At 67.7% G+C, this 224980-nt stretch carries 203 protein-coding genes, 2 tRNA genes, 4 pseudogenes and 1 riboswitch (2 of these 210 only partly in view); of the genes and pseudogenes, 114 read left to right on the top strand and 95 right to left on the bottom strand.

Annotated elements, in window-relative coordinates:
* Positions 1–849 carry the 3' portion of a lipopolysaccharide biosynthesis protein gene (locus QFZ47_RS07195; protein ID WP_307654990.1) on the top strand. It extends 381 nt beyond the left edge of the window, so the window shows 849 of its 1230 coding nt (coding positions 382–1230); the start codon falls outside the window, past its left edge; it ends in the stop codon at positions 847–849.
* A 130-nt stretch (positions 850–979) separates the two neighbouring features.
* Here QFZ47_RS07195 and QFZ47_RS07190 read toward each other — a convergent pair whose 3' ends face one another.
* From QFZ47_RS07190 to QFZ47_RS07180, 3 genes are all read right to left on the bottom strand, one after another.
* A complete protein-coding gene (locus QFZ47_RS07190) occupies positions 980–4051 on the bottom strand; it encodes a YjbH domain-containing protein (protein WP_307654989.1) in 3072 nt (1023 codons plus the stop codon).
* Positions 4048–4668: a YjbF family lipoprotein gene (locus QFZ47_RS07185; RefSeq protein WP_307654988.1), complete on the bottom strand. Its 621-nt coding sequence runs from the start codon at positions 4666–4668 to the stop codon at positions 4048–4050. Before QFZ47_RS07185 ends, QFZ47_RS07190 begins: the two co-directional genes overlap by 4 nt.
* A 134-nt stretch (positions 4669–4802) precedes the next feature.
* Positions 4803–5096 carry a hypothetical protein gene (locus QFZ47_RS07180; protein WP_307654987.1) on the bottom strand — a complete coding sequence of 98 codons (294 nt, stop codon included), beginning with the start codon at positions 5094–5096 and terminating at the stop codon, positions 4803–4805.
* Positions 5097–5379: 283 nt separating this feature from the next.
* On the opposite strand from QFZ47_RS07180, the gene petA reads away from it, so the two are divergent.
* The 6 genes from petA to QFZ47_RS07150 all read left to right on the top strand — a co-directional run bounded on the left by petA (position 5380) and on the right by QFZ47_RS07150 (position 9698).
* Entirely contained in the window at positions 5380–5997 is a 618-nt protein-coding gene (gene petA, locus QFZ47_RS07175; RefSeq protein WP_307654986.1) for a ubiquinol-cytochrome c reductase iron-sulfur subunit, read from the top strand.
* Positions 5998–6011: 14 nt separating this feature from the next.
* The gene (locus QFZ47_RS07170) at positions 6012–7448 is read left to right on the top strand and encodes a cytochrome b (protein ID WP_307654985.1); all 1437 of its coding nucleotides are present in this window, start codon (positions 6012–6014) and stop codon (positions 7446–7448) included.
* A gap of 29 nt (positions 7449–7477) precedes the next feature.
* A complete protein-coding gene (locus tag QFZ47_RS07165) occupies positions 7478–8251 on the top strand; it encodes a cytochrome c1 (protein ID WP_307654984.1) in 774 nt (257 codons plus the stop codon).
* Positions 8252–8346: 95 nt separating this feature from the next.
* Positions 8347–8958 (top strand): glutathione S-transferase N-terminal domain-containing protein, encoded by a 612-nt coding sequence (locus QFZ47_RS07160; RefSeq protein WP_012746352.1) that lies wholly within the window; start codon positions 8347–8349, stop codon positions 8956–8958.
* A gap of 30 nt (positions 8959–8988) precedes the next feature.
* Complete coding sequence (locus QFZ47_RS07155; RefSeq protein ID WP_307654983.1) at positions 8989–9579, top strand: ClpXP protease specificity-enhancing factor; 591 nt, start codon at positions 8989–8991, stop codon at positions 9577–9579.
* 43 nt (positions 9580–9622) lie between these two features.
* A tRNA-Thr gene (locus tag QFZ47_RS07150) sits at positions 9623–9698 on the top strand.
* Between the two features lie 86 nt (positions 9699–9784).
* Here the strand turns inward: QFZ47_RS07150 and QFZ47_RS07145 are convergent.
* Complete coding sequence (locus QFZ47_RS07145) at positions 9785–10186, bottom strand: hypothetical protein (protein WP_307654982.1); 402 nt, start codon at positions 10184–10186, stop codon at positions 9785–9787.
* 156 nt (positions 10187–10342) lie between these two features.
* Here QFZ47_RS07145 and QFZ47_RS07140 point away from each other — a divergent pair, with 156 nt between their 5' ends.
* On the top strand, positions 10343–11131 hold the full coding sequence (locus QFZ47_RS07140) for a YoaK family protein (RefSeq protein WP_307654981.1): 789 nt from the start codon (positions 10343–10345) through the stop codon (positions 11129–11131).
* On the opposite strand, the gene QFZ47_RS07135 is transcribed toward QFZ47_RS07140, so the two are convergent.
* From QFZ47_RS07135 to QFZ47_RS07125, 3 genes are all read right to left on the bottom strand, one after another.
* Positions 11106–12119, bottom strand: coding sequence for an SDR family oxidoreductase (locus tag QFZ47_RS07135; RefSeq protein ID WP_307654980.1), 1014 nt, complete (start codon positions 12117–12119; stop codon positions 11106–11108). The two genes, QFZ47_RS07140 and QFZ47_RS07135, sit on opposite strands and share 26 nt — an antisense overlap.
* A 215-nt stretch (positions 12120–12334) precedes the next feature.
* Positions 12335–14056 carry a single-stranded-DNA-specific exonuclease RecJ gene (recJ, locus tag QFZ47_RS07130; RefSeq protein WP_307654979.1) on the bottom strand — a complete coding sequence of 574 codons (1722 nt, stop codon included), beginning with the start codon at positions 14054–14056 and terminating at the stop codon, positions 12335–12337.
* Complete coding sequence (locus tag QFZ47_RS07125; RefSeq protein WP_307654978.1) at positions 14053–15021, bottom strand: hypothetical protein; 969 nt, start codon at positions 15019–15021, stop codon at positions 14053–14055. The genes recJ and QFZ47_RS07125 overlap by 4 nt, the downstream gene beginning before the upstream one ends.
* 74 nt (positions 15022–15095) lie before the next feature.
* Between QFZ47_RS07125 and QFZ47_RS07120 the strand changes: the two genes are divergently transcribed.
* The 3 genes from QFZ47_RS07120 (at position 15096) to QFZ47_RS07110 (ending at position 17743) form a co-directional block, all read left to right on the top strand.
* Complete coding sequence (locus QFZ47_RS07120) at positions 15096–16352, top strand: lipoprotein-releasing ABC transporter permease subunit (RefSeq protein ID WP_307654977.1); 1257 nt, start codon at positions 15096–15098, stop codon at positions 16350–16352.
* Positions 16345–17052, top strand: coding sequence for a lipoprotein-releasing ABC transporter ATP-binding protein LolD (lolD, locus tag QFZ47_RS07115; protein WP_307654976.1), 708 nt, complete (start codon positions 16345–16347; stop codon positions 17050–17052). Before QFZ47_RS07120 ends, lolD begins: the two co-directional genes overlap by 8 nt.
* Before the next feature lie 94 nt (positions 17053–17146).
* Positions 17147–17743 (top strand): ATP-dependent Clp protease proteolytic subunit, encoded by a 597-nt coding sequence (locus QFZ47_RS07110; RefSeq protein WP_307654975.1) that lies wholly within the window; start codon positions 17147–17149, stop codon positions 17741–17743.
* On the opposite strand, the gene QFZ47_RS07105 is transcribed toward QFZ47_RS07110, so the two are convergent.
* Positions 17744–18133 carry a RidA family protein gene (locus QFZ47_RS07105; RefSeq protein WP_209499883.1) on the bottom strand — a complete coding sequence of 130 codons (390 nt, stop codon included), beginning with the start codon at positions 18131–18133 and terminating at the stop codon, positions 17744–17746.
* 182 nt (positions 18134–18315) lie between these two features.
* Between QFZ47_RS07105 and QFZ47_RS07100 the strand changes: the two genes are divergently transcribed.
* From QFZ47_RS07100 to QFZ47_RS07060, 9 genes are all read left to right on the top strand, one after another.
* The gene (locus QFZ47_RS07100; RefSeq protein WP_307654974.1) at positions 18316–19893 is read left to right on the top strand and encodes an ABC transporter substrate-binding protein; all 1578 of its coding nucleotides are present in this window, start codon (positions 18316–18318) and stop codon (positions 19891–19893) included.
* Between the two features lie 28 nt (positions 19894–19921).
* Positions 19922–20863, top strand: a complete 942-nt coding sequence (locus tag QFZ47_RS07095) for an ABC transporter permease (protein WP_307654973.1) — start codon at positions 19922–19924, stop codon at positions 20861–20863.
* Positions 20864–20873: 10 nt separating this feature from the next.
* A complete protein-coding gene (locus QFZ47_RS07090) occupies positions 20874–21713 on the top strand; it encodes an ABC transporter permease (RefSeq protein WP_307654972.1) in 840 nt (279 codons plus the stop codon).
* Entirely contained in the window at positions 21713–22747 is a 1035-nt protein-coding gene (locus QFZ47_RS07085; RefSeq protein ID WP_307654971.1) for an ABC transporter ATP-binding protein, read from the top strand. Before QFZ47_RS07090 ends, QFZ47_RS07085 begins: the two co-directional genes overlap by 1 nt.
* Before the next feature lie 145 nt (positions 22748–22892).
* Positions 22893–23876 carry an ABC transporter ATP-binding protein gene (locus QFZ47_RS07080; protein ID WP_307654970.1) on the top strand — a complete coding sequence of 328 codons (984 nt, stop codon included), beginning with the start codon at positions 22893–22895 and terminating at the stop codon, positions 23874–23876.
* Positions 23873–25177: an amino acid deaminase gene (locus QFZ47_RS07075; RefSeq protein WP_307654969.1), complete on the top strand. Its 1305-nt coding sequence runs from the start codon at positions 23873–23875 to the stop codon at positions 25175–25177. The genes QFZ47_RS07080 and QFZ47_RS07075 overlap by 4 nt, the downstream gene beginning before the upstream one ends.
* Before the next feature lie 10 nt (positions 25178–25187).
* Positions 25188–26099: a MurR/RpiR family transcriptional regulator gene (locus QFZ47_RS07070; protein WP_307654968.1), complete on the top strand. Its 912-nt coding sequence runs from the start codon at positions 25188–25190 to the stop codon at positions 26097–26099.
* On the top strand, positions 26096–27568 hold the full coding sequence (locus tag QFZ47_RS07065; RefSeq protein WP_307654967.1) for an N-acyl-D-amino-acid deacylase family protein: 1473 nt from the start codon (positions 26096–26098) through the stop codon (positions 27566–27568). Before QFZ47_RS07070 ends, QFZ47_RS07065 begins: the two co-directional genes overlap by 4 nt.
* A gap of 320 nt (positions 27569–27888) precedes the next feature.
* A complete protein-coding gene (locus QFZ47_RS07060; protein WP_307654966.1) occupies positions 27889–28497 on the top strand; it encodes a flavin reductase family protein in 609 nt (202 codons plus the stop codon).
* Between the two features lie 31 nt (positions 28498–28528).
* Here QFZ47_RS07060 and QFZ47_RS07055 read toward each other — a convergent pair whose 3' ends face one another.
* The 16 genes and pseudogenes from QFZ47_RS07055 to QFZ47_RS06980 form a co-directional block, all read right to left on the bottom strand.
* Positions 28529–29332, bottom strand: coding sequence for a CPBP family intramembrane glutamic endopeptidase (locus QFZ47_RS07055; RefSeq protein WP_307654965.1), 804 nt, complete (start codon positions 29330–29332; stop codon positions 28529–28531).
* Positions 29333–29361: 29 nt separating this feature from the next.
* Positions 29362–29922 (bottom strand): methyltransferase family protein, encoded by a 561-nt coding sequence (locus tag QFZ47_RS07050; protein WP_307654964.1) that lies wholly within the window; start codon positions 29920–29922, stop codon positions 29362–29364.
* A gap of 30 nt (positions 29923–29952) precedes the next feature.
* Complete coding sequence (locus tag QFZ47_RS07045; RefSeq protein WP_307654963.1) at positions 29953–30711, bottom strand: SDR family NAD(P)-dependent oxidoreductase; 759 nt, start codon at positions 30709–30711, stop codon at positions 29953–29955.
* Positions 30711–32762, bottom strand: a complete 2052-nt coding sequence (paaZ, locus tag QFZ47_RS07040; protein ID WP_307654962.1) for a phenylacetic acid degradation bifunctional protein PaaZ — start codon at positions 32760–32762, stop codon at positions 30711–30713. Before paaZ ends, QFZ47_RS07045 begins: the two co-directional genes overlap by 1 nt.
* Positions 32763–32776: 14 nt before the next feature.
* Entirely contained in the window at positions 32777–33529 is a 753-nt protein-coding gene (locus QFZ47_RS07035; protein ID WP_307654961.1) for an ABC transporter ATP-binding protein, read from the bottom strand.
* A complete protein-coding gene (locus QFZ47_RS07030) occupies positions 33526–35424 on the bottom strand; it encodes a branched-chain amino acid ABC transporter ATP-binding protein/permease (RefSeq protein WP_307654960.1) in 1899 nt (632 codons plus the stop codon). The genes QFZ47_RS07035 and QFZ47_RS07030 overlap by 4 nt, the downstream gene beginning before the upstream one ends.
* Entirely contained in the window at positions 35421–36449 is a 1029-nt protein-coding gene (locus tag QFZ47_RS07025; RefSeq protein WP_307654959.1) for a branched-chain amino acid ABC transporter permease, read from the bottom strand. Before QFZ47_RS07025 ends, QFZ47_RS07030 begins: the two co-directional genes overlap by 4 nt.
* Before the next feature lie 96 nt (positions 36450–36545).
* Positions 36546–37694, bottom strand: coding sequence for an ABC transporter substrate-binding protein (locus QFZ47_RS07020; protein ID WP_307654958.1), 1149 nt, complete (start codon positions 37692–37694; stop codon positions 36546–36548).
* A gap of 37 nt (positions 37695–37731) precedes the next feature.
* Positions 37732–38817, bottom strand: coding sequence for a 1,2-phenylacetyl-CoA epoxidase subunit PaaE (paaE, locus tag QFZ47_RS07015; protein ID WP_307654957.1), 1086 nt, complete (start codon positions 38815–38817; stop codon positions 37732–37734).
* A 3-nt stretch (positions 38818–38820) separates the two neighbouring features.
* The gene (paaD, locus tag QFZ47_RS07010; RefSeq protein WP_307654956.1) at positions 38821–39351 is read right to left on the bottom strand and encodes a 1,2-phenylacetyl-CoA epoxidase subunit PaaD; all 531 of its coding nucleotides are present in this window, start codon (positions 39349–39351) and stop codon (positions 38821–38823) included.
* Positions 39348–40127, bottom strand: coding sequence for a 1,2-phenylacetyl-CoA epoxidase subunit PaaC (gene paaC, locus QFZ47_RS07005; RefSeq protein ID WP_307654955.1), 780 nt, complete (start codon positions 40125–40127; stop codon positions 39348–39350). The genes paaD and paaC overlap by 4 nt, the downstream gene beginning before the upstream one ends.
* A gap of 351 nt (positions 40128–40478) precedes the next feature.
* A complete protein-coding gene (gene paaB / locus QFZ47_RS07000; RefSeq protein WP_307654954.1) occupies positions 40479–40775 on the bottom strand; it encodes a 1,2-phenylacetyl-CoA epoxidase subunit PaaB in 297 nt (98 codons plus the stop codon).
* Entirely contained in the window at positions 40772–41782 is a 1011-nt protein-coding gene (paaA, locus tag QFZ47_RS06995; RefSeq protein WP_307654953.1) for a 1,2-phenylacetyl-CoA epoxidase subunit PaaA, read from the bottom strand. The genes paaB and paaA overlap by 4 nt, the downstream gene beginning before the upstream one ends.
* A 42-nt stretch (positions 41783–41824) precedes the next feature.
* Positions 41825–43142, bottom strand: a pseudogene (gene paaK / locus QFZ47_RS06990) (phenylacetate--CoA ligase PaaK).
* Positions 43143–43156: 14 nt separating this feature from the next.
* Complete coding sequence (paaI, locus tag QFZ47_RS06985; protein ID WP_307654952.1) at positions 43157–43600, bottom strand: hydroxyphenylacetyl-CoA thioesterase PaaI; 444 nt, start codon at positions 43598–43600, stop codon at positions 43157–43159.
* A gap of 381 nt (positions 43601–43981) precedes the next feature.
* Positions 43982–44785: an enoyl-CoA hydratase-related protein gene (locus QFZ47_RS06980; RefSeq protein ID WP_307654951.1), complete on the bottom strand. Its 804-nt coding sequence runs from the start codon at positions 44783–44785 to the stop codon at positions 43982–43984.
* Positions 44786–44911: 126 nt separating this feature from the next.
* Between QFZ47_RS06980 and QFZ47_RS06975 the strand changes: the two are divergent.
* Both QFZ47_RS06975 and QFZ47_RS06970 read left to right on the top strand, forming a co-directional pair.
* Positions 44912–45516 (top strand): annotated as a pseudogene (locus tag QFZ47_RS06975) (phenylacetic acid degradation protein PaaY).
* A gap of 62 nt (positions 45517–45578) precedes the next feature.
* Positions 45579–46223: a TetR/AcrR family transcriptional regulator gene (locus tag QFZ47_RS06970; protein WP_307654950.1), complete on the top strand. Its 645-nt coding sequence runs from the start codon at positions 45579–45581 to the stop codon at positions 46221–46223.
* Here the strand turns inward: QFZ47_RS06970 and QFZ47_RS06965 are convergent.
* Genes QFZ47_RS06965 through QFZ47_RS06950 form a run of 4 tightly spaced genes read right to left on the bottom strand, consistent with a single transcriptional unit; the run spans position 46207 to position 50295 of the window.
* Positions 46207–47244: a VWA domain-containing protein gene (locus QFZ47_RS06965; RefSeq protein ID WP_307654949.1), complete on the bottom strand. Its 1038-nt coding sequence runs from the start codon at positions 47242–47244 to the stop codon at positions 46207–46209. The two genes, QFZ47_RS06970 and QFZ47_RS06965, sit on opposite strands and share 17 nt — an antisense overlap.
* Positions 47241–48230 (bottom strand): DUF58 domain-containing protein, encoded by a 990-nt coding sequence (locus tag QFZ47_RS06960; protein WP_307654948.1) that lies wholly within the window; start codon positions 48228–48230, stop codon positions 47241–47243. The genes QFZ47_RS06965 and QFZ47_RS06960 overlap by 4 nt, the downstream gene beginning before the upstream one ends.
* The gene (locus tag QFZ47_RS06955; protein WP_307654947.1) at positions 48211–49224 is read right to left on the bottom strand and encodes an AAA family ATPase; all 1014 of its coding nucleotides are present in this window, start codon (positions 49222–49224) and stop codon (positions 48211–48213) included. The genes QFZ47_RS06960 and QFZ47_RS06955 overlap by 20 nt, the downstream gene beginning before the upstream one ends.
* A 57-nt stretch (positions 49225–49281) precedes the next feature.
* Positions 49282–50295 (bottom strand): S1C family serine protease, encoded by a 1014-nt coding sequence (locus QFZ47_RS06950; RefSeq protein WP_307654946.1) that lies wholly within the window; start codon positions 50293–50295, stop codon positions 49282–49284.
* A gap of 91 nt (positions 50296–50386) precedes the next feature.
* Between QFZ47_RS06950 and QFZ47_RS06945 the strand changes: the two genes are divergently transcribed.
* From QFZ47_RS06945 to QFZ47_RS06915, 7 genes are all read left to right on the top strand, one after another.
* A complete protein-coding gene (locus QFZ47_RS06945) occupies positions 50387–51247 on the top strand; it encodes a TatD family hydrolase (protein ID WP_307654945.1) in 861 nt (286 codons plus the stop codon).
* A gap of 130 nt (positions 51248–51377) precedes the next feature.
* The gene (locus tag QFZ47_RS06940; RefSeq protein ID WP_307654944.1) at positions 51378–51791 is read left to right on the top strand and encodes a hypothetical protein; all 414 of its coding nucleotides are present in this window, start codon (positions 51378–51380) and stop codon (positions 51789–51791) included.
* A gap of 83 nt (positions 51792–51874) precedes the next feature.
* Positions 51875–52399, top strand: coding sequence for a DNA-deoxyinosine glycosylase (locus QFZ47_RS06935; RefSeq protein ID WP_307654943.1), 525 nt, complete (start codon positions 51875–51877; stop codon positions 52397–52399).
* Positions 52399–53160, top strand: a complete 762-nt coding sequence (locus QFZ47_RS06930; RefSeq protein ID WP_307654942.1) for a spermine/spermidine synthase domain-containing protein — start codon at positions 52399–52401, stop codon at positions 53158–53160. The genes QFZ47_RS06935 and QFZ47_RS06930 overlap by 1 nt, the downstream gene beginning before the upstream one ends.
* Before the next feature lie 28 nt (positions 53161–53188).
* Entirely contained in the window at positions 53189–54985 is a 1797-nt protein-coding gene (gene tfpB / locus QFZ47_RS06925) for a type IV pilus assembly ATPase TfpB (protein ID WP_307654941.1), read from the top strand.
* Between the two features lie 122 nt (positions 54986–55107).
* Positions 55108–55596 carry a tripartite tricarboxylate transporter TctB family protein gene (locus QFZ47_RS06920; RefSeq protein WP_307654940.1) on the top strand — a complete coding sequence of 163 codons (489 nt, stop codon included), beginning with the start codon at positions 55108–55110 and terminating at the stop codon, positions 55594–55596.
* A 15-nt stretch (positions 55597–55611) separates the two neighbouring features.
* On the top strand, positions 55612–57126 hold the full coding sequence (locus QFZ47_RS06915; RefSeq protein WP_307654939.1) for a tripartite tricarboxylate transporter permease: 1515 nt from the start codon (positions 55612–55614) through the stop codon (positions 57124–57126).
* A 51-nt stretch (positions 57127–57177) separates the two neighbouring features.
* On the opposite strand, the gene QFZ47_RS06910 is transcribed toward QFZ47_RS06915, so the two are convergent.
* Positions 57178–58104 (bottom strand): LysR family transcriptional regulator, encoded by a 927-nt coding sequence (locus tag QFZ47_RS06910; protein WP_307654938.1) that lies wholly within the window; start codon positions 58102–58104, stop codon positions 57178–57180.
* A gap of 97 nt (positions 58105–58201) precedes the next feature.
* On the opposite strand from QFZ47_RS06910, the gene QFZ47_RS06905 reads away from it, so the two are divergent.
* Genes QFZ47_RS06905 through QFZ47_RS06890 form a run of 4 tightly spaced genes read left to right on the top strand, consistent with a single transcriptional unit; the run spans position 58202 to position 62592 of the window.
* The gene (locus tag QFZ47_RS06905; protein WP_307654937.1) at positions 58202–59176 is read left to right on the top strand and encodes a Bug family tripartite tricarboxylate transporter substrate binding protein; all 975 of its coding nucleotides are present in this window, start codon (positions 58202–58204) and stop codon (positions 59174–59176) included.
* A 13-nt stretch (positions 59177–59189) separates the two neighbouring features.
* Complete coding sequence (locus QFZ47_RS06900; protein ID WP_307654936.1) at positions 59190–60803, top strand: gamma-glutamyltransferase family protein; 1614 nt, start codon at positions 59190–59192, stop codon at positions 60801–60803.
* Between the two features lie 21 nt (positions 60804–60824).
* The gene (locus QFZ47_RS06895; protein WP_307654935.1) at positions 60825–61775 is read left to right on the top strand and encodes a DMT family transporter; all 951 of its coding nucleotides are present in this window, start codon (positions 60825–60827) and stop codon (positions 61773–61775) included.
* Between the two features lie 25 nt (positions 61776–61800).
* The gene (locus tag QFZ47_RS06890; protein ID WP_307654934.1) at positions 61801–62592 is read left to right on the top strand and encodes an SDR family oxidoreductase; all 792 of its coding nucleotides are present in this window, start codon (positions 61801–61803) and stop codon (positions 62590–62592) included.
* 114 nt (positions 62593–62706) lie between these two features.
* On the opposite strand, the gene QFZ47_RS06885 is transcribed toward QFZ47_RS06890, so the two are convergent.
* On the bottom strand, positions 62707–63612 hold the full coding sequence (locus QFZ47_RS06885) for a DMT family transporter (RefSeq protein WP_307654933.1): 906 nt from the start codon (positions 63610–63612) through the stop codon (positions 62707–62709).
* Positions 63613–63713: 101 nt separating this feature from the next.
* On the opposite strand from QFZ47_RS06885, the gene QFZ47_RS06880 reads away from it, so the two are divergent.
* Together QFZ47_RS06880 and QFZ47_RS06875 are read left to right on the top strand one after the other, a co-directional pair.
* Positions 63714–64697, top strand: coding sequence for a quinone oxidoreductase family protein (locus QFZ47_RS06880; RefSeq protein ID WP_307658895.1), 984 nt, complete (start codon positions 63714–63716; stop codon positions 64695–64697).
* A 125-nt stretch (positions 64698–64822) separates the two neighbouring features.
* Positions 64823–65233, top strand: a complete 411-nt coding sequence (locus QFZ47_RS06875; RefSeq protein ID WP_307654932.1) for a response regulator — start codon at positions 64823–64825, stop codon at positions 65231–65233.
* A 22-nt stretch (positions 65234–65255) separates the two neighbouring features.
* On the opposite strand, the gene QFZ47_RS06870 is transcribed toward QFZ47_RS06875, so the two are convergent.
* From QFZ47_RS06870 to QFZ47_RS06825, 10 genes are all read right to left on the bottom strand, one after another.
* Entirely contained in the window at positions 65256–66917 is a 1662-nt protein-coding gene (locus tag QFZ47_RS06870; protein ID WP_307654931.1) for a Na/Pi cotransporter family protein, read from the bottom strand.
* Between the two features lie 64 nt (positions 66918–66981).
* Entirely contained in the window at positions 66982–67842 is an 861-nt protein-coding gene (locus QFZ47_RS06865; RefSeq protein WP_307654930.1) for a phosphodiesterase, read from the bottom strand.
* Positions 67839–68900 carry an ABC transporter ATP-binding protein gene (locus QFZ47_RS06860; RefSeq protein WP_307654929.1) on the bottom strand — a complete coding sequence of 354 codons (1062 nt, stop codon included), beginning with the start codon at positions 68898–68900 and terminating at the stop codon, positions 67839–67841. Before QFZ47_RS06860 ends, QFZ47_RS06865 begins: the two co-directional genes overlap by 4 nt.
* The gene (locus QFZ47_RS06855; protein ID WP_307654928.1) at positions 68890–69690 is read right to left on the bottom strand and encodes an ABC transporter permease; all 801 of its coding nucleotides are present in this window, start codon (positions 69688–69690) and stop codon (positions 68890–68892) included. Before QFZ47_RS06855 ends, QFZ47_RS06860 begins: the two co-directional genes overlap by 11 nt.
* Before the next feature lie 16 nt (positions 69691–69706).
* Positions 69707–70528: an ABC transporter permease gene (locus QFZ47_RS06850; RefSeq protein ID WP_307654927.1), complete on the bottom strand. Its 822-nt coding sequence runs from the start codon at positions 70526–70528 to the stop codon at positions 69707–69709.
* Between the two features lie 157 nt (positions 70529–70685).
* On the bottom strand, positions 70686–71681 hold the full coding sequence (locus tag QFZ47_RS06845) for an ABC transporter substrate-binding protein (protein ID WP_307658894.1): 996 nt from the start codon (positions 71679–71681) through the stop codon (positions 70686–70688).
* Between the two features lie 71 nt (positions 71682–71752).
* Complete coding sequence (locus QFZ47_RS06840; RefSeq protein WP_307654926.1) at positions 71753–72766, bottom strand: LacI family DNA-binding transcriptional regulator; 1014 nt, start codon at positions 72764–72766, stop codon at positions 71753–71755.
* Between the two features lie 227 nt (positions 72767–72993).
* Complete coding sequence (gene lspA / locus QFZ47_RS06835; protein ID WP_307654925.1) at positions 72994–73506, bottom strand: signal peptidase II; 513 nt, start codon at positions 73504–73506, stop codon at positions 72994–72996.
* Positions 73506–76355, bottom strand: a complete 2850-nt coding sequence (gene ileS, locus QFZ47_RS06830) for an isoleucine--tRNA ligase (protein ID WP_307654924.1) — start codon at positions 76353–76355, stop codon at positions 73506–73508. Before ileS ends, lspA begins: the two co-directional genes overlap by 1 nt.
* Before the next feature lie 121 nt (positions 76356–76476).
* Positions 76477–77589: a bifunctional riboflavin kinase/FMN adenylyltransferase gene (locus QFZ47_RS06825; protein ID WP_307654923.1), complete on the bottom strand. Its 1113-nt coding sequence runs from the start codon at positions 77587–77589 to the stop codon at positions 76477–76479.
* A 166-nt stretch (positions 77590–77755) separates the two neighbouring features.
* Here QFZ47_RS06825 and QFZ47_RS06820 point away from each other — a divergent pair, with 166 nt between their 5' ends.
* A complete protein-coding gene (locus QFZ47_RS06820) occupies positions 77756–78316 on the top strand; it encodes an HNH endonuclease (RefSeq protein WP_307654922.1) in 561 nt (186 codons plus the stop codon).
* Here QFZ47_RS06820 and QFZ47_RS06815 read toward each other — a convergent pair.
* The 4 genes from QFZ47_RS06815 to QFZ47_RS06800 form a co-directional block, all read right to left on the bottom strand.
* On the bottom strand, positions 78313–79101 hold the full coding sequence (locus tag QFZ47_RS06815) for an enoyl-CoA hydratase (protein WP_307654921.1): 789 nt from the start codon (positions 79099–79101) through the stop codon (positions 78313–78315). The two genes, QFZ47_RS06820 and QFZ47_RS06815, sit on opposite strands and share 4 nt — an antisense overlap.
* A gap of 22 nt (positions 79102–79123) precedes the next feature.
* Entirely contained in the window at positions 79124–80476 is a 1353-nt protein-coding gene (locus tag QFZ47_RS06810) for an alpha/beta fold hydrolase (RefSeq protein WP_307654920.1), read from the bottom strand.
* 85 nt (positions 80477–80561) lie between these two features.
* Entirely contained in the window at positions 80562–81677 is a 1116-nt protein-coding gene (locus QFZ47_RS06805; protein WP_307654919.1) for an acyl-CoA dehydrogenase family protein, read from the bottom strand.
* Between the two features lie 12 nt (positions 81678–81689).
* A complete protein-coding gene (locus QFZ47_RS06800; protein WP_307654918.1) occupies positions 81690–82871 on the bottom strand; it encodes an acyl-CoA dehydrogenase family protein in 1182 nt (393 codons plus the stop codon).
* A gap of 139 nt (positions 82872–83010) precedes the next feature.
* On the opposite strand from QFZ47_RS06800, the gene purN reads away from it, so the two are divergent.
* Complete coding sequence (gene purN, locus QFZ47_RS06795) at positions 83011–83607, top strand: phosphoribosylglycinamide formyltransferase (RefSeq protein WP_307654917.1); 597 nt, start codon at positions 83011–83013, stop codon at positions 83605–83607.
* 35 nt (positions 83608–83642) lie between these two features.
* Positions 83643–83963, top strand: coding sequence for an I78 family peptidase inhibitor (locus QFZ47_RS06790; RefSeq protein ID WP_307654916.1), 321 nt, complete (start codon positions 83643–83645; stop codon positions 83961–83963).
* Between the two features lie 38 nt (positions 83964–84001).
* Here the strand turns inward: QFZ47_RS06790 and QFZ47_RS06785 are convergent, their stop codons facing one another.
* Complete coding sequence (locus tag QFZ47_RS06785; protein ID WP_307654915.1) at positions 84002–84241, bottom strand: DUF1653 domain-containing protein; 240 nt, start codon at positions 84239–84241, stop codon at positions 84002–84004.
* 44 nt (positions 84242–84285) lie between these two features.
* Here QFZ47_RS06785 and QFZ47_RS06780 point away from each other — a divergent pair, with 44 nt between their 5' ends.
* The 3 genes from QFZ47_RS06780 (at position 84286) to QFZ47_RS06770 (ending at position 88787) form a co-directional block, all read left to right on the top strand.
* Complete coding sequence (locus tag QFZ47_RS06780) at positions 84286–86139, top strand: M48 family metalloprotease (protein ID WP_307654914.1); 1854 nt, start codon at positions 84286–84288, stop codon at positions 86137–86139.
* Between the two features lie 28 nt (positions 86140–86167).
* Complete coding sequence (locus QFZ47_RS06775) at positions 86168–87439, top strand: RsmB/NOP family class I SAM-dependent RNA methyltransferase (RefSeq protein ID WP_307654913.1); 1272 nt, start codon at positions 86168–86170, stop codon at positions 87437–87439.
* Positions 87440–87572: 133 nt separating this feature from the next.
* On the top strand, positions 87573–88787 hold the full coding sequence (locus tag QFZ47_RS06770; protein WP_307654912.1) for a DesA family fatty acid desaturase: 1215 nt from the start codon (positions 87573–87575) through the stop codon (positions 88785–88787).
* A gap of 163 nt (positions 88788–88950) precedes the next feature.
* Here QFZ47_RS06770 and rpmG read toward each other — a convergent pair whose 3' ends face one another.
* From rpmG to trxB, 3 genes are all read right to left on the bottom strand, one after another.
* On the bottom strand, positions 88951–89124 hold the full coding sequence (gene rpmG / locus QFZ47_RS06765; protein WP_007830291.1) for a 50S ribosomal protein L33: 174 nt from the start codon (positions 89122–89124) through the stop codon (positions 88951–88953).
* An 11-nt stretch (positions 89125–89135) separates the two neighbouring features.
* The gene (rpmB, locus tag QFZ47_RS06760; protein ID WP_007830293.1) at positions 89136–89369 is read right to left on the bottom strand and encodes a 50S ribosomal protein L28; all 234 of its coding nucleotides are present in this window, start codon (positions 89367–89369) and stop codon (positions 89136–89138) included.
* 184 nt (positions 89370–89553) lie between these two features.
* A complete protein-coding gene (gene trxB / locus QFZ47_RS06755; protein WP_215246050.1) occupies positions 89554–90513 on the bottom strand; it encodes a thioredoxin-disulfide reductase in 960 nt (319 codons plus the stop codon).
* A gap of 181 nt (positions 90514–90694) precedes the next feature.
* On the opposite strand from trxB, the gene QFZ47_RS06750 reads away from it, so the two are divergent.
* The 8 genes from QFZ47_RS06750 to QFZ47_RS06715 all read left to right on the top strand — a co-directional run bounded on the left by QFZ47_RS06750 (position 90695) and on the right by QFZ47_RS06715 (position 99943).
* Positions 90695–91369, top strand: a complete 675-nt coding sequence (locus QFZ47_RS06750; protein ID WP_307654911.1) for a Crp/Fnr family transcriptional regulator — start codon at positions 90695–90697, stop codon at positions 91367–91369.
* A gap of 94 nt (positions 91370–91463) precedes the next feature.
* Entirely contained in the window at positions 91464–93863 is a 2400-nt protein-coding gene (locus tag QFZ47_RS06745; RefSeq protein WP_307654910.1) for a DNA translocase FtsK, read from the top strand.
* Between the two features lie 152 nt (positions 93864–94015).
* Positions 94016–94648, top strand: a complete 633-nt coding sequence (gene lolA / locus QFZ47_RS06740; protein ID WP_307654909.1) for an outer membrane lipoprotein periplasmic chaperone LolA — start codon at positions 94016–94018, stop codon at positions 94646–94648.
* 25 nt (positions 94649–94673) lie between these two features.
* On the top strand, positions 94674–95966 hold the full coding sequence (locus QFZ47_RS06735; protein ID WP_307654908.1) for a replication-associated recombination protein A: 1293 nt from the start codon (positions 94674–94676) through the stop codon (positions 95964–95966).
* Positions 95967–96205: 239 nt separating this feature from the next.
* Positions 96206–97135 (top strand): branched-chain amino acid ABC transporter permease, encoded by a 930-nt coding sequence (locus tag QFZ47_RS06730; RefSeq protein WP_307654907.1) that lies wholly within the window; start codon positions 96206–96208, stop codon positions 97133–97135.
* Positions 97136–97148: 13 nt separating this feature from the next.
* Positions 97149–98348, top strand: coding sequence for an ABC transporter permease subunit (locus QFZ47_RS06725; protein WP_307654906.1), 1200 nt, complete (start codon positions 97149–97151; stop codon positions 98346–98348).
* A gap of 19 nt (positions 98349–98367) precedes the next feature.
* Positions 98368–99141: an ABC transporter ATP-binding protein gene (locus QFZ47_RS06720; RefSeq protein ID WP_093024347.1), complete on the top strand. Its 774-nt coding sequence runs from the start codon at positions 98368–98370 to the stop codon at positions 99139–99141.
* Position 99142: 1 nt separating this feature from the next.
* Positions 99143–99943: an ABC transporter ATP-binding protein gene (locus QFZ47_RS06715; protein ID WP_307654905.1), complete on the top strand. Its 801-nt coding sequence runs from the start codon at positions 99143–99145 to the stop codon at positions 99941–99943.
* A gap of 12 nt (positions 99944–99955) precedes the next feature.
* Here QFZ47_RS06715 and QFZ47_RS06710 read toward each other — a convergent pair whose 3' ends face one another.
* Together QFZ47_RS06710 and QFZ47_RS06705 are read right to left on the bottom strand one after the other, a co-directional pair.
* A complete protein-coding gene (locus tag QFZ47_RS06710; RefSeq protein WP_307654904.1) occupies positions 99956–100930 on the bottom strand; it encodes a Bug family tripartite tricarboxylate transporter substrate binding protein in 975 nt (324 codons plus the stop codon).
* A gap of 21 nt (positions 100931–100951) precedes the next feature.
* The gene (locus tag QFZ47_RS06705; protein WP_307654903.1) at positions 100952–102016 is read right to left on the bottom strand and encodes a CDP-6-deoxy-delta-3,4-glucoseen reductase; all 1065 of its coding nucleotides are present in this window, start codon (positions 102014–102016) and stop codon (positions 100952–100954) included.
* A 55-nt stretch (positions 102017–102071) separates the two neighbouring features.
* On the opposite strand from QFZ47_RS06705, the gene QFZ47_RS06700 reads away from it, so the two are divergent.
* Together QFZ47_RS06700 and QFZ47_RS06695 are read left to right on the top strand one after the other, a co-directional pair.
* On the top strand, positions 102072–103004 hold the full coding sequence (locus QFZ47_RS06700) for an SDR family oxidoreductase (protein WP_307654902.1): 933 nt from the start codon (positions 102072–102074) through the stop codon (positions 103002–103004).
* A gap of 4 nt (positions 103005–103008) precedes the next feature.
* Positions 103009–103635 (top strand): DUF7002 family protein, encoded by a 627-nt coding sequence (locus QFZ47_RS06695; RefSeq protein ID WP_307654901.1) that lies wholly within the window; start codon positions 103009–103011, stop codon positions 103633–103635.
* A gap of 145 nt (positions 103636–103780) precedes the next feature.
* On the opposite strand, the gene QFZ47_RS06690 is transcribed toward QFZ47_RS06695, so the two are convergent.
* Positions 103781–104233 carry a hypothetical protein gene (locus QFZ47_RS06690; protein WP_307654900.1) on the bottom strand — a complete coding sequence of 151 codons (453 nt, stop codon included), beginning with the start codon at positions 104231–104233 and terminating at the stop codon, positions 103781–103783.
* Positions 104234–104652: 419 nt separating this feature from the next.
* A tRNA-Leu gene (locus QFZ47_RS06685) sits at positions 104653–104737 on the bottom strand.
* Positions 104738–104867: 130 nt separating this feature from the next.
* On the opposite strand from QFZ47_RS06685, the gene cysM reads away from it, so the two are divergent.
* Genes cysM through QFZ47_RS06670 form a run of 3 tightly spaced genes read left to right on the top strand, consistent with a single transcriptional unit; the run spans position 104868 to position 106575 of the window.
* Positions 104868–105770 (top strand): cysteine synthase CysM, encoded by a 903-nt coding sequence (cysM, locus tag QFZ47_RS06680; protein ID WP_307575997.1) that lies wholly within the window; start codon positions 104868–104870, stop codon positions 105768–105770.
* A 9-nt stretch (positions 105771–105779) separates the two neighbouring features.
* A complete protein-coding gene (locus QFZ47_RS06675; RefSeq protein ID WP_307654899.1) occupies positions 105780–106358 on the top strand; it encodes an NUDIX hydrolase in 579 nt (192 codons plus the stop codon).
* Entirely contained in the window at positions 106348–106575 is a 228-nt protein-coding gene (locus QFZ47_RS06670) for a sulfurtransferase TusA family protein (RefSeq protein WP_307654898.1), read from the top strand. The genes QFZ47_RS06675 and QFZ47_RS06670 overlap by 11 nt, the downstream gene beginning before the upstream one ends.
* A 45-nt stretch (positions 106576–106620) precedes the next feature.
* Here the strand turns inward: QFZ47_RS06670 and galU are convergent, their stop codons facing one another.
* Positions 106621–107511, bottom strand: coding sequence for a UTP--glucose-1-phosphate uridylyltransferase GalU (galU, locus tag QFZ47_RS06665; protein ID WP_307654897.1), 891 nt, complete (start codon positions 107509–107511; stop codon positions 106621–106623).
* A gap of 108 nt (positions 107512–107619) precedes the next feature.
* Complete coding sequence (locus QFZ47_RS06660) at positions 107620–110517, bottom strand: valine--tRNA ligase (RefSeq protein ID WP_307654896.1); 2898 nt, start codon at positions 110515–110517, stop codon at positions 107620–107622.
* A gap of 106 nt (positions 110518–110623) precedes the next feature.
* On the opposite strand from QFZ47_RS06660, the gene yaaA reads away from it, so the two are divergent.
* From yaaA to QFZ47_RS06615, 9 genes are all read left to right on the top strand, one after another.
* Positions 110624–111406 carry a peroxide stress protein YaaA gene (yaaA, locus tag QFZ47_RS06655; protein WP_307654895.1) on the top strand — a complete coding sequence of 261 codons (783 nt, stop codon included), beginning with the start codon at positions 110624–110626 and terminating at the stop codon, positions 111404–111406.
* 1 nt (position 111407) lies between these two features.
* Entirely contained in the window at positions 111408–112247 is an 840-nt protein-coding gene (locus tag QFZ47_RS06650) for a 2OG-Fe(II) oxygenase (protein ID WP_307654894.1), read from the top strand.
* A gap of 14 nt (positions 112248–112261) precedes the next feature.
* Positions 112262–113161: an alpha/beta fold hydrolase gene (locus QFZ47_RS06645; RefSeq protein ID WP_307654893.1), complete on the top strand. Its 900-nt coding sequence runs from the start codon at positions 112262–112264 to the stop codon at positions 113159–113161.
* Entirely contained in the window at positions 113158–114033 is an 876-nt protein-coding gene (queF, locus tag QFZ47_RS06640) for an NADPH-dependent 7-cyano-7-deazaguanine reductase QueF (protein WP_307654892.1), read from the top strand. The genes QFZ47_RS06645 and queF overlap by 4 nt, the downstream gene beginning before the upstream one ends.
* 24 nt (positions 114034–114057) lie before the next feature.
* Positions 114058–114948: a LysR family transcriptional regulator gene (locus QFZ47_RS06635; protein ID WP_307654891.1), complete on the top strand. Its 891-nt coding sequence runs from the start codon at positions 114058–114060 to the stop codon at positions 114946–114948.
* A 16-nt stretch (positions 114949–114964) separates the two neighbouring features.
* Positions 114965–115852: a LysR family transcriptional regulator gene (locus tag QFZ47_RS06630; RefSeq protein WP_307654890.1), complete on the top strand. Its 888-nt coding sequence runs from the start codon at positions 114965–114967 to the stop codon at positions 115850–115852.
* Between the two features lie 109 nt (positions 115853–115961).
* Positions 115962–117116, top strand: coding sequence for a mandelate racemase/muconate lactonizing enzyme family protein (locus QFZ47_RS06625; RefSeq protein WP_307654889.1), 1155 nt, complete (start codon positions 115962–115964; stop codon positions 117114–117116).
* Between the two features lie 86 nt (positions 117117–117202).
* Positions 117203–118210: a Bug family tripartite tricarboxylate transporter substrate binding protein gene (locus QFZ47_RS06620; protein WP_307654888.1), complete on the top strand. Its 1008-nt coding sequence runs from the start codon at positions 117203–117205 to the stop codon at positions 118208–118210.
* A complete protein-coding gene (locus tag QFZ47_RS06615; protein WP_307654887.1) occupies positions 118211–118924 on the top strand; it encodes an arylmalonate decarboxylase in 714 nt (237 codons plus the stop codon).
* 24 nt (positions 118925–118948) lie between these two features.
* Here the strand turns inward: QFZ47_RS06615 and QFZ47_RS06610 are convergent, their stop codons facing one another.
* The 3 genes from QFZ47_RS06610 to QFZ47_RS06600 all read right to left on the bottom strand — a co-directional run bounded on the left by QFZ47_RS06610 (position 118949) and on the right by QFZ47_RS06600 (position 122253).
* Entirely contained in the window at positions 118949–120316 is a 1368-nt protein-coding gene (locus tag QFZ47_RS06610; RefSeq protein WP_307654886.1) for an MmgE/PrpD family protein, read from the bottom strand.
* A 110-nt stretch (positions 120317–120426) separates the two neighbouring features.
* Positions 120427–121590, bottom strand: coding sequence for an acyl-CoA dehydrogenase family protein (locus QFZ47_RS06605; RefSeq protein ID WP_307654885.1), 1164 nt, complete (start codon positions 121588–121590; stop codon positions 120427–120429).
* Between the two features lie 246 nt (positions 121591–121836).
* The gene (locus tag QFZ47_RS06600; RefSeq protein ID WP_307654884.1) at positions 121837–122253 is read right to left on the bottom strand and encodes a nuclear transport factor 2 family protein; all 417 of its coding nucleotides are present in this window, start codon (positions 122251–122253) and stop codon (positions 121837–121839) included.
* A gap of 170 nt (positions 122254–122423) precedes the next feature.
* On the opposite strand from QFZ47_RS06600, the gene QFZ47_RS06595 reads away from it, so the two are divergent.
* Positions 122424–122603 (top strand): DUF3606 domain-containing protein, encoded by a 180-nt coding sequence (locus QFZ47_RS06595; RefSeq protein ID WP_021006041.1) that lies wholly within the window; start codon positions 122424–122426, stop codon positions 122601–122603.
* 164 nt (positions 122604–122767) lie between these two features.
* Positions 122768–123445 carry a hypothetical protein gene (locus tag QFZ47_RS06590; protein WP_307654883.1) on the top strand — a complete coding sequence of 226 codons (678 nt, stop codon included), beginning with the start codon at positions 122768–122770 and terminating at the stop codon, positions 123443–123445.
* Here the strand turns inward: QFZ47_RS06590 and QFZ47_RS06585 are convergent.
* The gene (locus QFZ47_RS06585) at positions 123391–124638 is read right to left on the bottom strand and encodes a DNA topoisomerase IB (RefSeq protein WP_307654882.1); all 1248 of its coding nucleotides are present in this window, start codon (positions 124636–124638) and stop codon (positions 123391–123393) included. The two genes, QFZ47_RS06590 and QFZ47_RS06585, sit on opposite strands and share 55 nt — an antisense overlap.
* Positions 124639–124759: 121 nt before the next feature.
* Between QFZ47_RS06585 and QFZ47_RS06580 the strand changes: the two genes are divergently transcribed.
* Positions 124760–125836, top strand: a complete 1077-nt coding sequence (locus tag QFZ47_RS06580; protein WP_307654881.1) for a purine-nucleoside phosphorylase — start codon at positions 124760–124762, stop codon at positions 125834–125836.
* 9 nt (positions 125837–125845) lie between these two features.
* Here QFZ47_RS06580 and QFZ47_RS06575 read toward each other — a convergent pair whose 3' ends face one another.
* On the bottom strand, positions 125846–126541 hold the full coding sequence (locus QFZ47_RS06575) for a TIGR02117 family protein (RefSeq protein WP_307654880.1): 696 nt from the start codon (positions 126539–126541) through the stop codon (positions 125846–125848).
* A 13-nt stretch (positions 126542–126554) separates the two neighbouring features.
* Positions 126555–127805, bottom strand: coding sequence for a Y-family DNA polymerase (locus QFZ47_RS06570; protein ID WP_307654879.1), 1251 nt, complete (start codon positions 127803–127805; stop codon positions 126555–126557).
* 108 nt (positions 127806–127913) lie between these two features.
* Here QFZ47_RS06570 and QFZ47_RS06565 point away from each other — a divergent pair, with 108 nt between their 5' ends.
* Complete coding sequence (locus QFZ47_RS06565) at positions 127914–128759, top strand: RNase A-like domain-containing protein (protein ID WP_307654878.1); 846 nt, start codon at positions 127914–127916, stop codon at positions 128757–128759.
* Positions 128760–128769: 10 nt separating this feature from the next.
* A complete protein-coding gene (locus QFZ47_RS06560; protein WP_307654877.1) occupies positions 128770–129078 on the top strand; it encodes a contact-dependent growth inhibition system immunity protein in 309 nt (102 codons plus the stop codon).
* On the opposite strand, the gene QFZ47_RS06555 is transcribed toward QFZ47_RS06560, so the two are convergent.
* Positions 129041–129700, bottom strand: coding sequence for a hypothetical protein (locus QFZ47_RS06555; protein ID WP_307654876.1), 660 nt, complete (start codon positions 129698–129700; stop codon positions 129041–129043). The genes QFZ47_RS06560 and QFZ47_RS06555 overlap by 38 nt on opposite strands.
* Positions 129701–129830: 130 nt before the next feature.
* On the opposite strand from QFZ47_RS06555, the gene QFZ47_RS06550 reads away from it, so the two are divergent.
* Positions 129831–130394 carry a putative glycolipid-binding domain-containing protein gene (locus tag QFZ47_RS06550; protein WP_307654875.1) on the top strand — a complete coding sequence of 188 codons (564 nt, stop codon included), beginning with the start codon at positions 129831–129833 and terminating at the stop codon, positions 130392–130394.
* Positions 130395–130405: 11 nt separating this feature from the next.
* On the opposite strand, the gene QFZ47_RS06545 is transcribed toward QFZ47_RS06550, so the two are convergent.
* Positions 130406–131425 (bottom strand): Bug family tripartite tricarboxylate transporter substrate binding protein, encoded by a 1020-nt coding sequence (locus tag QFZ47_RS06545; RefSeq protein WP_307654874.1) that lies wholly within the window; start codon positions 131423–131425, stop codon positions 130406–130408.
* Positions 131422–132342 (bottom strand): LysR substrate-binding domain-containing protein, encoded by a 921-nt coding sequence (locus QFZ47_RS06540; protein WP_307654873.1) that lies wholly within the window; start codon positions 132340–132342, stop codon positions 131422–131424. The genes QFZ47_RS06545 and QFZ47_RS06540 overlap by 4 nt, the downstream gene beginning before the upstream one ends.
* A 121-nt stretch (positions 132343–132463) precedes the next feature.
* Between QFZ47_RS06540 and QFZ47_RS06535 the strand changes: the two genes are divergently transcribed.
* Positions 132464–135199, top strand: coding sequence for a tannase/feruloyl esterase family alpha/beta hydrolase (locus QFZ47_RS06535; protein WP_307654872.1), 2736 nt, complete (start codon positions 132464–132466; stop codon positions 135197–135199).
* The gene (locus QFZ47_RS06530) at positions 135190–136551 is read left to right on the top strand and encodes an alpha/beta hydrolase (protein WP_307654871.1); all 1362 of its coding nucleotides are present in this window, start codon (positions 135190–135192) and stop codon (positions 136549–136551) included. Before QFZ47_RS06535 ends, QFZ47_RS06530 begins: the two co-directional genes overlap by 10 nt.
* Positions 136552–136575: 24 nt before the next feature.
* Here QFZ47_RS06530 and QFZ47_RS06525 read toward each other — a convergent pair whose 3' ends face one another.
* Both QFZ47_RS06525 and QFZ47_RS06520 read right to left on the bottom strand, forming a co-directional pair.
* Entirely contained in the window at positions 136576–137913 is a 1338-nt protein-coding gene (locus tag QFZ47_RS06525; protein ID WP_307654870.1) for an MFS family transporter, read from the bottom strand.
* A 165-nt stretch (positions 137914–138078) separates the two neighbouring features.
* A complete protein-coding gene (locus QFZ47_RS06520; RefSeq protein WP_307654869.1) occupies positions 138079–138921 on the bottom strand; it encodes an EamA family transporter in 843 nt (280 codons plus the stop codon).
* 131 nt (positions 138922–139052) lie between these two features.
* On the opposite strand from QFZ47_RS06520, the gene QFZ47_RS06515 reads away from it, so the two are divergent.
* Positions 139053–139937 carry a LysR family transcriptional regulator gene (locus tag QFZ47_RS06515; RefSeq protein WP_307654868.1) on the top strand — a complete coding sequence of 295 codons (885 nt, stop codon included), beginning with the start codon at positions 139053–139055 and terminating at the stop codon, positions 139935–139937.
* Between the two features lie 10 nt (positions 139938–139947).
* Here QFZ47_RS06515 and QFZ47_RS06510 read toward each other — a convergent pair whose 3' ends face one another.
* The 3 genes from QFZ47_RS06510 to QFZ47_RS06500 form a co-directional block, all read right to left on the bottom strand.
* Positions 139948–141105: an alpha-hydroxy acid oxidase gene (locus QFZ47_RS06510; protein WP_307654867.1), complete on the bottom strand. Its 1158-nt coding sequence runs from the start codon at positions 141103–141105 to the stop codon at positions 139948–139950.
* 143 nt (positions 141106–141248) lie between these two features.
* Complete coding sequence (locus QFZ47_RS06505; RefSeq protein ID WP_307654866.1) at positions 141249–142133, bottom strand: LysR substrate-binding domain-containing protein; 885 nt, start codon at positions 142131–142133, stop codon at positions 141249–141251.
* A gap of 20 nt (positions 142134–142153) precedes the next feature.
* Entirely contained in the window at positions 142154–142756 is a 603-nt protein-coding gene (locus QFZ47_RS06500; RefSeq protein ID WP_307654865.1) for a TetR/AcrR family transcriptional regulator, read from the bottom strand.
* Between the two features lie 98 nt (positions 142757–142854).
* Here QFZ47_RS06500 and QFZ47_RS06495 point away from each other — a divergent pair, with 98 nt between their 5' ends.
* Complete coding sequence (locus tag QFZ47_RS06495) at positions 142855–143280, top strand: nuclear transport factor 2 family protein (RefSeq protein WP_307654864.1); 426 nt, start codon at positions 142855–142857, stop codon at positions 143278–143280.
* A 78-nt stretch (positions 143281–143358) separates the two neighbouring features.
* Positions 143359–143802, top strand: coding sequence for a cyanase (gene cynS, locus QFZ47_RS06490; RefSeq protein ID WP_012746482.1), 444 nt, complete (start codon positions 143359–143361; stop codon positions 143800–143802).
* Between the two features lie 17 nt (positions 143803–143819).
* Here the strand turns inward: cynS and QFZ47_RS06485 are convergent, their stop codons facing one another.
* A complete protein-coding gene (locus QFZ47_RS06485) occupies positions 143820–144572 on the bottom strand; it encodes an SDR family oxidoreductase (RefSeq protein WP_307654863.1) in 753 nt (250 codons plus the stop codon).
* A gap of 152 nt (positions 144573–144724) precedes the next feature.
* Entirely contained in the window at positions 144725–146176 is a 1452-nt protein-coding gene (locus tag QFZ47_RS06480; protein ID WP_307654862.1) for an aminotransferase-like domain-containing protein, read from the bottom strand.
* Between the two features lie 134 nt (positions 146177–146310).
* Between QFZ47_RS06480 and QFZ47_RS06475 the strand changes: the two genes are divergently transcribed.
* A complete protein-coding gene (locus QFZ47_RS06475; protein ID WP_307654861.1) occupies positions 146311–147447 on the top strand; it encodes a pyridoxal phosphate-dependent aminotransferase in 1137 nt (378 codons plus the stop codon).
* 24 nt (positions 147448–147471) lie between these two features.
* On the opposite strand, the gene QFZ47_RS06470 is transcribed toward QFZ47_RS06475, so the two are convergent.
* Positions 147472–148062, bottom strand: coding sequence for an NADPH-dependent FMN reductase (locus tag QFZ47_RS06470; protein ID WP_307654860.1), 591 nt, complete (start codon positions 148060–148062; stop codon positions 147472–147474).
* Positions 148063–148173: 111 nt separating this feature from the next.
* Between QFZ47_RS06470 and QFZ47_RS06465 the strand changes: the two genes are divergently transcribed.
* From QFZ47_RS06465 to QFZ47_RS06435, 7 genes are all read left to right on the top strand, one after another.
* Entirely contained in the window at positions 148174–148968 is a 795-nt protein-coding gene (locus QFZ47_RS06465; protein WP_307654859.1) for a hypothetical protein, read from the top strand.
* Positions 148969–149109: 141 nt separating this feature from the next.
* Positions 149110–149241, top strand: a riboswitch (glycine riboswitch).
* A 174-nt stretch (positions 149242–149415) separates the two neighbouring features.
* Positions 149416–151005: an ABC transporter substrate-binding protein gene (locus QFZ47_RS06460; protein WP_307654858.1), complete on the top strand. Its 1590-nt coding sequence runs from the start codon at positions 149416–149418 to the stop codon at positions 151003–151005.
* A gap of 25 nt (positions 151006–151030) precedes the next feature.
* A complete protein-coding gene (locus tag QFZ47_RS06455; RefSeq protein ID WP_307654857.1) occupies positions 151031–151972 on the top strand; it encodes an ABC transporter permease in 942 nt (313 codons plus the stop codon).
* Between the two features lie 22 nt (positions 151973–151994).
* Positions 151995–152942: an ABC transporter permease gene (locus tag QFZ47_RS06450; RefSeq protein ID WP_370880567.1), complete on the top strand. Its 948-nt coding sequence runs from the start codon at positions 151995–151997 to the stop codon at positions 152940–152942.
* 2 nt (positions 152943–152944) lie between these two features.
* Positions 152945–154561, top strand: coding sequence for a dipeptide ABC transporter ATP-binding protein (locus QFZ47_RS06445; protein ID WP_307654856.1), 1617 nt, complete (start codon positions 152945–152947; stop codon positions 154559–154561).
* 42 nt (positions 154562–154603) lie between these two features.
* A complete protein-coding gene (locus tag QFZ47_RS06440) occupies positions 154604–156106 on the top strand; it encodes a M81 family metallopeptidase (protein ID WP_307654855.1) in 1503 nt (500 codons plus the stop codon).
* A gap of 56 nt (positions 156107–156162) precedes the next feature.
* Entirely contained in the window at positions 156163–157347 is a 1185-nt protein-coding gene (locus QFZ47_RS06435) for a M20 aminoacylase family protein (RefSeq protein WP_307654854.1), read from the top strand.
* 25 nt (positions 157348–157372) lie between these two features.
* Here QFZ47_RS06435 and QFZ47_RS06430 read toward each other — a convergent pair whose 3' ends face one another.
* From QFZ47_RS06430 to pbpC, 4 genes and pseudogenes are all read right to left on the bottom strand, one after another.
* Complete coding sequence (locus QFZ47_RS06430; protein WP_307654853.1) at positions 157373–158653, bottom strand: CynX/NimT family MFS transporter; 1281 nt, start codon at positions 158651–158653, stop codon at positions 157373–157375.
* Between the two features lie 61 nt (positions 158654–158714).
* Entirely contained in the window at positions 158715–159008 is a 294-nt protein-coding gene (locus QFZ47_RS06425; protein WP_307654852.1) for an FCD domain-containing protein, read from the bottom strand.
* 49 nt (positions 159009–159057) lie between these two features.
* Positions 159058–159408: pseudogene (locus tag QFZ47_RS06420) on the bottom strand (FadR/GntR family transcriptional regulator); the annotation flags it as partial.
* Between the two features lie 119 nt (positions 159409–159527).
* Positions 159528–161813 (bottom strand): penicillin-binding protein 1C, encoded by a 2286-nt coding sequence (gene pbpC, locus QFZ47_RS06415; protein WP_307654851.1) that lies wholly within the window; start codon positions 161811–161813, stop codon positions 159528–159530.
* Between the two features lie 274 nt (positions 161814–162087).
* Between pbpC and QFZ47_RS06410 the strand changes: the two genes are divergently transcribed.
* Entirely contained in the window at positions 162088–162294 is a 207-nt protein-coding gene (locus QFZ47_RS06410; RefSeq protein ID WP_307654850.1) for a hypothetical protein, read from the top strand.
* A gap of 18 nt (positions 162295–162312) precedes the next feature.
* On the opposite strand, the gene QFZ47_RS06405 is transcribed toward QFZ47_RS06410, so the two are convergent.
* From QFZ47_RS06405 to mnmH, 5 genes are read right to left on the bottom strand one after another with little or no spacing between them, the layout of a single operon-like run.
* Entirely contained in the window at positions 162313–162939 is a 627-nt protein-coding gene (locus tag QFZ47_RS06405; protein ID WP_307654849.1) for a LysE family translocator, read from the bottom strand.
* 33 nt (positions 162940–162972) lie between these two features.
* Positions 162973–163242: a DUF2277 domain-containing protein gene (locus QFZ47_RS06400; RefSeq protein ID WP_307654848.1), complete on the bottom strand. Its 270-nt coding sequence runs from the start codon at positions 163240–163242 to the stop codon at positions 162973–162975.
* Between the two features lie 31 nt (positions 163243–163273).
* Positions 163274–163768: a GNAT family N-acetyltransferase gene (locus QFZ47_RS06395; protein ID WP_307654847.1), complete on the bottom strand. Its 495-nt coding sequence runs from the start codon at positions 163766–163768 to the stop codon at positions 163274–163276.
* Positions 163765–164190 carry a GNAT family N-acetyltransferase gene (locus tag QFZ47_RS06390; protein ID WP_307654846.1) on the bottom strand — a complete coding sequence of 142 codons (426 nt, stop codon included), beginning with the start codon at positions 164188–164190 and terminating at the stop codon, positions 163765–163767. Before QFZ47_RS06390 ends, QFZ47_RS06395 begins: the two co-directional genes overlap by 4 nt.
* A gap of 34 nt (positions 164191–164224) precedes the next feature.
* A complete protein-coding gene (gene mnmH / locus QFZ47_RS06385) occupies positions 164225–165298 on the bottom strand; it encodes a tRNA 2-selenouridine(34) synthase MnmH (RefSeq protein WP_307654845.1) in 1074 nt (357 codons plus the stop codon).
* Between the two features lie 199 nt (positions 165299–165497).
* Here mnmH and QFZ47_RS06380 point away from each other — a divergent pair, with 199 nt between their 5' ends.
* The 5 genes from QFZ47_RS06380 to QFZ47_RS06360 all read left to right on the top strand — a co-directional run bounded on the left by QFZ47_RS06380 (position 165498) and on the right by QFZ47_RS06360 (position 169400).
* The gene (locus QFZ47_RS06380; RefSeq protein ID WP_307654844.1) at positions 165498–165974 is read left to right on the top strand and encodes a hypothetical protein; all 477 of its coding nucleotides are present in this window, start codon (positions 165498–165500) and stop codon (positions 165972–165974) included.
* 13 nt (positions 165975–165987) lie between these two features.
* Positions 165988–166434 carry a ribonuclease HI family protein gene (locus QFZ47_RS06375; protein WP_307654843.1) on the top strand — a complete coding sequence of 149 codons (447 nt, stop codon included), beginning with the start codon at positions 165988–165990 and terminating at the stop codon, positions 166432–166434.
* A gap of 131 nt (positions 166435–166565) precedes the next feature.
* Positions 166566–166814, top strand: a complete 249-nt coding sequence (locus tag QFZ47_RS06370) for a DUF3297 family protein (RefSeq protein WP_307654842.1) — start codon at positions 166566–166568, stop codon at positions 166812–166814.
* 226 nt (positions 166815–167040) lie between these two features.
* The gene (locus tag QFZ47_RS06365) at positions 167041–168855 is read left to right on the top strand and encodes a pectate lyase (RefSeq protein ID WP_307654841.1); all 1815 of its coding nucleotides are present in this window, start codon (positions 167041–167043) and stop codon (positions 168853–168855) included.
* A 23-nt stretch (positions 168856–168878) separates the two neighbouring features.
* On the top strand, positions 168879–169400 hold the full coding sequence (locus QFZ47_RS06360) for an O-acetyl-ADP-ribose deacetylase (protein ID WP_307654840.1): 522 nt from the start codon (positions 168879–168881) through the stop codon (positions 169398–169400).
* 24 nt (positions 169401–169424) lie between these two features.
* Here the strand turns inward: QFZ47_RS06360 and QFZ47_RS06355 are convergent, their stop codons facing one another.
* Positions 169425–175409 (bottom strand): alpha-2-macroglobulin family protein, encoded by a 5985-nt coding sequence (locus tag QFZ47_RS06355; protein WP_370880627.1) that lies wholly within the window; start codon positions 175407–175409, stop codon positions 169425–169427.
* Between the two features lie 202 nt (positions 175410–175611).
* On the opposite strand from QFZ47_RS06355, the gene opgC reads away from it, so the two are divergent.
* Positions 175612–176754: an OpgC domain-containing protein gene (gene opgC, locus QFZ47_RS06350; protein WP_307654838.1), complete on the top strand. Its 1143-nt coding sequence runs from the start codon at positions 175612–175614 to the stop codon at positions 176752–176754.
* 19 nt (positions 176755–176773) lie between these two features.
* On the opposite strand, the gene QFZ47_RS06345 is transcribed toward opgC, so the two are convergent.
* Positions 176774–177538, bottom strand: a complete 765-nt coding sequence (locus tag QFZ47_RS06345; RefSeq protein ID WP_307654837.1) for an SGNH/GDSL hydrolase family protein — start codon at positions 177536–177538, stop codon at positions 176774–176776.
* Between the two features lie 195 nt (positions 177539–177733).
* Between QFZ47_RS06345 and QFZ47_RS06340 the strand changes: the two genes are divergently transcribed.
* Entirely contained in the window at positions 177734–178270 is a 537-nt protein-coding gene (locus QFZ47_RS06340; protein ID WP_307654836.1) for a hypothetical protein, read from the top strand.
* 18 nt (positions 178271–178288) lie between these two features.
* A complete protein-coding gene (locus QFZ47_RS06335; RefSeq protein ID WP_307654835.1) occupies positions 178289–179590 on the top strand; it encodes a tetratricopeptide repeat protein in 1302 nt (433 codons plus the stop codon).
* 7 nt (positions 179591–179597) lie between these two features.
* Here QFZ47_RS06335 and QFZ47_RS06330 read toward each other — a convergent pair whose 3' ends face one another.
* Positions 179598–181076, bottom strand: a complete 1479-nt coding sequence (locus tag QFZ47_RS06330) for a rhomboid family protein (RefSeq protein ID WP_307654834.1) — start codon at positions 181074–181076, stop codon at positions 179598–179600.
* Between the two features lie 15 nt (positions 181077–181091).
* The gene (argH, locus tag QFZ47_RS06325; RefSeq protein ID WP_307654833.1) at positions 181092–182489 is read right to left on the bottom strand and encodes an argininosuccinate lyase; all 1398 of its coding nucleotides are present in this window, start codon (positions 182487–182489) and stop codon (positions 181092–181094) included.
* 52 nt (positions 182490–182541) lie between these two features.
* On the opposite strand from argH, the gene QFZ47_RS06320 reads away from it, so the two are divergent.
* Genes QFZ47_RS06320 through QFZ47_RS06295 form a run of 6 tightly spaced genes read left to right on the top strand, consistent with a single transcriptional unit; the run spans position 182542 to position 189085 of the window.
* Positions 182542–183618, top strand: a complete 1077-nt coding sequence (locus QFZ47_RS06320) for a sensor histidine kinase (RefSeq protein WP_307654832.1) — start codon at positions 182542–182544, stop codon at positions 183616–183618.
* Complete coding sequence (locus QFZ47_RS06315) at positions 183615–184364, top strand: LytR/AlgR family response regulator transcription factor (protein ID WP_307654831.1); 750 nt, start codon at positions 183615–183617, stop codon at positions 184362–184364. Before QFZ47_RS06320 ends, QFZ47_RS06315 begins: the two co-directional genes overlap by 4 nt.
* Positions 184361–185623, top strand: a complete 1263-nt coding sequence (locus QFZ47_RS06310; protein WP_307654830.1) for an AI-2E family transporter — start codon at positions 184361–184363, stop codon at positions 185621–185623. Before QFZ47_RS06315 ends, QFZ47_RS06310 begins: the two co-directional genes overlap by 4 nt.
* 57 nt (positions 185624–185680) lie before the next feature.
* Complete coding sequence (locus QFZ47_RS06305) at positions 185681–186898, top strand: acetyltransferase domain-containing protein (protein WP_307654829.1); 1218 nt, start codon at positions 185681–185683, stop codon at positions 186896–186898.
* Between the two features lie 5 nt (positions 186899–186903).
* Positions 186904–187653 (top strand): DUF4198 domain-containing protein, encoded by a 750-nt coding sequence (locus QFZ47_RS06300; protein ID WP_307654828.1) that lies wholly within the window; start codon positions 186904–186906, stop codon positions 187651–187653.
* 13 nt (positions 187654–187666) lie between these two features.
* The gene (locus QFZ47_RS06295) at positions 187667–189085 is read left to right on the top strand and encodes an OprD family outer membrane porin (protein WP_307654827.1); all 1419 of its coding nucleotides are present in this window, start codon (positions 187667–187669) and stop codon (positions 189083–189085) included.
* Positions 189086–189139: 54 nt separating this feature from the next.
* Here QFZ47_RS06295 and QFZ47_RS06290 read toward each other — a convergent pair whose 3' ends face one another.
* Positions 189140–190393, bottom strand: a complete 1254-nt coding sequence (locus QFZ47_RS06290) for an MFS transporter (protein ID WP_307654826.1) — start codon at positions 190391–190393, stop codon at positions 189140–189142.
* On the bottom strand, positions 190380–190907 hold the full coding sequence (locus tag QFZ47_RS06285; RefSeq protein ID WP_307654825.1) for a GNAT family N-acetyltransferase: 528 nt from the start codon (positions 190905–190907) through the stop codon (positions 190380–190382). The genes QFZ47_RS06290 and QFZ47_RS06285 overlap by 14 nt, the downstream gene beginning before the upstream one ends.
* 49 nt (positions 190908–190956) lie before the next feature.
* Between QFZ47_RS06285 and QFZ47_RS06280 the strand changes: the two genes are divergently transcribed.
* On the top strand, positions 190957–191895 hold the full coding sequence (locus tag QFZ47_RS06280; protein ID WP_307654824.1) for a LysR family transcriptional regulator: 939 nt from the start codon (positions 190957–190959) through the stop codon (positions 191893–191895).
* Here the strand turns inward: QFZ47_RS06280 and QFZ47_RS06275 are convergent.
* The 5 genes from QFZ47_RS06275 to ppc form a co-directional block, all read right to left on the bottom strand.
* Positions 191879–193117, bottom strand: coding sequence for an MFS transporter (locus QFZ47_RS06275; protein ID WP_307654823.1), 1239 nt, complete (start codon positions 193115–193117; stop codon positions 191879–191881). The genes QFZ47_RS06280 and QFZ47_RS06275 overlap by 17 nt on opposite strands.
* Before the next feature lie 197 nt (positions 193118–193314).
* Positions 193315–193842, bottom strand: a complete 528-nt coding sequence (locus QFZ47_RS06270) for a hypothetical protein (protein ID WP_307654822.1) — start codon at positions 193840–193842, stop codon at positions 193315–193317.
* A gap of 30 nt (positions 193843–193872) precedes the next feature.
* Entirely contained in the window at positions 193873–202104 is an 8232-nt protein-coding gene (locus QFZ47_RS06265; RefSeq protein WP_307654821.1) for a glycoside hydrolase family 94 protein, read from the bottom strand.
* 94 nt (positions 202105–202198) lie between these two features.
* Positions 202199–202417: a hypothetical protein gene (locus QFZ47_RS06260; RefSeq protein ID WP_307654820.1), complete on the bottom strand. Its 219-nt coding sequence runs from the start codon at positions 202415–202417 to the stop codon at positions 202199–202201.
* A gap of 157 nt (positions 202418–202574) precedes the next feature.
* On the bottom strand, positions 202575–205421 hold the full coding sequence (gene ppc / locus QFZ47_RS06255; protein WP_307654819.1) for a phosphoenolpyruvate carboxylase: 2847 nt from the start codon (positions 205419–205421) through the stop codon (positions 202575–202577).
* Between the two features lie 82 nt (positions 205422–205503).
* Between ppc and hemC the strand changes: the two genes are divergently transcribed.
* The 4 genes from hemC to QFZ47_RS06235 all read left to right on the top strand — a co-directional run bounded on the left by hemC (position 205504) and on the right by QFZ47_RS06235 (position 209687).
* Positions 205504–206430: a hydroxymethylbilane synthase gene (hemC, locus tag QFZ47_RS06250; protein ID WP_307654818.1), complete on the top strand. Its 927-nt coding sequence runs from the start codon at positions 205504–205506 to the stop codon at positions 206428–206430.
* A 22-nt stretch (positions 206431–206452) separates the two neighbouring features.
* Positions 206453–207226, top strand: a complete 774-nt coding sequence (locus QFZ47_RS06245) for a uroporphyrinogen-III synthase (RefSeq protein ID WP_307654817.1) — start codon at positions 206453–206455, stop codon at positions 207224–207226.
* Entirely contained in the window at positions 207223–208314 is a 1092-nt protein-coding gene (locus tag QFZ47_RS06240; RefSeq protein ID WP_307654816.1) for a uroporphyrinogen-III C-methyltransferase, read from the top strand. The genes QFZ47_RS06245 and QFZ47_RS06240 overlap by 4 nt, the downstream gene beginning before the upstream one ends.
* 89 nt (positions 208315–208403) lie before the next feature.
* Positions 208404–209687 (top strand): heme biosynthesis protein HemY, encoded by a 1284-nt coding sequence (locus QFZ47_RS06235; protein WP_307654815.1) that lies wholly within the window; start codon positions 208404–208406, stop codon positions 209685–209687.
* A gap of 120 nt (positions 209688–209807) precedes the next feature.
* On the opposite strand, the pseudogene QFZ47_RS06230 reads toward QFZ47_RS06235, so the two are convergent.
* Positions 209808–213079 (bottom strand): annotated as a pseudogene (locus tag QFZ47_RS06230) (Rne/Rng family ribonuclease).
* A 559-nt stretch (positions 213080–213638) separates the two neighbouring features.
* Here QFZ47_RS06230 and QFZ47_RS06225 point away from each other — a divergent pair.
* The 4 genes from QFZ47_RS06225 to QFZ47_RS06210 are packed head-to-tail and all read left to right on the top strand — an operon-like array spanning position 213639 to position 216843.
* A complete protein-coding gene (locus QFZ47_RS06225) occupies positions 213639–214751 on the top strand; it encodes an RluA family pseudouridine synthase (RefSeq protein ID WP_307654814.1) in 1113 nt (370 codons plus the stop codon).
* Positions 214744–215415, top strand: coding sequence for an HAD family hydrolase (locus QFZ47_RS06220; protein ID WP_307654813.1), 672 nt, complete (start codon positions 214744–214746; stop codon positions 215413–215415). Before QFZ47_RS06225 ends, QFZ47_RS06220 begins: the two co-directional genes overlap by 8 nt.
* A 10-nt stretch (positions 215416–215425) precedes the next feature.
* Complete coding sequence (locus tag QFZ47_RS06215) at positions 215426–215797, top strand: Rieske (2Fe-2S) protein (RefSeq protein WP_307654812.1); 372 nt, start codon at positions 215426–215428, stop codon at positions 215795–215797.
* A gap of 2 nt (positions 215798–215799) precedes the next feature.
* Positions 215800–216843, top strand: coding sequence for a S49 family peptidase (locus QFZ47_RS06210; RefSeq protein ID WP_307654811.1), 1044 nt, complete (start codon positions 215800–215802; stop codon positions 216841–216843).
* Between the two features lie 18 nt (positions 216844–216861).
* On the opposite strand, the gene QFZ47_RS06205 is transcribed toward QFZ47_RS06210, so the two are convergent.
* From QFZ47_RS06205 to QFZ47_RS06195, 3 genes are read right to left on the bottom strand one after another with little or no spacing between them, the layout of a single operon-like run.
* Positions 216862–218016 carry an MFS transporter gene (locus QFZ47_RS06205; protein WP_307654810.1) on the bottom strand — a complete coding sequence of 385 codons (1155 nt, stop codon included), beginning with the start codon at positions 218014–218016 and terminating at the stop codon, positions 216862–216864.
* Positions 218017–218018: 2 nt separating this feature from the next.
* Positions 218019–218780: an SAM-dependent methyltransferase gene (locus QFZ47_RS06200; RefSeq protein WP_307654809.1), complete on the bottom strand. Its 762-nt coding sequence runs from the start codon at positions 218778–218780 to the stop codon at positions 218019–218021.
* Positions 218777–219358 carry a Maf family protein gene (locus QFZ47_RS06195; protein ID WP_307654808.1) on the bottom strand — a complete coding sequence of 194 codons (582 nt, stop codon included), beginning with the start codon at positions 219356–219358 and terminating at the stop codon, positions 218777–218779. Before QFZ47_RS06195 ends, QFZ47_RS06200 begins: the two co-directional genes overlap by 4 nt.
* 84 nt (positions 219359–219442) lie before the next feature.
* Between QFZ47_RS06195 and QFZ47_RS06190 the strand changes: the two genes are divergently transcribed.
* From QFZ47_RS06190 to fabF, 8 genes are all read left to right on the top strand, one after another.
* On the top strand, positions 219443–220000 hold the full coding sequence (locus tag QFZ47_RS06190) for a YceD family protein (RefSeq protein WP_307654807.1): 558 nt from the start codon (positions 219443–219445) through the stop codon (positions 219998–220000).
* Between the two features lie 146 nt (positions 220001–220146).
* Positions 220147–220329, top strand: a complete 183-nt coding sequence (gene rpmF / locus QFZ47_RS06185) for a 50S ribosomal protein L32 (RefSeq protein WP_007830466.1) — start codon at positions 220147–220149, stop codon at positions 220327–220329.
* Positions 220330–220390: 61 nt separating this feature from the next.
* Positions 220391–221488, top strand: coding sequence for a phosphate acyltransferase PlsX (gene plsX, locus QFZ47_RS06180; protein WP_370880566.1), 1098 nt, complete (start codon positions 220391–220393; stop codon positions 221486–221488).
* Positions 221488–222465 carry a beta-ketoacyl-ACP synthase III gene (locus QFZ47_RS06175; RefSeq protein WP_307654806.1) on the top strand — a complete coding sequence of 326 codons (978 nt, stop codon included), beginning with the start codon at positions 221488–221490 and terminating at the stop codon, positions 222463–222465. The genes plsX and QFZ47_RS06175 overlap by 1 nt, the downstream gene beginning before the upstream one ends.
* Positions 222466–222517: 52 nt before the next feature.
* Positions 222518–223471: an ACP S-malonyltransferase gene (gene fabD, locus QFZ47_RS06170; RefSeq protein WP_307654805.1), complete on the top strand. Its 954-nt coding sequence runs from the start codon at positions 222518–222520 to the stop codon at positions 223469–223471.
* Positions 223472–223498: 27 nt separating this feature from the next.
* Complete coding sequence (gene fabG, locus QFZ47_RS06165) at positions 223499–224242, top strand: 3-oxoacyl-ACP reductase FabG (protein WP_307654804.1); 744 nt, start codon at positions 223499–223501, stop codon at positions 224240–224242.
* Between the two features lie 98 nt (positions 224243–224340).
* Positions 224341–224580, top strand: coding sequence for an acyl carrier protein (acpP, locus tag QFZ47_RS06160; protein WP_007830471.1), 240 nt, complete (start codon positions 224341–224343; stop codon positions 224578–224580).
* A 99-nt stretch (positions 224581–224679) separates the two neighbouring features.
* Positions 224680–224980, top strand: the 5' portion of a protein-coding gene (fabF, locus tag QFZ47_RS06155; protein WP_307654803.1) for a beta-ketoacyl-ACP synthase II. Its footprint extends 944 nt past the window's final position; 301 of the gene's 1245 nt are visible here — the first part of the coding sequence; the start codon lies at positions 224680–224682; its stop codon lies off the right edge, out of view.

The following is a 224980-nucleotide window of genomic DNA, read 5'->3' as shown; positions in this document are numbered from 1 at the left end:
ATCCTGCTGGTGGGGCGCCGCTACCTGGTGCTCTGCGCTTCCGGCGTGCTGATCAGCATCGGATACGTGGCGGTGCTGATCGGCCTGAAGCCTGCTTCATGGACGCAGGCCCTGCTGTGGATTGCCGTCATCCAGCTGCCCTTTGCCATTCTGGTGGCGCTGAGCCTGCGCCATGTGATGGCGCCGCTGCCGGCACCCGCCAATGCCCAGGCGCTGACCATCGGGGAGGCCGCCAGCTACGGCTGGAAGGCCAGCCTTTCGCAGTTCATGAGCTGGATCATGACGGGAGGCGCCATCTTGCTGCTGGGCTCCTCCGCGGATTCGATGCAGGGCGGGCTGCTGAAGATCTACATCACCTTCCTGCTGCCCATGCAGTATGTGCTGCTTGCGCTGGGCTACTACATCCTGCCAAGGCTGGCGGCCAGCTGGACATCCGATCGGCGCAAGGACGCTTTTCGCCTCTTCGTCAAGTTCGTCGTCTTCGGTTTCGTGGTGGCCGAGATCGGCGGAATCCTGCTGGGCCTGCTGGGACCGTATCTGGTGGTGCTGGCCTTCGGCAAGAACTACGGCGGAATGGATTTTTCGCCGTTCTTCTACGCGCCCGCGATCTTCGGCCTGACGATGTGCCTGCGGACGGGTTTCAGGGCTGCCGGGCGGCCCGGTGCGCTCCTGTGGTGCTCGATCTTCGGTGCGCTGGTGTTCGCTGCTTCCATGCTCGCGGCCAGGCCGCCGATTTCCTACATCCAGACCATCAATGCCATGACGCTGGGCTTTGCCTGCATGGCGGCCGTGATGATGGGCTGGCTGTTCTTCATCATGCGCGGCGCCGCTGCGCCGCCGGCGCGCTGAGCCGCAACGCCTGAAAACGGCTCAGCCCTAGTTCAGAAACACCGCGGAACCGGCTCTGCCGGGCCGCTGGTGTTGCCCCCTTGAGGGGGGAGTCGAGCTACACGAAGTGAGCGAGGGACGGGGGTGGGTCTTATCGCCGTCCGAAGTTCAGGATGTTGTCGCCCGTGCCCGGCGTGCCGCTGTCCGGCGGCGCGAACTTGTAGGCGCTCGGGTCGCGGGCCGAGGTCATCTCGTAGAGCGGGTGGATCCGTCCGAGCCGCGCACCGCCATCGCGCACCAGCGGCGCCCAGGCGAAGTTGGCGGTGAACTTGTTCGAGCGCGGCAGCAGCGCGTCGAAGGGAATGGAAAGGTAGATGCCCTTGTCGAAGCTGCCTTCGCCGAACTGCCTGGCCGACACATTGGTCTTGGTGGCGTAGGCGCCGAGCACCACGCCGTTGTCGAAGCGGCGGCTGATGTCGATGGTGACGCCGCGGTCGCCCGCCAGGTACTGGCCCGCGCTGATCTTGGCCAGGACGCCGTTCCAGCCGGTGTCCCAGTAGAGCGTGGCATGGCCGGTGTTCACCCTGTAGTCGCGCAGGCCGAAGTCCTGTTCGAAGTCGCGCTGCCGCACGTGGTTGAAGTCCACGCCGAAGGCGATCGGGCTGCGCCATGGCCGATAGAGCCATTCCGCGCCGACGCCCGCATACATGGTTTCCAGTGCACCGCCGTACACGCTGTAGTACTGGTTGTCGGTCAGCCTGCCGACGTGCGTCAGCTGAAGCACCGGCATGGTCAGGCGCTTCGAGGTGACGTACTCGCGCTGGAGGGTTCGCACGCGGGGCAGGTTGCTGCCCGCCGTGTAGGTGAACTTGTCGAAGTTGTCGACCAGGCGCAGGTTCAGTGCGCCGTTGACCCAGGTGCTGGGCGTGAAGCGGTATTCCGCCACCGCCTGCACGCCGATCTGGTAGAGCACGAATGCGTTGGGGCCGCCGAGGATCTGGCCGAGGCTGGGCGTGAGGCCGATGCTGAACTTGTCGGAGCGGCGCTCCCACGGGGCGAGTGCGCTGCTGTCGGCCGTGGTGGAGGAGGAGGCTGCAGTGTTGGCGCTGCTGCCCGGCGGAACATAGGTGGCCGGGTCGCCCGAGCCCACGGGCGGGGGCGCATAGTCGCGCTGGCTGGCCGCACGGACCTCGCCCGGCGTCTGCGCCTGGTAGTGCGCCGTCACCCATTCGTTGCGGTTGACCACTTGCGCGTGCAGCGGCAGGCCCCGCTCCGAATAGTGGAGCACGAAGTTCTTGATCGAAGCCGGCGCATCGCGATGCAGCACGGCAATGATCTTCTCGACGCGGACATCCCGATAGACCGTGGCGCTTTCGGTGATCCACACATGCAGCATCTGGCCTTGCGGCGCAATGCGCTGGATGGTCCAGTCGGTGCGGCTTTCGATGTCGGCTGCGGTGGCCGCCCAGCCCGGCGAGGTGGCGGGTGGGTCCGGCGAAAAGTTCGGCGCCGGCAGGTCTGCCGTCTTGGGCATCTGCATCGTGGCCAGGTTGGCCTGCAGCGTGACGCCCAGCATCACCTTGTTGCCGCGTTCGAAGCCGGCCGAGAAAGTCACGCCGGGGGAGTAGCGGTACTCCAGGCCGATGTTGAATGGGGAGCGCTGCCGCTGGGCGTTGTTGAGCGGCTCGTTCTTGTAGTCGTTGCCGTCGTATTCGAGCTTGAGCGTCAGCGGGTCCCAGGGCGTGCGCCATTGCACGCCGCCAAAGAGGGCGGCAGGTCCGCGAAAGAGCCGGCCGAAGTTGGCACCGCCCCATGTCGTCTCGCTGACGCGGGTCTTGAAGCGGCTGCTCAGCACACCGAGGGGATTGCTGATGTTTCCGCTGCTTCCCAGGTAGCCCCAGCCGATGCCGAGGCTGAAATCCAGGTCGCCGTGGCGCTTGCTTGCCACCAGGTACTCGGACGAAAAGAGACCGGTGCCGCCGATGTCGCGAAAGCCCAGCGCCACTTCCGGCAGGTAGGCCGACTCTTTCCACAGCCGCGCCTTCAGGTCGATGCTCTTGTCCTTGTAGCCCTGGTTGCTCAGGCCCACGCCGTAGATCCGGTTGCTGATGGAGGTATAGCGAAAGCCCGCTTCCAGCCAGTCCAGCGGCTGGAACATGACGTTCAGCCGCGTGTAGGGCGAGACATGCGTGAGCGAGGTCCGCATGTCGCCCGCCTGGCCCATGCGGGCCGTGGGAGTCTGCAGCAGGCCGGTTTCGCCCCAGTCGTTGCCGCTGGTCCGCAGCGCGCGGTACTGCGGTGCCGCCTCGGGGCGCACGGAAATGGCGGTCGAGGGCGCCGGCGGTACATCGGGCAGGGCGGGTATGGCGGGTATGGCGAGCGGTGCAGCGGGTGCCGAGATGGCCGCAGCCGGTGCAGCACCAGCCGAAGGCTGCAGGATCGCGCCGTCTTGCGGCGACGGCCCCTGCGTGGCCAGAAACTTGATGATGCCCTCGGAGATCGCCTCCAGGTCGTCCATGCCGCGCGGCGCGGCCCAGACCCATGCGCCCGGTGCCGGCTCATCCGAAGGGTGCGCATTCCAGTGCGCCACGCCCACGCGGCCGGTGCGTCCGTCCGGCTGGGCGACCCAGGCCCAGTCGTGCTTGCCCTCGGGGCTGCAGGCGGCGACGTAGTCCCACGCCGTGCGGCCGGGTTCGTGGGCCACCTGGCAAAGCTGCCCATCGGGCTGCAGGACCGAGATAGTCTTCAGCACGGGCGGCGGCGCAACGAGTTGCTGGCCGGCCGTCAGCACCGGGTCCTCTTCCGGATGCGCCTGGAGCCAGCGCGGATCGACGATGCCGAGCGCGACGCGGCCGGTCACCGGCAGGCCCTGCAGCCAGGAGCTCAGCTGCTTGCGCCGGCCCTGCTCTTCGCGGGGCACGCGCCGGCTGGCGGCATCGAGCCGCAGCAGCAGGGTGTTCTTCAGGAACTGCTGCGCCAGGCGCTCTTGCGGGATGCGCCAGGCCAGTCCCGGAGATGCCGTTTCGGCCGGCTGGCGCAGCAGCCAGGCGCTCAGCCGTTCGCCGGGGCGGATGTCCGAGTCTTCGGCGGGTGATTTGTTGTCGATGGGGCTGTTGCCCAGAGGCTGTGCGCCGGCGGCGCAACTCGCCGCCAGTGCGCAGGCCACCGCCGCGCGAAGAGGCCAGGGGTGTCTGCCGAAGCCACGGAGGAGCGAACTGCTCATGTACCAGCGCTCGCCGCTGCGACGGGTGCTGGGGGGGAAGGCGTCCACTGCTCGAAGCTCATACACAGGTCATTGGAAATACATTGCTCGGAATAGACGACCCGCGGCGTGCCGCCCGCTTGCGAAACGCCAAAGCGCGCCGGAGGCAGCGAGGCGCTCGCCGGGTGCGAAACGCTGCGCTCCTCGTACCAGCGCAGGGACGCGGCCGCGATGCCGGCCAGGGCGGTCTGCTGCGGCGCGGCAATCGGCGTCTGCACGATCTGGTCGCGAATGCCGAACCGGTAGCCCGGCATCATGTCGCGCTCGCGCTGGTAGGCCTTCGGCGGCGCACCGTTCGCATCGCCGGTCCATGCGGGCAGGTTGGAAAAGCGCACATTGCGCCAGTCGGTGCTGAGGCCGGTCGTTCCCACGAGGCGTCCGTCGAGCAGCCTGACGACTTCGCCGTTGCCGCTGTACCAGACCTCGACAGCACCTTCGGGGCGCTTGTCGATATAGCCGAGCACCATGAAGACCGTCTGTTCGCCGACAGCTACCCGCAAATAGCGGTAATTCGGATTGAAAGTGGGCTGGGGCGCTGCGGTGTTGCCGCTATAGATTTGCCGAGCCGTGGCCAGCATGGCCGAGGATCCGGAAGAACAGCCGCCAACGCCCAAAAGAAATGCCGACAGAAGGCAGCATTCAATAAGTCGCGTGGCGAGACCAACGCGCGGACCCCTCGGCGAATGCCCTCCCGCGGAGAGGGCCCGCACGATTAATTGGTGCCGGTCGTGCCTGTGCCCGTACCCGTGCCGCCGGTGCCGCCCGTGCCGCTGCCGCCACCGCTGTTGCCGCCATTGCCACTGGCGACGGCGGCCGCCAGGCCAACGCTGGCTGCAACGCCACCGGCTTGCCCGGCGGTAATGCGGCCGAATGCGGAATTGGTTGCGCCGGTCGCGCTGGCCGGCTGAGGGCCAGGCGTCTGGACCGGTGGCGGGGTCTGGGCCCAAGCCGAAGAAATGCCCAACACGGCGATGACGGTTGCGGAAACCAGTGGGTTGATTCTCATGGCAAACATCCTCTCAATTAGCAGTTAACAGTTGGGACAAGATTAGCAGTTGGCGAAGTGTGCCGCAACTAATTTAGCCCTCGCGAAGGCTTTTATGCGTGCAAATCCTTGTGTCGAAATGTCTTGTAAATCAGGATTAATTCGTTGTTCTTAATTGGCGCATTCATGTGCCCTGGAATACGCGTTCGCGCACCTCCCGGCCGGCGCCGTTGAATATGCGCGCAACAGCCCGCTACAATCGCCGGTTGACCCTGCTCCAGCGAAGAAGACTTAGAGGATCCCCATGAGTGACATGACCTCCGGCTCCCCCCGGATCGACACAAGCAAGCGGACGTGGTTAATCGCATCCAGCTGTGCCGGCGTAGCGGGAGGCGTGGCCACCGCGATTCCCTTTGTGAGTACGTTCCAGCCTTCAGAGAAGGCCAAGGCCGCCGGCGCTGCCGTCGAAGTGGATATCGGAGGCCTCAAGGTCGGCGAGAAGATCACCGTCGAGTGGCGCGGCAAGCCCGTCTGGATCCTCAAGCGCTCGCCCGAGCAACTGGCCGAGCTTCCCAAGCTCGACGGCCAGCTGGCCGATCCGCTCTCCAAGCGGCACCCCGACGATTTCACCCCCAAGTACGCGCAGAACGAGCACCGTTCGATCAAGCCCGACGTGCTGGTGGTGGTGGGCATCTGCACCCACCTCGGCTGCTCGCCGGTCGACCGCCTGCAGGCCGGGCCGCAGCCTTCGCTGCCCAGCGACTGGGAGGGCGGCTTCCTGTGCCCCTGCCATGGTTCCACGTTCGATCTGGCCGGCCGTGTCTTCAAGAACAAGCCCGCGCCCGACAACCTGCCTGTGCCGCCGCACATGTACCTGTCGGACACCAAGCTCCTGATCGGTGAAGACTCCAAGAAGGCCTGAGGCAGAAGAAGAACATGGCTGAATTCCACGAAATTTCCCCCAACGCGCCCGCGGGCGAGAAGCTGCTCAACTGGGTGGACAACCGCTTCCCGCTGACCAAGCTCTGGAACGACCAGTGGGGCAAGTACTACGCGCCGAAGAACTTCAACTTCTGGTACATCTTCGGCTCGCTCGCGATGCTGGTCCTCGTGATCCAGATCGTGACCGGCATCTTCCTGGTGATGCATTACAAGCCCGACGCGAACCAGGCGTTCGCTTCGGTCGAGTACATCATGCGCGACGTGCCCTGGGGCTGGCTCATCCGCTACATCCACTCGACGGGCGCCTCGGCGTTCTTCATCGTGGTGTACCTGCACATGTTCCGCGGCCTCATGTACGGCAGCTACCGCAAGCCCCGCGAGCTGATCTGGGTCTTCGGCTGCGCGATCTTCCTGTGCCTGATGGCCGAGGCCTTCATGGGCTACCTGCTGCCCTGGGGCCAGATGTCCTACTGGGGCGCCCAGGTGATCGTGAACCTGTTCGCGGCCATTCCCTTCATCGGTCCTGACCTGGCCCTCTTGATCCGCGGCGACTACGTGGTGAGCGACGCCACGCTCAACCGCTTCTTCAGCTTCCACGTGATCGCGGTGCCGCTGGTGCTGCTCGGCCTGGTGGTGGCCCACCTGATCGCGCTGCACGAAGTGGGTTCCAACAACCCCGACGGCATCGAGATCAAGGCCAAGCGCGGTCCCGACGGCCATCCGCTCGACGGCATTCCGTCGCACCCGTACTACACGGTGCATGACATCTTCGGTGTGGTGGTGTTCCTCACGATCTTCTCGGCCGTGATCTTCTTCGCGCCGGAAGCGGGCGGGTACTTCCTGGAGTACAACAACTTCATCCCGGCCGATTCGCTCAAGACGCCGAACCACATTGCGCCCGTCTGGTATTTCACGCCGTTCTATTCGATGCTGCGTGCAACCACCGACGACATGGTCAACGTGTTCGCGCTGATCATCGCCGCCGCTGCCGTCCTGAACTTCGTCAAGGGCAAGTCGAGCGTGGCGCTGAAGATCGCGCTCGTCGTGGTGGCGGCCGTCGCCATCTTCCTGCTCAAGGCCTTCGACGCCAAGTTCTGGGGCGTGCTCGTGATGGGTGGCTCGGTCATCATCCTGTTCTTCCTGCCCTGGCTCGACAAGAGCGAAGTCAAGTCGATCCGCTATCGCCCGAGCTGGCACAAGTATGTCTACGGCGTCTTCGTGTTCCTCTTCCTGATCCTGGGCTACCTGGGCATCCAGGCGCCTGGCGTCTGGGGCAACCTGGTCATCGGTTCGTTCGTGCTGGACATCGCGCAGACCATTTCGCAGATCGGCACGCTCTTCTACTTCGGTTTCTTCCTGCTCATGCCCTGGTGGAGCAGCAAGGGCGAGTTCAAGCCCGTGCCTGACCGCGTGACCTTCGCCGCCCATTGAGAAGCCCAAGAGAGCTCGAGAGAAACACGATGAAGAAAAGCATTTCTGGCTGGCTCGCGGTTGTGGGCCTGGCATTGGGCCTGACCTTTTCCGCCGCCGCGTCGGCCGAGTCCGGCGGCATGGCCTGGGACAAGGCGCCGAACAAGACCACCGACGTCGCTTCGCTGCAGAACGGCGCCAAGCTGTTCGTCAACTACTGCCTGAACTGCCACTCCGCGGCTTTCATGCGCTACAACCGGCTGCAGGACATCGGCGTCACCGAGCAGCAGATCAAGGACAATCTCCTGTTCGCAACCGACAAGGTCGGCGAAACCATGAAGGCCAACATCGACGCGCGCCAGGCCAAGGAATGGTTCGGCACGACGCCGCCCGACCTGACCCTGGTTGCCCGCTCGCGCGCCGGCCATGGCGGCACGGGTGCGGACTACCTATACACCTACCTGCGCACCTACTACCGCGACGACACCAAGGCCACCGGCTGGAACAACCTCGTTTTCCCGAGCGTTGCCATGCCCAACCCGCTGTGGGAACTGCAGGGCGAACGGCGCCCTGTCTACACCAAGGTTTCGCAGCATGGCCACGAAACCGAAGTGTTCAAAGGCTGGGAGCAGGTGACCCCCGGCACACTGACGCCGCTGCAGTTCGACACGGCGGTCGGCGACCTGGTGAGCTACCTGGAATGGATGGCCGAGCCGGCACAGAACACGCGCATCCGCATCGGTGTGTGGGTGCTGCTGTTCCTTCTCATGTCGCTGGTCTTCGTGTGGCGACTGAACGCCTCGTACTGGAAAGACGTCAAGTAGTTCCGTCCACGCCGACCGCGCGCCTGGTGCGTGCGGTCCCACAGAGTGGGTTGCCAACGCGACCCACTCTTTTTGATTTTTAGGAGTCTCTCGCCATGATGGTCTTGTATTCAGGAACGACCTGCCCCTTTTCCCACCGCTGCCGCTTCGTGTTGTTCGAGAAGGGCATGGACTTCGAGATCCGCGATGTCGATCTCTACAACAAGCCCGAAGACATCAGCGTGATGAACCCGTACGGCCAAGTGCCGATCCTGGTCGAGCGCGACCTCATCCTGTATGAGTCGAACATCATCAACGAGTACATCGACGAGCGCTTTCCGCATCCGCAGCTGATGCCCGGCGACCCGGTCGACCGCGCGCGCGTGCGCCTGTTCCTGCTCAATTTCGAGAAGGAACTCTTCGTGCACGTGGCCGCGCTCGAGAACCGCACCGCCAAGGGCAACGAGAAGGCGCTCGAAAAGGCCCGCTCGCACATCCGCGACCGCCTGACGCAGCTTGCGCCCGTGTTCCTCAAGAACAAGTACATGCTGGGCGACAATTTCTCGATGCTCGACGTGGCCATTGCGCCGCTGCTCTGGCGCCTGGACTACTACGGCATTGACCTCAGCAAGAACGCGGCTCCGCTTCTGAAGTACGCTGAGCGCATCTTCTCGCGCCCGGCCTATATCGAAGCACTCACGCCGTCCGAAAAGGTCATGCGCAAGTAAAACTGCGTCAATCGTTCTCCGCTGCCTTTCATGATCAACGCGCTCGAGTCGTCCTCCACCCGCCCGTACCTCATCCGGGCGCTGTACGAATGGTGCACCGACAACGGGTTCACGCCCTATGTCGCGGTGCAGGTCGACGACACCGTCCAGGTGCCGCGCGAGTACGTGAAGAACGGCGAGATCGTGCTGAACATCAGCTTCGACGCCACCAGCTCGCTCAAGCTCGGCAACGATTTCATCGAGTTCAAGGCCCGCTTCGCCGGCAGTGCGCGCGAAATTGTCGTTCCCGTGGGCCGCGTGATCGCGATCTACGCGCGCGAGAACGGGCAAGGCATGGCTTTCCCTGCGCCGGTGCCGGCCGGCAGCGGTGCCGAGGACGGCGCGTCCCCATCGGCGGCTGGCGTGCCTTCGCCCCAGGGGCCCGCGCGCATGCCGCTGCGCGATGCCTCGCGCGGCACCGAAGGCGATGCCGGCAAGATCGTTCATCTGGTGACGGGTGAAGACGCGGACGAAATGGTCGATCTCGGCGACGACGCCGGTTCGCCCGCCGACCCCACCGATGAGCCGCCGCGCCCACCGTCCGGGGGCGGCAGCCGTCCGTCGCTCAAGCGCGTGAAGTAAAGCCGGTGGGCTGCGCACCGTTAAAATCCCAAGAGAAATCCGTGCCGCTTTAGCTCAGTTGGTAGAGCACCCGCCTTGTAAGCGGAAGGTCGTCCGTTCGATTCGGACAAGCGGCACCATATCGAAAATCCCGGAACGCATTCGCGCCGACCGGAAGAAAGAAGCGGCGATCTGCTCGCTCCTTTCCACCTCCTGCAGCTGAAGATCAGCAACGCCCCTTCTTGGCCTGCCCCGGCGGGCAGTGGTATCCGCCGCCGCCTTGGTGATCATCGCGGTCGGCATGGCGCTGCGGCTCCGCGCGGCGCCAGTTGCCTTCCATCCATCGCCAACCGCCGTCCGCCTGGACCCATCGGCCGGGCGCGTAGGCGTAGTCGGGCCGTGCTCCCTGCCAGTAGCCCGAACGCCAGACGTAGGCACGTTCGTTCCATTGCCAATGCCCCGGCACCCACACCTGGCCGGCTCTCGGTCCCGGCATGGGTTCATAGCGCGGCGCGGGGGGCGCCACCTGGATCAGGCCGGGCACGTTGATGTGAACCGAAACCTGCGCCGCGGCGGGCAGTGCGGACACGGCTAGCGCGGCCGCGACCAGAAGAGTTGAGACTTTCATTGAAACCCTTGAACTGTGAACAGAGATCTGCACAACGCAGACCGGCCGAAAGTGTAATCAGCACATTCCCTCAGGGTGGCCGGCAACGCAGCCGTGTCAGGCGAAAGCCTGGGCCGCTCGTTCGGGTGCTAGAGTGCAAGCGCAAGTTGCATGCCGATGCGCAGACTACGCTTCCTTACCCACCGCCACCGCGCCCCTTCCACCAACCGGCTGCTCGGCCTCATGCTGGCCTTCAACGCCGGCGCCGTGAATGCGGGCGGTTTTCTGGTGCTGCACATGTACACCTCGCACATGACAGGCTTCGCGTCGCAGTTCGCGGACGGGCTGGTGCTGGGCAACACCAGGCTGCTGCTCAATGCGCTGGGGGCCATCCTCGCGTTCCTGTCGGGCGCCGCGGTCTGCGCCATTCTCGTGAACTGGGGCCGCCAGCATCGCCTGCGCAGCGTCTACGCGGTTCCGCTGCTGCTGGAAGCGGCGCTCATGTTCCCGTTCGGGCTGATGGGCGCGATCACGCTGACCTGGCCGACGCCGTTTGCCGTTCCGCTGACCGTGCTGCTGCTCTCGTTCATCATGGGCCTGCAGAACGCCGTTGGCTCCAAGACTTCCGGCGGCAGCGTCCGCACCACCCACATGACGGGCAACATCACCGATGTGGGCATGGAACTGGGCAAGCTGCTCTACTGGAACCGGCATGCCACACCGGCACATGCCATGGTGCGCCACAACCGCCGGCGGATGCAGATGGCGGGTGGGCTGATCGGCATGTTCGTGCTGGGCGGGATTGTCGGCGCGCTGGGCTTCAGCTACGTCGGCTTCGTGTGCGTGGTGCCGCTGGCGGCGCTGCTGCTGGCCATCTCCATCCCGCCACTCATGGAGGATGTGCCGCGCTCCAGGGCATTGCAGAAACTCTTCGCCGCATTCAGACGGCGCCCACGCTGCCCGTGACCGGCAGCACGATGCCGGTGATGTAGCTGGCGCAGCTCGGCGCGGCCAGGAACACGTAGGCAGGCGAGAGCTCTTCCGGCTGCGCCGGCCTTTGCAGGTCGGTGTTCTTGCCGAAATCCTTCACCTTCTCGGGCGGGCTGTCGGCGGGATTCAGGGGCGTCCACACCGGCCCGGGCGCCACCGCATTCACGCGGATGCCCTTGGGCAGCAGGTTGCTGGCCAGCGACTTGGTGAAGGCGTGGATCGCCCCCTTGGTCGTCGAATAGTCGAGCAGGTGGGCACTTCCTTCCAGCCCGGTGACGGAGCCGGTATTGATGATCGAGGCGCCCTGGCCCAGATGCGGAACCGCGGCGCGCGCCATCTGGAAATAGCCGAAGACATTGGTCCTGAGCGTCAGCTCGAAGCGCTCGTCGGTGATGTCCTCGATGGAAGCCGCGTGCAGTTGGAAGGCCGCGTTGTTCACGAGGATGTCGAGCTTGCCGAAGGCCTCGAGTGTCTTGTCGACCGCCTCGCGGCAGAACGCCGGGTCGCAGACGTCGCCCTTGATCATGAGGCAGCGCGCGCCTTCGGCCTCCACGTGGCGACGGGTTTCCTCGGCGTCCTCGTCTTCTTCCAGGTAGGCGATGGCGACGTCGGCGCCTTCACGCGCATAGAGCACCGCCACGGCACGCCCGATGCCGGAATCGCCCCCGGTCACCAGGGCCGCCATCCCCTGGAGCTTGCCGCTGCCCTTGTAGTCCGGTGCTTCGAAGCGCGGACGCAGCGCCATCTCGGCTTCGAGCCCTGGCTTGCTCAGGTGCTGCGCCGGCAGGGGATTGACCGGCTGGGATCGCGGCCCGGCCTGCGCGGGCGGGCTGGACTTTTTGGCGGCGGGCTTGGCGCCGTCCTTCGCGTCCTGCGTGCGTTGAACGGCCCGCTGCCTGCTGGCGGTGTGGGCGGGTCCCCGGGACTTGGCGGATTTGGTGGCTGATGCGGTGGTCGATTTCATGTTGCATGGGCTCCTGCGTATGAAAGACCACCGTAGAACGCCGGCGCGCGGCCTGCGTAGGAATCCGTCCCGAATGCACGCCCACCGAGGCTGACCCCGGAGGAGTTCCGAGCCCCTTCCAGAAACACCGCGGAACCGGCTTTGCCGGGCCGCTGGTGTTGCCCCCGGTAGGGGGAGGGAGTAGCGGCACGAAGTGCGCGAAGCCTGGGGGCGAGCTAAATTTCTGCACCCTCGACCAGGAAGCGTACGCGGCGCACACCCTGCCATTCATCGGCATCGAGCCTGAAGGCCAGCTTCACGCGCGCGGGCAGCGGCTCGGTATGGCCGAACCAGATGCCGTCGACCGGCTGCCCCTGGTGCCGCAGCTTGAGCGCCAGGTGCTTCTCGCCCACCAGGCGCTGCGACACCACTTCGACTTCCTCGCTGAAGGTGGGCGGCGCAAAGCCTTGGCCCCACACTTCGCGGTGCAGCGTGTCGACCAGGTCGATGCGCATGTACTCGCGCGCCAAGGGCCCGTCGGTGTCGAGGCGCCGGGTCAGCGTGGCCGCGTCCAGCCATTCGTGCGCGACCTCGGCCAGCGCGCGCTCGAACACCTCGAACTGCTCGCGCGCCACGGTGCAGCCGGCGGCCATCGCATGGCCGCCGAAGCGCAGCAGCACGCCGGGATGGCGCTTGGCCACCAGGTCGAGCGCATCGCGCAGGTGAAAGCCCGGAATCGACCGGCCCGATCCCTTGAGCTCGTGCTCCTTGCCGGGCGCGCCGCTGGCGGCGAAGACGAAGGTCGGGCGGTGAAAGCGGTCCTTGATGCGCGAGGCCACGATGCCGACCACGCCTTCGTGGAAGTCGGCATCGAACACGCTGATGGCCGCGGGCGGTGCCTCGCTGCCGTCGGCCGTGGCGCCGAACAGCGATTCGGCCAGCAGCAGCGCCTGGTCGCGCATGCCGCCCTCGATGTCGCGCCGCTCGCGGTTGATGCCGTCGAGCATGCGCGCGAGTTCGTCGGCGCGGCCGGCGTCGTCGGTCAGCAGGCATTCGATGCCCAGCGTCATGTCGGCGAGCCGGCCGGCCGCATTGATGCGCGGGCCGAGCGCAAAGCCGAAGTCGAAGGTGGTGGCCACCGCGGCGTTGCGCCCCGCGGCCTTGAACAGCGCCGCAATGCCCGCGGGCAGCGCGCCGGCGCGGATGCGCCGCAGGCCCTGCGCGACGAGCCGGCGATTGTTGGCGTCGAGCTTCACCACGTCGGCCACGGTGCCGAGCGCGACCAGCGGAAGCAGCACATCGAGCTTGGGCTGCGCGGCCGCGGTGAAGACGCCGCGCGCGCGCAGCTCGGAGCGCAGCGCCAGCAGCACGTAGAACATCACGCCGACGCCGGCGATGCTCTTGCTCTCGAAGCCGCAGCCCGGCTGGTTGGGGTTCACCAGCACGTCGGCGGCCGGCAGCTCGGGGCCGGGCAGGTGGTGGTCAGTGACCAGCACCTGCAGGCCGCGCGCCTTGGCCGCGGCCACGCCATCGACGCTGGCGATGCCGTTGTCGACGGTGATCAGCATGTCGGCGCCGCTGTCGGCCACGCGCTCGGCAATGGGCGGCGTGAGGCCGTAGCCGTCGACCACGCGGTCGGGCACCAGGTAGCTCACGTTCTTGGCGCCCAGCAGGCGCAGGCCCCGCACCCCGACGGCGCAGGCGGTGGCGCCGTCGCAGTCGTAGTCGGCCACGATGCACAGGCGCTTGTCCTGCGCCATCGCATCGGCCAGCAGCACAGCGGCCTCGCGCGTGCCGTGCAGGGTGTCGGGCGGCAGCAGGCGCGCCAGGCCGTCGTCGAGCTCGTCCTTGGCCAGCACGCCGCGGGCGGCGAACAGGCGGGCCAGCAGCGGATGCACGCCGGCCTGCTCGAGCGCCCAGACCGTGCGGGGGGGAATTTCCCGGGCAATGATTTTCACAGGGCCTCCAGCACGCTGGCGGCGCGCGGCCGGTCGAACAAGCTCCTGGCCCAGCGCACCAGCCCGCGCTGCTGCACCGCATAACGCTGCGCAGCGCGGTCGCCGCACAGCGTGAGCGTGACGTCGGCGCCGGCGGTGTAGTCGGCCAGCAGGCTGGCGATGAGGCCCGCGTCCAGCGCCTGCCAGGCTTCGGCCCAGCCCGCGCCGTCATCGCGCAGCGCGGCCACGCGCAGTGCATCGCTCACGGCCGGCGCGGCAATGTCGGCCGGGGGAACGCCGGGCTCCAGGGCGCCGGTGCCGCTGAGCCAGAAGGAGTTGATCGGCGGCACGCCGCGCGCGGCGCGCTCGTCGTTCACGCGCTGGGCGTAGAGCAGCATCTGCATTTCGTTCTGGAGGCGGCGCAGCGGCCGCGCGGCTTCGGCCAGCGGCGACCACTGCGAGATCGGGTGGCCCACCGCGCGGTCGATGGAGGCCGTGGCCAGGCCGTCGAAGATGCGCGCGCGCGCGAGCCAGCGCCCGGGCGTGGGAGAAGGGTGCAGTGCGATGCCGTCTTCCTCGAAGAAGGGGTGGGCGGCGGCCAGCAGCGCGGCCGATTCGGCGGCGTCGATCTCGATCGCGGCCGGGTCGCCGAGCACCACGTCGTCGATGCCCACCTGCCAGTTGCACAGCGAGACCAGGCCCCAGCCTTCGCGGTCGCCGGCTTCGGCGATGCCGGCTTGCCGGGCCTCCAGCGCGGCCCAGGGTATGCAGCCGTCGGGCGCGGAAATGCCCAGCGCCCTGGCGAGCGCCCGTTCATGGGGCGGCGAGCGTGTGCTTTCGTCCTGCGTGTCGGCCTCGGCGAGCGAGAGCCGGGAGAGCAGCGCTTCGAGGTTGGGAAGCCGAAGCGCCGGCAGTGCCGCGCGGCATGCCGGGGAACCGCGGCCGGCAAAGGGGATCAACAAGTGACGTGGGAGAGGTTCGGCCATTCCCCCTATTGTCCGGGATGCCACAATCCCGGGATGAAACGCCGCCCGAAGCGCGTTGGGAATAACTGATAAATATGCGACTTCCTTATGAACTGAAGCTCGGCTGGCGCTACACGCGCGCAGGCCGGGCGACGCGGCGCAACGGCTTCATCTCCTTCATCTCCGGCGTGTCGATGCTCGGCATTGCATTGGGGGTGGCGGCGCTGATCATCGTGCTCAGCGTGATGAACGGCTTCCAGAAAGAGGTGCGCGATCGCATGCTCGGCGTGGTGTCGCACATCGAAATTCTGTCGCGCGACGGCCAGGCGCTGCCCGACATCGACGCCATCACGGCCGCAGCCCGCAAGAACCCCGAAGTGATCGGCGCCGCGCCCTTCATTGCCACGCAGGCGCTCATTGCGCGCGGCGAGGACATGAAGGGCACGCTGGTGCGCGGCATCGTGCCCAAGCTCGAACCCGAGGTGACCGACATCGACACCACGGCGCAGAAGGGCACGCTCGACAAGCTGGTGCCGGGCGAGTTCGGCATCGTGCTCGGCGGCGAGTTGGCGCGCTCGCTGTTCGTGCAGCCGGGCGACCAGGTCACGCTGGTGGCGCCGGGCGGCCAGGTCACGCCGGCCGGCGTGGTGCCGCGGCTCAAGCAGTTCACCGTGGTGGGCACCTTCGATTCGGGCCACTACGAATACGATTCGGCGCTGGCCATGATCCATGCGGAAGACGCCCAGCGCGTGTTCCGGCTCGAAGGACCGACCGGCATCCGCATCAAGCTCAAGGATCTGAACGAGGCGCGCGAAGTGGCCGACCAGATGGCCGTCACGCTGCCGGGCCAATTCCTCATCCGCGACTGGACGCGCCAGAACAAGACCTGGTTCGCGGCCGTGCAGGTCGAGAAACGCATGATGTTCATCATCCTCACGCTCATCGTGGCGGTGGCGGCTTTCAACCTGGTGTCCACGCTGGTCATGACGGTGACCGACAAGCGCGCGGACATCGCCATTTTGCGCACGCTGGGAAGTTCGCCGCGCAGCATCATGGGCATCTTCGTGGTGCAGGGGGCGATGGTCGGCGTGATCGGCACGGTGGCCGGGCTGCTGCTGGGGCTGGGCATTGCCTACAACATCGACGTGATCGTGCCGGCGCTCGAGCAGCTGTTCCATGCGAGCTTCCTGCCCAAGGACATCTACCTGATCAGCAAGATGCCGAGCGATCCGCAGCGCAGCGACATCATGCCGATTGCGATCATCTCGCTGGTCCTGGCTTTTCTTGCAACGCTGTATCCCAGCTGGCGCGCAAGCCGCGTCAACCCCGCCGAGGCCCTGCGCTATGAGTGAACAAAAAGATGCCGCCGCGCCCGGCAACGGCGTGGTGCTGAAGGCGCGCGGCCTGACCAAGCGCTTTCACGAAGGGCGCATCGACCTCACGGTGCTGCACGGCGTCGACCTGGATGTGCGCGCCGGGGAAACGCTGGCCATCGTCGGCGCCTCGGGCTCGGGCAAGAGCACGCTGCTGCACCTGATGGGCGGACTCGATGCGCCCACGGCCGGCAAGGTCGAGCTGCTCGGCAAGGACATCGCGCATGCCGACGCGGCCGAGCAGGGGCGGCTGCGCAACAAACACCTGGGCTTCGTCTACCAGTTCCATCACCTGCTGCCCGAGTTCAGCGCGCTCGACAACGTGGCGATGCCGCTCAAGATCCGCCGCATGGACTCCGCACAGGCGGCGGCCGCGGCCGCGAAGATCCTCGAAAGCGTGGGCCTGGGCGAGCGCCTGCATCACCGGCCGGCCGAGCTCTCGGGCGGCGAGCGCCAGCGCGTGGCCATTGCGCGCGCGCTGGTCACGCAGCCGGCCTGCGTGCTGGCCGACGAGCCCACGGGCAACCTCGACCGCAGCACGGCGGACACGGTGTTCGCGCTGATGATCGAGCTCGCGCACAAGCACCGCACGGCCTTCGTGATGGTCACGCACGACCAGGAGCTCGCGAAGCGCTGCGATCGCGTGCTGCAGCTGGTGGCGGGGCGGCTGGCGGGCTGAATTGCCGATGCCGCTTGCCACGGCGCATGCAATGTCGCGAAACTGTTCCCCTGCGCGGCACGATGCCGTGCAGTCACAGGAGCGCTTCTGCACCATGGAAACCGATGACGACACCCCGCCCGCAGCCACCGCCGAGCCGCGCAATTCGTACCTCGAAGAAAAAGCCTTCAAGTCGCGCACGCTGCTGATCTTCGGCAGCATCACCGACTCCGTGGCCGCCGACGTGACGCGCAGGCTCATCACGCTGGACGCCGACAGCCCGGACAAACCCATCGACATCCTGGTGAGCTCGCCCGGCGGCCACCTGGAGTCGGGCGATGCCATTCACGACATCGTGCGCTTCATCAGTGCGCCGGTGAACATGATCGGCACCGGTTGGGTGGGCAGCGCCGCCACGCACCTCTACCTGGCGGTGCCGCGCGAGCGGCGCGTGTGCCTGCCCAACACGCGCTTCTTGATCCACCAGCCCAGCGGCGGCGCGGGCGGCCAGGCCACCGACATCGCAATCCAGGCGCAGGAAATCATCAAGGCCCGGCACCGCATCGCGCACGAGATCGCGCGCGAAACCGGCAAGCCCATCGACGTGGTGCTGGCCGACATCGAGCGCGACCGCTGGCTCTCGGCTGCGGAGGCGGTCGAATACGGGCTCGTCTCGCGCATCATTCAGCGCAAGACGGAACTGCGGGACTGATCAGGCTTTGGGCTTGTAGGCCACCACGTCGATCTCGACCTTGGCGTCGACCATCAGGCGTGCCTCGGTGGTCGAGCGCGCCGGCTTGTTTTCACCGAAGTAGCCCATGTAGATGCGGTTGAAGGCACCAAAGTCGCGCGCGTCCTGCAGCCAGACGGTGCTCTTGCAGACGTCGTCGAGCGTGGCGCCGGCCAATGCGAGCACTTTCTTCAGGTTCTCCATCACCTGGCGCGTCTGCGCCTCGATGCCGCCCACCACGATCTCGCCCTCGGCATTGGCCGGCACCTGGCCCGACACATAGATGAAATCGCCGGCGCGCACGGCCGGGGAGAAGGGGCGGGCCTGGCGGTCCGAGGCGACGGGCGGGGCGCCGAGGTATTCGAGCGGCATGGGAAAACTCCTGGAAAGAATTGAAAAACGCGGATCGCAAGTATCGATCCAATCTGAAAATTTGTTTCAGGAAAACCTACAAACAAGGGTTAATACGGATGATTTGGCATGGATAGTGCTTCAAAGTGCGGGCCGAATAGAAAATTTCTTTCACAATCTGCCCGCCCCACGAAGGAGTTCCCATGTCCAACGACGGTCTTGTCGTCCAGCGCCTGCCCAAGCTGTCGAAGCGCAGCCTGCTGGGTGCGTCCCTGCTCGCGGTGCTGTGCGCCGCGCTGCCTTCCCAGCCCGCGCATGCCCAGGGGCCGCGCAACTTCGCCACGCTGGCGATGGTGGCCGAGCCGCAGACGCTCGACCCCATGGCCTCCACGGCCGATCTGGTCGGAACCATCATGCAGCACGTGTACGAGACGCTCTACACCTTCGACGCCAAGTGGAACGTGGTGCCGATGCTGGCCGAGACCATGCCGAAGATCTCGGCCGACGGCAAGAGCTACGCCATTACCCTGCGCAAGGGCGTGATGCTGCACAACGGCCGCGAACTCAACGCCGACGATGTGGTGGCCAGCCTGCAGCGCTGGATGGACCAGTCGCCGCGTGGCAAGGCCGTGGGCAAGGAGATCGAGAGTCTCAAGGCCAAGGGCCCGCTGGGCGTGGAGATCGTGCTGAAGGCGCCGTATGCGCCGCTGCTCTCGCAACTCGCGCTGCCCAGCGGCATGGCAGCGATCATGGCCAAGGATTCGATCGCTTCGCCGCTGAAGGATTTCGTCGGCACCGGCCCCTACAAGTTCAAGGAGCGCCGCCCCGACCAGTTCGTGCTGCTCACGCGCTTCGACAAGTACGCGGCGCGCAAGGAGCCCGCGAGCGGCTACGCCGGCAAGCGCGAAGCGGCCATCGAGGAGCTGCGCTTCGTGCCGGTGCCCAATGCCAGCACGCGCGTCGAAGGCGCATTGGCCGGCCAGTACGACTTTGCCGACCTGCTGCCGGTCGAGGCGCTGCCGCGGCTGGAGAAATCGGGCGGCAAGACCGTGCCGATCATGACGCCGTCGTTCGGCTTTCCGTACCTCGTGCTCAACACCAAGGAAGGCGTGGCTTCCAACCAGGCCCTGCGCCAGGCGATCCAGTCCGCGCTGGGCGAGGGCGAAATGCTCGCAGCCGGCTTCGGCGACACGCGCTTCTTCGTGGCCGAAGGCAATCACTTCCCCAAGGGCTCGCCGTTCTATTCGGCCGCCGGCACCACGCTCTACAACGAGCGCAACGCGTCCAAGGCCAAGGAGGCCGCGGCCAAGGCCGGCTACAAGGGCGAGCCGATCCGCGTGCTCACCAGCCGCCAGTACGACTTCCACTACAACATGTCGCTCTTGATGGCCGAGCAGCTCAAGCGCGCCGGCTTCAAGGTCGACCTCAACGTGGTCGACTGGGCCACGCTGGTGCAGCGGCGCAACGACCCGAAGCTGTGGGACATCTACGTGACCCATTCGGGCCAGTTTCCCGAGCCGATGCTCTCGCCGCCGCAGCTGGGCGACGGCGCACCCGGCTGGTGGGATTCGCCCGCCAAGAAGTCGGCGCTGCAGGCCTTCAATGTCGAGAGCGATCCGGCCAGGCGCGGCGCGTTGTGGGGCAAGGTGCAGCAGGTGGTTTATGAAGAAGTGCCGTACATCAACGTCGGCAAGTTCAACGGCCTCTCGGCCAAGAGCCCGGCGCTCGACAACTACCAGCCCGCGACCTGGCCGTTCTTCTGGAACGCAAGAATCAAATAAACCCCGGGCGCCACGGAGCCAACCACACATGTTTCGCTATCTCGCTTCCCGCGCTGCCGGCATGCTCGTCGTGCTCGCCATCGTGGCGGTGATCGTCTTCGTGCTCACGCGCGCCGCATCGGGCGACCCGGTCTCGGTGCTGCTGGGCGACCAGGCCACCGCGGCCGACATCGCCCGCGTGCAGAAGGAATACGGGCTCGACAAGCCGCTGCCCCTGCAGTTCGGCTACTGGCTGCGCGAAGTGCTGCAGGGCAACCTCGGCACCTCGATCTTCCTGCAGCGACCGGTCACGCAGGCGCTGTGGGAGCGCGCCGAGCCGACCACGCTGCTCGCGCTGATGGCCGTGGCCATCGCGGCGCTGATCGGCGTACCGTGCGGCATCGTCTCGGCGGTGTTCCGCGGGCGCGTGGTCGACCAGCTCTTTACCGGCGTTGCGATGCTCGGCGCGAGCATTCCGAGCTTCTGGCTCGGCATCGTGCTGATCCAGATCTTCGCGGTGTCCTTCGGCTGGTTCCCGGTGTCGGGCTATGGCGCGCCCGATGCGGCGTTCGCTGAGCGGCTCCATGCGCTGGTGTTGCCGGCCGCGGTGCTGGGCCTGCTGAACTCGGCGCTCATCATCCGCTTCACGCGCGCCTCGATGCTCGACGTGCTCGGCGAAGACTATGTGCGCACCGCACGTTCCAAGGGCCTGAGCGAAACCACGGTCGTGCTCAAGCATGCATTGCGCAATGCGCTGGTGCCGATCGTCACCGTGATCGGCCTCACAGTCGCGCTGATGATCGGCGGCGCCGTCATCACCGAAACCGTGTTCGGCCTGCCGGGTGTCGGCAACCTCGTGGTGAGCGCGGTGCTGCGGCGCGACTATCCGGTGATCCAGGGCGCGCTGCTCGTGATTGCCGCGATCTACGTGCTGATCAATTTCTCCATCGACCTGCTCTATGCCGTCGTCGATCCGCGCGTGAAGGTCTGAGGGAAGAAAAATGCAAATGCCCCGAATGCTCCGCCAGCTGATGCATCGCCGCATCGTGATGGTTTCCGCGCTGGTGCTGCTGCTCATTGCGGTGCTGGCCATCGGCGCGCCGCTGTTCGCCTCCATCGATCCCAACGACACGGCCGTGCTGCAGCGCCTGAAGGGGCCGAGCGCCGAACACCTGCTGGGCACCGACGAGCTCGGCCGCGACATGTATTCGCGCATCGTGCACGGCGCACGCTATTCGCTGGCCATTGCGGCGCTCACCGCGCTGGGCTCGGTGGTCGCGGGCACCGTGCTGGGCCTGATGGCGGGCTTCTTCCGCCGGCTCGACACGCCGCTGATGCGCGTGGTCGACGCGATGATGTCCTTCCCCGACATCCTGCTGGCCATTGCGCTGGTGGCGATCCTCGGACCCTCGCTCATGAACACCGTGCTGGCGCTGGTGCTGGTCTACACGCCGCGCGTGGCGCGGGTGGTGCGGGCCTCGACGCTGGTGGTGCGCGAGCTGCTGTTCGTCGAGGCGGTGCGCGCGCTGGGCGTGCGCACCTCGCGCATCCTGTGGCGCCACATCCTGCCGAACCTGATGTCGCCGATCCTGGTGCAGGTGTCGTTCATCTTCGCCTACGCGATCCTGGCCGAGGCGGGGCTCTCGTTCCTGGGCGTGGGCGTGCCGCCCGAGATTCCGACCTGGGGCACCATGGTCGCGGGCAGCCAGCAGTATGCGCACCAGGCCTTCTGGGTGGTGCTGTTCCCGGGGCTCGCGATCATCTTCACGGCGCTCTCGCTGCAGCTGCTGGGCGACGGCGTGCGGGACCTGCTCGACCCCAAACTGAAGAAGGCGCTGTGATGACGACCACGAACATTCCACGTCTTTCTGTCAGCAACCTGAGCACCAGCTTCCCCACCGAAGACGGCCTGATCCGTTCGGTGGCCGATGTGAGCTTCTCGATCCAGCCCGGCAAGACCACGGCACTGGTCGGCGAATCGGGCTCGGGCAAGTCGGTCACCAGCCTCACGCTGATGCGCCTGTTGCCCAAGACCGCGAACGCGCAGGTCAGCGGCTCGGCTTCTTTCGTGACCCGCGAAGGCAAGACGCTCGACCTGCTGCAGATCGGCGAGCGCGAGATGCGCAGCCTGCGCGGCAACCAGTTGTCGATGATCTTCCAGGAGCCGATGACCAGCCTGAACCCGGTCTTCACCATCGGCGAGCAGATTGCCGAGAGCGTGCGGCTGCACAAGGGCCTGGACCGCAAGGCGGCCATGGCCCACGCGCTGCGCATGCTGGAGCTGGTCGAGATTCCGGCGGCCGCGCAGCGCATCCACGAGTATCCGCACCAGCTCTCGGGCGGCATGCGCCAGCGCGTGATGATCGCGCTGGCGATGGCCTGCGACCCGACGCTGCTGATCGCCGACGAGCCCACCACCGCGCTCGACGTGACCATCCAGGCGCAGATTCTCGAGCTCATGCGCCGGCTGCAGGCCGAGACCGGCATGAGCATCCTCTTCATCACCCACAACCTCGGCGTGGTCGCGCACCATGCGGACGACGTGGTGGTGCTCTATGCGGGCCGCGTGGTCGAGAGCGCGCCCGTGCGGCCGCTGTTCGCGCAGCCCGAGCATCCGTACACGCAGGGCCTCCTGGCCTGCCTGCCGGGCAAGGCGCGGCTGCCGGGGCAGCCCAAGCCCAAGCGGCTGTTCGCGATTCGCGGCCAGGTGTCGAGCCCGCTCGCGCCGCCGCCGGGCTGCGCCTTCGAGCCGCGCTGCGACCATGCGCTGGCGGGCTGCAGCGCCGCGATTCCGCCGCTGATCGATATCCGCCAGGGCCGCCAGGCACGATGCATTCGGGTGCAGTCGGATGCAACTCTCGCGAGGGTCGCATGACCCGCACGCCTCACCTGTCTTGCTCCCTCCCCTTCCGGGGGAGGGCTGGGGTGGGGGCTCTGGGCGGTGGAGACCGTCACAACGATGGAACGGCCGCGTGCCCCCACCCCCACCCTCCCCCGGAAGGGGAGGGAGAAAGCCCACGATGACCACCGCTGCTCCCCTCATCGAAGTCCGCGGACTCAAGAAATACTTCGGCGCCAGCGACCGTCCGGTGCGTGCGGTCGACGATGTGTCGTTTGCGATCCAGCCCGGCGAAACGCTGGGCCTCGTCGGCGAATCGGGCTCGGGCAAGAGCACCATCGGCCGCACCGTGCTGCGCCTCATCGAACGCACCGAGGGCCAGGTGCTCTACCGCGGCGACGACATCGGCGCGCTGTCGGGCGAACGCATGCGCCGGCTGCGCAGCAAGCTGCAGATCATTTTCCAGGACCCGTATGCGAGCCTGAACCCGAAGATGCGCATCAGCGCCATCCTCGGCGAGGCGCTCTCCACGCACGGCCTGCACAAGGGCGCTTCTGCGCGCGACAAGCGCATTGCCGAACTGCTCGAAACCGTGGGCCTGCGTGCCGAGCATGCGAGCCGCTTTCCGCACGAATTCTCGGGCGGGCAGCGCCAGCGCATCGGCGTGGCGCGCGCGCTCGCGGTCGAACCCGAATTCATCGTGGCCGACGAGCCGCTGTCGGCGCTCGACGTGTCGATCCAGTCGCAGGTCATCAACCTGCTGGCTGATCTGCGCGAGCGGCTCGGCCTCACCATGCTCTTCATCTCGCACGACCTCGACGTGGTCGAGTACCTGTGCGACCGCGTGGTGGTGCTGTACCTCGGCAAGGTGATGGAAGTGGCCACTACCGATGAGCTGTTCGCGCGGCCTTCGCACCCCTATACGCAGGCGCTGCTGGCCGCGAGTCCGAAGCCCGACCCCACGCTCGCCACCGAGCGCATCGCACTCAAGGGCGACATTCCGAGCCCGATCTCGCCGCCCTCGGGCTGCGTGTTCCGCACGCGATGCCCGCACGCCATCGAGGCCTGCGCGCAGACCGTGCCGCCGCTCGACGAGATTTCCGCCGGACACTACAGCGCCTGCATCCGCAAGGAACTGCTTTCCAACATTGCCGCACGACCATGACCGACACCACTGCCGCCATCGATTTCAACGACCCGCTGCTGGGCAGCAACTTCAAGGGCTACCCGCGCACCCAGCCACCGCGCCGCCGCAGCGAAGTCGGCGCCGCAGGATGGAACGTGCTGGCCGGCGACCTGCCGCTGCCGCTGGCCGTGCTCAAGCGCGAGGCGCTCGAGCACAACCTGGCGTGGATGCAGTCGCGCGTGCGCGCATGGGGCATCGACCTGGCGCCGCACGGCAAGACCAGCATGTCGCCGCAGCTCTTCCAGCGCCAGTTGAATGCGGGCGCCTGGGGCCTGACCTTCGCGACCGTCACGCAGCTTGCGGTGGGCGTGGCGGCCGGCGCGCGCCGCACGCTCATCGCCAACCAGGTGGTGAGCGATGAAGACCTCGCGGGCATCCAGCTGCTGCTGCACGCGACGGCGGGTCTGCGCATCGTGTTCCTGGTCGATTCGCTGGCGCAACTCGGCCTCATCGAAGACTGGGCCAGGCGCCATCCCGCGAGCGTGCCGTTCGACGTCATGATCGAGATCGGCGTCGAAGGCGCACGCACCGGCTGCCGCACGCATGAAGAAGCCGTGGCACTCGCCACGCGGCTGCGCGCCAGCGATGCCGTCAAGCTCGTGGGCATCGAAACCTACGAAGGGCAGGGTGCCACCGGCGTCAGCGAACCCGATACGGCCTACGCCAACACGCTGATGGACCGTGTGGAAGCCATCGCGCGCCACTGCGACACGCAGCAGCTGTTCGAGACCGACGAGGTGCTGGTCTCGGCCGGCGGTTCGGCCATCTTCGACCTCGTGGCCGGACGCCTGAAGCCCGCGCTGGGTTCGCCGGTGCGCGGCCTGCTGCGCTCGGGCTGCTATGTGACGCATGACCACGGCTTCTACAAGCGCATGGTGAACGCGGTGGACGAGCGTCTGGGCTGCGATTGCGGCGAGAGCCTGCGCCCCGCGATGGAAGTGTGGGCCACGGTGCAGTCGCGGCCCGAGCCTGGCCTGGCGATCCTGGCCGTCGGCAAGCGCGACATCTCCTTCGACCTGTCGATGCCGGTGCCCATTGCGCGGGCCGCACGCGGCATGCTCGAAGCGCAGGCCGTGCCCGCCGGCTGGAAGATCACCGCGCTCAACGACCAGCACGCCTACCTGCGCTGGGACGCCGCCGAAGAAGCGCAGGCCCCCGTGGTCGGCGACCGCGTCGGCCTCGGCATCTCGCACCCGTGCACCACCTTCGACAAATGGCACTGGATGCCGGTGGTCGAAGAGAACTACCGCGTGAGCGACGCCGTCGCCATGCATTTCTGACACCGTACCGATGACGCCCTCCCTGCTCAAGAAAATCGCCGAACTCCGCAGCAGTGCTCCGGCGACGCGGCGCGCGATTCTCGACCTGATCCTCGAAGACCCCGACCGTGCGCTCGAAGAGAGTTTCGAGCAGCTGGCCGAGCGCTCGCGCAGTTCGGTGCCCACCATCATGCGCACCTGCCGCGACCTCGGCTTTGCCGGCTTGCGCGAGTTCAAGCTCGCGCTCGCGCAGGAACTCGCGCTCGGCGGCTCACCGCTGCACCGGCGCGTGAACATCGAGGATGCGGCCGACGAAGTCGTCAGCAAGATCGCGCGCAGCGCGGCAGCCTCGGTGTCGGGCGTGCGCGGGCAGCTCGACATGCAGGTGCTCGAAGGGGCGGTGGCCGCCATCGCGGCCGCGCCGCATGTCGATCTGTACGGCGCGGGCGCCACGTCGTGGTTCATGGCCAACGACCTGCAGGCGCGGCTCTTCAGGCTGGGCCTCTCGGCCAATGCCTGGGCCGACTACCACCTGCAGCAGGTGGCGGGCGCGGCGCAGCGTCCGGGCGGCGTGGTCATCGCCATCTCGCACGTGGGCGGCATGCCTTCGCTGCTCGACGCGGTGGACATCGCGCGCGGGCAGGGCGCCAAGGTGGTCGCGCTCACGCGGCCCGGCACGGCCCTGGCGGCCAAGGCCGACTTCCTGCTGGGCCTTTCGGTGCCCGACGACGCCGTGATGCACGTGGGCATCGATGCCTACCTGACGCATCTCACGGCCATCGAGATTCTCACGGTGCTGGTGGCGCAGCGCCGCGGCGAGCCCGCGGTGCAGCGGCTGCAGCGCGCACGCGAAGCCTTCCAGCGCCACGGCATCGACGCCACCACGCATCCGCTGCAGAGCTGGGACGGCGGCGGCATCAACACCGGAGGCCGCGCATCGTGAGCAATCGATCGAAAGCCATCCTGCTCGAGGCCGGACTCGTGGTCGACGGCTCGGGCGGTCCCTCGTGGCCCGGCGACGTGCTGCTGCAGGGCGACCGCATTCTCGCGCTCGGCGAAGGCCTGCGCGGGCGGCTGCCCGAAGGCCTCACGCTCGAAGACATCGACATCGTCGACTGCCGCACCAACGTGATTGCACCCGGCTTCATCGACGCGCACACGCACGACGACGCGATCGTGCTGCGCGATCCGCTGTGCCTGCCGAAGGTATCGCAGGGCATCACCACCGTGGTGACGGGCAACTGCGGCATCTCGCTCGCGCCGTACCGCACGCCGCAGTCGAAGCCGCCGCTCACGCTGCTGGGCGCGGAATCGTTCAGGCACGCCACCATGGCCGAGTACCGCGCGGCCGTCGATGCGGCGCAGCCCGCGCTCAACGTCGCCGCGCTGGTGGGCCACACCACCCTGCGCTTCGCGGCCATGGAAGCGCTCGACCGGCCCGCAGGCGGTGACGAACTGGCGCGCATGGAGGCGCTGCTCGACGGCTGCATGGCCGAAGGCGCGCATGGACTGTCTTCGGGACTGTTCTATGAAGAAGCCTTTGCCGCACCGGCCGAGGAAGTGACCGTGCTCGCGCGCGTCGTGGCAAGGCACGGCGGCGTCTACGCGACGCACCTGCGCAGCGAGATGCAGCAGATCATCGAGGCGCTGCATGAAGCGGGCGACACCGCTTTCAGCGCGGGTGTGCCGCTGGTCATCTCGCACCACAAGTGCGCGGGCCCTGCGAACTGGGGCCGCACCAAAGAGACGCTGCCGCTGATCGAAGCGCTCGCGCAGCGGCAGAAGATATCGATGGACGTGTACCCCTACGTGGCCGGTTCCACCGTGCTGCGCGAAGACCTGGTCGACGGCGTCATCGACGTGCTGCTGACCTGGTCCGACCCGCATCCCGAGATGACCGGCCGCCTGATCTCCGACATCGCGCGCGAGTGGGGCACCACCGAGCAGGAGGCGTGCCTGCGCCTCAAGCCCGGCGGCGCCTGCTACTTCCAGATGCAGGAGGAGGACGTGGAGCGCGTCATCGCGCATCCGCTCACCATGATTGGCAGCGACGGCCTGCCGCACGACCGCCATCCGCATCCGCGCCTGTGGGGCGCGTTCCCGCGCGTGTTCGCGCGCTACTGGCGCGAGCGCCGCCTGTTCACGCTGGAGCAGGCCGTGCACAAGATGACCGGCATGACGGCGCGCAACCTGCGCATCGCCGAGCGCGGGTTGCTGCGCGCAGGCGCCATGGCCGACGTGGTGGTGTTCGACCCCGAAACCATCGCCGACACCGCCACCTACGACAAGCCGCATGGCGTGAGCCTGGGCGTGGAGCGGGTGTTCGTGAATGGGGTGCTGGCGTATCGCGGTGGCGGCGCTGAAGCGAAGGTGCTCGCGCGGGCGGGGCGGATGTTGACGCGCGGGAGCTGAGGCGAGCACAACGCGTTCGAGGCGCGTGCACAGGCCACCGGGTACTCCCCTCCGCGAATGTCCCCCGCCTTCGGCTCCTCCTTTATTTCGCTGCGGAGAGCACCCGATGCCCTGTGCACGAGGACACGCTGTGGGTGTACTGCTGATCACGAAGCCCTCGCTCCGGATAGGATGTGAGCCACTTCCACGCTCCTGTCTTCCATGCATCCAGCCGCACGCCACCTCGTCTTTCACGCTGCAGTGGTCCTGCTGTTCGGTTTGCTGCTCGGCGCGCCGTACGCGAAGGCGATCAAACGCGATGCCGCTGCGCACCGATCTTCATGAACACCATTCATCGCCGCCCAGTCCCTCTCGCCAAGGCCTACCGCTTGCTCAACCACGGCCCCACCGTGCTCGTGAGTGCCGCGCACGGCGGCCAGCGCAACATCATGGCGGCGGCCTGGGCGATGCCGCTGGATTTCGATCCGCCCAAGGTGGCCGTGGTGCTCGACAAGAGCACCTGGACGCGCGTGCTGCTCGAAGGCGCGGGCAGCTTCGCGCTGCAGGTGCCCACGCGCGCGCAGCTCGACCTGACCGATGCGCTGGGCAACAGCTCGGGCCGCGAGATCGTGGAGCGCGAGGGGCACGACAAGTTCGCGGCCTATGGCCTGCAGACCTTTGCGGGCGTTGCAACCGATGCGCCGCTGCTGGAAGGCTGCGCGGCCTGGCTCGAATGCCGCCTTTTGCCCGAGCCGCCGATCCAGCAGCGCTACGACCTGTTCCTGGGCGAGGTGATCGCGGCGCAGGCCGATGCGCGCGTGTTTGCCGATGGGCGATGGAACTTCGACGGGCATGACGAGCTGCGCACGCTGCACCACGTGGCGGGCGGGCATTTCATCGTCGATGGCGAGGCCGTCGATGCCCGGCCGCTGGCGCCTGTGCGCCGCTAGCTAGCCTTCTCTCGCGTGGCCGGTTCCGGTTTCAGGGAACAGGATTGCGCGCGACCGGAACCACCAGCATGCGGCGCAATGCCAGCACGCCGCACAGGCCCGCGACAAAGACCAGCAGCAAGGTCCACGCCGTGTCTGCTGTCGAGGTGGATTCCGGCCAGTCGCCGATGAAGATCGTGCCGCTGTTGTAGGCCGCATGCAGCGCGATGCACGGGATGAGCGAGCGGCTGCGCTCATAGAGCCACCCGAGCACGGTGCCCATCACCAGGCCCACGACAAACTGGTAGATGTTCAGGTGCGCGGCTCCGAAGAGCAGCGCCGAGCCCACGATGGCCTGCCACCGCGAATAGCGCAGCAGAAAACCGCGCAGCACGATGCCGCGGAACAGCATTTCTTCCAGCAGCGGCGCCATGAGGCACACCGCCAGCGTGGCCGCAACGCTGCCATCGGCCATGCGGCTGAACATCGACTCTTCCCAGGCCGAAAGCGGCGCGACGAAAACCAGCAGGTTGAGCACGGCGGTCATCACCACCATCAGCCCGGGCACAAGCAGCAGCGCAGGCGGCACGACCAGCATGAGAGTGGCCCTGGCGGAAGCGGGCGACTGGTGGAAGAGCTCGCGGTAGGTGAGCTTCTGGTAGTGCATGACCACGGCGAACACGCAGCCGTTGCCCAGCACCGCGGACAACACGCCGAGCTGCATCTCGTTCAGGCCAAGCCAGCGATTGGCGTCGCGCAGCGCAACGCCAATCACGAATTCGCAGAGAAACACCGCCAGGAACAGCAGCGCGGCCTGCGTGGCAGAGGGAAAAGCCGCGCTTTTCGGGGAGGGCATGTGGGGTCTTCGGATGCCAGGTGCAGCAGCTACAGCACGAACGGAATGAAGCGCCGCGTGCCGCGCATGTACTCGCGGTAGGCCTCGCCAAAATGCGCGATGCATTCCTTCTCGTCGCGCAGCGCCGTCAGGAACAGCAGCACCGTGGCCGCCAGCACCAGTGCCAGCGTGAGCCAGGTGAACTGCTTGAGGAACGCGCCCCAGGCCAGCAGCATCAGCGCCGTGTACATCGGGTGGCGGATGTAGCGGAAGGCGCCGGTGGAAACGATGGAGGAAGTCTTCTCGAAGCCGTAGAGCGCCGGATCGTCGCTGCGCGCCTCGGTCGGCTTGCCCTGCGCCTTGAGCAGCCGCACCGCGTGGATCGGCAGCCAGATCGACAGCACGAAGAAGAGCGATGAGACGATCTGCCTGGGCGAGAACGGATCGGCATGCCACACCGGCAGGTTCACGATGATCAGCACCAGCATGCATTCCCACGCGAAGAAGCGGTAGAAGCCGTGCGAGCCGGGCTGGCGCAGCGGGCCGCGCGAGACGTAGAGCAACGCGGCCGTGCCGGCAACGAAGAGAAGAGTCTGGAACCAGAGAAGCATGGCGGCCGAATTTACACGGCCTGCCGGGCTTCAGCCAGAGATGGAGAATCCGCCATCGACCGGAATCGCGGTGCCGGTCACGTAGTCCGACGCGGAGCTCGCAAGGAACACCGCGGTGCCGGCGATGTCGGCCGGCTGACCCCAGCGGCCGGCGGCGGCGCGGGCCACCACGCGCTCGTAGAGGCCCGGAATCTGGTTGCGGGCGCCGTCGGTCAGCTCGGTCTCGAACCAGCCCGGCAAAATCGCGTTGACCTGGATGTTGTCGGCCGCCCATGAAAGCGCAGTCGACTTGGTGAGCTGCACGATGCCCGCCTTGCTGGCCGCATAGGCCGGTGCGTAGGGCGCGCCGAAGATCGACATCATCGAGCCGATGTTGATGATCTTGCCGCCGCCGGCCGCCTTCAGGTGCGGGTGCGCGGCGCGGCTGCAGAGAAAAGCGCTGGTCAGGTTGGTGTCCAGCACCAGGCGCCATTCGTCCAGCGCGAGCTGGTCGACCGGCTTTCGCACCGTGATGCCGGCGTTGTTGACGAGGATGTCGAGCCGGCCGCAGCGCGCCGCTGCTTCATCGACCGCCTTCTGCACCGAGGCTTCGTTGGCCACGTCGACTTCGAGCGCGAAGCTGTCGCTGCCGAGCGCCCTGAGCGTTTCGACCGCAGCGGCCGACTTCTGCATGTTGCGCGCCGCAATGACGACGCGGGCACCGGCCCTGGCCAGCCCCTGGGCCATGCCCAGGCCGATGCCGCCGTTGCCGCCGGTGACGAGTGCGACTTTTTCCGTGAGATCGAACATCAGGTGGTTTCTGGTTTCTTGGAGACGAGGGTCAGGATATCGTAGCTCGCGACCAGTTCGCCGTCCTGGTTGGTCACCTCCACGTCCCAGGCCACCACGCCGTGGCCCTGGCCGCTCGCGTCCTTCTTGTTGCGGTCGATCTTGCGCTTGCAGGTCAGGCGCGCGCGGATGGTGTCGCCGATGCCCACGGGTTTCACGAAGCGCAGCGTATCGAGGCCGTAGTTGGCAAGCACCGGGCCCGGCGCGGGCGAGACGAACAGGCCGGCCGCGGCCGACAGCACGAAGTAGCCATGCGCAATGCGCTTGCCGAACGGCGACTCCTTGGCCGCCACCTCGTCGAAGTGCATGTAGAAATAGTCACCCGAGATGCCGCCGAAGGCCACGATGTCGGCCTCGCCGACGGTGCGGCGGTGCGTGAGCAGCGAGTCGCCGATGCGCAGCTCCTCGAAGTGGCGGCGGAACGGATGCACCTCGCTCTCGCGCACGGCCGCGCCGCGCACATGTTCGCCGGTAATGGCCGCCAGCATCGTGGGCGAGCCCTGCACCGCGGCGCGCTGCAGGTAGTGCTTCACGGCGCGCAGGCCGCCGAGTTCCTCGCCGCCGCCCGCTCGGCCGGGGCCGCCGTGCTTGAGCTGCGGCAGCGGTGAGCCGTGGCCTGTCGATTCCGTTGCCGCTTCGCGGTCGAGCACCAGCAGCCTTCCATGCCATGCGGCGGCCACCGGAATGGCCTTGGCTGCGATGGCCGGGTCGCGCGTGACCAGCGTGCCGACGAGGCTGCCGCGGCCGCGCGCGGCCAGCGCCAGGGCCTCGTCGAGGCCGTCGTACGGCATCAACGTGCTGACGGGACCGAAGGCTTCGACGTCATGCGCCGCATCGTGCTCGAGCGGCTTGCGGCTCAGCAGCAGCGTGGGCGCGAAGAAGGCACCTCCGGCCACGCCGTCGCCCACGGGCGAAAAGCCGTCGCGCTCGCCGTACACCAGCTCGGCGCCTTGCAGCAGCGTGGCCACGCGCTCGGCCACGTCGGCCTGCTGCGCCTGCGAGGCGAGGGCGCCCATGCGCACCTCTTCGCGCGAGGGATCGCCGACGACGGTCTTGGCGAGCCGTGCGCGCAGCCGTTCGGCCACGGCATCCAGGTGCTGGCGCGGCACGATCGCGCGGCGGATCGCGGTGCACTTCTGGCCGGCCTTGACCGTCATCTCGCGCGCCACTTCCTTCACGAAGAGGTCGAACTCCTCGTCGTCGGGCGTCACGTCGGGCGCGAGGATCGCGCAGTTGAGCGAGTCGGCCTCGGCGTTGAACGGGATCGACTGGCGCACGAGGTTGGGATGCACGCGCAGCCTGGCTGCGGTGTCGGCCGAGCCGGTAAAGGTGACCACATCGGCGCCTTCGAGCCGGTCGAGCAGGTCGCCCGTGCCGCCGATCACGAGCTGCAGGCTGCCTTCGGGCAGGATGCCCGACTGCATGATGAGCCGCACCAGCGCTTCGGTGAGATAGCTGGTGGCCGTGGCCGGCTTGCCGATGCAGGGCATGCCCGCGAGGAAGCTGGGCGCGAACTTTTCGAGCAGGCCCCACACCGGAAAATTGAAGGCGTTGATGTGCACCGCCACGCCGCCGCGCGGCACCAGGATGTGCGTGCCCGCGAAGCCGCCCTTCTTGCCGAGCGCAAAGGCCGGGCCCTCGTGCACCAGGTTGCCCGAGGGCAGCTCGTTGGTGCCGATGCCGGCGTAGGCGCTCAGCGTGCCGGCGCCGCCTTCGATGTCGATCCAGCTGTCGGCGCGGGTCGCGCCCGTGTGGGCCGAGATCGCGTAGAGCGTTTCCTTGTGGGCGGCGAGGTGCTTGGCCAGTGCCCTGAGGCGTTCCGAGCGCTGCTGGAAGTCGAGCGCCATCAGCGCGGGCAGGCCGACACGGCGCGCGTGGCTCAGTGCTTCGGCGAAGTCGATCGCCTCTGCATGCGTGCTGGCCACGGCTTGGCCGTTGACGGCACTGCGCAACTGTTGCGCGGCCTGCTGGCCGATCCAGCGACCGGCGATGTAGCTTTGAAGGGTGGTCATGAAAATCCTTGTGTTCAGGCGGCGGCAGCTTCGGCGTTCCGGTTGCCGATGCCCAGGTAGGTGTCGATGATTCGCTGGTCGTGCATCAATTCGCGCGCAGGGCCTTCGAGCGCGACCGCGCCCATCTCGAGCACATAGGCCCGGTCGGCCACCTGCAGGGCGGCGCGTGCGTTCTGCTCCACCAGCAGCACCGAGACGCCATGGCTTCGCAATTGCGAGACCACGCGCAGCACTTCGCGCACCACCAGCGGCGCCAGGCCCAGCGAGGGTTCGTCGAGCATCAGCAGCCGCGGGCGCGCCATCAGCGCGCGGCCGATGGCCAGCATCTGGCGCTCGCCGCCCGAGAGCGTCGACGCCAACTGCGGCTTGCGCTCGCGCAGACGCGGAAAGATCTCGAACACTTCTTCCATGCGTGCGCGCTGGTCGCGCTTGCCCTTGCGCCACTGGTAGAAGCCGCCGAGCAGCAGGTTGTCCTCGACCGACATCTCGCCGAACAGCTCGCGCCGCTCGGGCACCAGCGCCACGCCGCGCGCCACCATGGTTTCGACGCCGGGGCGCGCGATGCGCTCGCCATGCAGGGCGAGGCTGCCGGTGGAGGGCAGGAGCCCCATCGCCGCGCACAGCAGCGTGGTCTTGCCGGCGCCGTTGGGGCCGATCACGGTGACGATCTCGCCTTCGTTCACATGCAGCTGCACGCTGTGCACCGCCTCGACCGTGCGGTAGGCGACGCAGAAGCCGTCGAGTTGGAGCAAAGGTGCGCTGCTCATCGTGCGTCCTCCAGCAGTTCGTCGTCGGCGCCACCGAGATAGGCTTCGAGCACGCGCGGATTGGCCTGCACTTCGGCCGGCGTACCGGTGGCGATGACGGTGCCGAACTCCAGCACCGTGATGCGGTCGGCCAGGTTCATCACGAATTCCATGTCATGTTCCACCACGAGGATGCCAAGGCCTTCGGCGCGCAGCTGTCCCAGCAGCACGGAAAGCGCGCGCTTCTCCAGGTGGCGCAGGCCCGCGGCGGGTTCGTCGAGCAGCAGCACCGAAGGCTGGCCGGCCAGCGCGCGCGCAATCTCCACCACGCGCTGCTGGCCCAGAGAGAGCGACGCAGCCGGCGTGCCGGCATGCGCGCCGAGGCCGCAGCGTTCGATCTGGCGGCGGGCTTCGGCCATCAATGCCGCTTCTTCCGCACGGTCCAGCCGAAGCATGGCGGCGAGCCAGCCGCGTTTGGCGCGCAGATGCGCACCCAGCGCCACGTTCTCGACCACGCTACGATGGCCGAGCAGGCGCACGTGCTGGAAGGTGCGTCCCAGGCCCAGCGCGGCGAACACGCGCGAAGGCTTCGCCGTCATCGCCTGGCCCGCAAGCCGCACTTCGCCGGAGCTCGGGTCGTCCACCCCCGAAACCATGTTGAAGAAGGTGCTCTTGCCTGCGCCGTTCGGTCCGATCAGTGCGTGGATCTCGCCGGCCTTCAGCGTCATCGAGATGTCGTTGTTGGCCACCAGGCCGCCGAAGCGCTTGCTGACATTGGTGGCCTGCAGCAGCACCTCGCCCCTGGCGGGCAGGTTGCGCTGTGCGAGCTGTACGTCCGGCGCCGCAGGGGCCGCGGCCGGGGCATGCGGGCGCACCCAGCGCCCGGCAATGCGCGCGAGCGTGGGCCACAGGCCGTCGGCAAAGCGCTGCAGCACGAAGAGCATGAGCAGGCCGAACACGATCACTTCGAAGTTTCCGCTGCTGCCCAGCAGCGAGGGCAGCACGTCCTGCAGCTTTTCCTTCAGCAGCGTGATAAGCGCGGCGCCCAGCACCGCGCCCCAGAGGTGGCCCGCGCCGCCCACCACCGCCATGAACAGCAGCTCGATGCCGATGTTCAGGTTGAAGGGCGTCGGGTTCACGAAGCGCTGCAGGTGCGCATAGAGCCAGCCCGAGAGGGCCGCCAGCAGCGCAGCCAGCACGAACAGCTTCACGCGGTGGCGGGCCGTGTCCACGCCCATCGACTCGGCCATCAGCCGGCCGCCCTTGAGCGCGCGGATGGCCCGCCCTTCGCGCGAATCGAGCAGGTTGTGCATGGCCCAGAGCGCGAGCAGCAGCACGGCCCAGATCACCACGCCCAGCGCACGCGGCGTGGCCAGCGGGTAGCCCGCGACCACCAGCGGCGGCACGCCGGTGATGCCCGTCTGCCCGCCGAGGAAGTCCATGTTGCCGAACAGGTAATAAAGGCTCAGGCCCCAGGCGATGGTGCACAGCGGCAGGTAGTGGCCCTGCAGCTTGAGCGTGACCGCGCCCAGCGCCCAGGCGAGCGCGAAGGTGAAGACGAGGCCGAGCAGCAGGCCGGCCCACGGCAGCAGCGCGGGGTTCACGGCGCCACCCATCCATGCGGTGGCCATGGGCGAGGTGCAGATCCAGGCGGTGGCGTAGGCGCCCATGCCGACGAAAGCGGCCTGGCCGAAGGAGGTCATGCCGCCCACGCCGGTCAGCATGACCAGCCCGGCCGCGACCAGCGCATAGAGGCCGATGTTGCTGAGCACGGACACCGTGAATTCGGGCAGGAAGCCCCAGGCCAGGGCAAGCGCCACGACCAAGGCGAGCGTCAGCTGTCTCGGTGTGACCAGTGCGCGGCCGGCAGATGCTGCTGTTGTGGCCGCGGTGCTGCCGGTGGAGGCGTCGTTCATTCCTCGTCCTCCACGTGATGGCTGTGCAGCGAGCGCCACCACAGCACCGGAATGATCAGCGTGAAGACGAGCACCTCCTTGAACGGGCTGGCCCAGAACGAAGCAAAGGCTTCGAGCTGCCCGACCAGCAGCGCGCCCGCGAGCGCCAGCGGATAGCTCGCCAGCCCGCCCACGATGGCGGCGACGAAGCCCTTCAGGCCGATCAGGAAGCCGGTGTCGTAATACACCGTGGTGAGCGGCGCAATGAGCAGGCCCGAGACCGCGCCGATGAGTGCCGCGAGCGCAAAGCTCAGGTCGCCCGAAAGCTCCGTCGGAATGCCCGAGAGCCGCGCGCCCACGCGGTTGATGGCGGTGGCGCGCAGCGCTTTGCCGATCATCGAGCGGCCGAAGAAAAGGAACATCGCAATCACCAGCAGCAGCGTGACGCCGACCACCACCAGCGACTGCCCGCTGACCGGGATGCCACCGATGTCGAAGCGCTCTTCGGAGAACGCCGTGGTGCGATAGCCCTCGGCGCCGAAGAAAAGCAGGCCCAGCCCCACCAGCACGCCATGCAGCGCGACGGAAACGATCAGCAGCATCAGCACGCTGGCGCTGGCCAGGGGCCGATAGGCCAGGCGATAGAGCAGCGGCCCGAGCGGCATGATGAGCAGCAGCGTGGCGAGCGCCTGCCCCGCCATCGAGGTCGGCTTGAGCAGGAGCACCAGCGCCGCGGCGGCCAGCGGGAGCGCCACGCACCATGCGAGCGCCGAGGCCCAGTCGACCACCGCGCCGCGCTTCCAGCGCCAGAACTCGACCACCAGCACCATGGCCGCCAGCGCGAGCAGCAGCCACAGCGTGGCCGGCACGCGGCCGGCCTGCAGCACCGCCATCGAGAGCGCCCCGAAGGCGACGAACTCGCCCTGGGGAATGAAGATGACGCGCGTGACGGAGAACACCAGCACAAGAGCGAGCGCCATCAATCCATAGACGGCACCGTTCACGATGCCGTCCTGCCCCAGAAGCAGGGCGATCTGCAGATCCATAGAAAAACCTTCGGGCCTTGCCCGTGTGTCGAATCAGTGGCCGGCGCGTGCCCCACCCCGACCCTCCCCCGGGAGGGGAGGGAGCAAGCCCTGCGATCAGGGCTGGTATTTCCAGGCGCCGTTCTCGATCTTGACCATGACCCGTGCACGCTGGTCCAGACCCAGATGATCGTTGGCCGTCATGTTGAATACGCCGTGGGCGCCCGACACTTCCTTGACCTGCTCCAGCGCATCGCGGAGCGCCGCGCGGAACTCGGGCGTTCCGGGCTGCGCCTTCTTGAGCGCGATCGGCACGGCCGAGGTCATGAGCAGGCCCGCGTCCCAGGCGTGCGCGCCGAAGGTCGACACCGAGTTCTTGCCGTTCGCGGCCTCGTAGGCCGTGACGTAGGCCATGGCCGACTTCTTCACCGGATGGCTCGCGGGCAGCTGCTCGGCCACCAGCACCGGACCGGCGGGCAGCAAGGTGCCTTCCACGTCCTTGCCGCCGACGCGCAGGAAATCGGCATTGGCCACGCCGTGCGTCTGGTACATCTTGCCGGTGTAGCCGCGCTCCTTGAGCGTCTTCTGCGGCAGCGCGGCCGGCGTGCCCGAGCCCGCGACCAGCACCGCGTCGGCCTTGGCGGCCATGATCTTCAGGGCCTGGCCGGTGACCGAGGTGTCGGTGCGCGCGTAGCGCTCGTTGGCCACGATCTTGAGCTTCTTCAGTTCCGCCGCCTTGGCGAATTCCTGCGACCAGCCTTCGCCGTACGCATCGGAAAAGCCGATGAAGGCCACCGTCTTCACTCCATTGGCGGCCATGTGCTCGGCAATGGCGAGCGACATCATGATGTCGTTTTGCGGCGTCTTGAAGACCCACTGCTTCTTGGCGTCCATGGGCTCGATGATGCGGGCCGATGCGGCAATCGAGATCATCGGCGTCTTGGCTTCGCTCACCACGTCGATCATCGCGAGCGAGTTGGGCGTGGTGGTCGAGCCCAGCACGATGTCGACCTTGTTCTCGGCGATGAGCTTGCGCGTGTTGGCCACGGCCGCCGTGGTGTCGGAAGCGTCGTCCAGCACGATGTAGTTGATCTTCTGGCCGCCGATGGTCTTGGGCATCAGGGAGATGGTGTTCTTCTCCGGAATGCCGAGCGAGGCGGCCGGGCCGGTGGCCGACAGCGTCACGCCGACGTTGATGTCGGCCCAGGACGCGGCGGCGGTGGCGCACAGCGCGGCGATCAGCAGGGGCTTGAAGAAGAATTTCATTTTGGACTTGTCTCCGGGTTGAAAAATCGTTGTGGCTTCAGCGCTCGTCGAAGGACAAGGTGACGCGTTCTGTGAGAGGGTGGGCCTGGCAGGTCAGCACGAATCCCGCGGCTACCTCATTCTTGTCGAGTGCAAAGTTTCTTTCCATGCGGACTTCCCCCTCCACCAGCTTGGCGCGGCAGGTGCCGCATACGCCCGAGGTGCACGAGAACGGCACCTCGAGGCCGGCGGCCGAAGCCGCATCGAGGATGCTCGGCTGGCCTTCGGTGAAGGTGACTTCGCGCTGCAGCCCGTCGCGCACGATGGTGATGCGCGCCTGCCTGGCGTCGCCGGGCAGGGCCTCGTGCACCACCGCACCCACCTGGCTGGCTGGAGGCAGCGCGACGCCGAAGCGCTCGATGTGGATGCGCTCCTCGGGCACGCCCGCGGCGAGCAGCGCGGCCTCGGCTTCGTCGTTCATCTGGAACGGCCCGCAGATATAGGCATGGTCGATGCCTGCGGCGGGCACCAGCGTGTTCAGGAACTCGCCGATCTTCTCGCGGTTCATCACGCCGTAGCCCAGCGGGGAATCGGTGTGCTCGTCGGAGAACACGAGCTGCAGCGCGAGGCGCGTCATGTAGCGGTTCTTCAGGTCCTCGATTTCTTCCTTGAACATCGTGGACTGCAGCTGCCGGTTGCCGTAGATCAGCGTGAAGCGGCTCAGCGGCTCGCGTGCCAGCACCGTCTTCATGATCGAGAGGATCGGCGTGATGCCGCTGCCGCCCGCGATGCCGACATGATGGCGCGCGGAGGCCGGCTCTATCGGCACGAAGAAGCGGCCTTGCGGCGCCATCACCTGCACCGTATCGCCGGGCTGCAGGTGCGCGTTGATCCAGTTGGAGAACACGCCACCCTGCACCTTGCGCACGCCCACGCGCAGTTCGCCGTCGTCCAGGCCGGCGCAGATCGAATACGAACGGCGCAGGTCCTGGCCGTCGATGTCGCGGCGCAGCGTGAGGTACTGGCCCTGCGTGAAACCGAAGACTTGCTGCAGATCGGGCGGCACTTCGAACGAGACGATGACGGCCTCCGAGGTGTCGGGTTCGACAGCCTTCACGCGCAGGGGGTGGAAGAGAGTGCTCATCGCTCAGATCGGCTTGAAGTGTTCGAAGGGTTCGCGGCAGGCGAGGCAGCGGTAGAGCGCCTTGCAGGCGGTGGAGCCGAAGGCCGAGAGGCGTTCGGTGCGTTCGCTCGCGCAGCGCGGGCAGGCGATGCGTTCGCCGCCGGCGATGCGGCCGAAGAGGCGGATGGGCATGGCGGTGCTGGCTGCAGCTTCGGGTGTGAGGTGGGCCGGCGGGGCGATGCCATAGGCCCTGAGCTTGGCGCGGCCTTCTTCGCTGATCCAGTCGCTGCTCCACGCGGGCGCGCGGCGCAGGGTGGCGCGTGCGCGGCCGAGCCCGGCTTGTTCGATGGCGGCGAGCACATCGTGCTCGATGGCTTCGGTCGCTGGGCAGCCCGAGTACGTCGGCGTGAGCACGATCTCGAGCCCGTCGTCATGCGCGATCACCTCGCGCACGATGCCCAGGTCGCAGACCGACACGGCCGGCACCTCGGGGTCGAGCACCGTGTGCAGCACGGCCCAGGCCGCGTCGACGCGTGATGCGATCGCGCTGTTCACCACACGCCTCCCGGGTAAGAACGCTGCAGGTGCTGCATCTCGGTGAGGATGTAGCCCATATGCTCGCTGTGAACGCCCTGCTTGCCGGTGCTGCGAAAGGCGGCTTCCTGCGGCATCGAAAGGCCGGCCGCGTCGAGCACCTGCTGCATCTCGGCGAGCCAGGGTTCGCGCAGTTCGCTCCACGCGGGGCCGAGGCCGCTCGCGCTGGCTTGCGCATCCACCGCATCGCTCTCGAACAGCTCGGGCACGTAGAGCCAGAGCTGCTTCAGCGCCTTCTCGGTGCGGCGGCGCGATTCGTCGGTGCCATCGCCGAGCCGCACGACCCAGTCACCCGAATGCCGCTGGTGGTAGCGCGCTTCCTTCACGGCCTTGCCGGCGATGGCGGCCACTTCGACGTCGCTCGATGCGGCGAGCCGTTGCCACAGCAGCTTCAGCAGCGTGGCGACCATGGTGTTGCGCAGCACGGCAAAGGCGAAGTCGCCGCGCGGCAGTTCGACCAGCGTGAGGTTGAAGTAGTCGCGCTCGTCGCGCAGGTAGGCGAGCTGGTCTTCGTCGTGCTCATGACCAGCGCCTTCGAGGTTGCCGGCGTGGGTGAGCAGCGCGCGCGCCTGACCGACGAGGTCGAGTGCGATGTTGGCCATCGCGATGTCTTCCTCGAGCACGGGCGCATGGCCGCACCATTCGCCCAGCCTCTGGGCGAGGACGAGGCCGGTGTCGGCGATGCGCAGCAGGTATTGCACTTCGGGCGTGCGGTTGAGTTCGATCGATGCTTGCATTTCAGTGGTTCCGCTGTTGTTCAGGGTGCTGCTGTTCAGGGTGCTGCTGTTCAGGGCGCGTGCACAGGCCACCGGGTACTCCCCTCCGCGAATGTCCCCCGGCCTTCGGCCTCCTCCTTGATTTCGCTGCGGGGAGCACCCGATGCCCTGTGCACTTGGACGCGCTGCTGGTGTACCGCTGATCAACGACCGCTCTGTCCAACGCTCCCGTCGATGGGGTGCCTTGCGCAGCGAAATCAAGGGGGAGGCCGCAGGCCGGAGGACATTCGCGGAGCAAGGTACCCCGTCGGCGGGAGTGCGCCCTGAACAAACTACGCGACGAACAGAAACCGCCTGAAGTTTCATGGCTGGCTACATGTGGTCGACCGACTTGGGCAACTTATAGAAAGTGGGATGCCGGTACACCTTGTCCTCCGCCGGATCGAAGAACATGTCCTTGTCCCCCGGATCGCTCGCCACGATCTGATCCGAGCGCACCACCCAGATGCTGCTGCCCTCCTGGCGGCGCGTGTACACATCGCGCGCCATCTGGATCGCCATCTTCGGATCGGCCGCATGCAGGCTGCCGCAGTGCTTGTGATCGAGGCCCGCCTTGCTGCGCACGAACACTTCCCACAGGGGCCACTCTTGCTGGGTATCGTCGGTCATGCGGCCTCCTGCATCGGTTGCTTGTTGGCGTGGGCCATCGCGGCCTCGCGCACCCACGCGCCTTCTTCCCAGGCGTCGACGCGGGCTTGCAAGCGTTCGCGGTTGCACGGGCCGTCGCCGCCGATCACGCGCCAGAACTCGCTCCAGTCGATGGCGCCGAAGTCGTGCGCCTGGCGCTCTTCGTTCCACTTGAGGTCGGGGTCGGGCAGCGTCACGCCGAGGATGCGCGCCTGCTCGACGGCGGCGTCGATGAACTTCTGGCGCAGCTCGTCGTTGCTGAAACGCTTGATGCCCCAGCGCATCGACTGCGCGCTGTTGGGCGACTGGTCGTCCGGTGGGCCGAACATCATGACCGAGGGCCACCACCAGCGGTTCACCGCGTCCTGCACCATCGCCTTCTGCGCCTCGGTGCCGCGGGTCATCATCGTCAGCAGCGCTTCATAGCCCTGGCGCTGGTGAAAGCTCTCCTCGCGGCAGATGCGGATCATGGCGCGTGCATACGGCGCGTACGAACAGCGGCAGATCGGCACCTGGTTCATGATGGCCGCGCCATCCACCAGCCAGCCGATGGTGCCCATGTCGGCCCAGGTGAGCGTCGGGTAGTTGAAGATCGAGCTGTACTTGGCGCGGCCGCTGTGCAGCGCGTCGAACATCTGGTCGCGCGAGGTGCCCAGCGTTTCGGCGGCGGCATACAGGTAGAGGCCGTGACCGCCTTCGTCCTGCACCTTGGCCAGCAGGATGGCCTTGCGCTTGAGCGTGGGCGCGCGGCCGATCCAGTTGCCTTCGGGCAGCATGCCGACGATCTCGGAATGCGCATGCTGGCTGATCTGGCGCACCAGCGTCTTGCGGTAATGCTCGGGCATCCAGTCCTTCGCCTCGATGAAGTCGCCGGCGTCGATGTGCGCGTCGAAGCGCTCCTCGAGCCGCATCTCGTCGGCGGAGCGCACGGCTTTTTTCTTGCCGTCGCCTGCGTCCTTGCCCGCGGTGTCCATGGCCTGGGTGTACATGTGCGTGTCCTTCGCAAAAAGGGGTTGAAGCGGCGCGCGCGCTCAGCGCGGGCGCGTGTCGATCACGCGCCGGGCCTTGCCGGTCTGCGTGCGTTCGATGGAATCGGGGTCGAACACGCGCACCGTGGTCGAGATGCCGACCAGCGTCTTCACGCGGTCCTGCACCCAGGCGGCGATGGCCTTGCGCTCGGCCTCGTCGATGGCGGCGTGGCGGTGCTCGAGTTCGCAGTGCACCTCGACCTCGTCGAGCAGGCCCTCGCGGCGCACATGCACCTGGTACAGGCCCGAGAGGCGCGCATGCGCGAGCACGATCTCTTCCACCTGCGTGGGGAAGACGTTGACGCCGCGGATGATCATCATGTCGTCGCTGCGCCCGACGATCTTGCCCATGCGGCGGAAGGCGCGCGAGGTGGGCGGCAAGAGGCGCGTGAGGTCGCGCGTGCGGTAGCGCACGATGGGCATGGCCTCCTTGCTCAGCGAGGTGAAGACCAGTTCGCCTTCCTCGCCGTCGGCCTTCAGCTCGCCGGTGTCGGGGTCGATGATCTCGGGGTAGAAGTGGTCTTCCCAGATCACCGGGCCGTCCTTGCTCTCGACGCATTCGCTGGCCACGCCCGGGCCCATCACTTCGGAAAGGCCGTAGATGTCGACCGCGTCGAGGCCGGCCTTGCCTTCGATGTCGCGGCGCATCGCCCTCGGTCCACGGCTCGGCGCCGAAGATGCCGATCCTGAGCGAGCTGTCCTTCGCATCGAGGCCCTGGCGCTCGAACTGCTCGATGATCACCTGCATGTAGCTGGGCGTGACCATGATGATGTCGGGCTTGAAGTCCTGGATCAGCTGCACCTGTTTCTCGGTCTGGCCGCCCGACATCGGGATGACGGTGCAGCCCGCGCGCTCGGCGCCGTAGTGCGCGCCCAGGCCGCCGGTGAACAGGCCGTAGCCGTATGACACGTGCACCATGTCGCCGGGCCGGCCGCCCGCGGCGCGGATCGAGCGCGCGACGAGATCGGCCCAGGTGTCGATGTCCTTCAAGGTGTAGCCCACCACGGTCGGCTTGCCGGTGGTGCCCGACGAGGCATGGATGCGCGCCACCTGCGTGCGCGGCACGGCGAACATGCCGAAGGGGTAGTTGTCGCGCAGGTCGGTCTTCACCGTGAACGGAAACTTCGAAAGGTCGGCGAGCGACTTCAGGTCATCGGGTTGCACGCCCTTGGCATCGAAGGCCTTGCGGTAGTGCGGCACGTTGTCGTACGCGCGCTGCAGCGTGGCGCGCAGGCGGCTGAGCTGCAGCGCGCTGATCTCGTCGCGGCTCGCGGTTTCGATGGGCTCGAGCTCGCCGGGGGAGGGGTGTCTGGCTGTCATGGGCTTGTGTCTCCTCAGGCGGCAACGGCGGGGCGGCCCTTGGCGGTGTAGGAGCGGCCGCGAAACATCGCGACGCGCTCGCCGCGCTGGTTGGTGATTTCGGTGTCGTACACGCCGGTGCGGCCGGCTTTCGACAATTCGAAGCAGCGCGCGGTGAGCACGTCGCCTTCGCGCGCCGGTGCAATGAAGTCGATGGAAAAGCCCGAGGCCACGGTCAGCTCGTTGTACGAATTGCAGGCGAAGGCAAAGCTGGAATCGGCCAGCGTGGCCATGAAGCCGCCGTGGCAGATGGCGTGGCCGTTGAGCATGTCGGTGCGCACGCGCATTTCGAGCGTGGCCTGGCCGGGGCCGACCTCGACGATGCGCATGCCGAGGCCCTTGCTGGCGTTGTCGTTCTCGAACATGCCGTCGCGAACGTACTCGGCGGTCTGCTGGGGGGTGCGGGTGGGTTCGGTCATCGTTGTTCTCCACCTGTCCTTGGCTTCGTTCCGGGCGCGCTTTCGGGGCGCTGTTGTTCGGGGCGCTGTTGTTCGGGGCGCGTGCACAGGACACCGGGTACTCCCCTCCGCGAATGTCCCCCGCCTTCGGCTCCTCCTTTATTTCGCTGCGGGGAGCACCCGATGCCCTGTGCACCCGGACACGCTGCTGGCGAACGGCTGATCAACAACCGCTCCGCATAACGATCCCGTCGATGGGGTGCCTTGCGCAGCGAAATAAAGGAGGAGCCCGAAGGGCGGGGGACATTCGCGGAGCAAGGTACCCCGTCGGCGGGAGCGCGCCCTGAACAGCCGCGCCCTGAACGACCGACAACGCAACGCAAGGGGAAGCAGAATTTCATCTCAGCGGTCCTTGAACACCGGCGCACGCTTGGAACGAAAGGCTTCGACACCTTCGCGGTAATCACCGGCATTGCCCATCTCGCGCTGGATGCGGGCCTCTTCGGCCAGCGCCGCGTCGAGGTCCATGCCCTGCGCCGCGGCCATGGCCTGGCGGGTGGCGACGAGGGCGCGGGTCGGCATGCCGGCCAGCTTGGATGCGAGCGCGGCGACTGTGTTGGCCAGTGCCGCGTCGTCCACGCACTGCCAGATCAGGCCGATGCGCGCGGCTTCCTCGGCCGGCAGCTTGTCGCCCAGCATCGCCATGCCCAGCGCGCGCGCAGAACCGACGAGCCGCGGCAGCAGCCATGTGCCACCGGTGTCGGGCACCAGGCCGATCTTGGTGAAGGCCTGGATGAAGCTGGCCGAACGCGCAGCCACGACGAGGTCGCAGCACAGCGCGATGTTGGCGCCCGCTCCGGCGGCCACGCCATTGACGGCGGCGACCACGGGCACCGGCATCGAGCGCAGCCGCGCGACGAGCGGGGCGTAGTAAGCGGAGATGACATGGCCCAGGTCCTTGGGCGCGGCGCCCGGCGCGGGGTCGGGCGCGACCGAAGAATCGGCCAGGTCCTGCCCGGCGCAGAAGGCGCGGCCTGCACCCGTGAGCACCACGCAGCGCACTCCCGGATCGCCGGCCGCAAGGTCCAGCGCCGCCATCAGTTCGCCGTGCAGTTCGGTCGTGAAACTGTTGAGCGCCGCGGGGCGGTTGAGGCTCAGCGTGCGGACGGCGCCGGCATCGCTGGTGAGAACTAAAGGTTCTGGCATGGCTTGTCTCTGATCTCTAAACACTATTGACCGACCGTCCGGTAGATTTTAAGATCGACCTCGATGCCAGCACAAGCGGGTGGCTTCAGGGCAAACCCTGAGCCCGCAACAAAGGAGACCGATCGAATGCCCAGCTATTCCATCGACGGCGTGATTCCCGTCGTCGACCCGACGGCCTACGTCCACCCCAGCGCGGTCTTGATAGGCGACGTGATCGTCGGCCCCCGCTGCTACGTCGGCCCTTGCGCCAGCCTGCGCGGCGACTTCGGCCGCATCGTGCTCGAGGAGGGCTCCAACGTGCAGGACCATTGCTGCATCCACGGCTTTCCGGACCAAGACACGGTGGTCGAGGTCAATGGCCACATCGGCCACGGCGCGATCCTGCACAGCTGCATCGTGCGGCGCGATGCGCTGGTGGGCATGAACGCGGTGGTGATGGACGAGGCCGAGATCGGCGAGCAGGCCATCGTGGCGGCCTGTGCCTTCGTGCCGGCCGGCATGAAGGTGCCGGCGCGCACGCTGGTGGCGGGCATTCCTGCCAAGGTGAAGAAGACGCTGAGCGACGAGGAAATTGCCTGGAAGCTCGAAGGCACCCACACCTACCAGGCGCTCACCGTGCGCAGCCTGGCCAGCCTGGACGAGGTCGCGCCGCTGCAGCAGATGGAGCCCGGCCGCCCGCGCCTGCCCGCGCTTCCGAGGTGCGCTCGCTGATCGCGACGCGGCGCGGATAGCTTCGTGCAAGATCGCGGGTTGCCCGCAACAACTGCCCCCATCAAGGAAGAAAGAAGACCCGATGCCGCGTGGAAGATCCGCCACCTACGACGACCAGCGCGAGTTCATCCTGGCGCAGGCCGCCCAGCTGTTCGCGCGCCGCGGCTATCCCGCCACATCCATGAACCAGGTGGCCGAGGCCTGCAATCTCTCCAAGGCCACGCTCTACCACTACTACAAGGACAAGAGCAGCCTCCTGATCAGCATCGCCGAGACGCACGTCTCCCGCCTGGCCGCGCTGGTGGTCGAGGAAGAAGCCTCGGCGCATACCGACGAGGAGCGGCTGCGCCGCTTCATCTACCGCATCGTCGAGGAATACGCCGGCGCACAGGACGCCCACCGCGTGCTGACCGACGACGTGCGCTTTCTGGAAGAAGAAGACCGCGAGCGCGTGCTGAACCAGGAGCGCGAAGTGGTGGCGGGGTTTGCGCGCGCGGTGTCCGCCTTGCGGCCCGGTGCGCCGAGCGACGACCTGGCCAAGCCGCTGACCATGCTGCTGTTCGGCATGATCAACTGGATGTTCACCTGGATGAAGCCCGGCGGCCGGCTCGACCATGCATCGATTGCGCCGATCGTGGCCGACCTGTTCCTGGGCGGTATCGGCGCGGTGAAGTCGCCGCCGGCCATCCGGCGGCCCGGTGGCCGCTCCGTCAAAGAATCCGGTTGAACCAGAGCAGCGACAGCCCCGCCGACAGCAGCGTGAGAATGGCCGCGCCCAGCGCGAAGAGCGCGGAGATCTCGGTTTCCTTCTTCTCGACCGTGAGCCGCGAGCTCAGCGTTTCGTAGACCTTCTTCAGGTCGGCGGCGGTGCCTGCGTAGAAGTATTCGGCCTGCGTCTTGTTGGCCACGGCCTTGAGCGTTTCCTCGTCGAGCCGCACGCGCATCGACCAGCCTTCGAAGCCGATGGTTTCGCCATCGACCGTGCCCACGCCCACCGTGTAGATGCGCACGCCGCGGTCGGCCGCGGCCTTGGCGGCATCGAGCGGATCGACGCCGGTGGTGCGCTGCCCGTCGGTCAGCATGATGATCGCGGCCGAGGTGTAGGAGCCCGGCGCCACCGGCGTGAACTCCTTGGCCTGCTTCTCCGTCTGGTCGATGGGCGTGCCGCGCTGGCGGCTGGGGGCGCTGAACTGCGAGACGTCGATGCCCGCCTCGGGGAACAGCGTGGCGAGCGACACCACGATCGCATTGCCCGTGGCCGTGGCGCGCTGCAGCTGAAAGCTGTCGATCGCGGTCACCAGGTCGTCGTGGTTGGTGGTGGGCAGCTGCGCCACCTGCGCGCTGCCCGCAAAGGCGACGATGCCCACCTTGACGTGGCGCGGCAGGTCCTTGATGAAGCTCTTGGCTGCTTCCTGCGCCGCAACCAGCCGGTTGGGCAGCACGTCGGCCGCGCGCATGCTGCCAGACACGTCCATGGCAAGGATGATGGTCTGCTGGTTCGACGGCAGCATCACCACGGCCATCGGCCGCGCGGCCGCCACCAGCATTGCGGCCATGGCCAGCAGGAACAGGAAGGGCGGAACATGCCGGCGCACGCTCTGGCCGGCGCCCATGGCCTCGCGCACGATCGACAGGCTCGCATAACGCACCGCGAGCTTCTTCTTGCGGCGGATCAGCCAGATGTAGAGCAGCACCAGCAGCGGCAGCGCCGCCAGCAGCCAGAGGAATTGAGGCCAGAGAAAAGTCATGCTGCCACCGCCTTCATGCTGCCCGAGCCGATGCGCATGCGGCGCTTGCGCAGGTCGGCGAAACGAACGATGGCTTCCACCAGGTCGTCGCTGGTCGAAAGCTCCAGTGCGTCGACACCCGCTTTAGCGAGCGAGGCGCGCAGCGCGGCCTCGCGCTCGGCCGCCAGGCGCGCGAAGCGCTTGCGAAAGCCGCCATCATGCGTATCGACCCAGAGCTGCTCGCCGGTTTCGGCATCGCGCAGCGGCACCAAGCCGAGGTCGGGCAGCTCGAGTTCGAGCGGATCGAACAGGCGCACGGCAATGACTTCATGCCGCTGCACCAGCTGGCCGAGCGGGCGTTCCCAGCCTGGTTCGCTCAGGAAGTCGGACACCACGAACACGGTGGAGCGGCGCGGCATCAGCGTGGCGGCCGATTTCAGCAGATCGGCCAGGCGCGTCATGCCTTTTTGCGTGGGCGCGGCCTCGGCCTTGTCGGCCCGCCGCTCCATCGCATGCAGCAGGTGCAGCACGTGCCGGCGGCCGCTGCGCGGCGGAATCACCGCTTCGAGATCGGTGCCATAGACCAGCGCGCCCACCCGGTTGCCGTGGCGCGTGAGCAGGCGCGCGAGCACGCCGACGAAGCCGGCAGAGATTTCGCGCTTGGCTTTGAGGCCGGAGCCGAAATCGACCGAGCGGCTCAGGTCGAGCACGAACCAGGCCGACATCTCGCGGTCTTCGGTGAAGACGCGCACGTGCGGTGTCTGCAGGCGCGCGGTGACGTTCCAGTCGATGTGGCGCACGTCGTCGTGGTGCTGGTATTCGCGCAGGTCGGCCAGGTCGAGGCCGGTGCCGCGCATCAGCGTGCGGTAGTCGCCCTGCAGCAGGCCATCGAGGCGGCGGATGACCGTCCATTCGAGACGGCGCAGCGCGCGTTCCGCGCCTCCGGCTTCAGCGATGAGCCGTTCGTCGTTCGCGGCCGCAGGGGCCTTACGCCACCAGCTTTTCATGTTCGAGCGGTTTGGGAGGAGCGGGAACGGCCTTCATGATCTTCTCGATCAGGCTGTCGGGTGTGAGGCCTTCGGACAAGCCTTCGTAGGAAAGCGTCACGCGATGGCGCAGTACGTCGGGCACCAGCGCGGTCATGTCCTCGGGCAGCGCATAGCTGCGGCCACGCAGCAGCGCCAGCGCGCGTGCGCCTTCGGTCAGGCTGATGCTCGCGCGCGGGCTCGCGCCGAAAGTGATGAAGCGGCGCATGTCCTTCAGGCCGTGCTTCTCGGGCGTGCGCGTGGCCGACACCAGCTTGACCGCGTACTGGATGAGCGAAGGATCGACGTACACGCGCCGCGCCTCGGCCTGCAGGGTGGCGAGCTGGTCGGTGGTGGCCACCGGATTGACCTCGACGAGCGAGCCGATCACGCGCTGGACGATGACGAACTCTTCCTCGTCGCTCGGATAGTCGACCAGCACCTTCATCATGAAGCGGTCGACCTGCGCCTCCGGCAGCGGATAGGTGCCTTCGGTCTCGATCGGGTTCTGCGTGGCCATGACCAGGAAGGGGCGCGGCACCTTGTGCGTTTCGCCGGCAATGGTGACCTGACGTTCCTGCATCACTTCGAGCAGCGCGCTCTGCACCTTGGCGGGCGCACGGTTGATTTCGTCGGCCAGCAGCAGGTTGGCGAACACCGGGCCGAGCGAGGTGCTGAACTCGCCGGTCTTCTGGTTGTAGATGCGCGTGCCCACCAGGTCGGCCGGCACCAGGTCGGGCGTGAACTGGATGCGCTTGAACTGGCCGCGCACGGTGTCGGCCAGCGTCTTGATGGTGAGCGTCTTCGCGAGCCCCGGCACGCCTTCGACCAGCAGGTGCCCGCCCGCGAGCATGGCCACCATCACCCGCTCCAGGAAGCGGTCCTGGCCCACCACCACGCGCTTGACTTCGTAGAGGATCTGCTCCATCAGTTCGGCCGTGGCGGCAGAGGTGGAAAAGGGGTTCTCAGTGCTCATGCGGGGCCTCTTGTTGAATGATCGAAGCTGGGCGCGTTCCTGCTGTGCTGGTGCGGCCTAGAACGGCGGCGAGCCCGCGGCCGAGGCCGCGTTCTCGATGGGCACCGCAAAACCGATGCCGATGAAGGTGCGCTGCTGCGTGGGATTGAGAATGGCGGTGACGATGCCGAGCACCTCGCCGTCCATGTTGATCAGCGGGCCGCCCGAGTTGCCGGGATTGGCGGCGGCGTCGAACTGGATCAGGTTGCCCAGTTCCTGCTTGCCCTCCGGCGATCGGAACGAGCGCTTCAGGCCCGACACCACGCCGGCCGAAACCGAAGGGCCGATGCCGAACGGAAAACCCACCGCGGCCACCTGGTCGCCGGGCTGCAGGTCGGCGGTCGAGCGCATGACGGCGGGAATCAGGTCGTCGGGGATCTTCTGGGCCTGCAGCACCGCAAGGTCGTTCTCGGGCTGCACGCCGGTGATGGTGGCCACGGCCTCCAGGCCGTCGGAGAAGGTGACCTTGATCGTCTCGGCGCCGGCCACGACATGCAGGTTGGTGAGGATCACGCCCTTGTCGACGATGACCACGCCGGTGCCCACGCCGCGTTCGACCTGGCCTGGCGGCCCTTCGTCGCTGGGGGCTTCGGGCGGCTTGCCCTTGGCCATGTTGCGGCCGCGCTTCTGAGTCTTGGCCTCGGGTGTGGCTTTCTCGGGGCCGTAGCCGACCACGCGCACCACCGAGGGCCGCACGATCTCGGCGGCCTTGGCAGCGGGCGAGGGCAGCGTTTGGGTCTGCAGCGTGCGCAGCACGGCCGAATCGATGTCTTTTTGCGTCAACGCCTTGCCTTGGCGAGGCCACCATGTGGCGCCGCCCGCAACCAGCGCGGCGCACAGCACCAGAAGAAACGCGAAGCTGCGCCGGCCCGGCTGCCAGCCGGCCTTGGCATGGGAGAGCGAATCGGGTGGAACCGGCGGCGCGCCACGGCCTCCGCCCTCGGACGATGGCACGGCAGCCTGGTCGGCCGCGGGATCGGCCGCTTGAGGCAGCGTGCGGGGCGAACGGCTGTAGAAAGCGGGCCTGCGCATCGGAGCACCTCCGGCAAGGGATGACGGGTGAGTAGGGAGTCACAGTAGCACGCTTTCTTCTGCCTTGCATCCCTTCGGGCATCATCCGGCCATGGCTGTTTTTGTCGATACCCACTGCCACCTCGATGCGCCCGAATTCGGTGCGGAAATGCCGCTCATCCGTGCGCGGGCCGCCGAACGCGGTGTGGCGCTGTGCGTGATTCCCGCCGTGGCGGTCTTCAACTTTGCGACCGTGCGCGGGCTGGCGAAGGCGCAGGGCGATGCCTATGCGCTGGGCATCCACCCGCTGTGCACCGGCAATGCACAGGAAGCCGACCTGGAAGCGCTCGACGCCGAACTGGCGACGCGCCGCGGCGATCCGCGGCTGGTCGCGGTCGGCGAGATCGGGCTCGACTACTTCGTGGGAGGCCTGGACAGCGACAAGCAGCAGCATTTTTTTCACACTCAGTTGCAACTCGCGCGCAAATACGATCTGCCGGTGCTGATCCACGTGCGCCGCTCGGTCGACAAGGTGCTCAAGCATCTGCGGCAGACCGCGGCCGGCCGGCCATGGCATGGCATTGCCCATGCATTCAACGGCAGCGAGCAGCAGGCCAGGGCCTGCATCGACATCGGCCTGAAGCTGGGCTTCGGCGGCGCCGTGACCTTCGAGCGCGCGTTGCAGCTGCGCCGGCTGGCCGCCACGCTGCCGCTCGAATCGATGGTGATGGAAACCGATGCGCCCGACATCCAGCCGCATTGGCTCTACCGCACGCAGGCGCAGCGCGCGGCCGGCGAAGCGCAGGGCCGCAACGAGCCGGGCGAACTGCCGCGCATCGCCGAAGTGGTGGCGCAACTGCGCGGCATCGGCATCGGCGAACTGGCCGAGGCCACCACCCGCAATGCACTCGCGGCGCTGCCACGGCTCGAAAGCCTTCTTTCCTTGTCGGAAGGCCGGCCGCCCACCGCGTAGGCCGACATCCCGTCTTGCGATTGCGCAAGGGAGCCCGCGGGTTTGCTGTCATCCTCGGTGTTCGAAGCGGCGTTTCTTGTCCAGTGGCAAGTTCGTCACTCCAGCATCTCATTCCAAAAGGAGCTTTCGCATGAACACATCTTTCATCCGCACCGTGCCCGTCGTGCTCGCCCTCGCGCTGGCCTCCATTGGCGTGTCCGCCGTGGCTCAGACGGCCGCACCGGCCACCGCCACGCCGGCTCCGGCCACCGCGGAGCCCACCACCACTGAAAAAGCGAAGGAAGCCGGCAAGGACGCCGTGGACGCCACCAAGCGCACGACCAAGAAGGCCGTGAACGCCACCGAACGCGGCACCAAGAAGGCTTGGCACGCCACCAAGCGCACCACCAAGAAGGCCGCCGACGCCACCAAGAATGTCGCAGCCAAGACCGGGGACGCCGTGGAAACCGCCGGCCACAAGACGGCCGACGGCATGCGCAGCACCGGCAAGGCCATTGGCGAAAAGGTTCCCGGCACGGCGGAACACGACGCTGCCAAGAAATAATCGAGGCTCGCCTTCAGCATGAAAAAACCCGCTTCGGCGGGTTTTTTCATGGGCGCGCGACAGTGCCAAGATAGAGCCCATCCATGAATCCTCCAGCCGCACCCGATCCTGGCATCGTGCTCGCGGGCCTTGCGCCCATCGTCTCGCCCGCCACCGTCGTACTGATATTGGGCAGCTTCCCGGGCGTCCGGTCGCTCGAACTGCAGCAGTACTATGCGCATCCGCAAAATCAGTTCTGGAAAATCTTGCAAGCCGTGTGGCCCCGCCATCCGCTCCCCGTGGGCGCAGACAGTTATCCCGAGAAGAAAGAGTGGCTGCTCGATCGCGGCCTGGGCGTATGGGACGTGTACGCCGCCTGCGAGCGCGAGGGCAGCTTGGACTCCGCCATTCGCGCGCCCGTGGCCAACGACATCGCGGGCCTGCACCTGCCCCGTCTCGCCGCCATCGCCCACAACGGCGGCGAGAGCTTCAAGCACGCGCGCCATACGCGCACCCTGGGGGTGCCGGTTTACCAGCTGCCTTCCACCAGTCCCGCCAACGCGTCGTGGAGCTTCGAGCGCAAGCTCGCAGCCTGGCGCGAGGTCTTTGTCGCCCACCACCTTCTTTGATGGCCACGAGCAAAACTCCCGTTCTTCCCGAAGTCAATTTTTCCGACTGGGGCGACATCCGCTACCTGCACCTGGGCACCGAATGGGTCCAGGGCTCGATGAAGCTCGACGCACCGTTCGAGATCGAACTCGAATACGTGCAGCGCATGATGGCCTGGCTGCTGTTCGCCGATGCGAAGAGCCTGGCGAGCCGCCATGCGATGCAGCTCGGCCTCGGCGCGGCCACGCTCACCAAGTTCTGCCGCAAGACCCTGCGCATGCGCACCACCGCGGTGGAACTGAATCCACAGGTGGTGTCGGCCTGCCGCGGCTGGTTCAAGCTGCCGGCCGACGACCCGAAGCTGCGCGTGGTCATTGCCGATGCGGCGCAGGAGATCCGCAAGCCCGAATGGCAGGGCACGGTCGATGCGCTGCAGGTCGACCTGTACGACCATGAAGCCGCCGCGCCGGTGCTCGACAGCGAAGGCTTCTATGCCGATTGCCGTGCGCTGCTCACCGAGGACGGCTGCATGACGGTCAACCTCTTCGGCCGCTCGTCGAGCTACGAGCGCAGCCTCGAGAAGATCGCCGGCGCATTCGGTGCCGACGCGGTCTGGGCCTTCAAGCCGACGCGCGAAGGCAACACGGTGGTGCTGGCGCAGCGCACACCCAGCAGGCCCAAGCGCGAAGTCCTTGCCGAGCGCGCCCAAACGATCCAGACTCGATGGGCCCTGCCCGCGCCCAAATGGCTGCGCGTGTTCAAACCGCTGAATCCCACCTGAATCCCACCCTCACCCGACCATCCGGCCCATGAGCGCTGTTCCCGCCGTTTCCGCCCCCGCCGCCCTGGCTGCCCGCCACGAAGGCCCGCTCGACCTGCGCCGCCTGATCGAATGGCTTGCCGCCGACGGCATGATTTCGCCGGTGGAAGCCAAGCGCACCATCGCGCGCTGCGCCCAGGCCGAGAGCCGCCAGGCGCCGCTGGTGCGGCTGGCCAACGTGGCCATGACGCGCGAAAGCGACGGCAAGCCGCTCGATCTCGAAATGCTCACGCAGTGGCTCGCAGGCCGCGCGGGGCTTGCCTACCTGCGCATCGATCCGCTCAAGGTCGACGTGGGCAAGGTGGCCGACACCATGAGCGCGGCCTATGCCGAGCGCCACAAGGTGCTGCCGGTGCAGGTGCTGCCCAATGAAGTGGTGGTGGCCACGGCCGAGCCCTTCCTGACCGACTGGATCGCCGAGGTGGAGCGCCAGTCGCGCCGCACGGTGCGCCGCGTGGTGGCCAACCCCACGGACATCCAGCGCTACACGGCCGAGTTCTTCGCGCTCGCCAAGTCGGTGCGCGCCGCCCAGAAGGCCGGCGGCAACACCGGCGGCGCGAGCTTCGAGCAGCTGGTGGAGCTGGGCAAGAGCACCAAGCAGCTCGACGCCAACGACCAGAGCGTGGTGCAGGTGGTCGACTGGCTCTGGCAATACGCCTTCGACCAGCGCGCGAGCGACATCCACCTGGAGCCGCGCCGCGAGCAGGGCGTGATCCGCTTTCGCATCGACGGCATCCTGCACCCGGCCTACCAGATGCCCATGGGCGTGATGAACGCGATGGTCTCGCGCATCAAGCTGCTGGGCCGCATGGACGTGGTCGAGAAGCGCCGTCCGCTCGACGGCCGCATCAAGACCCGCAACATGCGCGGCGACGAAGTCGAAATGCGACTGTCCACCTTGCCGACCGCCTTCGGCGAGAAGATGGTGATGCGCATCTTCGACCCCGACACGGCGGTGAAAGACCTCGACGCCCTCGGCTTCGCGCAGCACGATGCGCAGCGCTGGGAACAGCTCGTCACGCGGCCCAACGGCATCATCCTGGTGACCGGGCCCACGGGCTCGGGCAAGACCACCACGCTGTACTCCACGCTCAAGCGCGTGGCCACCGAGGAGGTCAACGTGAGCACGGTGGAAGACCCGATCGAAATGATCGAGCCTTCGTTCAACCAGACGCAAGTGCAGCCGCAGCTCGACTTCGGCTTTACCGAAGGCCTGCGCGCGCTGATGCGGCAGGACCCCGACATCATCATGGTCGGTGAAATCCGCGACCTGGCCACCGCCGAGATGGCGGTGCAGGCCGCGCTCACCGGCCACCTGGTGTTCAGCACGCTGCACACCAACGACGCGCCGAGCGCCATCACGCGGCTGATGGAGCTGGGCGTGCCTTCCTACCTCATCAACGCCGTGATGCTCGGCGTGCTGGCCCAGCGGCTGGTGCGCACGCTGTGCCCCAACTGCAAGCAGCCCGACGACACGGTCACGCGCGAGAAGCTCGAAACCATCGTCAAGCCATGGCAGATCACCGGTTCGGTGCGCGCCTACAAGCCCGTGGGCTGCGTCGATTGCCGCATGACCGGCTACATGGGCCGCATGGGCCTGTACGAGCTGCTGAGCATCAGCGAAGACTTCAAGGCCCAGGTCACCAAGGAGCCGAACCTCGCCGGGCTCAGGCGGCAGGCCGTGATCGACGGCATGCGCCCGCTGCGCCTGGCGGGGGCGCTGCGCGTGGCCGAAGGCGTCACCACCATCGAGGAAGTGCTGAGCGCGACACCGCCGCTGGAGTAAGACGCAAAAAAAGCGCATGTCGCTGGGGTTATCCCTAGGCGTTCGGTTAGTGGAATCCACATCGGGCTGACCGCCAGCTGACTCGACAATCTCGCATCGAAATTTGTTCGAGGAGACTGTTCGTGAAAATCAAGAGTCAGAAAGACTTTTTCTCGGGTCTGATGTTTACGGTCGTGGGCGTGGCGTTCGCATGGGGCGCCACCACCTACAGCGTAGGCAGCGGCGCCCGCATGGGGCCGGGCTACTTCCCGTTGATGCTGGGCGTCCTGATGGCCGTCATCGGCCTGGGGATCATGTTCAGCGGCCTGACCGTCGAAACCACCGACGGCGAAAAAATCGGCAAATGGGCCTGGAAGCAGGTGGTGTTCATCCTGGGCGCCAATCTCGCGTTCGGCATCCTGCTGGGCGGCCTGCCGAGCATCGGCGTGCCGGCCATGGGAATGATCATCGCCATCTACGCGCTCGTGATCATCGGGAGCCTCGCGGGCCACGAATTCAAGCTGCAGAGCGTGCTGATCCTGGCCACCGTGCTGGCCATCGGCAGCTATGTCGCCTTCATCTGGGCGCTCAAGCTGCAGATCCAGGTCTGGCCGACCTTCATCACCGGTTGAGGAGAAAGCGCTCTCATGGAATTGTTTGAACACCTCTCGATGGGTTTTGGCGTTGCCTTTACCTTCACGAATCTGCTGTACTGCCTGGTCGGCTGCATCCTGGGCACGCTGATCGGCGTGCTGCCGGGCATCGGCCCGGTCGCGACCATCGCGATGCTGCTGCCCGCCACCTATGCGCTGCCGCCCGTGTCGGCGCTGATCATGCTGGCCGGCATCTACTACGGCGCGCAGTACGGCGGCTCGACCACCGCCATCCTGGTGAACCTGCCGGGCGAATCTTCGTCGGTGGTGACCGTGATCGACGGCTACCAGATGGCGCGCAAGGGCCGTGCCGGTCCGGCGCTCGCCGCTGCGGGCCTCGGCTCGTTCTTTGCCGGTTGCGTGGGCACGCTGATCCTCGCGGCCTTCGCGCCGCCGCTGACCGAACTGGCCTTCAAGTTCGGCCCGGCCGAGTATTTCTCGCTGATGATCCTGGGCCTGATCGGCGCCGTGGTGCTGGCCTCGGGCTCGCTGCTCAAGGCCATCGCGATGATCGTGCTGGGCCTGCTGATGGGCCTGGTCGGTACCGATGTGAACTCGGGCGTCGCACGCTACAGCTTCGACATTCCGGAACTGACCGACGGCATCGGCTTCGTGGCCATCGCCATGGGCGTGTTCGGCTATGGCGAAATCATTGCCAACCTCTCGCGTCCCGACGACGAACGCGAAGTGTTCACCGCCAAGGTCTCGGGCCTGTTCCCGACCAAGGAAGACTTCAAGCGCATGGTGCCTGCCGTTCTGCGCGGCACGGCGCTGGGTTCGGCGCTCGGCATCCTGCCCGGCGGCGGCGCGCTGCTGGCGGCCTTCGCGGCCTACACGATCGAGAAGAAGACCAAGCTGAAGCCGGGCGAAGTACCGTTCGGCAAGGGCAACATCCGCGGCGTGGCGGCACCTGAATCGGCCAACAACGCCGGTGCGCAGACCTCCTTCATTCCGCTCTTGACGCTGGGCATTCCGCCCAACGCGGTGATGGCGCTGATGGTGGGTGCAATGACCATCCACAACATCCAGCCCGGCCCGCAGGTGATGACCAGCAACCCCGAGCTGTTCTGGGGCCTGATCGCCTCGATGTGGCTGGGCAACGCGATGCTGATCATCCTGAACCTGCCGCTGATCGGCATGTGGATCAAGCTCTTGTCGGTGCCCTACAAGTTCCTGTTCCCGGCGATCGTGCTGTTCTGCGCGATTGGCGTGTACTCGACCAACAACAACACCTTCGACATCTGGATGGTGGGCATCTTCGGTCTGGTGGGCTACACCTTCTTCAAGCTGGGTTGCGAGCCTGCGCCGCTGCTGCTGGGTTTCATCCTCGGGCCGATGATGGAAGAAAACCTGCGCCGCTCGCTGCTGCTCTCGCGCGGCGACTGGAGCGTGTTCGTCTCGCGTCCGATCTCCGCCAGCCTGCTGGCTGCGGCCGCGCTGCTGCTGGTGATCGTGCTGCTGCCGGCCGTGAAGTCGAAGCGCGAGGAAGCCTTCGTCGAGGTCGACTGAGCTCCTCGAGCAACAGCGAACAGACGGCGCCTTCGGGCGCCGTTTCTTTTTTCAGGGCTTGGTGGCTCTTGGCGGCTTCATGTGCTGTCTGGCCATTGCGAGGAAGGCCATGGCCGCGGGGGTGAGGGGGTGCTTGGCCAGGCGGATGGCCACCACCGGGTATTCGAGGACCGGGCGCGTGACGGCCACTGCGCGCAGGTTGCCGGGCATCAGCACCTCCACATAGCGCGGCAAGAGCGCCACGCCCGCACCCGCCTGGATCAGGCCGAAGGCCGTCGACAGCATCGACACATGATGGACCACGCGCGGATACACATTGGCCACGCTCGAGAGCTGGCGGCTCACGGCGCGCCACACGTTGGCGTCGGGGTTCACGTGGATGAAGGGCAGTGCTTCCAGGTGCCTGGCGTCCACCACCACGCGCTGGGCCAACGGGTGATCGTCGCGCACGAACAGGGCCATGCGTTCGGAGAAAAGAGGCTCGGTCGCCAGTTCCGAGTGCTTCTGTCCGATGTCCGAACCAAAGCCCAGGTCGGCCTCCTGCGAGAGGATGCGCGAGATCATCTGCTCCGCGGTGCTGTCGAGCAGCGTGGTCGCCAGCGTGGGGTGCTTCTGCGAAAACCGGCCGAGCATCGGCGGCAGCAGGGCGCCCGCCGTGAGGTGGCCCACCGCCAGCATCACGCTTCCTTCGCGCAATTGCGACTGCGAGCGGCAGGCGTCCACCGATTCATCGATCAGCCGCAAGGCCCGCACGGCGGTCTCGGCCATCACCTGGCCCGCACCCGTCAGCTGGATGCGGCGGCCCCGCACCACCAGTGGCTGCCCGAGTTCTTCCTCCATGCGCTTGACCAGGTGGCTGATCGCGGGCTGCGTCAGCTGCAGGGCTTCCGCCGCGAGCGTGAAGCTGCCCGATTCGGCCACCGCCGCCAGCGCGCGCAGCTGCTGCAGGGAGACTTCTTCCGCGGCGTTCCTTGCCATAAGCTGAACTCATAGTTGAATAACCTCGATTATCTGGCTTGATGGCGGCGCCCTGCATAGCATGCGAGCTTTTCTCCACGGGGCCAGAATCAGCACCATGAAAAGAATCCAGTTCCTTCAAGGGATCGTCGCTGCGCTTTGCGTGGCGGCATCGACGGCCAGCCTGGCCCAGGGCTACCCGAACAAGCCGGTGCGGCTCATCGTGCCGTTCCCCGCGGCGGGCGCGACCGACCTCTTCGCCCGCACGCTCGGGCAGAAGATGAGCGAAAAGCTCGGCACCTCGCTGATCATCGACAACAAGCCGGGCGCGGGCGGCGCCATCGGCTCGGACATGGCCGCGAAGGCGCCGGCCGACGGCTACACGCTGCTGCTGGCCACCACCAGCACCCACTCCATCGGACCGGCCATCACCAGCAAGCTGCCCTACGACACGGTGCGCGACTTCACGCCCATCGCGCATGTGGGCGATGCGCCGAGCATCATGCTGGTGCCGGTCGACTCGCCCGCGAAGACCGTACGCGAATGGATCGACCATGCGAAGAAGAATCCCGGCAAGCTCAACTATGCGTCGAGCGGCAACGGCACCATCGTGCAGCTCACGGCGGAGCTCTTCAAATCGCAGGCCGGCGTGTTCGTGACGCACATTCCCTACAAGGGCACGGCGCTGGCCATTCCCGACCTGATCAGCGGCAAGGTCGACGTGCTGTTCGATTCGCTGCCCACCGGCATGCCGCACGTGCGCGACGGCCGGCTGCGCGCGCTGGGCGTCACCACACCCAAGCGCAGCCCGCTCGCGCCGGAGCTGCCGCCAATCGCCGACACGCTGCCGGGCTTCGAGTCGAACACCTGGTTCGGCTTCTACGGCCCGAAGGGTCTGCCGGCGGACATCGTGGCGCGCGTCAACAAGGCCGCGAACGAGGCGCTGGCCGACCCCGAGGTGAAGGAAAAGCTTTCGCGCCTGGGCATCGAACCTGCCGCCGCCGGAACGCCCGAGCAGTTCGCCAGGATGGTGGCCGCCGACGCTGCCAAGTGGAAAAAAATCGTGGTCGAGCGCAAGATCAGCAACGAATAGCGAGCACACCCCCATGAACTTCGACTTCAACAATCCCTACCTTTCCACCCGCATTCCGATCTTCGCGCGCAACGTGGTGTCGACCTCGCATCCGCTCGCCTCGCAGGCGGGCCTGCGCATGCTGCAGCAGGGCGGCAATGCCGTCGATGCGGCCATTGCCACGGCGGCCGTGATGACGCTGGTGGAGCCCGTGAGCAACGGCCTCGGCAGCGATGCCTTCTGCATCCTGTGGGACGGCAAGGAACTGCACGGCCTCAACGCCTCGGGTCCCGCGCCCAAGGCCTGGACGCCCGAATACTTCAAGGCCAGGTACGGCGCCGATGCGGCCACGCCGCCGATGCGCGGCATCGATTCGGTCACCGTGCCGGGCGCGGTGCGCGGCTGGGTGGCGTTGAGCGATCGCTTCGGCAAGCTGCCTTTCGGCGACCTGCTGGCGCCGGCCATCGACATCGCCGAGCGCGGCTACCTGGTGCCGCCGGTGGTGCAGCAGAAGTGGGCTGCCGCCACGCCGGTGCTCGAATCGGTGGCGGGCTTCGCGCAGACCTTCATGCCCAGGGGCCGTGCGCCCGAAGTGGGCGAGCTGTTCCGCTTCACGGCCGCCGCGCGCGCGCTCAAGGCCATTGCCCGCACCAAGGGCGAGGCCTACTACAACGGCGAGATCGCCGAGGCGCTCGCCAGGTTCTCGAGCGAGCAGGGCGGCTCGCTCACGGTGGCCGACCTCTCGGCCTACCGGCCCGAATGGGTGAAGCCGATCTCGCGCGACTACCGCGGCCATACGCTGCACGAAATTCCGCCCAACGGCCAGGGCATTGCGGCGCTGATCGCGCTCGGCATTCTCGAGAAGTTCGACATCGCTTCGCTGCCGGTCGATTCGGTGGCTTCGCAGCACCTGCAGATCGAGGCCATGAAGCTCGCCTTCGCCGACGTCTACCGCTATGTGTCGGAGCCATCGTCGATGACGGTGACCCCCGCGCAAATGCTCGATGACTCCTACCTCGCATCGCGTGCGAGACTCATCGACGTGAAAAAGGCACAGGACTTCAAGGCCGGCAACCCCGTCAAGGGCGGCACCATCTACCTCACGGCCGCCGACGAGAGCGGCATGATGGTGAGCTTCATCCAGAGCAACTACATGGGCTTCGGCTCGGGCTGCGTGGAGCCCGAGTTCGGCATCAGCCTGCAGAACCGCGGCCACGGCTTCAGCCTCGACGCTGAAAGCCCGAACGTGGTGGCGCCGGGCAAGCGGCCGTTCCACACCATCATTCCGGCCTTCCTCACCAAGGACGGCCAGCCGGTCATGAGCTTCGGCGTGATGGGCGGCAACATGCAGCCGCAAGGCCACATGCAGACGCTGGTGCGCATGCTCGACTACAGGCAGAACCCGCAGGCCGCATGCGACGCGCCGCGCTGGCGCTTCAACGCGGGGCTCGAGATCAACGTCGAGGCCGCGATGAACCCGGCAACGGTGCAAGGCCTGCGCGAGCTCGGCCACCACCTCGATGTCATCAACGACTCCTACCAGGATTTCGGCGCCGGCCAGTTCATCTGGCGCGCGGGCGATCCGTCGGTGGAAGGCTACGTCGCGGCCAGCGATCCGCGCCGCGATGGCGCGGCTGCAGGCTTTTGACGGCCACGCGATGATTGAGGAATGACCAAGTCCGCCGTACAGACCGGCATTCCCTCTTCTTCCGGAAGCGATGCAAGGAGCATTGCGCCCGGCCTCATCCTCGCCTCGCTGGGCGCGGTCGCGTTCAGCGGCAAGGCCATCATCGTCAAGCTGGCCTACCGCTACGGCGTGGATGCGATCACGCTGATCATGCTGCGCATGCTGTTCGCGCTGCCGCTGTTCGCACTGATGGCATGGTGGGCCGGCCGCGGCAAGCCCGCGCTCACCTTGCGCGACTGGTTCGGCGTGGCCGGGCTCGGCTTCTCGGGCTATTACCTTGCGAGTTTTCTCGATTTTGCGGGGCTCGCCTACATCTCGGCCAGCTTCGAGAGGCTGATCCTCTATCTCAACCCCACGCTGGTGCTGCTGTTCGGCTGGCTGCTGTACCGGCGGCGCGCCACGCGCCCGCAGGTGCTGGGCATGATCGTGAGCTATGCCGGCGTGCTGCTGGTGTTCGGCCACGAGCTCTGGATCGGCGGCGGCGGCAAGGGCGGCGGGGCGGCCGCCTGGGGCACCTTCCTCGTGTTCCTGAGCGCCGTGAGCTATGCGGCCTACCTTGTCTACAGCGGCGAATTCGTCAAGCGCCTGGGGTCGCTGCGGCTCGTGGGGCTGGCCACCACCGTGGCCTGCCTGCTGTGCATCCTGCAGTTCGTGCTGATGCGGCCGATGAGCGCTGCATTGCAGGTGGCGCCCGAGGTCATCTGGCTGTCGGTGCTCAATGCCACGCTGTGCACGGCGGTGCCTGTCCTCATGGTCATGATGGCCATCGAGCGCATCGGCCCGGCCATGGCCGCGCAAACCGGCATGATCGGGCCCCTGTCGACCATCCTCATGGGCGTGGTCATACTCGGCGAGCCGTTCACCGCGTGGATCGCGGCCGGCACGGTGCTCGTGATTGCGGGCATCTTCGTTTTCACACGCACGGGGCGCTAGCGCCCCTGCAGTCAAGGAGCAACAAATGGATTTGGGCATTGCAGGCAAGACCGCGCTGGTGTGCGGCGCGAGCAAGGGACTTGGCTACGGCTGCGCCGAGGCGCTGGTGCGCGAGGGTGTCAACGTGGTCATCGTGGCGCGCGGCGCCGAGGTTCTCGAAGCGGCGGCGAAGAAGTTGACCGAAGCTGCAGGCGCATCGGGTCCCTTCGTCAAGCACGTGGCCGCCGACATCACCACGGAAGCCGGCCGCGCAGCGGTGTTCGCGCTGGGCCACGACTTCGACATTGTCGTCACCAACGCCGGCGGCCCGCCTCCGGGCGATTTCCGCAACTGGGACCGCGACGCGTGGATCAAGGCGGTCGACGCCAACATGCTGACGCCCATCGAACTCATCAAGGCCACGGTCGACGGCATGGCAAAGCGCGGCTTCGGGCGCATCGTCAACATCACCTCGAGCTCGGTGAAGTCGCCCATCGACATCCTCGGCCTGTCCAACGGCGCGCGCAGCGGCCTCACGGGGTTCGTGGCCGGCGTGGCGCGCACGCCCATCGCTGCGCAGGGCGTGACCATCAACAACCTGCTGCCCGGTTCCTTCGACACCGACCGCCTGAAGGGCACGATGGCCGGCGCGGCGCAGAAGTCGGGGCAGGACTTCGACACCGTGTGGGAAGCCCGCAAGAAGAACATTCCGGCCAGGCGCTTCGGCACGCCGGCCGAGTTCGGCGCCATCTGCGCCTTTCTCTGCAGCATGCAGGCGGGCTACATGACGGGGCAGAACGTGCTGGCCGACGGCGGCGCATACCCCGGCACGTACTGAGCTCGCCCCCAGGCTGCGCGCACTTCGTGTCGCTACTCCCTCCCCCTACCGGGGGCAACACCAGCGGCCCGGCGAAGCCGGTTCCGCGGTGTTCGCTTGAAGGAGCCGTTCGAATCAGCGCCGTGATGAGATCACGATGCCGCCCACGATCAGCGCGAAGGCCGCACCGTGGTACCAGTGCGGCGGCTCGCGCAGGAAGGCCGCGGACAGCAGCGCGGCGAACAGCGGCGTGAGGTTCATGAAGAAGCTCGCCGCCTGCGGCCCCGCATGCTGCACGCCGCTGCCCCAGCAGCGGTAGGCCACCACGGCCGGGCCGATGCCGATGAAGGCCAACGCCGCCAGCAGCGGCCATCCGAGCTCCATGCGTGCATCGACCAGCGCCCACTCCCCGGCCGCGAACAGGCCCGACCACGCAAGGCCGAACACCAGCTGCGCCATCAGGAACGCGGCCCAGTCCTGCCGCACGCCCTGCGGCTCCCGCGTGCGCGCCAGGATCCAGCTGTAGAAGGCCCAGGCGATGGTGCCCAGGATCATGTAGAGGTCGCCCGGCACCAGCCGCAGCGCGAGCAACTGCCGCCATTCGCCCCGGCTCAGCACCAGCAGCACGCCCAGCATCGAGAGCAGCGAGCCGCCGATCTCGCGTCCGCCGACACGCGCGCCGAAGAAAATGGCGCCCACTGCCAGCATCCACAGCGGCAGACTGGAGCCCACCAGCGTGACGTTGATCGGCGCGGAGGTCTGCAGCGCCAGGTACTGGAATGCGTTGTAGCAGCCGATGCCCAGCAGCCCCAGCACCGAATAGCGTTTCCAGTGGGGCCACATCGGGCTGCCGCGGCGCAGCACCGGCCATGCGAGCGGCAGCAGCAGCACGAACGCGATGACCCAGCGCACGAAGTTCAGCGTGAGCGGCGACACCAGGTCGCGCACCAGGCGGCCGACCACCGCATTGCTCGCCCACAGCAGCGGCGGCACGGTGAGCAAAAAGACGGTGGAAGGCGTGAGGCGCTGCTGGATCTGCATGGCCGTCGACTCTACCGGGCAACGCCCGACGCCGCCGCGAAAAGGCCAAACGTGGCACCATGCGCCTCTTCTTTTCTGTGCGACTGGAGACTGCAAAGATGATGAGCAAAGCCGTCCGTATCGACCGCCATGGCGGCCCCGAGGAACTGAAGATCGTCGACGTCGAGGTGGGCGAGCCCGGCCCCGGCGAGATCCGCATCCGCCACAAGGCCGTGGGCCTGAATTTCATCGACACCTACCAGCGCAGCGGGCTCTATCCGTTCCAGATGCCGCTGCAGCTGGGCATGGAAGCCTCGGGCGTGGTCGAGGCCGTGGGCGAAGGCGTGGCGCACCTGAAGGCCGGCGACCGCGCGGCATACGCAAGCCAGCCGCCCGGCGCCTACAGCGAGCTGCGCGTGATGCCGGCCAAGAACGTCTGCAAGCTGCCCGATGCGATCTCCTTCGAGACCGGCGCGGCCATGATGCTCAAGGGCCTCACGGCGCAATACCTGCTGAAGAAGACGCTGCCGGTCGAAGGCCTGCAGCCGGGCGACTTCATCGTCTTCCATGCGGCGGCCGGCGGCGTCGGCCTGATTGCCTGCCAGTGGGCCAAGGCGCTCGGCCTGCAGCTGATCGGCACGGCCGGCAGCGAGGCCAAGTGCAAGCTCGCACTCGAATACGGCGCGGCGCATGCCATCAACTACAGCGCCGAGAACTTCGCGGCGCGGGTGAAGGAAATCACCGGCGGCAAGGGCGTGAAGGTGGTGTACGACTCGGTGGGCAAGGACACCTGGGAAGGCTCCATCGACTGCCTGCGCCCGTTCGGGTTGCTGGCGGTCTTTGGCAACGGCTCGGGGCCGGTGCCGCCGATCAGCCTTGGCACACTCGCATCCAAGGGCTCGCTCTACGTGACGCGGCCCACGCTGTTCACGCACATTGCCACGCGCGGGAGCACGCAGGCCATGGCCGACGACCTGTTCGCGGTGGTGCAGAGCGGTGCGGTGAAGATCCCGATCGACCAGCGCTATGCACTGGCCGACGTGCAGCAGGCGCACCGCGACCTAGAAGCGCGCAAGACCACCGGCTGCACCATCCTCACGCTCTGAGATTGGCGGGCCTCCGGCTGGTTGCCGGAGGGCCAGCCTTGTCCTACCCGGGGTGGGGTGTCATGCCTGCGTCTTCTGCAAGGCGCACTTTGTAGCCTTCAGCAAAGCCAGCGAAGGCCAGCGCCATGGACACCGTCCGAACCTTCATCGTCGAGGACAACCTCGCCATCCGGGAGACCCTGGTCGGCACGCTGCGCGAGGTGGCGCGGGTCGATCCGGTGGGCCAGGCCGAAACGGAGGACGAGGGCACGCGCTGGCTGACCGGCAACCCCTCGCAGTGGGATCTGGCCATCGTCGACCTGTTCCTGAAGGAGGGAACCGGCTTCGGCGTGCTCGAAGCCTGCCGCAACCGCGAGCCGAGGCAGAAGATGGTGGTGCTCAGCAACCACCTGACCCCCGAGATGCGCCACAGGTGCATTGAACTGGGCGCCGACGCGGTGTTCGACAAGGCCACCGAGCTCGACGAGCTGGTCGATTTCTGCCTGCGCCGCCGGCAGGAGCAGTTCATGGTCCCGCCGTTCCCGGAGGCACACTGACCTCCTCGGCACCCGCGAAGGATCAGCCCTCGATCTTTCCCAGCCGCGATTCGCGCAGCCGGCTCGGCGCGAGCGCGCCTGCCGATTCCAGGATCGGATAGGCAATGGAGCAGATGTGCGAGTTGACCCGCTTCAGGTCGCTGATCAGGTCGATGTGCAGCGAGCTGGTCTCCATGCTCAGCGTGGTGCGGTCCGACAGCCGGTCCAGGTGGGTGGTGGCATAGGCCCGCTCGAGGTCGCGAAAGCGCGCCTTCTCCTCGAGCAGCCGCTGTGCATCGCGCACGTTGCCGTTCAGGAAGACGCTCATGCTCAGCCGCAGGTTGGCGACCAGCCGTCCGTGCAGTTCCACGATCTCCGCCATGCCTGCTTCGGAGAAGTTGCGCTGCGGCTTGATCTTCTTGTCCTCGATGTCGATGATCACGCGCTCGATGATGTCGCCGATCTGCTCCATGTTGATGGTGAAGCTGATGATGTCGGTCCAGCGCCGGCTTTCTTCCTCGCCAAGGGCCTCGCGCGAGATGCGCGTCATGTAGTACTTGATGGCCGAGTAGAGCTCGTCCACCGTGTCGTCCATTTGCCGCAGTTCCTGCGCCAGGCGCAGGTCGTTGTGGCGGATCACGTCGAGCGTGCCGATGAGCATGGTCTCCACCACATCGGCCTGATGCAGCGCCTCGCGCGCCGCATTCGAAATGGCGAGCGACGGCGTCGAGAGGGCCGACGGGTCGAGGTGATGCGGCCGCATGGAGGTGGCCGGCAGCGGCGGCACCGGCAGCATCTTCGTGACCAGCGTGGCGACCCACTGCGTGAGGCCGATGAAGCCCACGCTGATGATCACGTTGAATGCCAGGTGGAACAGCACCACGCCGTGCGTCGCATTCGGCACGTGCGGCTGCACATGGCGCAGCCAGAGCCCGATGAAAGGCGCGAGTATGGCCACCCCGAGCGCCTTGAAAAGCAGATTGCCCACCGTGACCTGCCGCACCGGCACGGCGGACTTGGCCGTGGTCAGCACCGCCAGCAGCCCGCTGCCAAGGTTGGCGCCCAGCACCAGCCCGAGCGCGACATCCAGCGGCACCACGTTGGAGCTGGCCATGGCCGCCACCAGCAGCACCACGGCCAGGCTCGAGTACGCCACGATCGCCAGCACGGCGCCAATGGTGATTTCAAGCAGCACGTCGCTGTTGAGCGAGGCCAGCAGCACGCGAACGGCCGGCGCCGAAAAAAGCGGTTCGGTCGCCTCCACCACCAGCTGCAGCGCCAGCAGCATCAGCCCCAGGCCGATGAGCACCCGGCCCACGCGGCCCGCCACGCTCGCCGAGCGGGAAATGAACAGCACCACCCCCACGAAGATGAACATCGGCGAAAGCCAGGACAGGTCGGCCGAGAACAGCACCGAGATGAGCGCCGTGCCCACGTCCGCCCCCCGCATCACCGCCAGCGCCGCCGGCAGCGTGACCAGGCCCTGCCCCACGAAGGAGGAGGTCATCAGCGAGGTGGCGGTGCTCGACTGCACCAGGGCCGTGACGCCGATGCCCGAGAGCGCGGCCGTGAAGCGGTTGCGCATGCTCTGCACCAGGATTTTGCGCAGGTTGGCGCCGAAGACGCGCAGCACGCCCGTGCGCACGAGATGCGTGCCCCACACCAGCAGTGCGACGGCGGCCAGCAGGTTCAGGAGGTGCTTCATGGGGGCCGGTTTCTATCCTTTTCGTTCTTGTTCGTTTGCGACCCCATTTTCCACATGTATGGCCTCAATCGATCAACGCTCCGTTGTCATGGAAAGGAAAAGGGCCTTCGAAGGTGCCGGAAGCCGCCAAATGGGTCACGAGTCGGCCGTTGCGGGCCGACCAGGCATGGACCCTGAAGCCCGGCGGCTCCAGCGTCCAGGCCGAGGGGGCGTCCGGCGACAGGTCCAGGCAGACCTGGTGCGCCGGCGCCGGTGAAGTGGATGCGATGGTGCCGCCGAAGCGCACGTCGATCGCGCGGTGCAGGTGCCCGCAGATCACGCGCTCCACATTGCCGTGCCGCGCGACCAGCGCTTCGAGCGCCTCGGCGCCCTGCAGCAGGCCGATCTCGTCCATGTGGCCGATCAGCGTGCGGAAAGGCGGGTGGTGCATGGCAATCACCACCGGCTCGCCGCGGCAGGCATCGAGCTGCTCTTCGAGCCAGGCCAGGCGCTCGTCGCACAGCTCGCCATGGCTGGCACCCGGCACGCAGGTGTCCAGCGTGAGCAGCCGCAGCGCGCCCACGCGCACCGCGTACTGCACGAAGCCGGCCGAACCGACGCCCGCCGCCAGATAGGCGTGGCCGGGAAAGCTGCGGCGCAGCTCGGAGCGGTCGTCATGATTGCCGGGCATCAGGTAGACCGGCATCGTGAGCGGCGCCAGCAGGCGCGCCAGGTGCTCGTATTCGGCCGCGCGGCCAAAGTCGCTCAGGTCGCCCGTGATCACGACGGCGTCGGGCTGCTGCGGCAGCCGCAGCACCGACTGCACCGCGCGCTCCAGGTAGGGCGCTGTGTCGATGCGGCCGTAGGCCAGGCGCGCCGGCTCGCGGATGTGCAGGTCGGTCAGCTGGACCAGGATCGTGGTGTCTTCTGTCGTCGTTGTCGTCATGCGCTGGTCTCCTGCGACATCATCAGGCGATCGGGCTGGATGCGAAGTCCCACCGGGTCGCCGGGGCCGAAAGGCGTGTCGCGGCCCACGTCGGCTACAAGCAAGGGCTGGTCCTGCGTGCGCAGCTGCAGCTGCACGCGGTCGCCGAGGAAGGTGCGGCGTTCGACCGTGGCGGCGCCCCAGTCGGGCCGTGGCGCGCTCACTTCGACGTCTTCGGGGCGCACCAGCAGCATGGCATGGCTGCGCCAGGCGGGTGGGCAAGGCAGGGTGCTTCCGCCGAGTCGGACAACGCCTTGCGCGATGGCATCGGCCTCGCGCGCAAGGCGGTTGACCCGGCCCAGGAACTCCGCAACGAAGGGATGCGCCGGCGCGCGGTACAGCTCCTCGCCGCGGCCGATCTGCACGATGCGCCCGGCGCTCATCACCGCCAGGCGGTCGGCAATGGCCAGTGCCTCCTGCTGGTCGTGCGTGACGTGGATGGCCGTGATGTGCAGCCGGCGCAGCAGCTCGGCGAGTTCGTCGCGCAGCGACTCCTTGAGCTTGGCGTCGAGCGCGGCCAGCGGCTCGTCGAGCAGCAGCACGCGCGGGCGCACGGCCACGGCACGCGCCAGCGCCACGCGCTGCCGCTGGCCGCCCGAGAGCTCGGCGGGGCGCTTGTTCTCCAGCCCGCCCAGCCGCGTCAGGTCGACCAGCTCGCCCACCGCGCGCCTTTCCTCTTGCGCCGTCGCGCCGCGGATGCGCAGCCCATAGCCGATGTTGGCCGCCACCGTCATCTGCGGAAACAGCGCATAGCTCTGGAACACCATGCCCACGCCGCGAAGCTCCACCGGCCGCTCGGTGACGTCCTGCCCGCCGAACACGATGCGGCTGTCTTCGTCGGGCGCTTCGAGCCCCGCGATCAGCCGCAGCAGCGTGGTCTTGCCGCAGCCCGAGGGCCCGAGCAGTGCGAGCACCTCGCCAGCCTCCACGTGCAGGTCGGTCGGCAGCAGGCCGCGCGTGCCGTCGGCGTAGGTTTTTGCGCAGTTCGCGATGTCGATGGGGATGCGTTCAAGTTCCATGGCGTTTCTGCATCAGGTTGGCAAGGTACTGCAGGCCCCACAGCATCGGAAGAATGACCGCGAAGAAGACCAGCGTATAGGCCGATCCGATCTCGATGCGCATCGAGGCATAGCTGTCGGCCAGGCCCACGGGCAGGGTGCGCGTGAGCGGCGTGTGCAGCATCCACGTGAGGTTGAACTCGCCCACCGAGAGCGTGAACACCATCAGGCTGCCGGCCACGATGGCCGGGAACACGGCGGGCACGAGGATGCCCATGAAGCGCTGGCGGAAGTTCGCGCCCAGCGAGCGGGCAGCCTCCTCGAGCGCGAGCAGGTCGTCGCGCTGGAAGGCCGAGCTCACGGTGCGCACCATGAACGGCAGCGTGAACACCATGTGGCCCACGAGGATGAAGGCGAAGCTCTGGCGAAAGGCCGTGAGCTGGCCGTACGCAAGGATCAGCGCCAGCGCCGTGGCCAGCCCCGGCACCGCCACCGGCAGCGTGAGCAGCTCTTCGAAGATGTGCGCGGCGCGCGAGCGGCTGCGCGCCAGCGCATAGGCGCAGGGCACGCCCAGCAGCACGGTGCCGACCACGCAGGCCAGCGCCAGCGCAAGCGACCAGCCGACGGTGCCGCCGTAGTTCTCCCACACCTCACCGAGCCAGCGCAGCGTGAGGCCGCTCTTCAGGCCCGCGCTGTAGTTGTTCACGAGGCCCGCCATCACCGACAGCAGCATTGGCGCGATCATGAAAATGCTCACGAGCACGGTGACGGCCAGCAGGAAGGGCGCCCGGGGTTGCGTGTTCTTTCGCATGCGGCACTTCCTTGATTCAGCGCGTGACCGGGTTGGCGCCGAAGCGCCGCGCGGCGAACAGCACCAGCCAGGTCACGAGGCCGAGCGCAATCGACAGCGACGCGGCGAGCGCGAAGTTGGCGTAGTTGGTGAACTCGTTGTAGATGGTGATGGGTATCACCTCGAACTTGCTGGCCAGCGTGAAGGCGGTGCCGAACGCGCCCATGGAAGTGGAGAACAGGATCGCGCCGCAGGCCAGCGTGGTGGGCGCAAGCTCGGGCATCCACACGTCGCGCGCCACGCGCAAGCGCGAGGCGCTGAGCGAGCGCGCGGCTTCCTCCAACTGCATGTTCATGGCCTCGGCCGCGGCGGCGTAGGTTGCAATGGCGCGTGGCAACGAGAAGTACAGGTAGGCCAGGAACAGCCCGAGCAGGCCGTAGGCGAAGGTGATGCGTTCGCCGAACAGGCTGTCGCCGATGTCGGCCACCAGCCCCTGGCGCCCGCCGAGCAGGATCACGAAGAAACCGATGATCACGCCAGGAAAGGACAGCGGCAGCGTGAGCAGCGACAGCAGCATGCGCTTGCCCGCGAAGGTGTGCCGCGCAAGGTAGATGCCCACGGCGGCGCCCAGCACCAGCGTCGCCAAGGTCACCGCCACCGACAGCGCCACGGTGTTGGCCATGCTCTGCAGGTAGCGCGAGTCGGTCAGCACCGCGAAGTAGGTGGACCAGCCCTTGCTCGCCGGCAGTGTGAGCAGTCGCACCACCGGCAGCAGCCAGAAGGCCGCGAAAAACACGGCGGCGGGTGCCGCGCAGGCGAGCAGGCGCCAGCGTGGGTTCCAGGCGTTGGCGGGCTTCATCTCAGTTTTTTCTCTCGCGTTGTGTTGCGTGTTGCTTGTTGTTCAGGGCGCTTTTGTTCAGGGCACTTTTGTCCAGGGCGGGTGCACAGGCCACCGGGTACTCCCCTCCGCGAATGTCCCCTGTCGGCGGGAGCGCGCCCTGAATGCATCCACGGACTCAGCGCACTTCCTTCAGATAACGGTCGGAGAACGCACGCTGCGCCTCGGCCATGCGGGCATAGTCGACGCTCTTGGCGCGTGCATATTCGCTGGCCGGCAGGAACTGCGCTTCGATGTCCTTGGGCATTGCGCTGGCGCGCACCGGCCGCAGATAGGCCTTGGCCCAGATCGCCTGGCCTTCGTCGGACAGCACGAAGTCGAGCACCTTCTTGCCTTCCGCTGCATGCGGCGCCTTGGCGACCAGGCTCATCACGTAGGGCACGGCCAGCGTGCCTTCGCTCGGAATGACGAAGGCGACGTTGGCCTTGTCCTTGTACTTGGCGCGGTAGGCATTGAAGTCGTAGTCGAGCAGGATCGCGATCTCGCCCGACAGCACGCGCGCATAGGAGGTCTGCTTGGGCACGATGGGCTCGTTCTTCTGCAGCGCCTTGAAGTAGTCGATGGCCGGACCGAAGTTGTCGAGCGTGCCGCCGCGCGCCTCGTTCACCGCCACCGCGCCCACATAGCCCACGAACGCCGAGGCGGGATCGAGGTACCCGATCAGGCCCTTGTATTCGGGTTTGAGCAGGTCGGCCCACGACTTCGGAATCGGCTTGCCCTTGAGCGCATCGACGTTGACCATGAAGCCCAGCGTGCCCGAGTGGATGGTGAACCAGTTGCCGGCCGGGTCCTTCAGGCCATCGGGAATGTCTTTCCATGCGGCCGGCTTGTAGGGCTCGACCACGCCTTCCTTCTGCGCCTGCACTGCGAAGGTCACGCCCAGGTAGGTGACGTCGGCCACGGGGCTGGCCTTTTCGGCCACCAGTTGCGCGAGCGACTGGCCCGAGTTCTTGTTGTCGGCCGGCACGGTGACACCGGTTCTGGCCTTGATGGCCTTGAGCTGCGTGCCCCAGTCGGCCCATTCGGTGGGGCAGTTGTAGCAAATGGCGGTCTGGGCCATGGCCGCCGTGCTGCCGGCGGCGAGCGTGGCGGCGAGCAGGCCCAGGCGGGCCATGCGCGAGAAACGGAAAGACGACATGAAAGAGCTCCTTGGATGGTGAGGGGCGGTGGCGAGGTGGTGATCGATCAGCCGGTGGCGGTGATGTCGCGCGCGGCCGCGCACGACTCGCCGTCCCGGAAGAAGTACGGCAGCAGCAGGCTCGCATCGGCCTGCAGCGTGGTGCCGCCGGCCATGGCCTGGATCAGCAGTTCGACGCTGCGGCGGCCGATGTCGTCGTTGGGCTGCGCGATGGTGGTGAGCGCCGGCGTCAGGTCTTCGCCGAGCGCAATGCCGTCGAAACCGATCACGCTGAGGTCGTCCGGCACGGCAAGGCCGCTCAGGTGCGCGGCGCGGATGCTGCGGATGGCGAGCAGGTCGTTGGAGCAGATCAATGCGGTGGGGCGGCCTTGCGCCTGCAGCACGCCGGCGAGCGCATCGACCGCGCTTTCGACAAACGGCACCTCGATCAGCGGCGGCGCCTTGAGCCCGGCATCGGCCATGCCCCTGCGGTAGCCGCGGTAGCGCTGCTGCGCGCGGTCGGACGCGGCGAGCGTGCCGCTGACCATCGCGATGCGGCGATGCCCGTGCAGCACCAGCCGCGCCACGGCATCGGCCACGGCCGCTTCGCCATCGACGGTCACGCAGGGATGCTCGGGATGCCTGTTGTAGGCCAGCACGTAGGGTGTGGCGGTGCCGCGCAGCCGGGCGAGCGCCGCCGACGTGGAAGGATTGGAAACCACGAGGATCAGCCCGTCGACATTGCCGGCCAGAAGCAGGTGGACCGCGCGCTCTTCCTCGTCGAGCTGGTAGCCCGTGGTGACGGGAATGATCGCGTAGCCCCCGGCGATGGCCGCGCGCGCGATGCCCTGCAGGCATTCGGCAAAGGTCGGATTCAGCAGCGTGGGCAGCACCACGCCCAGTGCACGGCTGCGCTGGGTGCGCAAGGTGCGCGCGCTGGCGTTCGGCACATAGTCGAGTTCACGCGCCACGCGCTCCACCAGCTCCCGCGTGGAGCGGGTCACCTTGTCGGGGAAATTGAAGGCCCGCGACACGGTGGCCACGGAAACTCCGGCTTTGGCTGCAACGGCTTGGATGCTCATCGTGCGGTGTCATGTAATCGATTACATTTCACCGCGGCAGTATGACCCCGCTATGACAGCCGATGAAGTGGGGAGAAACCCTCGCGTGCGAGCTCTGTCTTGCTCCCTCTCCCTCCGGGAGAGGGCTGGGGTGAGGGCAGCGGCATCAACGCCACGACAGGCGCCCGGCAAGTGGGGCCGACCGCGCCGCACCGCCTACCGGGCGCCGCCCCTGCAAGACAACGAATCTATTTCCCGCGCCGAACGCGACGAATCTCGTCCAGGATCAGACAGATCGCCCCCAGCGTGATCGCACTGTCCGCCGCATTGAACGCCGGAAAGTACCAGTTCCCCCAATGGAAACTCAGGAAGTCGACGACATAGCCATGCATCATCCGGTCGATCACGTTCCCGATCGCCCCACCCAGGATGCAGGCCATCGAGAACGAAAACAGCTTCTGCCCCGCGTGCGACTTCAGCATCCAGACGATGAACACCGCGGCCGCCACGCCAATGGCCGTGAAGAACCAGCGCTGCCAGCCCGAGTGGTCGGCCAGGAACGAGAACGCGGCACCCGTGTTGTGCGCCCGGACCACGTTGAAGAAGCTCGTCACGTAAGTCGCGTCGCCCAGCTTGTAGTAGCCCAGGATCAGCGTCTTGGTGAACTGGTCGATGATCAGGATGATCGCCGCCAGCCCGAGCCATGGCCAGATGCTGCCGTTGCGCGAGCGCGATGCCGACATGGAACGTGCGGCCGCCATCACGCAAAGCCCCGCGGCTCGCCGGCACCGAACAGGTTGCTCGTGCAACGGCCGCAGATCGTCGGATGTGCCGGGTCGTGGCCCACGTCGTCGCGGTAGTGCCAGCAGCGATCGCACTTCTGCGCCGTGCTCGGCGTCACCACAGAAGACAGCACCTCGCCCGCCGCCAGTTCGATGGCGGAAGTGATGAAGACGAACTTCAGGTCGTTGCCCAGCGACGCCAGCAACGCGAAGTCGTCGACCGGTGCGCTGAGCCGCAGGTTGGCCTGCAGCGACGAGCCGACCTTGCCTTCGGCGCGCACGGCTTCGATGTCCTTGTTGACCACGTCGCGGATCTCGCGGATGCGGCTCCACTTGGCGAGCAGCGCTTCGTCGGGCGCGGCGAACTTGCTGTAGGTCTGCGCGAAGATCGACTCGCCCGGCTTGCCTGTGCTCACGAACTTCCATGCCTCTTCGGCCGTGAAGCTCAGGAACGGCGCCATCCAGCGCAGCATCGCCTGCGAGATGTGCCAGAGCGCCGTCTGCGCGCTGCGGCGCGCCAGCGAGCCCGGCGCTGTCGTGTAGAGCCGGTCCTTGAGGATGTCGAGATAGAAGCCGCCCAGGTCTTCCGAGCAGTAGATCTGCAGCTTGGCCACCACCGGATGGAACTCGTACACCTTGTAGTGCGCAAGGATCTCGGCCTGGAACTGCGCCGCGCGCGAGAGGGCATAGCGGTCGATCTCGAACAGCTGGTCGAGTGGCACCGCATCCTTCGCGGCGTCGAAGTCGCTGGTGTTCGCCAGCAGGAAGCGCAGCGTGTTGCGGATGCGGCGGTAGGCATCGACCACGCGCGCCAGGATCTTGTCGTCGCCCGCGATGTCGCCCGAATAGTCGCTCGCGGCCACCCACAGGCGGATGATTTCCGAGCCCAGCTTGTTGCTGATCTCCTGCGGGTCGATGCCGTTCTTGAGCGACTTGCTCATCTTGATGCCCTTGGCATCCACCGTGAAGCCGTGCGTGAGCAGGCCGCGGTACGGTGCGCGGTCTTCCAGTGCGCAGGCGATCAGCAGCGACGAATGGAACCAGCCGCGGTGCTGGTCGTGGCCTTCGAGGTACAGGTCGGCTTCAGGCCCGGTCTCGTGGTGCACGTTGGGGTGCGTGCCGCGCAGCACGTGATAGAAGGTCGAGCCCGAGTCGAACCACACCTCGAGGATGTCGGTGCTCTTGGTGTAGTGCGGCGCGTCTTCGGCGCCCAGGATCTCTTCGGCCGTGACGCGGCTCCAGGCCTCGATGCCGCCCTTCTCGACGATGTTGGCGGCCTGGTCGAGGATTTCCATCGTGCGCGGATGCAGTTCGCCCGAATCCTTGTGCAGGAAGAACGGGATCGGCACGCCCCAGCTGCGCTGGCGGCTGATGCACCAGTCGGGCCGCCCGGCGATCATGTCGTGCAGGCGCGCCTTGCCGTTCTCCGGGTAGAAGCTGGTCTGTTCGATGGCGTCGAGCGCGGTCTGGCGCAGCGTCTTTGGCGCCTTGTCCTTGGTGAACACGCCTTCGCCCTCGTCCATGCGGATGAACCACTGCGCTGCGGCGCGGTAGATCACCGGTGTCTTGTGGCGCCAGCAGTGCGGATAGCTGTGGGTGATGGTCTCGGTGGTGAGCAGGCGGTTGGCGTCGCGCAGCGCGGCGATGATCACCGGCACGGCCTTCCAGATGTTCTGCCCGCCGAAGAGCGGGAAGTCGGGCGCGTAGCTGCCGTTGCCCTGCACCGGGTTCAGGATGTCGTCGTAGGCCACGCCGTGGGCGATGCAGGAGTTGAAGTCGTCCACGCCGTAGGCGGGCGAGGAATGGACCAGGCCGGTGCCGTCGGTGGCGGTGGCGTAGTCGGCCAGGTACACCGGCGACAGGCGCTTGTAGCCGGCGTCCACGTCGTACAGCGGATGCTCGAATTCGAGCCCGCCGAGCTTCTCGCCCTTGACCGTGGCCAGCACCTTGCCGTCGAGCGCATAGCGCGTCATGCACATCTCGACCAGCGAGTTGGCCAGGATCAAGAGGCCGCGCTCGGTGTCGACCAGCGAGTATTCGATCTCGGGGTTCAGGTTGATGGCCTGGTTGGCCGGGAGGGTCCACGCGGTGGTGGTCCAGATCACGGCAAAGATGTCGCCGAGGATCGTGTGGTCGGTCTCGAAGGCCTTGAGCACCTTCTCGCGCTCGTGCGCCTTGAAGGCCACGTCGACGGTCTGGCTCTTCTTGTCGGCGTATTCGATCTCGAATTCGGCCAGCGACGAGCCGCAGTCGAAGCACCAGTAGACGGGCTTGAGGCCCCGGTAGACGAAGCCGCGCTCGATCACGTGCTTGAACGCGCGCAGCTCGCCGGCTTCATTCGCGAAGTCCATCGTCTTGTAGGGGTGGTCCCATTCGCCCAGCACGCCCAGGCGCTGGAAGTCGGCCATCTGCTGCGCGATCTGTTCGGTGGCGTAGGCGCGGCTCTTGGCCTGCATCTCGTCGCGGCTCAGGTTGCGGCCGAACTGCTTTTCGATGGCGTTCTCGATCGGCAGGCCGTGGCAGTCCCAGCCGGGCACGTAGAGCGCGTCGAAGCCTTCGAGCTGGCGCGCCTTGGTGATCATGTCCTTCAGGATCTTGTTCACCGCGTGGCCCATGTGGATCTGGCCGTTGGCGTACGGCGGGCCGTCGTGCAGGATGAACTTGGGCGCGCCGTGGCGCGCGTCGCGCAAGCGGTGGTAGCGGCCTTCGTCGTTCCATTCCTTGACCCAGCCCGGTTCGCGCTTGGGCAGGTCGCCGCGCATCGGGAAGGGGGTATCGGGCAGGTTCAGCGTGGAGCGGTAGTCGGTGGGGGAGGCGGCGTCAGACATGTTGGGGTGCGAAACAGAGGGGCTTCGACAGGCTCAGCCCGAACTGCATTGAGCGGTCGGTGCGGAAGAAAAGCCGTTCGCCCTGAGCTTGTCGAAGGGCGGCAGCACGGTGCGTGCAGGGCTAAATTCGATCGCGCGTGGTCTGGCGGTGGGTTTCGGCGTGGGTCGACGCAAAGAACGCGCGCGCGTCGCGCCCATCCTTCGCGATGCCCGCTGTCAGGGCCTCGAGGCTGGTGTAGCGCAATTCGTCGTGCAGTTTGTGCAGGAGTTCCACGCGGACGATTTTACCGTAGGCCCCTTCGGCTCCCAGATGCGAGGGCCACTCCAGGCAATGCGTCTCCAGCAGCACGCGGCCCGCGTTGACGTCGTTGGCATCGAGCGAGGGGCGCACGCCGAGGTTCGCCACGCCGGGCAGCGGCTGGTCGGCCAGGCCGTGCACCAGCACCGCGAAGATGCCGCTGGCCGCCGGTTTCCAGTGCTTGAAGCGCAGGTTGAGGGTGCGAAAACCGTCGTCCTTGCCTGGGGCCGAGGCGCCCAGCGCGCGGCCGAGCTTGCGGCCATGGACCACGTGGCCCGAGATCGTGTAGGGCCGGCCGAGCAGGGTCTGAGCGTCGGTCATGCGGCCTTCGGCCAGCGCCTCGCGCACGGCCGAACTGGAAACGCGCAGGCCATGCCCGTCGCCGGGCCGCCCCAAGACGGGCGCGCCCCCTCGGGGGGCAGCGGGGCGAAGCCGCGCGTGGGGGTCCGATATCTCGTAGCTGTTCATGCGCGCCACGTCGAAGCCGTGGGCATCGCCGGCCGCGTCGAGCATGGCGTAGTCGCCGGCCCGCTTGGCGCCAAAGCGGAAGTCGTCGCCCACCAGCACGTAGCGCGCGCCCAGGCCGTCGATCAGCACGTTCTGAATGAATGCCTCGGGCGACTGGGACGCCAGCCGGCCGTCGAAGGGCAGCACGATCGTCTGCGCCACGCCGCAGGCCGCGAGCTCGGTGAGCTTGTCGCGCAGCGTGCCGATGCGCGCGGGCGCCAGGTCGGGTTTTTTTGTGACGGCGGCAAAATAGTCGCGCGGGTGCGGCTCGAAGGTGAGCACGCAGCTGGGCAGGCCGCGATGGCGCGCCTCGGTCTGCAACAGCGCCAGCATGGCCTGGTGGCCCCGGTGGACGCCGTCGAAATTGCCGATGGTGAGGGCGCAGGCCGGAGCCACGCCCGGGTGCCGGAAGCCGCGGAAAACCTGCATGGGTGGGTATCTTTTTGATAGCGCCTTTTGCCCGTCGAATGGGCACATCAGGCCGTTTTGTCACAAAGCCGGTATATTGTGACTCAGTGCGTCGCTGGAAGTGGTCTCCGGCGTGCTGCGTGTCTCTGGTCTTTCCGTGATTCTTCCCTTTTTGAGGAGGCGTGTGGTGAAGGTCTTGAAGCTGTCGGCCCAAGGGCTGCCCCAGTCATGGATATCGCTCGAACAGGCGGTCATCCACTATGCAGCGGACGAGGTCCGCTGGGAGGTGGGCGCGCAGGTGGCTGTGTTCCGTGGCGGCCACAACGCCATCACCGGCCAGCAGTCGCAGATTGCGATCAACAGCATCATCGGCACCAAGGGCGTGCCGCGCATCAACCCCTTCACCCAGCGCCCGGGGCTCACCAACAGCAAGCTGTTCTCGCGCGACCGCAACATTTGTGCTTACTGCGGCGGGCATTTCCACGAAGACGAGCTCACGCGGGAGCACATCATTCCGTTTGCGCAAAAGGGCATCGACACCTGGATGAACGTGGTCACGGCCTGCAAGCCGTGCAACCACCGCAAGAGCAGCCGCACGCCCGAACAGGCCAACATGCCGCTGCTGTACGCGCCCTACGTGCCCAGCCTCTGGGAAGATTTCATTTTGCGAAACCGCCGCATCCTGGCGGACCAGATGGAATTCCTGATGGCGCACCTGCCGCAGAGTTCGCGGCTGCACGACACCTAGCGCTTCCAGTCCGGCGGGCGCTTCTCGACGAAGGCCTGAACGCCTTCCAGCGCACTCTCGTCCATCATGTTGCAGGCCATGGTTTGGCTGGCGTCGGCCAGTGCGGCCTCGATGCCGGTTTCGAGCTGCCGGTAGAACAGCGCCTTGCCGAGCGCGAGCGCCTGGCGCGGCTTGGCGACGATGCTCGCCACCAGCGCCTCCACGGCGGCGTCGAGTTCGCCGGGCGGGGCCACCCGGTTGACCAGGCCCTTCTCGCGGGCTTCCTCCGCGCCGATGAATTCGCCGGTCACCAGCATCTCGAACGCTTCCTTGCGGCCGAGGTTGCGCGACAGGGTGACGCTTGGCGTGGCGCAGAACAGACCCACATTCACGCCGCTGACCGCAAAGCGCGCCTCGGTCGCGGCCACCGCCAGGTCGCACACCGCGACCAGTTGGCAGCCCGCGGCCGTCGCAATGCCGTGCACGCGCGCGATCACCGGCACGGGCAGGCGCTGGATCGACAGCATCATGGCGCCGCAGCGCTCGAAGAGCCGCTGGTAGTAGCCGAGCGAGGGCTCCGCGCGCATTTCCTTCAGGTCGTGACCCGCGCAGAAGGCCTTGCCCGCCGCCGCGATGACGACGGCGCGCACGGTGTCGTCGGCCGCGATTTCGCCGAGCGCCTGTTCGAGCGCGCCGAGCATGCCTTCGGAGAGGGCGTTGAACGAGGCCGGGCGATTCAGCGTCAGCGTGGCCACGCCGCGTGCATCGCGTGTCGCCAGCACGAAGGGGGAAGTCGTGTCGTTCATGTCCTGGGCCCTCATCGATCCGTCAGTACGTCAGTTCGAGCACCGTCACGTGCTGCTGCGCGGCCGGCCAGGTCAGGCCGGTGATGCGCTCCGCGTTGAATTCACCGGTCACGGCGCGCTGCGGTTGCGCGGTGGCCACGCGCAACCGCGAGCTCGATACGCCCGAACCCCTGGGCGGCACGCCGGGCGGCGGGCTCTGGCCATCGAAGCGCATGGTGTCGCGCTCCGCATCGAAGTAGCCGCGCGGCCGCGTGAAGACCACGACCGCCTGGGCGCTGCCATCGGCCGGCACGAGGCGTTCGGGCCGCAGGTTCACGACGCGGCTGCTGCGCAGAAACGGGCTGCGGTAGATGTGCGTGATGCCGTAGCCCGGTGCGCCGAGCACGAACTCGTAGGTCGTATCGCCGCGTGCATTGAACGGACCCCAGCGGCCATCGGCGCCGATGTTCTTGCTGTGCACCGCATCGCCGCGCCGCGCCCCCGTGGCCGGATCGACGGCATACACGGTGACCTGCCCGCCATTGAGCGACAGGTTCTCCGCGCCCACTGCGCGGCCGTCGAGCACGACCTTCGCTTCGGGCGCCACCGCCGTGCTGCGCGGCGGCTCCCCGGTCAGGAGCTGCCAGGTCGCCGCGAACGCAGCGGGCGAGAACGAGGTTTCCCGGTGGTCCACGCGCGGCAGCACCACATTGGCCGCGCCCTTGAGCGCCGGTCCGTCGAAGCCGATGTTCGTCGGCTGGCCCGGCACGCCGATCCACACGCCGTCGGGCTGGGCGTACTTGTCGTTGTTGTCCGAACGCAGCGTGAGCCACTTCACGCCCGGCGCGACCTCGTCGCCATTCGGCCCCTTCGGCGCATTGAGCTGCTGCATGAAGCCCGAGAGCCCGGAGAACTCGTTGTTCTCGCGGAAGCCCTTCACGGCCCAGATCCCGTGGGCGGGATTGCCGCCCAGCACCACATGGCTCACGACCGCCGCGCCGCCGCCGTTCTGCACGTAGTTGCGGATCGTGTTGCCGCCGCGCGAATTGCCGATCAGCACCACCTTGCCGGCGCCCGTGGCTTTGAGCACCTTGTCGACCTCGCCCTTCAGGAACAGGGCCGAATCGGTGGTCGAGCTGCGGCCGGGCTGCGCCACGGCATCGTCGTCGCGTGCCAGCGGATAGGGCTGGTCGAGCGCAAAGAGCCGGTCGCGCGGCCAGCCGTTCGATTCGAAGCGCCAGATCGTGGTCTGCCAGAGCGCGCCCGAATCGCCGTTGCCGTGCATGAAGACGATCGGCGGGCGTTCGGTGTACGAAGGCGAGGGGGCGGTGGCGCAGGCGGTCAGCATGGCGGTGGATGCGAGCCCGAGGGCCAATAGAGTGCGGCGTGATGGCATGTGATGTGTGTTCCTGGCAGAGTTCCAGTAAGAACGCCCGCCGGCGCAAGGCGGGCGGGCGTTGGATGCTATGGGAAAAACAGCGTCAGGCGAAGACGCCGGCCGTGTCCTGCATGCGTGCCGACACTTCGCCCAGGTGGTGCAGCGTGTCGCCGAAGGTCATTTCGAGCTGCGTGAGCTTGCGGAAATAGTGGCTGCCGATGTATTCGTCGGTCACGCCGATGCCGCCATGCAGCTGCACCGAGTTGGCGGCAACGTAGCGCATCGACGTGCCGAGCTGGTACTTGGCGCGCGCCATCGCCTGGCGCCGCTCCTCGGCCGGCGCATTGAGCTTGAGCGTCGCGTAGTAGCTCATCGAGCGCGCAAGTTCGAGCTGCATCTTCATGTCGGCGACGCGATGGCGCAGCGCCTGGAAGGTCGAAATCGCCACGCCGAACTGCTTGCGCTGGTTCATGTAGTCGACCGTGAGGGCCAGGGTCTTGTCCATCACCCCGACCGCTTCGGCGCAGGTGGCGGCAATGCCGACGTCGACCGCGTATTCGAGCGCGGCCAGGCCATCGGCGGTGACCAGCGTGGCGTCCGCCTTGTCGAACACCACCTCGGCCGCGCGGCTGCCGTCCTGCGTACCGTAGCCGCGGGCCTCGACGCCGCTCGCGCTGCGCTCGACCAGGAAGAGGGCGATCTTGCCGTCGACCTTAGCGGGCACGATGAACGCATCGGCTTCGTCGCCCACGGGCACCACGCTCTTGGCGCCCGTCAGCGACCAGCCGTCGCCGGCCTTCACGGCCTTGGCGTCGCACAGGTCGAGCCGGTAGCGCGACTTGCGTTCCTGGTAGGCCAGCACCACGATGGCCTGGCCGCCGGCAATGCGCGGCAGCCAGTTGTCCTTGATGTTGCTGTCGGCATAGCCGCTCAGCACGGCACCGGCGATCAGCGTCTGCGCAAAGGGCTCCAGCACGATGCCGCGGCCCAGTTCTTCCATCACCACCATGCCGGCCACCGGGCCCATGCCCAGGCCGCCGTCGTCTTCGGCGATGTAGAGGCCGCCCAGGCCGAGTTCGGCCAGCTCGTCCCATGCTTCGCGCGAGAAGCCGCCCTGGGCCTCGATGCCGCGGCGGCGTTCGAAGTCATAGCCCTTGTCGACCCACTTGCGAACGGCGTCGCGCAGCTGTTCCTGGTCGTCCGAAAAATTGAAATCCATGTTCTTGTCTCCTCAGCCCAGCACCGTCTGAGCGACGATGTTGCGTTGCACTTCGTTCGAGCCGCCGTAGATGGTGGTCTTGCGCATGTTGAAGAAGGTCGACGCGAGTGGCGCAAGGGCAGGGTTGCCGCCGGGAAAGTCGCCCTGCCAACCGGCTTCCATCGCTTCGCGGATGAGGGGCAGGGAATAGGCGCCACCGGCCAGCATCATCAGCTCGCTGTAGCGCTGCTGGATCTCGCTGCCGCGGATCTTGAGCAGGCCCGCGACATCGAGCGAGTTCTTGCCCGAGGTGGCGGCCGAGAGCACGCGCAGCACCATCATCTCGAGCGCGACGATGTCGACCTCGAGCTTGGCGATCTCGTCGCGGAAGCGCGGATCTTCGTAGACGCCTTCGCTCTTGGCGATGCGCTTGAGGCGCTCGAGCTCGCGCTTGGCGCGGTTCACGTCGGCAATGTTGGTGCGCTCGTGCGAGAGCAGGTGCTTGGCGTAGGTCCAGCCCTTGTTTTCTTCGCCGATCAGGTTCTCGGCGGGCACCTCGACGTTGTCGAAGAACACCTCGTTCACTTCATGGCTGCCGTCCAGCAGCTTGATCGGCCGCACCGTGACGCCGGGCGACTTCATGTCGAGCAGCAAAAAGCTGATGCCGGTCTGCGGCTTGCCCTCGTTGCTGGTGCGCACGAGGTTGAACATCCAGTCGCCGTACTGGCCGAGCGTGGTCCAGGTCTTCTGGCCGTTGACGATGTACTTGTCGCCCTTGCGCTCGGCGCGGGTCTTGACGGAGGCCAGGTCGGAGCCCGAGCCCGGTTCGCTGTAGCCCTGGCTCCACCAGACCTCGCCGCTCGCGATGCCGGGGAGGAAGCGCTTTTGCTGCTCGGCATTGCCGAAGGCCATGATCACGGGCGCGACCATCACCGGGCCGAACGGGATGATGCGCGGCGCGCCGGCCAGGGCGGTTTCTTCCTCGAACAGGTGGCGCTGGATGGCGGTCCAGCCGGGGCCGCCGAATTCCTTCGGCCAGCCGTAGCCGAGCCAGCCCTTCTTGCCGAGGATCCTGGCCCAGCCCTGCAAATCGTCGCGCGTCAGTTCGAGCGCGTTGTGCACCTTGTGCGAAATCTCTTGGGGAAGGTTCTCTTTGACCCAGGCGCGAATTTCTTCGCGGAACTTCTGTTCTTCGGGCGTGAAGCTCAAATCCATGCGTGCCTCGCTGTGTTGATCGTTCTGCCGCCATCGCGGCGAAAAGCGGCGTGTCTCCGGAATCTGGAGTTTTAGCACGGTCGTGCTGTGAATCGGTGTCCGCGCGGCGACAAGTCGAGCACAGATAATCCCGCCTCCCATGAAGAACATCGTGATCCTGATCTCCGGCGGCGGCTCCAACATGGCGGCCATCGTGCGTGCCGCCGAGCACGGCCGCTGGTCCGAGCGCTTCGGCGCCCGCATTGCCGCCGTCGTCAGCAACAAGGCTGAAGCGGGGGGGCTCGCAATCGCCAGAACGCACGGCATCGAAACCGCCGTGGTCCCGCACAAGGAGTTTTCGACGCGCGAAGCTTTCGACGAGGCGCTGGCGAAGGCCATCGATGCGCATTCGCCGGCGCTGGTGGTGCTGGCGGGCTTCATGCGCATCCTGACGCCGGGCTTCGTCGGCCGCTATGCGGGCCGCCTGGTCAACATCCACCCCTCCTTGCTGCCGGCGTTTCCCGGGTTGAACACGCACCAGCGGGCGATCGACGCCGGCTGCAAGGTGGCAGGCGTCACCGTGCACCAGGTGACCACCGAACTCGACCACGGCCCGATCCTGGCCCAGGCGGCGGTGCCGGTGCTGCCAGACGACACTGCCGCCACGCTGGCCGGCCGGGTGCTCGCGCAGGAGCATCAGTTGTATCCACGCGCCATTGCCGAATGGCTTGCAGATACATCAAGTCACACGTCTTAAATTTGTTTATATTCGCGGGTTTTCGGGAGCACGAATTGAGAACCCAATCGCTACTGGCCGCGGTCGCCGGCGCCATCCTGCTGTCGGCCTGCGCCGCGCCAGCCCCTGCACCAGCCCCCGCATCCGCATCCGCTGCGCCACCCGAGCCGGTGTTCCAGTGCAATGCGGACGGCGCGCGGTTCGCTGTCGGCCAGCCGTTGTCGCCTCAGCTAGAGGCCGCAGCCCGCGTGCGCGCCGGCGCAGGCACGGTGCGCGCGCTGAAGCCCGGCGAGGCGGTGACGATGGAACTCAACGGCGGGCGCCTGAACCTCGATGTGGACGCACGCGGCCGCGTGACGGACGTCCGCTGCGGCTGAGGCGCCTTGGGGGTCGACGCTGTCGAATACATAGCGTCCTAGGCCGGCGCGAAGCGTCGTTGGCGGACACCGTCGATCTCCACGGTTTCCTCGAACATCGCGGCCGGGCGCACCCACAGTCCCTGGGCACCATAAAGGGCGCGGTACAGCGTCATCGGCTCCAGCGTTTCGCTGTGGCGCACGGTGCCCAGCACCTCGTATTCGCCGCCCTTGTAGTGCCGGTAGCGGCCGGGAGGCGTCTCGATCAGGGGTGGCAAGTCGTTGTCGTCGTCGTTCACGGTCTTGCTGGCCTTTCAATGTGAGGTTGGTGGAGGAAAGTCGGATGGATCGCGCTGATTTTGTTCATCTCGTCAGGCTGAGCGAGCATGCCAGCGCGGAGGACGGCGCGCGCTACCGGCGCGGCGTCGCCGCCTTTGCCGCGCTCGGCTACCTCTGGGTGCTGGCCTGCCTCGCGCTTTCCGTCGGCATCATCGCCTGGGTCGCGCTGGCGGCCGGACGCGGGCGCTTCAGCTTCACGCGCGGCTGGCTGCTGCTGTTCGCCCTGGGGCTGCTCTGGGCCACGCTGCGCGCGCTCTGGGTGCGCTTCGACGAACCCGAAGGGCGCGAACTTTCGCGCGCCGATGCGCCGGCGCTGTTCGAGGCGCTCGAGCGTATTCGCAAGAAGATCAAGGGGCCGCCGGTCCACCGCGTCTATCTCGACGACGAGTTCAATGCCAGCATCCGGCAGGTGCCGCGCTTCGGGTTGTTCGGTGGGGCGGTCAATTCGCTCAGCATCGGGCTGCCGCTGCTGATGATGCTGGACCGGCGGCGGCTGCTTTCGGTGCTCGCGCATGAATATGGGCATCTGCGCGGCAACCACGGCAAGCTCAGCGCCTGGATCTACCGCACGCGGCTCTCGTGGCTGAAGCTGGACGCCAGCCTGCAGCGCGACGAAGGCGTGATGGCGCTGGTGTCGCAGGCTTTTTTCCGCTGGTACTTTCCGCGCTTTGCGGCCCGCACCTTCGCGCTCGCGCGGCAGGACGAATACGAGGCCGACCGCATCTCCGGCCGCCTGCTGGGCACGCCCGTTGCCGCGGCCGCCCTGACGGAAATAGCCATCAAGGCCTGCTGGTATGCCGACGAGTTCTGGGCCTCGCACTGGGCGCGCGCCGAACGGGAGCCCCAGCCGCCCGGTCCCTTCCAGGCCCTGAGGGAGCGTGCCGCCACACCGCCGGACGCGGAATTCGCGCGCCAGGCCCTGCGCGAAGCCATGCGGCGCGTCAGTGACCTGGAAGACACCCATCCGGTGCTGCGCGACCGGCTCGAAGCGCTCGGCCAGAAAGCCGTGGTGCCGCCCTGGTCGACCGAACCCGCGCTGGGCATGCTGGCCGACAGCGCCAAGTGGATCGAGCATTTCGACACCCAATGGCGCCGCGCCCATGCCAGCGATTGGAAGCAGCACCACGCGCATCGCTCGCGCCTTCGCGAGCGCGTCGATCTGCTCGCGGCGCGCGGCGAGCACAACACGCCCGACGAGCTGGTGGAGTGGGCCGATTCCGAACGCCGGCTCGATCCGGCCGCGCCGGTGCGTGCCCGCTATGAGCGCGCACTCCAGATCGCGCCCGAGCACTCCGGCGCGCTGCGCGGACTGGCCCAGATGCTGCCCCTGCGCGATCGCGCGGCGCGCCTGGCCGTGCTCGAACGTCTGTACGGGTCCGGCGCGGCCAGCCGCTGGTGGGCCGCGAAAAGCGCCGTGGGCACACTGGAAGACCCCGATGCGGGAACGCACGACGAGGAGGCGCTCAAGCTGTGGCGCGGCCGCCTCAAGGAGGCCGAGGAAGCCGAGGCCCGTGCCTGGGAAGAGATCACCGAAACGCCATTCTTCAGCCAGATCGCCCGGCATGACCTGAACGAGCATGAACTGGGCGAACTGCGGGCCGACCTGGCGCGCTGTCTTCCGATTTCGCAGGCCTGGCTGGCGCGCAAGATCCTGCGCGAATTTCCGTGGCGCCGGGCCTACATCGTGTTTGTCGAACTGCCGGGACTGGACGACGGCGACCGCTGGCAGCTCTGCCGCCACCTCGAACAGACGCTGAGCCTGCCGGGCGCCGCGCTGGTTCTCTGGGCCGGCCATTCGCCGACCTTGGCCGAGATCGAGCGGCACGCTTTCGGGGCGATCTGGGCGCGCACGGCGTAGGGGGCCGCCCGGCTGAGACAATCGGGGCATGCACCCCAAAGCCCTGTTGGAGGCCACCGCCGATCTGGTCGGCCTTGTCCTGAAATTCGATCACCCGGCCGACCAGGTCGTTTCGCGTTTTTTTCGCGACCACCGCGAGTTCGGTCCGCGCGAGCGTGCCACGCTCGCCGAGACCGTCTACACCGTGCTGCGCAAGAAGCTCCTGTTCGACCACCTCTCGCCCTCGGGCAGCGGTTCGAAGGAGCGCCGCATGGCGATCCTGGGCTTTCATGGCCCGCGAGACTTTCTGAAGAGCGCCCTCAACGACACCGAAAAGCGCTGGCTCGACAACTGCGACGCCGTCAAGCCCGACGATCTGCTCGAACGCCATCGCCACAACCTGCCCGAATGGCTGGTCGGGCCGCTCAAGGCCCAGCTGGGCGACGGTTTCTGGCCCCTGGTCGAAAGCCTGCAGCAGTCCGCGCCGCTCGACCTTCGCGTCAACGTCCTCACCGACAAGCGGGCGGATGTGAAGGCGGAGCTTGCGAAGGCTGCTATCAAATCGGAAGCAACCCCGTTTTCGCCCTGGGGCTTGCGCATCGATGGCAAGCCCGCCTTGAACAAGCTGGACGCCTTCGCCCGCGGCGCCGTCGAGGTGCAGGACGAGGGTTCCCAATTGCTGGCGCTGCTGCTGGACGCCAAGCGGGGCGAAATGGTGGTCGATTTCTGCGCCGGCGCCGGCGGCAAGACGCTGGCCATCGGCGCGACCATGCGCAACACCGGCCGGCTCTACGCCTTCGATACTTCGGCCCACCGGCTCGATGCGCTCAAGCCGCGGCTCGCGCGCAGCACGCTGTCGAACGTTCATCCGGCGGCCATTGCACATGAGAGGGACGAGCGCATCAAGCGGCTGGCCGGCAAGATCGACCGCGTGCTGGTGGACGCTCCGTGCTCGGGCCTGGGCACGCTGCGCCGCAATCCGGACCTGAAATGGCGCCAGTCGCCCAAATCGGTCGAGGAACTGACGGTCAAGCAGGCCGCCATCCTGCAAAGCGCGGCACGCCTGCTGAAATCGGGTGGCCGGCTGGTTTATGCCACCTGCAGCGTGCTGCCCGAGGAAAACGAGGCCATTGCCGAGGCTTTCAGTGCCGCCAATCCCGATTTCGTGCCCCAGGACGCCGCGGACCTGCTGCAGGGCCTCAAGGTGGAGGGTTTCGAGGCACTCTGCGCCGGCGGTGCGGACGGCCGCCGCTATTTGCGGCTGTGGCCTCACCGCCACGCCACCGATGGCTTCTTTGCAGCGGTGTGGAACCGCAACTAGGCACGGCACTCCAAATTAGGGTAAATCTGCGCCTTTAAGGAAGGGTAAAAGACCTCATTTAGTCCCTGCCGCCTTAAAATCGCGGGTTAACTGAAAGGCTGCACCTTCGTGCGGCCATGGAGCACTTAATTCAATGTTGATTCCTGACTCTGCCGTTTTGAGCGCGGCCATCGACTGGCTCGGACACGGCTTGTGGGACCTCACATGGTGGCAAGTCGTGTTGTACACGCTCGTCACCACGCACATCACGATCGCCGCGGTCACGATCTTCCTGCACCGCACGCAGACGCACCGGGCCATGGATCTGGGTCCGATCCCTTCGCATTTCTTCCGTTTCTGGCTGTGGCTCGGCACCGGCATGGTGACCAAGGAATGGGTGGCCATCCACCGCAAGCACCACGCCAAGTGCGAAACCGAAGAAGACCCGCACAGCCCGCAGGTCAAGGGCATCGACGAAGTCCTGTGGCGCGGCGCCGAGCTGTATCGCGCCGAGTCGAAGAACAAGGAAACGATGGAACGCTACGGCCACGGCACGCCCGACGACTGGCTCGAGCGCAACCTGTACACGCGCTACAGCTGGCAAGGCGTGGGCCTCATGCTGGTCATCAACCTCGCGCTGTTCGGCGCGCTGGGCCTGTCGGTCTGGGCCGTCCAGATGCTGTGGATCCCGATCACGGCCGCCGGCATCATCAATGGCATCGGCCACTACTGGGGCTACCGCAACTTCGAGGCACCGGACGCCAGCCGCAATGTTTCGCCCTGGGGCCTGATCATCGGCGGCGAAGAGCTGCACAACAACCACCACACGTACCCCACCTCGGCCAAGTTCTCGGTCAAGAAGTACGAATTCGACATCGGCTGGGTCTACATCCAGATGATGCAGAAGATCGGCTGGGCCAAGGTCAAGAAGGTGCCGCCGAAGATGCAGATGGGCGACATCCAGCCCGTGGCCAACGAGAAGACGCTCGAGGCCGTCATTGCCAACCGCTATGAAGTGATGGCCGGCTATGCCCGCGAAATGCGCCGTGTCACCAAGGCGGAACTGGCTGCACTCAAGACCAAGGGCGGCGACATCTCGGTGCTCAAGGCTGCCAAGAACTGGCTGCATCGCGATGACGACAAGGTGCCGCCGTCGGCCCGCACGCATCTGGTGCAGGCGCGCGCTGCCCACCCGGTGATCGACAAGATGGTCACCATGCGCGAAGAGTTGCGCCAACTCTGGCTCAACACCTCGCAGTCGCGCGAGCAGCTGGCGGCCGATCTGGCAGCCTGGTGCCATCGTGCGGAAGCCAGCGGCATTGCCGGCCTGCGCGAGTTCTCGACCCGCCTGCGCGCCGCACGCGCCTGAGCAGGCGAGCGTTCCCGCTCCATCAAAAAAGCCGACCTCAGGGTCGGCTTTTTTGTGCCTGCCGTATAGCCGCTCCGCTTGGCCGGAGGGGTGTTGCCGTTCGACAGGCAACAAAAAACCCGCTGGGTGAGCAGCGGGTTCTTGTGGGGGAAACCGGGCCGAATTACTTCAGCTTGATTTCCTTGTATTCGACGTGCTTGCGCGCCTTGGGGTCGAACTTCATGATCGACATCTTTTCAGGCATCGTCTTCTTGTTCTTGCTGGTCGTGTAGAAGTGGCCGGTACCCGCGGTGGATTCCAGCTTGATCTTTTCGCGTCCGCCTTTGCTCGTTGCCATGATTCAGCTCCTTAAGCTTGGCCGCGTGCGCGCAGGTCTGCGAGCACGGCGTCGATGCCGTTCTTGTCGATCAGGCGCAGTGCGGCGCTCGAAACACGCAGGCGAACCCAGCGGTTTTCAGTCTCGACCCAGAAACGGCGGTATTGCAGGTTCGGCAGGAACCGGCGCTTGGTTTTGTTGTTGGCGTGGGAAACGTTGTTTCCGACCATCGGGCCTTTGCCCGTTACGTCGCATACGCGTGCCATGAGGACACTCTTTCTTGAACAGCTGGCACCGGCGCAATCGTGGCCAGTCTTGGCCGATTGCACGGTGTTTTGCAGCTTGACCTCGCCAGAAACGGGTGGCGGTACCCCGGCTTTGCCGAAGCTCCTGAAAAGAGCCCAGTTTCGGCAAAGCCTTGGATTATAGCCCTTTTGGGGCCTGCCTTGGCTACAGGGTGCCGTCCTGCTCCAGGAAGCGCTGGGCATCGAGTGCGGCCATGCAGCCGGTGCCCGCGCTCGTGATGGCCTGGCGGTACACGTTGTCCTGCACGTCGCCGGCGGCAAAGACGCCCGGAATGCTGGTCATCGTGGCAAAGCCCTGCAGGCCCGAGCGGGTCAGGATGTAGTTGTCCTTCATCTCCAGCTGGCCCTGGAAGATGTCGGTGTTGGGGTGGTGTCCGATGGCGATGAAGCAGCCCTTGAGGTCGATCTGCTCGGTGGCGCCGGTCTGCGCGTTCTTGATCCGGATGCCCGTCACGCCCGTGTCGTCGCCCAGCACCTGGTCGAGTTCGTTGTGCAGCTTGAGGACGATCTTGCCTTCGGCGACCTTCTCGTTGAGCTTGTCGATCAGGATGGGCTCGGCGCGGAACTTGTCCCGGCGATGGACCAGCGTGACCTTGTTCGCGATGTTGGCGAGGTACAGGGCTTCCTCCACGGCGGTGTTGCCGCCGCCGATCACGCACACTTCCTGCTCGCGATAGAAGAAGCCGTCGCAGGTTGCGCAGGCCGAGACGCCGCGGCCCATGAACTTCTGCTCGGAGTCGAGTCCCAGGTACTTGGCGGAGGCGCCCGTGGCAATGATCAGCGAATCGCAGGTGTAGGTGCCGCTGTCGCCGGTCAGCGTGAACGGACGCTTGCCGAGGTCGACCTTGTTGATGTGGTCGAAGACGATCTGCGTCTTGAAGCGCTCCGCGTGCTCGAGAAAGCGCTGCATCAGGTCGGGGCCTTGCACGCCGTGCACGTCCGCGGGCCAGTTGTCGACCTCGGTGGTCGTCATCAATTGCCCGCCCTGGGCAATGCCTGTGATAAGCAAGGGCTGGAGGTTTGCGCGTGCTGCATAAACGGCGGCGGTATAGCCGGCCGGGCCGGAGCCCAGAATCAAGACCTTGGCGTGTTGGGGAGCGGACATGAATGGAAAACCTAGGATTTGCGCTGCTTCAGCGTGTACATTTTCAGGGTGGTAGCGATATATGTGGAGTATCACCGCTCGGTTCAACACCGGGTGCACGGTGTTTTCAATGCGCGCGATTGTAGTAATCCATCGGGCCGATGATGGACGAGCTTGCGCGCGCAGTATCAGGGATTGATGAATGTCGATGCTGTCCAATCTTGAGCTGCTGCGGCGCGTTCCGCTGTTTGCCTCGCTCACGTCTTCGCAGTCCGCAAGCATCGCGGATGCGATCATCAAGAAGCGCTTCAAGCGAGCCGAAGTCATTGTCGAGCAGGGCAAGAAATCAGACGCGCTCTATATCATCCTGACCGGGCGCGCGCGCGTGACGAGCGCCGACAGCCGTGGACGCGAAGTGATCCTTGCGACGCTGCACCCCGGCGACTACATCGGCGAGATGAGCCTGATCGACGACGAGCCGCATTCGGCCACCGTGCGCACCGAGATCCAGTGCGACGTTCTCGTGCTGGGCCGGGATGCGTTCGCACGCTGCCTGCCGGAGAACTCCTCGATGGCCTACAACATCATGCGCGGCCTCGTGCAGCGCCTGCGCCATGCCGACCGCAAGATCGAGTCGCTGGCGCTGATGGACGTCTATGGACGCGTGGCGCGCTCGCTGCTCGAGTTCGCCATCGACGACGGAGCGGGCAACCTGAAGGTGCGCGACAAGATCTCGCGCCAGGATCTTGCGAAAATGGTGGGCGCCTCGCGCGAAATGGTGAGCCGCGTGATGAAGGATCTCGCGGAGCGCGGATTTGTCCAGACCCAGGACGACGGCTCCATGATCGTCAAGGACCGGCTTCTCTCCCTGACGTGAGCCGCCGGGCCCGGCGCTTCTGGCAGCCGCGTCCTTTTGTTGTAGTGTTCAGGCGCCCAGCCGCCGTTTCGAAGGATTGGGTGCCGCGTTTTTCATGACCTATTCGCTCAATACACTTCAATCTTCTTCAGCGGCCGAGGGGCAACCGGTGCGCATGCGTGCCATGCGCTTCGCCCATGAGATCACGCTGATCGCAGGCTTTGCGGGGCTCCTGTTCTGGCTGCTCGCCATGCTGAGCTTCACGCCCTCCGATGCGGCCTGGTCGACTTCCGGCACCGGCGGCGACATCAAGAACTGGGGCGGCCGCATCGGCGCCTGGCTGGCCGACGGCAGCTATTTTCTGGCGGGCTATTCGGTGTGGTGGTGCCTCGCGGCGGGCCTGCGGGCATGGCTCTCGTCACTGGCCAACTGGCTGCGCGGCGGCGAGGCTGCGCCGGCCGAGCAACCGGTGCGCGGACGCTTCAATCGCAGCCGCATGGCTTTCTGGTTCGGCCTTGTGCTGCTGCTGTGCGCGAGCACCGTGCTCGAGTGGTCGCGCCTGTACCGGCTCGAATTCCATCTGCCGGGTTCGGGCGGCGGCGCGCTGGGCTACCTGGTGGGTCCGGCCAGCGTGCGCTGGATGGGCTTTACCGGATCGGCACTGGTGGCCATTGCCGCCGGCGTGATCGGTTCGGCGCTGGTGTTCCGTTTCTCCTGGAGCCAGATCGCCGAGCGCATTGGCGCGCGGGCCTATTCGCTGTTCGAGTCGCGCCGCGAAAAGCGCGAGATGGCGGCCGACATCGCGATGGGCAAGCAGGCCGCTCGCGAGCGCGCCGAGGCCGAAGACCTGCCGTTCTCGCGCGCAGCGGCCGGCGGCGAGCTGGCGGATGCCGACGACGACGAAGAACTGCGCATCGAGCCGCGCCCGAAGCGCCGCGCAGCCTCGCCGCCGGTGCAGATCGAGCCCGCGATGACCGAGGTGCCCAGGAGCGATCGCGTCGTCAAGGAGCGCCAGAAGCCGCTCTTCAAGGAGCTGCCAGACAGCAAGCTGCCGCAGGTCGACCTGCTCGACGCCGCGCAGGTGCGCCAGGAAACGGTCTCGCCCGACACGCTCGAGATGACCTCGCGCATGATCGAGAAAAAGCTCAAGGATTTCGGCGTCGAGGTGCGCGTGGTGCTGGCCTCCCCGGGCCCGGTGATCACGCGCTACGAGATCGAGCCCGCCACGGGCGTCAAGGGTTCGCAGATCGTCGGCCTGGCCAAGGACCTTGCGCGCTCGCTCTCGCTGGTGTCGATCCGCGTGGTCGAAACCATTCCGGGCAAGAACTACATGGCGCTCGAGCTGCCGAACGCCAAGCGCCAGTCGATCAAGCTCAGCGAAATCCTCGGCTCGCAGGTCTACAACGAAGGCAAGTCGTTCCTGACGATGGGCCTGGGCAAGGACATCATCGGCAACCCCGTGGTGGCCGACCTCGCGAAGATGCCGCACGTGCTGGTGGCCGGTACCACCGGTTCGGGCAAGTCGGTCGGCATCAACGCAATGATCCTTTCGCTGCTCTACAAGGCCGAGGCACGCGACGTTCGCCTGCTCATGATCGACCCGAAGATGCTCGAAATGTCGGTCTACGAAGGCATTCCGCATCTGCTGGCGCCCGTGGTCACTGACATGCGCCAGGCCGCGCACGGCCTCAACTGGTGCGTGGCCGAGATGGAGCGGCGCTACAAGCTCATGAGCAAGCTGGGCGTGCGCAACCTGGCCGGCTACAACACCAAGATCGACGAAGCCAAGGCGCGCGAGGAGTTCATCTACAACCCCTTCAGCCTCACGCCCGACGATCCCGAGCCGCTCAAGCGCGAGCCGCACATCGTGGTCGTGATCGACGAGCTGGCCGACCTGATGATGGTGGTGGGCAAGAAGATCGAAGAACTCATCGCCCGCCTCGCGCAGAAGGCGCGCGCGGCCGGTATTCACCTGATTCTTGCCACGCAGCGGCCCAGCGTCGACGTGATCACCGGCCTCATCAAGGCCAACATTCCCACGCGCATCGCGTTCCAGGTATCGAGCAAGATCGACAGCCGCACCATCCTCGACCAGATGGGCGCCGAGGCGCTGCTCGGCATGGGCGACATGCTCTACATGCCCAGCGGCACGGGCCTTCCGATCCGCGTGCATGGCGCCTTCGTGAGCGACGAGGAAGTGCACCGCGTGGTGGCCTACCTCAAGAGCCAGGGCGAGCCCGACTACATCGAGGGCGTGCTCGAAGGCGGCACGGTCGATGGCGACGGCGACATGCTGGGCGAGGGCGGCGACGCCGAGAAGGACCCGATGTACGACCAGGCGGTCGAGGTGGTGCTCAAGAACCGCAAGGCCAGCATCTCGCTGGTGCAGCGCCACTTGAAGATCGGCTACAACCGCGCGGCGCGGCTGGTGGAAGACATGGAGAAGGCCGGCCTCGTCAGCGCCATGAGCGGCAGCGGCCAGCGCGAGATCCTGGTGCCGGCGCGCGCCGAATAGCCGGCAAATACCTGCGGACCCCGGCGTTACGCACTGACAGCCACTTTGCAAAAGCTGCAATAACGTTGCAAAACTTCATGAAGCCCCGCACATGGCGCAACGCGCAGCGGGGTATGGTCATGCCAACGCCATCGCTTCCCGAGGAACCCCAATTGAAAATTCGCCATTGGCTGTTGATCGGCCTCCTCTGTTCCGCCAACGCCTGGGCTGGCGGCCTTGAAAGCCTCGAGACCTTCGTGAAGACGGTCAAGTCCGGCCGCGCCGAGTTCACCCAGACCGTCACCGCGCCGCCGCGCGAAGGGCAGCCAGGCCGCACCAAGACCTCCACCGGCACCTTCGAGTTCCAGCGTCCCGGCAAATTCAAGTTCGACTACCAGAAGCCCTTCGCCCAGAGCATCGTGGCCGACGGCAAGACGCTGTGGCTCTACGACGCCGACCTGAACCAGGTCACGCAGCGCGCCCAGTCGCAGGCGCTGGGCTCCACGCCCGCTGCGCTGATTGCCGCGGCACCCGACCTGCGCGCGCTGCAGGCCGACTTCACGCTCGAGGCCGCGCCAGAGCGCGACGGCCTCCAGTGGGTCAAGGCCACGCCCAAGAACAAGGACGGCCAGTTGCAGAATGTGCAGGTCGGCTTCCAGGGCGACGCGCTGGCGGCGCTCGAGATTCTCGACAGCTTCGGACAGCGCTCGGTGCTCAAGTTCAGCAAGGTCGAAGTGAACCCGGCGCTCGGCGCCGGCGCGTTCGAATTCAAGGCGCCCGCCGGCGCCGACGTCATCAAGCAATAGCCGCAATCACATCACACAAGCAGGTTTGGCCACCAGTTCGCATCAACCCCTTGCCGAGCGCCTGCGTCCGAAGACGCTCGGCGAGGTCATTGGCCAGCAGCACCTGCTGGGGCCGGGCATGCCGCTGCGCATTGCCTTCGAATCGGGCCAGCCGCATTCGTGCATCCTCTGGGGGCCGCCCGGCACCGGCAAGACGACCATTGCGCGGCTGATGGCCGATGCCTTCGATGCGCAGTTCCTCAGCATCAGCGCCGTACTCGGCGGCGTGAAGGACATCCGCGATGCGGTCGAACGCGCCACGGCCGTGCGCGACGGCCTGGAGCAGCGGCGCACGATTGTCTTCGTCGACGAGGTGCACCGCTTCAACAAGAGCCAGCAGGACGCGTTCCTGCCGCATGTGGAATCGGGCCTGTTCACCTTCATCGGCGCGACCACCGAGAACCCGTCGTTCGAGGTCAACTCGGCCCTGCTTTCGCGCGCGGCCGTGTACGTGCTGCAGCCGCTCACCGAGGCCGACCTCAAGCAGATCGTGGCCAAGGCGCAGGCCATCCAGGCCGTTCCGGCCATCGAGGATGCAGCCATCGACCGGCTCGTCGCCTATGCCGATGGCGATGCGCGGCGCCTGCTCAATACGCTGGAGACGCTGGCCGTCGCGGCCCGCGCCGAGAAGCTCGGCGAAATCACCGACGAATGGCTGCTGCGCGTGCTCGGCGAGCGCATGCGGCGCTACGACAAGGGCGGCGAGCAGTTCTACGACACCATCAGCGCGCTGCACAAGTCGGTGCGCGGCAGCGATCCCGACGCCTCGCTCTACTGGTTCGTGCGCATGCTCGACGGTGGCGCCGATCCGCGCTACATGGCGCGCCGGCTGGTGCGCATGGCCAGCGAGGACATCGGCTTGGCCGATCCGCGCGCGCTTCGGCTGGCGCTCGACGCTGCCGAGGTCTACGAGCGCCTCGGCACGCCAGAAGGCGAACTCGCGCTGGCCGAGTGCGTGGTCTACCTGGCGATGGCCCCCAAGTCGAACGCGGTCTACACCGCCTACAACGCCGTGCGCGCGCTCATCAAGAAGGACAGCACGCGCCCCGTGCCGATGCACCTGCGCAACGCGCCCACCCAGCTCATGAAGGACCTCGACTACGGCAAGGGCTATCGGTATGCGCACGACGAGGAGGGCGGCTTTGCCGCCGGCGAGCGCTACTTGCCCGATGGTCTCGAGGGCCAGGTTTTCTACCAGCCCGTCGAGCGCGGGCTCGAAATCCGCATCGCGGAAAAACTGCGCGAGCTTCGCCGCCGGAACAGCCAGCGCGAGGAGTGATACGCCTTTTCACCATGCGCGTACGCCATGCATGACTTCACTCGCATACAGCATGGCTTGAGCGGGTAAACCCCGGGCAAGGCGCACCAAATCGGCGCTGGCGGGTGCTTACAATCCCGCCCACAAATCAGCCAGCGACACATGTTGGCTGGTTTTTTGCTTATCAAGCCAAGGCGCCAAACCGGTGCCACGGTGGGTGAACGGCACCCCGCAACGGTGCAACAAATAGGGAACGCGTTATGGAAATATTGCTGCAGCAGATCATCAACGGTCTGGTCCTCGGCAGCATGTATGCCTTGATAGCCTTGGGCTACACCATGGTGTACGGCATCATCAATCTGATCAATTTTGCGCACGGCGAAGTGCTGATGGTGGGGGCGCTCACGAGCTGGACCATCATCGGGCTCATGAAGGAGTCGATGCCCGGCACGCCGGGCTGGCTGGTCCTCATCATCGCGCTGATCATTGCCTGCATCGTTGCAGCCACGCTCAACTTCGTGATCGAGAAGGTCGCCTACCGGCCGCTTCGCAACAGCCCCAAGCTCGCGCCGCTCATCACGGCCATCGGCATGTCGATCCTGCTGCAGACGCTGGCCATGATCATCTGGAAGCCCACCAACAAGGCCTATCCCAACCTGCTGTCGACCACGCCCATCGAGGTGGCTGGCGCGGTGATCTCGCCCACGCAGGTCATGATCCTGAGCGTCACGGCCTTTTCGCTCGTGGTGCTGATGTGGCTGGTCAACTACACCAAGCTCGGCCGCGCGATGCGCGCCACCGCCGAGAACCCGCGCGTCGCGGCGCTCATGGGCATCCGGCCCGACATGGTCATTTCGGCCACCTTCATCATCGGCGCCGTGCTCGCAGCCATCGCGGGCGTCATGTACGCCTCCAACTACGGCATCGCGCAGCACGCGATGGGCTTCCTGCCCGGCCTCAAGGCCTTCACCGCGGCGGTGTTCGGCGGCATCGGCAACCTGGCCGGCGCGGTGGTCGGCGGCATCCTGCTCGGGCTGATCGAGGCCATCGGCTCCGGCTACATCGGTTCGCTGACCGGCGGCGTGCTGGGCAGCAACTACAGCGACATCTTCGCTTTCATCGTGTTGATCGTCATGCTCACGCTGCGGCCCTCGGGCCTGCTGGGCGAGCGCGTGGCGGATCGGGCCTGAAGAGCAGCACACCATGAAAAACAGCAAGAACCTCGCGCTCTATGTTCTCGGCGTCGTCGCCGTGCTCGCGCTGCCCATCTTCCTGCAGAGCCAGGGCAACGCCTGGGTGCGCATCGCCGACATCGCGCTGCTCTACGTGATGCTCTCGCTCGGCCTGAACATCGTCGTCGGCTACGCCGGCCTGCTCGACCTGGGCTACGTGGCCTTCTTCGCGATCGGGGCCTACCTGTTCGCGCTCATGGGCTCGTCGCACCTGACCGAGACCTTTCCCTGGTTCAAGGCGATGTTCCCGAACGGGCTGCACACCTCGCTGCTCATCGTGGTACCGCTGGCGCTCGTGGTGGCCGGCTGCCTCGGCGTGCTGCTGGGCGCGCCCACGCTCAAGCTGCGCGGCGACTACCTGGCCATCGTGACGCTCGGCTTCGGCGAGATCATCCGGGTGTTCCTGAACAACCTCGACCAGCCGATCAACATCACCAACGGGCCCAAGGGCATCACCGCCATCGACTCCATCAAGTTCTGGGGGCTCGACCTCGGCAAGGCATGGAAGTTCGACGGCTTCACGATCTCGTCGGTCACGCTCTACTACTACCTGTTCCTTGCGCTGGTGGTCGCCACGATCATCATTTCGCACCGCCTGCAGATGTCGCGCATCGGGCGCGCCTGGATGGCCATCCGCGAAGACGAGATCGCGGCCAAGGCCATGGGCATCAACACCCGCAACATGAAGCTCCTGGCCTTCGGCATGGGCGCCAGCTTCGGCGGCGTGTCGGGCGCCATGTTCGCGGCCTTCCAGGGCTTCGTCTCGCCCGAGTCGTTCAGCCTCATGGAGTCGGTGATGATCGTCGCCATGGTGGTGCTGGGCGGCATCGGCCATCTGCCGGGCGTGATTCTCGGCGCCGTGCTGCTGGCCGCCTTGCCCGAGGTGCTGCGCTACGTGGCCGGCCCGCTGCAGGCCATGACCGACGGCCGCCTCGACGCGTCCATCCTGCGCCAGCTCTTCATCGCGCTGGCCATGATCATCATCATGCTGGTGCGTCCGCGCGGCCTCTGGCCCTCGCCCGAGCATGGCAAGACATTGCAGCGCAAGGGGGCCGCCGCCCCCGGCGCACCGGTTGCGCCCGGTTCGCTCCAGACCCATGCGCCGGGCATCGAGACGCCGGCGGACGAACTGCCGGGCGACGCTTCGCGTCCCATGTCGATCAATCCGTGAGCCGAAGGAAACCATCAACATGACGACAGACACCATCCTCGACGTCCGCGGAATCTCCAAGCGCTTCGGCGGCCTGCAGGCTCTTTCCGACGTCGGCATCACCATCAAGCGCGGCCAGGTCTATGGCCTGATCGGCCCCAACGGCGCCGGCAAGACCACGTTCTTCAACGTGATCACCGGTCTCTACACGCCCGACAGCGGCAGCTTCGAGCTCGCCGGCAAGCCCTACCAGCCCACGGCCGTGCATGAAGTGGCCAAGGCCGGCATTGCGCGCACCTTCCAGAACATCCGCCTGTTCTCCGAAATGACGGCGCTCGAGAACGTCATGGTGGGACGCCACATCCGCACCCATTCGGGCGTGTTCGGCGCCATGCTGCGCACCCCTTCGTTCAAGGCCGAGGAAAAGGCCATTGCCGAACGCGCGCAGGAGCTGCTCGACTACGTGGGCATCGGCAAGTTCGCCGACTACAAGGCGCGCACCCTGTCGTACGGCGACCAGCGCCGGCTCGAGATTGCACGCGCGCTGGCCACCGACCCGCAGCTCATTGCGCTCGACGAGCCCGCCGCCGGCATGAACACGACCGAGAAGGTGCTGCTGCGCGAACTGATCGACCGCATCCGCAAGGACGACCGCACCATTCTCATCATCGAACACGACGTCAAGCTCATCATGGGCCTGTGCGACCGCGTCACCGTGCTCGACTACGGCAAGCAGATCGCCGAAGGCACGCCGTACGACGTGCAGAAGAACGAAAAGGTGATCGAGGCCTACCTCGGCACCGGAGGACACTGAAATGGCGACGACGACGATGACGAGCACAGAAGAAGCAAACACGGCAACGGCAACTGCAACCCCGCCGAAGACCGCGGCCAACGCCACCGGCAAGACGCTGCTCAAGGTCAGCGGACTGAAGGTCGGCTACGGCGGCATCCAGGCGGTGAAGGGCGTGGACTTCGAGGTCCATGAAGGCGAACTGGTGTCGCTGATCGGCTCCAACGGCGCCGGCAAGACCACCACGATGAAGGCGATCACCGGCACTCTGCCGGCAGGTGCCGGCACCATCGAATTCCTGGGCCGCAACATCAAGGGCCGCGGTGCGTGGGACCTGGTGGGCGAGGGCCTCGTGATGGTGCCCGAAGGCCGCGGCGTCTTCACGCGCATGACGATCACCGAGAACCTGCAGATCGGCGCCTACATCCGCAAGGACAAGGCCGAGATTGCGAGCGACATGGAACGCGTGTTCGTGACCTTCCCGCGCTTGCGCGAGCGCAAGGACCAGCTCGCGGGCACCATGTCGGGCGGCGAACAGCAGATGCTGGCCATGGGCCGCGCGCTCATGGCGCGCCCCAAGGTGCTGCTGCTCGACGAGCCCACCATGGGCCTGTCGCCGATCATGTGCGACAAGATCTTCGAGGTGGTCCAGACCGTGGCCGCGCAGGGCGTCACGATCCTGCTGGTGGAGCAGAACGCCAACCGCGCGCTGCAGCTGGCCGACCGCGGCTACGTGATGGAGTCGGGGCTCATCACGATGACGGGTGACGCCAAGGATCTGCTGAGCGACCCGCGCGTGCGTGCCGCCTACCTAGGAGAGTAGCCCCGGCGCAGGTCAGTCGACCCTGGCGCCGGTCGCCTTCACGACGGCTTCGTACTTGGAGAGCTCGCTCTTCATGAACGCGCCGAACTGCTCGGGCGAACTGGCCACTGGCTCGGCCAGCAGCGTGGCGAAACGCGTCTTCGTTTCCGGTGCATTCAGCGCCGCAACGAAGGCCTGGTTGAGCTTCACGACCACCTCGTGCGGCGTGCCGGCCGGTGCGACCAGGCCCCACCAGGTGTCGATCGAAAAGCCCTTGAGCGTGTCGGCCACCGGCGGCAGCTCGGGCATGGCGCTGCTGCGCTGCAAGGTCGTGACGGCAATCGCCTTGAGCTTGCCCGAGCGGATGTTCGGCGCCGCCGTGGCAAGGTTGTCGAAGTTGAAGTCGACCTGGCCCGAGAGCAGCGCCAGCTGTGCCGGATTGCCACCGTTGTAAGGGATGTGCAGCGCGAAGATGCCGGCCTGCTTCTTGAACAGCTCGCCCGCGAGGTGCCCGGCGCTGCCGTTGCCGCCGCTGCCGTAGTTGAGCTTGGCGGGGTTGGCCTTGGCATAGCGGATCAGGTCGGCCACGGTATTGATCTTCAGGCGCTGCGCCGTTTCCGCGTTCATCACCAGCACGTTCGGCACGCGCACCATCTGTGTGATGGGCGCAAAGTCGGTCGCCGCGTTGAACGGGATCTTGCTGTAGAGCCACGGATTGACCGCGTGTGTGGCCGTGGCTGCAATGCCGATCGTGAGGCCGTCCGGCGGCGCCTTGGCCACGATGTCGGCCCCGATGTTGCCGCCCGCGCCGGGCTTGTTGTCGATGATGACCGGGCCCAGGGTGTCCTTCACGCGTTCGGCCAGCATGCGGGCCGTCACGTCGATGGGGCCGCCGGCGGCGTAGGGCACCACGAGGCGGACCGGGCGCTGCTGCTGGGCGGCAATCGGGCCGGTGGCGAGCAGCGTGACGCTTGCCAGCAGGGTGAGGAGGAAGTGTCTCGTTTTCATTGTTCTGTTTTTCTCAAGGAATCACGGCAGCGCCTTGTCTGCTTCTGTGGTGAATGCATCGGCAAAGAACTCTTCGTCGGGCAGGCCCGCGAGCGCCACGTAGTCGCGCCGGGCCGAGTCGACCACGATCGGCGCGCCGCAGGCATAGACCTGGTGGCCCGAAAGGTCGGCAAAGTCTTCCAGCACCGCGCGATGCACGAAGCCCGTGCGGCCGCTCCAGTTGTCTTCCGGCGTGGCGTTGGAAACCACCGGCACGTAGCGCAGGTTCGGCATTTCCTTCTGCTGTTCGCGCACCCAGGCATCCATGTAGAGGTCTTCGGGGCGGCGGCCGCCCCAGTAGAGCGCGGCGGGCCGGTCGAGCCCCAAGAACTTCATGTGCTCGAGCAGCGCCTTGATGGGTGCGAAGCCGGTGCCCGAAGCCAGCAGGATCATCGGCTTGGCCGAATCCTCGCGCAGGAAGAAGCTGCCGTAGGGGCCTTCGATGCGGAGGATTTCCTTTTCCTTCATGGCGCCGAACACGTGGTCGGTGAACTTGCCGCCCGGCAGATGCCGCAGGTGCAGCTCGATGCCCGTGCCCGGCTCGGCCAGCGTGTGCGGCGCATTGGCCATCGAATAGCTGCGGCGCGCGCCGTCGCGCAGGATGAACTCCACATACTGGCCCGCATGGAACTGCAGCGGCTCGCCGGCCGGCAGCTGCAGGCGCAGCTTCATCACGTCGTGCGACAGCCGCGTGAGCGCCAGCACCCGCACCGGCATCTTGCGGATCGGCAGGGCGCCGGCCTCGGTGACCTGGCGCGATTCGAGCACCACGTCGCTCTTGGCATGGGCGCAGCAGGTGAGCACGAAGCCCGCCAGCTGCTCTTCGGCGCTCAGCGCCTTGCTCTGGTGCGGACCGAGCTCGACCTCGCCCGAGAGCTTCCTGCACTTGCACGAGCCGCAGGCGCCGTCCTTGCAGCCATAGGGAAGGCCAATGCCCTGCCGGATGCCGGCCGCGAGAATGGTTTCGTCGCCATGCACCACGAAATGACGCCCGCTGGGCTCGACGGTGATGGAAAAGCCCGCGTCATGCGGCGCTGCAACAGTCATCGGTATTCTTCGGCTTGTTTCAGCCTGGGTCTGAAAAGGGAAAGGAAAACGGATTTTGCCTTCAATCAATAGCCCTTCCGGCGCGCTGCCGGCGCGCTTTCGCCGCGAACGCCTGCTGATCGTGGGCTGCGGCGACGTCGGCCAGCGCGTGGCGCGCAGCCTGCGCGGCCGCGTGCAGCTGGTGGCGCTCACTTCATCGAGCGAACGGGTGCCGGCCCTGCGCGCCGCCGGCATCCGTCCGCTCGTGGGCAATCTGGACGATCCGGCCACGCTGCGCCGCCTGGCTGGCGTGGCCACCCGCGTGTTGCACCTGGCGCCTCCAGCCCGCGACGGCGGCGCCGCTTGGTGGCGCGACCAGCGCACCACCGCACTGGCGCGCGCGCTGCGGCTGCGCTCCGTGCCGCTTGCATTCGTCTATGGCTCCACCAGCGGCGTCTATGGCGACTGCGGCGGCGCGCGGGTGAGCGAAACGCGGCCCGTGCGGCCCGACACACCGCGCGCCCACCGCCGCGTGGACGCCGAGCGCGCGGTGCGCTGGCTCGGCCGCAGCGCAGGCGTGCGCGCCAGCATCCTGCGCATCCCGGGCATCTATGCGCCCGACCGCGAGGGCGGCACGCCGCGCCAGCGGCTCGCGCGCGGCACGCCGGTGCTCCGGCGCGAGGACGACGTGTTCACCAGCCACATCCATGCCGACGATCTCGCGCGGGCCTGCGTGGCGGCGCTGTTCCGCGGGCGGCCGCAGCGCATCGTGCATGCCTCGGACGACACCGAGCTGCGCATGGGCGACTACATCGACCTGGCAGCCGATCTGTATGGCATGCCGCGCCCCCCGCGCGTGGCGCGCGAGGAAGCCCAGCGCCAGCTGCCGCTGCAATTGCTGAGTTTCATGGGCGAATCGCGCCGGCTCGACAACACGCGGCTCAAGCGCGAGCTGCGCGTGCGGCTCGCGCACCCGACGGTGCACACCGGCCTCCGTGAAGCAGCCTGAAGCCGTGCCGAACCTGCCCGCCAAGGCTTTTCATTTCGTCGATGCAGCCAACTGGGCGGCGGTGCAGCAGCAGGGGCTGTGCAGCACCGACGAGTTGCTGCGCCGCGGCGCCTTCGACACCGAGGTCGAAGCCCTGGTGCGTGCCCACCGGCCGGAAGGCGTCACGCTGCCCGACGGCCGCTACATCCGCGACCAGCAGCCCATGCCGCCCCGGGCGCTGGCGCGCTGCCTCGACCCCGGCCTGGCGCCGGCCGACTGGTACGGCCTGCTCAACGGCTGCGTGTTCTTCTGGCTGGACGCCGAGAGGGTGCAGCGCCATCGTGCCGCTCTGCGCGGCCGGCCGCAGGTGCTGCTGACTTTCGATGCGCTTGCGCTGGCCGCCGCCCACGCGGATGTCGCGCACCTCACGCCATTCAACATCGGAAGCGCCGTGCGCAAGGCCGCGCCGCGTGGACTGCGCACGCTGGTGCCGCTGGGGCAATGGCAGGCGAAGGGCTGGGCGTCGGAGGCGCTGTCGGGGCAGACGGCGCGGGCTGCAAGCCATCGGCCGGCAGAACTGGTCTTGCGCGCCGCAGCAGTACCGGACGCGATGCGCCATGTCACGGCAACCGAAATGATCGGGGCTGCGTGAGGGCAGGCAAGACAGAGGAGAGGAGTGGTGCCCGGGGGCCGGAATCGGCTCTCGGCACCGCCGGGCGCCACCATCACCTTGCACACGCCGCGGCCATAGCGATCAGCCTTGGCTTGGACGGCAGTGGCCAGTCTGCGCGTCGGGTTCAGACGGCAATGTACTCGACCGCGCCGGTGTCGCCGTCCAGGATCATGTCGTAGGGATACCAGTAGATCTGCTCGTCGCCGTAGTCGTCGACATAGCTGTACCCGATGTATGTCATTCCCAGGTACGTGTCTTGAACCTGGATGAAGGTGGCGTACTGCATTCCGTCCGCCCGGGCCATCTTCTTGTTCGTCTTGTATTTCTTGACCGGCAGGTCGCCCTTGTTTGCATGCTTGACGTGGAACGCAGCGATCTTTGTGTCTTTGATGTCCACGGAGACCGTGTGCGGCCCTTTCTTGTCGACGACGTGCTGGCCGTTGCTCTTGAGCTTGTCGCCCACCAATTTCGCGCCATTGTGCTGGTGATGCTTTGCCTTGGCGAAGCTCGCATCGATAAAGCCGAATACGCCGGAAAGGACGAGGCCGGTGGTCAGAAGACGTCTTGTGTGGTTCATTTTCGATTCTCCTTGCCGAGCTTGACTGTCGCGATGCGCGAGTCAGCGCCGAGCATCAAAGTTCTGCTCTGCTCAAGCGAGCCCGGATGTAGGACCTGGGGTGGCGTGTGCGCGGGCCGGCATCCAGCGGAAATCGAGGCGTTGAACCTGCGACCACTGATACGCGCTGGTGACTCGATGACACGCACAGCGCAGTTGCTCACGACCGGGCCGGCTCCAACGCACCGGTGGCGTGAGTCGGGCAAGAGAAGGGCAGCCGGGTAAAAGAGAGAGAGAGGCGATCGTGGTGGCGGTCGAAGCGGCGAATCAATAAACCTCCTGCGGGAGGTTTTCAATTTGCGGAACACGTCGCGCAACAGATGCGGAACGCGGTTGGAGCAATGTTGGCGAACACTATCGCCAAATACGCCGTGTCGACGTGGTGCCCGGGGCCGGAATCGAACCGGCACACCTTTCGGTGGGGGATTTTGAGTCCCCTGCGTCTACCAATTTCACCACCCGGGCAGGGTTCTGAACGAAGCCCAAAATTATGGCACAGTGGCAATATGAATTGCCCCCACGCTCATCACTTCGTGTATTCGCTGCCCCCCGAGGGGGCGCTCAACGTCCTTTGGGCGGCCATGCGGGCGTTGCCATGAATTATCCGACGATCGAAGACGCCATCGGCAAGACCCCCCTGGTGGCACTGCAACGCATCGATGCGGCCGAAAACGCCAAGCGCGGCAACGTGATCCTCGGCAAGCTCGAAGGCAACAATCCCGCGGGTTCCGTCAAAGACCGTCCCGCGCTCTCGATGATCAAGCGCGCCGAGGAGCGCGGCGAAATCAAGCCGGGCGACACGCTGATCGAAGCCACCTCGGGCAACACCGGCATCGCGCTGGCCATGGCTGCGGCCATCAAGGGCTACCGCATGGTGCTGATCATGCCGGAGGACCTGTCCGTGGAGCGCGCCCAGACCATGAAGGCCTTTGGCGCCGAGCTGGTGCTCACGCCCAAGAGCGGCGGCATGGAATACGCGCGCGACCTGGCCGAACAGATGGTGGCGCAGGGCAAGGGCCGGGTGCTCGACCAGTTCGCCAACGCCGACAACCCGCGCATCCACTACGAGACCACCGGTCCCGAGATCTGGGCCGATACCAAGGGCAAGATCACGCATTTCGTGAGCGCCATGGGCACCACCGGCACCATCACCGGCGTCTCTCGCTTTCTGAAGGAAAAGAATCCCGCGGTGCGCATCATCGGCGCGCAGCCGGCCGAGGGCTCGCGCATCCCGGGCATCCGCAAGTGGCCGACCGAATACCTGCCCAAGATCTACGAGCCGAGCCGGGTCGATGAAGAAATCAGCGTGAGCCAGGACAACGCCGAAGAGATGTGCCGGCGCCTCGCGCGCGAAGAGGGCATCTTCGGCGGCATCTCGGCGGCTGGCGCGCTCTGGGTGGCGCTCGAGGTTGCCAAGACGGTCGAGAACGCGACCATCGTGTTCGTGGTGTGCGACCGCGGCGACCGCTATCTTTCGACCGGCGTGTTCCCCGCCTGATCGAAGCCCATGCCCCATCCCAAGTTCTGCCAGGCCTGCGCCACGCCGCTCGAATGGATCGCGCTGATGGAAGACGGCGGTCCCAAGGAGCGCCTGCGCTGCCCGTCCTGCGGCCACACGCACTGGAACAATCCGACGCCGGTGCTCGCGGCCATCGTCGAATACCGCGGGCAGGTGCTGCTGGCGCGCAACGCCGCCTGGCCGGTGAAGATGTACGCACTGATCACCGGCTTCATGGAGGCCGGCGAAACGCCCGAAGAAGGCATTGCGCGCGAGGTCAAGGAAGAAACCAATCTCGACGTGAGCGCGAGCAAGCTCGTCGGCGCGTACGACTTCCAGCGCATGAACCAGATCATCATCGCCTACCACGTGGTGGCCGATGGCGAGGTGAAGCTTTCGCCCGAGCTGCTGGACTACCGCCTCTACGACTTGCCCGACCTCAAGTGCTGGCCCGCGGGCACCGGCTATGCGCTGGCCGACTGGCTGCGTACCCGGGGGCACGAGCCGGTGTTCTTTACCGCGGCGGAAAACGAGGAGCGGCGGCGCGGCTTGAACCTTCCGCCCGAGGAGCCGAAGAATGCAGATTGACCGCGAACTCGACACACGGGGCCTGAACTGCCCGCTGCCCATTCTCAAGGCAAAGAAATCGCTCAACGACATGGCGAGCGGCCAGCTGCTGAAGGTGGTGTCGACCGACCCGGGCTCGCTGCGCGACTTCCAGGCCTTTGCGCGGCAGACCGGCAACGAGCTGGTCGATCAGCAGACGATCGGCAGCGACTTCATCCATGTGCTGAAGCGGCGCTGACCACCACACCAGAAAAGAGAAGGGCCCCGTCGGGGCCCTTTTGCTTCAGAGCTCCAGGCTCTTGAGGTATTCGCGGAACTGCGCGCCGACTTCGGGGTGCGCCAGCGCAAGCTCCACCGAGGCTTGCAGGAAGCCTTCCTTGCTGCCGCAGTCGTAGCGGATGCCCTTGTAGGCATAGGCGTAGACCGACTCCTTCTTCATGAGCGCCGCGATGCCGTCGGTGAGCTGGATCTCGCCGCCCGCGCCCTTGGGCTGGTTGCGGATCTCGTTGAACACGCCGGGCGTAAGGATGTAGCGGCCCGCCACGCCGAGGCGCGAGGGGGCCTTGTCGGGCGAGGGCTTCTCGATCATGCGATCGACCTTCACGAGACCGTCGCCGATGGATTCGCCGGCCACGATGCCGTAGCGCTTGACGTGCTCCAGCGGCACTTCCTGCACCGCGAGCAGCGAAGCACCGAGCTTGCCGAAGGCGGCCGTCATTTGCGCGAGCACCGGTTCACCGCCAGGAGGGCCGACCATCAGGTCGTCGGCCAGCAGCACGGCGAAGGGCTCGTTGCCCACCAGGTGTTCGGCGCACAGCACCGCATGGCCGAGCCCCAGCATGCGCGGCTGGCGCACGTAGGAGCAGGTCATGTCGTCGGGCATGACCGAGCGCGCGATGTTGAGCAGTTCGAGCTTGCCGCTGGCCTCGAGCTGGCTCTCGAGTTCGTAGGCGGTGTCGTAGTGGTCTTCGATGGCACGTTTGTTTCGGCCAGTTACGAAAATCATGTCGCGAATGCCCGCCGCGTAGGCTTCCTCAACCGCGTACTGGATGAGTGGCTTGTCGACAACCGGCAGCATTTCCTTGGGCTGCGCCTTGGTGGCGGGCAGAAAGCGGGTGCCGAAACCTGCAACAGGAAATACGGCCTTGCGGATGCGTGTCGAGGGAGTGGGCATGGGCAATTTGGGCGTCTGTTCGTTCAGTTGAAGAAGAAGGTTTGATGGTCAATGGCGGCATGGAAATGCCGCCGTTGCCATGCTAAACCTTGCCCAGACCCAAGTGTGTCAGCCGAGACGCACAAGCTGGTCGCGAAGACGCTCCAGCGTGGTGCTGAAATCGGCCAGGCGCTTGCGTTCCTGCTCGATCACGGCCGGTGGTGCCTTAGCCACAAAGGCTTCATTTCCGAGCTTGCCATTCACTTTGAGGATCTCGCCCTCGATGCGAGCAATTTCCTTGCCGATGCGCGCGCGCTCGGCGGCCTTGTCGATTTCCATGTGCAGGCACAGGCGTGCCGTGCCGACCACGGCCACCGGTGCCGCTTCGGCCGCCGCCGACCACGAAGCCTCGTCGTCGAAGACCTTCACTTCCTTCAGCTTGGCCAGCGCCTGCAGCACGGGCGCCGCATCGCGCAGGAACGCCGCGCCCTCGGCATCGTCGGCCACTGCATAGAGCGGCAGGCGCACGGCGGGCGACACGTTCATTTCGCCGCGCAGCGTGCGGCAGGCATCGACCAGCGCCTTCAGGCGCGCCACATGCGCTTCGGCCGCTTCGTCGATCTTCCCGGGCTGGCTCTTCGGATAGGCCGCGATCATGATCGACTCGCCCTCGCGTCCGGCAACGGGCGCCACCTTCTGCCAGAGCTCCTCGGTGATGAACGGAATCACCGGATGCGCGAGGCGCAGCAAGGCCTCGAGCGTGCGGATCAGCGTGCGGCGCGTGGCGCGCTTCTGCGCATCGCCGCCGGTCTGGATCTGCACCTTCGCGATCTCCAGGTACCAGTCGCAGAACTCGTCCCAGGCGAACTGGTAGATGGCGTTGGCCACGTTGTCGAGCCGGTATTCCTCGAAGCCCTTGGCCACTTCGGCCTCGGCGCGCTGCAGCTGCGAGGCGATCCAGAAATCGGCGCGGCTGAACTTCAGGTAGCCGTGCGCCGGGCCGCCGACCGCGCACTCTTCCTTCGTATGCTCGCGCAAGCCGCAGTCCTGCCCTTCGCAGTTCATCAGCACGAAGCGCGTGGCGTTCCAGAGCTTGTTGCAGAAGTTGCGATAGCCCTCGCAGCGCTTGCTGTCGAAGTTGATGCTGCGGCCCAGCGAAGCCAGCGATGCGAACGTGAAGCGCAATGCATCGGCGCCGAAGGCCGGAATGCCTTCGGGAAATTCCTTCTGCGTGTTCTTGCGCACGGCAGGCGCGGTCTCGGGCTTGCGCAAACCCTGCGTGCGCTTGTCGAGCAGTTCGGGCAACGCGATGCCGTCGATCAGGTCGACCGGGTCGAGCACGTTGCCTTCGGACTTGCTCATCTTCTTGCCCTGCGCGTCGCGCACCACGCCGTGGATGTAGACGTCCTTGAACGGCACCTGGCCGGTGAAATGCTTGGTCATCATGATCATCCGGGCGACCCAGAAGAAGATGATGTCGTAGCCCGTCACGAGCACGCTCGAGGGCAGGTACAGCTCCAGGTCCTTGGTCTTCTCGGGCCACCCGAGCGAAGAGAAGGGCACCAGCGCCGACGAATACCAGGTGTCGAGCACGTCTTCGTCGCGCTTGAGCTTCTTGCCAGGTGCCTTGGCCTGCGCCTCGGCCTCGTCGTGCGCCACGTACACCTTGCCGTCTTCGTCGTACCAGGCCGGGATCTGGTGGCCCCACCAGAGCTGGCGCGAGATGGTCCAGTCCTGGATGTTCTCCATCCAGTGGTTGTAGGTGTTGACCCAGTTCTCGGGCACGAAGCGCACCTCGCCCGACTGCACCACGTCGATGGCCTTCTGCGCGATCGACTGGCCGTCGGCGCCGGGGCGCGTCATGGCCACGTACCACTGGTCGGTGAGCATCGGCTCGACGATGGCGCCCGAGCGCGCGCAGCGCGGCACCATCAGCTTGTGCTTCTTCACCTCGACCAGCAGGCCGAGTGCCTCGAGATCGGCCACGATGGCCTTGCGCGCCACGAAGCGGTCCATGCCGCGGTATTTCTCGGGCGCGTTGTCGTTGATGGTGGCGTCGAGCGTCAGGATGCCGATCAGCTCGAGCTTGTGGCGCTGGCCGACCGCGTAGTCGTTGTAGTCGTGCGCGGGCGTGACCTTGACCACGCCGGTGCCGAATTCCTTGTCGACGTAGTCGTCCGCGATGATGGGGATCAGCCGGTCCACCAGTGGCAGCCGCACCTGCTTGCCGATCAGATGCCTGTAGCGCTCGTCTTCGGGGTGAACCATCACGGCCGTGTCGCCGAGCATGGTCTCGGGCCGCGTGGTGGCCACGGTCAGCGTGCCGCTGCCGTCTGCCAGCGGATAGGCGATGTGCCAGAGCGAGCCGTCTTCCTCTTCGCTTTCGACTTCGAGGTCGCTCACCGAGGTCTTGAGCACCGGGTCCCAGTTGCCCAGGCGCTTGCCGCGATAGATCAGGCCTTCCTCGTAGAGCGAGACGAAGGTCTGCGTGACCACCTTCGAGAGGTCGTCGTCCATCGTGAAGTATTCGCGGCTCCAGTCGACCGTGTCGCCCATGCGGCGCATCTGCTCGGTGATGGTGTTGCCGGATTTCTCTTTCCACTCCCAGACCTTCGCGACGAAGTTCTTGCGCGCCTCGGCCGGCGTCGGGCCCATGTCGTGGCGGCTGATCTTCTGCTCCTGCAACTGGCGCTCCACCACGATCTGCGTCGCGATGCCCGCATGGTCGGTGCCCGGCACCCAGAGCGTGTTGTCGCCCTTCATGCGGTGGTAGCGCGTGAAGCTGTCCATGATCGTGTGGTTGAACGCATGCCCCATGTGCAGCGTGCCCGTCACATTGGGCGGCGGCAGCTGGATGGCGAACGAATCGGCGCCTTCCTTGGGCTGCTGGGTGCCGCGGAAACCGGCCTTGGCGTAGCCGCGCTTCTCCCATTCGGGGCCCCAGTGCGCCTCGATGGCGGCGGGTTCGAACGACTTGGAGAGGCTCTCCAGTCCAGGCTGGGCGGAAGGGGTGGTGGGTTCGCTCATGGGAAATGCAGAACGGCGCCTTCGGTGGAGCCGTGGGGACAGGGTGGGATAGCCGGCGATTTTACCGGGGCCGCCCCGGGGCAGCCCCACCCCACATAATTCCGGGATGCTCTTCCTGCTCTCCCCTGCGAAATCGCTCGACTACGACACCCCCGTTCCCGCCGAAATCCCCGCCACCCAACCCCATTTCGAAGCTCCCCGCGGCCCCTCGGTCGAACTGATCAAGCTGCTGCGCGAGAAGTCGCCGCAGCAGATCTCCGAGCTCATGCACCTGTCGGACAAGCTCTCCGCGCTCAACATGGCGCGCTACCAGGCCTGGGCCGGCAAAAGCACGCCGAAGAACGCCCGCCAGGCCGCCTTCGCGTTCGATGGCGACGTCTATGGCGGGCTCGATGCCCGCTCGCTCACGCCCGCACAGCTGGGCTGGGCGCAGGAGCACCTGTGCATCCTGAGCGGCCTCTACGGCCTTTTGCGCCCGCTCGACCTGCTGCAGCCCTACCGGCTGGAGATGGGCACGCCGCTTGCCAATCGCCATGGCAAGGACCTGTATGCCTTCTGGGGCTCGCGCATTGCCGAGCACCTGAACCAGCGGCTGGCGGCGGACCGCACGCCCGTGGTGGTCAACGTGGCCTCGCAGGAGTACTTCAGGTCGGTGGACCGCAAGGCGCTCAAGGCGCGCGTGGTCGAATGCGTGTTCGAGGAATGGAAAGGCGACAGGTACAAGATCGTGAGCTTCTATGCCAAGCGCGCCCGCGGCCTGCTCGCGCGCTGGGCGGTGCTGCACAAGGCCGCCACGCCCAAGGCGCTGGAAAAATTCGATCTCGAGGGTTATGGTTTCGACGCCGAGGTGTCCAAGGCCGAAAGGCTGGTGTTCAGAAGGAAGACTTGATATGTCGCAACCGATCAGCCCGGAGCTGAAGGAATGGCTGGTGTCGCAGCTCGCGGCGGGGCATTCGGTGCCCGCGCTGCGCGCCTCGATGCGCGCGGCCGGCTGGCAGGATGCGGCCGCCGACGTCGCGCTGGCGCAGCTCGAAGCCGGATTTCCCCACGTGGAGGTTTCGAAACCGCGGCGCACCGAGATGCCCGGCCCCGACCTCGAGGGCGCACCGCTGCACATCGATGCGGGCGACCGCCGCGTGCAGGTGCTGCACACCATGCGGCATCCGCGCGTCGTCGTGTTCGGCAACCTGGTGTCGCCCGAAGAGTGCGAAGGGCTGATTGCCGCGGCGCGGGTGCGGCTGGCGCGCTCGCTCACGGTCGAAACGCGCACCGGCGGCGAGGTGCTCAATGTCGACCGCACCAGCGAAGGCATGTTCTTCGAGCGCGGAGAAAACGAGATCGTCGCGCGCCTGGAGCAGCGCATTGCCGTGCTGCTGCGCTGGCCGCTGGAGTTCGGCGAAGGCCTGCAGATCCTGCGCTATGCGCCCGGCGCCCAGTACCGCCCGCACTACGACTACTTCGACCCCGGCGAGCCCGGCACGCCCACCATCCTCAAGCGCGGCGGCCAGCGCGTGGCCACGCTCGTGATGTACCTGCAGGAGCCCGAGCAGGGCGGCGCCACCACCTTCCCCGACGTGGGCCTGGAAGTGGCGCCCGTGCGCGGCACCGGCGTGTTCTTCAGCTACGAAGAACCCGACCCCGCCACCCGCACGCTGCATGGAGGCGCGCCCGTGCTGGCAGGCGAGAAGTGGGTCGCCACCAAGTGGCTGCGCGAACGCGAATTCAAATAGCCGACAGGGACGCCATGAAGCTGCTGGCGAACGGATTGCAGATCGAGGTCGACGACACCGGCGGCGAAGGGCGCCCCGTCGCGCTGCTCATCATGGGCCTGGGCATGCAGCTGGTCGGCTGGCCGCAGGAGTTCGTGCAGGCGCTGGTCGATGCGGGTTTTCGCGTGGTGCGCCACGACAACCGCGACATCGGCCTGAGCCAGGGCTTCGACCACGCGGGCACCGGCAACATCGTCTGGGAGACCGTTCGCCACCGTCTCGGTCTGCAGGTGCGCTCGGCCTACACGCTGCAGGACATGGCGCGCGATTCGCTGGGCGTGCTCGACGCGTTGGGCATCAAGCAGGCGCACGTCATCGGCGCCTCGATGGGCGGCATGATCGCGCAGCATCTGGCCGCCGAAGCGCCCGAGCGCGTGGCCAGCCTCGTGAGCATCATGAGTTCGAGCGGCGCGCGCGGCCTGCCCGGACCGCGCAGCGACGTCGCCGCCATGCTGCTGCGCCGGCCGCTGGGCGGCGGCGAGGCCGATCTGGTGGCGCACAGCATCCGGCTGCTCAGGCTCATCCAGAGCCCCGCCTATCCGCAAAGCACCGAGGCGCTGGCCGAGCGCCTGACCTTCAGCATGCGCCGCGCCTACCGCCCGGCCGGCATGTTCCGCCAGATGCTCGCCATTGGCGCCGACGCGCGCCGGCCCGAACTGCTGCCGCGCATCAAATGCCCGACGCTGGTGCTGCACGGCGAAGCCGATGCGCTGGTGCCGACGGCCTGCGGGCTGGACACCGCCAAGCGCATTCCGGGCGCGAAGTTCATCGGCATTCCCGGCATGGGCCACGACCTGCCGCCAGAGGTCTGCGCCATCCTCGCCAACCACATCGCGCCGTTCCTGCATGCGGCCGAAGAGCACCACAAGCCATGAGCCTGGACAACATTCCCCCCAACCCCAACACGCCCGAGCAGTCGCAACTGGGCCGCGCCTCGGCCTATGCCGACACGTACGACGCGTCTCTGCTCTTTCCGATTGCGCGCAGCACGCAACGCGAGGCGATGGGCATCGCCGCCGGTGCGCTGCCCTTCTTCGGCGCCGATCTCTGGACCGCGTTCGAAGTGAGCTGGCTCAACCTGCGCGGCAAGCCGCAGCTGGCCATCGCGCACTTCACCATCCCCTGCGAAACGCCCAACATCATCGAGAGCAAATCGTTCAAGCTGTATCTCAACAGCTTCAACAGCACCGCCTTCGCGGGCGTCGAGGCCGTGCGCGACCGCCTGCGCGCCGACCTGTCCGAGGCGCTCTGGCGCGGCAGCGATCAATCCGCCGGCATCGGCGTGAAGCTGCTGGCACCCGACATGTTCGACCGCGAGCCGGTGCATGAGCTCGACGGCCTGGACCTCGACCGGCTCGACATCGAGTGCACCCACTACCAGCCCGCCCCCGAGCTGCTGTCGAGCGACAGCACCCAGCCGCCGGTGAACGAAACGCTCACCAGCCGCCTGCTCAAGAGCAACTGCCTCGTCACCGGCCAGCCCGACTGGGGCAGCGTGCAGATCCGCTACAGCGGCCCGGCCATCGACCAGGCCGGACTGCTCGCGTACATCGTGAGCTTTCGCAACCACAACGAATTCCACGAACCCTGCGTGGAGCGCATGTTCACCGACATCTGGTGCCGCTGCCAGCCGCACAAGCTCGCGGTGTATGCGCGCTACACGCGCCGTGGCGGGCTCGACATCAATCCGTTTCGCACCAGCTGGCCGCAGGCGCTGCCGCCGAACATCCGCACCGCGCGGCAATAGAGATCTTTCTGGCGCGCTTGTCCGGTGAACCTGCATTTCGACCTGTTCGACCTGAAACTGTTCGTCTACGTGGCCGACGCGCGCAGCCTCACGCGCGGCGCCGAGAAAGCCTGCATCTCGCTGGCGGCCGCTTCCACGCGCATCAAGCAGATGGAAGAGGCCGTGGGCGGCAAGCTGCTTCACCGCAGCGCACAGGGCGTGAGCCTCACGGCCGCCGGGCAGGCGGTGCTCTACCACGCCAAGCGCGTGATGCAGCAGATGGAGCACCTGCGCTGCGACATGCAGGACTTCGGCAAGGGCATCAAGGGCCATGTGCGCGTGTTCGCCAACACCACCTCCATCACCGAATACCTGCCGCAGAAGCTGGCAGGCTTTCTGACGCAGCATCCCGCGGTGCAGGTGGACCTGCGCGAATACCTGAGCGAGGAAATCGTGCGCGCCGTGGCCGATGGCGAGGCCGACATCGGCATCCTGGCCGGCGACGTGCACACCGGCGAGCTCGACGCACGCCCCTTCGGCCGCAACCAGCTGGTGCTGGTGGTGCCCGCCGCGCACCCTCTCGCGGGTGCGCCTTCGGTGGCCTTTGCCGACACGCTCGACGAGCAGCACGTGGGCCTGCATCACGGCAGCGCCATCCACCGCTTCCTGCAGCGCCGGGCCGAGCTGGCCGGCCGCGGCTTCAACCCGCGCATCCAGGTCAGCAGCTTCGAGGCGATCTGCCTGATGATCGAGGCGGGCGTGGGTGTGGGCGTGCTGCCGGCCTCGTCGGCGCAGCGGCTGTCGATGGCCATGCGCATCGCGACCGTGGCGCTCAGCGATGCCTGGGCGGAACGCGAGCTCAAGCTCATCACGCGCAGCCGCGAGCAGCTGCCGGCTTCGGCGCGCGAGCTGTTCGACCACCTCATTGCGCCCTGAAGAAGGCGCGCAGGCCATGTCCGCCGACCTGAAGTCGCTGCGCCTGTTCGTGGCCGTGGCCGACCACGGCAGCATCAGCGAAGGCGCCAAGCGCTGCCACATCGCGCTCGCGGCCGCGAGCAAGCGCATCTCCGATCTGGAAGCCCGCGCGCGGCTGCCCCTGCTGGTGCGCCATGCGCGCGGGGTGACGCTCACTTCGGCGGGCCACGGCCTGCTGCTGCATGCACGCGCCGTACTCTCTGCCATGGACCGGCTGGGCGCCGAGCTCGACGACTTCCAGAACGGCGTGGCGGGCGTGGTCAGCATCACGGCCAACGCGTCGACCATCGCGCAGTTCCTGCCCGCGCAGATCGGCTCCTTCCTGCGGCTGCATCCGGTGCTCAAGATCGACCTGCAGGAGCGCGCCAGCACCGAGGTCGTGAAGGCGGTGCAGGCGGGCCTGGCCGACATCGGCGTGATCGAGGGCAACACGCCCGCCGAAATGCTCGAATGCCTGCCCTACCGCAGCGATGAACTGGCCGTGGTGGTGGCACGCGACCATCCGCTGGCCCGCCGCAAGCGCATTGGCGTGGAGGAGGTCCTGAGGCACGACCATATCGTGGTGCGCGAAGGCACCGCGCTGCACCGCGTGCTGCTGAACGCGGCACTGGAGGCGCAGGTGCCGCTCAAGGTGCGCATGCAGGTGGGTAGCTTCGACATGGTGTGCCGCATGGTGGAGCAGGGGGTGGGCATCGGCGTGCTGCCCTATGCGGCCATCCTGCCGCAGTTGCAGATATTGAAGCTGCGCTGCCTCAAGCTCGATGCGCCCTGGGCGGTGCGCCGCCATCTGCTGTGCGTGCGGCGGCAACAGGATCTGACCGCGGCCGCGCGCTCGGTGCTGGAGCACCTCGGCCGGCCGGACTGAGCCCGAGCCTTCGCGCGGCGCGAAGCCTCGCGCCCGCCAAAAACGAATTGTTCTCCACGGCCTGCGCACCAAGAATCCTGCAGCCGCCAAGCGGAATAAGGAGACATTCTTGAAGATCACTCGCGTCAGCGCCACGCCGCTGAACATTCCCGTCACCATCGATGTGCTGGGGCTGAACAAGCAGACCTCGCTCTCGCTCTGCCTGACCGAGATCGAGACCGACACCGGCCTCGTCGGCCATGGCATGACGGCCATCACCGAGGAAGAGATCATCGCCGCCGCCGTGCGCGAAGTGGCCGGCCCGGCATTGATCGGCGAAGACCCGATGGCCACCGAGCGCCTGTGGGAGAAGCTCTACTGGCTGCTCTCGCCGCGCGGCCAGACCGGCTATGCGAGCCACACCATCGCCGCGCTCGACATCGCGCTGTGGGACCTGAAGGCCAGGGCGCTGGGCCAGCCGCTGTGGCGCCTGCTGGGGGGTGCCCGCTCCAAGGTGCCGGTCTATGCGACCTTCGGCTTCGGCTTCTTCGAGCGCGACCAGCTCGCCGCCGCCGCCAGGCTCTGGGTGTCGCAGGGCTTCCGGCGCCTGAAGATGACCGTCGGCGGCCATGCGCTCGCGCGGCGCGACGAGCCGCGGCCCATCGACGAGGTCATTGCCGAGGACGTGCGCCGCGTGGCTGCCGTGCGCGAGGCGGCCGGCCCCGACGTGAAGCTGTATGTTGACGCCAACTGCGGCCTCGACCTGTTCCACGCGACCGAGCTCGCGCGCCGCATCGAGCCCTATGGCATCAGCTTCTTCGAGGAGCCGCTCACGCAGAACGACGTACGGCAGATGGCCCAGCTGCGCGCGCGCACCAGCATTCCGCTGGCCTGCGGCCAGAACGAAGGGCTGGCCTTCCGCTTCCGTGACCTGCTGGTGAGCCAGGCGGCCGACGTGCTGCAGCCCAACGTGACCATCTCGGGCGGCTATTCGCAGTGCCTGAAGATCGCGGGCATGGCGCAGGCCTTCAATGTGCCGATCGACAACGGCGGCGCCTGGCCCTTCCACAACATGCACCTGCATGCGGGCGTGTCGAACGGCGGCATGGCCGAATACCACTACGTGGCCGTGCAGATGCTCAAGCAGATATTCGACGACCTGCCGGTGCCGCAGGACGGTTGGCTGCAGCTGCCGGAGACGCCGGGCCTGGGCTTCGCGCCCAATGCGGAGCGCGTGCGCGAGCTCGCGAAGCTCCCCACTTCGCACGGCAAGGGCAAAGCCTAGGGATGGACGCCCCCCCCGAAACGCCTTTGGCGCTTCCCCCCACTTGAAGGAGCCGCGCAGACGGTGATTGACCATTTGGAGACATGATGAAAAAAGCTACAGACCTTGTTCGCCCCGCGCGCCGGCAGGCCATGCGCACGGCCATGGCCCTGGGCCTTGCGGGCCTGCTCGCCGCGCCCGCCGCCTGGGCTCAGAAGTACCCCGACAAGCCGATCCGCCTCGTGGTCGGCTATTCGGCCGGCGGCGGCGTCGATGCGGTCGCGCGCCTGCTCGGCACGCGCCTGTCGGCGGTGCTCGGCCAGCAGGTGATGGTCGACAACCGCACCGGGGCCGCCGGCCTGATCGCGGCCGAGTTCGTCGCCAAGGCGCCGCCCGACGGCTACACGCTCATGATGGGCGACAGCGCGCTGCTCATCGCCAAGCTGCTGCAGCCGAAGATAGGGCTCGATCCGCTCACCAGCTTCAAGCCGGTGGCGGGGGCTTTCGTCTCGCCACTGATGATCGTCACCGGCAACGACTTTCCGGCCAGGACGCCGGCCGAGCTGGTGAAAGAGCTCAAGGCCAATCCGGCGCGCTATTCCTTCGCCACCTCGGGTGTCGGCACGGTGCAGCACCTGGGCTTCGAGATGCTGAAGCAATCGACCGGCAGCACCGTGGTGCACGTGCCGTACCGCGGCGCCGCGCAGATCGTGCCCGACGTGGTCGGTGGGCAAGTGCCCATCGGCGTGGTCAGCGCCACGGCCGGCATGGCGCAGGCCAAGGCCGGCAAGCTGCGCGCGGTGGCGCTGATGAACACCGCGCGGCTCGAAGGCGCCGAGAGCGTACCGCCGCTGGCCGATGCGCTGCCGGGCTTCGACGTGGCGCCGCGCATCTTCGTGCTCGCACCCGCCGGCACGCCGGACGAGATCGTCGGCAAGCTCTCGGCCGCGGTGAAGGCGGTGCTCGACACGCCCGAGGCCGGCGCCGCAGCGGCTGCGCAAGGCACGCTGCGCGCCTACGCCACGCCGGCCCAGCTCGGCAAGGACATGGCCGAGGAGACGAAGCGCTGGCAGCGCATCATCACCGAACAGAACATCGTGGCGGAGGGCAAGTAGATGGCGCTGCCGCACCTGGGGCTGATCGTGCCGCCGGCCGCCGGCGCAGTGCCGGTGGACGGCCCGCTGCTGTACGGCGAGCGCATCCGCTTCAGCGCGATGGGGCTGGGCCTCGGCGAGATTTCCACGCGCGGGTACACCGAGGTGATCGACTCGGTGGTCGAGAAGGCGGTGGCGCTCAAGGCAGGGGGCGCCTGCGCGGTCTCGCTCATGGGCACCTCGCTGAGCTTCTTCCGCGGCGCGGACTTCAACGCGCAGCTGCAGGCCGAAATGGCGCGCGCCACCGGCCTGCCCTGCACGACCATGAGCAATGCCATCGTCGGCGCGCTGCGCCAGCTGGGCGTACGGCGCCTGGCGGTGGCCACGGCCTACATCGACGAGGTCAATGCGCAGCTGCGGCGCTACCTCGAACAGAGCGACTTCGAGCCGCTGGCGCTCGAAGGGCTGGCCATCTCCGATGTGCAGGCCGTGGGCCGGGTGCCCACCCAGGTGCTGGTCGACCTCTGCCTGCGGGTGTTCGATGCGCAGCCCGGCGCGGACGGCATCCTCATTTCGTGCGGCGGGCTGGTCACGCTCGATGCGGTGCGCGAAGTGGAAGCGCGGCTGCAGCTGCCGGTGGTGTCGAGTTCGCCCGCGGGGTTCTGGGACCTCGTGCGCACTGCGGGTCTCGATGCACGCTCGGCCGGGCAGGGCCGGCTGTTCGCCGAGGCCTGAGCGCCAAAGATACGAGGTGGCCCCTCAGCCAAGCCAGCGGCCCACGCGCGGCGCGGCCTCGAGCTGCCAGATGCGCTGGCACAGCGCCTTCGCCTCGTCGGCCGTGGCGCCCTCGCCGTAGTGCGCGAGGCGCTGCATCTTGTCCTCGATCTCGATGCGGCTCAGGCTGTTTCCCGGGTCGCCCTTGGGCTCGTCGACGCGGCCGGCCAGCGTGCGGCCGTCGCGGGTCTGCACGCTGACCTTGCCGATCCAGCGCGCGGGGTAGGCGGTGTCGACCTCGGCATCGAGTTCCATCGCCACCTTGTCGCGGAACGCGGCCACCTCGGGCGCGAGAAAGTCGCGGTCGAACTCGCCCAACCCGGCGCGGCCGTGCACCGCGATCAGGCCCAGCACCGTGCCCATCGAGAACTTGCCCTGGTGCACGGTGGCCGGCACCGTGACGCGGCCGAGCACGTCGATGGCACCCTGGTGCACGTGCGTGGTCACGCGGGCCACGTCGCCGTGCGCGAGCTGGTGCTCGGTCATCACCTGCAGCAGCGCATCGGCCGCGGGATGCGTGTGGCGGCAGGAAGCGTGGTACTTGAACGAGGTCTCGGCCAGCGCCCAGCGCGTGCCGAGGCGATCGATGAGCCGTGCCGGATCGGCATCGCTCGACATGCCCGCGCCGAGGCCCTGCGCGCCTTCGAGCACTTTCGCGGCGCCCGTGAAGCCGTCCTGTGCGAGGTAGGCCGACATCAATCCGCTGGCGGCCGCATGCGCGCAGTGCAATTGCTTCGAATCGGCCGCATCGCGCAGGAACTCCCACACACCCGCCGACTGCGTGCCGGCCGAGCCGAAGGCGTGCAGCATCTGCTGCGGCGTGAGTTCGAGCAGGCGGCCCACGGCCGCGGCCGCCGCGAGCGTGCCGGCCGTCGCGGTGGTGTGGAAGGTCTTGTAGTGCGAGCGCCCGAGGAACTCGCCAACGCGGATGCCGACCTCGTAGCCCGCCACCACCGCCGTCAGCAGCTGCGCACCGCTGGCCCCGATGCTCTGCGCCACGGCCAGCGCGGGTGCGATCACCACGGCCGCGGGATGGAACACCGAGCCGTTGTGCACATCGTCCTGCTCCACGTAGTGCGAGGCCGCGGCGTTGACCAGTGCGGCGAACAGCGGCGAGGTGGTGCGGCGCGAGGTGAGCATCTCGCTCGGCCCGTCGGCCGGCCCCATCAGCTGTGCGAAGCGCTCGATGCTGCGCACCGGCCGTGCGGTGCGGGCCGCGAGCACCGAGCCCAGCCAGTCGAGCGTCAGGTCCTCGGTGCGGCGCAGCACAGGGGCGGGAATGTCCGCGAACTTGAGTTCCGCGGCGAAGGTGGCGAGCAGCTGGCTCGGATGACTGGCGGCGATGGGAGTCATGAACGATCCTTTCGTGGAACACCGAGGAACCGGCTTTGCCGGGCCTCTGGAGTTGCCCCCGGGTAGGGGGGAGGAGAAGCGACACGAAGTGCGCGAAGCCTGGGGGCGAGTCAAAATGACCGGGGCAGGCCGAGCATGTGCTCGGCGACGTAGCTCAGGATGAGATTGGTCGAGATCGGCGCCACCTGGTAGAGCCGCGTCTCGCGGAACTTGCGCTCGATGTCGTATTCGCACGCAAAGCCGAAGCCGCCATGGAACTGCAGGCAGGCATTGGCGGCCTCCCAGCTGGCCTTGGCCGCCAGGTACTTCGCCATGTTGGCCTGCGCGCCGCAAGGCTGGTGCGCATCGAACAGACGGCAGGCCTCGTAGCGCATGAGGTTCGCGGCTTCGATCTCGATGAAGGCCTCGGCAATCGGAAACTGCACGCCCTGGTTCTGGCCGATGGGCCGGCCGAACACCACGCGCTCCTTGGTGTAGGCCGTGACCTTGTCGATGAACCAGTAGCCGTCGCCGATGCATTCGGCCGCGATCAGCGTGCGCTCCGCGTTGAGGCCGTCGAGGATGTACTTGAAGCCCTGGCCCTCTTCGCCGATCAGGTTCTCGGCCGGGATCTCGAGGTTCTCGAAGAACAGCTCGTTGGTCTCGTGGTTCACCATGTTGAGAATGGGCCGCACCGTCATGCCGTTGCCGATGGCTTCGCGCAGGTCGACGATGAAGATCGACATGCCTTCGGACTTCTTCCTGACCTCTGCGAGCGGCGTGGTGCGCGCCAGCAAGATCATCAAGTCCGAATGCTGGATGCGCGAGATCCACACCTTCTGCCCGTTGACGACGTAGCGGTCGCCCTTCTTCACGGCCGTGGTCTTGATCTTGGTGGTGTCGGTGCCGGTGCTGGGCTCGGTCACGCCCATCGACTGCAGGCGGAGTTCACCAGTGGCGATGCGCGGCAGGTAGTTGCGCTTCTGAGCCTCGCTGCCGTGGCGCAGCAGCGTGCCCATGTTGTACATCTGGCCGTGGCAGGCACCCGAGTTGCCGCCCGAGCGGTTGATCTCTTCCATGATCACCGAAGCTTCGGTGAGCCCGAGGCCGGAGCCGCCGTATTCCTGCGGAATGAGCGCGGCCATCCAGCCGGCCTGGGTGAGCGCATCGACGAACTCGGCGGGGTAGCCGCGGGCTTCGTCGATCTTGCGGAAGTACTCGTTGGGAAACTGCGCGCACAGGTCGCGCACGGCGTCACGGATGTCGGAAAAGCGGGTGTCGTTGTGGTTGTTCATCGGGTTCAATCCTGGCGCGGGCCGCCGGCTTCCTTTTGTACAGGTTGCCAGATCTCGATGGTGCACGCCATCACGCCGAAGCCGCGGATTTCGGAGGGCAGGAATTGCTTGATCGTTGTGGTCATGCGCCGAATCTATGCGGCTCTCGCGCGAGGCGGGTCTGTGAATGCGAAACCCTCCCTTCGGAAAATGCAAATGCCGCAGCGTGATAGAACACCCACCTCGCGCAACCGCTAGGTGCATCAGCTAGCCGAAGATGCAGGCGCGGCCTTTCTGCGTGTCCATGTACTCGCGCACGCGGGCGATCCGCCCGTTGCTCAGTTCGAAGATGAAGCAGTAGTCGTTGTCGTACTTGCGGCCGTTCGCGAGCGTGGCCTGCATGCGCAGCTCGACGATCACGGTGTCGCCCTCGCAATACCGGCTGCGGAAATCGACCACCACATCGCGGACGAAGAGCGCCGGAAATTTCTCGGCCAGGAAATGCACGATGGCATCCGGGCCGATCATGTGGTCGGGAGCATCGAGTGCCAGCGCGGTGGCGTTGCCCCGGGGTGCCAGCCATTCGGCATCCTCGGTGAAGCAGGCTGCAATGAGTTTCGGGTCGCGGCTCGCGAAAGCCTTCCATGCGTCGAAGATGATGCGCTTGTTCTGCTCGGAGGCCATGCTGTTTTGGAGTGGAAGTGAATGCAAGCGCCGACCATAGGCGCGGCCCGCGGCGCCCGCACGCCGGTTTCGGACATTTCCTGCAAGGAGCCGCGCCGCCGTCCGCCAGTGCCGTGCAGCAAGGGCGCGCATCGTCCTTTGCATCGACACACGAACACAGGAAGCACGCCATGGCAGACGACCCGAACAAGCGCGGCCCGCAAGACCGGACCCGCATCAATGTCAACGAGCCGCACGAGGTGCGCTATTGGACCCAGACACTGGGCGTGACCGAGGCGCAGCTGCGTTCGGCCGTGGCCGCCGCGGGCGTGGAGGTGAAAGACGTGCGGGTCTATCTTGGCAAACCCTAGGCCGGGCGCCAAAAGCGTAGGCACGCTCCTACACCTGGCGCGGGGGGCGGGCCCGATACTTTGCATTCCCCCCGCTTCAGGATGCGCCAAGTGAACGAGCCGATTGCCGAACCCCGGGCCTGCTGCCCCACCACCGAGGCGAAGCCTTCGGCTCTCAGCGCGCAATGAAGGCCGCGCCCGGAGCCCGAAGCTGGATTGCCGCTGGCGTACGCCACGAACTGCTTACCCGCGCCTTGCCGGCACTGCGCCACGACATGGCGGCGCCGGTGTCGGTGATTCGCATGGCGCTGCTCATGCTCAAGCGCCAGATCGGCGCGCCGGTCGTCGATGCGGTGGTCTGCGAGGAACGCGTGGCGCTGATCGACAACCAGGTCTCCGAACTCGTGCAAGGCATCCGCTCGCTGCGCGACTGGGAGCTGGCCACGACGGATGACGGTATCACGCGCAGCGCGCTGGTGGCGCAATGCGTGGGCCTGATGCGCGCGGCTTTCGACATGCATGGCGTGGAACTGGATGTCGACGCCACGCTCGATCCGCGCGGGGACGAACCCCGCTGGCCCCAGGGGGCAGCGCTGCGCTATCTGGTTCTTGGCGGACTCGGGTACCTGCACGACGGCGCGTCCGAAGCCGGAGCCATCCGGATCGAGGCCGACGGTCCCGACGCGCTTCGCCTGCGCGCCGCGCCGCGCGAGTCCGCCGGCGCCAGCCCCGTGCTCGACGCCCACCGTGCGCCGCGCGCGCTGGCCATCGACGCCATCGCGCTGCAGAGCTTGGCGGAGGACCTGGGCTACACCGTGGCGGTGGAGCGCGACAGCGTGCGCTTTGCGCTGGTTGCGGGCTGAGGGCGCTGTTCGGCACTGCGCCTGCCGGTGGCCTTGCGCGCCTCGCGCTGTTCGCGCGCCTGGGTTTGCCGATGCATCCGCAGGAAGGCGAGCAGCCGCTGTTCCGCGGCGTGGAGCCCGCGCGTCTTGCGGGCCGCGGTGCGGGCCGACATCTTTCGCAGCAACTCGGCCGCGGGATCTTCTTCTTCGTCGCCCGCAAGCGCGCTGCCCAGCGCCAGCACGGCCGGGTGCACATAGGCCTTCTTGCACACCGCGGGCGTGTTGCCCAGCTGCTTCGCCACGGCGGCCAGGATCTCCTTGGCGCTGTAGCGGGTACCGTCGGCGGCCCTGCGGCCCGGTTCGCAGGCGAGCCGCGTGAGCTCCAGCGCCTGCACCGTGCCGTGCCAGGTCCGGAAGTCCTTCGCGGTGAAGCGCTCGCCGGGCGAGGCTTCGGCGATGTAGTCGTTCACGTCGGTGGAAGACACGCTTCGCAGTTCCCCCCCTTCCTCCTCTTCCTCCTGGTACTGGAACAGCGCCTGGCCGGGCAGCTGCTGGCAACGGCGCACCACCTTCGCCACGCGCGGATCGTCCAGGAGGGCTTCGTGCATCACGCCGCTCTTGCCCCTGAAGCGCAGCCGCAGCGCCGCACCCTGCACGGCCGCATGCCGGTTGCGCAGCGTGGTGAGGCCATAGGAACCGTTGCTGCTGGCGTATTCCTCGTTGCCCACGCGCAGCAGCGTGGTGTCGAGCAGGCGCACCAGGGCCGCAAGCACCTGCTGGCGCCCCGGTGCCGGCGCGGCCGCGCCTTCCTGCAGGTCGCGCGCGACGCGGGCGCGGATGCGCGGCAGCGCGAGCCCGAAGGCCTCGAGGCGCTCGAACTTGGTCTCGTCCTTGAAAAGCCGCCAGTCGGGGTGGTAGCGGTATTGCTTGCGCCCGCGGGCATCGATGCCGGTGGCCTGGAGGTGGCCATTGGGCAGCGGGCAGATCCACACCTGCGTGTAGGCCGGCGGAATCGCCAGCATGCGGATGCGCGAGAGCTCGTCCGTATCGCGTACCCAGCGGCCCTTTGCATCGCGGTAGCGAAAGTGGTCGCCGTGTTTCAGGCGCCGGATGCCGGGTATGTCGGGGTTCACGTAGACCAGGCCATTGGCAATGGGCGCGGCCGTTGGCGAGGGTTTGGAGGGCGGTGCGGTCGATCTGGAGCGGGCCGGCATGGGGTTTGCGTGGTGAGGGTACCCAGCGCTTGTGCCTGCACCGACAATCGCCGCCTGTAGGACGCCGCAATCGCCGCTGGTGCGATGGAGGCGCTTTGTTTTTTCCTGGAGTCAACAAGAAATGATGTTCTTCCATCGACCGCTTTCATCTTCCTGCGCGCGCTGGCTCTCGGCTTGCGGCGCGGCGCTGCTTCTCGCGGCCTGCGCTTCGCCCGCATCGCCCACCGCGCCTGTCCCGGCTGCACGCACTGCCGCCGCCGCTGCTGCTGCCCCCGTCAAGGTGAAGGTCTTCGTCGCGGCCATGTTCGAGATCGGCCAGAACACCGGCGACCGGGCCGGCGAGTTCCAGCACTGGTACGAGCGCTACTGGAAGGGCGCCGCGCCGATGGCCGTGCCCGGCGCGTTGCAGCCGGTGTACTGCAATGCCGACGGCGTGTGCGGTGCGGTGCTCGGCATGGGCAAGGTCAACTCCTCATCGTCGATGCAGGCCATCCTGCTGAATCCGCAGTTCGATTTCTCGCAGGCCTACTACGTGATTTCCGGCGTGGCCGGCACGCCTCCGGCACGCGGCACCATCGGCGAAGTGAGCTGGGCCACCTGGCTCGTGGACTACGACCTCGGCCACCGCTGGGCGCCCGAGGAGAGCAAGCCCGGCGAACCCACCTTCATGCCGCGCAAGGGCTACGAGGAATACCGCCGCTTCAAGCTCAACCCCGACCTCGTCGGCTGGGCCATGAAGCTCTCGTCCGACACGCCGCTGAAGGATTCAGAGGGCGCGCGCAAGTACCGCCTGCGCTACCCCGATGCCGCAGCGCGGCGCGTGCCCTTCGTGGGCACCGGCACCCACATGACCGGCGACACCTTCTTCCACGGTCCCGGCATGTCGAAGCAGGCACAGTACATCGCCAGGCTCTATGGCGCCGACGACTACGTGATTACCGAAATGGAAGCCGCCGCCATCACGCTCGTGATCAAGCGCACCCACGGCACCGACCGCGTGATGAGCCTGCGCGGCGCCGTCAACTTCGACCAGGGCAACCCGAAGGAAAGCACACTGCAGCACCTGGACCCGGCCCCGGGGGAGACGGCGGGCGGCTTTGCCGAGACGGTGGAGAACATCGCACTGGTGGGCACGCGTGTGGTGGACCACATCGTCGCCAATTGGCCGCAATGGCAGGCCGGCGTGCCGAAACCCTGAGCGGGTTCATCAGGGCCGCACCGGCTGCAGGTGCCAGGTCACATTGAAATCGAACGGCGTCCAACGGCTCACCGTGACGCCTGCCTGCCGCAGGCCGCGGCCGGTCCAGGTGTTGCAGGTCTCGAAGAGGTGGTAGCCGCCCTCGGCTTCGTAGAAGGCGTCGTCGTTGCCGTAGTGCGCGCCGGCGATAGGCGTCGCGCGGCCCGAGGTCAGTGTCGCCTGCACGTAGCCCACGAGCTGCGCGTACTGCGCCTGCGAGAGCGGCAGGTGGAAGGCGTTCTTGCGCAATGAGGCGCGGCTGAGATAGGTCACGTGCAGCAGCGCGCGGTTGCCGCCGAGCACGGCGCCGAAAGCGCGCGAGGCCGTGAGGTCGGCCCAGGTGGGCGTGTGCAGGTAGAACTCGCGGTCGCCCCAGCCGATGGCGATGAACTCGGCATCGGGCGGCACGGCCCTGAAGTGCGCGAACGGAAAGAGCTGCTGCCAGTCGATGGTGGCCGAGCGGATCGGAAACACCAGGTCGGTGTGAATGCCGTTGCTCAACACCCAGGCCTCGACGGCGGACGGCTGCGCAGCTGCTTGTTCCGCTGGCGGTCCTGCATTGGCCGGCCAGAACATCAGTGCACAGGCGGCGCCCACGTACAGCCCTGCGGCCAGCGTGACCCCCAGCAGTGTGAATGCGATGCGCCGGAGCCAGTGTCTGATCACGGCGCCCGATGTTTCAGAAGAGCGACGCGGTGGCCGAGGCCGCTTCCGCCGAGGCGCGCGAGGCCTGGCCGCCCCCGGCCGGCGCCATCGCCTCGGGGCTGCCCGCCTTCGCAAGCGCGCCCACGCGCACGCCCAGGAGGCGCAGCGGCCGCTCGAGCGGCACGCGCTTCAGGCACAGCCCGCCGATCTGGCGGATGGTCTTGCCGTCGGCGGTGTGCCGCTCGATGGTCTGGTCGCGCGTGGCGATCTTGAAATCGTCGTAGCGCAGCTTGATGCCGATGGTCTTGCCCACATAGCCCTTGCGCTGCAGGTCTTCGGCCAGCTTCTCGCACAGGTGCGTGAAGATCGCGCCCAGCTCGGCGCGGTCGCGCACCGCATGCAGGTCGCGGTCGAAGGTGGTCTCGCGGCTCATCGACACGGGCTCGCTCTCGGTCACCACCGGCCGGTCGTCGCGGCCCCAGGCCACCTCGTGCATCCACGCGCCCGTGGACTTGCCGAAATTCTGAATGAGCCAGTCGCGCTCGCGCGCCGCGAGCTCGCCTACCGTCTCGATGCCGAAGCGCTTGAGCTTCTCGTCGGCCTTGGGGCCGATGCCGTTCACCTTGCGGCAGGGCAGCGGCCAGATGCGCGTCTGCAGGTCGGCCTCGTAGACCACCGAGATGCCGTTGGGCTTGTCGAACTCGCTCGCCATCTTGGCGATGAGCTTGTTGGGCGCCACGCCGATAGAGCAGGTGAGGCCGGTGGCGTCGAAGATGGCCTTCTGGATCAGCCGCGCGAGCGCGCGCCCGCCGTCGCGCTGGCCGCCGGGCACGTCGGTGAAGTCGATGTAGACCTCGTCCACGCCGCGGTCTTCCATCAGCGGTGCGATGTCGAGGATCACATGCTTGAAGGTGCGCGAGAAGCGCCGGTATTCGTCGAAGTCCACCGGCAGGATGATGGCCTGCGGGCACAGCTTGGCGGCCTTCATGAGCCCCATGGCCGAGCCCACGCCGAACTGCCGCGCCGGATAGGTGGCGGTGGTGATCACGCCGCGGCCCGCGTAGTCCTTCAGCCGTGGAAAGGCGTCGACCGGAATGTCGGCCAGCGTGCCGCCCTCGGGCACGTGCCGAATCGCCTCGTCCACGCTGCGCCGCCCGCCGCCGATCACCACCGGCAGGCCCTTGAGCTGCGGGTAGCGCAGCAGCTCGACCGACGCGTAGAAGGCGTCCATGTCGAGATGGGCGATGCGGCGGATCGGGGGTGTTGGAATGGGCGGGGAACTCACGGCTCCGATTGTCTCGCGGCCGGGCGATGTTCGCCTGCGGGGCGGCCGCGTGCAAGAATGCGGCCGATCGCAGGTTGGCCCTCCGATGGCATGGGAAAGGCAAATGGCATGGATGACGAAGTCGAAGGCTTGAGCGTCGCGCTGACGCCGGTGCAGATGGCCGCGGTGCTGGGCGGGCAGGACGTGCCCGAATCCGCGAGCCTGAGTAACCGGGTCTGGGGCACCGTGGGGCTGGTGGGCGGCGTGGTGGAACTGCTGGGCGCCGGGGTGCTGTGCGTGGCGCCCGAGCCCACGATGGTGAGCAAGGTCGGGTGCGTGGTGCTGGGCGTGCACGGCTACGACACCCTGGCCACTTCGAGCCGTCAGATCTGGACCGGCACGCCGCAGCGCACGGCGACCGCCGTGACCGCCAGCTCGGCGGCCGAGGCGCTGGGCGCTTCGCGCGACACGGCCGACGGCATCGGGCTTGCTGTGGATGTGGCGGTGCCGCTGTTCGTGGCAACCGGACTCGTCGCCACGCGCGTGATCGCGGTGCGCGCGAGCCGCCTTCGGCTGGAACCGATCCGGCTGGCCGAACACGAGGCGGTGGCGGGTACCAAGGCAGGCGGCCACACGATCGCCTTGCACGTAGGCAAGACGCCGGCCGAACTCTTTCAGCGGTTCGGGACGAAACCGTCGCTGTTGGATGTGTCATCGTTCCACAATCTCGACATCGCGGAGCGCGCCATCACGGCCACCTTTCGCGCCAACGCCTCGGCCATCAGGGCTTGGTCGCGCACGGCGGCCGTGGGCTCGAAGCCGGTGCGCTTCGAGCACGATTTCGGCAGCATCATCGGTATCGGTGTCGTGCGCGGCAGCAACGCGGTGAATCAGCTCAGCCGCGTGCGCGTGATCCTCAACATGAGGGCCTATAACGGCAAGCCGTTCTACATCCTCACGGCCCACCCGATCTGAGGCGCCCGCCATGACGACATCGCCGCGCTACAACTTGCTGGTCGACCTGACTGGCATCTACTTCGGCCAGGACGCCGACATCCTCTTCGGCGAAACGGCCGACGCCATCATGGCGAGCCTGCGCGAGACCTGGACCGCCGACGAGGTGCAGGCGCTGCGCACGCAAATTGTCGATTTCATGAACGCGCACCCCGATCCGGCAGAGCTCGAGCGCGTGTTCTCGCGGGACTTCCATCGCTCGTACCAGCCCGCGGAGTTCGGAGCGACGGCGGGGGAATTCCTCAGATCCGTGCTGCTGGCATTGCCGCTTCAGGCCTGAGGGGCGCGCTCCACACATCGCACCCCAGCGCATCAGCCAGATGGGCGACCAGCCCGTTGGTTCGGGCTGTCAGCGAGATGAGCTGGCCTGCCAGCGCGGCCTGGGGGAGCGCGACCATGGTCTGCGCCGCCTCGTCGGCGCCGGGTTCGCCGTCACGCTCGGGGTTGCCGTGGCGGATGTAGATCAGCGTGCCTCTGGTACCCAGTTCGATTTCCCATCCCTGGTCGATGTCGTGAAAGCGCTGCCCCGGCGGCAGGGTGGACAGGGCCGCCAGCACCGGTTCGATCTCCGACAGCGTGTCGTACCAGGGAAAGGGAATGCCGATGTCTTGCTCGCTGTTCCAGAGCCACAGGCGCATCCAGAAGTGATGGCGGACCTGCCCGAAGCGAAGGCCGTGCTTGTGCGCCAACTGCATCACCCGTGCGTAGTACGCGGCAAGTTCCGTCTCATGTCCGATGGCCTCCGAGGTACGCACCCACAAACGCGAGGCGCGTGGGAGTTCCGGCAGTGCAAGCGGCTCGGGCGGCTGGCCCGGCACGGGTTGGAATGCGTCCTGCAAGCAAAATCCGATCTCGGCCTCCAGCGAGTCGATTGGCTTGGCATGGGCGAACCAGGGTTCCACTTGTGCGTTCCTCTGAACGGTCGGGCGTAGGATGTTAGCTCGCCCACGGCGGAGGCGAGTCTTCTTCTTCACGTGCGGGGCATTGTGACAAGGCTTGCCTGTTGCGCCCGCTGGGGCCATCATCCGCGCCATGCAAACCGTCGCTTCCATCCTGTGGCGCAGGCTCGATGCACCGGGCCATGACGCCTGCCGGCTCGAGCGCAACGCGACCGCGTGGCAGCTCGACGGCGCCGCCGTGTTCCGCCTCGAGGACGGCCGCATCGGCCAGCTGCACTACCGCGTGCGCTGCGACCTGCACTGGCACACGCAGTGGGGCACGGTGCGCGGCTGGCTCGGCGGCAGCGCCATCGACCTGGCCATTGCCCGCGATGCGCGCGGCCAATGGAAACTCAACGACGAGGCCGTGCCGGACCTGTCGCATTGCACGGACCTCGACCTGGGCTTCACGCCCGCCACCAACCTGCTGCAGCTGCGCCGGCTCAACCTGGCAAAGGGCGAGGGCGCCGAGGCGCCGGCTGCCTGGGTCGACGTGGACGGCGGCGGTGTGCTCAGCGAACTGATGCAGCGCTACGAGCGAACCGCGAACGACGCCTACGCCTACGAGGCCAAGCGCTTCGACTACGCGGCAACCCTGCGCGTCACGCAGGACGGCTTTGTGCGCGACTATCCCGGCCTGTGGAGCGTAGAAGCCTAGACACGGGTCAGTCAGTCGAACTGCGACCGGTCCCCCGCCACCAGTTCGCGGTTGCGCCGCCGGTCGATGGCAATCTCGCGCGCGAAGTCTTCGCTGCTGCCGCCGGCCGGAATGTTGTGGGCATCGCGCAGGCGGGTGTGCAGCGGCTCGCTCCGCAGCAGGCGGTTGATCTCCGCATTGAGGCGCTGCAGCACGGCGGCAGGGGTGCGCGCCGGCGCGAAGATGCCGAACAGCGAATCGCGGTTGGCCTTCTCGAAGCCCAGTTCCGCGAGCGTGGGCACCGAAGGCAGCGCCTCGAGGCGCGCCGGTGCACCCACGGCCAGCGCGCGCAGGCGGCCGCTTTCGATGTACTGGAGCTGCTGCGCCGCGACGTTGGTCGACAGCAGCTCGAACTGCCCGCTCAGCGCATCGTTGAGCTGCGGCCCGCCGCCTTGATACGGAATGTGCGTGATGTCGGTGCGGCTTTGCATGCGCACCTGCGCCAGCACCATGTGCCCGATGGTGGCCACGCCCGAGCTGGCCCAGCGCAGTGCGCCCGGCTGGCTGCGCGCCATGGCGACCAGGTCGCCGAAGCTGCGGCCCGCGAAGGCGGGCGTGCCGACCACCAGCACCGGCGTTCGCATGACGCTGGCCACGGGCGCGAAGCCGCGCAGCGGGTCGTAGGCCACACGCGCGAGCAGCGGGTGCAGCGTGAGCGGGCTGATGGCCGAGAAGGCGAGCGTGCAGCCGTCGGGCATGGCCCGCGCGAGCGCATCCATGCCGACGCTGCCGCCCGCGCCGGCGCGGTTTTCGACCAGCACTGGCACGCCCAGCGCCTGCGCGAGCGGCTCGGCCAGCGCGCGCGCCATGCCGTCGCTCACGCCGCCGGGTGGATACACCACGATCAACCGCACCGGCCGCTGCGGCCAGGGCGGTGTGGCGGCGTGCAGCAGGCGCGGCACCGCGCACGAGGCCGCGAGCAGCGTGCCCATGCGGCGCACGAAGCGGCGGCGCTGGAAGAACGGCGGGCTCGCTGGTGCACCCTTGCTCATGACGCGGAGTTCTCGTTCGCGAGCCGGCGCAGCAGCGCGGCAAAGTGCTGCGCGGGCAGGTTGTCTTCTTCGGCGCGCAGCACCAGCGTGAGCGGCGCGTCGAGCTGGCCGCCATCGGCCAGCCGCGCATAGGTGATGGCGTGCGCGTGCACGCCGCTCATCGAGGCCGGCACCACCGAGAGGCCGACCCCCGCGGCCACGAGGTTCAGGTTGGTCATCATGCGATCGACTTCGGCCACCACGCGCGGGCGCAGGCCCTTGGCGTGGCACAGTGCGAGCAGCTCGGCATAGAGGCCGGGCGCGCCGGGGCGGCGCACCAGGATGATGCCTTCCTCGCACAGCTTCGCGAGCGGCAGCGGACGCGAGGCCTTGCTGCGCGCGAGGGCAAGCCGATGGTCGCTGGGCATGGCCACCAGCACCGGTTCGCGCAGCAGCGTTTCGAACACCAGGCCTTCGGGCCGCGCCACCGGCACGCGCAGCAGGCCGCAGTGCAGGCGGCCGGCGGCCAGCGCCTCGGTGAGTTCGGCGGCGTTGTCCTCGCGCAGCTGCAGCTCCACGTCCGGGTGCGCGCGGCGAAAGGCGCGCAGGGCCTCGGGCATGAAGCGGTGCGCCGCGGCCGAACTCGTGAAGCCAACTGCCAGCGTGCCGGCCTTTCCCTCGGCCACGCGCGCCATGCGCTGCTTCATGGCTTCCATGTCCTGCAGCATGCGCAGCGCCTCAGCCTGGAACAGCCGGCCCGCATCGGTGAGCGCCACCCCGCGCGGATGGCGCCTGAACAGCAGCACGCCGAGCTCGCGCTCCAGCGCCTTGATCTGCTGGCTCAGCGGCGGCTGCTGGATGCCCAGCTGCTCGGCGGCGCGCGTCATGTGGCCGGTGCCGGCCACGGCCGTGAAGTAGCGCAGCGCTTTGATGTCCATATTTTTTTCGTATTGAAAGTGCCTCTTTATTTTATTTGACCCCAAGTCACTCGTGCACCTATCGTCCGGCCGCCTGTTCAAAAAAAGCGGCCCTTCGAGGCCGCATGCCGGAGACAAATCCATGCGCACACCGCGCCCCTCATCGATCATTCGCGCCGCTTTCCGCGCCTGCCGTCCACTCGGCACCGCGATCGGCATTTCCCTGGTCCTGGCCGCGTGCGGCGGTGGCGGTGGAGGCGGCGGCGGCTTCTTCTTCCCGACGCCGCCTGCAGGCAACAGCCTGCCCGACGCCGACCCGCCGGACAACGCACCGCCGCCCCCCGTGGTGCCGGTGCTCTCGTGCGCGGAGCTTGCCGGCAAGAGCCTCCCCGCTTCGGCGATCGGCCTGCCCACGCAGGGCGCCACCGTCACCAGCGCCGCGCCCGTGGCCGCGGGCGACGCCGGCAACCTGATGGGCGACTACTGCCGCGTGCGCGGCACCATCCAGCCGGTCGACCCCGCGTCGCAGGCGATCAACTTCGCGCTCAACCTGCCCGAGAAGTGGAACCAGAAGACCATTCACTTCGGCGGCGGCGGTTTCGACGGCGTGCTCATCGACGGCACCGAGACCATCCGCTTCGGTCCGGCCGGCAAGCCCGCGCCGCTGGCGCTTGGCTATGCCACCTACGGCGACGATTCGGGCCACCAGGCGAGCAGCATCACCGACGGCCGGTTCGCGGCCAACGACGAGCAGCTGGCCAACTACGGCGGCCTGTCGCTCAAGAAAACCCGCGACGTGGCCCAGGCGCTGGTACTCGCGCGCTACGGCGTCAAGCCCAGGAAGGCCTACTTCCTCGGCACCTCCACCGGCGGGCGCGATGCGCTCGGCTACGTGCAGCGCTGGCCGCTCGACTACGACGGTATCATCGCCAACGAGCCCGCGCTCAACTACACGGGCACGCGGCTGTCGAACGTGGCGGTGGGGCGCGCGCTCTACAACAATGGCGGCGCCGGCTGGATGAACGTGGCCAAGACGCTCCTGGTGCAGAAGGCCGCGATGCAGGCCTGCGACAAGCTCGACGGCGCGGCCGACAACATCGTGAGCAACGTGGAAAGCTGCCGCCAGCTCAATGCGCCCATCCTTGCATCGCTGCGCTGCAGCGGCGGGCTGGACACCGGCGACACCTGCCTGTCGGACGCGCAGATCGCCACCGTGCGCACCATCGAGTCGCCGCTGGTATTCACCGGCTACGCACTCGCCAACGGCGTGCGCCGCGCGGGCGGCTACAACCTGCTCGAGGGCGCGCTCGTGGCCGGGCCGTACACCACGCGCGACCTCGGAACGCGCAAGGTGCCGGCCAATCCGGCCACCTCGGCCGATGCCAACATGTATGTCACGGGCGACCAGTGGGTGAAGTACTTCGTCACGCGCATCGACAGCTTCGATACGCTCGGCTTCGATCCGCTGGACCCGGCCGGCTACGCGGCCCGCGTCACGCAGGTGTCGAAGCTCACCGATGCGACCAACCCTGACCTCGCACCGTTCTTCGCGCACCGCGGCCGCATCATCATGCTGCACGGGCTGGCCGACGAAGTGATCAGCCCCAACTCCACCATCGACTACTACCGGCAGCTCGTCGCCACGCTGGGACAGGCCGCGGTGGACGAGAGCGTGCGCTTCTACACCGTGCCCGGCATGGGCCATGGCACGGGGGTGTTCATTCCCAACTGGGATTCGCTCGCGGCGCTCGAAGCCTGGGTCGAGGACGGCCTGGCGCCCGCCACCGGCGTGGCGGTGGACGCCGTGGCCGGCACCTACGGCCGCACGCGTCCGCTGTGCCGCTTTCCGTCATGGCCCAAGTACCGCGGCAGCGGCAGCCTCGACGCGGCGGTCAACTACAGCTGCGTGACCGAGGCCGGCGACCCGCTGGCCTGCCCGAACCTGCCCGCGGCCGCCACCGCTTACAAGGGCGGCAACGGATTCGGCGAAGAGCTCAGCGTGCAGATCGACCCCGCCACCATGGCCTACACCGTCACCATCGACGCCAGCCTGCAGCGCGCCGCCGGCACGCAGCGCAGCGGCACGCTGGTGGCGCAGGGCCAGTGCAGCTACGCCAGCGCGGAGAGCGGCGCGGTCTTCAGCTTCTCGCCCGGCGGCGTGCTGCTCGGCGGCGTGAACGCGCCGGCCGGCGGCGGCTTCACGCCGCTCCTGGCTTTCCAGGCCACCTTCCAGAATGCGGCCACGCCCACGGTGTTCAACCCGGTGGCGAACATCTTCAATGCGGTGGGCGTGCAGCAGGGCACCGGCACAGCGGCGGCGCATGCGTCGTCGGTGCGGCTGCGCAACGCGGGCACCTTCCAGTACTGCCGCGATCCGGCCACCGGCAGCTTCATGGCCTACGACCCGAGCTGCACGCAGACCGAGAAGGGCTACATCAGCTACAACGCCGCGCGCAACGCCTTCGACCTGCGCACCACCTCGCCAACGGGTGGCGCCACCACCACGGGCGGCACGCTCACCGGCTCGATGGTGATCGGCATGGTCAACGGCAGCGCCGTGCCGCTGCACCTGGTGCGCGAATCGGCCACCAACACCGGGCTGCGCCTGCTGGCGCCGCAGCAGAGCCTGATGGCGGGCACGGCCGACGGCAGCTACGCCATGGCCAGTGTGCAAGGCGAAAGCCGCGAGGCCACGGTGGCGGGCGGCGCCTTCAACCTGGGCGGCACCGCCGCGGCGCTGAGCTACGACGCGCCAGTGCCCGGCGTGGTGCAGGCCGACGCGGGCCGCCCCGGCAATTTCATCTTCACCCACGGCGTTCTCGGCTTCGTCTCCGCATCGGGGACGGCCGCGGCGCTGGAACTCGGAGCATGGCATTGATGAACAACAGGAAACCGCTTCTTCGCACATTCGCTTTTGCGCTGCTCGGCACCATGGCCGCGCTGGCGGCCGAGGCCGCCGCCTGGGGGCCGAAGCCCACGGCCTGCCCGGCGCCAGTGCCCGCGCAAACGCGCTGCTACACCGGCGCCGACGGCAGCGGCGCGCTCTACTGGATCGCCATACCGCAGGCATGGAACCGCGTGCTCGTGATGCATGCCCATGGCGGCCCCGAGACCGGCCCACCCAGGCTCGAACGCAGCGCGGAAGACCTGAAGCGCTGGGCCGTCACCGTGAAGGCCGGCTACGCATGGGCCGGCTCCACCTACCGCCGCGGCGGCTACGGCGTGACCATGGCCGCCGAGGACACCGAGCGCCTGCGCCGCATCTTCGTGCAGCGCTTCGGTCCGCCGCGCCGCACGCTGCTGCATGGCCAGAGCTACGGCGCGGGCGTGGCCGCGAAGGCCGCCGAACTCTATGCACCGGCCGGCGATGCGAAGAGCCCTTACGACGGCCTTCTGCTCACCAGCGGCGTGCTCGGCGGCGGCAACAGCGCCTACGATTTCCGGCTCGACCTGCGCGTGGTCTACCAGCACGTATGCCGCAACCATCCGAAGCCCGACGAGCCGCAATACCCGTTGTGGCAGGGCCTGCCGATGGAGTCGAAGCTCACGCGCGCCGAACTGGCCGCGCGCGTCAAGGAGTGCACCGGCGTCGGCATGCCGGCGGCGCAGCGCACGCCCGAGCAGGCCGCGCGGCTCAAGACCATCCTGTCGGTCGTGAAGATCCAGGAGCGCTCGCTGGTGGGGCACCTGAACTGGGCCACCTGGCTGTTCCAGGACCTGGTGCAGCAGCGCCTGGGCGGACGCAACCCCTTCGGCAACGTCGGCGTGGCCTACCAGGGCTCGGCCGACGATGCGGCGCTGAATGCGGGCGTGGTGCGCTATGCGGCCGATCCGCAGGCCAAGGGCGCGCTCGCCGCCGACAGCCAGCCTTCAGGCCGCACCGCACTGCCCACCGTGGCCCTGCATGCCATCGACGATCCCACGGCTTTCGTCGAGCTCGAAGACGCCTACAGGCGCATCCGCGATGCCGCCGGCACGGGCGGCACGCTGGTGCAGGGCTTCAGCGCCGAGCGCGAGCACAGCTACCTGAGCGATTCGGAATACCCGGCGCTCTTCGAAGCCTTGATGGACTGGATCGACAAGGGCGAGAAGCCCACACCCGCGAGCCTGGCGCAGCGCTGCGCGGCGCTGATGCCGAGCTACGACACCGACGGCAGGAACGGCTGCCACATCAAGCCCGAATGGCAGCCGCCCACGCTCGAAACCCGCGTGCCTGCGCGGGCCCCCTGATCTCATGAAAGCCGGCGCGCGGCCTCAGTGGTCATGATGCAGGTAGCTCGCCTGCCTTGGCAGCCGCAGGCTCACGACGAACGCAATCACCATCATCGCGGTCACATACCAGAAGAAGGCCGACTCGTGCCCCAGCGACTTGAGCCCCAGCGCCACGTACTCGGCGGAGCCGCCGAAGATGGCGTTGGCCACGGCGTAGGCCAGGCCCACGCCCAGCGCGCGCACTTCGGGCGGAAACATCTCGGCCTTCACGATGCCGCTGATCGAGGTGTAGAAGCTCACGATGGCCAGGGCCGCGATGATCAGCACGAAGGCGACCACCGGACTCGTGGTGTGCTGCAGTGCCGTGAGGATCGGCACCGTGGCCAGCGCGCCGAGCCCGCCGAACAGCAGCATGTTGTTGCGCCGCCCGATGCGGTCCGACAGCGCGCCGAACAGCGGCTGCATGCACATGTAGAGGAAGAGCGCGCCAGTCATCACATAGCTGGCGGTCTTGATCGGCAGGTGCACCGTGTTCACCAGGTACTTCTGCATGTAAGTGGTGAAGGTGTAGAAGATCAGCGAGCCGCCGGCCGTGAAGCCCAGCACCGTCAGGAAGGCGGGCATGTGGTGCTTGAAGAGCCCGGTCATGGTGCCGGCCTCCTTGTTGGCCTTGGCTTCGGCGCTTTGAGTTTCGTGCAGCGTGCGCCGCAGCAGCAGCGCCACCACGGCGGCCATGGCGCCGATGACGAACGGAATGCGCCAGCCCCAGGCCTTGAGCTCGGCTTCGGTGAGCAACTGTTCGAGCACCACGATCACCAGCACCGCGAGCAGCTGCCCGCCGATCAGCGTGACGTACTGGAACGACGAGAAGAAGCCGCGCTGCCCGCGCAGCGCGACCTCGCTCATGTAGGTGGCAGTGGTGCCGTATTCGCCGCCCACCGAAAGGCCCTGGAACAGCCGGCAGACCAGCAGCAGGAAAGGCGCCCATGCGCCGATCTGCGCATAGGTGGGCAGGAAGGCAATCACCAACGACCCGCCGCACATCATCGAGACCGAGATCAGCAGCGAGGTCTTGCGCCCGACCTTGTCTGCAATGCGCCCGAAGAGCCAGCCGCCGATCGGACGCATCAGGAAGCCGGCCGCGAACACGCCGGCGGTGTTCAGCAACTGCACCGTCGGGTCCGACTTGGGAAAGAAGGCCGACGCGAAATACAGTGCCGAGAAGGCATACACGTAGAAATCGAACCACTCGACCAGGTTGCCCGAAGAGGCCGCCATGATCGAGAAGACGCGGTGGCGTTTTTCTTCTGCCGTGTAGTGGGGAGGAGGGGAAGACGCGGAGGCCGACGGGCCGCCCGGGACAGGCGTGACTGCGCTCATGATGGGTTTTGCCGCACGTGCAGGCGATGTTGTTGGAAGCAACGATTTTCTGCACGCACGGATTTGCGTGCTGTCGGTCAACGCCGCAAGCCTGTTGCCGGCGGGGGCTTAGGGCCGGTACTGTGCTGGATTCTTCAATCCATGGGTTGCTCTGACACCGTGACGCTAAAGGCGCAGCTTCACCAGCAAGATGCCCGCAAAGACGAGCACAGAGCAGGCGATGCGGCGTCTGCCCAGCTGTTCCTTCAGCAGGTAGGCGGATATCAGCGCCACGAAGAGAACGCTGCTCTCTCTCAGGGCCGACACGGTGCCCATGGGCGCCTGCGCGAGCGCCCACACGGCAATCCAGTACGCGCCTATCTGCATGGTGCCGGCGATCGCGCTCATCGAGAGCGTTCGGGAGTCGACACGAAACGCGGCGCGCCCCCTCCACCACAGGACGATCAATGCAGTCGCAATGCCGTCGCCAATGGTCAGCAGCACGGCAAAGCCCAGTGCGGACTCCGACCGGCGCGCTCCCAGCGCATCCACGACCGTGTAGGACGCGATCAACAGGCTGATCGCCATTGCATAGAACGTTCCCCGATGGGCGCCTCCCTGCGCCCGGTGCTGGAAGGCGAACGCCAGCACGCCGATGCTGAGACACAGGACTCCGGCGATTTCCCCCGCTGAGGGCACCTCTCCCACCATGAACACGGCAGCCAGTGTCACGAGCAGCGGAGCCCCACCCCGCGCGATCGGGTAGACATGCCCGAGGTCTCCATGCTGGTAGGCGATCGGAAGGGCGAAATGGTAGACGGTGTGGATGCCTATCGAGAGCGCGAGCAGAGGCCAATCCGTCGACGCAAAAACACCCACGAATGGCAGCGCGACCAGAGAAATGCCGCTCCCGATCAACGTGGTGAGCGCCATCACGGCAATCTTGTCGCCGCCGATCTTGATGGCGCTGTTCCATATGGCGTTCATGAGTGCCGCCAGAAGAATGGCCAGGAATACACCGTCGCTCATGCGCCAGCCGCCTTCTTGTTCGATGAACTCATCTCCCACTCCCTCATTGATTTGCCGATGCGAGCAATGGTGGTTCCTCGGTACTATTCCGTAAAGTCGAATTTACTAGCCGCTAAAGTCAGGAATCCTGAATGCGAAATCTCAACCTCGACCAGCTCCAGACGCTCATCGCCATCGCCGATCTCGGCACGCTGGCGGCCGCAGCACAGGCGCTGCACTTCGCGCCGCCCACGGTCAGCCTGCACATCCGCGAGCTGGAATCGAGGCTGGGCGCGGTGCTCGTCGAAAGAGGGCGGCGCCAGGCCCGCCTGACTCCAGCCGGGTCGGCGCTGGTGGAAGGCGGCCGAAAGCTGCTTGCAGGCGCGGATGAGCTGAGCGATCAGGTCCGCAGGAAATCGGAGGGGCGTGAAGGCGTTGTTCGAATCGGTTCATCCGCCGGCGTCAGCGCGCATCTGCTGCCGGCATTGCTGGCCCGGCTGTCGAAGCGCAGCCCGGGTGTGGACGTCACGGTCAGCATCCTCAGTTCGGTCGAGGCCATTGCGCGGCTGCAGGCCGGAACGCTCGACATCGGCATCGTCGCAATGCCCCAGGCCCTCTGCGCGGGTGTGAAGTTGATCGCATGGCGCAATGACCCGATGGTGGCCATCGTGCCCCGCAGTTGGAAGGCTCCAAAACTGATCACCCCCCAATGGCTGGCCGAGCGCCCCTGGATATCATTCGATCCTGCCACGCAGATGTACAGGCTCATCGCCGCATGGTTCGGCCAAGCCGGGCTTAATCCGCGGGCGCGGATGCATCTGAACTATCCGGAAGCCATCAAGAGCCTGGTCGCCGCAGGTCACGCAGCGGCCATCCTGCCATTCGAGCCGCACAACAAGGACGCCATGGCGGATGCGCTGGTGCTGCGGCATCTGAAGCCCACGCTCAGCCGGCCGCTGGGCCTTGCCCATCGCGTGACCAAGAGCCGCGACAACGCTGTCCAGAGCGTGCTGCAGACCTTGGGGGAGTTCGCGTGAGGGTCCGGCTCTAGAAGGTCCCCGGCAGCAGGATCCCCGAATCCACGTTCTCGATATTCGTGCGCCCGCAAAAGGCCATGGTGATGTCGAGCTCCTTGTGGATGATCTGCAGCGCGCGCGTCACGCCGGCCTCTCCGTAGGCGCCCAGGCCGTAGAGAAAGCTGCGGCCGATCAGCGTGCCGCGGGCGCCGAGAGCGCGGGCCTTGAGCACGTCCTGGCCGCTGCGGATGCCGCCATCCATCCACACCTCGATCTCGCGGCCCACGGCATCGACGATGGCGGGCAGCGCCGCGATGGAAGAGGGGGCGCCGTCGAGCTGGCGGCCGCCATGGTTGGAGACGATGAGCGCGTCGGCGCCGCTCGCGGCGGCCAGGCGCGCGTCTTCCACGTCCATGATGCCCTTGAGGATCAGCTTGCCGCCCCAGCGCTTCTTGATCCATTCCACGTCGGCCCAGCTGAGCGCCGGGTCGAACTGCTCGGCCGTCCACGACGACAGTGACGACAGGTCTTTCACGCCCTTGGCATGGCCCGCGATGTTGCCGAAGGTGCGGCGCTTGGTGCCGAGCATGCCCAGGCACCAGTGCGGCTTGGTCGCCAGGTTGATCATGTTGGCGAGGGTCGGCTTGGGCGGCGTCGACAACCCGTTCTTGATGTCCTTGTGACGCTGGCCCAGGATCTGCAGGTCGAGCGTGAGCTGCAGCGCCGACACGTTCGCGGCGCGCGCGCGCTCGATCAGGCGCTCGATGAAGTCGCGGTCCTTCATCACATAGAGCTGGAACCAGAACGGATGCCGGCCGGTGTGCTCGGCAATGTCCTCGAGCGAACAGATGCTCATGGTCGAGAGCGTGAACGGAATGCCGAAGGCCTTGGCCGCGCGCGCGCCAAGAATTTCGCCATCGGCATGCTGCATGCCCGTGAGGCCGGTGGGTGCAATGGCCACCGGCATCGCAACGTCCTGGCCGATCATGGTGGAGCGCGTGGAGCGGCCCTCCATGTTCACGGCCACGCGCTGGCGCAGCAAGATTTTCTGGAAGTCGCTCTCGTTGGCGCGGTAGGTGCTTTCGGTCCACGCGCCGGAATCGGCGTAGTCGTAGAACATCTTCGGCACGCGCCGCTTGGCGATCACCCGCAGGTCTTCGATGCAGGTGATCTTGGAAAGGTCGGGCACGGGGCGGTCTCCTGGGGGTGTTCTGTTGTTCGTTCTTGCGAAAGGCCCGCCATTATGGGCAGGCCCCGCGGCGGCCCGAGTGTGATTCGCCCGGCCTTCGTCGGGCTGAAATTTACCCGGCCTGCATCTGAAAAGAATTCAGTTCAATCGCGCAGCGCCTGGCGCAGCCATTCGACGAAGGTCGCGCACTCCCAGCGCTCCATGGCACCCGGCCGCCAGCAGATGAAGTAGGCGTTGGGCGAGGGCACGCTGCGGTCCGAAAGCCGCACGAGGCGGCCATTCTCGAGCCAGGCGCTGCCGAGCTTCAGGTGCATCAGCACCACGCCGAAGTCCTCGGCCGCCGCATCGAGTGCCAGGCCCAGGTCGTTGAACTGGTGGCCGGTGGCCGGCTCCGGCAGGCCGATGCCGCAGGCCTTGAACCAGGTGCGCCAGGCTTCCAGCGGCGTGCGCAGCAACTGGGCCCGCGAGATCTCGGCATCCGTGGCAAAGCCATCGAACGGGCCGTGGCGCTCCAGGTAGGCGGGGCTGCACACCGGCGACACCTCGTCAGCCAGCAGCTGAAAAAACTCGCGATCGTGAAAGGGCCCGGTGCCGAAGCGCAGCTCGATGTCGGCTTCTTCGGCCGTCATGTTGCGCACCGGCGTGGTCACCTGCAGCATCAGCTCGATGTTCGGATAGGCGTCGCGGAACACCGCCAGCCGGGGCAGCAGCATCTGGCGCGAGAAGGTGGGCGTGACGGCCACGCGCAGCCGGCGCACCTGCGATGCGGGCTCGCGGCCCGGCACCTGCTGGAGCGCTGCAATGGCTTCGCGCACGCGGGCCAGGTAGGCCACGCCATCGGCGCTCAGGCTGAAGTCGCTGCCCGCGAAGAACTTGAGTTCGAGCAGCGTCTCGAGTTGGCGGATGCGATGGCTCACTGCGCTGGGCGTGACGCTGAGTTCTTCGGCCGCGAGGTTCACGCTGCGCAGCCGTGCCACGGCCTCGAAGGCCTGCAGGCCCTGGGTCGAGGGAAGTCGCGTTGAAGCCATGTGTTGTTTCCGGAATGATCTTATCGAGCCGCTGCGGGCCGCGACGCGGTGGCCAATGCTTCGAGAAGCCGCCGCAGGTCGTCGACAGCTTCGCGCGCCAGCGCCGCGCCGCCCATCTGCGCCTTGACGATGGCGCCATCCACGCCGAGCGCCGCGGCCTGGGCAAGCGCCGTGCGCGCGGGCAGCGCCGCAGGCAGCAGGCTCGCAATGACCTCCACCATCTCTCGCTTGTGCTCGCGCGCGCGCTCGGCGGCTCCCTCCACGCTGCCGCCCACCTCGGCCACCGCGTTGATGAAGGCGCAGCCGCGAAACGCGGGATCAGCGAACCATTCGGCCATCACGTCGGCCAGCAGCAGCAAGGCCCCGGCATCGCCGGCGCGTTCGTGCGCGCCGCGGCGTCCCAGTGCGTCGACGAACCAGGCCATCCACCGCGCATGCCGGTGATCGAGAAAGGCGCGCACCAGGTCGTCTTTCGACGGGAAGTGCCGGTAGAAGGTGACCTTGGTGACGCCCGATGCGGCAATGACGCGGTCGATGCCGGTGGCGCGGATGCCGTCGGCATAGAAGAGGTCGTGCGCCGTGAGCAGGATGCGCTCGCGGGCGGGCAATGCGGTGATGTCCATGGTGCTATTGTAGGCATGTAGACAGGTCTGTCTACGTGTGGCACATTGCGGGACTTCGCCATCCCTTCCTTCCTTTATTCATTCAACGAAAGACCGCCATGGAATCCCGCCCGCCGCTGCCTCCCTTCACCCTCGAAACCGCAACGAAGAAAGTCCAGGCCGCCGAAGACGCATGGAACACGCGCGACCCGGTTCGCGTGAGCCTGGCCTACACACCCGACACCGAATGGCGCAACCGCGCCGACTTCGTCAACGGCCGCGAGCAGGTGGTGGAATTCCTCATCCGCAAGTGGGAGCGCGAGCACGACTACCGCCTGAGGAAGACGCTCTGGGCCTTCATGGACAACCGCATCGCGGTGCGCTTCGAATACGAATGGCACGACGCGGCCGGGCAATGGTTCCGCAGCCACGGCAACGAGAACTGGGAATTCGCCGGGAACGGCCTGATGCAGCGGCGCTTCGCAAGCATCAACGACCAGCCCATTGCCGAGGCTGAGCGCAAGTTCCGCTGGGAGCGCGGATGAGGGCCGCCATCCGATTCCGATTTCCCGGCACGGCTGTTGCTTGCTGCCGGTGATACACCCAATCAGGAGCAAACCCGCATGAACCGCAACGACGTCACCGAGAAGATCATCACCGTGAAGGTGTCCAAGGGCATCCAGTGGGCCGACGTGGCGAAGAAGGTCGGCCTCTCCAAGGAGTGGACCACCGCCGCCTGCCTCGGCCAGATGACCCTCGACGACAAGCAGGCCAAGGTCATCGGCAAGATCTTCGGCCTGACCGCCGAAGAGCAGAAGTGGCTCCAGGTGGTGCCCTACAAGGGCTCGCTGCCCACGCCTGTGCCAACCGACCCGCTCATCTACCGCTGGTACGAGGTGGTGAGCGTGTACGGCACCACCATCAAGGAACTGATCCATGAAGAGTTCGGCGACGGCATCATGAGCGCCATCGATTTCAGCATGGACATCCAGCGCCAGGCCGACCCCAAGGGCGACCGCGTCAACGTGGTGCTCTCGGGCAAGTTCCTGCCCTACAAGACCTACTGACGCGGCCCTTCAGAACGTCAGAACGCGGCGTGCTCGGCCGGCCTCGGCCGCCATGCCGGGCGCCGCGGGGCCGAAATGCTGCTGCCCTCGATGGCGCCCGCAATCGAGCGTGCCACGGCTTCCGCCGGCACCGCGATGCGCCGCCGCGTGACCATGCGCTCGAAGCTGCTGCAGGCCGCGATGCGATCGGCCAGCGTGCGGTCCGCCTCGCTCACGTCGGGGCGCACTACCGTCACGCGCACCTTTCCTGCGTGCTCCTGCCGCAGGCCCTCGGAGATGGCGTCCACCGCGTACTGCGTGCCGCAATACACGGCCGAGTTCGGCGACACGCCCTGCGCGGGCACCGGCGCCACGTTGACGATGTGGCCCCAGCCCTGTTCCTGCATCGTCGGCAGCACCGCCGCAATGCCGAGCAGCACGCCGCGCAGGTTCACGTCGAGCATCAGCTCCCATTCGTCGACCTTTCGCGCCCACAGCGGCGACAGCGGCATCACGCCCGCGGCGTTCACCAGCACGTCGATGCGGTCGTGCGTTTCGAGTGCGAATTCGGCGAATGCTTCCACCTCGGGCCGGTAGGTCACGTCCAGCCGCTGGAAGCTGGCCGTGCCGCCGGCGGCGGTGATCTCTTGCGCCAGCGCTTCGAGCCGGTCGGTGCGGCGCGCGCCGAGCACCACCTTGGCGCCGCGCCGCGCCAGAAGCCGTGCCGTCGCCGCGCCGATGCCACTGCTCGCGCCCGTGATGAGGACGACTTTTTCCTGGATTGCGCTCATGAGATTCTCCTCGTGCAGGTTGGTGTGAACCATGGCGCAACGCTGCGCCGGGCATGGAGGCAAGTCTCGCGCGGATGGGGCTTTGGGCGTTATCCGGATCGAACAAGCTTCTTGCCTGATCCTGCAAGATCTGCGGCCCGGGCCAGCGCGTCTCAGGTGCCTGCCGCGGCGGCCGGCCGGCGCAGTTCCCGGCACGCCAGGGCGCCGAGCGTGCGCAGCCCCTTCTCGATGCGCGCGTCCCAGCCGTGGCCGCCGCTCAGGCGCAGGCAGTGGGCGTACTTGCCGCTGGCCGAGAACACCACGCCGGGCGCAAAGCAGATGCGTTTCTCCAGCGCCTGCACGAACAGCAGCCGCGTGTCCGCGGGCTCGGGCAGCTCGACCCACAGCACGAAGTTGCCCGCCGGTCTCGACACCTTGGTGCCCGGCGGGAACGCCTGCTCGATCACGCGCGTCATGCGCTCCAGCGTGTCCGCGAACTCGCGCCGGACCCGGCGCAGGTGGCGGTCGTAGTCGCCATTCGAGAGGAAGGTGGCGAGCGCCACCTGCGTCAGCACCGGCGTCGCAAGGCTGGTGGCGAACTTGGTTTCGAGCACCCGGGCCATGTGGCGTCGCGTCGCGATCCAGCCGATGCGGTAGCCGGGCGCGAGCGTTTTCGAGAACGAGCCGCAATAGATGACGTTGTCGTGCGTGTCGAGCGCGCTGAAGGGCGGGGGCCGCTCCTCGCCGAAATGGACGTCGCCGTACACGTCGTCCTCGATCAGCGGCACGCCGTGTTTGGCCAAGAGGCGCAGCACGGCACGCTTGTTCGCCTCGGGCATGGTGCAGCCGAGCGGATTGCTGAAGCTCGAGGCCAGCACGCAGGCGCGCACCTTGCCCGCGGCCAGGACGTCGCGCAGTGCCTCGATGGAAATTCCGGTGTCGGCATCGGTCGGCAGCTCGACCACCTTCAGCCTCTTTGCGCGCAGCACCTGCAGCAGCCCGAAGTAGGTCGGCGACTCGATGGCGACCGTGTCGCCAGGCTCCGTGACCGCGTCGAGCGCCAGTGCCAGCGCCTCGGTGCAGCCGCAGGTGATGGCGATGTCGTCCGGCGCCAGTGCCTGTCCGAAACGCAGCGCACGCCGCGCGATTTCCAGGCGCAGCGATATCTCGCCGTGCGGCGGCGAGTAGGTGTTGCACTGGCTGCCCTTCACGCGGGCCGTGCGCGCCAGTACGAGGTCGAGCCTGGAGGAAGACAGCAGGCGCTGGTTGGGGATGGCGCAGCCGAGCGGCACGAAGGCTTCGTCCGATGCGTGCTTCAGCAGGTCGAGCATCAGGCCCGACAGCTCCACCTTGGCCGGCCGGATCGAATGCCGCGCGGTGGTGGGCACGGGCAAGGCGGGCGGCGCCTTGGCGACGTAGTAGCCCGACTGCGGCCGTACTTCGAGAATGCCGCGGTCTTCGAGCAGGCGGTAGGCCTGCACCGCGGTGCTGAGGCTGGTGCGCTGTTGCGTGCTGATCTCGCGCAGCGACGGCGCTCGCGCGCCCGGCTTCAGCGTGCCGCGGCCGGCCAGGGCGGCAACGAAATCGGCGACTTCTTCATAGCGGAACCGGGGAGGCTGCGACACGGATCACTCCTGCTTGCGTGGATGGCACTGCACGCAACTGTACTGCAATGAATTTCAGAAAAGTGTGGCTGTTATCGCCAGCCATGAATCTGCAACATCGATGCCATCGACAGCAACGGATCAAGCAGCAGCACATGGCACGGTTTCCGGACAACGAGATCATCTCCCTGGTCAGCAAGGCTCCGCGCTTCGACCTCGCCGAAAGCGTGGGGCCGAGCGTGCGCCTCTCGGAACTGCTCGACACGGCCTTCGGCGACGGCGCCGAGTTTTCGCTGGACTACGGCACAGCGGCGGGCAGCCCGGACCTTCGCCGGGAGATCGCGAACGAACATGGCGTCGATGCCGATGACGTGGTGGTCACCGTCGGTGGTGCCCACGCCCTTTTCCTCATTGCCTTCACGCTGTGCCAGGCGGGCGACGAAGCCGTCGTGGCCGAGCCGGTGTTTCCGTTGGCGCGCAACGCGCTGGCCGCCGTTGGCGCTACCACGCGCGCGCTGCCGCTGAGTTTCGACACCGGCTACCGGATCGACCTGGATGCGCTGCAGAAGCTGCTCTCCCCGAAAACCAAAGTGGTGAGCCTGGCCTCGCCGCAGAACCCTTCAGGCGTCGCGATTCCGGCGCAGACCTTGCGCGAGATCGTGGCGATGTTGGCCGAACATGCGCCAGAGGCCTGGCTCGTGATCGACGAGACCTACCGCGAGGCGGCCTATGGCGACGACGACGCCGCGCCGAGTGCTGCCGCCAAGCTGGGCGACAGGGTGGTCTCGGTGTCCTCGCTGTCCAAATGCCACGGCTCGGCGGGCCTGCGCATCGGCTGGGCCATCACGCGCGACACGGCGCTGCGCCAGGCGCTGGTCACTGCGAAGTTCAGCACGGTGATCTCGTGCTCGCCGGTCGACGAGGCGCTCGCGCTGGCGGTGTTCAGGCAGCGCGACCGGATCATCGGCGAGCGGCGAAAACTCCTCGCGCAGAACCTGCAGCTCACCGAGAACTGGGTGTCGCGCCACGCCGAGCACATCGAATGGGTGCGTCCGGATGCCGGGGCGCTGTGCTGCATGCGGCTCAGGCGCGAGGTCTTCGATGCCGCGGCCGTCGAACGCTTCTACGCGGCGCTGGCCAGATACAGCACGCGCGTTGCGCCCGGCCCGTGGTTCGGGGACGATCCGCTGGTGTTCCGGCTGGGTTTCGGATTGCCGACGCTCACCCAGCTGGCGATTGCGCTGGAGTGTGTGTCGGTGGCGCTGATGGAAGCCGCGCGGGTCGGTGCATAGGGTCTGCGCCTCTCCGCCCGTCAGTCAATACGGCGGTGCCTTGCGCGCCCGCTGCGCGCGCGCCGCCTCGGTCCACCAGGACAGGTCGTCCGCAAACCTTCCGAAGGAGCGCTCCAGCGATTCGCCTGCGCTGCCGGTGGGCTTGCTGCTCGCATCGAGCGTTTGCGAAATGGGTCCGATGGCCAATGTGCTCGACACGACGACCATTCCCATCTCCGACAGGACCGAGTGCCACACGGTTCCGGAGCGCACGCCGGAGAACCGGCCGGCCGAATAGCTGGCAACGGCGGCCGGGCGCCAGAACCATTCTTCGAGGAAGTGGTCGGTCAGGTTCTTCAAGCCGGGCTGCGGGCCCCAGTTGTATTCGCCGGTCACGAAGACGAAGGCATCCGCGCCGCGTATCTTCTGCGCCAGCGCTTCCATGGCCGCGGGTGCGGTGCCCTGGGGGTATTCCTTGTACATGCGGTCGAGCATGGGCAGGCCGATGGCCTTGGCGTCGATCAGCTCGGCTTCGGCGCCTCGCGCATTGAGGCCCGCCACCAGGTAGTCCGCCAGGCGAATGCCCATGCGGTCCGACCGGTACGAGCCATAGAACACCAGAATCCTGTCAGCCATCTTCGCTCCATTCGAGGCCGGGATGGCCGCGGGAATGAAGGCTACAGCATCGATCCGCCTGCGCCGCAATGGGTTGCGGCAAGTTCCGGGTGTTGGCTACCATGCCGGTCCATGAACCCGCTGCCCGTTCTTCGCACCGCCGCCTCGATGCTCATGCTGCTGCTCGCGGGCCATGGGGCCGCCGCGCCGTCGGCGCAGCTCTTCGATGCGGTCAAGAAGCCCGAATCGCTGGACCCGGACTGGCGCGCGCGGTTGTGCGCGCTGTTGCCGCAGCCCTGCGATCCGCAGGCGCTGGGCCTGTACCGGCCGCGCGGCTCGGCGGCCGGGGACTATGCGGTGTTCTCGGGCGAGCCGCTGGCCATGGCGCGCATCAAGCGCATCGCGGGTACAGGCACGTGGCAGCTGAACCGCCTGCACGACTTCAGCAGCTATGCAGCCGCGCTGATGAGGAAAGCGGCGGACCCCGGCATGGCGGACGCGCGCATTTCGCTTGCGCCGGCGCTCTATCCGCTGGCCGAAGGGCAGTGGGCCGCGGCCGTGCTCCAGACGGTGTCGCAGATGTATTCGGGCGGCGGCGCTTCGTTCAGCAAGGCCGACTTCGTGCCGCTCGAGGATGCAACCCGGGCTGTGTACGAAGGCATTCCTTTTTCATGCGCGAAGATGATTCGCGCCTGCTTCAGCGAAAAGGAATACAAGCAGTCGAAGCATTGCCACGACGAGAGCAGCGGCAGCCTTCGCATCAGCTACGGCGAGCCCGCAAAACCCGGTGAGGCCTACAGCTGGCAGTACACCTGGCTGCAGAGCGAATGGCCGCAGGACACGCCCGCGAGCGATACCACCACCACGCGCCTTCACTTCACCGCCAGGACCACCGAAAGGGCGAGCTTCTGCGGCGGACCGCAGTAGCGCACCGCGTTCGAGTGCTGCCCGAGTGGCACGCATTCTGCTTGGAAGAAAGCATCCAGGAGAAATGCCGGCTCGATGCTTCGAGTTAGTGCATTACCGAAGGCGACAGCCCATAACGCTCAGGTCCCAAGACTGGATATCTCGACCAACGCTGGAGAGCGCTGCCCGGAGTTCTGAAAAAAAAAAGACTCCGAGGGCGGCCGCCGAAGGGGCAAGCCAGGCGCGATGAGCGTGCATGGTGAATCTCTCAGGCCAAAGGACAGCAGGGGCATCTCGCGCAATGCGCGGGGTGATCTTTGCGCGCTTCCGGAGCCTTCTTCTTCATGACTTCTGTTCGAGCGCACCGCGCGTTTTTTTCCTCTTCCGTCGGCGCTTCCGAAGCGGCCGCGCTGGCCCGTCTGAATCGAAGCACCGTTCCTCGCGATTTTTTCAACCGGAGAACCGAAGATGCTGTCGAAACGAAACCTGAAAGCCGTTGTCGTGGGTGCCATGCTGGCTGCCGCCTTCGCAACAACAAGCGCGTTCGCGCAGGATGCGGGCAAGGTGCTGCGCCTGGTGCCGCAATCCGACCTCAAGATTCTCGACCCGATCTGGACCACCGCGTTCATCACGCGCAACCACGGCTATGCCGTGTACGACACGCTCTTCGGCGTGGACGAGCAGGGCAAGGTCAAGCCGCAGATGGTCGACAAGTACACCACCGGCGCCGACGGCAAGACCTGGACCTTCACGCTGCGCAAGAGCCTCGAATTCCATGACGGCAAGCCGGTCACCTCGGAAGACGTGCTGGCGTCGCTCAAGCGGTGGGGCCAGCGCGACGGGCTGGGCCAGAAGATGTACGCCGCGCTCGACAAGGCCGAGGCGGTCGATGCCAACACTTTCAGGCTGGTGTTCAAGGACAGCTTCGGCATGGTGGTCGATGCGCTGAGCAAGCCTTCGTCGAACCCGCCGTTCATCATGCCGGCGCGCGTGGCCGCCACGCCGGCCGACAAGCAGATCGACGACGCCACGGGCTCGGGCCCCTACATCTTCAAGAAGGACGAGTACCGCCCTGGCGAGAAGGTGGTCTACCTGAAGAACACCAGGTACGTGCCGCGCACCGAGGCACCTTCGGGCACAGCGGGCGGCAAGAACGTGTATGTCGACCGCATGGAATGGATCATCCTGAAGGACGCGCAGACACAGGCCAATGCGCTCGCCAACGGCGAAGTCGACATGATCGAATGGCTGCCGCCCGAGCAGTACACAGCGCTCAAGAACAACGCCGCCATCACCGTCGACAACCCGATCCCGAAGGGCTCGTTCGCGCTGCACCTGAACCACATCATTCCGCCCTTCGACAACCCGAAGATCGCGCAGGCCGCCATCATGGCCATCAACCAGGAGGCACTGATGCGCGCCCAGATGGTGCACAAGGAGCTCTACAACAGCTGCGCTTCGGTCTACCCCTGCGGCACGGCCTTCTCCAGCGACAAGACCGGCTACTTCACCGGCAAGCCGCAGTTCGAGAAAGCCAAGGCGCTGCTCAAGGAAGCGGGCTATGACGGCAAGCCGGTCGTGCTGATGTATCCGGCGGACTTCGCGCTGCTCAACAAGTTTCCGCCGGTGATGGCGCAACTGCTGAAGCAGGCGGGCTTCAACGTCGACATGCAGTCGATGGACTGGCCTACGCTGGTCACGCGCCGCGCCAAGAAAGACCCCGTCGACAAGGGCGGCTGGAACCTCTTCATCACCGGCTGGGGCATTGCCGACAACATGAACCCGATGTTCTACGCACCGCTCACGGGCAACGGCGAGAAGGGCTGGTTCGGCTGGGCCACCGACGACAAGCTCGAGCAGCTGAAGTCTGAATTCCTCGCGAGCGCGGACGAGCCCAGGCGCAAGGAACTGGCCACGGCCATCCAGCAACGCGTGTACGACACCGGCATCTACGCGCCCATCGGCGAATACAAGCCGCTCACGGCCTACCGCAAGGGTGTGGTGAGCGGCGTGGTGCGCTCGCCGGTCAACGTGTTCTGGAACATCAAGAAGAGCTGAGCACATTCGTTTCTCGCAAAACCCCATGCTGATCTTTCTTGCGCGCCGCATCCTGTCGACCGTGCCGGTGCTCGTCATCGTCGCGCTGATCGTGTTCCTCATGCTCCGGCTGGCGCCCGGCGATCCGGCCGCCGCCATCGTGGGCGACAGCGGCACCAGCGAGAACATCGCCAAGGTGCGCGGCCAGCTGGGGCTGAACGAATCGCTGCCCACGCAGTTCGTGCGCTGGAGCGGGCAGTTGCTGCAGGGCAACCTGGGCGAGTCCTACTTCATGAAGAAGACGGTGGTGGAGCTGATCGGGCAGCGCATCGAGCCGACGGTGTCGCTCGCGGCCGTGACGCTGGTGGTCACCATCCTCATCGCGGTGCCGCTGGGCGTGGTGGCCGCCTGGCGCCATGGCGGCTGGCTCGACCGCATGCTCATGGGCTTCTCGGTCATGGGCTTTTCGATCCCGGCCTTCGTGATCGGCTACGTGCTCATCTGGATCTTCGCGCTGCACCTGCAGCTGCTGCCGGTGCAGGGCTACTCGCGGCTGAGCCAGGGGCCGTGGCTCTGGATCAGGCACCTGATCCTGCCGTCCATCACGCTGTCGATCATCTACGTGGCGCTGATTGCCCGCGTCACGCGCGCGGCCGTGGCCGAGGCCATGACCGAAGACTACATCCGCACTGCGCGCGCCAAGGGCATCTCGGAGAAGCGGGTGCTGATGCGGCATGCGCTGGCCAATGCGGCGATTCCGATCGTCACGGTGATCGGCATCGGCATTGCGCTCCTGATCGGCGGCGTGGTCGTCACCGAAACCGTGTTCGCGATTCCGGGCCTCGGGCAGCTCACGGTCGACGCGGTGCTGTCGCGCGACTTTCCGCTGATCCAGGGCATCACGCTGTTCTTTTCCGTCGTCTACGTGCTCATCAATCTGCTGATCGACCTGAGCTACCTGGTGTTCGACCCCCGCATCCGCTATTGAGGCGCAAGGAGAAAAAAACACCATGACCGATTCGCTTGCCACGCCGATGATTCCTGTCGAAGCCATCGCCGAGCCGCTGCCGCCGCCCAGGCGGCGCTCGCTCTTCAAGCGCATCCTGGCCGACTGGTCGGTGCGCGCGGGCGGCGGCGTGCTGCTGCTGCTGGTGCTCATGTCGCTGGCGGCGCCGTGGCTCGGCACCATCGACCCCACGGCCATCGACCCCGGCAGCGGCAACCTCATGCCGGGCACGCGAGACGAGTTCAACAGCCTGGCGGGCGACACCTTCGAGCACTTGTTCGTCATGGGCACCGACAGCCTCGGGCGCGACATCTGGAGCCGCACGCTCTACGGTGCGCGCGTGTCGCTGACCGTGGGCGTGGCGGTGGCCGTGCTGGCGGTGGTGTTCGGCATGCTCATCGGCCTCCTGGGCGGCTATTTCCGCCGGCTCGACAGCGCCATCATGCGGCTGATGGACGGCGTGATGGCGATCCCCGGCATCCTGTTCGCGATCAGCCTGGTGGCACTGTTCGGCGGCAAGCTGCTCACGGTGGTGGTGGCCATTGCGGTGCCCGAGATCCCGCGCGTGGCGCGCCTCGTGCGCTCGGTGGTGCTCACGGTGCGCGAGGAGCCCTATGTGGAAGCGGCCATTGCGCTCGACACGCCGACATGGAAGATCCTCGTGCGCCACATCCTGCCGAATGCGATTGCGCCCTTGATCATCCAGGCGACCTATGTGTGCGCCTCGGCCATCCTGGTGGAGGCCATCCTGTCGTTCCTCGGCGTGGGGCTGCCGGCCGACATGGCGACCTGGGGCAACATCATGGCCGAGGGCAGGGCGCAGTTCAACCAGTTCCCGCACAACGTGCTGTTCCCCGGCATCTTCCTGGCGCTCACGGTGCTCGCGGTGAACATCCTCGGCGACGGTCTGCGCGACACGCTCGACCCCAAGTTCAACAAGCGCGGGGGCTGAGCATGACGCAAGCACCCGTTCTTTCCGTGCGCGACCTGGCCATTGCACTGCCGCGCGGCGGCGACCGGCCGCATGCGGTCGACAAGATCTCCTTCGACGTGCCGCCCGGCAAGATCGTGTGCCTGCTCGGCGAATCGGGCTCGGGCAAGTCGGTCATCGCCAATGCGGTGATGGGGCTGCTGCCTCCGAGCCTCGTGCCGGTGCGCGGTGCCATCGAACTGCAGGGCGAGAACCTGCTGGCCGCAAGCTCGTCCCGCCTGCGCCAGTTGCGCGGGCCGTCGATGGCCATGGTGTTCCAGGAGCCGATGACCGCGCTCAATCCGGTGATGACCTGCGGCGCGCAGGTCGACGAAATGCTCGCGCAGCATGTGCAGATGGGCTCGGCCGAGCGTCGCAAAAAGATCCTGGCCATCATGGAGCGCGTGCGGCTGCCCGAGCCCGAGCGCATCTACGCTTCGTATCCGCACCAGCTGTCGGGCGGGCAGCGCCAGCGCATCGTGATTGCGATGGCGCTCATCCTGAAGCCCGTGCTGCTGATCTGCGACGAGCCGACCACCGCGCTCGACGTGACCACGCAGGCCGAGATACTGCGGCTCATCCTCGAGCTGCAGACCGAGAACGGCACTGCGGTGCTCTTCATCACGCACGACTTCGGCGTGGTGGCCGAGATCGCCGACGAAGTGGTGGTGCTGGAGCTGGGCGCCATGATCGAGAAAGGCGGCAAGATGGCTGTGCTCACGGCGCCGCGCGAGCCCTACACCAAGATGCTGCTCGACGCGGTGCCCGAGCTTTCGCCGCCCCGGCGCCCGCCGGTGCCCGACACCTATCCGCTGCTCAACGCGGTGAACATCTGCAAGACCTACATCACGGGCAACTGGCCCGGCAAGCGCCGCACGGTGAATGCGGCGCGCAATGTGTCGCTCGAAGTGAGGCCCGGCGAAACCGTGGGCATCGTGGGCGAGTCGGGCTCGGGCAAGTCGACGGTGGCGCGTTGCATCGCGCGGCTGATCGACCCGAGCTCGGGCGACATCTTTGCCGATGGCCGCTCGGTGGCGCATGTCAGGGGCCGCGCGCTGTCGCCGTTCCGGCGCACGGTGCAGGTGATTTTTCAGGACCCGTACCGCTCGCTGAATCCGCGCCAGACGGTGGGCGCATCGATCGTCGAGGGGCCGGTGAACTTCGGCATGCCGCACGAGCAGGCCTGGGCGCGCGCAGAAGAACTGATGCGGCTGGTGCGCCTGTCGCCCGATGCGCTGCGCCGCTATCCCAGCGAGTTCTCGGGCGGGCAGCGCCAGCGCATCTCGATTGCGCGCGCGCTGGCCTGCGATCCCAAGGTGCTGATTGCCGACGAGGCCGTGTCGGCGCTCGACGTTTCGGTGCAGGCGCAGATCCTTCGCCTGCTCGACGAGATCCAGCAGCGGCTGAAGATCGGCATTCTCTTCATCACGCACGACCTGCGCGTGGCCAGCCAGATCTGCGACAGCGTGCTGGTCATGAGCCAGGGCGAGATCGTGGAGCGCGGCTCGGTGCGCGACGTGTTCTTCGCGCCCCGCCACGACTACACGCGCAAACTGCTGGCTGCGGCGCCCGGGCGCGGCTTTGCCTTTGCGCGCAGCTGAAAGCTCTTCGTTCCCACGTTCAAGAGAAAAGAAAAGGATTCCATGAAAGTCTTCATCGCCGGTTTCCAGCACGAAACCAACACCTTCGCGCCGAGCAAGGCGGACTGGGCTGCGTTCAATGCAGGTTCGACCTTCCCGCCGTACCGGCGCGGCGCCGCGATCGTCGAGGCCTATGCAGGCAGGAACATTCCCGTCGGCGGCTTCATCGATGCGGCGCGCGAGAAGGGCTGGTCGCTGGTGCCCTCGGCCTGGGCCGGCGCCACGCCCTCGGCCCATGTGACGGAGGATGCCTTCGAGCGCATCTCGGCCGCCATCACCGAAGACCTGGCCGCCGCACTGGCGGACGGCGGCATCGACGCGGTCTATCTCGACCTGCACGGCGCGGCGGTGACCGAGCATCTCGAAGACCCCGAGGGCGAGCTGATCGCGCGCATCCGCATGCTCGTCGGGCCCGGCGTGCCGATCGTCGCGAGCCTGGACCTGCACGGCAACATCACGGGCCGCATGCTGGCCGAGGCCGATGCGCTGGCCACCTACCGCACCTATCCGCACATCGACATGGCCGACACGGGCCGGCTCGCCGCCAGGCTGCTGGAGCGCCGCGTCGCACGCGGCTCGCGCGAACCGCTGCATGCGCGGCGGCTCGGCTTCTTGCTGCCGCTCAACGTGCAGTCGACCATGATCGAGCCGGCCGCATCCGTGTACCGGCTGCTGAAGGAACTCGACGCAAAGCACGATGCGGTGCTGAGCTTTGCCACCGGCTTTCCGGCCGCCGACATCGCCGAGTGCGGCCCGGTGGTGTGGGGCTATGGCGACGATGCCGGCGCGGCCGTGGCCATGCTGTACGAGCGCATCGACCAGCCGCGCTCGCAATGGCGGCTCGACGTGCTGGAGCCGCGCGCGGCGGTCGCGCGGGCCATGGCGCTGGCAGCGGACGCGAGCAAGCCGGTGGTCATCGCGGACACGCAGGACAACCCCGGCGCGGGCGCCGACAGCAACACCACCGGCATGCTGCATGCGCTGCTGGCCGAAGGCGCGGGCAAGCGCTACCCGGGGCAGGTCGCGCTGGGGCTGATGTTCGATCCCGACGCGGCCGCGGCGGCGCACGAGGCCGGCGTGGGCGCGCAGATCCGCATCGCGCTCGGCACCTCGGTGCCGACATGGGGCGGGCGGACCAGCGATGCGCCCGTGGAAGGACTCTTCACCGTGCGCGCGCTCAGCGACGGACAGGTGCGCGGCAAGGGGCCGATGTCGCGCGGCGGCGTGGTGTCGCTCGGCCCGAGCGCCTGCCTGGAGATCGACGGCGTGCGCATTGCCGTGGCCAGCGGCAAGAGCCAGATGCTCGACCGCGAGTTCTTCCGCTACCTGGGCATCGAGCCCGAGGCGATGAAGCTGCTGGTCAACAAGAGTTCGGTGCACTTTCGCGCCGACTTCGCGCCCATTGCGAGCCACATCCTGGTGGCCAAGGCGCCGGGACCGATGGCTGCCGACCCGGCCGACCTGCCATGGACCCGGCTGCCTGCCACCATGGCGCTGCAGCCCTGAGCGAACCGATTCCTCCTCATCCTCATTCATCCATCCATCCGGAGCACGAGACCCCGATGCCGCAAAGCGCCCAGCACTACCTCGAGTACATGAGAAGGCACGCCGCCGAATTCGTCACGGTGCGCCAGCAGATCCACCAGAACCCGGAGCTCGGCTTCGAGGAATTCGGCACCAGCGACCTGGTGGCCGAGCGCCTGGCCGCCTGGGGCTACGAGGTGGAGCGCCGCTTGGGCGTGACCGGCCTCGTGGGGCGCCTCAGGCGCGGCAGCGGAACGCGCGCCATCGGCATCCGCGCCGACATGGACGCGCTGCCCATCGAGGAGAAAACAGGCCTTGCCTACCGCAGCGGCCGGCCCGGGATCATGCACGCCTGCGGCCACGACGGCCACACCGCGATGCTGCTCGGCGCCGCCAAGTACCTGGCGCAGCACGGCGAGTTCTCGGGCACGCTGAACCTCATCTTCCAGCCGGCCGAAGAGGGCATGGGCGGCGCCGTGAAGATGATGGAAGACGGCCTGTTCGAAAAATACCCGTGCGATGCGGTCTACGCCATGCACAACTCGCCGGGCCGCCGCCAGGGTGATCTGGTGTTCCGCGAAGGCGCGGCCATGGCCTCGTCGGACTACGCCACCGTCACGCTCACCGGCGTGGGCGGCCACGGCGCCATGCCGCACCGCACGGCCGACCCGATCGTCGCTGCTTCGAGCATCGTGATGGCGCTGCAGACCATCGTCTCGCGCAACGCCGATCCGCAGGAGATGTCGATCGTCACCGTGGGCGCCATCCATTCGGGCAAGGCCAACAACGTGATTCCCGAGACGGCGGTGCTGGAGATCAGTGTGCGCTCGCTCGACCGCGAGGTGCGCGAGCTGCTCGAAAAACGCCTGAAGGCCATCGTCACGGCGCAGGCCGAGAGCTTTGGCGTGAAGGCACACATCGACTACCGCAAGGGCTACGCCGTGCTGGTGAACACGCCCGAGGAAACCGAGTTCGCGCGCCGCATCGGCCGAGAACTGGTGGGCGCCGCGCACGTCGAGCCGCAAGGCCCGGCCGTGACCGGCAGCGAAGACTTCGCGTTCATGCTCGAGAAGAAGCCCGGCTGCTACCTGTTCATCGGCAACGGCGCGCCCGGCGAGCACGGCGGCTGCATGGTGCACAACCCGGGCTACGACTTCAACGACAGCAACCTGCCGATCGGCGCGGCCTACTGGGCGCTGCTGGCCGAGAGCTATCTGCAGTAGCAGCCGCGAAGCGAGGTGCGCCCCCTCAGCGCCGGGGGACCGTCACCGCGCCCACGTGCATGGTGCGCCCCGCGCCAAGGCCCGCCATCACCAGCGCAATGCCCAGACCGATGAAGAGCCATGACGACGCGCGGAAGCTGCCGGTCCAGCCGTGCAGCAGGCCCGCAACCAGCGGCCCGCAGGCGGCCACCACGTAGCCCACGCCCTGCGCCATGCCGGAGAGGTGCGCCGCCACGTGCGAATCGGGCGAGCGCAGGACCATGAACGTGAGCGCGAGCGCAAAGGTGCCGCCCTGCGCAATGCCCAGCAGCACGGCCCACAGCCACACGCCGCCGAGCGGCGCGAACAGCATCGCCAGCATGGCGGCCACGGTGACGACGGCCAGTACCACCGCCAGCCCGCGCTGATTGCGCAGCCTCACCGCCACCGCGGGAACGACGAGGCAGGTCACCACCTGCGTCATGACCGCCAGCGACACGACGTAGCCGGCCGTCTCGCCGCCGAGCCCGCGTTCGCGCAGGATGGGCGCGAGCCAGCCCATCACGGTGTAGGCCAGCGCCGATTGCAGGCCCATGAAGAAAGTGACCTGCCAGGCCAGCCGGTCGCGCCACAGCCCGCGCACGGTAAAGCCCGATTCGCTGGCCACCGGCTTCAGCGGCAGGGCCTGCGGCGCCCAGATCAGCGTGACCAGCAGCGCAGGCACCGCCCACATCGCGAGCGCATAGGTCCAGCCGCCGCCCAGCGCATGCTCGAGCGGCACCGTGAGGCCCGCCGCGCTGGCCGCGCCGCCGCACACCGCCATGGTGTAGAGGCCCATCATCAGCGCCGCCTGCCCGGCGAAGTCGCGCTTCACGAGGCCCGAGAGCAGCACGTTCGACACTGCGATGCCGCTGCCCGCGATGGCCGAGGCCACGAACAGCAGAGGGATGTTGCCGGCGCCGCGCAGCAGCGTCCCCAGCAGGATGAGCACCATGCAGGCGAGCAGCGTGCGCTCGGTGCCGAAGCGCCGGCCCAGGCCCGGTGCCAGCGGCGCGAACACGCCCAGGCAGACGATGGGCAGCGTGGTCAGCAGGCTCGCGGCGGTGGCCGAGAGCCCGGTGGCCGCGATGATCTCCGGCAGCACCACCGACAGGCTGGCGAACACCGGGCGCAGGTTGAAGGCGATCAGCACCACGCTCGCGCCCAGCAGGATGCGGCGGCCCAGGCTGCCCGCGGGCGTGGGGCGCGGCGCGGGCGTGCTGTCGGCCTCGGCGTCGATCAGCAGTTCGTCGGCGGCGCGGGCCGCCCGGAATGCCACCGCGCTCATAAAGCAACCTCCGTGCTTCGCACTGCGGTGCGAGCCCCCTTCGGAGCGGCCGGGCGGGGGCTCATCGCGCGGGCTCTGCTGCGTCTTGCACCAGCGCGTCGATCATGGGCGCCATGAAGGCACGCACCGCCTCGGCGGCGCGGTCAGGGTCGCGGCTTGCAATGGCCTCGACGATGGCGGTGTGCGCGGCCGTGTCGGGTTCCGGCAGGCTGGTGCCCATCGTGCTTGCGATGGTTTCCTTGATGTAGCCCGCGATGAAGCGGCAGGTTTCGGCCAGCGCCAGGTTGCCCGAGATGTCGACGATGGCCAGGTGAAAGGCCCAGGTCGCGTTCGATGAAGCCCGCGCCGCCGTCACTTGCGTCGGGCACGCCGCGTTTCTCGAGCAGGGTTTTCAGGTTGCGCAGGTCCTTGGCGGTGTGGCGCACGGCGGCCAGCCGCGCGGCCTCGACCTCGAGCGCGCGGCGCACCTCGAACTGGTCGCGTAGGCTCGCGCGCCGCATCTTCTGCAGGCTGGCCGAAGGGTCGAAGCCCGAGCGCACATAGGTGCCCGAACCTTGCCGCACTTCGAGCAGGCCGCGCGAGACCAGCGTCTTCACGGCTTCGCGCACCGTGCCTCGGCTCACGCCGAGCAGCTGTGCGAGCTGGGGCTCGATCGGAATGCGCGACCCGACGGCCCAGCGGCCCGCTGCGATTTCGGCACGGATGCTGTTGGCGGCACTGTCGGCCAGGGAGGTTCGGGGGGCTTGGAGGAGCATATGAATAAGAAAGACCTAATTCATTGAATCATTGGATGAATTCTCGCTCGACTTCAATGCCGCAGTCGAAAGCAGGGGATTGAGGCGCTATGGGCGGCCGCAGCCGCCGGCAGCCGCTCTCATCGGCGCGCGCTTTTCGCGAGCACGCCCGCGCCGCGCACTTCGAGCTTGCGCTGGTCGACCACCTTGCCCGTGGCATCGACGAGTTCGATCACATGGCGCCCCGGCCAGGGCAGCCATTGCGCGCTGTTGCCGCGCGCAAAGTGCTTGCCGTCGATGCGCCATTGCACGCCGCGGCCTTCGGACTCGAAGCGCACGCGCTGGTGCAGCGGCGGAATGTCGGGGTCCAGCGCGATGATGGTGCCGTCGGCCGGCGCGGTGATGCGCGCCGCCGCCGCGCTTGCCGGCGTGCCGGTGCCGGCGTTATCGAGCGCGAAGAGCGGCTGCTCCGTGCCCTGCAGGAACCATTCGCTGCGCGCCGCCTCGAGCGGATTGCCATCGAGGCCAGGACCGAATGTCACGTGCGCTTCGACCAGGCCGGCCGGCGGCCTGGGCGCGCGGCTGGGTTCGCGCGCGTGCAGGAAACGCATCACCTCGGCCCACACCGGGGCCGCGCCGCTGGTGCCGCTCACGTCCCACATCGAGGCCCCGCTCGCGTTGCCGACCCACACGCCGACGGTGTAGCGCTGCGACCAGCCCACGGCCCAGTTGTCGCGCATGTCCTTGCTGGTGCCGGTCTTCACCGCGGTCCAGAAGCGCGTGGAAAGAATGCTGTCGAGCCCGAAGGTGCGCGTGCGCGCGTTCGCGTCGGACAGGATGTCGCCGACGATGTACGCCGCACGCGGATCGATGACGGGCGCGGCGCTGTTGTCGCCGGCCCTGGCCTTCGCTGCAGCAGCCGGCGCCGGAGCCCGCGCAGTCAGCGTGGGCTGCCCGTAGCGCCCGCCGTTGGCCAGCGTGCGATAGGCATTGGCGAGCGACAGCAGCGACACCTCGGCGCTGCCGAGCGCAAGGCTGTAGCCGTAGTAGTCGCCGCTCTCGCGCAGCGGCAGGCCGGCCGCGCGCAGCTGGCGCGCGAAGGATTCGGGCGACACCATCACCAGCGTGCGCACGGCCGGCACGTTGAGCGAGGCGGCCAGCGCGGTGCGCGCCGACACCGGCCCCTTGAACTGGTGGTCGTAGTTCTGCGGAATGTAGAGCCCGCTCGCGGTGCTGATCTGCGCCGACGAATCGTCGATCAGCGAGGCCGCCGTGAGCCGCCGCTCGGCAATGGCCTGCGCATAGAGCAGCGGTTTGAGCGTGGAGCCGGGCTGGCGCAGCGCGGTGACCGCATCGACCTCGGCCGCCTGGCTCAGCGGGCCCGACGAGCCGACCCAGGCGAGCACCTCGCCGCTCGCGTTGTCGAGCACCACCAGCGCGCCGTCTTCCACGTGGCGGCCGCGCAGCTCCTTCAGGTGGCGCTGCAGCGCGGCCAGCGCGAAGCGCTGCAGCGGCGCGTGCAGCGTGGTCCGAACGGCGGCCTCCCTGCCGGCTGGCTGGCGGGACGACGGCGCGGAGGGCGCGGCTGCCGCTGCTGCTTCGCCGGCCTCGCGCAACTCTCTCAATACACGCCGCGCCGCATGCGGCGCAATGCCTTCGTTCGCGTCGAATGCCCGCCGCTGCACTGCGGCGCTCGTGAACATGTCGGGCGCATCGCAATCGATCTTTCGCCCCGGCTCCATCGCGCGCATCACTTCGCAGGCGCGCTGCGCCACCAGCGCGGGCTTGGCGTTGGGCGCGCGCACCAGCGCCGCGGCCACGCTGGCCTCGCGCGCGTCGAGGCCGCTGGGCGCCTTGCCGAACAGCGTGCGCGAGAGCGCGTCGATGCCCACGATCTCGCCGCGGAAGGGCACGGTGTTGAGGTAGGCCTCCAGGATCTGGTCCTTGCGCCAGCTGCGCTCCAGCTGCGTGGCCGCCATGGTCTGGCCGATCTTCTGCGTGAAGCTGCGCCCGCTGTTGGCGCGGCGCAGGTCTTCGTCGAGCAGGCCCGACAGCTGCATCGTGATGGTCGATGCGCCGCGGGTGCGGGTGTTCCACAGGTTGCCCCAGGCGGCGGACGACACTGCGCGCCAGTCGATGCCGCTGTGCTCGTAGAAGCGCCGGTCCTCGCTCAGCACCATGGCCATGCGCAGCGCGGGAGAGACATCGGCCAGCGCCATCCACTGGCCGCGCCGCACGCTGGCATCGGTGCGCACGCGCTGCAGCAGCTCGCCGTTGCGGTCGAGCACCGCGGTATCGGAAGAGCGGAACTCGCGCCTCACCTCGTCGAAGCTCACGGCGCCGGCCAGCGCCGGCTGCGCACAGGCGATGGCCGTCAGCGTTGCGGCAAGGCAACTGCGGCTGGCGAAGAGGTGCAGGCGGTGCATGGAAGGCGTGACGGCGGGGGCCGGAATCGGCCGCGTGGCGGCGCCATTCTCGGCGAAGCGGCCACGGGAACTGCACCTACTTGCAGACGGGTGCGCCGCCGCCTGCGCCGGCAAGAACTTAGCGCCAAGGTTTGCAGCACGTTCCACATCCGGTAACGAACTTCACGCCCCGGCCTCATAGCGGATACGCAGCCGAGACGGAGGTGGCCTTCAATGCAGAGGCCGGCTTGCGGAGGCAAGCCGTCTTTCTAGAACTCCAAGGAGAAATCGAATGATGATGAAGACATTGGCCATTCTGCTTGCCGCATCGGCCGCCCTGGCCGGCTGCGTCGTTGCACCCTACGACCGCCCGGCACCGCGACCGAACTACGGCCACGGAGATCGCGACCGCGACGGAGTGCCCAACCGTTATGACCGCGACCGCGATGGCGACGGCGTGCCGAACCGCTACGACCGCAATCCGAACAACCCGTACCGCTGACCTTGGCGGGAGCGCGCCTCAGCCGGGCCGGCGCGCAAGCAGGGCCCACACGCCCGCCGCGCTCAGCAATGAACCGCCCGCAAGGTTGAAGCGCCGCTGCGCGCGCGGCGAGGAAAGCAGCTTGCGGGCCGATCCCGCGAACACGGCGTAGAGCGTGGCATTGAGCGCCGCCATGGCCACGAAGGTGGCCGCCAGCACCCAGAGCTGGCGCGTCACGCCGGCCGCGGGGCTCAGGAACTGCGGCAGGAACGCCACGAAGAACACGATGCCCTTGGGGTTCAGTGCCGTCACCAGGTAGGTGTTGGCGAACAGCCTCCAGCGCGAATCAGGCGCGGCAGGCGCCGCGACTTCGGCGCCGCCGATGCCCGCGCGCAGCAGCTTGATGCCGAGGTAGAGCAGATACAGCCCGCCCACCCACTTCACCACCGTGAACCAGAACGCCGATGCGGCCAGCAGCGCGCCGAGGCCGAGCAGCGAAACCACCAGCGCGGTGGAATCGCCGAGCGCCACCGCGGCCACCAGCGGCACATTCGCGCGCCGGCCGTGGGACATGGAATAGCTGATCACCGTGAGGATGGTCGGTCCGGGAATGATCAGCAGCACGGCGGATGCGGCGACAAAGGCGAGCCAGAGTTCGATCGGCATGGGTTCTCTCCAATGATGTTGTCGTGATGCGGTTCAGGCGCCGAAGCGCATGGCCGACCTGGCCTTCGCGCGTTCGGCCTCGATGGCGCGGTCGCGCGGTTCGGCCGTGGTGACCAGCGAGCCGATCAGCCGGGCCGCGCTGGCGGCCACTTCGTCGACCGCGCGCTCGAAGGCTTCCTGGTTGGCCTTGGACGGCACGCTGAAGCCGCTGAGCTTGCGCACGAACTGCAGCGAGGCGGCGCGGATCTCCTGCTCGGTGGCGGGAGGCTCGAAGTTGTAGAGGGTCTTGATGCTTCTGCACATGGGAACTCCATCAGGCAGGGGATGCGTCAGTCTAGCGAAGCAGCGCCATCGCGTGGGCGTCGTGGTAGATGCCGTCGATCAGGCTGGCGCGGCGGAGGAGCCCTTCGTGCTCGAAGCCGAACCGCTCGTACAGCGCCTTCGCATTCAGGTTGTCCGCGCGAACGGAAAGCTCGATGCGGGTCAGTCCGCGCGCCCATGACCTGTCGATGGCCGCCTGCAGCAGCTGCGCGCCGAGTCCGCGGCCGCGTGCCTCGGACAGCAGCGCAATGCAGAGCACGCCGATGTGGGCCCTCGAGTGGCCGAAGACCGGCGACACGTCGCACCAGCCCACGACCTTGCCGCTGCCACCGACCGCCACGAAATGAGGAAAGTCCGCTGCCAGCACGCTGCGGTAGAAGGCCAGCGATTGTTCCCATGGCGGCGCCTGCGTCAGTGCAAGGTACTTCTGTTCGCGCGCCACGGCGTCGAGCGCCTTGTGCAGGCTTTCGAAGTGGCGCTCTTCGGTGGAGACGACGCAATGGTTCATTCGACCAGGCCGCGCTCGAAGGCCTGCGACTGGTTCTCGAAGATCGCCATCGCGGTCTTCATGCGCCTGAAGCCGAACTTCTCGTAGAAGGGCTCCTTGCCAACCACGGCATAGAGAATGATCTTGCGGTGCCCGCGCGAGAGTTCGACCAGCCGCGAGACGATCTGCTTGCCAAGCCCGATGCCCTGGTGGCTCGGGTGCACCGCCACGTCGCAGATGTAGGAACAGTCGAGCCCGTCGGCCATGGCGCGGCCCGCGCCGACCAGGCGGCCCTCGTCAAGCACAAGGCACCTGAACATGCTGTTGCCGAACACGAGCTTCAGGCCGTCGGGCTGCTTGTTGCCCAGCGGTGCGGCCTGGTAGAGCCGCGAGAGTTCGACCCAGTCGACGTCGTCGAGCGAATGGCGCCATTCGAGTGTCATGCAGCGTGCCTTGTTGTTGCCGTGAATGCGCTCGTCACCCCGCGGCGTTGAGCCGAAGGATGGCCTCCGCCACCGCTTCGATGCCTGCGTCCGTCAGGTCGGGCGCCGCCACCTGCTGGCGCAGCGGCCACTTCTCGAAATGGCGCGCCTGCGAACGTTCGTAGTGCGGATCGTAGTGAAGCGCCATCAGTTCGGCAAAGAGCTGCGGCAGGTTTCCCTGCAGCGCCCATTCCTGCCAGCGCTGCACCACCGCCTTGCCCTGCATTTCCTTGAGCCTGTCGAGCTGGCCCGCGAGCGCGGCGCGGTCGTCGCCCAGGTAGGCGTAGTCGCGCAGCAGGTAGTCCAGCCGCGCGGCCGCATCTGCCTGAACCTCGATGCAGGCGGCAGCACGCATGTGCGCGACCAGCGCAATGGGCACCGAGAGCCGGCCGATGCGCGCGCTCTCGCCTTCGACGTAAAGCGTGCGCGAGGCGTCGAGCGCATCGAAGCAGGTGGCGATGCGCGTCTCGAACTGCTTTTGCGACGGCTGCGGCACGCCGGGCAGGGCGCCCAGCAGCGAACCCTTGTGGCTGGCGCAGTGCTCCAGGTCGAGCACCTGTTCGCCGCGCGCGGCCAGCGCCTGCAGGACGCGCGTCTTGGCGCTGCCGGTGGCGCCGCAGATCACCTTGAGCCGAAGCGTCGGCACCACGGCCTCGATCTGCGCCAGCACGTGCTGGCGAAAGCTCTTGTAGCCGCCCGCGAGCTGCTGCGCGTCCCAGCCGACCAGGCGCAGCCAGGTCACCATCGAGCCGCTGCGCAGTCCGCCGCGCCAGCAATACACGAGCGGGCGCCAGTTTGCGGGCTGGTCGGCAAAGCGTTCGCGCAGGTGCCGCGCGAGGTTGGCGGCCACCATGGCGCCGCCGACGCGGCGTGCTTCAAAGGCGCCGGTCTGCTTGTAGATGGTGCCGACGATGCGGCGCTCTTCGTCGTCGAGCACCGGGCAGTTGATAGCGCCGGGAATGTGGTCGAGCGCGAACTCGGAGGGCGAGCGCGCGTCGATCACGGTGTCGAAGCGGTGCAGGTCGGCCACGCGCGTTGGCTGGTGGCGCGGGTTGTCGTGCTCACGCATGGGTCTGCCTCCGGCGGGGCCGCGGCCGGCCGCCTGCCGGGCCGGCGCCGGCCACCAGAGCGAACATTGCAATCGATACGGTCATGGCCTGATGCGGTTGGAGGAAAAGAGCGGACAACCTTCGATTGTAGAAACCCGGCCAGAATGCGAGGCAGGGGAGACACTGTCGTCTTCGGCTGCCAACGGCGGAGGTCGCATGATGCGCACATCGGTTCTCTTCATTCCGGTTTATTTCTTCTTTGCGGCTGCCGCCGCCATGGGCGCGCAGGCGGCCGACGTGGTGCGCTGCACCGACGCGAGCGGAGGCATCGTCTACACCGACGGCCCCTGCCCCGCCGGCAGCCGGCTCTCGCGCCAGGTGCCCATCACCGAGCCGCTGACCGTGACCCCGTCCGCTTCACCCGAAGGAGCGCGCCGGCCGGCGTACACGCCGCCGCCGCTGCCCCCGGTCAGCAACGCGCCGCAGGGGCCGGCCATCATTCCGCGCAACGTCGACGAGCAGCAGCAGCGCCCGGCGTCCGAACCGCCGGTCTATACCTGGGGGCCGGACCCGTACTACGACGGCGGCCGTCCGATTGTTCGTCCACCACGGCCTCCACGCCCGCAGGACCCGGGACCGCCTCCGGGCCAGCGGCCCTGCCAGAACCTTGCAGGCATCAAGCGCAACAACTGCTGAGCCGACGCAGCCGATGCCGCTTCGCCACTGGACCGTGTACTGCGACGGCAGCGCGATGCCGAACCCCGGCCGCATGGGTGCCGGCGCGGTCATCACCGCGCCCGACGGCACCCGCCACACCCTGTCCCTGGCCAGCCATGCCACCGGCTGCAACAACGAAGCCGAGCTGAGGGCGCTGACCCTCGCGCTCGAGGAACTGAAGGCCAGGGGCGCGACCGCGGTGCTGGCCTATACCGACAACAGCATCCTGGTCGAGCAGCTTGGCGCGCCCGGCGCCAGGCCGATCGCACGCATGGCCGGGTTGTTCGACGATGCTCGCGCCTTGCTCGATTCGTTCGAGGAGGCGAGCCTGCGCTGGGTGCCGCGGCACCGCAACCACGAGGCCGATGCGCTCGCGCGCGCTTCGCTGGGCTTTGCGCCCAAGCCGGCCGCCAAGGCGACGAAGAAGAAGCGCCGATAGAGCAGGGAGTGCGGCCGAGGCTCGGGAGAGAAGCCATATCATCCGCGTCTTCATCGAGCCTTCATCGCGCCGGCCCGCAGCAAGCGAGTCAGGGGCATTTCCGTTTTCCGAAAACCGTTTTCACTCATCCCATGACCGAAGCCAGTTCCCTCCCGCCCCTTCCCGATCACCTGTCCACGGACCCGCGCAGCCCCCACCACGTGGCGGCCGTCTTCGAGCACGACATCGGCATCCGCTTCAACGACAAGGAACGCCTCGACGTGGAGGAGTACTGCATCAGCGAAGGCTGGATCAAGGTGCCCGCGGGCAAGACGGTGGACCGCAAGGGCAAGCCGCTGCTGCTCAAGCTGAAGGGCAGGGTCGAGGCGTTCTACCGCTAGGACCCCCGGCGCCGGGCACATGCGCAGTGTCCGGGACCGGCCGAGTGCGCGCTGGCGGCCGCGCGAACGATTCAATACAAAAAAATCGGCGTTCTTGCATCTTTAGTTGTCGTACAACTGAGTTCTGAAACCATCGAAAAATGGCAGAATTCCAGCAACTCATCGGACATCGTATGAGTTGAAAAGTACCAAAGCGGCTCAACCGCTACAAAACTGGAGACAAAAGATGAAACGCAGGAACTTCGTCATTTCGACACTTTCCCCCTTGGCGCTGAGCGCGTGCGGCGGCGGCGGAGGAGACGGCCCGGCCTTCCCGCCGTTCCCGGTGCCGCCGCCGGCTCCCGCGCCCGAACCTCCGCCGAGCACCGAGGCGCTCGCGCGCAAGGCGATGCGGCGCGCCGCCAGTTTCATGGACGAAACGGTGTCCTACCGCGGCGGCTACGTCTGGGCCTACATGCCCGACTTCTCGACCATCTGGGGCGAAATGGAGGCGCGCCGCACCATGTGCTGGATCCAGCCGCCCGGCACGCCGACCGCCGGGCACTGCATGCTCGACGCCTACCACGCCACGGGCGACGAACTCTTCTACAGCGCCGCCGAGCGCACCGCGCTGGCGCTGGTCGAGGCGCAGCATCCGTCGGGCGGCTGGAACTACATCCACGACTTTGCCGGCGAAGCCTCGCTGCGCGAGTGGTACGCCACCATGGGCGCCAACGGCTGGCGGCTCGAGGAGTTCCAGCACTACTACGGCAACGCGACCTTCGACGATGCGGGCACGGCGGTGTCGTCGCAGTTCCTGCTGCGCATGTACCTGGAGAAGCGCGACGCGCGCTTCCTGGCGGCGCTGCAGAAGGCCATCGGCTTCGTCACGCAGGCGCAGTTCACCTCCGGCGTGGCCGACGGCGGCTGGCCGCAGCGCTATCCGCCGTCGCCCGATGCCGTCTCGTCGATGCCGCTGCCCAATGGAGATCAACTGCCCTTGGGTGCGACGGCAGGCATGGAAGACGGCGACTACACGCGCCACGTCACCTTCAACGACGACGTGGCGGGCGAGAACATCAAGTTCCTGCTGATGTGCGTGGTGGCGCTGGGCGACCAGAGCCTTGTTCCATACATCAACCGCGCGATGGACTGCCTGCGCCGCATGCAGCAGCCCGGGCCGCAGGCCGGCTGGGGGCTGCAGCACCTGGCCACGGACCAGAACGGCCGCCTGGCCGGAGCGCCCGCCGGCGCGCGCAGCTACGAGCCGAGGTCGCTGGCCACGCACACGACGCAGACCAACGTGCAGCAGTTGTTCAATTACTTCCGCCTGACGGGCGACCGCGGCTACCTCACGCGCGTGCCCGAGGCGCTCGACTGGCTGGACAGCTGCAAGCTCACCGACACCATGATCGCGGAGAACCCGCTGCTCAAGGGCCGCACGCATCCCACCTTCGTGGAGCTCGGCACCAACCAGCCGCGTTTCGTGCACCGCTACGGCTCGAACATCCACAACGGCGCCTACTACGTCGACCATGACCACCGCAATACGCCGAGCCACTACTCGGCCGGGCGCGCCATCGACATTGCCGGCATGCGCCAGACCTACGCCCAGCTCAACGGCATGAGCGATACCGCGATCCAGCAGATGGTCGCGGCTTCTCCGCTGCGCCACGGCGAGCAGCGGCCGCTGCCGAAGTACTTCTCCCTGCGCGAGGTGGACTTTGCCGACCTGTTCGCCGACCGCGTGATGACCACGCCCGTGGTGAGCGCAACCGATGCCGCGGCGGTGATGGACAAGCTCGATCCCAAGGGCTACTGGCTCACCCCGCTGTCGGCCGTGACCAACCCCTACAAGGGTGACGGCCCCTCCACGCCGTACACGGGCGACGCCTACCGCAGCAAGCACGTAGGCGATGTCTTCGACACCTCGCCCTACGATCCGGCCGATCCGCCGCTGATCGAGCCCTACGTCAAGAAGGAGCAGCCGCAGGGGATCACGGTGGCGAGCTTCGTCGGCAACATGGGCAAGCTGATTGCGTTCACCGCGCCTGTCGTCTAATCTGCCCTGAAGGGGGCATGCTCATGCAGAAGACGCTTCGTGCCATGCGCGGCGACATCACCACGCTGCAGGTCGATGCCATCGTCAATGCGGCCAATTCGTCGCTGCTCGGCGGAGGCGGCGTCGATGGCGCCATCCACCGCGCGGCCGGGCCCGAACTCCTGCACGAGTGCCGGCTGCTCTCGGGCTGCAAGACGGGCGACGCCAAGCTGACCCGGGGCTACAGGCTGCCGGCCCGGTTCATCATTCACACCGTCGGGCCGGTCTGGCGCGGTGGCTCGAACGGCGAGCCGGAACTGCTGGCATCGTGCTATCGGAAGTCGATGGAAATCGCCGGGCAGCATGGCGTTCGCACCATCGCGTTCCCCTCGATCAGCACGGGCATCTACGGCTACCCGGTCGAACTGGCGGCGCCCCTCGCGGTGGCCACGGTCCGATCAGCGCTGGCAGAGAGTGCCAGCGTGCAGGAGGTCACGTTCTGCTGCTTCTCGGACACGGACCTTGCGGTGTACGAAGCGGCGCTTGCAGAAGCAGGCCCCGCATAGAAACGCAGGCCCCGCCGCCGCGCCTTACTTCGCCGCCTCCACCTTCACCCGTGCATTGGGCATCTCGCCGAACATCTCGGGCGCGTACATCGCCTCGACACGGCTCGGCGGCAGCGCGAAGTCGCCCACGTTGTTGAGGCGCACGGTGTACTCGATCTTCACCACACCCTTGGGCAGGTACTCGTAATAGCTGCGGAAGGCCTCGAAGCTGCGCTCCTCGAAGGCCAGCCAGCCCGCGCCCGACTTGCGCTCGCCCTGCGTGGCGATCTGCGAGTCGCGGCCCAGGCCCGTGCCCAGGATGGTGGCGCCGCCCGGAATCGGATCGCTCACCACGACCCAAGTCATGTCGGTGCTGGCGTTCACCTCCACGGTCACGCGCAGCACGTCGCCGCGCGTGTACTTGCCCGCGGTGGCCTGCTCGACCGGTGTGATGGTCTTCTTGATCGCATAGCCGGCAGCGAACGGCGCCTTCAGCTGCACCGCGGCAATCGACTGCATCGTGAGCCACGGCTTGCCGCTGCCCTGCTGCGTGACCAGCAGCGTGTCGCGCACGGGAGCGCCCGCGGGCGATGCCGCCCACGGCAGGAACATGCTGTTGTTCTTCAGGTTGCCCGGCGATGCGGGCGCGCCGAAGAAGGTGCTCTGGTTGGGCGCGCCGGCCGCGTCGGTGGTCTTCACGCGCTCGACGCTGCGCCAGTCGACCTGCGCCTTCACGGCGCCGAGCGTGGCGGCCGTGACGCCGGCCACCGGCGTGCTTTCGAACACCTTCGAGAACTTCTCGAGTGCGAGCCCGCCCCACAGGTTGGCGGTGGTGGTGTGCCAGGCGCCGTTCTGCTGGCGGCCGATGAAGCCGTTGGCGAGTTTGCCGATGTCGTCCTTCCAGGCCGGGTCGTCCATCACGCTGAGCAGCAGGCGCGCGGTGTTGACGTCGCCGTTGGTCATGAGCCACCACCAGTAGTCGTCCTGCTCGGTGCTGAAGACCAGCTTGGTGCCCTGGTAGGACAGGCGGGCCTTGAGCACGTTGTTGGCCTCGTCCAGGCGCTGCTGGCGCTGCGGCACATCCTGCACGCGCTTGAGGATGTTGAGCCAGTCGATCACGGCGCTGGTGGGCCACTGGTTGGGCGCGATGGTGATGCTGCCGAGCATGCTGCCCTTGGCCGTGCCGTAGCGCGACAGGGCCTCGAGGGCGGCGAGCTTGCGCACGTCCAGGTCCTTGCGCGGGCTCCAGAACTCGCGCTGGATGCGGCCTTCGACAAAGGCGATGAGGCCCGACTCCATCGGTGCGCGCGCCGCGTCGGGCAGCGCGAAGGCGGGGTTCAGCGCCGCCGCCTCGTGCGTGGCCGCCAGCAGATACGAGGTGAGGATGTCGCTGCCGCGGTTCGATTCGCCGTCGCGCGGCGGAAAGTAGCTGGCCAGGCCGTCGCTGTCAAGATAGGTCGGCAGCTGGGCCAGCACGCCCTGCCACATCTTCGCGTCGCGCAGGCCGACCGACTTGCTGGTCTTCTGCTCGAGGCAGCTGAAGGGGTAGTTGGCGAACCAGTCGCGCACGCCCGGCAGGCCCTCGGCCAATTTGGGTTGCAGAGACAGCTTGAGGCCGCCGCGGCCGGGCAGGGCATCGGCGGGCGGCGCCACGTCGATGGTGAAGGGACCGTCGAGCTGCACCAGCGTGGCCTGCTGCACCGTGAGCGGCACCGACGGAATGATGCGCTGGCGCACCTTGAGCGCATCGCGCGCACCGCCGATCGTGTCCTTGGCTTCGATCTCCCACAGGATCGCTTCGGCGCGCGTCTGCGCGAGCTGCGCGGGGGCGGTCACGGTCCACGCCACTTCACGCGCCTCGCCGGCCGGAATGTCCACCGTCTGCGGCTCGAGCGTGAGCAGCGTGGCGCGCGGCGTGGCGTCCACCTTCATCGGCTTTTGCGTGGTGTTGCGCAAGGTGATCTGGGCGCGGAACTGGTCGTCCTCGCGCACCAGCGGCGGCAGGCCGCTGATGATCTGCAAATCTTGCGTGGCCTGGATGCTCATCTGGCCGGTGCCGAACAGGCTGGTGCCCGAATCGGCCACGGCCACGATCCTGAAGGTGGTGAGCGCGTCGTTGAGCGGCACCGTCACCACCGCCTGGCCGTTGGCGTCGAGCACCACTTTCGGGTTCCACAGGAGCAGGGTGTCGAGCAGCTCGCGCGTCTGGCCCTTGCCGCCACCGCCGCCCGCGGGCACGGCCTTGCGCCCGTAGTGGCGCCGGCCGACGATTTCCATCTGCGCTGTGGAGGTGCTCACGCCCCAGCTGCGCCGCTGCAGCATCGCGTTGAGCAGGTTCCAGCTGTCGTTGGGCATCAGCTCCAGCAGCGCCTGGTCGACCGCGGCAACGGCCACTTCGGCACCGGCCGCGGGCTTGCCGTCGGGCAGCTTGGCGGAGATGGTGATCTGCGCCTTGCTGCGCACCGGGTAGCTGGGCTTGTCGCTGGTGACCGTCACGTCGATCTGGTGCGCGCGCGTGCCGACGCGGATCTCGGCCATGCCCAGGCGGTAGGCGGGCTTGCTCAGGTCGACCATCGCGGTGGGCGCGACGTATTCCTTGCCTTCGTACCAGAACGCGGTCCACCATTCGCGCGGAGCCTTGAAGCCCCAGGTGAAGAAGCTGTACCACGGCACCTCGCGCAGCCGGCCGCGCAGCGCGAGCACGCTCACGTAGGCGTTCGGGCCCCATTCGGGCCGGACCTGCAGGCTCACGGTCGGGTCCTTGCCGTCGAGCTGCACCACATGGGTCTCGATGATGCCTTCGCGCTCCACCGACACCAGCGCGGTGGCAAAGCGGAAGGGGCTCCTCACCTGGAACTTGGCAACCTCGCCGGGCTGGTAGCTCTTTTTTTCGGGCAGCACGTCGATGCGGTCGTTGTCCTCGCCGCCGAACCAGAGTTCGCCCTGTTTGGTCACGTACACCGAGCTGGCGGCGCGGCTGTCGCGGCCTTCGCTGTCGGTGGCGCTGGCCACCAGCTCGACCTCGCCCGCTTCCTTGAGTTCGGATTCGCACAGCAGCAGTCCGCGCGCATCGCTCTTGCCGCTGCAGACGGTGCCGATGTCCTTGGTCTCGGTCTTGTTGTCGTAGGTGTAGAAGCCGCCCACCATGCGCTTGCGGCTGGTGGTGGTGATGCGCGCCACGGCGCGCACGTTGAGCGTGACGCCGGCCTGGGGCTTGCCCGAGAGGTCGAGCGCGAGCGCCTGGTACTTGAGCTTCTGGCTGGTCGAAACCCAGCCCTCGGTCTTGATGCCGGCGATCACCGAGGCGGGCCACAGCGTCTGCGTGCTGCGCAGGGTCTGCACCTCGCCGTTCGGGTCGGCATAGGTGGCTTCGAGCAGCAGCTCGCGTGCGGCCTTCACCTTGGGCACCTTGTCGATCGTGAGCTTGCCGGCGCCGTCCTTGTTGAGCGTGAGCGGCAGCTTGTCGGCGATCACACGGGTGTCGCTGGCGCTGTTGATGTCTTCCTCGGCGCCCGCGGTGTCGGCGGCAGCCGCCGCGGGCGCCTGCGAGCCGTCGGCCTGCACGCGCGGCGGGTTGAAGCTGAAAGCCTCGTGGTCGGCAAAGCCGAGGCTCTTGCCGCGCACCATGGCCGACACGCGCACCGGCAGGTTGGCTGCGCCGCCCCCGGCCACGTAGTTGATCTGCACGTCGGTGGGCACCGAGGCCACGCTCACCAGCGGCTTCTTGTCGGTGGGTGCGATGCGGCCTTCGAGCACGGGCAGGCGGAATTCCTCGACGCGGAACTGGCCGGTGGAGAAGTTGCGGTTGTAGTCGCTCTCGCCACCTTCGCCTTCGCCTTCCGAGTCGCCGCTGTTGGCGTCCTTGCCCTTGCCGGTGCGCAGCATCACTTCGTACACGCCGAGCTTGGCGGCCGGCGGTATGGCGAAGCTGTTCTCCGCGCTCAGGCCCCCGGTCGGCGTCTTGCGCCAGGCCAGCGGCTGCGTGAAGCGCTGGCCGCTGCCGGTGTGGGTGACCACCAGTGTGTCGGGCCGGTTCTCGGGCAGGCCGAAGCCCTTGCTGGTCTGGGTGCGGATCAGGTGCTTCATCGACACCGTTTCGCCGGCGCGCAGCAAGGTGCGGTCGAAGATGGTGTGGGCCACGCGGTCGGGCTCGGGCTGCAGGCTGGTGGGCACGTTGAAGCGCCAGGGCTCGATGCCGCGCTGCCAGTCGCTCCAGGTGAAGGCCAGGTCCTCGATGCCCTTGTCGTCCTTGGCGCGCGCGCTGACGAACCAGGCGCCCGCGTTGTATTCGTCCGGCCCGTTGCAGTTGGGCGCCTCGGGCACGACGCCCGTGAGGTTGACGATGCCGTTGGCGTCGGTCTTGCCGGTTGCGACGGCAACGCCGCGGCAGTCGGACACGCGCACCTCGGCGTTCGGCACCACCTTGCCCTTGTCGAGCGTGGTGACCCAGGCCATCGAGTTCTCGCGGCCGAGCTTGAAGTGCACCGCAAGGTTGGTGGCCAGCGCGGTGGTGCGCACGTACATCGTGCGGCTGGCGCCGTAGCGCTCGTCGAGCAGCGCGTCGCCGAGCTTCTGCGAAGCGATTTCGAGCACGTGGAAGCCCGGCGTCAGCGGAATGCCGATGACTTCGAACGGGCGCGGATCGCCGCTCTCGGCCTTGGGCATGTCGAGCGCCTTCACGCCCGGCTGGCCCGCGAGCAGGGACAGCATGCGGCTTTGCACGCGGGTGCGTTCGTTGGTTTCGATGACGGCGGGCAGTGCGCCCTTCACGTCCTTGCGCGCCTGTTCGCGGCTCACGGTGTAGTCGTCGTAGCGGCGCACCTTGCGAAACCACGCGATGATCTCGGCGTCGGTTTTGGGGTTCATGTCGCTGACCTTGCCGGGCGTGAGCGCCTGCACCATCAGCGCGGGCTCCACGCGCCGCACGGTCACCGGCATCATGGCCGGCGTGCCGGGTTCCGCCAGCCGCTCGACCACGCCGAAAGGCGAGGCGGCAAACTTGGCCAGCGGCGGCATGGCGCCGGTGGCCACCTTCAGCGGAAAGCTGCCGGGCGAAGCCAGCGGCCGGCCCGATGCGTCCTCGAACTTCGCGGGCAGCTCGACGGTGTACTTGGTGTCTTCCGCGAGCGGCGGGGCGAAGCTCGCGGCGCTGACCACGTCGTCTTCGCTCGGCGTGCCGCCGTCGTTCTGGAGCGTGGCATTGATCGACTTGCCGCCGCCCTTGAGCTGGATCTGCGAGGCCATCTTGCGCGTGACCGGGGCATTGAACTGCAGCTGCATCGGCCGCAGCGGCAGGCAGGCGGCCTGGGCGTTCTCGCGCTCGCAGCTGAAAGACACCGCGAAGGGTTCGCGCACCTGGAAGCTCAGGCGGCGCTCCACGTTGTTGGCCACGCCCGAGGGGGTGGCCACGCCCTTGCCGTAGACGATCTGCACCTTGCTGCCCGGCGTGAGCGTGCGGTTGCATTGCAGCGCGATGAAGCGCAGCGGGTCCCTGGCGGCTTCCGCGTCGCGGCCGAAGGCCTTGAGCAGGCCGGTGCGCTGCTCACCTTCGAGCAGCCGCACGGGAATGCGCTCGCCGATGCCGTCCGCCGCGCACCAGACGTTCTGGCGCACGCTCTCCACGGTAGCGGCGCCGTTGAGCTCGAGCACGAACATCTGCTGCTCGTCGATCCGGCCGTAGCTGCCCGGCATGAAGTTGCGCACAAACGGCCCACCGCTATTGAATTGGTAGCGTTCCGGCCCGGTCAGCTCGCCGCCCGAGGCGGGCTTGAAGCCGGGAATCCGCGTGACGGTGCAGCGCACGCCGGGCGGCAGGTCGTTCTCGAAGTCCCAGACCCAGGCCTTCGCATCGGTCCAGCGGCCGGTGCCCTTGCCGGCCTGCGCATCGGTGCAGCTCACGGCAAGCGGCGCGGGTGCCTTCGGGTCGCCGAAATTGACCGCGGGCTGGTCGAACTTGGCGACCACCTGGCGCACGCGCGCCACTTCGCCCTGCGGGGTCAGGCTGGTGATCTGGAGGGCAAGGGCCGGCATGGCGAGCAAGGCGCCGCCGGCCAGAAGCAGCGCTGGAATGGTTCTTTTCAATTTTTTCTCCACCTGGAAGCAGCGCGCAGCGTAGCCGATTTGAATGGCGCTCCGGCCGTGCCAGTCGTCATATGCCTCGGCCGCTCTTCATACAATCGGCACTGTCGTGCGTGCGCCGCGCGGACCGCCACCAAGACCTCGCCGCCGACCGATGAAACGCTACTGGGAAATAGACGCCTTGCGCGGGCTGATGCTCGTGCTGATGACCGTCACCCATCTTCCGACCCGCCTGACCGACCTGCTGGGCCAGCCCTTCGGATTCGTCTCGGCCGCGGAAGGCTTCGTGCTGCTGTCGGCCTTCGTGGCCGGGCTGGTCTACAGCCGCATCGGCTACGTGCGCGGCGTTGACCCGATGCGCCAGGCCTTCTGGCGGCGCGTGCTCAAGGTCTACCTGTGCCAGGCGGCGATCCTGCTGTTCCTGTTCACGGTCATTGCCGCGCTCGGGCTGCACATCGACCAGCCGGCGGTGAAGAACCTGATGTCCTACTACCTGGCCGAGCCGCGCGAAGGATTTCTTTTCGGGCTGCTGCTGGTCTACGAGCCCGCGCTGCTCGACATCCTGCCGATGTACATCTTCTTCATGCTGATGAGCCCGTGGGTGCTGGCCTTTGCCATGCGGCACGGCTGGACGCTGGTGATGGGCGCCAGTGTCGCCTTGTGGGCGCTGGCGCAATTCGACCTCAGCGAATGGGTCTACGGACTTGCGGTGCATTACCTGAGCCTGCCGGTTCCGTTCCACGAAATGGGCGCCTTCAACAGCTACGCCTGGCAGTTCCTGTGGTTCGCGGGCCTGTGCCTCGGTGCCAGCCGCAACCTGCCCGATGCGCGGCCGCTGCGCTTTCCGGCCTGGCTGTGGATGCCTGCGCTGGCCATCGCGCTCTACGGCTTCTGGTGGCGCCACCACGGCATCAACGGCCAGGCGCCGTTCGGCGGCGACGTGGAAATGAACCTGCTGTTCGACAAGTGGCAGCTCGGGCCGCTGCGTCTCGTGAACCTGGTGGCGCTGGGCGTGCTGGCGGTGCGCTTCGGCCCAGGGCTCATGCGCAAGATTCCGCGCCTGCATTGGCTCGAGGCCATGGGCGCGGCCTCGCTGCCGGTGTTCTGCGCGCACCTGGTGGCGGTGCTGCTGGTGCTGGCCTTCTACGGCGACAGCCAGACCGCCCGGCCCTGGTGGGGCGACGGCCTGCTGCTGCTGGCGGTGTTCGCGGGCATGTACGCGGTGGCGCGCTTCACGCGCGGGGCCGACCTGCCGCCGCCGGCGGAAGAGGTGCCGACGGAGACTGCGCGGGCCTGAGGCCCGTCAGGAGGGCCGGTCAGGGCAGGGCAGCTGCCGGGGCCGCGGCCGGCGCAGCCCCTGGCAAGTGGCTGGTGATGATCGACTGCCAGAGCCGATAGCCCTCGTCGGTCATGTGCAGCCGGTCGCTCCTGAACAGTTCCGGCCGCGGCCTGCCGTCGGCGCCGAGCATGGGTGTGAAGACGTCGATGTATTCGCTGTCGGGCAGCCGGTTCAGGTAGGCCGAGATCACGTTGTTGGTTTCGCGGATCTGCGGCATCAGGCGCTCGCGCGAGGGGCTCGGCTTGATCGAGATGAAGCTGATGCGCGTGTTCGGCAGCTCGGCGCGCACCGCATTGGCAAAGCGCGCAAAGCTCTCGAGCACCTGCAGCGGCGTGCGGCCCTCGGCCAGGTCGTTGTCGCCGGCGTACACCAGCACCTGCCGCGGCCTGTAGCGCACCACGAGGTCGCGCGCGAACAGGCTGCAGTCGGCCAGGGTCGAGCCGCCGAAGCCGCGGTTGACGATGCCGGGGACCTGGCGGAAGTCCTGCCCGAGGCTTTTCCACATGCGCACGGTGGAACTGCCCACGAACACCACGCCGCCGGGCGCCGGGAACTGCTGCTGGTCGGCCCGGAAGAAGGCGGCCAGCTCGTCGTGCCAGCGCGCCTTGGCCGCGAGGTAGTCGGAAGAGGCATCGGCCGCCGTGCTGTCCAGCGCCTCATAGGGGAGCACGGCGTTGTGGTTCTGGGCCTGCGCGGCGAGTGCGGTTGTCAGCAGCAGCGCGGCGGCCAGCGCGGTTTTCATCGAAGGCATCGGAAAAAGACGGAACGCTGATCGGATCGTATCCGCGGATTGTGGGGCATGAAGCATCGGCCGCGAATGCGGCCTGGCTGTGCCGCCCGGTCCGCACCAGCCCCCGCCCCACGCCCTCAGGAAACATTCCGCAACGTATACTGCCTCGCAAAATCGGAGCGGAGCGCACAGCGTGCGGGGCGGGAAATGAAGCAAATTGCGATCGTCGTCGCCCTCTGCGTGGGCGCGTGGTACTTTTTCCTCGGCGGGCGCAAGCTCGACGAGGCCATGGTGCGCCAGTACTACGAGAAAGAGGCGCACGCCGTCTATTCGCGCGATGCCGAGCAGCTGTGCAAGCAGCTCAGCAAGAAGGCCGTGATCCAGAGCAAGACGATCATGATGGGCCGCACGCAGGAAACCACCAGCGACCGCGAGCAGGCCTGCGAGTCTGCGCGCAAGACCTTCAAGATGTTCGAGTCGGTGGGGGAGCGCATGGGCGGCATCCTGACCATCGAATACGAGTACCACATCGACAGCATCGAGATTGCGAGCGACCGCAAGAGTGCCACCGTCGAAGGCACCAGCGTGCTGAAGATGGGCGAGGCGGCCATGCAGTTCAAGAGCAGCTTCACGCAGCGGCTGGAGCGCGAACTGGGCCAGATGCGGCTCGTGCGCGGCGACGACGTCACGGTGGTGCGCCTGGGCGGGCGCGGCGCCATGAGCCAGGGCGACTTCTTCAAGTAGCACGCAGGCGCCGCCATCATGATCGCCAACGACTCGCTGCCGCCTCCGCCGCCTTTCTGGCACCGCCTCAACAGCTTCTTCGCGTTTCCGTTCCAGCTGCGGCCGCTGATGTATGGCCTGGTGCTCGCGTTCTGCAGCCTGCTGTTCGAGGCCATTCCTTTTCTGCATCCCGGCCTGTCGCTGATCGTGATCGAGCTGGGCATCGTGCTGGCGGCCAGCCGCTACGGCTTCAAGGTCACCGCGCTCGGTTCGCGCGGCATCTGGCGCTCGGCCGATTTTCCGCGCCAGCTGAATGAAGACTGGGTCAACCTGCCCTGGAAGCTGTTTGCCATTTCGGTGGTGCAGGGCGCGCTGATCGGCTGGCTGGCCTGGTACGAACCGGTGCTGGGCACCGTCGCGGTGTTCGTGGTGTCGTTCACCTTTCCGGCCGCGATGATCGTGCTGGTGCAGTCGGGCAGCTTCTTCCAGGCCATGAACCCCGGCCATGTGATGGATGCGATGCGCATCATCGGCTGGCCCTATGCGCTGCTGTGCTTCTTCCTGTTCCTGCTGAGCGCGGGCGCGCAGATCGCCATCGGCATGCTGCTGCCGATGATCGACGGCCTCATCGTGCTGCCGATCGCCAATTTCGCGTTCATCTATTTCGGCTGGGTGATGTCAAGCCTGCTGGGCTACGTGATGTACCAGCACCACGACGCCTTCGGCATCGACCTCTTGCCCGGCGGCGGCGTGGACGACGGCGCGCCGGTGGACCGCCGCACGCCCGAGCAGATGGCCGCGCAGCGCACCGATGCCGAAGTGGCGCAGCTGATCACCGACGGCGACGTGGCCGGCGCACTTGGCATCGCCTACGAGGCGCAGCGCGTGGCACCGGCCGACGACCTGGCGGCGCAGCGCCGCTACCACCGCGTGCTGCTGCTCGCGCCCGAGAAGGCGTCCACGCTGCTCGACCATGCGCGCCGCTTCATTCCGCTGCTGTTGCGACGTGACCTGGCATCCGAAGCGCTCAAGGTCTTCAAGGCCTGCCGCGAGAAGGACAAGGCCTTCTCGCTCGACGACGCACCGACGGTCATGACGCTGGCCAAGGCCGAATGGCGCAACGGCGATGCGCATGCCGCGCTCGCGCTCCTGTCGGGATTCGACCGGCGCTTTCGCGGCCATGCGGCCATTCCGCAAGCCTACGAACTGGCGGCCCGGGTGCTGGTGCAGGGGCTCGGCCGCGCGGACATGGCGCAGCCGATCCTGACGACGCTCGAATCGCGCTTTCCGGACAGCGAGCAGACGCAGGAAGTGCGCTGGCTGCTGCGGCCCACGGCGTAGGTTCTTGTCAGGCGCGCTCGAGGGTGCGCGTCACCATGTCGTTGGGCGCGAGCCGCAGCAGATGCGGCAGCCAGCCGACGGCCATGTCGCGCTCGCCCGCATGCAGCAGGCCGTTGGCGCAGACCGACAGCGTGTCGGCCAGCTCCGGATGGTCGGGCGCGATCTTCAGCAGCACGCGGCACAGCTTGTCGGCGTCCTGGAACTGCCGCACGCGCGTGAAGCGGCGCGCCAGGCGGGCCATGTCGTCGGGCTTCAGGCGCGCGCCCGGCTTGGCCTGGTCGAGGTAGGTGGTGTAGCTGGCGTGCTGCAGGGCCAGTGTGTCGGGGTCGGTGGCCGGCAGGCGGAAGATGCGGCGCGCGGCTTGATGAAAGTCTTCCCCCGCGGGCTGCAGCCGCGCGGTGTTGAACCAGGCGCGCAGCGTGTCGGTGTCGCCGGGGCGCAATGCGGCGGCGGCGCGCCATTCGGCGCAGGCGGGCTCGAACTTCATTGCCGCCGACAGCTTGCGCGCGGCGGACACGTGCTGTTCGAAGCGATCGTCGTCGGTCACCATTTCCGATTTCACGGTTTCGGGCGTCTTGACGCGGCCCAGCCACATGGCACCGGCCATCAGCGTGGCGCCCGTCAGCAGGCCGCCCAGGTGGGCCATGTAGCCGACGCCCTGATCACCCCACCATTGCTGCATCAGTTCGTTGGCGATCCAGGCCGGCAGCAGCAGCAGGGCCGGCGCCGTGACGTAGTTGAAATAGAAGAAGAGCTGGTAGAAGAACCGGATGCGCCGCAGCCGGTACATCACGGCGTACATGCCCATCAGCGCCGAGATCGCACCCGAGGCGCCAAGGCCATGGCCGCCGTTGCCGGCATAGGCCCAGCCAGCCAGCAGCGAAGAGCCAACGGCACCGAGCAGGTAGAAGGCCAGGTAGGTGCCGCGCCCCAGCGCCAGTTCGACCGAGAAGCCGAACAGGAAGAGGAACAGCATGTTGCCCAGCAGGTGGCCGGTGTCGGCGTGCAGGAAGGCCGCGGTGATCCAGGTCCAGGGCTTGAGCTCGGCGCCCTTGTCATGGTCGAGCGACCAGCGCTCGGTGAACGGCACAGGCCGCATCGCCTCGTACTGCTGGCGGTCACGCTTCCATTCGGCATAGCGCGGGTTCGCGGGCGTGATGACCTCGTCAGCCTGCAGCTTGTGCAGGAACTTCCTGTCGTTCTGGAGGCCATCGAGCAACTGCGGATGGGCTTCCTCGTGCGGCAGCATGCGCCGCGCCCGCTTGCCGCGCTTGGGGTCCGTTTTTTCGAGCCACTCCACGAAGGGCGGCAGTTCCAGCTCGGGCAGCACGCTGTGCGCGTAGTAGTGGGCCGCGCGCTCGTCGGCCTTTTCCTCGCTGCGCTGTGGGCCCCAGAACACGATCATGTTCACGAGGATCAGCAGCACCGTCATCCACGGTGGATTGCGCCAGCTCGGTTTGTTTTCGAGCGGGATGGCGTAGAACAAGCGGGGCCTTGAGCGTCAGGCCAGCCGGGTGCGATGGCGCGCAATTTGCGCCTTCACTTGAGCCGGCGCGGTGCCGCCGAGGATGTTGCGCGCGTTGAGCGAGCCGCGCAGGCTCAGCACGTCGTACACGTCCTTCTCGATGCTCGGGTTGAACTGCTGCAGCACGGCCAGCGGCAGCTCCGCGAGGTCCACCTTGTGCGAGGTGGCGGCCTTCACCGCGTGGGCCACGGTTTCATGCGCGTCGCGGAAGGGCAGGCCCTTCTTCACGAGATAGTCGGCCAGGTCGGTGGCGGTGGCGTAGCCGCGCAGGGCGGCGGCTTCCATGGCCTCGGGCTTCACGGTGATGCCACCGATCATCTCGGCGAAGATGCGCAGCGTGTCCTTGAGCGTGTCGACGGTGTCGAACAGCGGCTCCTTGTCTTCCTGGTTGTCCTTGTTGTAGGCCAGCGGCTGGCCCTTCATCAGGGTGATGAGCGCCATCAGGTGGCCGACCACGCGGCCAGTCTTGCCGCGGGCCAGCTCGGGCACGTCGGGGTTCTTCTTCTGCGGCATGATCGAAGAGCCGGTCGTGAAGCGGTCGGCAATCTGGATGAAGCCGAAGTTCTGGCTCATCCACAGGATCAGCTCCTCGCTCATGCGGCTGATGTGCACCATGCACAGGCTGGCGGCGGCGCTGAACTCGATGGCAAAGTCGCGGTCGCTCACGGCGTCCAGGCTGTTCTGGCACACGCCGTCCATCTTCAGCGTTTTGGCGACCAGCTCGCGGTCGAGCGGGTAGCTGGTGCCGGCCAGCGCGGCGGCGCCCAGCGGCAGGCGGTTGACGCGCTTGCGCACGTCCTGCAGGCGCTCGGCGTCGCGGCTGAACATTTCCACGTACGCCAGCATGTGGTGGCCGAAGCTCACCGGCTGCGCCACCTGCAGGTGCGTGAAGCCGGGCAGGATGACCTCGACGTTCTTCTCGGCGATGTCCACCAGCGACACCTGCAGCGCCACCAGCAGCTCGGCGATCAGGTCGATCTCGCCGCGCAGCCACAGGCGCACGTCGGTGGCGACCTGGTCGTTGCGGCTGCGGCCGGTGTGCAGGCGCTTGCCGGCGTCGCCCACCAGCTGGGTCAGCCGGGCCTCGATGTTCAGGTGCACGTCTTCGAGGTCGAGTTTCCACTCGAAGGCGCCCGATTCGATTTCAGCGCGGATCTGCGCCATCCCACGCTCGATCTCGGCGTGGTCCTGCTTGGCGATGATGCCCTGGGCGGCCAGCATGCCGGCATGGGCCAGGGAGCCCTCGATGTCGGCCTGCCACAGGCGCTTGTCGAAGAACACGCTCGCGGTGTAGCGCTTCACGAGGTCGCTCATGGGTTCGGAGAACAGGGCCGACCAGGCTTCGGATTTCTTGTCGAGTTGGTTTTGAGTCATGGGAGCCGTGCCAGAGAGGCAATAATGGGTTTGGTTACCCAATGTATCTGTGATGCGCAATCCGGCGATTTTATCGGCCACCTCCACCCCCACGCCTGCGTCCCCGCCGGAAAGAGGGCGTTTGCCCGCGCGCGGCAGCCCCGGGCTGTTCGACGCCTGCCAGATCGGGGTGGTGCTGCGCGCGGTGCTCTTCGTGGAGGCGCTGGTGGCAACCGCCACGCTGTTCGTGTCGGCCTCCCCCGGGGAATGGCTGGTGCAGGCCGCCACCGTCACGGGCGGCGCGTTGCCGGCCACGCTGCTGTGGCTGGTGGCGGCCTGCGGGCTCAAGAAGCCGCTTGGGCGCCTGCCGCGGCAGGCGCAGTACGCGGCGGGTGCCGTGCTCGGCGCTGTTTCCTCGCTCTACGGCTGCGGCCTGCTGCGCCTGACCGGCGTGCTGGGTGCGGCGCCGTGGCTCGCCAGTGCCGTGGCGGGCGCCTTCATCGCGGGCATGGTCATGGCGGCGATGGTGCTGCGTGCGCGCGGCCAGACGCCCGCTGCCATGACGGCCCGGCTGGAAGAGCTGCAGTCGCGCATCCGCCCGCATTTTTTGTTCAACACGCTCAACAGCGCCATTGCCCTGGTGCGGGAGGAGCCCACCAAGGCCGAAACCATGCTGGAAGACCTGGCCGAGCTGTTTCGCCAGGCGCTGGCCGACCCGGGCGAATCGGGCACGCTGGCCGACGAGATTGCGCTGGCCGAGCGCTACCTGGCCATCGAGCAGGTGCGTTTCGGCGACCGGCTGCGCATCCGCTGGGACCTCGATGCCGCGGCCAGCAGCGCGCGCCTGCCGCCGCTGCTGCTGCAGCCGCTGGTGGAAAATGCCATCAAGCACGGCGTGGAGCCCAGCCCCGAGGGCGCCAAGCTGCGCATCCGCACCGAGCGCCGCGGCAGCGTGGTGGTGATCGAGGTGGTCAACAGCCTGCCGCCGCTGCGCTGGGCCGACGAGCCCCTGCCGCGCGGCCACGGCATTGCATTGGCCAACGTGCGCGACCGGCTGCGGCTGCTGCACGACATGCAGATGCAGTTCAGCGCCGGCATGGACCACAAGAACTACCGCGTGCGCATCGCCATTCCCGCCGCCGAACCATGACTCTCAAGACCCTGATCGTCGATGACGAAGCCCTGGCCCGCTCGCGCCTGCGGACCCTGCTGCGCGACTGCCGCTCGCCCGCCGCCGAAGTGGTGGCCGAGGCCGCCCAGGGTGCCGAGGCGCAGAAATATCTGGACAGCATGGCGCTCGACCTCGTGCTGCTCGATGTGCATATGCCCGGCATCGACGGCATCGAGGTGGCGCGCGCCCTGCGCGACAGGGCCGATGCACCGGCCGTGGTGTTCGTCACCGCGCATGCGGCCCATGCCGTGACGGCCTTCGATCTCGACGCGGTCGACTACCTGACCAAGCCGGTGCGGGCCGAACGCCTTCAGCAGGCGCTGCAGAAGGCCGAGCGCTTCCTGAAGGAGCGGCGCGCGCTGCAGCAGGCGGACGCCCAGCAGGAAAGCGTGCTCATCCAGGACCGCGGCCGCGCCGAGCGGGTGCCGCTGTCGGAGGTGCTCTACCTGAAGTCCGAGTACAAGTACCTCACGGTGCGCACCGCCACGCGCAGCCACATCCTGGACGGTTCGCTGAATGAATTCGAGGAGCGCTATCCCGCGCGCTTCCTGCGGGTGCACCGCAATGCGCTGGTGGCGCGCTCGGCCATCCGTGCACTCGAAAAATACGATGACGGGGAAGACGCCGAAGGCTGGGCCCTGCGGCTCGACGCGATCCCCGAACCCGTCGCGGTGTCGCGGCGGCAACTGGCTGCAGTGCGTGAAGTGCTGAAGGAAGCGCGATGACCGATAACACCAAGACGACCGGCGAGGCGCCGGCAGCGCCGCAGCCCCCGCCGACGGCGGAACTCCCGGCAGAGCAGCCACCGGAACCCGCGCCGGAGCCCCCGCCGGACGCCGTGCCGCCCGAACTGCCGCCGGTGCCGGCGCCGGAGCCCGAACGCATGCTGCTGCACATGCCGGTCGACGTGCGCAGCGTCTCGCTGGTGGTGCTCGCGGTGCTGGCCAGCGTCTTCGCGCTGCAATGGGGCAAGGCCGTCTTCATTCCGCTGATGCTGAGCCTGCTGCTGACCTACGCGCTGTCGCCGCTGGTCGAGCGGCTGCACCGCTTGCGGCTGCCGCGCTGGATCGGCGCGGCGCTGATCCTCGTCGGCCTGTTCGGCGGCCTGGGCTGGACCGGCTACTCGCTCTCGGGCAGCGCCACGCAACTGGTCGAGTCGCTGCCCATCGCGGCCCAGAAACTGGGGCAGGCCATGCGCCGCAGCAGGAGCGCCAGCGCCACGCCGCTCGAAAGCGTGCAGCAGGCGGCCGCGCAACTCGAAAAGGCGGCCGAGGAAAACTCCGCGCGCGTCGCGGCCCGCAAGGGCGTCGCGCGCGTCGTCGTCGAGCGGCCGCCCTTCAATGTGCGCGACTACGTGCTCAGCGGCACTGTCGGCCTGCTCGCGGCCGCGGGGCAGCTCACGCTGGTCGCCTTCCTGACCTACTTCGCGCTGTGCTCCGGCGACACTTTCCGGCGCAAGCTGATCAAGATCACCGGGCCGAGCCTGCAGAAGAAAAAGATCACCGTGCATGTGCTCGACGACATCACCCTCAACATCGAGCGCTACCTGCTGGTGCAGATCCTGGTCAGCGCGCTGGTGGGCCTGACGACCGGCCTCGCGTTCTGGGCCATCGGGGTCGAGAGTGCCCCCGTGTGGGGAATCATTGCGGGCGTGACCAACCTCATTCCCTACATCGGCTCGGTGATCGTGCTGGTGGCCGCGGGGCTGGTGGCCTTCCTGCAGTTCAACAGCCTGCAAATGGGCATCCTGGTCAGCGGCGTGTCCCTTTCCATCCATACGCTGATCGGCAACCTGCTGATGCCCTGGCTCACCAGCCGCACCAGCCGCATGAACCCGGTGGCCGTGTTCGTGGGCGTGATCTTCTGGGGCTGGCTCTGGGGCGTGTGGGGGCTGCTGCTGGGCATTCCCATCACCATGGTGATCAAGTCGATATGCGACCGGGTCGAAGATTTACAGCCGATCGGTGAACTTTTGGGCGAGTAGACCGGAGAAAAGAAGTTTCGGTGTGTACGATATTGGGAATCAATTCTCAATAATGCAATGACCGAAATCTCATCCACTCCTTTGCCGGGCCAGGCCGGGTCGCCTGCCGCGGCCCTTGCCGGCGTCCGGGCCGCCGCTTCGGCCCGGCTTCTTTCCATCGATGCGCTGCGCGGCCTCGTGATTCTGTTCATGCTGCTGGACCACGTGCGCGAGACCTTCTTCCTGCACCACCAGGTGCCCGATCCGATGGTCGTCGCCGAGACGCCGCCCGAGCTGTTCTTCAGCCGCCTGCTGGCGCATCTGTGCGCGCCGGTGTTCGTGTTCCTGACCGGGCTGTCGGCCTTTCTCTACGCCTCGAAGCAGCCCGACGGCCGCGCGGCCGCTTCCTCCTTCCTGTGGAAGCGCGGGCTGTTCCTCGTGCTGCTCGAAGTCACCGTCATCAACTTCGCGTGGACCTTCCAGTTCCCGCCCGCCAAGGTGTTCCTGCAGGTGATCTGGATCATCGGCCTGAGCATGCTGGCGCTCGCGGCGCTCGTGTGGCTGCCGCGCAAGGTGCTCATCGTGCTGGGCATCGTGCTGGTCGCAGGCCACAACCTGCTCGACGGCGTGCACTTTCCGGTCGGCCACGTGTTGCATGTGCCATGGGCCATCCTGCACGACCGCGGCTGGATCGAAGTGAGCGACACGTTGAAGATGCGCACCTCCTATCCGCTGCTGCCGTGGATCGGCGTGATCGCGCTCGGCTACGCCGCCGGGCCGTGGTTCCTGCCCGCCGCCGATGCGCAGCAGCGCCAGCGTCGGCTGCTGGCCTGCGGATGGGGGCTGCTCGCGGGCTTCCTCGTGCTGCGTGCGCTCAACGTCTATGGCGACAAGCCCTGGGTGGCGGGCGACACCGCACTGGCCAGCGCGATGAGCTTCGTCAACATCACCAAGTACCCGCCGTCGCTGCTGTTCATTGCGCTCACGCTCGGCATCGGGCTGCTGGTGCTGCGCGGATTCGAGCGCCGGCAGGGCAGCGGCTGGATGGCCTGGCTCGCCGTGTTCGGCGCCGCGCCGATGTTCTTCTATGTGCTGCACCTGTATGTGCTGAAGTTCCTCTACCTGGGCGCCGAGGCGGCCTGGGGCGTCAACAAGGGAAAGGTCTTCGGCTTCGACGCCCTCTGGATGGTGTGGCTCTGCGCGCTCGCGCTCGCCGCCTTGCTTTATCCGGCCGTGCGCGCCTTCGCCGCCTTCAAGGCCCGGCGCCGCGACATCGCCTGGCTCAAGTACCTGTGACCGCCATGGCATTCCTTCGCAATCCCTGGTTGCGCGGCGCCATGGCGGTGTCGCTGATGTGGGCCGCATCGATGGCGGCCCAGGCCCATGGCATCTGGTTCGCCCAGCGCTCGGGCGACCTGGCCCTGATCTACGGCGAGGGCGGCGACGACCTTGACGCCGCCAAGCGCCTGCCGCTGATCAAGTCGATCGCAGGCTACGACGCAGCGGGCCGCTCGGTGCCCACCGCGCTCGAGGCGGCCGGCAAGCTTGCGCTGGTCGACCTGCGCGAGCAGCCCGCGGTCGTGGCCGCCGTGCTGGACAACGGCATCTGGACCAAGTCGGCCGATGGGCAGTGGCTCAAGAAGCCGAAGAGCGAGGTGGCCGGCGCCATTGCCAGCGGCCACAACTTCAAGTACGCGGTCCACCTGCGCGCGCCGCTTACCCAGCCGCTCGCGGCCCTGCCTGGGCATGCGCTGCAGATCGTGCCCATCGACGCCGCGCTGCCCGCGATGCGGGGCCAGCCGCTGCGCCTGCGCGTGCTCTACCGCGGCAAGCCCGCCGCGGGCGTGCCGGTGCTGGCCGACTTTCTCAACGACCCGGATGGCGAACCGCTCCTGAGCGCCGCCGATGGCACCGTCACGCTGCCGGTGCGCAACCAGGGGCTCAACGTGATCGCCGCGAAGCACGACGCGCCTTCGGACGATCCAGCCGCCACCGACAAGGTCGAGCACCTGGCCACGCTGTCCTTCCGGCTCGCGCATGCGCCGGAATGAGGAGGGCCACGACATGACCCGCCTGCATTCGACAACGTTCCCCGCAGCCCCGTCGCCCCTGGTGCAAGGCCCTCGATGGCGCTTCCCGGTGGTCAGAAGCTGCTGGGGCGCCGCGCTGATGGTGCTCGCCGGCGGCGCTTGCGGCGCCGAGGACCCGACCCGCGAAACCGCCGGAGGCTTCATCGAAGACACCCGCTGGAGCCTGCTGAACCGCACCGTCTACGAACGCCGCGACTACCTCGACGGCGGCAGGAGCAACGGCGGGCGCAATGCCACGCTGCCTCGGGCCAGGCGCAGCGACTACGCGGAAGAATGGGGCTACGGCCTCATGGGCTCGGTGGAGTCGGGCTTCACGCGCGGCCTGGTCGGGTTCGGCGCCGATGCGCACGCCTACTTCGCGCAGAACCTCGAGGGCGACGATTTCCGCGTCGGCAAGATCCGCATGCTGCCGGTGGACCGCCAGGGCTACGCGCAGGACGGCATTGCGCGCGGCGGCGCGGCCTTCAAGGCGCGCATCTCTTCCACCGTTCTCAAGGTAGGCGAGCAGCGCACCAAGACACCGATCTTCAGTTCCTCCGACACGCGCCTGCTGCCCGAGACCATGCGCGGCTGGCTGCTCACGAGCAACGAGTTCGACAAGCTCACGCTGCAGGCCGGCCGCTTCACCGGCTCGACCGACCGCAACGCGCGCGGCACCGGCAACCCGCTGGTCGTCAACTACCTCGACCCGAAGTCGCCGCGCGGCGATGCCTTCGACTTTGCCGGCGGCATCTGGAAGGGCATTCCCTCGCTCTCGCTCACGGCCTACCTCGGCCGCCTGAAGGACACCTGGCGCACCAGCTACCTGGGCGCCTACTACACGGTGCCGCTGCAGGACAAGCGCGCGCTGGCCTTCGACCTGCAGCTCTACCACAGCAAGGACACGGGCCGCGCGCTGGCGGGCCCTGTCGACAACACCACCGCCAGCCTGATGAGCACCTACAGCCACGGTGCGCACCGCGTGGGCCTGGGCTGGCAGAAGGTGGCGGGCGACACGCCGTTCGACTACGTGACACGCGGCGCCATCTGGCTCGGCAATGCGGCGCAGCTGTCGGACTTCAACGCGCCGCGCGAGCAGTCGTGGCAGCTGCGCTACGAAGTCGACGCCGCAAGCTGGGGCGCGCCGGGACTCAGCCTGGGCGCGGCCTACATCCGCGGCAGCGGCATCGACGGCAGCCGCGTGCCCGCCCGCGGCGGCTATGCCTGGCTGGGCTACGGCAAGGACGGCAGGCACTGGGAGCGCGACCTGTGGCTGCGCTATACGGTCCCGGACGGAGCCGCCAAGGGGCTGGCCCTGCTGCTGCGATATGGCGTGCACCGCAGCAACAAGGCGCAGGGCGAACTCGATGCGCGGCAGATCCGGGTGGCGATGGAATATCCGATCGGGGGCTGAGGGGGTGTGCGCTCCGGCGCAGCGGCAGCGCGCGTGCGCGATGGAGCGCGACGCTCACCGAACACGCCGGGCGCGCTCCAGCCGGCCGAAGCGCACGATCATCCACGGTCCCAGCAGCGCGCCAAGCCCGACCGAGCTCCATGCCGCCACCCAGCTGTGCGTGCTGCCGAGGCCGAAGCGCGTCTGGCCCCAGTCCAATGCGAGGCCGAACACCCACGGGCTCAGCGCACCCGCGCCGAAGCCCATCACCGAGCGCACCGAATACGCCACGCCCAGCCGGTGCGGCGCCACCACGTCGGCCAGCGCGGTCGAATAGACGGAAGAGTCTGCGATCGCGAGCAGGTTGTAGATGGCGGCCATCGCGGCCAGCAGCCACAGCGGCCAGGTCCACATCCAGCCGAACGCGAAGGACATGCACAGGCTCATGAGCGTGGCGGCCATCATGATCCGCGCGCGGCCGAAGCGGTCGGACGCGGCACCACCCCCAATGCTGCCGAACACGCTCGCCAAGTGCGCGAACGCCGCCAGCGCAATGCCCGCGCCCTGCCATGGCGCGGCGCCGCCGGCAGAGGCGACCAGGTAGGCCGGCAGCCAGGCCCACAAGGCCATCAGCTCCCAGCAGTGAAAGGCATAGGCCCAGTTGCCGGCCATGGCGGGCTTGTCGCGCACCGTCTCGGCCAGCGCCTGCCAGATGCCTTCGCGTGCCGCTCCCATACCGGCGGGTGGCACGGGCGGCCGCATGCGCCGCAGGGCCGGCACCGTCAGCAGCGCACCCGCGAACGTGCAGCCCGCGGCCACCAGCAGGCCGAGCCGCCACTGCTGTGCGTGGCTGAATGCCGCCACCACCGCCAGCGACAAGGCGTAGCCCGTCGACGCCGCGCCGAGGAAGAGCCCCATCGCCCGGCCGCGCACGGCGGGTTCGGCGTTGCGCGCGAGCAGTTGCAGGCCCGGCGTGTACGAGGCGCCCGCGCAAAGCCCGGCCAGGCCGTAAAGCAGCAGCGCCGAAAGATGGCTGTGCGCGAAGATGGCAAAAGCCAGTGCCGAGCATGCGCTGATCGCGCTGCCGATGAAGAAGACGCGGTGCGGGCCGTAGCGGTCGGCCAACAGGCCTACGGCAAACAGCGAACTCATGTAGCCGATGTGCCACGCGCTCTGGATCGAACCGGCCTGCGCGGCCGTCATGTGCCAGTCGGCCATCATGAAGGGCAGCACGCCGGAATAGGCGGTGACCACCATGGCCTGCAGCAGCCGGCTCGCGCACAGCAGCGCGAGCCATCCGCGCGCCGGGCCCGGCTCAGCGCAGCGCACGCTGCATGAGCACGGTGTCGACCCACTGCCCGAACTTGAAGCCGACGTTGCGCAGCACGCCCACCGTCTCGAAGCCGAGGCTCTGGTGCACGCGCTGCGAGCCGGCATTGGCGCTGTTGCCGATCACCGCCACCATCTGCGTGAAGCCGCCGTCGGTGCAGCGCCGGATCACCTCCTGGAGCAGCGCCCGGCCGATGCCGTGGCCCTGCAGGCCTGCTGCGACATAGATCGAATCTTCCACCGTGTGGCGGTAGGCGGAACGGCTGCGGTAGGGGCTCGCATAGGCATAGCCGGCCACTTCGCCATCCTTCACCGCGACGAGGTAGGGGAGGCCGCGCGCAAGCACGTCGGCGCGGCGCGCCTGCATCTCATCGACGCTGGGCACTTCTTCCTCGAAGGAGCACAGGTCGTGCAGCACATAGTGGCTGTAGATGGCCTGGATCGAGGCCATGTGGTGCGGCTCGGCATCGAGGATTTCAACGGTGGCGGCGGAAGCTCGGATGGGCGAAGGCATGGCCCGGATCTTGACGCTGCACGATCGATAAGTGAAGCTTCGCTGACCTATGCAAGGCATAAGAAATACTTTGAACAAGACACTGAACCTCGACCAGCTCAAGTCCTTCGGGCTGGTGATCGAAACCGGCAGCTTCTCGGCCGCCGCCGACCGGCTCGGCCTTACACAGCCCGCGGTGAGCCTGCAGGTCCGCCAGCTGGAGCGCAGGCTCGCGGTGCGCCTGGTCGAGCGTGTGGGCAAGCGCGCCAGGGCCACGCCGGCGGGCGCGGAGCTGCTGCGGCACAGCCACCACATCGAGACCGCGGTGGAGAACGCCATCGATGCGCTGGCGGGCCATGCGAGCGGCGTGACGGGCCGGGTCCGGCTGGGCACCGGCGCCACCGCCTGCCTGCATTTCCTGCCGGCCGTGCTGCGCGGCCTGCGCGAGCAGTTCCCGGCGCTCGGCATCGTGGTGAGCACCGGCAATACCGACGACCAGGTGCGCAAGGTGGAAGAGAACAGCATCGATCTCGCGCTGGTCACCTTGCCGGCTGCGGGGCGTTCGCTGAGCGTGATGCAGGTGCTCGACGACGAGTTCGTCGCCATCGGCCGCAGCGATCTCGCGCCGCTGAAAGCGCGCGTGGCGCCGGCCGACCTGGCCGCGCTGCCGCTGGTGCTGTTCGAGCCCGCGGCCAACACGCGCAAGCTGGTCGACCGCTGGTTCGCGGCCGAAGGCCTGCAGCCGCAGCCCGTCATGGAGCTGGGCAGCGTCGAGGCCATGAAGGAAATGGTGGCCGCCGGGCTGGGCTACGGCATCGTGCCGCGCATGGCCATGGAGGGCCGCGGCGCGCACCCGGGCCTGAAGATCAGCCGCCTGAACCCCCGCATGCACCGCACGCTGGCCGTGGTCATCCGGCGCGACAAGCCGGTCAACAAGGCCCTGCGCGTGGTGCTCGATGCGATCGTCGCGGCGGGGAAAAGGCCCGGACGCGCTATTCGGCCGAAGTAGCCAGCGCCGCCGCGCCGCCGCGCGCGCGGCCCAGCGTGCCGACGATGAGCGCGGCAATCAGCACCAGCACGCCGCTCAGCACCATCGTGCTCGAGATGCCGAAGTTGTCGACCGTCACGCCGCCGATCAGCGCGCCGGAAGCGATCGCCACCTGGAAGCCGCTCACGAGCAGCGCCTGGCCGGCCTCGGGCGCGTCGGGCACGGCCTCCATCATCCAGCCGGTGAGCGCCACCGGGATCAACCCGAAGGCCACGCCCCAGATGAACACCACCACCGCGCCGGCCACCATGCCGCTGCCGATCATGGTCGACAGCAGCAGTGCCGTGGCGAGCATCAGCGCCGCCAGCAGCGTCGTGCCGCGCACGCTGCGCGCCACCAGGCTGCCGCCGACGAAGGTGCCGATGAAGCCGACCGCGCCATACACCAGCAACAGCGTCGAGACCGCGTTCGGCGCCAGGCCGAACACCTGCTGCAGCAGCGGCTTCAGGTAGGTGTAGGCCGCGAAGTGGCCGGCAATGAAGAACAGCACCGCGAGCAGCCCGACCTGCGCCATGCGGCGTGTCAGCGGCGTGAGCAGGTCGCGCGCACCGATGGCGCGCACCGGCGGTATGGCGGGCAGCAGCCACAGCTGCACCAGCAGCACCGCGGCCGCAAGCGCGCCGGTCACCGCGAACGAGGCGCGCCAGCCGAACTGCGTGCCCAGGAACGAGCCGGCGGGCACCCCCAGCACGGTGGCGGCGGACACGCCCGCCAGCACCAGCGACATGGCGCGCGCCTTGGAGGCGTCCGGCACCAGCTGCGTGGCGGCGGCCGGCGCAAAGGTCCAGAAGCCGCCCACGCACAGGCCGAGCATCAGGCGCGCGACCAGCATGGTGGCGAAGTTGGGCGCAAAGGCGGCGAGCAGGTTCGAGGCGATCAGGAGCGTGGTGAGCGCGATCAGCACGGTGCGCCGGTCGAGCTTGCCCGACGCCACGATCAGCGCGGGGCCGGCAAAGGCGGCCAGCACGCCGGGCATGGTGATCATCAGGCCGGCCGTGCCGTCGGACACGTTCAGGCCGCGCGCGATGTCGGTCAGCAGGCCGATCGGCATGAACTCGGTCGAGACCATGGCAAAGGTGCCGACGGCGATCGAGCCGACCGCCAGCCAGGCGGAGCGGGTGGTCTTGGCCGGTTCGGGCGCAAGATCGTCGACGCAGGGATTGCTGCTGGGTGAATTCATCATGGGAAGGTCCTGGACCGCGTCGGCAAGCGCGCACCGACACGTTGTTGCGAAAGGCTGTCCAGTGTCGGAGCGGACAGGTCCGCCACAAAGGGGCCCGGCGGCAGTAGTCAGTTTCCCCAGGGCGAACAATCGACCCTTTTTGCAATCGCGTGCGCGTTCGAGCCACCGCGATGGTGGCGATCGCCACCCGGCCTTCGCTATGGCGCCGGCAGCACCCGCCCGTCGGCGATGAAGGAGTCGCTCACCAGCACGCGAAAGACCGCACCCGCAGGAAACCGCGCCACGGCGGTCTGCGGCGACAGAAGCTCGATGTCGAGCGCATGCGGCTTTCCCCGCGCGAGCACTTCTCCCGGCGGCACGAACCAGCGGGCCGAGAAGCCTTCGTTGTCGATCACCAGCGCGCAGCGGTATTCCCCCGCGGCAAGCGGCACGTCGTGCGAAGGCAGTGCCGGCGGGCGCAGCGTGAGTTCGGCCCGAAGGTGGGGCGTGAACGCACGCGCGGCATCGAAGGTGGCGGGCTCGGCCGGCGGCGCGCGCCGCGGCAGCTTGCCGATGAGCCAGGCAATGACGTTGCCGATGATGGGCACCCACAGCACCATCAGCAACGTGCCGATGTCGCGCGTGGTCGTGCCGCGCTCCGCGTAATGCCGCACCAGCGCCCCCGCGACCGCCACGCACAGCAGGATGAAAACGATGAGCTTGCGGCGGGACTGGATGGTGGTCATGGATATCAGGATGGAATCGGCTCGCGGACCTTAACCCACCCGCAGCACCGCATTGGCCGGCAGCGCCTGCCAGTCGATCCATTCGCCGATGGCGGCATGGTGCGTGGGCGTTCCGGCGGCATCGGGCGTCCCCCATTGCAGTGTCAGGCGCTGCTCCCCGAGCCGCAGCGCAATCTCGAACCCCGGCCAGTGCGCAGGCACGCGCGGCGTCAGCGAGAGCATGCGGCCTTTTACGCAGAGGCCCAGCAGCGTTTCGACCGCGGCGCGGTGCAGCCATGCGGCCGAGCCGGTGTACCAGCTCCAGCCGCCGCGGCCGACATACGGCGCGGCGCCGTAGATGTCGCCGGCCATCACGTAGGGCTCCAGTTCGTAGGCGGGCCCGCGCTGCGGATGCATCGCGCGGTGCGCCGGGCTCAGGCCCTCGAAGCTTTGCCATGCCGCTTCATGGTCGCCCTGCAGTGCCTGCGCCATCAGCGCCCACACGGCGCCGTGCGAATACTGTCCGCCGTTCTCGCGCACGCCGGGCGGGTAGGCCTGGATGTAGCCGGGATTGTTGGCCGAGTGGGCAAAGGGCGGCGTCAACAGGCGCAGCAGGCCGGCCGGCTCATCGTGCAGATGCTTCTTGACGGCGGCCATGGCGGGCCCGGTGTGGGCGTCGTCCGATGCGCCCGAGAGCACCGACCACGCTTGCGCGATCAGGTCGATGCGGCACTCGTCGTTGGCCGACGAACCGAGCGGCGCGCCGTTGTCGAAGAAGGCGCGGCGGAACCAGGCGCCGTCCCAGCCGGCATCGTGCAGCGCAGCGATCCAGCCGCGCCGGGCCTCGTTCCAGCGCGCGGCCCGATCGTGCTCGCCGCGCGCTTGCGCAATCGGCGCGAAATGCTCGACCACGCTGCACAGGAACCACGCCAGCCAGACCGATTCGCCGCGGCCTTCATGGCCGACCCGGTTCATGCCGTCGTTCCAGTCGCCGGTGCCCATCAGCGGCAGGCCGTGCACGCCGGTCTTCAGGCTGCGGTCGATGGCCAGCGCGCCGTGCTCGAACACGGTGGCCGTGCGGCCGCTGTGCTGCGGCGCGTAGTAGGCGTCTTCGGCGCCCTCGGGAATCGCGGGGCCCTCGATGAACCCTGCCACCTGGTCGAGCAGCGCTGCATCGCCGGTCACCTCGACGTAGTGCGCCGTCGCAAAGGGCAGCCACAGCAGGTCGTCCGAAAAATGCGTGCGCACGCCGGCGCCGCCAGGCATGTGCCACCAGTGCTGCACGTCGCCTTCGGGAAACTGCCGCGCCGCATTGACCAGGATCTGCGCACGCAGCCGCGATGGATCGGTGAGCGCGAAGGCCATCGCGTCCTGCAGCTGGTCGCGAAAGCCGAAGGCGCCCCCGGCCTGGTAGAAGCCGGCCTTCGACCAGAGCCGGCAGGCCAGCGTCTGGTAGATGAGCCAGCGGTTGACCATGGCATCGAACAGCGGATCGGGCGTGCGCACCTGCAGGCGGCCCAGCAGCTCGTCCCAGAAGCCGCGCGCCTGCGCCAGCGCTTCGGGCACGTCGCGCTGGCGCCAGCGGCGAGCGAGCGCCAGCGCCGCGTCGGCGTCGGCGGCGTGGCCCAGCGCGAAGGTGAAGCTGGCGCTTTCGCCGGCGCCAACGACCAATTCGCCGCCGATGGCCGCGCAGGCGTCGAGCCCGCCGCCGGCGCGCCGCGCCAGCGTGTCGGGCACTTCGACGATGCCGCGCCCGGCGAAGAATTCGTTGCGGTCGCAGGTCCACTGCGTGGCCCCCGTCGTCGCGCCTTGCAATCCCGCCAGCAGCAGGAAAGCCGTGCTGCCGCCGAAGCCCGTGCTCGATTCACGCTGCTGCCCGAAGACCGCGGGCTGGTCTTCCGGCTTCCAGCAGTGAATGGTGCGCCGTTCGCCGCGCGCGGCGCCGAGCTGCCACTCGACCATGCCGAGGGCGCGCAGGCGCCGCGGGCCGGAGCCCTGGTTGTGCACGCGCACGTGCACCAGCTTGACGGCATCGTCGCGGTCCGCGAAGAAGGTGGTCTCGAGGGCCAGCTCCCGTTGCCGGCATTCGAAGACCGTGTAGCCCTGGCCATGCCGCACGCGGTGGCGCACGTCGCCGCCATCCCCCGCACCCTGGCCCGCCGGCGTGAGCGGCAGCAGGGCGCCCGAGGCGAGGTCCTGCAGCAGGTAGTGCTCGAAGGCCGGGTCCTGCACCGGGTCGTTCGACCATGGCGTGACCTGGTGCATGCGGCTGTTGCCGGCCCAGGTGAAGCCGGTGCCCCATTCGGACACCTGGAAGCCGAAGCCGGCGTTGGCGATCACGTTGATCCAGGGGCGCGGGGTGCGGTGGGCGGCGTCGACCTCGAAGCGGAACTCGCCGCTCTCGGCATCGAAGCCCCCCGTGGGCGCTTTCGCGGAAGAAGCCGCCGCGGGCCGTGCCAGCAAGGCGGCACGCGACGATGCCGCCGGGGCCTCGGCGTCCGTGCCGGGGTCGACCCGCGCCTCGTGCAGCGCCGCCACCTGCAGCTCGAGCGAGCGCCCGTCGGCGGTGAACACCACGCGCGCCAGCTTCGAAAGCGCGGCTTTCTCCGAGGGTGCCACCTCGTGGTCGCGCAGCAGGTAGAAGCCCGCCGTGTCGTTGCGCGGAAAGCTGTTCTGGGTCTGGTGCGCAACGCGCAGGCGCAGGGCCTCGATCTCGCGCTGCAGTGGCATCAGGTAGGAGTTCGGCTCGCTGTTGAGCACCACCAGGTCGCAGGCCACGCCGCCGAAGCCCCACCAGGGCTGCGCGCGCAGCAGTGCGTTGACCAGCCCCATGCCGTTCATCGAATGGATCGCGACCAGCACGATGGGCTTGTCGCCCGAGATGCCGAAGCGCCAGATCTGCCGCAGGTCGACCAAGCCGCGGTCCTTCATCACGCGCGGCGTGGTGTAGGTGAGGATGGTCGTCAGGTCCTGCAGCGCAAAGGTCTGTGCGGGCGCGATGCTCAGGTCGCGCAGCCGCACCTGCGCCAGCGTGGCGGCCATGCGCGTGGCGCGCTCGACGTGCATCGGCTCCAGATAGCGGTCGATGCTGGGCATCAGCGCCTCGATGCTTTCGTCGGCGGCGGTGGCGAAGCTCAGGCGCGCGGTGGCGCCCGGTGCGATCGACAGGCGCACGCGCAGGCATGCGATGGGGTCGAGGCCGTTCACCGGCGTACCGTCGGCCGCCAGCGGCTGCGCATCGAGCGCGGGGCTCGCGAGCGAGCGGTTGCGCCCGATGAAGGCGCGCCGGTCGGTCATGCAGTCGACGGAAAGCACATGGGCATCGACCGAGGCGAGGAAGTGCGCGGCGGCCACCACCGGGTCGCCGTGCAGGCGCGGCTTGCGCGTCAGCAGCAGCGCACGCCACGAAGGCTCCCAGCGCGCTTCGACGAACAGGTTGGCGAAGGCCGGATGCGCCTCGTCGGCCTTGGGATACGACAGCACCGGCTCGAAGTAGGAGACGAGTTCGAGCGTGCGGGTCTCTTCGCCGGCGTTGTGCAGCGTGATGTTGCGCAGTTCGGTGTCGTCCTCGGGGCTGATCAGCACCGTGGTGCGAACCTGCAAGCCATCGCCGGCGGCTTCGAACTGCACCTGCTCGGCGAGAAAGCGCGTGCGGTAGGTCCAGCCGGCGCCGGGCGCGGGCAGGGCGGTGAGCGAGACGAGTTCGTGCGGGCCTGTGTCCTGTTCGATATTGCGCAGGTAGAAGAAGGTGCCGTGGCTGTCGCGCAGCGGATCGTCGCGCCAGCGGGTCACGTTGAATGCATGCCAGCGGCTCACGCCCGCGCCGTTGGCGCGCAGGGCCACCGTGTAGCGCCCGTTCGACAGCAAGTGCGTGGGCTGGAAGCCGGACACCGTCGGGTCCACCGCGCGGGGCTGGAACAGCGGCGCCAGTTCGGTCAGGCTGGGCTCGGGCGGCGTGCGCGGGTCGGCGCTGCCGATGATCTGCCGTGGCGTGCGCTCGTGCAGCAGCGATTCGTGCGCCTGCACCAGCGCGGCGCTGCCGAACCAGCGGCGCGGCGCCTCGGTGCGCAGCACATGGCACAGCGCCACCAGCGACATGCCCTGGTGATGCGCCATGAAGTTGCGCACCACGGTGAAGTCCTGGCCATTGGCCTGGCGCGAGGTGGTGAAATCCACCGCGTCGTGAAAGCCGAACTCGCCGCGCGCGCCCAGCGATTCGAGCAGTTCCAGGTTGGCCACCGCCGCGGCCGGCGCAAGCGCGGCGGCCATGGCGCTGGCATAGGGCGCCACCACGCGGTCGGTAGGCGGCGTGCGGCGCAGCGCGAGGCGCGGCACGCCGAAGGGCGAATACTGGTAGGCCAGCGAATGGTCCTGCGCGAAGTAGGCCGACTCCGAAACGCCCCACGGCAGCTTCAGCGAACGGCCGAAGGCCTGCTGCGCGGCGATGGCCGCGGCGTTGGCCACCTGCAGCAGGCCGTCGGCGGGCTCGGACATCACCAGCGCCGGCATCAGGTACTCGAACATCGAACCGGACCACGACTTGAGGCCGGGCTGGGAACCCACCAGCAGGAACGGCCGGCCCAGCGCCATCCAGTGGCGGCGGGGTACATCCCCCTTCGCAATCGCCAGGAAGCTCAGCAAGCGCGCCTCGGAAGCCAGCAGGTCGTAGTAGCTCGCGTCGAGCACGTTCTCCTCGACGCGCAGGCCGATGTGGAACAGGTGCCGCTTGGGGTCGTAGAGGCCGCTGAAATCCATGCCCGCATGCAGCGCATCGCAGCGCTGTGCCAGCGCCTCCAGCGCGGGTTCCTCGTGGCTCTGGCAGCCTTCCGCGGCGAAGGTGCGGCAGGCCTGGGCCACGGCCACCAGGTGGCCCGCGAAGTTGCCGCTGTCCACGCTGGACACGTAGGCCGGCGGCAGCAGCTGCAGCGTCAGTGTGTGGTACCAGTTGAAGAGATGGCCCTGGTGCTTCTGCATGCGCTCGACGGTGTCGAGCGTGGCGGTGATGCGCGCGAGCAGCGCCGCGGTGTCGATCCAGCCGAACTCGCGCGCGCAGCAAGCGGCCAGCAGGTACATGCCGATGTTGGTCGGCGAGGTGCGGTGGGCGATGGTCGGCTGCGGCTCGAGCTGCAGGTTGTCGGGCGGCAGGTGGTTGTCTTCCGGGCCGACCACGTGTTCGAAGAAGCGCCAGGTGTCGTGCGCCAGTTTCTCCAGGTAGCTGCGTTGTTCGGCGCGGAGCGGATCGGGCACCCGCGCATCGACGCGGCTGCTCCACCAGGCCGCGAACGGCGCCAGCGCCCAGGCCACGAACAGCAGCGGCCCGGCCACCGGATAGGCGCTCCAGCGCGCCGCTGCCACGGCCAGTGCCAGGCAAAGCACGCTGCTGAGGGCCGCATTGCGCAGGAAGGGCGGCAGCTGCTGGCTGGACTGGGCCTGGGCCTGCGCCGTCGTGGTCCATTGGAGCAGGTGCCTGCGGCTGACCGTCAGCCGCCACGTCGCCAGGAACATCGCATCGAGCAGCAGGCGCGTCTGTGCCGCCAGCTGCACGAACTGCCAGGCCGCGCCCGCCATGGCGCGCAGCAGCTCGACCGCGCCGACATCGAAGAAGTGGCGCAGCTCGATGGCGCGGCGCGTCGGCACCAGGCCGGCCAGGGCGCCGAGCAGCGGTCCGAGCGTGAGCGCCGAGGCGACCGCGGCCAGCGCCCATCCCAGCGGCATGGCCTGCGTGAAGATCACGAGCACCAGCAGCGCGAAGGAGGCGGGCACCACCAGCGAGCGGCGCAGGTTGTCGCCCATCTTCCAGAGCCCGAGCGCGTCGATGCCGAAGTGCCTGGCGCGCCACAGCAGCGGCAGCAGCTGCCAGTCGCCGCGCACCCAGCGGTGCACGCGCGATGCGGCCACGCCGGAGTGGTGCGGGTGGTCCTCGATCAGCACCACGTCGCTCACCATCGCGCAGCGCGCGACCGTGCCTTCGAGCAGGTCATGGCTCAGCACCGCGCCTTCGGGCAGGCGCTGGTCGAGCGCGGCATGCACCGCGCGCACGTTCAGCAGGCCCTTGCCGGTGAAGGAGCCGCTGCCGAACACGTCCTGGTAGATGTCGGAGGCGCCGCTGCCGTAGGGATCGAGCCCGCACTGCCCGGCAAACATCCAGTGGAAGAACGAGCGCTCGCTGCGCATCGGGAACGGCGTCACGATGCGCGGCTGGAGAATGCCGAAGCCCGCCACCACGCGCCGGCTTTGCGCATCGATCTCGGGCGCATTGAGCGGGTGGGCGGCAATCGACACCAGGTCGCGCAACGCGCCGGGCGGCAGGCCGGTGTCGCTGTCGAGGGTCAGCACATAGGGCGTTCGTCCCGGTGCCAGCTGCTGGCCCGGCGCGAGCGGCAGAAAGCCGCTGGCGTCGCCGGTTGCCAAGAGGCGCATCAGCATTTCGAGCTTGCCGCGCTTGCGCTCCCAGCCCATCCAGCGCTCCTCGGTGCCGCTCCAGCTGCGCGGCCGGTGCAGCAGCAGGAAGCGCGGGGCCGCGCCGGCAGGCGCCGGATATTTCGCGTTGAGGGCGGCGATGCGCGCAATGGCATCGTCGAGCAGCGGTGCGTCTTCCGGCAGCGAGGCTTGCGGGGCGTCGGCCCAGTCGGTCAGCAGTGCGAACTGGGCGTGCGCCTCGCGGTTGGCGAGCCAGTGCAGTTCGAGCCGGTGGGCGAGCTGCACGGTGTTCGCGGGCGAGCTCAGCAGCGTGGGAATGACGACCAGCGTGCGGTGCCGTTCGGGAATGCCGGCCGCGAAGTCGAGGCGCGGCAATGCCTGCACCCGCACCGACTCGGCCATGATGCGCTGCGCCAGGGCGATCAACGCCTCCGACAGCGGCCATGCGAGCAGCGCCATCGCCGCGGCCGTGGTCCAGTCCCGGGGCTGCGGCAGGCCGTTGGCCACGGCCGCCAGCAGCCACGCGGTGCCCAGCACGATGGAGAGCACATAGGCCGGCAGGCGCCAGCCGCGGCGGCGGCGCAGCGGCCGCAGGATTCTTGGCGGGCGGCCGGCGCTGCCCGCCGCTGCCTCGGACTGCAGCGCCGTGATCAGTTCGGCACGCCCGTGGCCGAACAGGTAATAGCCGGCGGTGCCGTCGGCGCGGTCGCCGTGATCGCCGCGGTTGCAGCGACCGGTGCCAGCGCCGGCATCGTCGGCCGGCGCGGCGGCCGCGAGCCGCACTACGGCCCGCGCCACCTCGCGCTCGGACCGGCCGCTGTCGCGCGCAACCCGCTCCATCGCATGCGTGATCTGCTGGCGCGTGAGTTCGCTTTCATCCGCGAAGCTCGGCAGCTCGCGCAGCACGCGCAGCGAACGGCTGACGGGTTCGATCAGGTCGCTCCACTCGACCTGGCCGACCATGCGCAGCGTGGTGATGATGTTGCCGACCGTGAGGTTGGCCGCGGCCTGCGCGTTCTGCGCCTCGCCGATCAGCGCCGGCCCGTTGGGGCAGTGCTGTTCGGTCCAGCGCACCAGCGCCGGCACGTTCTCGCCATGCTCCACCGGCAGGCGCTGCCAGAGCTGCGTGAGGTAGGCGTCCTGCAGGTTGTGGCTTTGCAATGCGCGATAGAGCGAATCGAGGTCCGGCGTCGACAGATGCGGCGCCGCGTCCCAGACCGCGTGCGCAATTTCGAGCGCCACCTTGTTCTCCGCAATGCTCTCGGCCACTCGGCGCAGGTTCTCGAGCAGCACCACGCGCAAGGTGGTGGGCAGCGCCCAGAGCTCTCCGAGCGTGAGCTCGTCGATGTCCTGGTAGGCGTTGAGAAACGCGGTGAACAGCGTCTTGTTGAGCACGCTGTCGGTATGCGCCACATAGGCCCACGCAATGCCGTAGACGCGCGGCAGGCCCGCGAGCGGCGGCGTAGCGAGCTTGGGCAGGCGCGCGTAGTAGCTGCGCGGCACGCCGTCGTGGATCTGCTGCAGTTGCGCTTCCACCAGATGGAAGTTGTCGAGCAGCCATTCGGCCGCGGGAGACACATAGCGCCCGCTCTGCGAGATCAGCGCGATGTAGTCGAAGGCACTGCGCAGCGATTCGAGGTTCTCGTCCACGCGCGGGAAAAAGGGCGCTCCCTCGCGCGCGCGGCGGGGGTCGTGTTCGACCGCCTGGGCCCGGGCCAGGCTGTGGCCGTGCTGTTCGAAGCGCTGCGCTCCGAAGAGTTCGGCGCGGATCGGCGGGGCCACCGGATCGTGGGGGGCGAGGAGCAGCGTGCGCGCGTACGCGCTGAGATCCGCGAGCCGGTCAACGACAAAGGCGGCGCTCATCGCGCCGCCTTTGCCTGGAATTCGAGGAGGGTGCTGCCTGTTTGCCCCCTCTCGGGGGAAATTGCAGCCCGGGTCGGTTCAGCCTCTGCCACCCTCAAGCGACGGCGAACAGCCCGATACCGAAAGCGACCGCAACGCAGGCCATCGTGACGATCCGGCCCGCAGCGAGTGCGCGCACCCGCTCCATGTGGCTTCGCATCGAGAACCATCGCCCGTGGGCGCGTGCGCAATGGCGCATGTGGGAGGCCAGCGCTTCGAAATCGTTATTGACGAAATCGATCTGTGAATGGGTAAGTGACTGTGGGGTAGACATTGCAACGGGCTCCTGAATACGACTCGAGCTGCCGCGCGATTGCGAGAGATAGCGAGAAACTTTGAACGTCCCCGACCCTACTCTCTTAATTGACCTTACGGATTGCCATTGCGCGATTGTTTGCGTAGGAGACGGCGCACAACGAGGTCTTTCCCACTCATCCTGTGTTGCGCAAGCCGGCCGCCACCCCGTTGATGGAGATGTGGATGCCGCGCTGCAGCCGCTCGCCGCCTTCGCCGGCGCGGAAGCGGCGCATCAGCTCGACCTGCAGGTGGTGCAGCGGATCGATGTACGGAAAACGGTGGCGCACCGAGCGCTGCATCTCGGCGTTGCCTTCGAGCCGTTGCTTGGCGCCGGTGATGAGGGTGAGCGCGTCGGAGGTGCGGTGCCACTCGGCGTCGATCATCGAGAACACCTTCTGGCGCAGCTTGCGGTCGGTCACGAGTTCGGCGTAGCGCGAAGCCAGCGCGAGGTCGCTCTTGGCCAGCACCATGTCCATGTTGGACAGCAGGGTGCGAAAGAACGGCCACTGCGCATACATGCGGCGCAGCAGCGCGATGCGCTCCTTGCGCGCGGCCGGCGTTCCGGCCGAGGCCAGGAACTGCTCCACGCCCGAGCCGAAGCCGAACCAGCCCGGAATGGTGAGCCGGCACTGGCCCCAGCTGAAGCTCCACGGCACGGCGCGCAGGTCGTCGATCTTGTGGCTCGGGTTGCGCGAGGCGGGACGCGAGCCGATGTTGAGCTCGGCAATCTCGCGGATCGGCGTGGAACCGAAGAAATAGTCGCCGAAGCCCGGTGTTTCGTAGACCAGCTTGCGGTAGGCCGACATGCTCGCCGTCGACAGTTCTCCGGCCGCCGAAAGGAATGTGGCGGGCGCCGACTTGGCCTGCGGCAGCAGCGTGGCTTCGAGGGTGGCGGCCACCAGCGTCTCGAGGTTGCGCCGGCCGATCTCGCGGTTGGCGTATTTCGAACCGATCACTTCGCCCTGTTCGGTGAGCCGGATCTGGCCGCGCACCGTGCCGGGCGGCTGCGCGAGGATGGCCTGGTAGCTCGGGCCGCCGCCGCGGCCCACCGTGCCGCCGCGGCCGTGGAACATGCGCAGCCGGATCGGGTTGGTTTTCTTCTTCTTGTTGAGCTCGTCGAACAGCGACACCAGCGCAATGCCCGCGCGGTAGAGCTCCCAGTTGCTCGTGAAGATGCCGCCGTCCTTGTTGCTGTCGCTGTAGCCGAGCATCACGTCCTGCTCGGCGCCCGAGCGCTCGACCAGCGCCTGGATGTTCGGCAGCGCATAGAAGGCGCGCACGATGGGGGCGGCATTGCGCAGGTCTTCGATGGTTTCGAACAGCGGCACCACGATCAGGTCGCAGGTGGCCTTGCCGTCCATCGCGCCGCGCAAGAGGCCCACTTCCTTTTGCAGCAGCAGCGCCTCGAGCAGGTCGCTCACCGTCTCGGTGTGGCTGATGATGTAGTGGCGGATGGCTGCCGCGCCGTAGCGCGCACGCGCGGCGCGCGCGGCCGCGAAGATCGCGAGTTCGCTCTGCGCCAGTGGCGAGTATTCGGCATCGGGCACGCGCAGCGGACGCGCGTCGTCCAGCAGCTTGAGCAGCAGCGTCTGCTTGGCCTCTTCGGCCAGCGAGGCGTAGGCGGGCTCGATGCGCGCGGTGGCCAGCAGTTCGGCGATCACCGCCTCGTGCTTGTCGGAGCTCTGGCGCAGGTCCACCGTGGCCAGGTGGAAGCCGAACACCTCGACCGCGCGGATCAGCGGCCGCAGGCGCGGCGCCGCCAGCACGCTGCCGTGCTTCTCGGCGAGCGACTGTTCCACGGTGTGCAGGTCGGCCAGGAATTCCTCGGCTCTCGCGTAGGGGTTCTGCGGCGGCACGGCGTGGCGTGCCGCTTCGCCGCCGGTCAGGTCGCGCAGCGTGGCCGCAAGGCGCGCATACACGCCGGTGAGGGCGCGGCGGTAGGGCTCGTCCTTGCGGTGCTCGCTGGTGTCGGGCGAGCGCTCGGCCAGCGCCTGCATTTCGACCGACACGTCCACCAGCGTGGCGGACAGCGAGAGCTCGCCGCCCAGGTAGTGCACTTCGGTGAGGTAATGGCGCAATGCCAGTTCGGCCTGGCGGCGCAAGGCGTATTCGAGCGTTTCGGCCGTGACGTTGGGATTGCCGTCGCGGTCGCCGCCGATCCACTGGCCCATGCGCAGGAAGGTCGCCACGGAAGGCACGGTGCCGCCCTGTCCCAGCGCCTTTTCAAGGTCGGCGTAGACACGCGGAATCTCGCGCAGGAAGGTGGCTTCGTAGTAGCTCAGCGCGTTCTCGATTTCGTCGGCCACGGTGAGCTTGGAGAAGCGCAAGAGGCGCGTCTGCCAGATCTGCGTGACGCGCGTGCGCATCTGCGTTTCGTTCTCGGCAAACTCGAGCGGCGTGAGCGCGTCCTTGGCTGCGGCGTAGGCGCCCTGGCGCAGCTTGATCTCGTCGCGCGTGGTGAGCAACTGCGCAATGGCGCGCTCGGCGTCCAGGATGCTCTTGCGCTGCACTTCGGTCGGGTGCGCGGTCAGCACGGGCGACACATAGCTGCGTGCCAGCGAAGCCACCACCTCGTCGGGCTTGACGCCGGCCTTGCGGATGCGCGCGAGCGCGGTCTGCAGGTCGCCGTCGGCGCCTTCGCCGGCGCGCTCGGCCTCGGTGCGGCGGCGGATCAGGTGCCGGTCTTCCGCCAGGTTGGCCAGGTGGCTGAAATAGGTGAAGGCGCGGATCACGCGCACCGTCTCGGCCGCGCTCAGGCCCTTGAGCAGGTTCTTGAGCGCGCGGTCGGCGGCCTGGTCGGCATCGCGGCGGAAAGCCACCGACAGCGTGCGGATCTTCTCGACCAGTGCATAACTCTCCTCGCCCTCCTGTTCGCGGATCACGTCGCCGAGGATGCGGCCCAAAAGCCGGATGTCGTCGATCAGCGGCTGGTCTTCGGCTTGCCGGCGCTTGGGCGGCGCAGGAGTCTTGCTGGCTTTCATTGCGATGTTTTTCCTGGTCTAGAAAGGATGCGCCGGCTGCGTTGTTGCGGCGCAACATGCTAGCATTCCGGAGGTCTTCAACATGTACTTTTTGGGAGCGGTCTTGAGCAATATCGTGATCGCCACGCGCGAAAGCCGGCTGGCCCTGTGGCAGGCCGAACACGTGCAAGCGCTGCTGCAGGAAAGAGGCCATACGGTGAGCCTGCTGGGCATGACCACGCGGGGCGACCAGATCCTGGACAAGTCGCTCAGCAAGGTGGGCGGCAAGGGCCTCTTCGTGAAGGAACTCGAACTCGCCCTCGAGGAAGGCCGCGCCGACATCGCGGTGCATTCGCTCAAGGACGTGCCTATGGATCTGCCCGACGGCTTCGTGCTGGCCTGCGTGCTGGAGCGCGAAGACCCGCGCGATGTGCTGGTGTCGCCGCGCCACGCCTCGCTCGACGAACTGCCCCAGGGCGCCGTCGTCGGCACCTCCAGCCTGCGGCGCGTGGTGCTGCTGCGCGCGCTGCGGCCCGACCTGCGCATCGAGCCGCTGCGCGGCAACCTGGACACCCGCCTGCGCAAGCTCGACGAAGGCCAGTACGACGCCATCGTGCTTGCGGCGGCCGGGCTCAAGCGGCTGGGCCTGGAGCACCGGATCCGCGTCGCCTTCGATCCCGACACCATGCTGCCGGCCGCGGGGCAGGGCGCACTCGGCATCGAGGTGCGGGCCGACCGCACGGACCTGATCGCGCTGCTGGCCACGCTGTCGCATCCGCGCGATTGGCTCGCCACCGCCGCCGAGCGCGCGGTGAGCCGGTCGATGGGCGGCAGCTGTTCCATGCCGCTCGCAGCCCATGCGCGCTGGCAAGCCGACGGTGCGCTGCGCGTCGATGCGGCCTGGGGCGACCCCGAGGGCAATGCCGCGCTGGTGCGGGTTCATGCGCAGGCCCCGGCCGCCGACTTCGCGCAGGCCAGCGCGCTCGGCGAACGCGCCGCCGCGCTGCTGCGCGACGCCGGCGCGCACTGAAGATTTTCCGAAAGAAAGAACGATGGCTGCCAAGCCCGTCATCGTCACGCGGCCGGCGCGCGAGGCCGCGCAATGGGCGGACGAGTTCCGGGCCGCCGGGCTGGATGCGGCGGTGCTGCCGCTGATCGCCATCGAACCCGCCGCCGACGCGGAACCGCTGCGCGAGGCGTGGAAGCGGCTTGCGGACTACGCGGCGCTGATGTTCGTGAGCGCCACCGCCGTCGAGCACTTCTTCCTGCATGCGGAAGAAGGACAACGCGCAGCCGGCCCGCGCTTCTGGGCCACGGGACCGGGCACCGCGCGCGCGCTCTTGCGCGCCGGCGTGCCGCAAGACGCGATCGACGCACCGCCTCCCGATGCCGCCCGCTTCGACTCCGAGGCCCTGTGGGAGCGCGTGAGCGGACAGGTCGGCCAAGGCGTGCGCGTGCTGATCGTGCGCGGCGGCGATGCGGCCGGCCACCCGAGCGGGCGCGACTGGCTCGCCAACGAGATCGATGCCGCGCAGGGGCTGCGCGACACCGTGGTCGCCTACCGGCGCCTGCCGCCATCTTTCGACGGCACGGCGCGCGCGCTGGCGCTCGATGGCGCTGCGGGGCGCGCGGTCTGGCTGTTCAGCAGCTCGGAGGCCATCGCCAACCTGCGCGATGCCATGCCGGGCACCGACTGGCATGCGGCAAGCGCTGTGGCAACCCATCCTCGCATCGGCGAAGTCGCGCGGGCCGCAGGATTCGGTTCGGTGCGCGTGTGCTCGCCTCTGCGAGAAGCCTTGATCGCGTCGATAGAATCCTTCACATGAGTGCCGCGTCCCCGTCCGACGACTTCTCCCCCCCATCCGCCGCCGCCCCGGTGCCCGCCACGCTGGCGGTGGCGCAGTCGCTGGAATCGCAGGCGGCCGCCGCAAGGACGCTCTCCCGCATCGGCTTCGGCCTGCTGGCCCTCGTGGCGCTGGCGGCCCTGGCGATGGCCATTTCGCTTTGGCAGAAGGTCGGCGGCATGCAGGAGCAGCTGGCGCGCCAGAGCGCCGATGCGCTGGCCCAGTCGCTCGAGGCGCGCACGCTCGCGCGGCAGGCCATCGACACGGTGCGGGATACCGCGGCACGCACCGCCCTGACCGAAACCCGCGTTGCCGAAGTCGCGCTTCAGCGCTCGCAGCTCGAAGAACTGATGCAGAGCCTCTCGCGTTCGCGCGACGAGAACCTCGTGGTCGACATCGAATCGGCCGTGCGCCTGGCCCTGCAGCAGGCGCAGGTCACGGGCAGCGCGGAGCCTTTGCTGGCGGCCCTCAAGTCCGGCGACCTGCGCATCGCACGCGCCGCGCAGCCCAGGCTGGCGCCGCTGCAGCGCGCCATGCAGCGCGACGCCGACCGCCTGCGCAGCAGCGCGAGCGCCGACGGCGGCGAAGCGCTGCAAAAACTCGACGAGTTGATGCGCAGCGTGGACGACCTGCCGCCGCTCAACGCCGTGGCCACGCGCGGCTCCGGGCTCAACGCCTGGCAGCCCGAACCCATTCCGGCCGATGCGGCCTGGTGGGAGCGTGTGCTGCTGACGGTGCGCGCCGAAGCGCGATCGCTGGTGCGCGTCGGGCGCATCGAGCGTCCCGAGGCGGTGCTGCTGGCGCCCGACCAGACGTATTTCCTGCGCGAGAACCTCAAGCTCAAGCTGCTCAATGCGCGGCTCTCGCTGCTGTCGCGGCAGGTGGACGCCGCGCGCAGCGAACTCGCCACGGTGGCCACATCGCTGAACCGCTATTTCGATCCCGCATCGCGGCGCACGCAGGCCGCCGCCACGCAGCTGCAGCAGCTGCAGGCGCTGGTGAAAACCTCCGAAGCTCCGCGCATCGACGACACGCTGTCCGCGCTGGCCACGGCGGCGGCGGGGCGCTGATATGAGCCCCCACGCTCATCTCTTCGTGTATTCGCTGCCCCCCGAGGGGGCGCAGGCCCCCCTTGGGGCGGCCCGGCGGGGGGCCTGACATGAGAGCCGCACTGTGGCTCCTCGCGCTGTTCGCCGTCGCGGCGGCGGTGGCGCTGTTCGCGGGCAACAACCAGGGCACGATCACCGTGTTCTGGCCGCCCTGGCGCGTCGATCTGTCGCTGAACCTGGTGCTGGTCATCCTGCTGGGCGCTTTCGTGCTGCTTCATCTCGCATTGCGCGGCCTGGCGGCGTTGTTCTCGCTTCCGACCCAGGCGCGCCAATGGCGGCTGCAGCAAAAGGAACGCATGCTGCATTCGGCCCTGCTCGATGCCATGGTGCAGATGCTGTCGGGCCGCTTCTCTCGCGCGCGCAAGGCGGCGCAAGCTGCGCTGGTGCAGGAGAAAACGCTGGCCGCGCTCGGCGCGAGCCTGCCGCAGGCCCAGCAGGTTCGCGTGCTGTCGCACCTGCTGGCCGCCGAGAGCGCGCAGGCCCTGCAGGACCGGCCCGCGCGCGACGCGCACCTGCAGCAGGCGCTCAACGAAAGCGCCGATCGCAACGTGCTGGCCAGTCCCGAGACGCGCGAGGGCGTGCAGCTGCGCGCTGCGCGCTGGGCACTCGAAGATCGCGATCCCGCGGGGGCCCTGGCCCGGCTCGAGGAGCTTCCCCAAGGCGTGCAGCGGCGAACACTCGCGCTGCGCATCCGGCTGAAGGCGGCCCGCCAGGAGGGGCGCACGCTCGAAGCGCTGGAAACGGCGCGGCTGCTCGCCAAGCACCGGGCGTTTTCCGATGCCGCGGCGCAGAGCATCGTGCGCGGCCTCGCCACCGAACTGCTGTCGGGCGCGCACGACCCGGCGCAACTGCTTCGCGCCTGGGCCGAGCTCGACTCCGCCGAGCGCGAAATGCCCGAGGTCGCGATCCACGCCGCCCAACGCATGGTGGCGCTGCGCGGTGACCTGTCACTGGCGCGCGGCTGGTTGCTGCCGGCCTGGGAACGCATGGTGTCGCTGCCCCGGGGCCTGGGCGATACGCTGCGCGTCAAGATGGCGCGCGCGCTCGAGGCGGGGCTCGACTCGGTGGATGCCGATTGGCTCGCGCGCATCGAAACGGCGCAACGCAACAACCCGCGCGATCCGAACCTGCAGTACCTCGCGGGCATGGCCTGCATGAAACGCCAGCTCTGGGGCAAGGCCCAGCAACTGCTCACCCAGGCCGGCCTCGGCCTGCAGGACACGGAGCTGTACCGCCGCGCATGGCTGGCACTGGCCGAGCTGGCCGAGGCGCGCGGCGACGCAGAACATGCGGCCGAGGCCTGGAAGCGCGCGGCGCAGATCGAGAAGGCCTGACCGGCATCGGCCGACCGGCGTTGCGGCAGCCATTTGTCGCTTCTGTAGTCTCCATAAAAAAACGGCGCCGATGTTGTGGCGCCGTTTTTCATTGTTCCCGGGCCTGGGGCCCGGGGTTCTTCAGTTCACGCCTTGTGCGTCGGATGGCGCCTTTTCGAATGGCAGCGTCATCGCGCCAAGCTCGCGGCGGGTTTCAACCAGCACCAGCGGACCGTCGTCGAGCGCGATGGCGGGCGGGCGCTCGCGCGGCACGTGCACCGGCTTCGGCTCCGCCGCGATCGCTGCGCGGGCTTGCGCAATGCGCTCGGCGTCCGAGTTCACCCATTGCAGGCCCGAGCTCTCGGCGATCTGCGCGAGTTCGTGGAGCGGCAGCTCGAAGGCTTGCACCTTCGGCAGTGCACGGCCGTTGGCCGCGGGCTTGCTGCTGCTGCTCTCGACGGCGACAGGTGCCGCCGCTGCTGCGACTGCGGCAGCGACCGTGGGAGCGGGAGCGGGAGCGGGAGCCGGTGCAGCGGCCGGAGCGGGAGCTGCGGCTGCGGGGCGGTCGAAGTAGCTCCGCGGGGCCGGTTCGCGCGCTTCTTCCTCGGGCACTGCGGCGCGTTCGGCCGTTGCCAGAGGCTGGGGCTGCTGTCGTGCCGGTGCTTCGCCGGCTTCGGCGTTGTCGGCCGATGCGCCAGCCGCGTTGGCTTCGCTGTCGTCGCGCGGACCGCGTTCGCGGCGGTCGCGGCCGTAGCGGTCGCGCGAACGGCCGCGGCGCTCTTCGCCTTCGCGGCGCGGTGCCTGCTGCTCGCCAGTGCCGATCTCGCCTTCATTGGCCGGTGCCATCTCGGCCGTCTCGGCGATGCGGATGTCCGCTTCGTCGAGGTTGGCCGGTGCTGCTTCGCCGTTGCTGAAACGCGGCTGGCCTTCGCTGCGGCGCTCGCGGCGGCCGTCGTTGCGGTCGCCTCGCGGAGCGCGTTCTTCGCGGCCACCGCGCGGTGCGCGTTCGGCTTGCACGCCGTCCTGGGCTGCGGCAACGTTGTCGCCGCCGGATGCTTCGCGCGGTGCATCGGTGCCACTGCGCTGTTCGCTGCGTTCGCCGCGCTCTCCACGATCAGCCCGTTCGCCGCGTTCCCGGCGTTCACCGCGGGCGCGCGGTGCGCGTTCTGCCGGCGCATTGCCTTCATCGCCGACCGGTGCAGCCGATGCCAGTTGCTGCGCTTCGAGGCTGCCGTCGATCAGCTCGGCCGGTGCCGGCCGTGCTTCGCGGCCTTCGCCTTCGCGGCGCTCGCCACGGCCACCGCGGCGCTGTTCGCCTTCGCGCGGGCCGCGTGCTTCGCGGGGCTCGCGAGGTTCGCGGACCTCACGCGGCTCGCGTTGCTCACGAGGTTCACGCTGCTCGCGCGGCTGGGCCGCTTCGCTGCGGATCTCGCTGCCGCGTCCTTCGCGGCGCTCGCCACCGCGGCCGCCGCGGCGTTCGCCGTCGCGGCCACCGGAGCGGCTTGCGTTTTCACCGCGGCCTTCGCCGCCGCGGCCACCGCGGCGTTGTTCGCCATCGCGGGCGCCGCGCGCTTCGCCGTCGCGGCCCGGGCGGCCGCCATCACGGCGTGTGGGCTTCGGAGGCTCGATCGGAATCACGGCCGGTGCGGGAGCCGGTGCCGGCGTGCCGCCGAACCAGCTCTTGATGCGGGCGAAGAAGCCGGTCTCGGCCGGTGCCGGTGCGCGCGCGACGGGCGGCGCGACCGGTGCCGGGGCCACGGCCACAGGCGCACGCGCCGGTTCGGGCCGGGGCGGCACCACGGGCGCCGGCGCATCGGGCAGCACGCCCTTGATGACCGGCGTCTGCTTGTTGGTGGGCTCCTGCGAGCGGCGCGTGACCGAGGTCGGGTCCTCGATCTCGTCGGCCATCTTGTAGCTGGCTTCGATGTGGTCCAGGCGCGGATCGTCGTGCTTCAGGCGCTCGAGCTTGTAGTTCGGCGTTTCGAGCGTCTTGTTGGGCACCATCAGCACGGTGACGCGCTGCTTGAGCTCGATCTTGGCGATTTCGGGGCGCTTTTCGTTCAGCAGGAACGAGGCCACTTCGACCGGCACCTGCACGTGCACGGCGGCCGTGTTGTCCTTCAGGCACTCTTCCTGGATGATGCGCAAAATTTGCAGTGCGCTCGACTCGGTGTCGCGGATGTGGCCGGAGCCGCCGCAGCGGGGGCAGGGGATCGACGAGCCTTCGCTGAGCGCCGGCTTCAGGCGCTGGCGGCTCATTTCCATCAGGCCGAACTTGCTGATCGAGCCGAACTGCACGCGGGCGCGGTCTTGCCGCAGCGCGTCGCGCAGGCGGCTTTCGACTTCGCGGCGGTTCTTCGACTCGTCCATGTCGATGAAGTCGATGACGATCAGGCCGCCCAGGTCGCGCAGGCGCATCTGGCGGGCCACTTCGTCGGCGGCTTCGAGGTTGGTGCGCGTGGCGGTTTCCTCGATGTCGCCGCCCTTGATGGCGCGCGCCGAGTTGACGTCGACCGAGACCAGCGCCTCGGTGTGGTCGATCACGATGGCGCCGCCCGAGGGCAGCTGCACGGTGCGGGCGTAGGCCGATTCGATCTGGTGCTCGATCTGGAAGCGGCTGAACAGCGCGGCATCGTCGCGGTAGCGCTTCACGCGGGCGGCATGCTCGGGCATGACGTGCGCCATGAACTGCTGTGCCTGCTCGTAGATGTCGTCGGTGTCGATCAGGATGTCGCCGATGTCGTGATTGAAGTAGTCACGGATCGCGCGGATGACGAGCGACGATTCCTGGTAGATCAGGAAGGCGCGCCCTTGCCGCCCTTGGCCGCGCCGTCGATGGCCGTCCAAAGCTTGAGCAGGTAGTTCAGGTCCCACTGGAGTTCGGGCGCCGAGCGGCCGATGCCGGCGGTGCGCGCGATGATGCTCATGCCCTTGGGGTACTCGAGCTGGTCCATCGCCTCCTTGAGGTCGGCGCGGTCTTCACCCTCGATGCGCCGGCTCACGCCGCCGCCGCGCGGATTGTTGGGCATCAGCACGACATAGCGGCCAGCCAGCGAGATGAAGGTGGTGAGGGCCGCGCCCTTGTTGCCGCGTTCTTCCTTTTCGACCTGGACGGTCAGTTCCTGGCCTTCCTTGATGACGTCCTGGATGCGTGCCTGGCTGGCGGAAACGCCTTCGGCGAAATATTGCTTGGAGATTTCCTTGAACGGCAGGAAGCCGTGGCGGTCTTCGCCGTAGTCGACGAAACAGGCTTCGAGCGAGGGCTCGACGCGCGTCACGACGGCTTTGTAGATGTTGCCCTTGCGCTGTTCGCGCCCTTCGATCTCGATTTCGTAGTCGAGGAGCTTTTGCCCGTCGACGATGGCCAGGCGGCGTTCTTCGGCCTGCGTGGCATTGATCAGCATCCGCTTCATGATGCGTTGTCCTTATATGTATCGTTCTACAGGCCCATGACGGGCCAACGATGCACGGACGACGCCCGCGAAACGAGGGGAATTGCCGCTTGGCCCCGGATGCTGCCACTGCCGCGCCAGGCGCGAACAGGCCTCTTGAGCGTTCAGCTCAAGAAGACAGCCGGGGTGGGGGCGCGTGGATGGGCGCGAGCCAGGTTCGGTGTTGAGCAGCTATCTTATTGATAGCTGGCTGCGCAATAGTGGCGCGCGCTGTGAACAATTCAATGCCTGAGGCCGCTGGCAGAAGCCAGGTGGGCCAGCGCAGGCACATTTGAATCAGCAGCATCAACACAAGGGACTCGCTTCGATCCGCCGGCAGCTTGGAAGCTGCAGGCTGGTATTCCGTATCGGTGTTTCGTGGGTGTCGGCTTGACTTGGGCGCTACGCCTGCCACTTTGCGCAATTGCGCGGGGTTTGCAGGTTCGGCGCCAAAGCGGCATCGACCTCACAGCGTTGTCCTGGGCGTTTGACTGCAGTGATCTAAACTTCTGTCTAATCAAGCACTTACACGACCGCGCTGGTGAAAAACATTATAGGTGCGAAGCAAAGCCCTGCGGCCGCTCCAAATCCCGCAGTTCCAGATCCCGCAGTTCAAAAGGCTGCGGCCGGGGCCGGAGCGCCGCATGCGGCCATCAGGTTCATCACCGTCGATGCGGAATCCGCGGGCCAGCGGCTCGACAACTTCCTGTTCCGCCATCTGAAGGGCGTCCCCAAGACGCATGTCTACCGGATCATCCGGTCGGGCGAGGTGCGCATCAACAAGGGGCGCGCGCAGGCCGAAACCCGCATCGAGGCCGGCGACGTGCTGCGGTTGCCGCCGGTACGGATTTCGCCGCGCGCGGAAGAAGGCGCCACGCCGCCCGCACCGGCGCGCGAATTCCCGGTGCTGCTCGAAGACGACGCGGTGCTTGCCATCGACAAGCCCGCCGGCGTGGCGGTCCATGGCGGCAGCGGCGTGAGCTTTGGCGTGATCGAGCAGCTGCGAACGGCGCGCCCGGGCGCCAAGTTCCTCGAACTGGTGCACCGGCTCGACCGCGAGACTTCGGGCATCCTGCTGGTGGCCAAGAAACGCAGCGCGCTGGTGGCGCTTCAAGACCAGTTCCGCGAGCGCGAGACCGGCAAGACCTATCTCGCGTTGGTCGAGGGCGCCTGGCCCGCCAACAAGAAGGTGCTCGATGCGCCGCTTGCCAAGTACCTGCTGCCGGGCGACGGCGCGGGTGCCGGCGAGCGCCGCGTGCGGGTGGTTGCCAAGGACCATCCCGATGCCATGCGGGCCGTGACGCTGGTGCGTGTGCTGGCGCGCCTCACGCTCCCCGGCGACGCCACGCCGCTGTCGCTGCTGGCGGTCACCATCAAGACCGGCCGCACGCACCAGATCCGCGTGCACCTTGCATCGGCCGGGCATCCCATTGCCGGCGACGACAAGTACGGCGACTTCGATCGCCAGCGCGTGCTGCAGAAACTCGGCCTCAGGCGCATGTTCCTGCATGCCTGGCGGTTGCAGTTCAGCCATCCCGCGACCGGCGAGCGCGTGTCGCTGCAAGCCGGCTTACCGCCCGAGCTGCGTGCATTGATGCCGCCCCAGGCGATCGAAGCGCTCGCCCAACATCCCACTCCTACGGCCAATGACTGATTCTTCCAGACCCCTGCGCTTCGACCTGATCGCCTTCGATTGGGACGGCACGCTTTACGACTCCACGCGGCTCATCGTGCGCTGCATCCAGGCGGCCGTGATCGACGTCGGCGGCGCCAAGCCCAGCGAGAACGATGCGGCATGGGTGATCGGCCTGGGCCTGGCCGAGGCCCTGGCGCGCGCCGCGCCCGACGTGCCGAAGGAGAAATACGCAGAGCTCGGCGCGCGCTACCGCTATCACTACCTGCAGCACCAGGACGATCTCGTGCTGTTCGACGGCGTGCTGCAGATGATCGACGCGCTGCGCGCGCGCGGCCACAAGCTCGCCGTGGCCACGGGCAAGTCGCGCCGCGGCCTGAACGAGGCGCTGAAGTCTGTCGCGCTGCGCGACCGCTTCGACGCCTCGCGCACTGCCGACGAAACCTTCGGCAAGCCGCACCCGCGCATGCTGCTCGAACTCATGGAAGAACTCGAGGTGCCGGCCGAACGCACCCTGATGATCGGCGACACCACGCACGACCTGCAGCTGGCGCTCAATGCCGGCTGCGCGAGCGTGGGCGTGAGCTACGGCGCGCACGAGCCCGGGAGCTTCGACGAACTGAAGCCGCTGTTCGTCGCCCACTCGGTGGCCAGCCTGGAGTCATGGCTTCTGGGCAACGCCTGAAAATGGTGGCATGAGCGAAGAACAGCGCATTCCCTTGTGCAATGCCCCGGATCTGGTCGAAGGAGGCCGGGCCGTGCCTTTCGATGTGGTCTATGGCGGCGAAACCTGCCGGGCCTTTGCGGTGCGCTTCGAAGGGCAGCCGCATGCCTACCTCAATCGATGCAGCCACGTGGCGATGGAGCTGGATTTCCAGCCCGACCGCTTCTTCGACGACAGCGGCCAGTGGCTGCTCTGCGCCACCCACGGCGCGGTCTACCGGCCGGACACCGGCGAATGCGCCGGCGGCCCGTGCCGCGGCGGGCTCGTGAAGATCGCCCTCAGCGAACGTGACGGCGTGGTGCACTGGCATACTGCCTGGAACCTCCATCCCCCGATTTTTTGACAATGACCGACCCGAACCGCACGGAACCCGAAGGTTTTGATCCTTTTGAGCCGGCCACTCCCATTGCGTCCTCGCAGGGCGCGCCGAGAAACATGGCCAAAGACCCCACGCAGCGTCCCGGATGGGAGCGCGCAACGCTCGAGAAGCTCGCCTTCGCTTCGCTGAACGAGCAGAAGGCGGCGCGCCGGTGGAAGACCTTCACGCGCCTCTCGTGGCTCGCCTTCTTCATCTTCCTGGTCTGGCTGGCAATGTCGCGCAGCGCGCCGAGCGCCGCCAAGACCACAGCTCACACGGCGGTGGTCGAAATCAAGGGCGAGATCGCCAATGGCGGCGACGCCAGCGCGGAATTCGTGGTGGCTGCCATGAAGACCGCCTTCGAGGACGAGGGCGCCAAGGGCATCGTGCTGCTCATCAATTCGCCCGGTGGAAGCCCGGTGCAGGCGGGCATCATCAGCGACGAGATCAAGCGCCTGAAGGCCAAGCACAAGAAGCCGATCTACGCGGTGGTCGAGGAAACCTGCGCCTCGGCCGCGTACTACATTGCCGCTGCCACCGACAAGATCTTCGTCGACAAGGCCAGCATCGTCGGCAGCATCGGGGTGCTGATGGACGGCTTCGGCTTCACCGGCGTGATGGAAAAGGTCGGCGTCGAGCGCCGGCTGCTGACGGCAGGGGAGAACAAGGGCTTCCTCGATCCGTTCAGCCCGATGAGCGACGCGCAGCGCGCGCATGCCCAGACCATGCTGAACCAGATCCACACGCAGTTCATCAACGTGGTGAAGAACGGGCGCGGCGACCGGCTCAAGGTCGACACCCCGGGGCTTTTCAGCGGCCTTTTCTGGAGCGGCGAGCAGGCCGTCGAACTGGGCCTGGCCGACCAGCTGGGCAATGTCGACTACGTGGCGCGCGAAGTCATCAAGGCCGAAGAGGTCACCGACTACACCCGGCGCGACAACGTGGCCGAGAAGCTCGCCAAGAAATTCGGCGCCGCGATGGGCGATGCCACCGTGCGATCGCTGCAGACGGCCGCGCCGGCGCTGCGCTGAAGCCGGCGGCGGGGCGCATCAGGCCCGGTTGCCGGCGTCGGCCGTGAAGCGGGCCGAGGCCGCCAGCGCTGCGGCAAAGACCACGACCACATACAGCGCGGCCGTCAGCGAACTGGCGCGCGCCAGCAGGCCGATCACTGCCGGGCCAGCCATGAACCCCAGATAGGCCACGGCCGAAACAGCGGCAATGCCGATCGCCGGCTCCGTGCCGGGCACGCGGGCCGAGGCGCCGAACAGGATCGGCACCACGTTCGCGAAACCGATGCCCACGCCCGCAAAGCCGACCAGGGCGAGCCAGGGCAGGTCGGTCAGCAGCACCAGCGTCATGGCCGCCGCCGCAAGAATGCCGCTGCCGCGCAGCAGCGCCGTTGGCGAGAAGCGTGCGCGCAGGGTGTCGCCGCCAAAGCGCGCGGCCGCCATGGCCGCGGAGAAGCTCGCGTAGGCCAGCGCGGCCTGCTTTTGCGGACTGCCGAGTTCCTGCTGCATGTAGAGCACGCTCCAGTCGTAGATGGCGCCCTCGGCAATCAGGCCCAGCGCGGCGAGCACGCCAAGCACGGCCAGCATGCCGCGGGGCAGCCGAAAGCGATGGTCGGCCGGGGCTGCATCGTTTGCCCTGCGCGGATTGGGCAGCATGTACATCGAAGAGACGGCCACGACCAGCACCATCGCCGCCGCAACCCACAGCAGATGCGCCTGCGCCCCGAGCCCGGCGGCCAGCGCTGCGCTGCCGCTCGCCGCCCCGGCCATGCCGCCCAGGCTGAACATGCCATGCATGCCGCTCATCAGGGGCTTGCCGCCATGCAGCTCGAGCTGCGCCGCCTCGGTGTTGATGGCCACGTCGAACACGCTGGTCACCAGGCCGAATACCGCCAGCAAGGCCAGCAGGAAAAGATAGCCCGGCATCGCGATCAGGCCGGCAAGCAGCAAGGCATAGACGCAGCCGCAGAGCGCGGCCATGCGGCGGGGGCCGTGGCGGCCGATCCAGCGCCCGGCGCTGGTCAGCCCGAACATCGCTCCGGCGCCGGCCGCGAGCAGGGTCAGCCCGAGCTGGGCTTCGTCGATGCCGTAGTGCGCCTTGACCGTCGGAACATGGATGCCCCAGGTCGCAAAGATGAAGCCGGAAGAAAAGAACTGCGCCCGCGAGGCCCAGCGCGTGCCAGCGGTCACCACCATCGTCAGCGCCCGATCGCGAACACGGCAGGCAGGCGTTCGTCCGTGGTGGCCTGCGCCTTGGCACGCCAGGACTTGACGGTTTCGCTGCGCACATGGGCGCTGGCGAGCGTGAGGCCGCGCGCCACCGCAAGCCGGGTGTTGTGCTGCAGCGTCTGCACCAGCGCCTGGAGCAGCACGGCGTTGCGGTAGGGTGTTTCGATGAACAGCTGCGTCTGGCCCGTCTTGAGCGCCAGCGCCTCGAGTTCCCGGATGCGTACCTGGCGCTCGCCCGCATCCTGCGGCAGGTAGCCGACGAAGGCGAAGTTCTGCCCGTTGAGGCCGCTCGCCGCCAGCGCCAGCAGCAGCGAGACGGGGCCGGTGAGCGGCACCACGGCAATGCCCAGGTCGTGCGCGGCGCGCGCCACCGAGGAGCCGGGATCGGCGACCGCCGGCATGCCGGCTTCGCTCAGCAGGCCGATGTCGTGGCCTTCGAGCGCGGCGGCCAGCAATGGGCGGGCATCGAACTGGCCTGCGTGGTCGCCTTTCTTGTGCACCTCGCGCGGCAGCTCGCGGATGTCCTGCGCCTGCAGCGGCGCGGCCAGCGGGGCGACGGCATCGATCCGCTTCAGATAGGCGCGGGCCGACTTGGCGTTCTCGCAGATCCAGTGGGTGATTCCGGCGGCGGCCTGGATCGTGCCCAGCGGCAGCGCGTCCTGCAGCGGTGCCTGGGTGTCGCAGCCGAAGTCGAGCGGCGCGGGGACGAGGTAGAGCTTGCCGTGGGTCACAGGAGTTCGACCCCCGCGGCGCGCAGCATCCGGCAGGTGCGGATCAGGGGCAGGCCGACCAGGGCCGTCGGATCGTCGCTGTCGATCGCGCTCAGCAGGGCGATGCCAAGGCCTTCGCTCTTGGCGCTGCCCGCGCAGTCGTACGGCTGCTCGGCCTGCAGGTACTGCTCGATGGCCGCGTCGCTGAGCTCGCGGAACACCACCCGGACCGGCGCCAGGTCGCGCTGGACGAAGCCGGTGGCCTCGCAGACGACGGCCACCGCGGTCTGGAACACCAGCGTCTGGCCGCGCATCCTGCGCAACTGGGCCGTGGCGCGCGCATGGTCGCCCGGCTTGCCGAGCGCCTCGCCGGCGAGATCGGCCACCTGGTCGGAGCCGATGACCACGGCCTCGGGGAAGCGGGCGGCCACGGCGCGGGCCTTTTCGAGCGCCAGCCGCTCGGCCAGCTCGCGCGGCGTTTCGCCGTCCAGGGCCGTTTCGTCGACTTCAGGGGGCTGTACATCGAAGGGCAGGTGCAGTCGGTTCAGCAGTTCGCGCCGGTAGCGCGAGGTCGAGGCGAGGATCAAGAGGCGTTGCATGGGACAGATTGTGCGGGAGCTGCCGCAAAACCCTCAGGCGTGCATCCGGGGCGGCGAGGCGGCCGGCGCGCTAGACTGGTGCGGATGAAGAGAGAATTCGCCCCCCAACGGCTCGACGTGGCCGGCTTTGCCGCCGCTGCCGCCACCCTCGACGCCACCGACCCGGTTCCGAACTATGTGCGCCTTGCCGCCGAACTGGCGGCTGCGGCGCCCGACGCCGTGGTCCGCTGGGCGGCGACCGGCGAAGAACGCCCGGGCGCCGACGGCAAGCCTGTGCCCTGGCTGCATCTGGAAGCCGAGACGACCGTGCCGCTGACCTGCCAGCGCTGCCTGACGCCTGTCGAGGCGCCGCTGGTGGTGGACCGCTGGTTCCGTTTCGTCGCCGACGAGGCCACGGCGGAGGCCGAAGACGATGAATCCGAGGAAGACCTGCTCGTCGTGAGCCGGGATTTCGACCTGCCCGCCCTGATCGAGGACGAGCTCCTGATGGAAATTCCGGCCATGCCCGTGCACGAGGTCTGCCCGGTACCGGTCCAGCTCTCGTCCAGCGACGAAGACTTCCAGGCGGCCGAAGAGGCCAAGCCGAACCCTTTCGCGGTGCTCGGGGCGTTGCGCTCACGCAAGCCGGAAGAGGGCAAGTAGCCCTTTCCCGGCGCCTGGGCTATAATCACGGGCTTCGCGCGCGCCGCCGTGAGCAGCAAGACAGACCAGGGCATTCCATGCATGCCCCTGAATTGCCACCGCAAGAGAGCGCATCCAATCACTCACTCAACAGTCCAGGAGCCATCATGGCCGTCCAGCAAAACAAGAAGTCGCCTTCCAAGCGCGGCATGCACCGTTCCCACAATGCGCTGGTCGTTCCCGGCATTGCCGTCGAGCCGACCACTGGCGAAACGCACCTGCGCCACCACATCAGCCCCAACGGTTTCTACCGTGGCCGCCAGGTGCTCAAGAACAAGTCCGAAGCCTGATCTCGCATCCCAAGGCCGAGGCCCGAAGCTACTTTTGCCGTAGCGTCGGGCCTTTGTTTTGATGGCTACGCCTTCTTCCCCCGAACCCACCGCTGCGCCTTCCGCAATCACGCTTGCCGTGGATTGCATGGGAGGCGACCATGGGCCGCGCGTCACGCTTGCGGCCTGCCGCGCGTTTCTCGAGCGGCACAGCGAAGCCTCGTTGTTGCTGGTCGGTGCGCCCGCGGCATTGGCGGGCTTTGCCGCGCATCCGCGCGCGCGCATCGTCGCCGCCAGCGAAGTGGTGGGCATGGACGATCCGATTGAAATCGCCCTGCGCAAGAAGAAAGACTCTTCGATGCGCGTCGCGATCCAGCAGGTCAAGGATGGCGCCGCGCAGGCGGCCATCTCCGCCGGCAACACGGGTGCCTTGATGGCCATTGCTCGCTACCTGCTCAAGACGCTCGATGGCATCGATCGTCCGGCCATCGCGCCCCAGCTTCCCAATGCCAAGGGTGGCGCCACCACGGTGCTCGACCTGGGGGCCAACGTCGATTGCGACGCGGAAGACCTGCTCCAGTTTGCCGTGCTCGGCTCCGCACTCGTTTCGGCGCTCACGGGCAACGAAGCGCCTTCGGTCGGCCTGCTCAATATTGGCGAAGAAGCCATCAAAGGCAGCGAAACGATCAAAAAAGCAAGCCAACTGCTGCGTACGGCCGCCAATTCCAAGGACTTGAACTTTTACGGCAACGTGGAAGGTAACGACATTTTCAAGGGCACGACAGATATCGTGGTCTGTGACGGTTTCGTTGGAAACGTCGCGCTGAAGGCCAGCGAAGGCGTGGCCTCGATGATCGGCGAATTCATCCGCGTCGAATTCTCGCGGAGCATTTTCACGAAGGCCGCGGCAATTGTTGCCTATCCGGTCCTAAAAGCGTTCAAAAACCGGCTTGACCATCGACGGTACAACGGCGCGGCGCTGCTGGGCCTGCGCGGCCTGGTCTTCAAGAGCCATGGCTCGGCTGACGAAGTGGCTTTCGGACATGCGCTGGATCGCGCTTATGATGCCGCTCGCAACAACCTGCTCGATCGCGTGCGGGCCCGCATCGCTCACGCCGCGCCATTGCTCGCGCGGCAGGAGCCCGCGGTGCCAGCCGACGCGACGGCCCTCCACGTTTGATGAGCCCTTATTCACGCATCACCGGCACCGGCAGCTATCTGCCCCCGCGCCGGGTGACCAATGACGACCTTGCCAAGGAATTGGCATCGCGCGGCATCGAAACCTCGGACCAATGGATCGTCGAGCGTACCGGCATCCATGCACGCCACTTCGCAGCGCCCGAAGTCACGAGCAGCGATCTCGGCCTCGAGGCCGCCAGGCACGCGCTCGAAGCCGCGGGCCGCAAGGCGGAAGACGTCGACCTGATCATCGTCGCCACCTCGACGCCCGACATGGTGTTTCCGTCGTCGGCGGCCATTCTTCAGAACAAGCTCGGCATTGCCGGCTGCCCCGCCTTCGACGTCCAGGCGGTCTGCAGCGGCTTCGTCTATGCGCTGACCGTGGCCGACGCCCTGATCCGCACCGGCACGGCGCGCTGCGCGCTGGTGGTCGGCGCCGAAGTTTTCTCGCGCATTCTCGATTTCAACGACCGCACCACCTGCGTGCTGTTCGGCGACGGCGCCGGCGCCGTCGTGCTCGAGGCCAGCGAGGAGCCGGGCATCCTGGCGAGCGACCTGCATGCGGACGGCAAGCACGTCGGCATCCTTTGCGTGCCCGGTCACGTCTCCGGCGGCAATGTGCTGGGGACGCCGCTGCTGCACATGGACGGCCAGGCCGTGTTCAAGCTGGCGGTGCGCGTGCTCGAGGATGCCGCCCGCGCCACGCTTGCGAAAGCAGGCAAGACCGAGGCCGACATCGACTGGCTCATTCCGCACCAGGCCAACATCCGCATCATGGAAGGCACGGCAAAGAAGCTGAAGCTTCCGCGCGAAAAGCTCGTCGTCACGGTCAACGAGCATGGCAACACCTCGGCCGCCTCGATTCCGCTGGCGCTCGACGAGGCCGTGCGGTCCGGCAAGGTGAAGAAGGGCGAAACCGTCATGCTGGAAGGCGTGGGCGGGGGCTTCACCTGGGGCGCGGTGCTATTGAATCTGTAGTGCATGGCCATGCCCCCTGCGGGCAGCGATGCGACACCACGCTTTAATAAAAATGAAATCCTTTGCTTTTGTCTTCCCGGGTCAAGGCTCCCAGGCCGTCGGCATGCTCGACGCCTGGGGCGATCACCCGGCCGTGGCCGAAACCCTGCGCGAAGCCTCCGAAGCGCTGGGCGAAAACGTCGCCGGGCTGATCAAGAACGGCCCGAAGGAAGAACTTGCGCTGACCACCAACACCCAGCCGGTGATGCTGGTGGCCGGCGTTGCCGCCTGGCGCGCCTGGCTCGCCGAGGGCGGGGCAACGCCTTCGGTGGTGGCCGGGCATTCGCTGGGTGAATATTCGGCGCTGGTCGCGTCGGGTGTGCTGACGCTCGCGCAGGCCGCGCCGCTGGTGCGTTTTCGGGCGCGGGCCATGCAGCAGGCAGTGCCCGTCGGGGTCGGCGCCATGGCGGCCGTGCTGGGCATGGAAGCCGGCAAGGTCGTGGCGGGCTGCGCGGAAGCCACGGCATCGTTCGGTGCAGGCAGCGCCGAAATCGTCGAGGCGGTGAATTTCAACGATCCCATGCAGACCGTGATCGCCGGCAGCAAGGCGGCCGTCGACAAGGCCTGCGAATTGCTCAAGGCCAACGGCGCCAAGCGCGCGCTGTTGCTGCCGGTGTCGGCGCCGTTCCATTCGAGCCTGATGAAGCCCGCGGCCGAGGCGCTGCGCGAAAAGCTCGCCACCCTCACGCTCGCTGCGCCGCAGATTCCGGTGCTGAACAACATCGACGTGGCTGTCGAGACCGACCCTGCGCGCATCCGCGACGCCCTGGTGCGCCAGGCCGCCGGTCCGGTTCGCTGGGTCGAAAGCGTGCAGGCCTTGAAACTGCGCGGCGTAGCCTCCATCATCGAGTGCGGGCCGGGCAGGGTGCTGGCCGGCATGGTCAAGCGCATCGCCCCCGAGCTGGAAGCCGCGTCGGTGTACGACCCGGCGACGCTCGCGGACACCCGACAATCGCTCGCCGGCTGAACGGCGCAGGGCCCCGACACTTCTTTTATGAGCATTCCCAAATTCGAAGGGCAAGTCGCCCTGGTCACCGGCGCATCGCGCGGCATCGGAGCAGCCATTGCGCTCGAGCTGGCGCAGCGCGGCCTCAAGGTGGTCGGCACCGGCACCACCGAGGACAGCGCGGCAAAGATCACTTCGGCGCTCAGCGCCTTCGACGGCCGCGGCCGTGCACTCGATGTGAACGACGCCGTCGCCGTCGAGGCGCTGGTCGACGAGATCGTCAAGGCCTACGGCGAGATCCACGTGCTGGTCAACAACGCCGGTATCACGCGCGACACGCTGGCCATGCGCATGAAGGACGACGACTGGGACGCGGTGCTCGACACCAATCTCAAGGCCGTGTTCCGCCTCTCGCGCGCGGTGATCCGCCCGATGATGAAGCAGCGCTATGGCCGCATCATCAGCATCACGAGCGTGGTGGGCGCCTCCGGCAATGCCGGCCAGGCCAACTACGCGGCGGCCAAGGCCGGCGTGGCGGGCATGACCCGCGCACTGGCCCGCGAGCTGGGCAGCCGCAACATCACGGTCAACTGCGTGGCGCCGGGCTTCATCGAGACCGACATGACGGCCAGCCTGCCCGAAGCACAGCAGCAGGCGTTGCTGCAGCAGATCCCGCTGGGCCACCTGGGCAAGCCGGCCGACATCGCACATGCAGTGGCCTACCTCGCATCGCCCCAGGCGTCCTACGTGACGGGGCAGGAACTGCACGTCAACGGCGGCATGCACATGTAGCCGCAAGGCGCAATCTTTTCCCGTACCGGGCGCACGGCAAATGCCACAATGCGCCCGGCTAAAATCCACTGTTACCTACAACCCTCAGAGGGAACCAAATGAGCGATATCGAAGCACGTGTCAAGAAAATCATCGCCGAGCAACTCGGCGTGGAAGAGTCCCAAGTAACGAACGAGAAGGCCTTCGTGGCCGACCTCGGCGCAGACTCGCTCGACACGGTCGAACTGGTGATGGCACTCGAAGACGAATTCGGGATCGAGATTCCCGACGAAGACGCCGAGAAGATCACCACGGTGCAAAACGCCGTCGACTACGCCACCAAGAATCAAAAGGCCTGATCGGGCCCAGTTGGAACTGTCTCGGCCGGCGGCGCTTTTCTTCTTCAGCCCCGTACGCGCCGACATCAGTCTTCAGCGCTTCCAGAAAGGTTTGCCGGCATGACCAAACGCCGCGTCGTCGTGACCGGACTCGGTTGCATCGCTCCTGTCGGAAACACCGCAACCGAATCCTGGGCCAACCTGTTGGCCGGGAAGTCGGGTATTGCGAACATCACCGCGTTCGATGCAAGCGCCTTCGCTTGCAAGTTCGCCGGTGAGGTCAAGGGTTTCGACATCACACAATACATCTCGGAGAAAGAAGCGCGTCACATGGACCGCTTCATTCATCTGGGGCTTGCCGCCGCCATCCAGGCGGTGCAGGACAGCGGACTGCCGACCGGCGAAGCGCTGCCTTACGAGA

The sequence above is a fragment of the Variovorax paradoxus genome (assembly GCF_030815975.1).
GTDB lineage: Bacteria > Pseudomonadota > Gammaproteobacteria > Burkholderiales > Burkholderiaceae_C > Variovorax > Variovorax paradoxus_N.
The sequence above is the reverse complement of the archived record's forward strand: the minus strand, read 5'-3'. Positions and strand labels throughout refer to the sequence as shown.

Bases quoted from the DNA above. Each gene is read 5' to 3' on its own strand.
- QFZ47_RS07190 (WP_307654989.1), bottom strand. From the start codon at position 4,051: ATGAGCAGTTCGCTCCTCCGTGGCTTCGGCAGACACCCCTGGCCTCTT.
- QFZ47_RS07185 (WP_307654988.1), bottom strand. From the start codon at position 4,668: ATGCTGGCCACGGCTCGGCAAATCTATAGCGGCAACACCGCAGCGCCC.
- QFZ47_RS07180 (WP_307654987.1), bottom strand. From the start codon at position 5,096: ATGAGAATCAACCCACTGGTTTCCGCAACCGTCATCGCCGTGTTGGGC.
- petA (WP_307654986.1), top strand. From the start codon at position 5,380: ATGAGTGACATGACCTCCGGCTCCCCCCGGATCGACACAAGCAAGCGG.
- QFZ47_RS07170 (WP_307654985.1), top strand. From the start codon at position 6,012: ATGGCTGAATTCCACGAAATTTCCCCCAACGCGCCCGCGGGCGAGAAG.
- QFZ47_RS07165 (WP_307654984.1), top strand. From the start codon at position 7,478: ATGAAGAAAAGCATTTCTGGCTGGCTCGCGGTTGTGGGCCTGGCATTG.
- QFZ47_RS07160 (WP_012746352.1), top strand. From the start codon at position 8,347: ATGATGGTCTTGTATTCAGGAACGACCTGCCCCTTTTCCCACCGCTGC.
- QFZ47_RS07155 (WP_307654983.1), top strand. From the start codon at position 8,989: ATGATCAACGCGCTCGAGTCGTCCTCCACCCGCCCGTACCTCATCCGG.
- QFZ47_RS07145 (WP_307654982.1), bottom strand. From the start codon at position 10,186: ATGAAAGTCTCAACTCTTCTGGTCGCGGCCGCGCTAGCCGTGTCCGCA.
- QFZ47_RS07140 (WP_307654981.1), top strand. From the start codon at position 10,343: ATGCGCAGACTACGCTTCCTTACCCACCGCCACCGCGCCCCTTCCACC.
- QFZ47_RS07135 (WP_307654980.1), bottom strand. From the start codon at position 12,119: ATGAAATCGACCACCGCATCAGCCACCAAATCCGCCAAGTCCCGGGGA.
- QFZ47_RS07125 (WP_307654978.1), bottom strand. From the start codon at position 15,021: ATGGCCGAACCTCTCCCACGTCACTTGTTGATCCCCTTTGCCGGCCGC.
- QFZ47_RS07120 (WP_307654977.1), top strand. From the start codon at position 15,096: ATGCGACTTCCTTATGAACTGAAGCTCGGCTGGCGCTACACGCGCGCA.
- lolD (WP_307654976.1), top strand. From the start codon at position 16,345: ATGAGTGAACAAAAAGATGCCGCCGCGCCCGGCAACGGCGTGGTGCTG.
- QFZ47_RS07110 (WP_307654975.1), top strand. From the start codon at position 17,147: ATGGAAACCGATGACGACACCCCGCCCGCAGCCACCGCCGAGCCGCGC.
- QFZ47_RS07105 (WP_209499883.1), bottom strand. From the start codon at position 18,133: ATGCCGCTCGAATACCTCGGCGCCCCGCCCGTCGCCTCGGACCGCCAG.
- QFZ47_RS07100 (WP_307654974.1), top strand. From the start codon at position 18,316: ATGTCCAACGACGGTCTTGTCGTCCAGCGCCTGCCCAAGCTGTCGAAG.
- QFZ47_RS07095 (WP_307654973.1), top strand. From the start codon at position 19,922: ATGTTTCGCTATCTCGCTTCCCGCGCTGCCGGCATGCTCGTCGTGCTC.
- QFZ47_RS07090 (WP_307654972.1), top strand. From the start codon at position 20,874: ATGCAAATGCCCCGAATGCTCCGCCAGCTGATGCATCGCCGCATCGTG.
- QFZ47_RS07085 (WP_307654971.1), top strand. From the start codon at position 21,713: ATGACGACCACGAACATTCCACGTCTTTCTGTCAGCAACCTGAGCACC.
- QFZ47_RS07080 (WP_307654970.1), top strand. From the start codon at position 22,893: ATGACCACCGCTGCTCCCCTCATCGAAGTCCGCGGACTCAAGAAATAC.
- QFZ47_RS07075 (WP_307654969.1), top strand. From the start codon at position 23,873: ATGACCGACACCACTGCCGCCATCGATTTCAACGACCCGCTGCTGGGC.
- QFZ47_RS07070 (WP_307654968.1), top strand. From the start codon at position 25,188: ATGACGCCCTCCCTGCTCAAGAAAATCGCCGAACTCCGCAGCAGTGCT.
- QFZ47_RS07060 (WP_307654966.1), top strand. From the start codon at position 27,889: ATGAACACCATTCATCGCCGCCCAGTCCCTCTCGCCAAGGCCTACCGC.
- QFZ47_RS07055 (WP_307654965.1), bottom strand. From the start codon at position 29,332: ATGCCCTCCCCGAAAAGCGCGGCTTTTCCCTCTGCCACGCAGGCCGCG.
- QFZ47_RS07050 (WP_307654964.1), bottom strand. From the start codon at position 29,922: ATGCTTCTCTGGTTCCAGACTCTTCTCTTCGTTGCCGGCACGGCCGCG.
- QFZ47_RS07045 (WP_307654963.1), bottom strand. From the start codon at position 30,711: ATGTTCGATCTCACGGAAAAAGTCGCACTCGTCACCGGCGGCAACGGC.
- paaZ (WP_307654962.1), bottom strand. From the start codon at position 32,762: ATGACCACCCTTCAAAGCTACATCGCCGGTCGCTGGATCGGCCAGCAG.
- QFZ47_RS07035 (WP_307654961.1), bottom strand. From the start codon at position 33,529: ATGAGCAGCGCACCTTTGCTCCAACTCGACGGCTTCTGCGTCGCCTAC.
- QFZ47_RS07030 (WP_307654960.1), bottom strand. From the start codon at position 35,424: ATGAACGACGCCTCCACCGGCAGCACCGCGGCCACAACAGCAGCATCT.
- QFZ47_RS07025 (WP_307654959.1), bottom strand. From the start codon at position 36,449: ATGGATCTGCAGATCGCCCTGCTTCTGGGGCAGGACGGCATCGTGAAC.
- QFZ47_RS07020 (WP_307654958.1), bottom strand. From the start codon at position 37,694: ATGAAATTCTTCTTCAAGCCCCTGCTGATCGCCGCGCTGTGCGCCACC.
- paaE (WP_307654957.1), bottom strand. From the start codon at position 38,817: ATGAGCACTCTCTTCCACCCCCTGCGCGTGAAGGCTGTCGAACCCGAC.
- paaC (WP_307654955.1), bottom strand. From the start codon at position 40,127: ATGCAAGCATCGATCGAACTCAACCGCACGCCCGAAGTGCAATACCTG.
- paaB (WP_307654954.1), bottom strand. From the start codon at position 40,775: ATGACCGACGATACCCAGCAAGAGTGGCCCCTGTGGGAAGTGTTCGTG.
- paaA (WP_307654953.1), bottom strand. From the start codon at position 41,782: ATGTACACCCAGGCCATGGACACCGCGGGCAAGGACGCAGGCGACGGC.
- paaI (WP_307654952.1), bottom strand. From the start codon at position 43,600: ATGACCGAACCCACCCGCACCCCCCAGCAGACCGCCGAGTACGTTCGC.
- QFZ47_RS06980 (WP_307654951.1), bottom strand. From the start codon at position 44,785: ATGCCAGAACCTTTAGTTCTCACCAGCGATGCCGGCGCCGTCCGCACG.
- QFZ47_RS06970 (WP_307654950.1), top strand. From the start codon at position 45,579: ATGCCGCGTGGAAGATCCGCCACCTACGACGACCAGCGCGAGTTCATC.
- QFZ47_RS06965 (WP_307654949.1), bottom strand. From the start codon at position 47,244: ATGACTTTTCTCTGGCCTCAATTCCTCTGGCTGCTGGCGGCGCTGCCG.
- QFZ47_RS06960 (WP_307654948.1), bottom strand. From the start codon at position 48,230: ATGAAAAGCTGGTGGCGTAAGGCCCCTGCGGCCGCGAACGACGAACGG.
- QFZ47_RS06955 (WP_307654947.1), bottom strand. From the start codon at position 49,224: ATGAGCACTGAGAACCCCTTTTCCACCTCTGCCGCCACGGCCGAACTG.
- QFZ47_RS06950 (WP_307654946.1), bottom strand. From the start codon at position 50,295: ATGCGCAGGCCCGCTTTCTACAGCCGTTCGCCCCGCACGCTGCCTCAA.
- QFZ47_RS06945 (WP_307654945.1), top strand. From the start codon at position 50,387: ATGGCTGTTTTTGTCGATACCCACTGCCACCTCGATGCGCCCGAATTC.
- QFZ47_RS06940 (WP_307654944.1), top strand. From the start codon at position 51,378: ATGAACACATCTTTCATCCGCACCGTGCCCGTCGTGCTCGCCCTCGCG.
- QFZ47_RS06935 (WP_307654943.1), top strand. From the start codon at position 51,875: ATGAATCCTCCAGCCGCACCCGATCCTGGCATCGTGCTCGCGGGCCTT.
- QFZ47_RS06930 (WP_307654942.1), top strand. From the start codon at position 52,399: ATGGCCACGAGCAAAACTCCCGTTCTTCCCGAAGTCAATTTTTCCGAC.
- tfpB (WP_307654941.1), top strand. From the start codon at position 53,189: ATGAGCGCTGTTCCCGCCGTTTCCGCCCCCGCCGCCCTGGCTGCCCGC.
- QFZ47_RS06915 (WP_307654939.1), top strand. From the start codon at position 55,612: ATGGAATTGTTTGAACACCTCTCGATGGGTTTTGGCGTTGCCTTTACC.
- QFZ47_RS06910 (WP_307654938.1), bottom strand. From the start codon at position 58,104: ATGGCAAGGAACGCCGCGGAAGAAGTCTCCCTGCAGCAGCTGCGCGCG.
- QFZ47_RS06905 (WP_307654937.1), top strand. From the start codon at position 58,202: ATGAAAAGAATCCAGTTCCTTCAAGGGATCGTCGCTGCGCTTTGCGTG.
- QFZ47_RS06900 (WP_307654936.1), top strand. From the start codon at position 59,190: ATGAACTTCGACTTCAACAATCCCTACCTTTCCACCCGCATTCCGATC.
- QFZ47_RS06895 (WP_307654935.1), top strand. From the start codon at position 60,825: ATGACCAAGTCCGCCGTACAGACCGGCATTCCCTCTTCTTCCGGAAGC.
- QFZ47_RS06890 (WP_307654934.1), top strand. From the start codon at position 61,801: ATGGATTTGGGCATTGCAGGCAAGACCGCGCTGGTGTGCGGCGCGAGC.
- QFZ47_RS06885 (WP_307654933.1), bottom strand. From the start codon at position 63,612: ATGCAGATCCAGCAGCGCCTCACGCCTTCCACCGTCTTTTTGCTCACC.
- QFZ47_RS06880 (WP_307658895.1), top strand. From the start codon at position 63,714: ATGAGCAAAGCCGTCCGTATCGACCGCCATGGCGGCCCCGAGGAACTG.
- QFZ47_RS06875 (WP_307654932.1), top strand. From the start codon at position 64,823: ATGGACACCGTCCGAACCTTCATCGTCGAGGACAACCTCGCCATCCGG.
- QFZ47_RS06870 (WP_307654931.1), bottom strand. From the start codon at position 66,917: ATGAAGCACCTCCTGAACCTGCTGGCCGCCGTCGCACTGCTGGTGTGG.
- QFZ47_RS06865 (WP_307654930.1), bottom strand. From the start codon at position 67,842: ATGACGACAACGACGACAGAAGACACCACGATCCTGGTCCAGCTGACC.
- QFZ47_RS06860 (WP_307654929.1), bottom strand. From the start codon at position 68,900: ATGGAACTTGAACGCATCCCCATCGACATCGCGAACTGCGCAAAAACC.
- QFZ47_RS06855 (WP_307654928.1), bottom strand. From the start codon at position 69,690: ATGCGAAAGAACACGCAACCCCGGGCGCCCTTCCTGCTGGCCGTCACC.
- QFZ47_RS06850 (WP_307654927.1), bottom strand. From the start codon at position 70,528: ATGAAGCCCGCCAACGCCTGGAACCCACGCTGGCGCCTGCTCGCCTGC.
- QFZ47_RS06845 (WP_307658894.1), bottom strand. From the start codon at position 71,681: ATGGCCCGCCTGGGCCTGCTCGCCGCCACGCTCGCCGCCGGCAGCACG.
- QFZ47_RS06840 (WP_307654926.1), bottom strand. From the start codon at position 72,766: ATGAGCATCCAAGCCGTTGCAGCCAAAGCCGGAGTTTCCGTGGCCACC.
- lspA (WP_307654925.1), bottom strand. From the start codon at position 73,506: ATGGCGGCCGCACGTTCCATGTCGGCATCGCGCTCGCGCAACGGCAGC.
- ileS (WP_307654924.1), bottom strand. From the start codon at position 76,355: ATGTCTGACGCCGCCTCCCCCACCGACTACCGCTCCACGCTGAACCTG.
- QFZ47_RS06825 (WP_307654923.1), bottom strand. From the start codon at position 77,589: ATGCAGGTTTTCCGCGGCTTCCGGCACCCGGGCGTGGCTCCGGCCTGC.
- QFZ47_RS06815 (WP_307654921.1), bottom strand. From the start codon at position 79,101: ATGAACGACACGACTTCCCCCTTCGTGCTGGCGACACGCGATGCACGC.
- QFZ47_RS06810 (WP_307654920.1), bottom strand. From the start codon at position 80,476: ATGCCATCACGCCGCACTCTATTGGCCCTCGGGCTCGCATCCACCGCC.
- QFZ47_RS06805 (WP_307654919.1), bottom strand. From the start codon at position 81,677: ATGGATTTCAATTTTTCGGACGACCAGGAACAGCTGCGCGACGCCGTT.
- QFZ47_RS06800 (WP_307654918.1), bottom strand. From the start codon at position 82,871: ATGGATTTGAGCTTCACGCCCGAAGAACAGAAGTTCCGCGAAGAAATT.
- purN (WP_307654917.1), top strand. From the start codon at position 83,011: ATGAAGAACATCGTGATCCTGATCTCCGGCGGCGGCTCCAACATGGCG.
- QFZ47_RS06780 (WP_307654914.1), top strand. From the start codon at position 84,286: ATGGATCGCGCTGATTTTGTTCATCTCGTCAGGCTGAGCGAGCATGCC.
- QFZ47_RS06775 (WP_307654913.1), top strand. From the start codon at position 86,168: ATGCACCCCAAAGCCCTGTTGGAGGCCACCGCCGATCTGGTCGGCCTT.
- QFZ47_RS06770 (WP_307654912.1), top strand. From the start codon at position 87,573: ATGTTGATTCCTGACTCTGCCGTTTTGAGCGCGGCCATCGACTGGCTC.
- rpmG (WP_007830291.1), bottom strand. From the start codon at position 89,124: ATGGCAACGAGCAAAGGCGGACGCGAAAAGATCAAGCTGGAATCCACC.
- rpmB (WP_007830293.1), bottom strand. From the start codon at position 89,369: ATGGCACGCGTATGCGACGTAACGGGCAAAGGCCCGATGGTCGGAAAC.
- trxB (WP_215246050.1), bottom strand. From the start codon at position 90,513: ATGTCCGCTCCCCAACACGCCAAGGTCTTGATTCTGGGCTCCGGCCCG.
- QFZ47_RS06750 (WP_307654911.1), top strand. From the start codon at position 90,695: ATGTCGATGCTGTCCAATCTTGAGCTGCTGCGGCGCGTTCCGCTGTTT.
- QFZ47_RS06745 (WP_307654910.1), top strand. From the start codon at position 91,464: ATGACCTATTCGCTCAATACACTTCAATCTTCTTCAGCGGCCGAGGGG.
- QFZ47_RS06730 (WP_307654907.1), top strand. From the start codon at position 96,206: ATGGAAATATTGCTGCAGCAGATCATCAACGGTCTGGTCCTCGGCAGC.
- QFZ47_RS06725 (WP_307654906.1), top strand. From the start codon at position 97,149: ATGAAAAACAGCAAGAACCTCGCGCTCTATGTTCTCGGCGTCGTCGCC.
- QFZ47_RS06720 (WP_093024347.1), top strand. From the start codon at position 98,368: ATGACGACAGACACCATCCTCGACGTCCGCGGAATCTCCAAGCGCTTC.
- QFZ47_RS06715 (WP_307654905.1), top strand. From the start codon at position 99,143: ATGGCGACGACGACGATGACGAGCACAGAAGAAGCAAACACGGCAACG.
- QFZ47_RS06710 (WP_307654904.1), bottom strand. From the start codon at position 100,930: ATGAAAACGAGACACTTCCTCCTCACCCTGCTGGCAAGCGTCACGCTG.
- QFZ47_RS06705 (WP_307654903.1), bottom strand. From the start codon at position 102,016: ATGACTGTTGCAGCGCCGCATGACGCGGGCTTTTCCATCACCGTCGAG.
- QFZ47_RS06690 (WP_307654900.1), bottom strand. From the start codon at position 104,233: ATGAACCACACAAGACGTCTTCTGACCACCGGCCTCGTCCTTTCCGGC.
- cysM (WP_307575997.1), top strand. From the start codon at position 104,868: ATGAATTATCCGACGATCGAAGACGCCATCGGCAAGACCCCCCTGGTG.
- QFZ47_RS06675 (WP_307654899.1), top strand. From the start codon at position 105,780: ATGCCCCATCCCAAGTTCTGCCAGGCCTGCGCCACGCCGCTCGAATGG.
- QFZ47_RS06670 (WP_307654898.1), top strand. From the start codon at position 106,348: ATGCAGATTGACCGCGAACTCGACACACGGGGCCTGAACTGCCCGCTG.
- galU (WP_307654897.1), bottom strand. From the start codon at position 107,511: ATGCCCACTCCCTCGACACGCATCCGCAAGGCCGTATTTCCTGTTGCA.
- QFZ47_RS06660 (WP_307654896.1), bottom strand. From the start codon at position 110,517: ATGAGCGAACCCACCACCCCTTCCGCCCAGCCTGGACTGGAGAGCCTC.
- yaaA (WP_307654895.1), top strand. From the start codon at position 110,624: ATGCTCTTCCTGCTCTCCCCTGCGAAATCGCTCGACTACGACACCCCC.
- QFZ47_RS06650 (WP_307654894.1), top strand. From the start codon at position 111,408: ATGTCGCAACCGATCAGCCCGGAGCTGAAGGAATGGCTGGTGTCGCAG.
- QFZ47_RS06645 (WP_307654893.1), top strand. From the start codon at position 112,262: ATGAAGCTGCTGGCGAACGGATTGCAGATCGAGGTCGACGACACCGGC.
- queF (WP_307654892.1), top strand. From the start codon at position 113,158: ATGAGCCTGGACAACATTCCCCCCAACCCCAACACGCCCGAGCAGTCG.
- QFZ47_RS06630 (WP_307654890.1), top strand. From the start codon at position 114,965: ATGTCCGCCGACCTGAAGTCGCTGCGCCTGTTCGTGGCCGTGGCCGAC.
- QFZ47_RS06620 (WP_307654888.1), top strand. From the start codon at position 117,203: ATGAAAAAAGCTACAGACCTTGTTCGCCCCGCGCGCCGGCAGGCCATG.
- QFZ47_RS06615 (WP_307654887.1), top strand. From the start codon at position 118,211: ATGGCGCTGCCGCACCTGGGGCTGATCGTGCCGCCGGCCGCCGGCGCA.
- QFZ47_RS06610 (WP_307654886.1), bottom strand. From the start codon at position 120,316: ATGACTCCCATCGCCGCCAGTCATCCGAGCCAGCTGCTCGCCACCTTC.
- QFZ47_RS06605 (WP_307654885.1), bottom strand. From the start codon at position 121,590: ATGAACAACCACAACGACACCCGCTTTTCCGACATCCGTGACGCCGTG.
- QFZ47_RS06600 (WP_307654884.1), bottom strand. From the start codon at position 122,253: ATGGCCTCCGAGCAGAACAAGCGCATCATCTTCGACGCATGGAAGGCT.
- QFZ47_RS06595 (WP_021006041.1), top strand. From the start codon at position 122,424: ATGGCAGACGACCCGAACAAGCGCGGCCCGCAAGACCGGACCCGCATC.
- QFZ47_RS06590 (WP_307654883.1), top strand. From the start codon at position 122,768: ATGAAGGCCGCGCCCGGAGCCCGAAGCTGGATTGCCGCTGGCGTACGC.
- QFZ47_RS06585 (WP_307654882.1), bottom strand. From the start codon at position 124,638: ATGCCGGCCCGCTCCAGATCGACCGCACCGCCCTCCAAACCCTCGCCA.
- QFZ47_RS06580 (WP_307654881.1), top strand. From the start codon at position 124,760: ATGATGTTCTTCCATCGACCGCTTTCATCTTCCTGCGCGCGCTGGCTC.
- QFZ47_RS06565 (WP_307654878.1), top strand. From the start codon at position 127,914: ATGGATGACGAAGTCGAAGGCTTGAGCGTCGCGCTGACGCCGGTGCAG.
- QFZ47_RS06560 (WP_307654877.1), top strand. From the start codon at position 128,770: ATGACGACATCGCCGCGCTACAACTTGCTGGTCGACCTGACTGGCATC.
- QFZ47_RS06550 (WP_307654875.1), top strand. From the start codon at position 129,831: ATGCAAACCGTCGCTTCCATCCTGTGGCGCAGGCTCGATGCACCGGGC.
- QFZ47_RS06545 (WP_307654874.1), bottom strand. From the start codon at position 131,425: ATGAGCAAGGGTGCACCAGCGAGCCCGCCGTTCTTCCAGCGCCGCCGC.
- QFZ47_RS06540 (WP_307654873.1), bottom strand. From the start codon at position 132,342: ATGGACATCAAAGCGCTGCGCTACTTCACGGCCGTGGCCGGCACCGGC.
- QFZ47_RS06535 (WP_307654872.1), top strand. From the start codon at position 132,464: ATGCGCACACCGCGCCCCTCATCGATCATTCGCGCCGCTTTCCGCGCC.
- QFZ47_RS06530 (WP_307654871.1), top strand. From the start codon at position 135,190: ATGGCATTGATGAACAACAGGAAACCGCTTCTTCGCACATTCGCTTTT.
- QFZ47_RS06525 (WP_307654870.1), bottom strand. From the start codon at position 137,913: ATGAGCGCAGTCACGCCTGTCCCGGGCGGCCCGTCGGCCTCCGCGTCT.
- QFZ47_RS06520 (WP_307654869.1), bottom strand. From the start codon at position 138,921: ATGAGCGACGGTGTATTCCTGGCCATTCTTCTGGCGGCACTCATGAAC.
- QFZ47_RS06515 (WP_307654868.1), top strand. From the start codon at position 139,053: ATGCGAAATCTCAACCTCGACCAGCTCCAGACGCTCATCGCCATCGCC.
- QFZ47_RS06505 (WP_307654866.1), bottom strand. From the start codon at position 142,133: ATGGCTTCAACGCGACTTCCCTCGACCCAGGGCCTGCAGGCCTTCGAG.
- QFZ47_RS06500 (WP_307654865.1), bottom strand. From the start codon at position 142,756: ATGGACATCACCGCATTGCCCGCCCGCGAGCGCATCCTGCTCACGGCG.
- QFZ47_RS06495 (WP_307654864.1), top strand. From the start codon at position 142,855: ATGGAATCCCGCCCGCCGCTGCCTCCCTTCACCCTCGAAACCGCAACG.
- cynS (WP_012746482.1), top strand. From the start codon at position 143,359: ATGAACCGCAACGACGTCACCGAGAAGATCATCACCGTGAAGGTGTCC.
- QFZ47_RS06485 (WP_307654863.1), bottom strand. From the start codon at position 144,572: ATGAGCGCAATCCAGGAAAAAGTCGTCCTCATCACGGGCGCGAGCAGT.
- QFZ47_RS06475 (WP_307654861.1), top strand. From the start codon at position 146,311: ATGGCACGGTTTCCGGACAACGAGATCATCTCCCTGGTCAGCAAGGCT.
- QFZ47_RS06470 (WP_307654860.1), bottom strand. From the start codon at position 148,062: ATGGCTGACAGGATTCTGGTGTTCTATGGCTCGTACCGGTCGGACCGC.
- QFZ47_RS06465 (WP_307654859.1), top strand. From the start codon at position 148,174: ATGAACCCGCTGCCCGTTCTTCGCACCGCCGCCTCGATGCTCATGCTG.
- QFZ47_RS06460 (WP_307654858.1), top strand. From the start codon at position 149,416: ATGCTGTCGAAACGAAACCTGAAAGCCGTTGTCGTGGGTGCCATGCTG.
- QFZ47_RS06455 (WP_307654857.1), top strand. From the start codon at position 151,031: ATGCTGATCTTTCTTGCGCGCCGCATCCTGTCGACCGTGCCGGTGCTC.
- QFZ47_RS06450 (WP_370880567.1), top strand. From the start codon at position 151,995: ATGACCGATTCGCTTGCCACGCCGATGATTCCTGTCGAAGCCATCGCC.
- QFZ47_RS06445 (WP_307654856.1), top strand. From the start codon at position 152,945: ATGACGCAAGCACCCGTTCTTTCCGTGCGCGACCTGGCCATTGCACTG.
- QFZ47_RS06440 (WP_307654855.1), top strand. From the start codon at position 154,604: ATGAAAGTCTTCATCGCCGGTTTCCAGCACGAAACCAACACCTTCGCG.
- QFZ47_RS06435 (WP_307654854.1), top strand. From the start codon at position 156,163: ATGCCGCAAAGCGCCCAGCACTACCTCGAGTACATGAGAAGGCACGCC.
- QFZ47_RS06430 (WP_307654853.1), bottom strand. From the start codon at position 158,653: ATGAGCGCGGTGGCATTCCGGGCGGCCCGCGCCGCCGACGAACTGCTG.
- pbpC (WP_307654851.1), bottom strand. From the start codon at position 161,813: ATGCACCGCCTGCACCTCTTCGCCAGCCGCAGTTGCCTTGCCGCAACG.
- QFZ47_RS06410 (WP_307654850.1), top strand. From the start codon at position 162,088: ATGATGAAGACATTGGCCATTCTGCTTGCCGCATCGGCCGCCCTGGCC.
- QFZ47_RS06405 (WP_307654849.1), bottom strand. From the start codon at position 162,939: ATGCCGATCGAACTCTGGCTCGCCTTTGTCGCCGCATCCGCCGTGCTG.
- QFZ47_RS06400 (WP_307654848.1), bottom strand. From the start codon at position 163,242: ATGTGCAGAAGCATCAAGACCCTCTACAACTTCGAGCCTCCCGCCACC.
- QFZ47_RS06395 (WP_307654847.1), bottom strand. From the start codon at position 163,768: ATGAACCATTGCGTCGTCTCCACCGAAGAGCGCCACTTCGAAAGCCTG.
- QFZ47_RS06390 (WP_307654846.1), bottom strand. From the start codon at position 164,190: ATGACACTCGAATGGCGCCATTCGCTCGACGACGTCGACTGGGTCGAA.
- mnmH (WP_307654845.1), bottom strand. From the start codon at position 165,298: ATGCGTGAGCACGACAACCCGCGCCACCAGCCAACGCGCGTGGCCGAC.
- QFZ47_RS06380 (WP_307654844.1), top strand. From the start codon at position 165,498: ATGCGCACATCGGTTCTCTTCATTCCGGTTTATTTCTTCTTTGCGGCT.
- QFZ47_RS06375 (WP_307654843.1), top strand. From the start codon at position 165,988: ATGCCGCTTCGCCACTGGACCGTGTACTGCGACGGCAGCGCGATGCCG.
- QFZ47_RS06370 (WP_307654842.1), top strand. From the start codon at position 166,566: ATGACCGAAGCCAGTTCCCTCCCGCCCCTTCCCGATCACCTGTCCACG.
- QFZ47_RS06365 (WP_307654841.1), top strand. From the start codon at position 167,041: ATGAAACGCAGGAACTTCGTCATTTCGACACTTTCCCCCTTGGCGCTG.
- QFZ47_RS06360 (WP_307654840.1), top strand. From the start codon at position 168,879: ATGCAGAAGACGCTTCGTGCCATGCGCGGCGACATCACCACGCTGCAG.
- QFZ47_RS06355 (WP_370880627.1), bottom strand. From the start codon at position 175,409: ATGCCGGCCCTTGCCCTCCAGATCACCAGCCTGACCCCGCAGGGCGAA.
- opgC (WP_307654838.1), top strand. From the start codon at position 175,612: ATGAAACGCTACTGGGAAATAGACGCCTTGCGCGGGCTGATGCTCGTG.
- QFZ47_RS06345 (WP_307654837.1), bottom strand. From the start codon at position 177,538: ATGAAAACCGCGCTGGCCGCCGCGCTGCTGCTGACAACCGCACTCGCC.
- QFZ47_RS06340 (WP_307654836.1), top strand. From the start codon at position 177,734: ATGAAGCAAATTGCGATCGTCGTCGCCCTCTGCGTGGGCGCGTGGTAC.
- QFZ47_RS06335 (WP_307654835.1), top strand. From the start codon at position 178,289: ATGATCGCCAACGACTCGCTGCCGCCTCCGCCGCCTTTCTGGCACCGC.
- argH (WP_307654833.1), bottom strand. From the start codon at position 182,489: ATGACTCAAAACCAACTCGACAAGAAATCCGAAGCCTGGTCGGCCCTG.
- QFZ47_RS06320 (WP_307654832.1), top strand. From the start codon at position 182,542: ATGCGCAATCCGGCGATTTTATCGGCCACCTCCACCCCCACGCCTGCG.
- QFZ47_RS06315 (WP_307654831.1), top strand. From the start codon at position 183,615: ATGACTCTCAAGACCCTGATCGTCGATGACGAAGCCCTGGCCCGCTCG.
- QFZ47_RS06310 (WP_307654830.1), top strand. From the start codon at position 184,361: ATGACCGATAACACCAAGACGACCGGCGAGGCGCCGGCAGCGCCGCAG.
- QFZ47_RS06305 (WP_307654829.1), top strand. From the start codon at position 185,681: ATGACCGAAATCTCATCCACTCCTTTGCCGGGCCAGGCCGGGTCGCCT.
- QFZ47_RS06300 (WP_307654828.1), top strand. From the start codon at position 186,904: ATGGCATTCCTTCGCAATCCCTGGTTGCGCGGCGCCATGGCGGTGTCG.
- QFZ47_RS06295 (WP_307654827.1), top strand. From the start codon at position 187,667: ATGACCCGCCTGCATTCGACAACGTTCCCCGCAGCCCCGTCGCCCCTG.
- QFZ47_RS06285 (WP_307654825.1), bottom strand. From the start codon at position 190,907: ATGCCTTCGCCCATCCGAGCTTCCGCCGCCACCGTTGAAATCCTCGAT.
- QFZ47_RS06280 (WP_307654824.1), top strand. From the start codon at position 190,957: ATGCAAGGCATAAGAAATACTTTGAACAAGACACTGAACCTCGACCAG.
- QFZ47_RS06275 (WP_307654823.1), bottom strand. From the start codon at position 193,117: ATGATGAATTCACCCAGCAGCAATCCCTGCGTCGACGATCTTGCGCCC.
- QFZ47_RS06270 (WP_307654822.1), bottom strand. From the start codon at position 193,842: ATGACCACCATCCAGTCCCGCCGCAAGCTCATCGTTTTCATCCTGCTG.
- QFZ47_RS06265 (WP_307654821.1), bottom strand. From the start codon at position 202,104: ATGAGCGCCGCCTTTGTCGTTGACCGGCTCGCGGATCTCAGCGCGTAC.
- QFZ47_RS06260 (WP_307654820.1), bottom strand. From the start codon at position 202,417: ATGTCTACCCCACAGTCACTTACCCATTCACAGATCGATTTCGTCAAT.
- ppc (WP_307654819.1), bottom strand. From the start codon at position 205,421: ATGAAAGCCAGCAAGACTCCTGCGCCGCCCAAGCGCCGGCAAGCCGAA.
- hemC (WP_307654818.1), top strand. From the start codon at position 205,504: ATGTACTTTTTGGGAGCGGTCTTGAGCAATATCGTGATCGCCACGCGC.
- QFZ47_RS06245 (WP_307654817.1), top strand. From the start codon at position 206,453: ATGGCTGCCAAGCCCGTCATCGTCACGCGGCCGGCGCGCGAGGCCGCG.
- QFZ47_RS06240 (WP_307654816.1), top strand. From the start codon at position 207,223: ATGAGTGCCGCGTCCCCGTCCGACGACTTCTCCCCCCCATCCGCCGCC.
- QFZ47_RS06235 (WP_307654815.1), top strand. From the start codon at position 208,404: ATGAGAGCCGCACTGTGGCTCCTCGCGCTGTTCGCCGTCGCGGCGGCG.
- QFZ47_RS06220 (WP_307654813.1), top strand. From the start codon at position 214,744: ATGACTGATTCTTCCAGACCCCTGCGCTTCGACCTGATCGCCTTCGAT.
- QFZ47_RS06215 (WP_307654812.1), top strand. From the start codon at position 215,426: ATGAGCGAAGAACAGCGCATTCCCTTGTGCAATGCCCCGGATCTGGTC.
- QFZ47_RS06210 (WP_307654811.1), top strand. From the start codon at position 215,800: ATGACCGACCCGAACCGCACGGAACCCGAAGGTTTTGATCCTTTTGAG.
- QFZ47_RS06205 (WP_307654810.1), bottom strand. From the start codon at position 218,016: ATGGTGGTGACCGCTGGCACGCGCTGGGCCTCGCGGGCGCAGTTCTTT.
- QFZ47_RS06195 (WP_307654808.1), bottom strand. From the start codon at position 219,358: ATGCAACGCCTCTTGATCCTCGCCTCGACCTCGCGCTACCGGCGCGAA.
- QFZ47_RS06190 (WP_307654807.1), top strand. From the start codon at position 219,443: ATGAAGAGAGAATTCGCCCCCCAACGGCTCGACGTGGCCGGCTTTGCC.
- rpmF (WP_007830466.1), top strand. From the start codon at position 220,147: ATGGCCGTCCAGCAAAACAAGAAGTCGCCTTCCAAGCGCGGCATGCAC.
- plsX (WP_370880566.1), top strand. From the start codon at position 220,391: ATGGCTACGCCTTCTTCCCCCGAACCCACCGCTGCGCCTTCCGCAATC.
- QFZ47_RS06175 (WP_307654806.1), top strand. From the start codon at position 221,488: ATGAGCCCTTATTCACGCATCACCGGCACCGGCAGCTATCTGCCCCCG.
- fabD (WP_307654805.1), top strand. From the start codon at position 222,518: ATGAAATCCTTTGCTTTTGTCTTCCCGGGTCAAGGCTCCCAGGCCGTC.
- fabG (WP_307654804.1), top strand. From the start codon at position 223,499: ATGAGCATTCCCAAATTCGAAGGGCAAGTCGCCCTGGTCACCGGCGCA.
- acpP (WP_007830471.1), top strand. From the start codon at position 224,341: ATGAGCGATATCGAAGCACGTGTCAAGAAAATCATCGCCGAGCAACTC.